The sequence below is a fragment of the Alkalihalobacterium sp. TH-98 genome, from assembly GCF_057473385.1.
This window is the reverse complement of the sequence record NZ_JBYCKM010000045.1, coordinates 403,700-634,385: the sequence shown is the minus strand read 5'-3', so window position 1 is coordinate 634,385 and position 230,686 is coordinate 403,700. Positions and strand designations below refer to the sequence as shown.

Genomic DNA, 230,686 nt, shown 5'->3' with positions numbered 1-230,686 from the left:
GAGCGGGTAACTGTTGTATTTTTCATTGTTTCACCCCTCTGTTTACAATCGGTTACAATACTATACGCAATCGCCTAATTTTTGTGACAAATGCCTAATAAGATTTTTACAAAGAAAAAGAGGGTCACTCCTTAGTGCACAATACCTTACTAAGATATGCATCTTAGTATCAAAGGTAATAACACTTACGAGTGACCCTCACCAATTCCAATCTTTACGATTGTTGTTCTGGATCAATATTCACTTGAACATTACGCTGTGGAGCAAAAGTTGAAATAGCATGTTTATAAACAAGTTGCTGTTTTCCTTCACTCTCTAGGATAATTGTGAAATTATCAAACGCTTTAATTAATCCACGTAACTGGAAACCATTTAACAAGAAAACAGTAACTGCGATATTATCCTTGCGTAGTTGATTTAGGAATTGGTCTTGAATGTTAACGGATTGCTTCATTTATAAGTCCCCCTTCTATGTACTGTTATTTTATTTCGCTATGATTATAAAGCTTTCCTTCTATAAATTGTTTAATTTCTATAATCTTTTCATTAAAGTTTGCATTTGTCATGTCAAACCAGTGAACATCTGCTTTATTTCGAAACCAAGTATATTGTCTCTTCGCATAACGTCTAGAGTTTCGCTTTAGAATTTCGATCGCTTCTTCCTTACTCACTTTTCCTTCTATGTACTCATAAATTTCTTTATAGCCAATCGCTTGTACGGACTGACATTCTCGAACCCCATGATCATACAGTCGTTTCGCTTCTTCTAACAGCCCTTGTTCAATCATCAGATCGACGCGATCGTTTATACGCTTATATAATACTTCCCGGTCCGTCGTTAAGCCAATAAAGACATAGTCATAAGGCGATTCTTTCGTTTGGGATTGTTGGTATTCAGATAACGTTTTTCCCGTTAGCTTCAATACTTCTAAAGCTCGAATAACTCTTCGGTAATTATTCGGATGGATAGAAGTATAACTGACAGGATCAACATCCTTTAATTGCTGATGAAGTTGTTCAACTCCATGCTCTTCTACAAAATTCTCCATTTCTTCTCGAAACTTTAAATCAGTAGATGTATCCGCAAAATTAAAATCTTGTATGACTGAGTTTATATATAGACCCGTTCCTCCGACGATAAATGGTAATTTCCCTTGTGCATTTAACGATTTTATCAGCGGCTGAACAAGACCCTTAAATTCAGCAACCGAAAAAGGTTCTGTCGGCTCCTTAATGTCAATCAAGTGATGGGGAATTCCATCCATCTCTTCTATTGTTACTTTCGCGGTGCCAATATCCATCTCTTTATATATTTGCATGGAATCACCACTAATAATTTCCCCGTTGAAACGTTTGGCTAGCTCTATGCCCATCTTGGTTTTTCCAACCGCTGTAGGGCCAACTATAACAACAAGCTTCTCCTTCATGACAACACCCTTTTTGTTTCCTTTTTCACTTCTTCATTTCGTTGTTTAACTCGTAGTAACCGAAATGAAATCTTGAAGTTCGTCTTTTTATCACGTCAAAACCGAATTTAGCAAACCGATCACTTTTCCAATGATCCTTAAAAACAATCCGCTGTCTCGCTACCCTCTTTGCTTCTTCAATAGTTTCAGCAGTTATTGGTTGATACAGGGCTAAAGACTTTAGCGGTGTTAACCCTTGCGATGCTTCTAGGTCAGCTTCAAACATCGGATCAAAATAAACGACATCGTAGCTATTTTCTTCTAATCTACGGAGAATTTCAAAGTGATTTCCATGAATAACTTGTACCGAACGCATCGCTTGATTAAACAAGTTATTACCAGAATTCCAATGCTTCAACCCTTCTTTAACAATATAGGCAATCGGCCGGCTTCCTTCAATCCCTGCCACTTTTCCCGACGAACCAACAACAGATTGGGCAATGATCGCGTCCGAACCAAGACCTAACGTACAATCTAATAGAGTCATCCCTTCTTCCAACTGAGAAGCATCTATAAATGGATCATACCCGTCTTTCTGTAGTCGTTTAAAACGGAACATCGCCGAGTTGGGGTGAAAAAAGAAAGGCTCTGTTGAATGAATGGAGTAATAGAAGAGCTTTTTCTTCCCGACTACAAAGATGTCATCCCCAAGCTCTTCTATCATAACCTCTATCGGTTTATCTTCCCTGTCAAGATAAGTTGCTTCCAGATCTAAACTTATCATTTTAGCTTCTTCTACTAATTTTTCATTATGCTTTAAGGCTGTCGTTATATACACATTATCTCTCCACATCACTATAGTGCTACCATATTATAGACTTTTTCACACTTAAATCGCAACTAATTAGTAGATAAGCCATCTATCATTATATCCACAGTGAATGAGTGATAATCATTACACCAACAGTTTTTACATAATCCTTTTGAACATTTTTTCCATTTCATAAGTTGAGTAATGTATAAGGATTGGACGTCCATGTGGACAAGTAAATGGATCGATACATTTACGTAAGCTCTCTAATAAGGCAAACTGTTCATCCGCCCTTAAATAACGATTAGCTTTGATCGCTGCCTTACAAGACATTAAAATCGCAGCTTCCTCTCGAAGTTTTTTGATATCAATTTTTTTCTTAGAAAGGACTTCATCAATCATCTCCCGTAATGTTTCATCTTCATGACCTTTTGGAAGCCAAGTAGGATAGGAACGAATGATATAGGTTTGATTACCGAATGGTTCTAAAAACAATCCGACTTCTTTTAACTCTTCAGTGTGTTCCTTTAAGGTAATAAATTCACTCTGGGTGCATTCAAGTGTGATTGGAACGAGAAGGTCTTGTAGTTCTGAAGTTACTCGGCCTACTTTTTCTTTAAAATATTCATATTTAATTCTTTCTTGTGCCGCGTGTTGATCAATAATATATAATCCTTGTTCATTTTGAGCAAGGATATACGTTCCGTGCATTTGACCAATCGGGTATAAAGTCGGTACACGATCATTTCGTGCAAAATCAGGAGACGGTTGTTCCTTAACTGTATTTCCTACTGGTATATCTTTTTCCATTTCGACTTTCTCTACTGTTTCAACAGAGATGCTTTTTTCTTCCTCAAAACCATCGTCGGTTTCAGTTGGTTGTTCTCGATAGTTTATAATTGGTTTCGTTGAATTGTATGTTTTAGTCGTAGGAATGACCGGTTGATATTCAACTCGACTTACCTGTGTTTCTTCATGGTTCAGTTGAAAAGCAATTTGTTCTGATTTTGGTTTTTCCTTTTTTTCTCGAACGACTTCAGGAATGAGCTGTGTTTTTTTAAAGACGCTTTGAATTCCCTCTTTTACGAGTGTCGTAAGTTCCTCTTCTTTACTTAATCGAACTTCCAATTTAGAAGGATGAACATTGACGTCAATTAATAATGGATCCATCGTTATGTTGAGTACAACAATCGGATATCGACCAATTGGAAGCAGCGTATGATACCCTTCTTGAATCGCTCTTGCTAATGAATAATTTCTAATATATCTTCCATTTACAAATGTAGATATATATTGCCTCGATGCTCTAGTTACCTCAGGCTTCACAATAAAGCCGGTAACTTGAAAGTCAATGGTTTCTAATTCAATTGGTAGCATTTGTTTAGCAACAGCCGCACCATAGATAGAATGTAAGACTTGTAGTTGACTTCCATTCCCATTCGTCTGTAACATTTGCTTGCCATTATGGTAAAGTTCAAATGCAATCTCAGGGTGTGCTAAGGCAATTCTATTCACTATGTCACTTATATTACCCAATTCCGTGTGAACCGTCTTCAAATACTTCAACCTAGCCGGTGTATTATAAAAAAGGTTCGTTATCGTAACTTCAGTTCCTTTTCTGCTATTAGCTGACTGTTTTGCAATAATTTTTCCGCCTTCTAATTGAATACATGTTCCTGCCCCATCACCTGTACTTGTATTCAATTCAAGGTATGAGACCGAAGCGATACTTGGAAGGGCTTCCCCACGAAAACCTAAAGTCGTAATATGAAAAAGGTCTTTGTCCGTCTTAATCTTACTTGTTGCATGTCGATAAAAAGCCGTCTCGATATCATCAGGTAAAATACCATCACCATTATCTAGTATTCTAATTTTAGAAAGTCCACCTTCTTCAACTTCAATTACGATTTGTGTGCTATTTGCATCAATTGCGTTCTCAACTAACTCTTTAACAATTGAAGCCGGGCGTTCCACCACTTCCCCAGCTGCGATTTTATTGGAAAGCTGTTCATCTAATTTTACAATTTTCCCCATGGCTTCACGCACCTCCTTAGCTATTTTCTTAGTTTGCGTTGTATGTCATTTAACATTTGTAACGCTTCAAATGGTGTCATATTGAGGATATCTAACTTTTTAAGGTCTTTAATAATTCCTGTTTCAGTTGAACTGGAATGAGACTTTTTTGGTTGTTGTTCATTTTCTCCAAATAAAGATAATTGAATAGGTTGTCCCTCTTTTTCTTCACGTTCTTTCAATTTCAACTTTGACATAGCAGGAAGTGCTGCTTGTTTTTCTCCCCCCTCTAATTGTTGTAAGATTTCATCCGCTCGAACAATAACATGTTCTGGAAGTTCTGCTAGTTGCGCAACATAGATCCCATAGCTTCTGTCAGCTTGTCCGTCAACCACTTTGTGTAAAAATACAACTTTTCCATCTTCCTCTATTGCTGAAACATGAACGTTCTTAAGCCGTTTTAATTGTTGATCTAAAGCGGTAAGTTCATGATAGTGAGTGGAGAATAAAGTCTTGGCTCCAATTTGTTCGTGGATATATTCAACAATCGCCTGAGCGAGTGCCATCCCATCGTAGGTAGATGTTCCTCTACCAATTTCATCTAAAAGAATCAGACTATTTTCTGTTGCATTTGTTAATGCATGTTTTGTTTCTAACATTTCCACCATAAATGTACTTTGTCCGCTTGCCAAATCATCTGCCGCGCCAATTCTTGTAAAGATCTGATCAAAAATTGGAAGGACCGCAGTGGTTGCAGGAACAAAACATCCGACTTGCGCCATTAAGGATGTTAATGCTAACTGTCTCATATACGTACTTTTACCGGCCATATTTGGCCCCGTAATTAATAAGATTTCACGTTCACGATCCATGACAACATCATTTGAAACATATTGACCACGGTCGATCATCTTTTCAACGACCGGATGCCGGCCATTCTCAATATGAATTTGACGATCTTCTGAAAATTGCGGTCTCACGAAACGTTGCTCATTACTAATTGTTGCAAAGCTTTGTAATACATCTATTGTACTAATCGTTTTAGCGAGTTGTTGAAGTTGGCGTATATAACTTTTTACTTGTTCACGGATCATTTGAAATAAATCATATTCAAGTAACTCTATTTTTTCTTCTGCTTCTAGAATAAGTGTTTCCTTTTCTTTGAGTTCTGGCGTTATATAACGTTCCGCATTCGCTAGCGTTTGTTTTCTTTCGTAACGACCTTCTGGCAGATTAGGGATATTAGACTTAGTAACCTCAATATAGTAGCCAAATACTTTGTTATACCCGATTTTAAGTGATTTGATCCCTGTTTCTTGCCGCTCTCTTTGTTCAAGTGCAGCAATCCACGTCTTCCCATTTAAACTCGCATCTCTATAGGTATCTAGTTCCTCATTAAAACCCGTTTTAATCATACCGCCATCCTTAACAGAAAGAGGAGGATCGTCAACAATACTCGTTTCTAACAAGTCTAAAAGTTCACCACAGTGATCAATCGTTGTAATTAATCGATCTAATAGAGGTACATTAAGCTGTTGAACAATATGAACGATCATTGGAATTTGTTGCAGGGATCTTCGTAGTTGAACAAGTTCACGTGCATTCACATTACCATAGGCTACTTTCCCGGCCAAACGTTCTAAGTCATATACTTCCGTCAACGCTTCTCGTAACTCTTCCCTAACAAAGAACTGCTCCATAAGAGTCTCAACCACGGTTAAACGCTCTTCAATTTCTCCTTGAGTAATTAATGGCCGTTCTAACCACTTTTTTAATAAGCGGGCACCCATAGCGGTTACTGTTGCATCAACAATCCATAATAATGAGCCTTTTTTCTTTTTCTCTCGAATCGTTTCAATTAATTCTAGGTTTCGCTTTGAATGATAATCAATTTTCATATATTGATTGGACGTGTAATATTGAACTTGCTGTAAATGATCGAGCGATCGCCTTTGTGTTCGAACTAAATAATTACATAGCCTTCCAATCGTTGCCACGAGGTAGTCATGTTCAATACCTTCACATATCGGTTGAAAAAATTCCGGCACTCCCTCATCCGCTTCAAATGATATAGTGATTGATAATCTTTGCTTTACCATCTCAAGATATGATTCGTTAAAGTCTGGTGCAACAATTACTTCTTTTGCTGCAGTCGAAGCAAGCTCATAAATCGCTTCATCTATTCCACCTGTTAATTCAGTAATAGAACTTTCACCAGTCGTTAAATCCGTACGAATAAAACCGAAGCGTCCATCATCCAGATCGGATACAGATGTTATAAAATTATTTTCTTTATCAGCAATGGTTTTACCATCCATTACTGTTCCAGGCGTAATTAACTGCACAACCTCCCGCTTAACGACGCCTTTCGCTTCTCTCGGATCCTCTACTTGCTCACAAAGGGCAACCTTATACCCTTTCTCTATTAATTGAGTAATATATTGCTCAGCTGAGTGATAAGGGACTCCACACATCGGAATTCGGTCCTCACCGCCACCTCTTCCAGTTAGTGTAATCTCTAATTCTTTTGCTGCGAGCTTCGCATCTTCAAAGAATAACTCATAAAAGTCTCCTAAACGAAAAAATAAAAAGGCATCTTTATATTGTGCCTTAATTCCTAAATATTGCTGTATCATAGGCGTATGCTGTGCCATTGTAATCCCCCAAAATTCTACATTTTACGCCTATCATTATACCATATTCATAGAAGAGGTGTCAGGCACCTTTAATTGGCTAAAGGTGCCTGATACTCAATAAGTACACATGCATATAAAAAAACTAGGAAGTAATTTCCTTCCTAGCTCCAATCAACTATTCTTCTGTGTCTCCCATCATGAAGTTAGGATCTAAATCTTCGAACTCTTCATCCGTTACGTCTTCTTCAAACATTGAAGGATCTAATTCAGCAATCGTTCCGTCGGGATGAACCGCGACATGAATCTTCGTTTCACCGATTACTTCAGTCAAGAATTCACGTTCTACTTGAACGACAACACTTGAGCCATTTGGTGAAATTGTTGCTTCAAGTGTATTAGGCTGCTGAATTGCTTTAGCCATAACTTGAACATCATCAGATAAAATGTTGTCATCCTTTACTTGCAATGGTACTACGTCTGTGTACGTAACCGTTTCAGTAGCTACTTCGGTCTTCGTGTTGTTTTGGTGAGAATACCAACAGTTGATGTCATAACTACCTTGTACTTCCACCGCATCACCTTTTTTAGCTGCTTCGTACCTATGGTTGATAATCCAGCAACCAAGGATACTAGTAGGCTTGTGGGAAGGGCTTACTGTATGACTAGCTTGAGTAAACTTTCTTCCCTTACCACAAACCGCCTTCGTAATAATTTCACGATAATTTAAGTTATCTGTTTGTGACATGAGTGAACCCTCCTCGATCAAATCGTTAGAAAAACTCGGCATGTCGCCGTAAGTACTTCGCTTCAACATCGTGTCTAGGTGTCGAAGTTAAGTCATAGGGGAAAGCATGACTTTGATAGCCCGATAAATTAGACCGGCGTCCATCTAATTCAAAATACGATGTCTTAGTCTTAGGTCAAACTAGCGTCGCCAATTTCTTCACTTCCATCCTATGCAGGGCGAATAACCATTGTGCCAAAAAAATTAATTTCTTCTTGTAGAAAGAGACGATAATTTCAATACATAATCTATAAAACGATATGAGGCAAACCTTGCAATTATGTCCCCTTTTCTAGATTTGATTAAATTATTTTTTGGGCAGTTTCTCATTGATTAATATAGAGTATTCACATGCAGCAGAATAAATGAAAGAATTATTAAACTTTCTTTCTTTAAAGTATATAACCATAGTATGTAGCTTTTAATACAATTAGCGTGGCTGGCTGTGTATTAATTTACGGACATCTCTCCAATTGTACCTAAAAAAGAAGCCTCTCTTAATCAGAGTAGGCTTCTCGATATGTCCTTAGCTTTTGCATCCACCTGAACTAAATGGACTTTTCGTCGTTGTCCCTTTTAATAGATCTCCATCCATTGACTTAATAATTTCATCTGTCACCGTGTTAGAAATCGTTGATGAAACAAGTTGAAGAATATCATTAACTTCCATTTGACTACTTGTAAATTCTTGTACTAACGGAATTTGATCTAATTCTTCTTGATAAGCGTCGATTTTAGCTTCTGCTTTTTTAAGAGCCTCTACTTTACCATAATGTTGTAGGTTAACAGCCTCTTTTTGTGTACGCTTGATTTTAGCCATTAATTCTTGAACTTTTACATTTTCATTAATTTGCTTTTCGGCTTTCTTAAAGAAATCTACTTCTTCTGTTTCAGCGATCATTTTTGCCAGTTCTGTTGCTTTCTCAACAATTTCTCTTTTCGTATACATTTTTTCCATTATTCCTTCACCTCTGCTAATTCAACCATTTCTCCATCTAACGACCACGTTTTAGCATCTGTTACCTTTACATAGACGATGTTGCCGATAACTGACTTCGGCGCTTTAAAATTCACAAGACGATTGGTTCGTGTACGACCTGATAAAATCTCTGGATTCTTCTTACTTTCTCCTTCAACTAAAACTTCAACCACTTTATCTTGATAGTCTAAGTTTCTTTTAGCTGAAATTTCATTAATTAATGCATTTAAGCGAGCCAGTCTTTCTTTTTTAACTTCCATAGGAACATTATCAACCATTTTAGCAGCTGGTGTACCTTCACGCGGCGAGTAGATGTACGTAAACGCACTGTCAAACTCAATTTCACGTACTAATGAAAGTGTATCTTCAAACTGCTCTTCCGTTTCGTTAGGAAAACCAACGATTAAATCAGTCGTAAAAGATGCATTTGGAATCGCTTCTTTTATTTTACCAGCTAATACTAAATATTGCTCACGTGAATACTTACGTGCCATTAATTTTAGGATTTCTGAATTACCGTGTTGAACTGGTAAATGAATATGCTCTACTAAATTTCCACCTTTAGCAAGAACTTCAATTAAATGATCATCAAAGTCTCTAGGGTGACTTGTCGTGAAGCGAATTCTTGGAATGTCAATTTTACGAAGATCGTCCATTAAATCTCCAAGTCCATAATTGACTCCTTCAATATCTTTACCGTATGCATTTACGTTCTGACCAAGCAGAGTCACTTCTTTGTAGCCTAGGCGAGCTAACTCACGTACTTCTGCAATAATATCCTCAGGAAGGCGACTACGTTCCTTTCCACGGGTATAAGGGACGATACAATACGTACAGAACTTGTCACAGCCATACATAATATTCACCCACGCTTGAGTATTACCTTGACGCTTACGTGGCATATTTTCAACAATATCGCCTTCTTTTGACCAAACTTCAACAACCATTTCCTTACCAAAGATTGCATCTTTTAATAGATGTGGTAAGCGATGAATATTGTGAGTTCCAAAAATCAGGTCAATGTGCTGATGCTTCTGCATAATACGATTTACTACGCCTTCTTCTTGAGACATACAGCCACATACTGCTAAGATTAATTCTGGTCTTTCTCTTTTTAGAGGCTTTAAGTTTCCAATTTCACCAAACACTTTGTTTTCTGCATTTTCACGGATCGCACAAGTGTTTAAGATAATGATATCTGCTGTATTTGTATCTTCTGTTTCTGTAAATCCTAGCTCTAATAGCATCCCTGCCATGTTTTCTGTATCATGGTAGTTCATTTGACAACCGTATGTGCGAACTAAGAAAGATTTTCCTTTACCAATTTCTTTCATATCTTCAGGAATGTTAAAGTCATAATGAACTTGAACATCTTCCTTACCCCGACGCTTACCTTTTGAATAGTCCGGTTGATCACTAATCAGAATACTACGGCCACTAATTTTCATTACTTTTTTACCATCTTCTCTCTCAGTCACTTTAGCATTAGAGAAGTCGAAATATTTACTATAGTCTTTAGTAGAACTGTTTCCACTAGAGGATTTTACGTCCTGTGTGGAAACCTTTTTGCTTTTGTTGTTATTATTTTCATTCATAATATATAGCTCCTTTCTCATATTTTAGAGAAATATAATGAGACGTACAAAATAATATTATATACGCTTCTATCATTCTACACAACATTTCATATGAATAACCCTTGAAGAACTAATGAAACTTTATGGCATAAGATAGAATCATAAAATATATGTCTATTTATTTAAAGTACAATGGCAGGCTCTCTTTAGATCGATAATAAAAAAGATGCATCCTAAAGACTGGATGCACCTTATAAATTCTTATTTATTTAGCTACAAGTACCGGACAGTGTGCATGTTGTACAACATTATGACTCACACTGCCTAAGACAATTTCTTTTATTGTACTAAGCCCTCTGCTTCCAATTACAATCAGGTCGACATCTTTCTTTTTCGAATACTCAATGATCATTTCTGCAGGATTACCATTTAATACAACATAATTTTTTGGGTTTTTTAACTCCTCCAGTACGAATTTTGCATCATCTAATGTTTTTTTAATCTTTTCCTTCTGGTTTTCCAAAAGCATTTCATAAACGCCAAATTCACTTCCTAAGTATTTCGGGTTTAGTACATAAAGAACGTTAACTTCAATTCTGTCATCTTGTTTTGCTAATGCTTTTGCCATCTCTAATGCTTTTTTTCCTAAAGTAGAACCATCATATGCAACAACTATACGGGAATAAAAACTGAACATCTTTCATCTCCCCCAATACGATTATTCTGTTACAATCCTTATTTTAACACTGAAGAAAAAAAATCAACTTAAATATTTTAACAATTTTCTGAAATTTATATAAATTCCCTAGTTCCTATGCTAAAATTAAGAAAAGACGCCCATTTTCGTTGGACGTCTTTTCTTAATTTTTATTAGATTACATGAATTCAGCCATTAACTGGTTGAATTTCGCTTCATCAAGTTTTAAGTCTTGTTTAGAAAGACCGTTTTCGTCGTAACCAGATACTAGTTCTTGGTACGATTTCTTTTCTTTGTCTTGGTAGATAAGACCTGTAACTAGACCATTATTTTCCATCAACGTTTGCATCGCTTGCATACGATTAGACGAATCGTAACCTTCAATTGCAGACAGGCTAGTTAGGTTATCTTTAAACCAGTCATATGTGTTAACTTTATTAAATGTAACACAAGGACTGAATACGTTGATTAATGAAAAACCTTTATGGTTAATCCCTTGTTCAATTAAAGAAGTCAGTTCTTTAAGGTCACTTGAGAAGCTTTGCGCTACAAATGTTGCTCCAGCAGTTAGAGCTGTTTCCATAACGTTTAACGCAGACTCAATTGAACCACCTGGAGTACTCTTTGTCTTAAAGCCCATTTCACTACGAGGTGATGTTTGACCTTTTGTTAAACCGTAAATTTGGTTATCCATTACGATGTACGTAATGTCGATGTTACGACGAATAGCATGAACTGTATGACCCATACCGATCGCAAATCCATCACCGTCTCCACCTGAAGCGATAACTGTTAAATCACGATTTGCCATTTTTACACCTTGTGCAATTGGTAATGCACGCCCATGAATACCATGGAAACCATATGAATTAATGTAACCCGAGATACGACCAGAACAGCCAATACCTGAAACAACAGCAAGTTTATCTGGCTCTAGTCCAGCATTTGCAGCGGCACGTTGGATTGCTGCCTGAACAGAGAAGTCACCACATCCTGGACACCAGTTAGGCTTTACTTTATTACGAAAGTCTTTAAATGTTGCCATTTAGACCAACTCCTTGCATTGTTTGTAGATGTCTGATGGCAGGAATGGATTACCGTCATATTTAAGCATGCTTTCAACATTTGTTCCGCCAACATTCATTTTGATAATACTTGCTAATTGTGCTGTTGCGTTATTTTCAACGACTACAACTTTCTTAGCACGATCCATTAATGGTTTTAATTGTTCTGTCGGGAATGGGTGTAGTAAACGAACATGTGCATGGTTTACTTTAATACCATCGGCTTCTAATCGTGGCATTGCTTCGTTAATTGTTCCACGAGTAGAGTTAATACCAATAACTAATAGATCTGCTTCTTCATGTGGTGCATTCGTATATACCGGTGTATCGAAGCGGTCCGCTAGCGAGTTTAATTTACGTAATCGCTTGTCCATTTGTGCTACACGATTTTCAGGACTCTCAGATGGTTTCCCTGTCTCATCATGCTCAACACCAGTTACGTGGTGAACACCGTTTTTCATTCCTGGAGCAACACGTGGTGACACTCCATCTTCAGTTACTAAGAAGCGTTTGAAGTACTCTCCATCTACACGCTCAGGTAACTCTTCATTTATATCAAACTTACCTCGGCGAATTTCAATTTTGTTGTAATCCAATGGCTCAACTGTTTGCTTACCTAATGATAAAGCAAGGTCAGTTACAATAATGACAGGGCATTGATACTCTTCAGCAATATTGAACGCTTCAATTGTGTCGTAGAATGCCTCTTCTACTGTACTTGGAGTAATAACAACTTTCGGGATATCACCGTGAGTGTTATATACCATTGCCATTAAGTCTGATTGTTCTTGCTTTGTTGGTAATCCAGTACTTGGACCCCCACGTTGTGTGTCAACAAGTACTAATGGAACTTCTGTAATACCTGAAAGACCAATTGCTTCTGCCATTAGTGATAAACCTGGTCCAGCTGAAGCTGTTAGTGTACGTACACCAGCATAGTTAGCACCAATTGCCATCGTTACAGCAGCAATCTCATCTTCTGTTTGAATAACTGTTCCACCGAATTCAGGAAGTTTTTTAATTAAATATTCCATGATTTCTGATGCAGGAGTAATAGGGTAAGCAGGCATGAAACGGCATCCACCAGCAACTGCACCCATCGCGATCGCATCGTTCCCGATCAAGAACATACGTTTTTTCCCATCAGCTTTTTCTAATTGAAGAGACTCAATTTGACCACCGGCTTCTTTGTTAAAGAAGTCAGCACCAGCTTGAATAGCCTCCATGTTCTTTTCAACAACTGACATACCTTTTTTCTTAAAGATTTCTTCAACAACTTCACGGTAAGACTCTGCAGGTAAACCAAGGATAGCACTTGATGCACCAACTGCAACCATGTTCTTCATAAGAGAAGTTCCGAGTTCATTAGCAATTTCAGTAAATGGAACCGCATACAATGTCGCTTTGGAATCCTCTGCTAATGTAGGATTGAATTTGGCATCAGCGACAACTACTCCACCTTCACGAAGTTCATGGTAGTTTACATCAATTGTCTCTTGGTCAAACGCTACTAAGATATCTAAGTCGTCTGAAATTGCATTAAGTTGCTTTGTGCTTACTCTGATTTTATTGTTCGTATGTCCACCTTTGATACGAGAAGAAAAGTGTCGATACCCGTACAAATAGTACCCTAAACGATTAAGTGCAATAGCAAAGATTTCTCCGGTACTTTCAATACCTTCCCCTTGCTGTCCTCCAACTTTCCAAGAAAGTTGATTGATCATTTTCTCCACCCCTTTGGCGTATTGAATGAGAATGACTGTTTCCACTATATGCATAGTAAATCCCTTTGTAAATTCACTAGGCTAACTGAGGGTAACTTACGTGCCATGCTCATGAATAATTATGTACTAAACGATTACAATAATAAATCTATCCATAAGAAAAAGCAAGACTTTAAAGGAAAATATTACGGAATAGTGAAAACGTATAAAATTTGTCAAAATGAATCGGAACAATATTCGTTCACGATCTTGACATAATTTTAACAAAAGTTGACTACTTACTTCAAAGGTTTTTATTACTTTTTTTAATTTTTTTTTAACAGTCTTAATAAATACACAAAAATAAGGCTAACTATCGCGTTTAGTTTCTCTTATTTGTATAGAGAAACTTCGCAAGTTAGCCCTTTTGGTTTGAGCCGTTTATCTTGGCTCGATAATTAATTTAATTGCTGTTCTTTCTTCACCATCAATCTCAATATCTGTAAATGCAGGAATGCAAACGAGATCAATACCACTTGGTGCAACAAACCCCCTAGCGATTGCAATCGCTTTAATTGACTGGTTTAGAGCACCAGCGCCAATTGCTTGAATTTCTGCTGCGCCTCTTTCTCTTATGACACCTGCGAGTGCTCCTGCTACAGAGTTAGGTGTAGATTTTGCTGAAACTTTTAATATCTCCATTTCTTGTACCTCCTTAATGATGAAAATTGCCGCTTATTAAATATATTCCCGAAATATTCTAATATTCCTGCTAATAAGGAGGTATTTTCGAAATATTCTCGCAGTTTTTATTCGAAGAATGGAGAATCCTCGTTGATTAATACACGTTCGATCGATTTTGCTCGACCACTTTTTTCATCCACAGTAATTACGACAGCATTTAATTGGTCCCTGCCAGCAGCAACTTCAAATCGTACAGGTAGATTGGTCAAGAATTTGTTTAATACTGCTGAACGGTCCATCCCTAATATACCGTCATACGGTCCTGTCATTCCGACATCTGTAATATAAGCTGTACCCTTTGGTAATACTCGTTGGTCAGCCGTTTGTACATGTGTGTGTGTTCCTACGACAGCTGTTACTCTGCCATCTAAATACCAACCCATTGCTTGCTTCTCACTCGTAGCTTCTGCATGAAAATCAACAAATATATATGGTGTTCTAGCTTTTACTTGCTCTAATATCTCGTCAACTTTACGGAAAGGACAGTCGTTTGGTGGAAGGAATGTTCTTCCCATTAAGTTAATTACTACGACTTCGATGCTATTAATTTTAACGATGGTATAGCCCTGTCCTGGGGTTCCATCTGGATAATTGGCAGGACGTACTAAAGTTTTTGCGTCATCAATAAATTCAAAGATTTCACGATTATCCCATGAGTGGTTACCTAATGTCACTGCTTGAGCGCCAGCGTCAAGGAAACTTTTATATATTTTCTGGGTAATACCTTTGCCACCTGCAGCATTTTCACCGTTTATAATCGAAATTTGTGGACGGTATTTTTTTTTCAATTTCGGTAAGTATTCTTTAACCATGGCTCTACCGGGAGAACCGACTACATCTCCAACAAATAATATCTTCATTTCGTGCCTCTTTTCTACAAACTTACTTACAATGTATATATACAATCATATCTATAAATAATTACCTATGACAAGTATTTAGTTAATCTTCCAAAAAAAATAAAGTGGTTTTCACCACTTTATTTTGCGTACTCAACTGCCCTGGTTTCACGTATTACGGTAACACGAATATGACCTGGGTAATCGAGATCTTCTTCAATTTTCTTTGTGATATCACGAGCCAGCTTGTAGGCTTGTGCATCATCAACAATATCAGGTTTTACCATTATTCTAACTTCTCGTCCAGCTTGAATTGCATAAGTCTTTTCAACACCTTCGAAAGACTCTGATATCTCTTCAAGTTTCTCTAATCGACGTATATACGTTTCTAGAGTTTCTCGTCTAGCACCAGGTCGCGCTGCACTTAACGCATCAGCTGCAGCAACGAGTGTAGCAATAATTGAAGTTGGTTCGGTATCACCATGGTGTGATGCGATACTATTAATTACAACTGGATGTTCCTTGTATTTCGTAGCAAGCTCTACACCAATTTCAACGTGGCTTCCTTCTACTTCGTGATCTATTGCTTTTCCAATATCATGGAGTAAGCCAGCACGACGAGCAAGTTGAACATCTTCACCAAGTTCAGCAGCCATCAGTCCAGCCAAGTAAGCCACTTCCATCGAGTGCTTCAAGACATTTTGACCATAACTCGTTCTAAACTTTAATCGACCTAATATTTTAATAAGGTCTGGATGTAAGCCATGAATTCCCATTTCAAAGGTTGCTTGTTCACCGTATTCACGGATCGCCTCATCAACCTCGCGACGAGATTTATCTACCATTTCTTCAATACGAGCTGGATGAATTCGTCCATCTTGAACAAGTTTCTCTAACGCTGTTCGGGCTATTTCTCTTCGAATCGGATCAAAGCCTGATAAGATTACTGCTTCAGGAGTATCATCGATAATTAGATCAATACCTGTAAGCGTCTCTAAAGCGCGAATATTACGACCTTCCCTTCCTATGATGCGACCTTTCATTTCATCATTGGGAAGACTTACCACAGAAACCGTTGTTTCTGCAACATGGTCTGCTGAGCACCTTTGAATAGCTAACGATAGAATTTCTCTCGCTTTCTTATCAGCTTCTTCTTTCGCTTGTGTTAATCGATCTTTGACTAACACTGCCATTTCATGGGTAAGGTCTTGCTCAACTTCACGTCGAATAGCTTCTTTTGCTTCATCTCGAGATAGTCCAGAAATCCGTTCGAGCTCAGTTTTCTGCTTATTCAAGATTTCCTCCACTTTGCTATCCATCTCTTCAATATGTCGTTGTTTTTTGGCGAGAGACTCCTCTCTCTTTTCTAATGATTCCTCTTTCTTATCTAGAGTTTCACTTTTACGGTCAAGGATCTCTTCTTTTTGAACCAAACGATTCTCTTGTTTTTGAATCTCATTTCTACGTTCACGAATGTCACGCTCAGCTTCTATGCGAAGTTTATGAACCTCGTCCTTAGCTTCAAGAACGGCTTCCTTCTTACTAGCTTCAGCTTCTCGTTTACCATCTTCAACAATCTGTTTGGCAGCATGTTCCGCACTAGAAATTTTCGCTTCAGCAATGGATTTTCTAACAAGATATCCAACAACTGCACCAACACCTGCAGAGACAACAAGCAAAATGGAGATGATTAAGACGTTATCCATGTAGTCACCTCCTCTTGCTATCTAATTGTTGGTTCCAAAAGTCATATTATCATTCGTTAATTATCGTGCGTTAACTTACACACCTCATGAAGGAAACATGACATTTAAAATGCCGTATTCTCCTTAATTGTATAGTTGGATAATTTTGTTGTCAAGCATTGTCAGTTCGATTAACTTCACTAATTCCATCACGAATATCTACATAATAAGCTCGGTCACCGGACTGTGCCAAATGTTGGTTGTGAGTGATCATAATAATTTGTCGATCAAACATCGTACTAATCGACTTAAGGAATTCATAAAGGTACAAAACATACTCTCCTGAAACATGCTTCCCCGGCTCGTCTAGCAGGATCGGACCATCCATTTTCGGTTGTGTCGTTTCAATAAGAGCGACACGTAATGCTAGTGTAACAATATCTACTACACCGCCGCCTCGTGCTTCTTGTGGCTTTGTTTTAACTTTAATTCCCTCATAATCAGACACGACGTAAAATTCGGCAACAGGCTTATTTCCTTGTTCTTCTATTTCAATTTGAAATTCAAAGAGGGGGCCAAAAATAAACTGTAATGCATTCGTTACTAAACTTTCAATTTGCTGTTTGGCCTGCTCCCGAGCATATTCTGCAGACTGTTGTAATAATACTCTTACTTTTTCATACGTATCTTTTGTTTCATAGAACTGATCCAATGCATTTAATTTCTCTTCTAATTGCTCCGTTAATAATTTTCGCTCAGCATCAAGACGAACCCACTCATTTTGAGATTGATGTAAATCCTGCTCTAATTCGTTAAATGCTTTTTCGAATTTACTCATTTTTTCCCATCAATTCCCTAGGTATCATAGCTTTCGTTTCTGCTAACCCTCTTTCAATTTCTTCTTCAAGCTTTTTTATTTCTGCTTCTAAGTTTTCCGGCTTGACACCAAGCTCTTCTAATTCATTTAACAATCGTTTTTGTTGGTTTTCTAATTCTTCTAGTTTTGCCTCAGCTCGATATCGCATATCTTTTGCTTTATCGATTGCTTCTTTGATCTTTGTTAGTTCATGTTCAACATGTTTCACGTTTTTCACCCACCGTCATAATAATAATTGTTTAATTGCTGAACGATTTAATTGCCCGCCGCAAGTTGGACATTCCCCTTTTTCTAGCAAGCATTTCTCATAATTAGTTCGTAACTGCAACTCTTCTTGCTTTTTCTTTGCAATAAAAGTTGTTCCGTCTTTCAATCGTTTGTTTACATCTTGGAGCTTGTCTAGTAAAAGTTTATAAGATTCTAGTCGTTGAATGCTAGATTGTAATTCTTTATATTTTTCTCCATTCATAGTTGCTTCTTCTAAACGCTCAATTGTTCTCTTCATGCTAATCATTTGGTTGTTCCATGATTTATAGCTTTGCTCATGACGTTTGAGCTCGCTTGCTTTTTTTACTTTTTGGAGTAACTTCTGTACTTTTTGTTCTTCAGAAAGAGTTGCGAAAGCAGTTTTACTTATCGTCGTTTGTACGTCTAGTAAACTACGTTTCAAGCGATTAGAACTTCCCTTCAAATGATTGAGTTGAATTAATCGATTACATTTTTGTACAATAGCAGTCACATTGTTATTGGCAACATCTACGCTATTCGTTTTTTGAAGCCAAAGATTACATGTATCTATCGTTTTTCTAATTTCTGCTATTTGACTCCGTTTCAGTTGAAATGAGCGCTTCTTTTCCTGTATAAATTGCAGCCTTTCTAAAGACCGCTCCCACTCATCTATCCCTTTAAGAACAGAAAGATGTCTTTTTACAGTTTCTTCACTTATTGATAAATCATGCAAGCTATACTGTAAGTTTTCTAGTTTGGAAAGTTTTTCATCTTTCCATTTGAGATCCCTGTACTTTTGCTCAGATTGGTCGAGCATTGTCCCCGCATGATCTAAAAACTGATAGGGTTCAATTTTCTCCCTTAGTATATTGACTTCCGCTTCTACGTGTTTCGTCTTTTGTTGGAGTTTTGCAACATCTTTTGTAGTATCTCTAACAGCCATATCAATATAGTGTGCACCACTAATTCTGCCGATCGTCTTTGCTCTTACAGAAGCTGTCTGTTCGAGTAGAAAAGGCCCGTCCAATTGTTGGGAAACATTCAGTAATAATTCCATATCCCGGTCAATTCTCAATGGATAAATTTGATGAGCATCAAGAACTTCTTGGGGAACATGTATACCAAACCCTTCTAAAACGAGATCTTCTTTTTCAATTTTTTTTATAATGTAACCGTTTTTCGAACTCGTTCTTTCTCTTATAATACTAACTTCATTGGCAAACGTTAGAGTTACACGAACAAAATCACTACTAACTCTCATAAAGTCAGTTCCTCTTGGTTGATTAAATAAAACCCACCGGATACCACGTAAAATAGCTGTCTTTCCACTATCCGATTGGCCGACAATCACATTAAGTCCTTTGGAGAATTCTATAATCGTATCAAGGTGGGACTGAAAGTTTTCTAAGCGTACTTCTTTAATCCAATTCATGGTCTCCACCTTTCCATAATTCTTCAATGACTTCAATTCTTCTTAATGCTTCGGTCTTTACCTTATCATCTACGTTTGACATCGAAGCAATTTGCGTGATGATCTGTTTCATGTTAACTGTTTGAAAATCCGATTGCTCTTTCACTTGTTGAATAAATGAATTTAACTTTTCTTCTTGGTGAACAGCCTTTTCTAGGAAACTGCGATCTAATACTTCCTCACCTTTTAAGGCACATGTAAGAGGAATTTCTGTTAGTTTTATATTATCTTGAGATATTGTTCCGATGATGACTTTTGGGATACGGTTCATTTCAGACCAATGGTTGTTTACTCGAGCAATTGCTCCTGGGTTGCATATATATTTTCCATTTCTCTCCTTAATTCCAAAACCACCATGAAAATGCCCAGTAAGAATAATGTCCGCTGTTGTTCCCCAAATATGATCAATCATCGTGTAGGGGATGCCATCAGGAAGTGCTTTTTCTACGAGCATACTATGAACGAGATGGACAAGTATATCCGCTCCAGATTGATTATCAGGATAATAGTCAAGCTTTGCATCACGTTGATCGATATCGTAATGATATGGTTGTCCTGAAATTTGAACTTTAACATCGTTTTTTTCAATCACTAAAGGATCTTCAGGGGAGATCACAGTTATGATACCAAACGCGTGTAACAAGCCAAGCATCGTCCTAGATATCGTTTCCGGGTTATGTCCATACGTATCATGATTTCCAGAAATCGCATAAATTGGAGCGTTGGCTTTGCGGAAGATTTGTGCAAATTGTCCAACCACATTTGGGGATAAATCTGGTCGATCAAAGACATCCCCACCATGAAGCAAAACATCCACATTCTCTCGATTACTTACTTCCATGATTTCAACAAGTTTCATTTTTAACGTATCTACAAAAGAATCTAACCGATTTTTAGGTGTTGTTCCACGAATATGAGTATCAGTAAAGTATAAGAACTTCAATGGACTACCTCCCTTCCCTACAAGCTTTGTACTCTTAATTAAATAGAATAAGAGGATAACTCATTAGCGTCTACACTTCTCACAGCAAAATATCCTTGCCCATTCGTGCTAAGCAAACTATATTTTGTAGTTGGAGTGCCTGACACTTAGCGTTGAGTCATCCTCTACCTAAATGCTGTATTTTTTTCTCGATGACGAATACACCTAATAAAAGAGCAATTTTATTAGGCGTATTCCTGCACCATTTCTATTTTTACTTATTTTAAATCTAATGGTAAGTCTTCGAATTCACTCTCACTAGGTGCCTCAACTGTAATCTCACCATCAAGTCCATAGTGTGCACGAATTAGTTGTTCAATTTCTGCTGTCAAGTCTACATTCTCTTTTAAGAATTGCTTTGCATTTTCACGACCTTGGCCTAGTCGTTCTTCATTAAATGAGTACCATGCTCCACTCTTTTGCACAATATCTAACTCTGCCCCAATATCTAGGATAGAACCTTCTCTTGAAATTCCTTCACCATACATAATATCTACTTCCGCTACTTTGAATGGAGGAGCTACTTTATTTTTAACAACTTTAATTTTCGTCTTATTACCGACCATGTCGTTACCTTGCTTCAAAGTTTCAGCACGTCTAACCTCCAAACGAACCGAAGAATAGAACTTTAGTGCACGTCCCCCTGGTGTTGTCTCTGGGTTTCCAAACATAACTCCAACTTTTTCACGGATTTGGTTAATAAAGATGGCAAGTGTCTTTGATTTATTGATTGCACCACCTAACTTACGAAGTGCTTGAGACATAAGTCTTGCCTGTAAACCAACGTGACTGTCTCCCATTTCTCCTTCAATCTCAGCCTTTGGTACAAGGGCTGCAACACTATCAATAACAATGATATCAACAGCACCACTTCGAACTAGCGCTTCCGCTATTTCTAATGCTTGCTCTCCTGTATCTGGTTGCGATAGTAGTAATTCATCAATATTTACACCTAAATTCTTAGCATAAACAGGATCAAGTGCATGCTCAGCATCAATAAAAGCAGCTTGTCCACCTTGACGTTGTACTTCAGCAATTGCATGTAATGCAACTGTTGTTTTACCAGATGACTCAGGGCCGTACACTTCAATAATTCTTCCACGAGGATATCCACCTACACCAAGTGCGATATCTAATGCTAACGCACCACTTGAAACCGTTGATACTCGCGTTTCAGTTTGCTCACCCATTTTCATAATAGAACCTTTACCAAATTGCTTTTCAATTTGTCTTAACGCCATATCTAATGCGGCTTTTCTATCACTCATTACGTCATCTCCTCAAATATATGAAAATATTTTTCTACAAATTATAGGTTTTAATTTTTAATACGTACATATCGGTCGTAAATAAACTGAAGAACATGTAGCACGTATAACATATCTCATATGTCTTTACCTATGATAACTTTTTTTTTAGGTTTTGCCAATAGATTTTACGAACATTTATTCGTTTTTTATAAGATATTTACAATTGGAAATTTTAAAAGGAGAAGGGGAGTTTTGGAAAGGTTTGCTTAATTAACTAGTGTCAGGCACCTCTACGATGATCGGTGCTACACCGATCATCTACACTTTATTATACAATGCGAGGAGCACAGACACTACATTTACATTTCTATATTATCACTTTAACGGACGTTTTTCACGTTTTGGACGTGGTTTTGCAGGTTCTAAATTAACTCGAGCTCCATTTATTCGTGAATAGCGCAGAGCTTCATAAACAAATGGTGCTACTTCTTCAGGAACTTCAACGAATGTGAATTTATCAAAGATATCGATACGCCCCACAGCTTTTCCAGGAATACCAACAAGTTCAGAAATCTCTTCAATTAATATTTTCGGACTCATATTTACGTTTTTTCCAACATTAATAAAGAAGCGAACCATACCTTTAGCTCCACCAGTTTCACCAAAGTTATAGCCATCATCATCGAGCGTATTATCACTAAGGAAATTTCGTTTCAGTAAAGCTGTGACGATCTTTTCTGCTGGATACGTGTTAAGGAGATCATGGACTAACGGTGCAAACCATTCACTGTCTTTATCATCATTCATAGCAGTTTCTATTTGCTTTTTCCACGTCTCTTGCTGTTTTTCAATGACTTCAGCAAATGTTGGTACATTTTCAGATGGAATTGGCATCTTAATCTCATCTTCAATCGAACGTAGATGTTTCATTTCACGAGGAGTAACTAAAGTTAACGCTAATCCTTTTCTTCCTGCACGACCAGTTCTACCAATGCGATGTACATAACTCTCAGGGTCTTGCGGAATATCGTAGTTAATAACGTGGGTAACATTGTCAACATCAATTCCACGAGCAGCTACATCGGTTGCAATTAAAAACTCAATAGTTGAATCTCGGAACTTTTTCATTACATTATCACGTTGTGATTGCGTTAAGTCTCCATGTAAGCCATCAGCAATATATCCTCTCGCTTGCAGGGCTTCCGTTAGCTCAGATACACCTTTTTTTGTTCGACAGAAGATGATTCCAAGATCAATTTCTTCACTATCTATAATACGGCACAATGAATCTAATTTATTACGTTCGAGCACTTTATAGTATACTTGGTTGATTGATGGAGCTGTAACTTCACCTTTACTGATTGCAACAAGCTGTGGTTTTTTCATGTACTTATATGACAACTTCTTGATTGGAGGGGGCATAGTCGCTGAAAATAAAAGCGTTTGTCGCTCTCGGTTGACTTGTTTTAAAATTGCTTCAATATCTTCAATAAACCCCATATCTAGCATCTCGTCAGCTTCATCTAGTACTACGGTATGTACTTTATCCAAGCTCAGTGTTTGTCTTCGAATATGGTCTGTAAGTCGTCCAGGTGTACCAATTACAACCTGAACTCCTTGTTTTAATGCTCTAATTTGGTGAGAAATCGATTGCCCGCCGTAAATTGGCAATGTACGAATTTTTTTGTACTTCGTTAACTTTTGCAACTCACCTGAAACTTGAATAGCTAATTCACGTGTTGGCGTTAAAATAAGCGCTTGAACATAGCGGTCTTCTGTAACTTTATCAACTACTGGAATACCAAAAGCAGCTGTCTTACCAGTTCCCGTTTGCGCTTGTCCGATGACATCTTCACCCGATAAAATGACAGGGATTGCTTTTTCTTGAATTGGAGACGGCTCTTCAAACCCCATATCATAGATTGCTTTTTTTACTTGTTCTGTAATATTAAAATCTTTGAAATAACTCATTTCTATAATTCCACCTTTATAATTCTTTCAGCAAGTAATAGCAGCCATATTTTACAGTTCTTTCTCTTATTTGTCCGCGAGTTCCCGCTAAGTTTAATTCAAATGATTTCGACTCGCCACTTGGTAGAGCAACACCAATAATAACAGTACCAACTTCCTTACCCTCATGTTGATTTGGCCCTGCTACACCTGTAAAACTAATTCCTATATCAGCTTCACATAATTTCTTAACACCTTGTGCCATTTCAATTGCACATTCACTACTGACCGCACCATACTCTGCTAATGTATTTTTAGACACTGAGAGGATTTTTTCCTTCATTTCCGAGGAATAACTTACAACTCCACTCGAAAAGACTTCAGATATCCCCGAATAATCTGTAAGTTGCCGACTGAACAATCCACCCGTTAAGCTTTCAGCCGATGCTATTTTATAATTCTTTGCTCGTAAAGTATTTACTACCTCTTGCATAAGAGATGTATTATCATAACCATAGAAATACTTACCCACTCTAGCTTGAATTTTAGCTTCTAATTCATCTAATAATTCAACAGCCTTTATTTGATCTTCATGTTTAGCAGTTAAACGCAGTGTTACTTCACCTTCAGCTGCTAATGGTGCAATGGTAGGGTTACTTTGAGCTTCAATTAAATCTAGTAAAACTTCTTCTAATTTTGCCTCACCAATTCCAAAAAAACGAAGAACTCTAGAGTGAATAACTGATTGTTCGTTTAAATTATCAAGTAAATAACTTTCGCCATATGTAGTAAACATCGGTTTTAATTCATTTGGCGGTCCAGGCAACAACATATAATAGACACCGTCTTCAAAGACGGCCATTCCTGGGGCCATACCATGATCATTATTCAGGACTGTAGCTCCTTCAATAACTAAAGCTTGCTTTTTGTTATTCTCAGTCATAGCCCTCTTACTATTTTGAAAATATAATTCAATCTGCTGTAATGACGGTTGATGATAGATTAATTCACGTTCTAACAGTTCTGCAACCGCTTCCTTTGTTAAATCATCCTTTGTAGGACCTAACCCTCCTGTAATGATGATTAGGTTTGCTCTCTTTTTTGCTTGAATGACGGCTTCTTGCAAACGCAGCTTATTATCACCTACTACGGTATGATAATAAACGTTAACTCCTAGTGGAGCTAATTGCTGCGATAGAAATTGACCATTGGTATTTGCGATTTGTCCAAGTAAGAGCTCAGAACCTACAGCAATAATTTCGCTGTTCATTCATGCACCTCAGTTCGAATAGATATAGTTGACATGATCACGCAAAGTATCTAAGTTAAGCCTTCAAAAAAATATGTTTATTTTTCATAAAATAATCGATCCCTGAGACGATGGTTAAAATAGTTGCAACCCATAACATTAACATAGCAAATGGGAAGCCTATTGGTTCAAACGGAAAATTATGTAACATCAATGCAGAAATTGCAATAATTTGAAAGACTGTTTTAATCTTTCCTAATGGGCTGGCAGCTATTACTGAACCATCGGCTGCTGCGACAAGCCTTACACCAGTTACAGCAAATTCGCGGCTTAAAATAACAATGACCATCCATGCAGGGGCCATCTGTAATTCAACCAATGAAATGAGTGCTGCTGTAATTAATAATTTATCGGCTAACGGATCTAAAAATTTACCTAAATTCGTAACAAGCTTATACTTTCTAGCGTAATAACCATCTAACCAATCCGTAGCTGCTGCAATAATAAAAATGATTGCTGCAATAAAGTGTGAAACTGGGACTACTGTACCAAGTAAAGATAAATTTCCGAATTCCATTGGAACGATTAAAAAGATCATAAATATGGGGATGAGACAAATTCTTGATATTGTAATTTGATTTGGTACGTTCACAAAGATCCTCCCTAACTTAAGCTTTTCATAAAATTTAGCGCATATTGACGAATTGCACAGGGAACTCCAAATCTTTAGACTTTACTAATTGAATGACCTCCTGTAAATCATCTATGCTTTTAGCAGTCACTCGAATTTGCTCATTTTGAATTTGTGCTTTTACCTTTAACTTAGAGTCTCTAATTAATTTAGTAACCTCCTTGGCACGTTCAGAACTAATTCCAGAAACTAATGTTATCAATTGCCGAACTGTTCCACCGGAAGCTTTTTCTATCTTGCCAAAATCCATAGACTTTTGCGAAAGACCACGTTTGATGAATTTTCCTTTTAGGACATCAATAACACTTTCTAATTTGTATTCATCATCCGAAATTAACGTTATTTTATCATCGGCTGTTCGTTCAATTGAGCTTTTAGAGCCTTTAAAATCATAACGTGTTTGAATTTCTTTTATCGCTTGTTGTATTGCATTATCTACTTCTTGTATATTTATTTCTGAAACAATATCAAAAGAGTGCTCTTTAGCCATAATGAAACATCCTTTCTTCCTTCGAAAAGTATACTCTCACGTCAACTTAACTCTTATTGTATCATACGTTGTACCAAATTGAGAAATTGTTGTTAACATTGTTATATTCTTCAGGATAAACCAGAAGAAAGCGAAGAGTAAGCACTCACTCTTCGCTAAAGTACTATTCATTTGCTGGAGCAAAAGTAATCGTTACCTTTTGGTGGATAACCTCGAGTGGCAGTTCAAAAGGCTCTTCGTTTATGATTAATTGAACATTATTAGATGCACCAAGATTAAATGTAATTTCCTCTTCAGCACTAAAATCATAATCTAACTCATCGCCATCTTTAACTTCACCAGTAAAGAAGGAATTTCCTTTCGCATTCGCAATCCCAACATAACTTCGCCCTGTAGCCACAAGTTTTGCTTCAAATGTATCAGTTCCATCTAAAATATAATAGCTATGATTTCCTGACACATCAGTTTGTGAAAATACTTGTGTTTGTTCCTCAACCTCTTCTTCAGCAGCGGCGTTTTCTTCTTCCACTGGTGCTACTTCTTCCTCTTCTTCATCAGGAACCGTTGGGATTTCTTCACTAATCTCTCCTTCGAACCTATCATCTTGTTCCTCTGGAACAACCCCTTCAGCGCTATCTTGTGAATTATATTGCGCAAAAATCCATGCGCCTGCAAATACAACAATAATAAGGAGCCCAGCAACTAACGCCGGAAAGATGGAATATCCTTTTGATTTCTTCTTAGGCGCAGGTGGTGTTTTTTGGGCTCGGGTAGTACGCCTTGAAGGTAATTCAGATCCTTCTTTGTGCGGATTAGGTAGTTCATTGCCAAACTCTTGAAAAATTTGTTCTGAGTCTAGTCCGACTGCTTCCGCGTAGTTTTTAACAAATGCACGAGCATAAAATTTACCTGGCAGCGCATCAAAATTACCTTCTTCAATAGCTAGAAGATAGCGTTTTTGAATCTTCGTTGTCTTCTGTAAATCATCTAGGTTAATATTCTTCAGTTCTCTTGCTTCTCTTAATCTTTGGCCTAATTCAGACAATGAAAACACCTACCAACTTAACTAATATCGAAAGATGAAAAACCAGATTCGACCACATCATAAGAAATCTCCTCTGTTTCATCATTTCGCAACTCAATAATTGTATCAAAATCATCTAACGTAAATTCTGTTTCTCTAACAAATATATCAGGATGCTCAATAACTTTTACGGCTGGTAACCTCATTACATCATTGACTAAGATCCTGTGTTTTTCTGTCGCTCTCATAGTAGAGACAATTCCATCAATAATATAAATGTGGTTTTCTCCTAATTCATCATCTGCTAACTGACTTCTAACAGTTTGTCTAAGTAGAGTAGATGAAATGAATGACCAACGCTTATTAGCACAAACACTTGCAGCTACAACAGACTCTGTCTTTCCGACACGCGGCATCCCACGGATCCCGATTAATGAATGTTCGTTTTTCTTCATTAACTCCGCCATAAAGTCAACGAGTAAGCCTAGTTCGTTTCGAACAAAGCGAAATGTCTTCTTATCATCTGCATCACGTTCAATATAACGCCCATGCCGAATAGCCATTCGGTCTCGTAAATGTGGTTCACGAAGTTTGATCACGGTAATATTGTCAATTGTATTAAGAATGGAATGAAACCTTTCAATTTGATCGTCACATGTACTGCGAATAAGCATCCCCCGCCGCTTATCTTCAACCCCATTAATTGTAACAATATTTATAGAAAGCATTCCTAGCAATGATGCGATATCACCAAGCAAACCTGGACGATTCTTATGTATTTGATATTCTAAGTACCACTCTTTCATTTCAGTCCCCCCTCCTTCTTCTCCATTTCTTTAATAAGCATTAAAATATCTATACTACTTAAATTTATGAAAAAAATCGAGCAATATTTAAGAATAGTTCGACTTAAAATTCAATTCATTCTTAAGAAACATTTACCATTTTAATCTGTATATTATCATTTTACGCTATTAGTTGTCGAATAAACAAGTGATTTCTATTGGTCTCATAGTTTTTCACATCGTAACAAAATAATATATATTTTTTTGCCATATTTTTTCAAAGACTTTTTATTTACTTGGTAAATAGTACCTAATGAAAAAGTGCTGCACATTAATGCAGCACTTTTATATTAATGATTGTTTTGAACAAGCTTAACCATCATATTAGCGATAGCGTGTTGTTCTTGCTCATCTGCTACCTTCCATAAATCGGCTAAAATACGTTCTTGTTCGTTTTTAGGCTCAACTTGTTGTGCTAAGTATTCCCCAACTTGATAAGCAACATCAGAGATAACGGATTGGCTCATCCCTTCCTGTTGCGCTTGGTTGAGACGATCACCTAAAAAGTCTTTCCACTGATCCCAATTATCTAATACTGACACATGAATCCCTCCTTAATATTAAGTTCAATCATAGTTTTTCATGAACGAAGGGAATTTATGCAAAATGAATGTGTCAAAAAAAAGAAGTTAACAATACCAAGCACCATTAACAGATAAAATTTGACCATTAATATAACTTGCCTCATTGGAACTTAAAAAAGAAACCACATTCGCAACTTCTGCTGGTGTTCCTAATCTTCCCATCGGTATATCCTCTTCAAGAAGCTCTAATTCCTTTTCTGTAAATGAAGTGAGCATTTTCGTTTTTATGGCTCCCGGCGCCACCCCATTTACTCGAATAGCAGTGGGACCTAATTCTTTTGCTAAAGCCTTTACAAAAGAATTTAACCCGCCTTTTACTGCTGAATAAACGACTTCACACGACGCTCCTGTTAAACCCCAGATCGACGAAATAACAATAACTGACCCACTTTGTTTTCGAATCATTGGAGGTAATAAAGCCTTCGTTATTTGAATGGGTGTAGTTAAATGTAGTTGAATGCTCCTTTCAATTTCTACGTCTTCCATATCCGTCAACAAACCGAAATAAGAAGAACCACTGTTATGTATTAATACATCAATCGGTTCAGTAATTTGATCGATTAAAGAATTGGCCGACCCATATTCGGATAAATCCGCATTAACAATATTAACGTTCACTCCAAAAGTACGGCAAATGTCGGCTGTCTTTTGGATACCTTTTTCATTCTTAAAATAATGCAAGTAAAGAGAAAAACCACGAGCAGCCATTTTTTCTGCAATGGCTGCTCCAATGTCTCCACTTGCCCCTGTAATTAAGCAAGTTTGTTTCAATTAACTTTCCTCCGTATAGCCTTCAGGTTTCACCTGACAAACTGTAAATCGATCCATGTTAAAATGTTCTTTCATGATGGTTGTTAATGTTTCTGCATCAATTTTTTCTAACGTTGACACTACATCAAACAAGTTCATATCATTAAATTGATAACGTGTAAATTGATTAGCAATATATTCAGGTGAATTTAACGATCTTAAGAATGATCCGATTTTTTTCTTTTTTGCTCGCTCAACTTCTGACTCATTTAATGAGCTAGAAATAAAACCTTCCACCATTTCTTTAATCTTATCTGCTAATCGGTCTGGGTACTTTGTATCTCCACCGAGAATTGTAAATCCAAAACCATATTCAGCAGAATAATCAAATGAGAAGGTATCATCGATTAACCCTGCATCATAAAGCTCCTGATAATTAGATGAGCTTTGACCAAACATTAAATCAAGTAAAATATTCATGCCAAGCTCATGTTCAAGTAAGTCTGTTCCTTGTTTCGTTGGATCTCCTTCCTTAAAACCAACAAGACATTTTGGGGTTTGAACACTCATTGTAATGACATTTTTCTTCTTAGCAACTTCCGCACCTTCTGCCGGGAAGAACCGCTGAATTTGTTCAGGTTCTTTAAACGTCTTTTTCTGTTGATTTTCTTTTATGAGTTGTAAAATTTCACTTGGTTCAACAGGTCCTACCACAAACATTAACATATTACTTGGGTGATAGAATGTCTCATAACATTGATATAATAAATCCTTTGTTATTTTAGAAATCGAAGGAATTGTTCCTGCTATGTCAATTTTTACAGGGTGGTGCTCATACATATTTTCAATGACACCAAAATATACACGCCAGTCAGGGTTATCATCATACATATTAATTTCTTGGCCGATAATTCCTTTTTCCTTCTCAACACTTTCTTCTGTAAAATAAGGGTGTTGAACAAAGTTAAGTAGTGTTTCAAGATTTTGATTTACATTAGCAGTACTTGAGAACAAATAAGCAGTTCGAGTAAAACTTGTAAATGCATTTGCTTGTGCACCTTGTTTACTGAAATCCTGAAAAACATCTCCATGCTCATCTTCAAACATTTTGTGCTCTAAGAAATGAGCAATTCCGTCTGGAACAACAAGCGCTTCTTTCGATCCAAGTGGAATAAAATGATTGTCAATCGAACCATATTTCGTAGTAAACGTAGCATATGTTTTATTAAATCCTTTTTTCGGAAGGACATATACATCAAGACCATTATCTAATTTTTCATAGTAAAGTGTTTCTTTTAGTTGATCGAATTGGATTTCTTTCATGCTGTCGCCCCCTCCTTTCCTTTAAGGAAATAGATGGTATCTAACTTGATTTGATTCGCAATAGCTACAACATCTTCTTTCTTAACACCATTAATTCCTGAAATCCAGTCTTCAAGAGACCGATCTTGCTTAGCTATTACATTATGATATAAAAGTTCAGTGTATCCCCTTGCCGTATCGGCCGTTTCTAACAACTGATTATTAATCATAGCTTTTGTTTGATCTAACTCAGCTTCTGTAAATTCTCCTTTTTTCATATTCTCCATTTGCTCATTTATAATTGAAACTGCTTTATCGTAATTTTCAAATTCAATACCTGACATGACCATAATTATTCCTTTATGACTTTCATAACGCGATGCAGCGTAATATGCTAAGCTCGCTTTTTCACGAACATTTATAAATAATTTAGAGTGAGAAAAGCCTCCAAATAAACCATTGAAAACTTGAAGTGCATAGTAACCGTCATCTTTATAAGTCGTGTAGGTGCGATACCCCATATGAAGTTTTCCTTGTTTGACATCTTGCTCATCAAATACAGTATTCACTTCTGTTACTTCTTTTTGGGTTGTTTCTACCTCAATTCCCGTATTCGTACGGCCTTCAGGCAACTTGAAATACTTTTGGACTTTGTCCTTTACTTCATCTGAATTAATATCACCGATAATATACAGGTCAATTTTGTCTTCTTTTAATAACTGTTGATAGTATGCAAAAAGATCTTTTTCATTAATTGCATCAATTTGTTTTGCATCACCGTGTACCGATAATGCAAATGGTTCCCCTTTACACATTTCCTCAGTTATACGCATATTTGCATAGCGCATCTTGTCATCATAAACAGACTTTATACGTTGTCTCAGCGAGCGCTTTTCACTTTCGACAATAGAGGATTTAAACTGACCATTTTCTTGTATCGGTTGCAATAACACCTCTGCCAGTAGTTGAACAGCATTTTCCAACAACGGTGTAGTGTCTTTTAAAAATTTTTCATTCGCAATATCCATTCGAATTCCGATAACGTGTTCTTCACCTTTCTTCTGGACATCTACAGAAAGATTAGCACCATAAAGTTCATCTAAGCGGTTTCTTAACTCTTTTCTTGTTGGTGATTGTGTAGTTCCACTTTGAAGGATATGTGGTATTAATGCTCTTTTTGTAACTGTTTCTGCTTGTAACGGAGCCTTTAGTAAAATAACGAGTGTAGTCGTTTTATACTTTGGCGTATTTACCATATGTAAATGCATACCATTCAATTCACTATGAATTTCCTGCAGTTGGTTCATCCGAGTCACTCCCTGCTTTAGAATATACTTCCTACTTAGCCATAGGTTATGCTTTTATTCGCTTTCTTACTACTTTAAACTTGAATTTATCAGCTCTAAAATAATTTAATGAAAAAAGGATCGGTTGATCTAACTCATCATAATGCATTTGTTTTAATAACAACAAAGAGGTCTCAGGCTCACAATTTAAAATCGGTGAGATCGTTTCGTGGTATCCAACAGGTGCTATCGTTGTAACTGCATATGAAATGCTATGACCAATCGACTCTAAAAAGTTGAAAATGGAACTAATTTCATGTATTGAATGTTTCCCAAGTATCTCTTCGGGAATTCGGTCTAGACAATATACTACGGGTTCATCATCTGCTGTTCGAACCCTTTCAATGACAACACAATTCTCCATCTTTTCTTCATCAAAACTTACTCGATCATCTTCTGTAGCTTCTTCAACATAAGAAGATAAAAAGATCGTACCGGGCTCTTTATTAGCATTAGCAATCATATCTGTTACACTATATAACTCCTCAATTCCCGAAGAAAACAACGGCTTTGAATGAACAAAAGTGCCAACGCCATGCCTTCTTAACACGACACCCTCATCCTCAAGTATTCGCAAAGCTTCTCTTAAAGTTGCTCTACTTATACCTAACTGCTTGGATAACTCGAATTCTGAAGGTAATTTCTCACCTTCTTTAAAGACTTGTTGATCTATATCGTCTTTTATTTTATCAATTACTTGTAAATACAATGGACGACTATCAGCTTTAATCATTCTCCCCACTCCTTAACCCCAACAATTATTGTGCTGATGCTTCTTCTGTAGATTTTGTAACTAATACTTCTCTTGGTTTACTTCCTTCATATGGTCCTACAATGCCTCTAGCTTCCATCTCGTCAATAAGTCTAGCTGCTCTTGTATAACCGATCCTAAATCTACGTTGCAGCATAGATACAGACGCTGTGTTCATTTCTAAGACTAAATCAACTGCTGGTTGATAATATTCATCATCCACTTCTGCAACGATTTCCGGCTCTTCTGAGGGTGTCATTTCTTCTTGGTATTGCGCCCGTTGTTGACTTATTACAAAATCAACTACTAATTCAACTTCGTCATCTGATAAGAATGCCCCTTGGACACGTGTCGGTTTAGTAGCTCCTACTGGAAGGTAAAGCATGTCTCCTCGTCCTAATAGCTTTTCTGCCCCTCCACTGTCTAGGATAGTTCTCGAGTCTGTTTGAGAGGATACTCCAAATGCTATTCTTGAAGGAATATTGGCTTTAATTACCCCAGTAATAACATCAACGGAAGGTCGTTGTGTCGCTATAATCATATGAATACCGGCAGCACGCGCCATCTGGGCCAACCGTGTAATCGAATCCTCAACATCTCCAGACGCAACCATCATTAAGTCTGCTAATTCATCAACGATGACCACAATGTATGGTAATAATGGCTGTTTTGCGTCTTCCGATTCATTTTGTTTCTTAATTAAATCATTATATCCTTCGATATTTCTCGTTCCAGAATGCGAGAATAAGTCATACCTCCGCTCCATCTCACTAACGACTTTCTTTAAAGCTTGGGAAGCTTTTTTCGGTTCTGTTACAACCGGTGTCAATAAGTGTGGGATACCATTATATACGTTTAACTCAACCATCTTAGGGTCAATCATCATAAGTTTAACTTCGTGGGGCTTCGCTTTCATTAGTAAACTTGTAATAATTCCGTTAATACATACACTTTTTCCACTACCTGTTGCACCTGCGACTAATAAGTGTGGCATTTTATTTAACGGTGCTAATACCGGTTCACCTGAGATATCCCTGCCCAAAGCAACTGAAAGCGGATGTGCTTCTTGTCTATTTTTTGGTGAGTCCAGTACTTCTCTTAACGTAACAAGAGCGACTTCTTTGTTCGGAACTTCTATTCCTATTGCCGACTTTCCTGGGATAGGTGCTTCAATTCGAATATCTTTTGCTGCTAAAGCTAGAGCTAAATCATCAGCTAAATTGACTATTTTACTTACTTTCACACCTACACTTGGATGTACCTCATATTTTGTAACAGCTGGTCCAAGGTGAACTTCTGTTACTTTCGCTTTGACACCAAAACTATCAAGTGTTTGTTCTAATTTCTTAGCATTTGCGGATATGTGGCGTTTTTCCATATGTTGTCCATTATTATTGGGTAAATGCAGCAATTCTAAACTAGGTAATAAATAATCCTCGTTCGCTATTTCAGACATAATTAATGGTTGTGGTGACACTTTTTCCTGTTGATCATTATTTTCCTTATCCTTTGGACTTCCCTTTCCTTCAATTTTTTCATCGGATAGAGGCAAAGTAAGATCCGGTGTTTCTTCTTCATAGGCTTGACTCGTGAAATCATGGATAACTGGTTCAGTAGGTGTAGCAATTTGTTCAGGTGCTTCCTCTACTGCAACCTCTTTCTTTTCTTTTTGTTTTTCTTTTCGTTCTGTTAGTTTGGCTGATAATTCATCGATCCAACTACGAACTAATTTCTCAAAGAAACTAAATGTCACTACAAAGATTTGTTTTGCTTTACTAAGAACACGGTTAATAACATCTGATAAAGATTGATTTGTAATTAATAAAATGGAAACGATCATTCCAAAAAATGAAATTAAATAAGTTCCTGGTGCATCAAATAGAAAATGAGTTGCAGCGTAGCCAAGTGCACCAATCATACCACCGCCAAGATCACTGACAGGGGCAGTTTGATGTACTTGCATCCAAAATAATTCCCACGTATTTCGTAATACAGAAGGATCTTCGAAGCCTTCCTTTGTTGCTAATACTTCAAATAAACGGACATGACTCAATAAAATAAATGAAAACAATAGCAAATAAATTCCTGCAAGGCGACGCGTCCAAAAGGATGGTATACTTCGTTTAATAATGATATACAGTGAAGTTAAAAATAAAGCAATCGTTAGTACTACATGCCATTCTCCAATAAAAAAGCGAAATAAATAAACAATAACTTCACCTACACTGCCTAATTTTGCGAATGTAATTATAGATAAAATAAATAAAGATAATCCTATCAGCTCAAACGTCAGTTGTGATTTCCATTCAGTTTTTTTCTTTTTTCTTTTCTTTGACATTATTTCACCCTCAATTGCGACTTAATTTACGAAATTACAATGGTGCTTGTCTCATAAAGTTAAAATCTTTATGTTAGGGCCATTTAACATTCGTTCAAAATAAGAAAAGCAGCCAAAATTGGCTGCTTCAACCAGTTTTGTATTATGATTATAACATAATGCAAAACTTGTCTTCATTATTAAAGTTGAGGTTTACTCATAATAATTCGACCGGGGCTATAGTTTTCATTTAAGTAATGGCTCGGGTCACTACTTATGAGGCGAATCACTTTATATTGTGACTCCCCAATATCTTCTACGACTAATAATCCACCTTCGATAGGAATCGTTTGTTGTTTTGCGTAGCTCGTTTCATCCTGTGGAAAAATCATCTCTTCAGGTAACATCGTATATAGGATCATTGTACAATATCACCGCCGCCTGCATGCTCTGCTTTACGTTCTTCAATTAAAGTGTTAAGCTTCGTTAATGCCTGACTTAATCCGCCTACTTCATTAATAAGTCCATACTCTACAGCATCTGTTCCAATTACGTTTGTTCCTATGTCACGTGTTAAATTGCCTTTTGAAAACATTAACTCTTTAAACTTCTCTTCATCAATAGAAGAATGTTTCGTAACAAATCGAATGACTCTTTCTTGCATTTTATCTAAGTATTCAAACGTTTGCGGCACACCTATAACTAGGCCAGTTAAGCGCACAGGGTGTATGGTCATAGTTGCTGTTTCAGCAATAAAACTGTAATTTGAAGCTGTTGCAATTGGTACACCGATTGAATGGCCACCTCCTAATACAAGTGTTACAGTAGGTTTTGACATAGAAGCAATCATCTCAGAAATTGCCAATCCTGCTTCAACATCTCCACCAACTGTATTTAAAATAACTAACATTCCCTCTATCTTTGAATTTTGTTCAGTTGCTACAAGTTGTGGAATGATATGCTCATACTTCGTTGTTTTATTTTGAGGTGGTAACTGCATGTGACCTTCAATTTGGCCAACAATCGTCATGCAATGTATGTTTGAAGCGTCCATATCAGGAACATTCGTTTGACCTAATTCTTGAATTTTATTTACAATGCTCGATTTAGGATCTAGTGCAGGCTTTTCATCACCTTGGGGTTGTTGTGGTTGATTAGACTCAGTCATTTATAGGATCCTCCTTTATATATGTATCTAATGTTAGTATGTCGTGATAACGATGAATAATTCCAATAACATCATGATAATGACATTAAAAATATGCATACAGTTTATCATCACTAAGAGATTAAATTATTATTCCTAATTTTTAAGTATTGTAAATTTCTCCATCAAAAAAAGAAGCGGACAACTCTCCGCTTCTTTTTTATTAAACTTCCATAATAATTGGTAAAATCATTGGTCTACGTTTCGTCTTCTCAAATAAATATCGACTTAATACTTCTCTAATGCTACTTTTTAATGAAGACCATTCATTGACATTTTCAGTTACACATTTTACTAAAGTTTGCTTAACCATTCCTGTTGCTTCATCAAGAAGCTTTTCTGATTCTCTTACATAGACAAAACCTCTTGAAATAATATCAGGACCTGAGATTATTTCGCCGTTTGTTTTATTTAAAGTAACAACGACAACTAAGATACCATCTTTTGATAAGAGGCGACGATCACGTAATACGATATTTCCAACATCGCCGATACCAAGTCCGTCGATTAATACATTTCCAGACGGTACTTTCCCAGCTTTTCTGCCTGCACCATCTTGAAACTCGACAACTTCCCCTTTTTCTACAAGGAAAATTTTTGAAGGGTTTATACCTACTTCAATTGCAAGATCCCGATGAGCAATTTGCATTCGATATTCACCATGAATCGGGACAAAATATTTCGGCTTCATGAGATTCAACATTAATTTTAACTCTTCTGCACTACCGTGTCCAGACGCATGGACTTTCGTGTGACCATAGACAACGTCTGCGCCAATTCGATAAAGTTGATCTATAATTTTAGAAACTGATTTCTCGTTCCCTGGAATTGGAGAAGCTGCAATAATGACAGTATCTTCACTTGATAGTGTAATTTGTCGGTGTGCGCCTCTTGCCATTCTTGTTAAAGCACTCATTGGTTCTCCTTGGCTGCCTGTTGTAATAATAGCTACCTGGTTTGGACGATAGTTCTTCACTTGATCAACATCTATAAATAACTCATCTGGAGCATTTAAATAACCAAGATCATTTGCAATTGAGATAACTTTCTCCATACTTCGGCCAACGATTGCAACTTTACGCTTTGCCTTTGCTGCAGCACTGACAACTTGTTGAATTCGATGAACATTGGAAGCAAACGTAGTAACAATAATTCTATTCATTGTATTTTGAAAAACGTCAGCTATACCTTGTCCTACAACAGTTTCAGAAAGAGTGTGTCCAGGTCGTTCTGCATTTGTGCTGTCAGATAATAAGCAAAGAACTCCTTCGTCACCGAGTGCCGCCATCTTACCAATCTCTGCATGTTTTCCATCTACAGGAGTCTGATCAAATTTGAAATCCCCTGTATGTACAATTGAACCATAATTCGTTTTTATGACAACCCCTACTGAATCGGGGATACTGTGATTAGTTCTGAAAAATGAAACTGGTGTTGAGCCGACCGTAATTTCTGAATTATTATCAATTAACTTTAATGTTGTTGATTTATATATTCCAGCTTCACGAAGTTTCGCCTCTACTAATCCAAGGGTTAATCTTGTTCCATAAACGGGTACTTTTAATTTTTGTAATATATATGGCAAACCACCAATATGGTCTTCATGACCATGAGTTAGAATAATGGCACGGACACGGTCAGCGTTTTCAACTAGGTAAGATATATCTGGTATAACAATGTCAACACCCAGCATATCATCATCTGGGAACATTAAACCAGAGTCGATGACGATAATATCTTCCTCGACCTCTACCACATACATATTTTTGCCTATCTCGCCGACTCCCCCTAAGGCAAAAACCCGAATCTTTTCTGTATTTACTTTTGACAAATCATGTTCCTCCTAAATGCACAATAAAATAAATGCTTATTCATAAAAATATTTTGGCTAACTTTACAAATATTGTGAAAAATCACTGGTATTCTACCGTACTGCAATGATAACTCGTCGTAGTCGAGGCAGAAGACTCCTTAAAAATCAATTAATACACACCTAGATCACATAAGTGGTGGATCTATCGTGTTCATTCTAAACTACATAGTTGCAAGTTAGCCTGAAAATTTTGCTTTTTATCACTACTGTTACTAATCATTACAAGTTTCTTTCTAGTGTCCTATAAATTGTTGGCGTGCCATCTGCCATAAGCGTTATTCTATTTGCCATTAAAATTTACCCGAACTAATCACTTGTTTGTAGTATAACTTAAATATCAATTAGAAAACAAGATGTATATAGAAAAATTGGAACAATAAAACAGCTGAACCTTTGGTTCAGCTGTTTATAAATTGATATAAAGTATCTTTTTCGTCATTTGTTAAGGGAACCAGTGGCAGTCTCACACTGCCTACATCAATTACCTTTTTACGGAGGGCCATCTTAACACTGGTCGGATTTGGAGTCAAAAACAATGCTTTCATAATTGGAAGGTATTTGCGATGTAATTTAGCAGCCTCTCTAACACTACCTGCCTGAAACAATTGAACGATTTCTTGCATTTCATTGCCAATAATATGTGAAGCTACCGAAACAACACCGTTACCGCCAATTGCCATAGACGGTAATGTTAAGCTGTCATCACCACTATACAACGTAAAATCAGGATCTGTTTTCTCAATAATTGCAGCCATTTGGTCTAAATCACCGCTAGCTTCTTTAACAGAGACGATATTTTTTACTTTGGATAGCTCAATAATTGTATCCACAGTCATATTTACTACTGATCGACCTGGTATATTGTAAAGCATGATTGGTAAAGTTGTTGAATTGGCAATCGCTTTAAAATGTTCAATCATGCCTTTTTGTGACGGTTTATTATAGTAAGGAGTAACTGCCATTACTCCATTAATTCCGAGTAATGCAGCCTCCTTTGTTAGTTCAATTGAAGCTCGAGTATTATTCGATCCTGTACCTGCTATAACTGGCACTCTTCCATTAACAGTTTTTACGACAGTATCAAAAAGAGCTAACTTTTCATCTGTCGTCAAAGTCGGTGATTCACCTGTTGTACCTGCAACAACGAGTCCGTCAGAACCATTGTTAATAAGATATTCAACAAGTGATTCTGTTTTGTGAAGATCTAAAGCACCCTTCTCATCAAAAGGAGTCACCATCGCTGTTAAAACCCGACCAAAATTCACTTTGTTCATCTCCTTAACTGTAGCTACATTACAGTATCATTCTTCCAATGAACGGCTCGGTTCAAACATACTTTCTTTCTCAAGCTGAAACATGTCATGTAAAGCATTAACTGCTTTAATCATATCTTCGCCTTTAACAAGCACCCAAATGGTAGTGTGTGAGTCTGCTGACTGTAAGATTTGAATGTTTTCTTTTGAAAGTGCTGCAACAATTTTTGCTGTGACCCCTGGAACTCCTGTCATTCCTGCCCCGACTGCTGAAATTTTTGCACATTCTCGCGTAACTTGTGGTTCATATCCCATTTGTTCTAATACTTCTATTGCTCGATCTGCAACTTCTTCCATTACTGTATAAACAACACCTAATGGATTGATATTAATAAAGTCAACACTAATTTTTTCACTTGCCATTGCTTTAAACACTTTTTCTTGAAGATCATATTGACCTTCTTTAGCCAGCACCTTAATTTGTGTCACTTTAGCTAAGTTAGCGATACCTGTAATTAGTCGATCTTGAACGTCTTGACCTTGTTGGGCTCCTACTGTTGATGTTACGATCGTTCCTTTACTGTCTGAATAAGTTGAACGAATATGAATAGGTATTTTTGACTGCATCGCAATTTCTACTGCACGAGGGTGAATGACTTTTGCCCCTTGATAAGCCATGTTACATATTTCATTATACGTAACAACCGATAATGGCCTAGCTCCCTCAACAATACGAGGGTCTGCTGTCATTACACCTTCTACATCTGTAAATATATCAACCCATTCTGCGGAAACGGCTGCTCCAATTGCTGTTGCAGACGTGTCGCTGCCGCCACGGCCAAGAGTTGTGATCTCACCCGTTTTTGATTGACCTTGAAAACCTGCTACAACTACTGCATCAACTTTTTCAAGTGTCTTTAATAACTTTTCACATTTCATCTCTAAGATTTTTGCATTTGAAAAATCATCGTTTGTTCTAAAGCCAGCTTGAGCACCGGTCATTGCTGTTGCCTGAACACCATAGCTACTTAGTAAATCTGTAAATACGACCGAAGAAATGACTTCTCCACAAGAAAGAAGAAGATCTTGTTCTCTTTTCGGCACCGTTTTAGTGTTTATAAGATTTAGTAGTGTGTCGGTAGCATATGGATCGCCGCTGCGACCCATCGCTGACACAACAACTATAACTTTATAACCATCATTTACCGATCTTTGAACATGACGTGCAGCTAATCGCCGCACCTCGTCATTCTTAACAGACGTTCCACCAAACTTTTGAACAATTACCTTCATAGGACACCTACTCTTATTTCAATAATTGTAATTTTACTAAACTCTCTGCGATTTGAACTGAGTTCCATGCAGCACCCTTAAGAAGGTTATCTGAGACAATCCACATATGGAAGCCATTATCTCGATCTAAATCTTTTCGAATTCTACCAACAAATACATCATTTTTACCAACACAATCAATTGCCATTGGATATACTTGATTTGCTGGGTCATCTTGTAACGTTACACCTGGTGAAGAAGCTAGAAGTTGCTTAATTTCTTCAACTGTAGCTCCGCCCTTTTCTGTTTCAACGTATACAGATTCTGAATGTCCAGTTTCAACTGGCAGACGAACGCAAGTAGCAGCTACTTCTAGTTCTGGCAGATGCATAATTTTTTTCGTTTCGTTAATCATCTTCATTTCTTCAAAAGTGTATCCATTTTCTTGGAATTTATCGATTTGAGGAATTGCATTAAACGCAATTTGGTAATGCTTTTTATCCCCTCCTACTGGAAGAACTTCTGGAGTTACTTCTTTTCCTTCCAATAGGTCCTTTGTTTGTTCTTTCATTTCATTAATAGCATTTAACCCTGCACCAGATACGGCTTGGTACGTTGAAACAACAACTTTTTTAATACCATATTTTTCACGTAAAGGTTCAAGAGCAACTACCATTTGGATAGTTGAGCAATTTGGGTTTGCAATAATCCCGTTATGAAGTCGTAAATCTTCCTCATTTACTTCAGGTACAACTAGAGGTACATTTTCATCCATTCGGAACGCACTTGTATTATCAACACAAATCGCTCCACGCTTTGCTGCTTCAGGAGCTAGCGCTTTAGAAACCGAACCACCCGCACTGAACAATGCCAGTTGTACGCCTTCAAAACTTTCTGGAGTTGCTTCTTCCACAGTAATCTCTTCACCTTTAAAAATGATCTTCTTTCCTGCAGAACGCTTAGAAGAAAGTAGTTTAACCGATTGAATTGGAAAATCTCTTTCCTCTAATGTTTTTAACATTTGTTGTCCTACCGCTCCAGTTGCTCCAACGACCGCTATATGATATCCTTTTTCAACTGCCATGTTTCCTATCTCCCTTCAAGATTCATAGTTTAATAGTGGATGTTTTAAACACTCACCAAATAAGAAGTTCATATTGATGAAATCTATTTTAACATACCATAGCTTAAATGACAGTAAATCACTCAAGCACTCCTATTAAACTTTAAGGGAAATCTTAATTTTTAGCAACAACGTTATAGAACTAGTCTCTGAATTTTTCCACTAAAACTGGTTGATATTGTTTACCAGCAATCGCAGACTCAATAGTTTCAGGTAATGCTTCCATTCTCGCTACAAGAGAGTTAGGTTTTACCTGTGGATTATCTTGACCGAATGGAACAAAATATATATTTTTAGTGGCCATTAAACGCATAATATTGACCCCATTTAATCCAAGTGCATCATTAGTAGATATAGCTAGCACAACTGGCTTTCCATTTCTTAATGTGGCCTTGGCACCCATTAATACAGGTGAATCTGTCATAGCATTCGCAAATTTACTTGTTGAATTTCCTGTCATTGGGGCAATTACCATACAATCTAATGGTGTCTTTGGTCCAAATGGTTCAGCTTTTGGCATTGAATCTACAATATCCTCTTGTGTAATTTCTTTAATTTTTTGAATCCAGTCTTCACTTTTTCCAAACTTTGTGTCTGTTGATGCCACTGTATGAGTGACGAATGGAGTAACCTTAGCCCCCATTTCTACCAGTTTTTTCATTAAAGGTAACACTTCATCGTACGTACAATGAGAACCGGTTAATCCAAAGCCAATATGCTTTCCTTTTAATGACATGACCATGTCCTCCTTTTTATTTCTTATCTTGATCTTTTAGTAATTCAGCTAACACGTTAGCTAATATTTGACCCGCTGTTTTGGGAGCTACTATTCCTGGCAGACCTGGAGCTAGCAAAGCTTTTATTCCCCTCTTTTCAGCATAACGGAAATCAGTACCACCTGGCTTAGAAGCAAGATCAATAATAAGTGAATTTGTAGGCATTTGTGCAATCACATCTGCCGAAACGACCAAGCTTGGAATTGTATTAATACAAATATCTACATCTGAAACTTGATCAATTAACTTCGATGTGTGAAATGGTTTTAGACCCAATTCCGTTATTCGAGCAATATGACTCGAGTTTCTTGCACCTACTTTCACATCCGCTCCTAATGCAGCAAATGTTCTTGCTACTGACATACCGACACGACCGAAGCCTATGACAACTACCTTTGAACTGTGAATCGTAATGTCGGTATGTTGTATAGCCATCATAATAGTACCTTCAACTGTAGGAATTGAATTATATATGGCTATGTCATCTCGTTCTAGTAACTTTACTAGTTTGCGGTTTGCAGCCTTAACCGTTTGGTTTAAATAATCATTCGTGATCCCTGTATATACTACGCAATGGTCAGGTGTCTTTTTTAAAATCTCCTTTGTCAACTTGATTCCTTCATTCGAAAAGATGGTTTCTACTTCACCTTGTTGACCTGTTCCACTAACAGGCAATAGGATCGCATCTACTGACTGAAAGTTGACTTCATCGATTTGCTTCTTTGTTGCACCGACAAATCCGTCATCTAGTTGTTCAAATCCAACCATTGAGATTTTTCCATCTAGCGTTGAAAGCTTTCGAATAATTTCTAGTTGCCTTGCATCCCCGCCCATGATGACAATGTGTTTCCCAGTAAGCATTCTAGTCCTCCCCTTTCCTATTAAATTAACTACTAAATAAGCAAAGGTTCTATCCTATACTTATCGATGTGGGGGTTGATTGGTGAATAAATAAATAAATAATTAATTAATAACTAAATCCTAATCGCTAGATGTTAACCTAGTGCTAAGACTATGGTACATCAGTAAAACTTGTAGCACTCCTAATTTTTGTTGGTTAATTTTATATTCTTTTGTAATTACCTTAGCTATTTCACAACTAGCATATGTATTACATGCAAAATGGGTGAGTATTTAGTTTAATTAAAAAATACTTTTAGACTTTGGCTTTTTAAACAAAAAAGACTGACAATAAATGTCAGCCCTTCATTTCCTTAGTTACTTATTGAAACTCTCCCATATCAATAATAATCATATCCGTTCCTATCTTTTTAATTTGGTGCCAATATACTTTTACTTCTTTATCTTTTTTCCCAAATCCAAACCATTTCATTGTTGGAATTATAAAAGCTTGAATTTGGCCGGTACTCTCATCAATCACAAGGTCCGTCTGTCCGAGAATACCTAGTCGTTCTCCTTTTTGATAATCAATAATTTCCTTCCCGCTTATCTCACTTAACCTCACGTTTGTCCCCCCTAGTTGTCAATTCTTTCCCTTTTATATTTCATATGAACAATTGGACAAAAAAATACCAGGTTCAATTCAACCTGGTAATAAAAAAGTAGTCACTTAGCTAAATGCTGGTAACACATCTTATATGAATTACTGCAGCCCTTTTGGTAATTCACCCTTTGGACTAATAAGAGAAATAGCAGGTGTACTAGTAAAAATTGTCTTAGCTAGGTCATTAACAGCATCAATTGAAACATTGTTAATTTCCTCAATAATCTCATCTAGTGAACGATGGCGCTTTAATAACAATTCATTTTTACCGTTCCGGCTCATTCTACTGTTAGTACTCTCTAGACTTAACATTAAGTTTCCTTTGAGTTGCTCTTTACCGTTGTTAAGTTCTTTTTCTTTAATACCTTCTTTGCTAAGTTGCTCAACCGTTTCCATTACAGCATCGTACAATTGGTCTAACTGGTGAGGAGCAGTGCCTGAGTACAATGTTAATACTCCATCATCTTGGTAAGCCGTATGATAGGAAAACACTGAGTAAGCTAAGCCTCGTTTTTCACGAATTTCTTGAAAGAGACGACTGCTCATGCTTCCACCTAAAATATTATTTAATAGGACTAGGCTATAGATATCTTTGTGTCCAATTTGTAAGCCTTGGTATCCGATACAAATATGGGCCTGTTCCGTTTCTTTTTTTCTAGCGATATGTTCTGCTAAAAATGCTGGCTTTTCAACAGTTCCTGATCCATCACTTTTCTGGACAGTTGAGAATGTTTCCTTAATTTTATCAATTATCTTCTCATCTATATTACCCGCTATTGATACGACTACATTTTCTGCGGTGTAATATCTCCTCATATAGTCACGTAGTAAATCAGCATCAAACGAAGTTAAAGTTTCCACGGTGCCGAGAATTGGTAATCCGAGCGGATGTTCACCGAAGCTAGCCTTCGATAAAAGATCATGAACAATGTCATCAGGCGTATCATCAACCATTTTAATTTCCTCGAAAACAACATTCTTTTCTTTTTCAAGCTCTTCAGGAGCAAAAACAGAGTTAAAGAACATATCAGATAAAACGTCTAAAGCATACTCCGCATGCTCATCTAGAACTTTTGAATAATAGCATGTATATTCTTTAGAAGTAAACGCGTTCACTTGACCGCCAATACAATCAAATGACTCCGCTATATCTGCAGCTGAACGCGTCTTTGTTCCTTTAAAGAACATATGCTCTAAGAAATGCGAAACTCCATTTTCACGTTTTTCCTCGAATCTTGAACCTGTTCCAATCCAAATCCCAATTGAAACGGAACGAACATGAGGTATTTGTTCAACAAGTATACGTAAGCCATTTGGCAGTTCAACTTTTTGTATCAATATACATCCCCCTAACTTTAGTCTAGGGTTACACCAAAATTTATTCTTGACTCATCCATTAAGTGTGAGACGGTACCAATTTGATAGCCTTTGTTTTTTATACCGACAATCATTTGCTCCAGACCTGCTGCAGTAGAAGAAGTCGGATGCATCAATACCATAGCTCCGGGATGAACTTTACTCAGAACTCTTTGTGCCATCGATTGGGGATCTGGTCGTTTCCAATCGACCGTATCAACACTCCACATGATTGTTTTCATATTTAAATTTGCAGCAATATCAACAACTTCTTGCCGAAAGCTACCACTAGGAGGAGCAAACCACTTTGGTGTAACTTCTAATGTTGCATAGATTACTTCATTTGTTTTATTAAGTTCTTCTCTGATTCGTGCAGCTGATAGTTGTTTCATATCTGGATGTGAATAGGCATGGTTACCGATCTCATGACCTTCTTCAAGTATCATTTTAGCCAACTTTGGATTATTTTTAACCCAAGAGCCATCTAAAAAGAAAGTCGACTTAACATCATGCTTATTCATAATCTTCAACATATCAGGTAAATATTCATTTCCCCAGGCTACGTTTACAAGAAGACTAACCATTGGTTTTTCTGGATTACCTTTATAAATAGGCAGTGGAGGTAAGTCTTCTAAATGAACTTTCGGCTCTATTTCACGAAATACGAGCTTATGCTTATCATAGACAGCTTCTTTTTTCATTTTCTGGTAGGAAGCCTCAATATCGACTTGTAAGCCATTATAACCTGGGACAGCTTTCCAAACTTTATCTGCAACTGCGTCAATAGGCTCCTTTTCATACTTTTTCGCCTCAGTCGCAATTTGCTCATATAGTGGATCTTGCATCTTAGAAACCATTATTGACTCTTGCTTCAATTGGTCTATGTAATTCACTGTAAATGGGTTTTGAATTGTCCCATATGCAATAAGAATAATAAAGAGAAATATAAATAAATGAACACTATACTTGCTTTTCATCGCTCTACCCCCTTGTACTAAATCGTATGCACATATTGGACAGGGTAGAACAAGCTTAGCTTGAAAAGTATTGCTATTCTTTAAGGGTGCTTAAAAAGAGACTGGTCATTGTCCAGCCTCTCCTTATTAACTTTCTTGCTTTTGTTCTTTAAGTAGTACTTTACGTGATAAGTTTACACGTCCTTGCGGATCGATTTCAGTAACTTTCACTAAAATTTCATCACCGATCTTCACTACGTCTTCAACTTTATTGACACGTTCTTCAGCCAACTGTGAGATGTGGACAAGTCCGTCTTTACCTTTGAATAGTTCAACAAATGCACCGAATTTTTCAATGCGTTTAACTTTTCCTAAGTATGTTTGTCCCACTTCAACTTCTCGAACGATGTCTTCAATGATCGATTTAGCTTTTAGGTTCATTTCATGATTAATAGAAGAAATATACACTGTGCCATCTTGTTCAATGTCAATTTTAACTCCAGTATCTTCAATAATCTTATTAATCATTTTTCCACTTGGACCAATAACATCACGGATTTTATCTGGATTAATCTTCATTGTCAATATCTTAGGAGCGTATTCTGATAGTTCAGTACGCGCTTCACCGATTGCAGCTAACATACTATCTAAAATAACCATACGACCACGTTTTGCTTGATCAAGTGCTTCCTTTAAGATGTTACGATCAATACCACTGATCTTAATATCCATTTGTAGAGCAGTTACACCATCTTTTGTACCTGCTACTTTAAAGTCCATATCACCTAAAGCATCTTCCATCCCTTGAATGTCTGTTAAAACCGTAACATCATCGCCTGATTTAACAAGACCCATAGCAATACCAGCAACAGGTGCTTTAATTGGAACACCAGCGTCCATCATTGCCAATGTACTTGCACAAATCGAAGCTTGTGATGTTGAACCATTTGACTCAAGAACTTCTGAAACTAGGCGAATTGTATAAGGGAAGTCGTTTTCATTTGGAATAACTGGCTCTAATGCACGCTCACCAAGTGCACCATGTCCAATTTCACGACGCCCTGGGCCTCTAATTGGCCCTGTTTCACCAACACTAAATTGCGGGAAATTATAGTGGTGCATAAAACGTTTTGATTCTTCAATTCCTAATCCATCAAGAATTTGAACATCTCCTAATGCTCCTAAAGTACAAATACTTAGCGCTTGAGTTTGTCCACGTGTAAATAGACCTGAACCATGCGTTCTTGGTAATAATTTAACTTGTGAAGAAAGGGCGCGGATCTCATCAATTGATCTTCCATCTGGACGGACTTTTTCTTTTGTTATTAAACGTCGAACTTCTTCTTTTACAATCTTATGTAAAATTTCTTTTACTTCAGATACATTAACTTCTTCATTTTCTTCGAATTTGGCTACTGTTTCATTAATAACCCCATCAATTGCATCTTGACGTGCGTGTTTCTCAACAACTTGTACAGCTTGTTTTAAGTCCGACTCTGCGATTGCACGAACTTGTTGCTCTAACTCTGGATCAAGTTCTCGTAGAACTACTTCCTTCTTCTCTTTTCCAACTTTAGAAACAACCTCTTCTTGGAATGCAATAAGACGTTTAATTTCCTCATGTCCAAACATAATAGCTTCTAACATGACTTCCTCGGTAACTTCGTCCGCACCCGCTTCTACCATGTTAATGGCTTCTTTTGTACCTGCTACGACTAAATTAATATCACTGTTCTCTAGTTGAGTTGGTGTTGGATTAATAACAAACTCATCGTTAATTCGCCCTACTGTAACACCAGCAATTGGACCGTCGAACGGGATATCAGAAATACTTAGTGCTAAACTGGAACCAATCATTGCAGCCATTTCGGAAGAACAATCTTGGTCCACACTCATTACAATACTAATGACTTGAACTTCGTTACGGAAGCCATCAGCAAAAAGTGGACGTATTGGTCGGTCTATCAAGCGACTTGCGAGTATTGCTTTTTCGCTAGGACGTCCCTCACGTTTGATAAAGCCACCTGGAATTTTTCCAACTGCATAAAGGCGTTCTTCATAATTTACTGTAAGCGGGAAGAACGGTAAATCTTTCGGTTCTTTTGAAGCTGTAACCGTTGAAAGCACAGCAGTGTCACCATATCGGACCATGACAGCACCATTTGCTTGCTTAGCTAATTGGCCTGTTTCAACTGTTAATTGGCGACCTGCCCATTCAAAAGAAAAAACTTGGTTTTCTTGTTCCATACAGGTTTGTACTCCTCTCGTTAAACAAAATCGTTCAATCTGTCTTTATTATTACCTATTTATACTTAAAATAAAAGAATAAATCAAATGTCCAACATAATGGATAAAATAACCATTAATTTTCCCTAATAAAAAAGCGGGAATGCTCCCGCTTTTTATTAAGTGTTAACTTGTGATTAGCGACGTAATCCTAGCTTATCAACAAGGTTACGGTAACGAATTACATCTTTATTACGTAGGTACGTTAAAAGATTACGACGTTGCCCAACCATTTTCAAAAGACCACGACGTGAGTGGTGATCCTTCTTATGAGTACGTAAGTGCCCATTTAATGTGTTGATTTGCTCAGTAAGGATAGCGATTTGTACTTCTGGAGAACCAGTGTCACTGTCATGAGTTTTGAACTCACTGATGATCTCGTTCTTACGTTCTTGTGTTAGTGCCATCCTATCCACCTCCTTCAAAATAATCACCAATTCCCTAGCAAAACGTCGGTGAAGCGATTTTGCCAAGCAATGGTTTTTAGTACTTTTAGTACAGATACTAGAATACCTTTTTTTTTAGATAAATGCAAGTTATTTAGCCTTATTTAGTTGAAAATACCTTTCTGCTGCATTTTTATCTAATTCAATTTGTTTGATAAGTTCATCCATTGATCCAAATTTTTTCTCTGTTCTAATATATTGATGGAAAGTAAGCGAAATAACTTCATCATATATATCTTTGTTAAAATCAAATAAATGTACTTCAATTGTCGGCTGGGCTTCTTCATCTTTAAAGGTCGGTCGATATCCAATGTTACACACACCTTCATACTGTGTTCCTTTTACATCTAACGTAACAGCATAAACACCTAGTTTCGGAATCATATACCTATTAGTTAATTTGATATTAGCTGTAGGGAAACCAATAGTACGTCCACGTTTATCCCCATGTACAACAACACCCTCTACAACGTAATGACGTCCGAGAAGTTCAGTAAGCTCGTCGACGGCTCCATCTTCAATCTTACTCCTAATTAAAGTTGAGCTAATTTTTAATTCGCCTAATTGGACTTTATTTACTGTTGTCTGATCAAAAACTCCTCTAGAATGGAAAGGTAAAGTTTCCATAGTTCCTTTTCCTAAGTGGCCATAACTATAATCAAAACCTGCCACTACATGCTTTACATGCATGTTAATCAAGTAGTCATCAACGAATTGTTGAGGGGTTAGTTTTGAGAATGAATGGTCAAACTGAACAACAAATAACTGGTCGACACCTAATTCCGTTAATACTTCAATTTTTTTATCTAACGGTGTAATATACATCATTGGCTCTATTGGCTTTCTTAAAACTTCTTTGGGATGCGGATTAAAAGTCATAACCGAGGTTAGTATACCTTTTTCCATTGCAATCTTCTTTGCCGTTTCAATTACCTTTTGATGACCTATATGCACTCCATCAAAGTAGCCAAGAGCTAAAACTGTTGGTTTTTCATTTCTAATCTTTAATGGGTAGGTTAAATGAATAACGTCCAATGTCTTTCACCTTCTTTTTGTTGAGTGCAGTAGTTAACTCAACATTTTCTCTGGTTTAATTAATCCTTGCTTTGTTGGATGCGGTTGATAGATTGCTAAACATACTCCGTCTTCATTATATACAGAAAATCGATTTTCATCTATTGATTTAAATTGTGGTAACACTGATCCATTTTTAATTTTTGCCTCGGTTTCTCTATCTACAACAACTGAAGGAAAGTGTTTAATCGCTTCCTCTATTGGCAATAGTACGTTTTGGACTTCATTTTTTTCTACCATGTCCTCGAGTTGTTCAAATGTATAACAATCTGATAATTGAAAAGGTCCCGAAGCGATCCGTTGTAAATAAGACATGTGAGCCGGGTATCCTAATGTTTTTCCAATATCAACCGCGAGGGTTCTAACATAGGTGCCTTTACTGCATTTCACCCGGAATGAAAAAGACGCCGTATTATGACTTGACTTAATTTCATTTTCTACTAATTGTATCTCGTATATGTTCACACGTCTAACAGGTCGCTCAACTTCGATTCCTGCCCTAGCATATTCATATAACTTCTTGCCTTTTACTTTCACAGCAGAATACATAGGTGGAACTTGATCGATTTGACCTGTAAAGCCATGAAGAATATTCTTAACCTGTTCTATCGTAGGCGGCGTTTCCACGCTTTTTTGCTCAACGATCTCACCACTACTATCTTCAGTTGTTGTAGACGAACCAAGGGTAACTTCTCCAACATATTCTTTCGGATAGTCGCTCATATACTCAGCTACTTTTGTTGCTTTTCCTATACATATAGGTAATACACCTGTAACATCAGGATCTAATGTACCTGTATGTCCAACTTTTTTCGTTTTTAATAATTTTCGCAGGCGGAAAACACAATCGTGGGATGTCATTCCTTTAGGTTTATGTAAAGGTAGTATTCCGTTATATTCCAAATCAGTCACCTCATATATGTAAGTACAGATATTACAAAAAAGCGCAAGCACCCGTTCAGCAAAGTAAAATGGGACTCAGACCTTTGTATGAAATAAAGGAACAAAAGGTCCTAACTGGCATAGTTAACTTAACCAAGAAAGAACGAAAAGACTGAGCATTACGGAAAAGTCAAACTTTTTCATCTTGAAAAAAAGAAGCTGACTCCAAAAGCAAAGAGTCATCTACCTACTTCTAAACGAGCCATATCGGACCATTCATTTTGTAAGGTATAAAGACACTTATGAGTCAGCCTCTTCTTAATTAATCATTTTTTTGTTTGTTTATTTCCGTCAATAACGTTTCAATACGGTTACCATACTCAATCGACTCATCAAATTCAAACTCAATTTCTGGAGTTTTTCGTAGACGTATTCGTTTTCCAATCTCAGTTCGAATAAATCCTTTTGCTTTTGATAGCCCTTGGATCGTATCCTCTTTCTCTTTTTCATCACCGAGTACAGTGATGTAAACTTTTGCCTGCTGCAAGTCACCGGTTACATCAACGCCTGTAACTGTTACAAATCGTACTCTCGGATCTTTAATTTCACGCATGATAATGTCGCTAAGTTCTTTCTTCATTTGCTCCCCAACACGGTTTGCTCTAACATTACTCATATAAAGTCACCTCACTAATAGCTATTACAGCCATTCATAGTTTGTAACTGTTCGTTCTAATTCAGTCATACGATCAATAAAAGATAAAACTCGATCTATTTCCTGTTCTGCCACATTTTTATTTGCGGATACAGTTACAACTGCAATTTCTGATCGCTGCCAAACATTCTGATGTCCGATTTCTGCAACCGATACATTAAAACGTTGTTTTAACCTTGTTATTAAACTTTTTAAAACTGAGCGTTTGTCCTTTAAAGACTGGGCGTCATAAATTAATAGTTCACAGTAAACTGCACCTATTGTCATTTACGTTTAATTTCCTCCATGACGTAAGCTTCGATAATATCGCCTTCTTTGACATCATTAAAGTTCTCTAATGTAATTCCACATTCATAACCAGCTGAAACTTCTTTAGCGTCATCTTTAAAGCGTTTAAGAGCGTTAATTGCACCTTCATAAATAACAATTCCATCACGGATTAAACGTACTGTAGAATCACGTGTAATCTTACCGTCTGTAACATATGAACCAGCAATCATACCAATTTTTGAAACTTTAAATGTTTGACGAATTTCTACTTGACCAATAACTTTTTCTTCATATTCAGGGTCAAGCATTCCCTTCATCGCACTCTCAATTTCTTCAATTACATTATAAATAATTCGGTGGAGTCGAATATCAACGTTTTCTGAATCAGCCACTCTCTTCGTATTAGCATCTGGACGAACATTAAAACCAATAACGATAGCGTTGGATGCTGCAGCTAAAATGATATCTGATTCAGTAATTGCTCCTACACCTGTATGAATAATATTAACCTTTACACCTGCAACGTCAATCTTTTCTAGTGAACCACGTAATGCCTCAACTGACCCTTGAACGTCACCTTTAATGATAACGTTGATCTCTTTAATCTCCCCTTGTTGTATTTGATTAAACAAATCATCAAGGCTTACTTTAGATGTTTCGTTACGCTCTTCATCTCGTTGACGAATCATACGAGTCTCACCAATTTGACGTGCTGTCTTCTCATCTTCAAACACTTTAAATTGATCGCCAGCATGCGGAACATCATTTAATCCAGTAATTTCAACAGGAGCTGCTGGGCCAACTGTCTTTACTCGACGACCTAAATCATTTGTCATGGCACGTACTCGACCAAATGTATTACCGACTACGATAGGGTCCCCGACTTTCAAAGTTCCTGATTGAACTAACAACGTTGCTACCGGTCCGCGTCCTTTATCTAATTGAGCTTCGATTACAGTACCTCTTGCTAAACTGTCTGGATTTGCTTTATATTCTTCTACTTCAGCAACAAGTAATATCATTTCCAGTAATTCATCAATACCTTCTCCTTGTAATGCAGATACTGGAACAAAAATTGTATCCCCACCCCAAGCTTCTGGTACTAATTCGAACTCCGTTAACTCCTGCATCACTCGGTCAGGGTTTGCAGCTTCCTTATCCATTTTGTTTACAGCAACGATGATAGGTACACCTGCAGCTTTTGCGTGGCTGATTGCTTCTTTAGTTTGAGGCATAACACCGTCATCAGCGGCAACCACAAGAATAGTAATATCCGTAACTTGAGCACCACGAGCACGCATCGTTGTGAACGCGGCGTGTCCTGGTGTATCTAGGAACGTAATGCGTTTTCCTTCGACTTCTACTTGGTAAGCACCTATGTGCTGTGTAATCCCACCAGCTTCTCCAGCAGTTACTTTTGTATTACGAATTGAATCCAATAATGTTGTTTTTCCGTGGTCAACGTGTCCCATAATGGTTACAACTGGAGGACGCTCCTGTAATTCAGCTTCGTTCTCCTCTTCAACAAATTCTTCGAAGTTTGTTTCATCAATAATGATTTCTTCTTCTACTTCCACACCATAATCACCAGCAATTAATTCAATCGAGTCTTTATCTAACTCTTGGTTAATCGTAGCCATTACACCTAAGAAGAGTAATTTTTTAATAATTTCCGATGGTTCTTTGTGAAGTTTCTTAGCAAGCTCACCTACTGTTAATGTACCTGAGTATGTAACCTTGTCAGGAAGTGGTTGTTTCGCAGGTTTTTGTTGGGCTTGGTTACTCTGCTGAAAGTTGTTTTTTCCTTTTGGCTTCTTATTGTTACCTTTTTTATTACTATTTTTTTGTTGATTATTTCCTTTATCATCATTGTTTGTTTTTTTCATTTTTGACGGACGGTCTTCTTTCTGTTTATTTGAAGAAACTTCTTCTCCAACATTTTTATTTCCATTACTTTCCCCGATAAGCTTTTGCATCGCTTCCTCATCAATAACTGACATGTGATTGGTGACAGAAAAACCTAATTTTTTTAATTGTTCGATGACTTCCTTACTAGTAATGTTTTTTTCTTTTGCATATTCATATATTCGCATCTTCCTCATATGTTTACCTCCACCTTTATTGATCGATTAGTGAGATCAACTTCTTCGCGAAGCCTTGGTCGATAACACCTAATACGACTCTCTCTCTCTTCCCAATAGCTTGGCCAAGCAGTTCTCTCGTTCCAGTCATTCGTATAGGTGTATTATAAAATGTACATTTGTCGTTCAACTTTTTCCCTGTTGCTTCGGATGCATCCGTAGAAACGATTACAAGATGAACTTGTTTTTTTCGAATTTCTTTTATAACCAACTCTTCGCCTGAAACGATTTTTCGTGCTCTAGCCGCAAGCCCTAAAAGAGACAACCATTTATTTTCGTTCATTATTTCCCAACCTGTTCAATTAATTGATCATAAATCTCTTCACTTACTTTAATATTAAGGTGCCTTGAAAGAGTATCTTTTTTCTTCGCTTGCTCAAAGTATTCTTTCCCATTAGATATGTATGCACCTCGTCCATTCTTTTTCCCCGTTTGATCAATAGAAACTTCCCCTTCTGGAGAACGAACGATCCGAATGAGTTCTTTCTTAGGCTTCATTTCGTTGGTGACGATACATTTTCGAAGTGGAACTTTACGTTGCTTCATTGGCTCCATCTCCCTTACTTATCTAATTCAATTTCTTCCTCTTCTACAGTTTCATTTACTGCCGTTTGTTCTAATGTACCTTCAACAGGATCTAGTAACCCAAGTTCTTCTGCTTCAGACTCACTTTTTATATCAATTTTCCACCCTGTCAGCTTTGCTGCTAAACGTGCATTTTGTCCACGTTTTCCAATCGCTAATGAAAGTTGATAATCAGGAACGATAACTTGAGTCATCTTCTCTTCTTCATTAACTTTTACTTGAACAACCTTTGAAGGACTAAGTGCGTTTGCAACGTACTCTATTGGATCCTCAGACCAGCGGACAATATCAATTTTTTCACCTTTTAACTCATTAACAATTGTCTGAACACGCTGACCTTTCGGACCAACACACGCTCCAACTGGATCAACTTCAGGATTTTCAGCGTGTACTGCAATTTTTGAACGATCCCCAGCTTCACGTGCCACCGATTTAATTTCAACCGTTCCATCATAAATCTCCGGTACCTCTAGTTCAAATAAACGCTTTAATAGTCCCGGATGTGTGCGTGAAATCATAATTTGAGGACCTTTAGTCGTTTTTTCAACTTTCGTAATAAATGCCTTAATTCTGTCATTATGACGATAGCTTTCATTTGGCATTTGTTCATTTACAGGCAGAATTGCTTCTACTTTCCCTAGATCTACATAGATAAAACGACTATCTTGTCGCTGAACAATTCCCGTAATAATATCTTCTTCACGATCGATAAAATCAGAATAGATAATACCACGCTCAGCTTCACGGACACGTTGAGTTACAACTTGCTTTGCTGTTTGTGCAGCAATACGTCCAAAGTTTTTCGGTGTCACTTCAATTTCGACTACATCATCCACTTCGAAATTAGGATTTAACTCTTTAGCAGCATCTTGAGAAATTTCTAATCTTGCGTCAAAAACTTCTTCAACAACTGTTTTTCGTGCAAAGACTCTAATGTCTCCTGTTTCACGGTTAATATCTACACGAACATTCTGTGCTTGATTAAAGTTACGCTTGTAACCTGAAATTAAAGCTGCTTCAATAGCTTCTAAAATAACTTCTTTGCTAATACCTTTTTCTTTTTCTAAAGTAGATAGTGCTTCCATAAAATCACTATTCATGGAATTCTTTCCCCCTTTCAATATAAAAACCTTAAAAAATAATGGCTAATCTTGCGCTTGCTACTTTTGTATAAGGAATCGTAATTTCTTTTTTACGAGTTTTTATTTTCACTTCAATTTTTAAGTCCGAGCCATCAAAGTCAACTAACTTGCCTTCAAAAGCTTTCTCGCCTTCAATCGGTTCATATGTAGTTACATGTACGTTCTTCCCAACAGCTTTATAAATATCCTTTTCCTTTTTTAAAGGTCTTTCTGCCCCTGGAGAGGAAACTTCAAGAAAATAAGCTTGCGTGATTGGGTCTAGTTCGTCGAGTTTCTCACTTAAACGCTCACTTACCGTTCCACAATCTTCTATATCAACACCGTTTTCAGAATCTATAAAAACTCGTAAAAACCAGTTTTTCCCTTCTTTTTTGAACTCTATATCGACTAACTCCAAATCTAACTCGTCTACTATAGGTGAAACTAACTCTTCTGTAATATCCGTAACCTTATTGCTCATAGGCTCCTCCTTTATTGCATATCCAGTTTTTCCATATTTTCTATCCCTTTACTTTTAAGGAGGAATAAGAAAGAGTGGGTTTCCCCACTCTTCTCTCTTCCTATTCTAAGTATTGCCATAAAAACAATATCATAATCTTTCCTTAATTGCAACAGAAGGGCAATGTGACAAAGTTAGAATAGAGACAGTTGATTCGACTCTGGTAACCCTTCTAAACAACCGTGATCCTGTAAATGTTCGATCACCGTTTTTGTTGATTTACTACGTTGTTGTAAATCCTCAATCGAAAGGAATTCTCGTTCTTCTCTAGCACGGACGATGTTTATAGCTGCGTTCGTACCGACACCATTTAGAGCATTAAATGGTGGTAAAAGGGTATCTCCATCGATGATAAACTCTGTTGCACTTGAACGATATAAATCAACTTTTTGGAACGAAAATCCACGTTCACACATTTCAAGCGCTAATTCGAGTACCGTTAATAAACTTTTTTCTTTTGGAGCAGCATCTAAGCCCTTCGCATTGATTTCTTCAATTTTCGCACGAATGCTTGTCGAACCCTTGACCATGATGTCAAGATCAAAGTCGTCTGCTCGGACGGTAAAATATGCTGCGTAATAAAGGAGTGGAAAATGGACTTTGAAATAAGCAATTCGAACAGCCATTAATACATACGCTGCAGCATGGGCTTTCGGGAACATGTACTTAATTTTCAAGCAAGAACCAATATACCAATCTGGTACATTATTCTTTTTCATCTCTTCAATCCACTCTTCTTGAAGCCCTTTACCTTTACGTACACTTTCCATTATTTTAAATGCTAATGAAGGTTCTAAGCCGGCATAAATTAGATAGACCATAATATCATCACGGCAACCAATCACATCTTTTAATTCACACGTACCACTATATATCAATTCATTGGCATTGTTCAGCCATACGTCAGTTCCGTGAGACAGCCCTGAAATTTGGACAAGTTCAGAAAAGGTACTTGGTTTGGTTTCTTCAAGCATCTGTCTAACAAAACGAGTCCCAAATTCAGGAATTCCAAGCGTTCCCGTTTTACACATAATTTGTTCTTCGGTTACGCCTAATACTTCTGGACTTGAGAATATTTTCATTACTTCAGTGTCATCTGTCGGTATTGTTTTAGGGTCAATTCCACTAAGGTCTTGAAGCATTCTTATAACTGTCGGATCATCGTGTCCTAAAATATCTAACTTTAGCAAGTTATCGTGAATCGAATGAAAGTCGAAATGTGTCGTTTTCCATTCAGATGTTTTATCATCTGCTGGGAACTGGATTGGACAGAAATCATGTATATTCATATAATCTGGAACTACAATTATACCTCCAGGATGCTGTCCCGTCGTTCTCTTAACTCCTGTACAACCAGAAACAAGACGGTCAATTTCGGCTGAACGAATTTGTAAATTATTATCGTTTTGATATCCTTTAACATATCCATAAGCTGTTTTTTCAGCTACAGTACCAATTGTACCTGCACGGTATACATTATCTTCACCGAACAATACTTTTGTATAGTTATGAGCTCGTGGTTGATATTCACCAGAAAAGTTTAAATCGATATCGGGAACCTTATCCCCTTTAAATCCTAGGAACGTTTCGAAGGGAATATCTTGTCCGTCTTTTACATACTTCGTGCCACATTCAGGGCAATCTTTATCTGGTAGGTCATACCCCGAACCTACAGATCCATCATTAAAAAAGTGCGAATGGTGACAGTTGGGACATACGTAATGTGGTGGTAGCGGATTTACCTCTGTAATCTCAGTCATCGTCGCAACTAATGAGGAACCTACAGATCCCCTTGAACCTACTAAATAACCGTCAATTAAAGACTTTTTAACCAATTTATGTGAGATTAAATAGATAACGGCAAATCCATGGCCTATGATACTTTTCAGTTCTTTTTCTAACCGCGCTTCAACAATCTCTGGTAAATCTTCACCGTAAATACTCCTGGCCCGGTCATAACTCATCTTTCGAACTTCTTCATCAGCACCTTCAATATTCGGCGTGTATAAGTCGTCTGGGATCGGTTGAATCGTCTCAACACTGTCAGCTATTTTATTTGGGTTCGTTACAACCACTTCTTTAGCTTGATCATCCCCTAAAAACGAGAAACACTCTAGCATTTCATTAGTCGTTCGAAAGTGTACGACAGGTAGGGAATTTCTATTTAGTGGGTTTGCTCCACCTTGAGAACCAATTAATATTTTTCGATATATCGCATCATTTTCATCTAGATAGTGAGCGTTACCTGTTGCAACCACTGGTTTTTCTAACTTCTCACCTAATTTCACGATATTACGAATAATCAATTCGAGATGCGCCTCACTTTTAACGATCTCTCGCTCCAGTAATTGTGGAAAATTAGATGGAGGTTGAATCTCAAGGTAATCATAAAATTTAGCGATTTCTTCCACTTCATCTGGTGACTTTTGCATCATTGCCTCAAATACTTCACCCATGTCACATCCAGATGCTCCGATTAACAATCCCTTACGGCGTTTTTGTAATTCCGATCTCGGGATTCGCGGCGTACGGAAAAAGTAATTGACGTGAGCGATTGAAACGAGTTCGTATAAGTTTTTCAATCCTTCTTGGGTTTGAGCGAGAATCATACAATGAAACGGTCGTTGTCTATAAAACTCACCTTTACCCATGTTTTGATTTAATTGATCATGAGACTCTAACCCTTTCTCATTCGCATCTTTTATCATTTTCCACATTAGGAAGCCTGTTGCTTCGGCATCATAGATCGCTCGGTGATGACTTACGAGCTCAATATCAAACTTTTTACAAAGTGTGTTTAAACGGTGGTTTTTCATTTCTGGATATAAAAATCGACCAAGTTCAAGGGTATCAATTACTGGGTTGGTTGCATCCCCTAACCCAATTTTCCGGTAGCCTACATTTAGGAAGCCCATATCAAAGCTCGCATTGTGAGCTACAAGAATTGCATCGTCACAAAACGCATGGAAATCTCGAAGGACATCATCTATTTCTGGTGCCCCTTTAACCATGTCATCTGTTATTCCAGTTAAGTCAATTATGATTTTGGTTAAAGGTTCATGTGGATCAGCAAATGATTCAAAACGATCAATAATTTCACCATTCTTCACTTTAACAGCTGCTAACTCAATGATGGTGTTATAAACAGCAGATAAGCCAGTTGTCTCAACGTCAAAGACGACATATGTGTCCTCAAGTAAAAGACGAGGTGCTTCATTATAGGCAATCGGTACTCCGTCATCAACTACATTGGCCTCTAGACCATATAAAACTTTAATTCCATGTTTTTTACTTGCTGAGTAAGCCTCTGGAAACGATTGAACTATAGCATGGTCTGTAATGGCTATCGCCTTATGCCCCCATTTAGCTGCTTGTTCTACATACCTGCCTGCACTTACCATTCCATCCATTTGACTCATCGTCGTATGAGCGTGTAATTCAACCCGTTTTTCTTCCTCTGGAGCGGTATCTATTCGCTCAATCGGCTTTACTTGATTTATATCTTTTGCAATCATTACAAGATCCCGTACGAATGTATCGTTTTGCACCATTCCTTGGACTTTTAACCACATTCCTTTTTTAATTCCCTGGAGTAACGGTACATCTTCTTTATCTCTTGAAAAGATCTTAACAATAATTGAGTCCGAGTAGTCCGTAATTTTAAAAGTAAGAAGCGTACGGCCTGAACGCAACTCTCGAAGGTCTATGTCAAATACATATCCTTGAACAGCAATTTTTCGTTCCTCGTCGACGATTTCACTAATTGGTCTAGGGTCATCTTTAATTTGATAACCAATTACAAGAGATGATTGTGCAGTTCTTGTATCTGCGTCTTTTTCCATCTTTTTCTTTTCTATCATCGCTTCGATGACTTTAGAGTGATCTTCTTTTGCGCGTTGTTCCATAAACTTGTTCATTTCTTCGACAGACTCTTTTACTACTATTTCTAGTTGAAAAGTAGGCAACCCTAGTTTTTGACAAGTTTCTTTTAATGGTTCTACTAACTTTCGTAATAATGCTTCCTTTTCAGCTTCATTTCTAGCTTCTATAATTAAATGTCGGTTATTTATTTTAGGTGTTTGTTTCTCTAGTAATGGAATAAAGCCATTCGATACTGATTTCAGTTGCGCAACAATCACTTTCCAATAATCTGCCACCATCGCTTCATTAAACTGGCTGTTGTTGTATTGAATAGAAAATGAAACTTTTGCGATGTGTTGAAAAGACTGAATAAGCCTTTCAGAAAATGCAACGTATACATTAGCCGGCAAGACCGTATCTAATTGAAATTGAAAGTGCCACGCTTTTCTATTTTTATGAATGGTCAATTTCAATATTTGACCATCATGGAAATATTGTTGAACAAGTTCTTCTGGTACTAACATTTGCTGAAGGAGTAACTGAAATCTTTCTTTTCGTGTTTGCTGTTCCTGGGTATTCATAAGACTCCTCCCTCTCCTCTATTTGTAAAAGGTAATGAGGCTAACTCAAATGAAAAGTGCTCGTACTTTCTCACAATTAATCATTGCAAGGATTTGTAGTCACTTATGAGTCAGCCTCATTTAATTTCCCTGAAAATATTAGAGCTTATTAACGATCTCGTTTAATTTTTCATTAAGCTCTTCTACAGAAACTTCAAGCATTTCCCCAGTTTTACGAAGTTTTACTTCAACGATTCCTTCTGATGCTTTTTTACCTACACCAATTCGTATCGGTAATCCAATTAAATCGGCATCTTTAAATTTTACGCCTGCTCTTTCAGGGCGCTCATCATAAAGTACATCATAACGGCTATTTCGTAATTCGTCATATAGCTTGTCCGCCAAGTTTAACTGTGCTTCGTCTTTTACATTTATAGCAATGAGATGAATATCAAATGGGGCTACCGCTGTCGGCCACACAAGACCATTTTCATCATTGCTTTGTTCTACAATCGCTGCTACAGTACGAGATACACCGATTCCATAACAACCCATAATCATAGGTTGTGATTTCCCTTGGTCATCTAAGAAGCTGGCACCTAAAGCTTCACTATACTTCGTCCCCAATTTGAAGACATGACCGACTTCAATTCCTTTTGCAAATTGAATCGTTCCTTTTCCATCAGGTGAAGGGTCTCCTTCTTGGATTAAACGAAGGTCCTCATAAGTAGTGACCTCAAAATCACGTTCAGGGTTTACATTTTGAAAATGATAGCCTGGCTCATTGGCGCCACATATTCCATTGACTACATATTGAACCGCTGCATCAGCAACAACTTTTACATTTGAAGGTAAACCGATAGGGCCGATATATCCCGTCTCACAGTTTAGAAATTGTTTTGCTTGTTCAGGCACAGCAAGTTCAACAACGCCTTTATCAAACAGGTTTTTCACCTTAATTTCATTTACTTCATGGTCTCCACGTACTAGAACAACTACTGGTTCATTATTAACTATGAATAGAATAGCTTTAATCATGTGATCCGCAGGGCGATTAAAAAAACCGACTAGCTCTTCTATAGATTTTACGTTTGGTGTCTCCACTTTCGTAAGCGTTTCTGCCACTTCCGAACTTTTCGTGTATTCAACATGAACAGGTGCTATTTCAATATTCGCTGCGAATTCTGATTGATCTGAATAGGCAATCGTATCTTCTCCTACTTCTGTTAACACCATAAATTCATGTGTATCTGTACCACCAATCGCACCACTGTCTGCTTCAACTGCACGAAACTCGAGACCGCATCGTTGAAAAATTCTAGTGTAAGCATTGTACATCTTTTCATAGCTTACATCTAATCCTTCTTTTGACGTATCAAATGAATAAGCATCTTTCATTAGAAACTCACGAGAACGTAAAACCCCAAAACGAGGTCTACGCTCATCACGATATTTTGTTTGAATTTGATATAGGTTCAAAGGCAGTTTTTTATATGATTTAACATCATCACGGACTAAACTTGTAATCACTTCCTCATGGGTAGCTCCAAGTACAAAGTCACGGTCATGTCGGTCTTTTAAACGCATAAGCTCTGGACCATAATCCCCTAATCGACCTGACTCTTCCCATAGTTCTGCAGGTTGAATAGCTGGCATTAAAACTTCGATCGCTCCTGAAGCATCCATTTCTTCACGAATAATTTCTTCTACCTTCTTTAACACTCGTTTTCCTAATGGTAAATAACTATAAATTCCCGATGCCGTCTGTCGGATCATACCTGCTCGAAGCATAAGCTGATGACTGGCAATTTCAGCATCAGCAGGTACATCCCGCATCGTTGGGATAAAGTATGAGCTTTGTTTCATTTGTTTTTCCCTTCCTATAAAAAGAATTTATTAATATCGTTCCAAGTTACTACTAGCATTAATAGCATTAATAATGCAAACCCAATGAAATGAACTAACCCTTCTTTCTGTGGATCAATTGGTTTTCCGCGAACCGCTTCAACCCCAATAAACATGAGTCGACCTCCATCAAGAGCAGGAAGAGGAAGGAGATTAATTATACCCAAGTTGACACTTAAGATAGCTGCCCATTTCATAAGAACTAAAATTCCCATTTCTGCTGCTTGACCCGTGTAATTATATATTCCTACTGGCCCAGCTAGCTGATCTAATGAAAATTGACCCGTTACTAACATTCCTAATGCCTCAAAGATCAACTTAGCAAATACATAAGTCTCAGTTACCCCATACTTAATCGATCCTAAAACGGTGAATGTTGTTGATTGACCAACCCCTATAAATCCTTCAGGCTCACCAGTGGGACCTTGTCTTTCTTGAGGTGTTACCACTGCTTCAAAAACTTGCCCATTACGATCCACTTCGAAGACTAAATCTTGATTGGGGTGTTTCTGAATAACTGAGGTTAAGTCCTCCCACGTTTCAAGTGGTTGACCGTTAATTGCTAGAATGCGATCATTCTCTACAAGTTCAGCTTCAGCTGCAGCTCCTTCAGGCGAAACCATTCCAATTCTAGATTCGTCTACTGGCATTCCTGCTAATAGAGCAAAGGCAGTCAAAATCAAAAATGCTAAAACAAAGTTCATCATCGGACCAGCAAAAATAGCTAGTGCACGTTGTGGAATCGTCTTCGAGCCGAACTGACGATCTAGTGGTGCAATTTGTGTAGGTTCCTCGTCATAAATAATACTAGCTTTTTCATGCACTGGATATGAAACGAGTTCCCCATCTTCATAGGCCTCAATGAATAAGTCTTTTTCTAAATCGACACGCTCAACAGTAACAATTTTTGCTTCTGGATGTTTCGATTTATTGTTTACAATGATTTCTGATACTTGATTTCTTCTGTTAAATACTAAGCCAATTTCATATCCCGGTTTAATTTGTATTAGTTCTGGGTCTTCACCAGCCATACGAACAAAGCCACCTAATGGTAACAAGCGAATCGTATACAGCGTTTCATCTTTTCTAAATGAAAACAACTTAGGCCCAAACCCTATGGCAAATTCACGACATAATATTCCTGCACGTTTTGCAAAATACAAGTGTCCCCATTCGTGGATAAACACAAGTAAACCGAAGATGATAATAATGGCAATTAAAGTATTCATGAACGTATCCCCACCTTTATGTCATGAGTGAGTGAACAAACCTTCTAGTCTGTTGATCCACTTCAATAATAGTTTCTAACGAAGGTTTATTAACTAGTTGATGATTTTCCAATGCTTGTTCAATATACTCTTCAATTTGTAAAAACGTAATTCTATTTTCTAAAAAAGCTGCAACAGCAACTTCGTTAGCTGCATTTAAAACAGTAGGCATAGTGCCGCCAGTACGTCCAGCTTCATAAGCAAACTTCAAGCAACGATAACGTTCGAAGTCAGGTTTATTAAAGTGTAACTTACCTACTTCCCATAAGTTTAACCGTTCTTGTTTCTTGAAATCAAGCCTGTCAGGGTAGCTCAATGCATATTGGATCGGTACTCTCATATCTGGGGTGCCTAATTGAGCAATAACGCTTCCATCAACATACTCAACCATAGAGTGAATTATACTTTCCTTATGTAAGAGAACTTCAATTTGATCATATGGTATATCAAAGAGCCAATGTGCTTCTATCACTTCTAATCCTTTATTCATCATAGTAGCAGAGTCAATTGTAATTTTTGCACCCATAGACCAATTAGGGTGACTTAACGCGTCTTCTACCGTAACATTAGTTAATTCATCTCTACGCTTGTCTCTGAAACTTCCACCAGAAGCTGTTACAAGTAATCTGCTTATTTTCTCAATGTTTTCACCTTGCAAACATTGAAAAATAGCCGAATGTTCACTATCAACTGGAAGGAGAGACACTCCGTATTCTTTTGCCTTTTGGGTAACAATATGTCCAGCGGTTACTAACGTTTCCTTATTTGCAATCGCTATAGTCTTCCCTGATTCAATCGCTGCAAGAGTTGGACCTAAACCAACACTTCCAATGACAGCATTCACAAGCACATCAGCTTCTGAAAAAGTCGCTACTTCTACAAGACCTTCTTCACCGTAGCTTAACTTTACACTGCTCGGTACTTCGTGCTTGATTTGTTCGAAGGTTTCTTTTGTTAATACCGATAATAGTTTAGGTTTGAATTGGTGAACTAACTCCATCCCCAGTTTCACATTTTTACCTATGGACATTGCAACAAGTTCAAAACGGTCAGGGTGTTGAGTTATAATATCCAACGTTTGTGTGCCAATCGAACCAGTAGCACCTAATAAGCTAATTTTTTTCAATGACTTTCACCCTTTACTACAAAACACATTTTAAATTAATTGTAACAGATGTAAAATCGGCATGACATATATAAGACTGTCAAAACGATCTAATATTCCCCCATGACCAGGAAGTACATTACCTGAGTCCTTAACAGCATAGTGACGCTTTAAAGCAGACTCTACTAAGTCTCCCATTTGACCAAAAATTGAAGCAACTAATATGACAAGTCCTAAAGTAATATACGAGTCAAAGAGCGGGAATATGAGTTGAAATACAAAACCGACTACAAAAGCACATATTATTCCACCTACAGACCCTTCAATCGTCTTCTTTGGACTAATATCCGGCCAAAGTTTCCTTCTCCCTAGTTTACGTCCGACAAAATAAGCACCCGAATCGGTAGACCAAATAATGAACAATACAAAAAATACGAGTGCTAGTCCATTTACGGCATCTAAGCGAGTCATAATTAAATAGTGAAACCCGAAACCGACATAAACAGATGATAGAATAATAAATCCTACTTCATCGAATGTATATTTGTTTTTCGTAATAACAGTAGTCATTAGTAATATTAAGATCATAAATACAAATATTTCAACTTTAGTTACGTGGGAAAAGATCGATAAGTCAAGCCAATTTGTAGGTACGAGCAAAATCCACATTAGAATTAAACTAACGAGGCCAATAAATGAGAAAGGAGGAATTTTTTTCATCTTTAATAATTCAACCATTGCAATAGAAGCAACCAAAATAATCGTTAAGGTAAACGGCCAACCGCCCACAATCGTTATTGGAATAAAAAAGGATGCAGCAATGACGGCTGTAATAATTCTTTGTTTCATAATCCTTCCTCCTTTCTATACGCCACCGTATCTTCGACCTCTTTTTTGATATACACGGATGGCATCCTCGAAGTGCTCTTCTGTGAAGTCTGGCCAGAGAACATCAGTGAACCAAAACTCGCTATATGCAAGTTGCCAAAGCATAAAGTTACTTAAACGGAGTTCACCACTCGTACGAATTAGTAAATCTGGATCATTTAAGTCATCCGTCATTAAGTGCTTTTCAAATTGTTCCTCTGTTATTTCTTCAGGAGAAATCTTTCCGTTTTGAACTTGAGACGCTAACGTACGAATAGCTCTTATAATTTCGACTCGACTGCCATAATTCAGAGCAAAATTTAGTATGAGTCCTGTATTTTCTTTTGTCTCTTCGATTGCAGTTTGTACCGCTCGAAGCGTATGAGCAGGTAGCTCATCAGGACAACCCATTAATCTAACTCTTACATTTTCTTTTTTCAGTTTAGGTAGTTCCTTGCCAAGATATAGCTCAGGTAACTTCATTAAAAACTCAACTTCTGGCTTAGGTCTTTTCCAGTTTTCTGTTGAAAATGCATAAAGTGTTAAGACTTTAACACCTAACTTGTTCGCCCGGCTGACGATCTTATTTACTACTTTCATTCCTTCTCGATGACCAGCTACTCTAGGTAAGCCTTTATTATTAGCCCATCTGCCATTACCATCCATAATGATGGCTACATGACCTGGGATATTTTCTAAATCCACTTCAAGTGAGGGTCTATCCATTTCATTAGATGATTTTAACTTTTTAAATTTCTCAAGCATTTCTAGCCCTCCAAAACAACACCATCCATTTTTACCATATGGATGAGCTATAATACAAATTCTGCCTAAAATATATCATTTCAATAAAACAGTGTAAAAAAACCCCCTGTATCAAGAGGGTCTATTTACATTATTCTATTGTACCGTGAAATCACTTATACTTCCATGATTTCTTTTTCTTTATTTGTAGCAATTTGATCGATATCTGCAATATGTTTATCAGTCAGCTTTTGCACTTCATCTGTTGAGCGACGAAGATCGTCTTCTGTTAGTTCACCATCTTTTTGTAACTTTTTCAAGTCATCATTAATGTCACGACGAATGTTACGAACGGCTACTTTTCCTTCTTCTCCATATTTCTTAACAAGTTTTACTAAGTCTTTACGACGTTCTTCTGTTAGAGCTGGAATCGTAATACGGATAATTGTTCCGTCATTTGAAGGAGTTAGACCTAGATCTGATTTTAATATAGCCTTTTCAATATCACCAATTACTGTCTTATCGAAAGGTTGGATAACTAACATCCTAGCTTCTGGGACAGAAATTGTCGCTAATTGATTCAGTGGTGTTGGAGCACCGTAATATTCCACTGTTACTTTTTCAAGTAAGCTCGGATTTGCACGTCCAGCACGTAACGTAGATAATTCACGATTTAAAGCATCTAATGCTTTTTTCATTCGACCTTGTGCATCTTGCATAAGTTCTTTTGACATTTTAACTCCCCCTTACAACTGTTCCAATTTGTTCGCCTAAAACGGCACGTTTAATATTTCCTTCTTCCATGATTGAGAAGACAATAAGTGGAATATCATTATCCATACACAAGGATGAAGCTGTAGAATCCATTACAGCTAAGCCTTCTTTTAATAGATCTAAGTACGTAATAGACTGATATTTCTTAGCGGATGAATCAACCGCTGGATCCGCACTGTAAACACCATCTACTTTATTCTTTGCCATTAGAATAACCTCTGCTTCGATTTCAGCAGCTCTTAAGGCAGCAGTAGTATCCGTCGAGAAGTAAGGATTACCAGTTCCTGCCGCAAAAATAACAACACGCTTTTTCTCTAAGTGACGAATAGCTTTACGTCGAATGTAAGGCTCTGCCACTTGTCTCATTTCAATTGATGTTTGAACACGGGATTCCACCCCAATAGTTTCTAAACTATCCTGAAGTGCAAGAGAGTTCATCACAGTGGCTAACATCCCCATGTAATCTGCAGTTGCACGATCCATACCTTTTGCACTGCCTGCCATACCACGCCAAATATTTCCTCCACCTACAACTACAGCAACTTCAACATCTAGTTCTACAATATCTTTCACTTGGGTTGCAATTGATTGAATGACTGCTGGGTCAATTCCATATCCTAAGTCTCCAGCTAATGCCTCGCCACTTAGCTTTAAGACTACGCGATTATATTTGCTCATCTTTACCTCCATTAGCGACAAAAACGTCCACATTTGGCTTATTGTAATGCCTTTTTGAAAAATAGGGAACACAGTGTGCTCCCTATCTTAGTTAATTCATTATTTCTTCACTTGAGACATTACTTCTTCTGCGAAGTTGTCTTCACGTTTTTCCATACCTTCGCCAACTTCATAGCGAATGAATGTTTGAACAGAAGCACCTTTGTTTGCAACGTATTTACCAACTTTATGGTCACTATCTTTAACAAATGGCTGGTCAAGTAAACATACGTCTTCGAAATATTTACTTAAGCGTCCTTCTACCATCTTCTCTACGATGTTTTCAGGTTTACCTTCGTTTAACGCTTGTTGTTTTAATACTTCACGCTCACGATTTACTTCTTCAGCTGGAACCTCATCACGAGAAACGTAAACTGGCTTAATTGCAGCAATGTGCATAGCAACATCTTTTGCCAACTCTTCATCAGTTGTTCCATCAAGTACAGTAAGAACTCCGATGCGTCCTCCCATATGTAAGTAAGAACCAAACACTGCAGAGTCAGCTTTTTCTACGATCTCAAAGCGACGAAGAGAAATCTTCTCTCCGATTTTTGCGATTTGACTGTTAATGTATGTCTCAACAGTTTCACCATGCATTGGTTTTGATAAAGCTTCCTCAACACTTGCGGGATTATCAGCTAAGATTTGTTTTGCAAGCTCAGCAACTAAGTTTTTGAAGTTATCATTTTTAGCAACAAAGTCAGTCTCAGAGTTAATTTCAACGATCACAGCTTTGTTTCCTTCTGTAGCTACGTAAGCTAAACCTTCTGCAGCAATACGGTCAGCTTTTTTAGCTGCTTTAGCGATACCTTTTTCACGAAGGTAGTCGATTGCTTTTTCCATATCACCATCAGTTTCTACTAATGCTTTTTTGCAGTCCATCATACCTGCACCTGTTTTTTCACGTAATTCTTTTACCATGCTAGCAGTAATTGCCATCATCAATTCCTCCTTATGGTTGTATGTAATATTTTTGCATATATAGTCATCGTTCAAAAATTAAAAACGTGTTGATGTCGTCCTTTTTGAACTGGTCAATACTTATATGCATGTCCATTTTCCTGAAAAGTAACCCTATGAATGATCACTTTTCTTTTAAAAAAGGTGATAAAGGGCAAACCCCTTTACCACCCTTTGAAGAGCAAATGAAATTAAACAGTTTCTTCTACTTCTTCTTGTTCAGCACTTTCATTACTAGCAGCTGAAGTAGCTTCGATAATCGCATCAGCCATCTTACCAGTAAGAAGTTTTACGGCACGAATTGCATCATCGTTACCTGGGATAACATAATCAATTTCATCTGGATCACAGTTTGTATCTACAATAGCAACAATTGGGATGTTTAATTTATGAGCTTCAGCAATTGCAATACGCTCTTTACGTGGGTCGATAATGAATAGTGCATCTGGAACACCTTTCATATCTTTAATTCCACCTAAGAACTTTTCTAGACGCTCCATTTCCTTTTTAAGAAGAATAACTTCTTTCTTAGGAAGAACATCAAACGTTCCATCTTCTTGCATTCTTTCTAACTCTTTTAAACGTCCAACACGTTTTTGGATTGTAGAAAAGTTTGTTAATGTTCCACCTAACCAACGTTGGTTGATAAAGTACATTCCACAACGCTCAGCTTCTTCTTTAACAGAGTCTTGAGCTTGTTTCTTTGTACCAACAAATAAAACTTTTCCTCCATCTGCTGCTAGGTCTCTTACGAAATTGTAAGCTTCCTCAACCTTTTTAACAGTCTTTTGTAAATCGATGATGTAAATTCCGTTACGTTCTGTGAAGATGTAGCGAGACATCTTTGGGTTCCAACGACGAGTTTGGTGACCGAAGTGTACCCCTGCCTCTAGTAATTGTTTCATTGAAATTACTGCCACATCCAACACCTCCTTCAATGGTTTTTTGTTTTCCTCCGCATTCCTCATCTTTAAGTAAGACTGAAAAACATTTCAGCACCCTCACTTAAATTAAAATGCGTGTGTGATTAACACCGTGGATTAATATACCACAACGAGAATGCAATAGCAAGTAGCATAGGAGATTTACTGATAAAATTTTATCAGTAAATCAACTTCACCTTTTCCGAGTTGAAGTTTTTTTGCTATTTCTTCTGCCGTGTAGCCTTGTTTAGACAAAGAAAGAACTTTCGCTGTGTTAGATTGTTCATACATTTCCTTTTCATCAACCTCTAACGCTGGAGGTTGGTAGTCTTCATATTCTATTTGTTCCTTTGAAGCAGGAGGTCGTTTATTTTCTTCTTTCATTTCCGTTGACATAACCGCTTCAGGTTCCTTTACTAGATCTTGAGAACGCTTTATCCTTGAAGCCGTTGAGCTATCTTGCTTATATTTATTTAATTGTTCTAGCAGTTGTTGATTTTCTTCTTTCATTTCAGAAGTATAAGCCATGAGTAAGTCTTCTATTTCCCGCTTTAGCTTCTCTTCATCAACTACAGGTGGTTGTTGATTATTAATTTTCTGTAGTAAAGTAACGATCCATAGGAATGTAAGCAAATGTAATACGAGACTAGTAGTTACTAAAAATTGAATCATATTGTACTCCCTTAGCCTGAGTAGTCTATAAATTGCCCTTTGTACGGGTGCTGTACGTCAATATCCTGTTGTTTGCTGTTTTTCTTTTTATTATTTTTGCCCTGCTTTTGTTTCTCTTTTTTGTTTTCTTTTTCAGGTTCTAGCTTACTAGCATCCGATGAATCAGATTTATTGACCTGCTTCCTTTTTTGCTCCTCTTCTTTTTTATGCGCTGTTGCAATGATATCTTGTCCGACTTGGCCACGCTGCTGCAATTGTTCTTGAATTTTTCCTGCGGCTTGTGAACGCGGAAACGAACCTTGCATTTCAATTGGTCTTAAACTCATCTACCGTCACACTCCACCAATTACCATTTTCCTTCATTATAATGGAACAATCTGAATTTCACTATCCATGATAAATACTTTCACATGTTGGTGAGTTGCAGTAATTTTCCGACGATATTTGCCGAATGTAAATGTTACATTCGGCAGAAGAGATCGTTCAACCTTAACATAGCCAGTCTGACCTTGCTCGAATTTCTCATTCAATTCAGTGAGCGCTTCCTCAGATATTGCTTTTCTTTCTTCTGTTTGCAGAAGTGTATTCCTTACTCTTAGCTTCATAATTCTCTCGTTAGCTTGCAGAACCTGTCCTTGTTTTTCTTTTAATTCAAATACAAGTAATAACTTATTAAGCTTCTCTAACTCTTCTGTAGCTAATTTGAGTATTTTTTTATTTTTCTCAATATCTGCTAATACTTGCTGGTGAATCCCAATAAAAAGCTCTGTCTTAGTGTGCATCGAATTGCCAATCTCTTTTGCAAATATATCTTTCCCAGCAGATAACTGACCGCCGACGAGATTACCCTTTCCTTTATTACAATAAATGCTTCCATTAATAGAACATTTACTATGCAATATAGATTGGTTGACGTGCAAATCAGCTTCAGCTTCAACATTTCCCTGATTTATAAAAGTTGTATAAATATCCTTTTTCGCTTTTATAATGCCTTTTCCTTGACCGGCGATGCCAGCGGCAACAAATATAGATCCTTCAGAAATGATGGTAGCCGCTTCAACGGTTCCTTGGATTCGAATATCTCCTTTAGCTTTCACCTTAAATCCAGCTGGTACATTTCCTCTTATGGTAACATTCCCAATAAAGTCAATATTTCCAGTTTTCATGTCAAGATCACCATGTACTTCATATACAGGGTACACATGTATCGTTTTCCTATCGACGCACAGCTGACCTTCTACTTGGGCAATTAACGATAATTTATCTTCAGATACGGCAGTATTTTTTCCGGGACGTAAGATTAAATCTCTGCCAGGCTTTGCTGCGATTTCTTCTCCGAATACATTGACACCTGATTGCCCTGCTGTCGCCTCAACCTTTCTCCCAACTGTCTGCCCTTGACTAACCGAAGGAATCGTAATGACTTTCTTCAAATCGACTTGAGCTTCTTCATTTCTGTTCTGTTCAGAGCCAAATTGAATGGCTTGTAAGAAAGCGTTACGCCCATTCGTTGGATATTCCCCTTCAGCAATAACAATTGGTGATTTAATAGGTTCGACATTATCTATAACAACCTTAAGGTTATTTTCATTAACTCCTGAAACTACTCCGTGTTCTTTTACCCAAGATCTCATTTGTTCTATCGTTATTTGAAATTCATCCTCGAGTTTTTGATTCTGTATTAGGGTAGCTTTCATTTTATCTTTACTGATTATGATTTCAAAGACCTCATCTAAAGTTGTCATAGTATTTAAATCACCACTTTCGATTTGCATGATTTAGCTTATCGCCTTTTTTAACACTTGCTGCAGTCGAAATAGAGCCTTTGAATGGATTTGAGAAATACGCGATGTAGAAAGGTCTAAAACTTGACCTATTTCGGTTAATGTCAGTTCTTCAAAGTAAAACAGACTAATAACAAGCTGTTCTTTTTCATTTAAATTTTTAATGACCCGAGTCAATTCCTTTTTTGTAGCCTCAGCCAATACAGATTGCTCTGGAGTTAAGGCACGTTTATCTTCAATCGTAGATTTGTACGTTTCATCACGATCTGTATCATTTGTTTTTTCGTCAATCGAAAGCATGTTTGCATAAAAACTTTCAGACATTATATAAGTTACTTCTTCTTCAGAAGTCCCCATTTCATTCGCTACCTCATTAGCATTCACATAACGCCCTAACTTTTGTTCTAACTTCTCAATTGTTAACTCTACTTTTTTCGATTTCTCCCTTAAAGACCGAGGTAACCAATCTTCTTTTCGTAACCCGTCGATAATAGCACCCCTTATTCTAAAAGAAGCATATGTATCAAACTTTAAATCCCGCTGAGAATCAAACTTTTCAAGTGCATCATATAAGCCCATCATTCCATGACTCATTAAATCATCCTTATTTACATTGCGTGGGAGCCCGGACGCAACTCGACTTACATGATATCGAACGAGTGGCATGTATAAGCGAATTAACGAATCAGCTGCTTCATTGTCTCTTGTTCCAATCCACTTAACCCATAATTGTTGTTCCTCACATAATGATGTTTCAGGCATGATTAAACCTCCTTGTCATCGAGAAGTTCACGTACATAGTTACTGGCTTTCTTAACTTCTTCACTGTACCCACGATCTTCCATCGAGTATTCTTCCTTCATATCTTCCTCTGATAGAAAGAGTTCTTCGTCATCCTCTATACCTTGAGGAGGTGCTAAAGCTATAGCCCATAACCAACGAAAAAAATATGCGCTAAGAAAAGTAACTAGAAATGCAACCGTTGCTCTAAAGCTAGTAGTTATAATTAAATTATTCCCTAATGAACCTAAAAAAACGATAATAAAAACCGCAATGCTAAGGTATAGATTAATTAACCAACTGCCGAAAAGCATTATATCTCTTTTACTCCTTGACTCACTGTTCGTATGTACAGTTTTTTTGTAGCTGGATCAAATTCAATTGTTCGTCCGCTGCTCCCACCTACATCTTCGGCAACAATAGGTATTCGAAGTTCTTGTAGCTTTCCTTTAACTGCGTCTACATTTCTGGGACCTATTCTCATCATTTCATTCGTACTTGAAAAATTAAACATTTGCGCTCCACCTGCAATTTTTGCTTTTAACCCATGAATTCTCGCTCCTGCACTTTTCATCTGCTGAATGAGTTCAATAATTGCAGTGTCTGCATATTTTGCCACATTTAAGGTTCCTGATCTTCCAAGTTTCGAATCTGGAAGCATAACATGTGCCATACCCGATACATCTGAATAATCGTCATATAGTACAACCCCTACACATGACCCTAATCCTGAAGTTCTAATCGTGCTTGGTGCTATAACAATATTCAAATCAGCCATTCCCACTTTTACTACATCATTCATCCATCTCTACTCCTAATGACTTGAAGATTTGTTCAAAAGCATTAGGATCAGGGAGTAGGAAGAAATGACCACTTGATTGGGAAAATTCATTGTCCATTTCTTGTACTTCAGTATCAATTACAATTGTATAATCACTGACCTGAGACACTTCAATTAATCCAAAACTTAAAATAGCTCCTGCTAAATCAATACTTATTGCAGGTACAGACGGCTGTAAATTAAGTTTCGTAAAATCGGAAAGCGCAGACAAATAAGAACCAGCTAGTATGTTACCTAATTCTTGTAATGCTGATAACCCTAACTCTTCAAATGGAGGTTCAGTTAATTGAAAAGTGGAGTTGCCTACTAAACGTTGGATAAGTTGCTCAGCTTCTGCAACCGGAATTAGAAGAAACATACTTCCTGGAGCATCCCCTTCAAGCCTTAAAAAAATAGCAGCTACTACGTTGTCTTCTCCACCAACCAAGTCTGCTATTTCTTGAAGCGATACAACTCTCACTGATGGAACCTTCATATCAATACTTTTATTTAGTAAAGTAGAAAGAGCCGTTGCTGCATTTCCTGCACCAATATTACCTATTTCTTTTAATACATCTAAATGATACGGCTTAATTCGCTCAATATAATCCATACGATTACCTCTCCCTAGAAATCATCTCTCTATCACGTTAAACCAATTCTACAATCCGTTGGCCAATATGTTGAAGGTGCACAATTTCATCCACTTGATTGGTTTTAATAGCTGAACGTGGCATTCCGTATACAATACATGAATCTTCTGATTCCGCAATTGAGTATGATTTAACATGTCTTTTTAGTTTCACTAACCCTTCTGAACCATCTGCACCCATCCCAGTCATGATGACTGACAGAATACTATAGTTCGGTATGTCAGCTAATGACTCATACATCACATCGACAGATGGTCGATGTCCTTTTCGTGGAGGCGATTGATTTAACTGTACGACCAATGCGGTCCCTACCTTTTTAACCGTTAAGTGAAAGCCCCCCGGTGCTACATAAGCCACACCATTTTTGATGATTTCCCCGTCTTCTGCTTCTTTGACTTCTATATGACATAATGTGTTTAATCGGTTGGCTAATGACTTTGTAAATCCTGGTGGCATATGCTGCACAATTAGAATAGGTGCATTAAGTGAAGCTGGAAGTTTTGTCAGCACATGTTGTAATGCTTTCGGACCTCCCGTTGACGTCCCGATTGCAATTACTTTTTTCTGACGGCTTTTATTAAAATGACAATGAACTTCCCTTACATCGGCTCGTGTACCGCTTAGTTTTTCAGTATTCTTAATAAAATTAGTAACTTGAGAGTGAGATGCTAAAATAACCTTATTTATAATTTCATCTTTAATTTTGTGTAAGTCTAATGAAATTGACCCAGATGTTTTTGCAATAAAGTCTACAGCACCATATTCCATCGCCATAACCGTATTTTCTGCACCTTCTAATGTCGTACTACTTACCATAACTACGGGTACTGGACTCTCCTCCATAATCTTCTTCAGAGTACCTAGCCCATCCAATATTGGCATTTCAACATCCAGGGTAATGACATCAGGTTTATTGATTTTTATTTTATCTAATGCATCTTGACCGTTTCTTGCCGTTCCAATAACTTCAATTCTCTTATCCTGTTGAAGCAGATCACTGATGACTTTCCTCATAAAGGCAGAATCATCAACAACTAATACGGTAATCTTATCTTTCAAATTAACCCCCCTCATTTGAAACAAACCTTTCTCCCAAGCCCTCATATCTGAATATTAACTGATGCTTTAAAACAACCAGCCTAATTTTTTATAAAAAAGCCCTTAAATCTTTGGACGAACGATTGAAAATATCTGTTCTGTTGCCCCGCTCCTTGCTCACCTAAAAAGACTTGAACCATTAATTCTATTGCTCGACTTGACTTTGCTTTCGGATCAAGGAGTAGAAAGGGCTTTTGGGATCTAACTGCTTTAGTTACAACTTTATCATTAGGTATACTTCCAAGGTACGTTATATCCTTTTGTAAGAACTGTTTTACAACCCTTTGAAAGTTTTGTGCAGTCACTTGCCCTTCGTTTTCTGTTTCCGTTCGATTTACAATTAGTGAGCAGTGTATCGTATTGTTTTTACTGTTAATATATTTAAGCATTGCGTAGCCGTCTGTAATAGAAGTCGGCTCTGGAGTTGTAACTAAAATAGCTTCATTTGCTGAAAGAATGAATTGAATACTATCTTCTGAAACCCCTGCCCCCATATCAAAAATAATATAATCAAAATGCGGCATTAGAGATTCCATTTGTGTGACAAACCGTACAAACTTCTGTTCATTTAATTTAAAAATTTCGGTGAAACCAGACCCGCCTGAAACAAATGAAACGTTTTCCGGCCCTTTCTCGATAATATCCCAAATCGTCAACTCGTTTTCGATCATATCGACTATATTATACTTACTAGATACACCCATTAAGATATCTACATTGGCCATCCCGATATCTAAATCAAATAAGAGAACGCGCTTCCCAGCTTGTGACAATCCTAATGAAAAGTTTATTGAAAAGTTCGATTTTCCAACCCCGCCTTTTCCACTAACGATTGAGATCACTTTCGTATCTGAATGATCACCGTTGTTCTCCATTAATTTTCTTAAAGTCTGTGCTTGGTCATTCATTCGTCTTTACCTCTAGTATAGAATTGACAATTTCTTTTGAACTACCTTCCATAATATCATCAGGTACATTTTGACCATTAGTAATATAAGCAACTCCGACTCTATTTTTTTCTACAAAAGTAAGCATCGCCCCATAAAAAGACGTTTCATCCATTTTTGTAAAGATAACCTTGTCGATAGGAATGAGTGAAAATTGTTTAAAGATGTCCTCCATATCTCTATATTTAGATGTAAGAGCAAGGACTAAGTACGTTTCCACTTCATCAGTAAAGTCCATGACTTTATGAAGTTCTTCAACATATAGAGGATTTCGAAAGTTACGTCCTGCACTGTCAACCAGAACGAGGTCATAGTTAGCAAATTGCTCCTTGGCTTTTTTAAAATCATCAATCGAATACGCGACTTCAAGTGGTATATTTAAAATTTTCGCGTACGTTTTCAACTGTTCAACGGCTGCGATGCGATAGGTATCAGTCGTTATAAGAGCTACTTTTTTATGTTTTTTCAATACACTATGTGCAGCAATTTTGGCAATTGTCGTTGTCTTCCCTACACCGGTTGGGCCAACAATATTTACAAATCGTTTTTCAAAAGAGATTCCACCCATAGGAATATCTTGTATACCAGCTAACAAGTAATCTTTTAACCATTGATGAACTTCTTCTTTCTCTGGTCTATCTGTTTCCTGTTCATACCATTTTTTTAATAATTGCTTCATCGTTTTTAGACGAAGTGATTTTTCTATTTCTTGGTCTTCAAGTAGGTCATGTATCGATTGAAAAGGCTCAGGATATTCACGATCAGTTTCAGTTTGTTTGTTCGTTATGGAAGACATTAAGGTTTTAAGTTGTTCAATTTCTTTCAGCAACTTTAACTGGTCAAGGTCAGAAGTATTCAACTTTCTTTCTATGTGAAGGCCCCCACGTAAATCTGGGCGACCTTCACTCGTTATGGTTTGCTTTTTGGGGGTAGGTCGTTTAATCGTTGGTGTGCGGTCAACTGCTGCAATCACTTCAATATTTTTTTTAGTAAAAAACCCTAAAAATCCGCCGGTAACGAGCTCTCTAGAATTTAAGATAACTGCATCTTGACCAAGGTCTTCGCGTATTTTTTTCAACGCTTCTGGCATCGTTTCAGCAATATATTTCTTTACTTTCAATCTACATTCACCACCCCAACACTTTGAACCTCTACTTCAGGTTCTAACTCGTTATACGATAAAACAGGTACGTTTGGCATAAATCGTTCTAGTAATTGACGAACATACATTCTCACAGCAGGCGAGCATAGTATAATTGGGACCTGTCCCATTTGTGAAAGATGATCGACTTCTTGTGAAGTCATTTCAAGTATTTGCTGCGATTGATTAGGATCCATGGATAAGAAGTTCCCATGCTCTGTTTGTTGCACAGACTCAGCAATTCGCTTTTCTACTGTACCACTAAGAGTAACAACATATAGAGGTTCTCCAGGAGTAGAGTATTGCTTTGAAATCTGTCTTGATAAGCCTTGGCGAACATATTCCGTAATTAAGTCCATATCTTTTGACATCGGCCCGTAATCTGCTAAAACTTCAAAAATAATAGGCAAGTTTCGAATCGATACATTTTCACGCAACAGGTTCGCCAGTACTTTTTGTATTTCACCAATTGTTAAAGGATTAGGTGTAACATCTTCTACAAGGGCAGGATACGACTCTTTTAAATGTTCAACGAGTTGTTTCGTTTCTTGTCTGCCAATTAACTCATGTGCGTGTCGTTTAACGACTTCAGTTAAATGTGTAGAAACAACCGATGGCGGGTCAACAACTGTATACCCTGATAATTCAGCCTGTTCTTTCATATCTTCCCCTATCCATAAAGCTGGTAATCCGAAGGCAGGTTCAATCGTATCTATACCGATAATCGATTCATCCTCAATTCCCGGGCTCATTGCCATATAGTGATCAAGTAATAAATCGCCTTTTGCAATTTCATTTCCCTTTATTTTAATGACGTATTCATTAGGTTGAAGCTGAATATTATCTCTTATTCGAATGACAGGTACAATCATTCCAAGCTCTAAAGCAAGTTGACGTCTTATCATTACAACACGATCGAGTAAGTCCCCACCTTGATTAGCATCAGCTAGAGGAATTAGTCCATAACCAAATTCAAATTCTATTGGGTCAATTTGTAAGAGATTAATAACACTTTCCGGTGATTTTAAATCCTCATTGCCTTCTTCAGTTTCATCTGATGCAGCTGCTTCTTCTTCAAGAGTTTTCTTTTGAGCTTTTGATAAGTACCAACCACCATAGACAAGGAAACCTGCAATTGGAAAAGTGACATAAGGTGTTATTGGCGTAACAACTCCTAATAGAAAGATCGTTCCCCCCGCTACATAGAGCATCATCGGATATGCTAGTAATTGTTTCGTTATATCGTGCCCTAAATTTCCTTCTGAAGTGGCACGAGTTACGACAATACCTGTTGCTGTTGAAATTAGCAGTGCAGGTATTTGGCTGACAAGCCCGTCACCGACCGTAAGTAAAGTAAACGTGTTGGCAGCTTCTCCAAGTCCCATTCCTAATTGCGACATCCCGATCACTAGGCCAAAGATTAAATTAATAATAACGATAACAATACCTGCAATAGCGTCACCTTTTACAAATTTACTAGCACCATCCATCGCACCATAGAAGTCAGCTTCTTGCTCTATTTTCTGACGTCTCTCTTTTGCTTCAATGTCTGAAATCATCCCAGCATTTAGGTCCGCATCAATACTCATTTGCTTACCAGGCATCGCATCTAATGTAAATCGTGCTCCTACTTCAGAAACACGCTCAGCTCCTTTTGTAATCACAAGAAACTGAATGATAATCAATATAAGGAACACAACAAAACCGACGAGTGCATTTCCACCGACAACGAAGGATCCGAACGTCTCGATAACATTTCCAGCTTCAGCATTCCCAAGTATTGAACGCGTTGTTGAAACGTTTAATCCAAGTCGAAATAATGTTACTAAGAGTAATAATGTCGGGAAAATAGAAAATTGAAGCGGCTCCCTCGTATTCATTGCTACTAAAATAATAACTAGAGCAAGAGAGATATTACATATGATGAGAACATCTAGCATTGCAGGCGGTAACGGAATAATTAACATAATTATGATTAAAATAACGCCTAGTAATACAGATAAATCTTTAATGGACAATGGAAACTCTCTCCTCTTCTTCCAACATTCACTACTAAACTTCTTTATTTTTTAGTCGATATACATAAGCGAGGACCTCTGCAACAGCTTTAAATAAATCCTCAGGTACTATATCACCAATATTGGCCTGTGCATATAAAGCACGAGCCAAAGGTTTATTTTCAACGATAATAATATCGTGATTTTTCGCAATTGAACGGATCTTGAAAGCAACATAATCGACACCCTTTGCTACTACAACAGGGGCATCCATTTTCTCCCCGTCGTACTTTAATACAACAGCATAGTGAGTGGGGTTCGTTATAACAACATCAGCTTTAGGGATTTCTTGCATCATCCTAGACATCGCCATTTCCATTTGTTTTTGCTTTCGTTTAGACTTAACTTTTGGGTCACCTTCCATGTTTTTATGCTCATCTTTGATGTCTTTTTTAGACATTCTGATTTGCTTTTCATGGTCATATTTTTGGTATAGGTAATCAGGTATCGACAAAATCAATAAAAGAAAGGCTACAACGATTCCCATGATCACCGTTAATTGGGCAATTTGATAAAACCCATCTGCAACAGACTTTTGAGATAAGATCATAACTGAATCAAGAGTGATCCATAAGATTGTAAAAACAACCATTCCTACAAATGAAATTTTCAATAATGACTTTAATAGTTCAACGATCGCTCTTACTGAAAAAATTCTCTTAAACCCTTTTATTGGATCTATTTTAGATAACTTAGGTTTAATCGCTTCAGGAGCAAATAATGGACCCACTTGCAAGTAACTACTAAATACACCTGCTATTAATGCTACAAGCATAATTGGAAATAACACAGTGGCCGACGTAAATGTAACTTCATTTAAAACCATTTGCAGATTTACTTCCGTCAAATCGAGAAGCATGTAACTTTGGAAAGTATGTTTTAGCATGGCTAACAAGTAATCGCCAACCATGTGCCCAATAAACCATAGAAATAAAAATACAAGTAACATAATAATTGCTGTGTTTACATCTGTACTTTTTGCTACTTGACCTTTTTTTCGAGTGTCTTGGCGTTTTTTCGGTGTCGCTTTTTCCGTTTTTTCTTCTGCAAAAAACTGTAGGTTTAATTGGATATAAGGCACCTGCTAGACACCTCCAAGTAATTGCATGAGCGTTCTCATCGTTAAAATAATCGTTTCAAATAACTGTTGAACAATTAAATAAAACACACTAAGAAAAATCATTAATAATGGCAATCCTACTAATATTTTTAGCGGCATCCCCACGACAAACACGTTCATTTGTGGAACTGAACGCGAGATCATTCCTAAGGCAACATCAACTAAGAATAATGAACCTACAATCGGGAACGCCATTTGAAAAGCTATAATAAACATCTTATTGAATGTTACAAAGATAAACTCAATAACATTTTCATTTCCAAGTGGCAAAAACACTTGATCTAATGGGATAAATTGATAACTATAAAAAACTCCATCTATTAACAAGTGATGAGCATCTGTCACTAATAGTAATAGAAGCGCAAATGTATATAAATACCCTCCAATCAAGGGAGATTGTGCTCCTGTTGCAGGGTCTACAACATTTGCAATCATAAAGCCCATTTTAATATCTATAAATGCTCCAGCTACTTGAATCGCATATATTAAAATCATCGCTACTAGTCCAATGAGTAATCCTACTAATACCTCTTTTATAATGAGAAGAAAGTATGTCTCATCGACTGGGATTTCTTGCAAATCGATCGTAAAAAACATAATCCATGCTAAATAAACAGCAAGTCCAACTTTAACTGTATTAGGAATTGTTCGATGAGAAAAGATCGGCAATACTGTAAAAAATGCTAGTACTCTAATAAATACTAATAAGAAAGCTGGTAAAAAGTTCATCCAATCTAACATTACCCAACAACCCGGTGTAAGTTATTAAAAATATGATACGTAAACTCAAGCAATTGAGATAACATCCAAGGGCCAAAAAACACTAATGCGACGAACACTCCTACTATTTTAGGAATGAAGGCTAATGTTTGTTCTTGAATTTGTGTAGTCGCCTGAAAAATACTTACAAGCAACCCTAAAGATAGAGCAATTAAAAGCAACGGACCTGCTACCATTAAAACCGTCCACACTCCATTTTCAGCCAGCGAAATGACCTGTTCAGCATTCAACTAATTCACCTACTTTTTAATTGGGCTAACTAAAGCTTAGTAGTAATGATCTGACAATTAGATGCCAACCATCAACCATAACGAATAATAATATTTTAAACGGTAAGGCAATCATGACTGGAGGTAACATCATCATTCCCATTGCCATCAAGACACTTGCAACAATCATATCTATTACAAGGAACGGTACGAATATAAAGAAACCAATTTGAAAAGCTGTTTTTATCTCACTTATAGCAAAGGCAGGGACTAATGCCGTCAGCGGTATATCATCAAGAGTCTCAGGCTTGTCCATCCCTGCATAGCCCATAAAAAGAGCCAGGTCTTTTTCTCTCGTATGTTTTGCCATAAACTCCTTCATCGGGAGGACAGCTCTATCAAATGCTTCTTCCTGGTCGATCTCTCCTGCTAAAAGCGGTGAAAGTGCTTGGTCGTTCACTTCTGCAAATACAGGTGCCATTATAAAGAATGTCATAAAAAGTGCTAATCCAATGATTACTTGATTTGGAGGCATCTGCTGTGTAGCTAATCCCGTTCTAACAAACGATAAAACTATTACAATTCTAGTAAAACAGGTCATTAATATGAGAATACTAGGTGCAAGCGACAAAACGGTTAATAGTATTAAAATTTGTATAGTAGTTGATAAGTCATCATTAAATGTCGGTAAAAATTCTGTCATTTTTTATGCTCCTTCATCGCCTCGCGGATTTGTTGTTGCGATTTAGAAACATCTTTTAACTGTTTATCTAATAGCTCACTAAAGTCGAGCGCTTTTTTCGTATTTTCTTGATTTTTCTTTATTACTAGTTGGTTGATCCATGTTGAAGCTTTTGTAAGTGGCTCTTCAAGTCGATCAAACTCACTTTGATGTTGCTCCATAATTTTAGCAATCTCAGTCTGGTCATTAATTTCTTTAATAAGTTGTATCGTCTCTCCTACACCAACGACGAGGATACGATCTCCTAATTTAATCATTTGAAGTGAGCGATTAGCTCCCAATGGAACGCCCCCAATACTCTGGAGGGTTTGATGGTCTCTAAAAGAGCGAGTTCGTTTACCAACAAATCGAAGCATAATATATATCAATGCGATAACGACCGCTAATGCTGCGATCATTTGCATGAATAACATAAAAAAGCTTGTTCCACTATCAAACGGAGTTTCTACTGTTTCTAAAACAGAATTCTCTTCAGTTATAACTGGTTCCGGTTCTGTTAATTTAGGTTTTTCCTGTTGCTCATCAATCAGAGAAGGATTATTCGCTGGTAATGAGTCAAATACTGAGCCAGTTCCATTTTCCTCAGCTAGAACTGGCCCGGTAAAACTAATAGTTAAAATGAAAAGGAAACTTATAACAATTGAAAAATAGTTACGGTACAAGGGGCTGTCACCCTTTCTTAACCTAATGTCTTTTTAATTGCCTCTAACACGCGGTCTGCCTGAAACGGTTTTACGATAAAGTCTTTTGCTCCTGCTTGAATGGCGTCAATAACCATCGCTTGTTGTCCCATAGCTGAACACATGATTACTTTTGCGTTAGGATCAATTTGTTTAATTTCTTTTAATGAAGTAATTCCATCCATTTCCGGCATTGTAATGTCCATCGTCACCAAATCAGGCGATAATTCTTTAAACTTTTCTACAGCCTGTGCTCCATCCGCAGCTTCACCGACGACTTCAAAACCGTTCTTCGTTAAAATATCTTTAATCATCATTCTCATAAATGCTGCATCATCTACAATCAATATTCTTCCTGACATTTTCATTCATCCCTTTCTATTCATGTAACTTTGGCTTTTAGTTAACGGAGGTTTTTAATACGTTCTTGTTGGCTTACAATATCTGTCACACGAACGCCAAAGTTCTCGTCGATAACAACGACTTCGCCTTTAGCAATCAGTTTTTGATTAACTAAAATATCAACTGGTTCACCAGCTAACTTATCCAGCTCAATAATGGATCCTTGACTAAATTCTAAGATTTCTTTAATTGAACGCTTCGTTCGTCCGAGCTCTACAGTAACTTGTAAAGGAATGTCTAATAACATATTTAAATTATTTGTTTCGCTCTGCGTAAGATGTGGCGGCTCAAAACTTGAAAAAGCAGCAGGTTGAACATCGACTTGTCTTTGTTGAAACTGCGTTCCTAAATGTTGTTGACCTCTTTGTTCATATTGTGGTTGGTCATATTGAGCAACTGGCTGTTCATACCTTGGTTGTTGCACTTCTTGATGTGGTTGTTGAATGAGTTGTGGTTCAGGTATATGTTGAACAGGTTCTTGAACAACTGTTTCGTGACTATGTGCATTTTGCGGTTGTGAATCTATTACTAGTTCTGGTGATGGATTCATTAGTTCTTCGACTAATTGCTTAGCAAAAGAAACGGTGACAAGTTGCATAATTGAAGAGTCAATTAATTCACCAACTTTCAACCGAAATGATATTTTAGCTAAAATCTCATCACTTGGAATGCTGTCGACTCCTTCTTCCTTAGGAATATCCAATAAATTAATATCTGGAGGAGAAATATCCACTCTTTTATTAAAAATAGTCGACATTGAAGTAGAGGCAGAGCCCATCATCTGGTTCATCGCTTCTTGGACAGCGCTAATTTGCATATCATCTAAGTCACTAGGTGGATTTACACCGTTCCCACCAAGCATTAAATCAGCAATTATAGCAGCATCTGTTGTTTTAATTACTAACAAGTTCATTCCTTCAAAGCCTTCTGTATATTGAACAGATACAGCTACGTGTGGTTGTGGAAAAGCTTCTTCTAACTGATTTCTATTAATTACCGACACTTGTGGTGTTGTAATATCAACTTTTTGATTAAGTAGTGTAGATAGCGCTGTTGCAGCACTTCCAAAAGATATATTTCCAATTTCACCTAATGCATCTTGCTCAACAGGAGATAAAAAATCTTCTACTCTCAGAGTATCAAAGTTATTCACCTCTTCTTCCGAGGTTTGGTCATCGTCGTCGTCGATCCCAACTCCCTTTAGGAGTTCATTTATCTCCTCTTGGGAAAGCATATCGTCATTCATCCTCTAGTGCCTCCTCCATAACCTCTGTTATTTGTATTGCCATTTGATTTTTGGACTTTCCTGGTTGAGCTTTATATTTCTGCTCGCCGCCAACAGTCACTAACAGAGACTCATTAATATTTTGATCTAGTTCAATTACATCGCCTGTATTGAGTTGTAAAAATTCTTCAATGGTAATTTTCGATCGTCCCAGCTCTGCTTGGATAAGTAACGGCGCTTTGCGTACGGTAGCTTCTAACGCTTCTACTTCACCAGTTTCTCGTTGTTTTTTCTTCGTTTGCATCCAATAGTGAACGGATAACTTTGGAAGGATTTCTTCTAAAGTCACATGTGGTAAACATAAGTTAATCATTCCAGAAGTTTCACCAATTGTAGTAGAAAGTGAAATGACTACGACCGTTTCGTTTGGTGAAACCATTTGTAAAAACTGTGGGTTGACCTCTAAGTCTTCCATCACTGGATCTAATTCGACAACCGAAGTCCATGCTTCTGTAAAGCTATCTAACGTCCGTTGAAACAATTGCGACATAATCCTAGTTTCAATCTCAGTTAAATTATCAATTTTATTAACCGCAACCCCTTTACCGCCTAATAACCGGTCTAACATCGTATAAGCAATATTCGGGTTCACCTCCATTAAAAATCGACCATCTAATGGATAAGGTTCAAATACATTTAATATCGTCATTTTTGGTATGGAGCGTATAAATTCCTCATATGGTAATTGGTCTACTGATGCAACTGATATTTGGACAAATGTCCGTAACTGAGCTGAAAAAAAGGTAGTTAATAACCTTGCAAAATTCTCGTGAATTCTCGATAAACTTCTTATTTGATCTTTCGAAAACCGCAGAGCTCTTTTAAAATCATAAACTTTTACCTTTTTTTCTGTTTCCTCTTTCATCAGTTCTTCTGCATCCATTTCCCCAGTGGATAATGCAGATAGTAATGCATCAATCTCACCTTGTGACAAAATGTCAGCCAAGAGCCTCACCTCTCAAACTATTACATACGTTATTGGATTATAAGTCGTCGCGTGTAAATATCGACAACCATTCCTTCTGTCATTAATTCATTAATTTTAAATTTGAGCTGGGTTTCTAAATCTGTAATCCCTTCAGAACCAGAAAGGTCGGTGGATTTCATCCCAGCCAATTCACGGATAATAATGTTTTCAATTTGAAAATCACGCTTCGAAATTTCTGATAATGCCCTTCTATTATCCACATGAATTTTAAATTGTACTTTTGCAAATTCATTACTTAACAGCATTGTTGTTAATTCAGGAGTATCATATGAATGTGCAATGATTTCATCAATCGTTGGTTCTCCAAAGGCCGCTTCATCCTTAGATAAATAGTTGATAAGTACTAATGTGACAACTCCAATTAATGTAAGAGAAACGAGGAGAATAATCATGATATTTACTAATTTATTTTTTAACAATCAAGAGCCCTCCGCATCCTGTTTACTATATATTGAAGCTAGTCCAATCGTTCGATATAGTTCATTTGTCTTAAGCTTAACATCGCTAATCGACTCACGCACTACTATCTTTTTTCCATTGACAAGCGTAATAGTCGTATCTGGAAAAGCCTCAACCTGCTCAATTAAAAACGCATTTAATAAGAATGTACTATTATTCAATCTTGTTAACTCAATCATCGTTACAATTGAAGGCTGGTACTTTAGTAGAACTCATTACTTAGTGTCCATATGACCAGCCTTCCCCCTCCTAATTAGTGATTACTTTATAGTAATGAAGTTAACTATTCCTGTTTAAGTAAAGTTATGATTAACGTTTCAAGTTAACGAGTTCTTGTAATATCTCATCTGAAGTTGTAATAATTCTCGTGTTTGCCTGGAAACCACGTTGAGCAACAATCATCTCCGTGAATTCTTCAGAAATATCAACGTTAGACATCTCTAGTGTACTCCCCATTAGTAACCCTCGCCCTTCACCAGGAATTCCAATGTTAGGTTGCCCTGAGTTATTTGATGCTTGGTACGCATTACTTCCTGATTTCGTTAAGCCGCCAGGGTTATTAAATGTAGCAAGTGCAAGCTGTCCAAGTAGTTGTACACGACCATTAGAATAAACACCAATAATTTCACCAGATTGTCCAATGTTAAAACTGTCTAAAAATCCGTCAATGTTTCCTGTGACTTGATTAACATCAGCTGTATTCGATCCTGAAAACTGAGTAAACTGAGAAAAATCAAAAGTTAACTGTAGATCCTCAGCACCATTATAATCCCCTGCACTAAGCGGTCTAGTATTTAGGTTTAAAGTTAAGTTAACCTCTTTCATCGAGTTGTTGTTAATTGCATTTGGATCGTCTTGAATGACATAACCATTTGCACCGAACTTGATAAAATTATCAGTTTGTCCAGGGAATGGCGTATTAGCACTCGTTAATCTCTCGTATGTGTAGAACAACTGACCAGTCATTGGGTCTTTGTTATGCTCCCTTGTAGCAAGATCAATGGAAGGTCTCACAATTCCTACTGTCCAATTCCCAGTTGAATCCTTTTGATATGCTAACTTCACATTATGAGTAGCACCTAATGAGTCTACTACTTGATGGTTTATCATAAAGCCACTTTTCATCGCAGCATTAATTTGTTGTTGCGTTAATTGGTTAGCTCCATTTACTAATGCTGTTCCCCCATTCGGACTCCCAACCGGAGGTACATCTGCATTAAAATTACCTTTATATGTTATATTCGTTGTCGCTTCTGGAGCCATTTGACTTCCTGCCTGTATCACCAGAGGTTGAACTTGCGTATAGTCAAGTTGATCCGTAGTTCCTGGTTGTAACGCATACCCCATTACTCGAAGACCGTCACCATTTACGAGCGTTCCATTTTGGTCTAAATAGAAATTCCCTGCTCTTGTATAGGAGTTTAGATTGCCGTTATTCACTACGAAGAAACCATCTCCTGAAACTGCAACATCTAGTGAACGTCCAGTTGATTGCATACTACCTTGTGTATGAATCGTATCAATTGTCGCAATTGTTCCCCCAAGTCCTACTTGCATCGGATTTGTTCCACCACGGTTCTCTGTTGGTGTACTAGCGCCACGTATTTGTTGACTCATAATATCTTGAAACGTCGTACGGCCTTTTTTATATCCAAATGTATTTACATTAGCAATATTATTTCCAATTACATCTAGCTTTGTTTGAAAGTTCTTTAAACCACCAATACTGGAATACATTGATCGTAGCATGTATATTTCCCCTTCTTTTTCATAGTTCGTTGGTTGCTTCCGTCATTCCACAACCGAAGGCTTCCATTTCGGTCCAGCCTTTTAATCGATAAGTATCGTTCCATTTATATTTGTAAATATTTGTGCACTCGCTTCGTTTCGGTCAAGTGCGGTAATAACGGTGTTATTTTTGGCGTTCACAACAAGTGCCGCATGATTTAAAACAATTAATGAATCGCTTATGCCTTTAGACTTAGCTTCTCTTAGTTTATTTTCAATAGCCGTCCATTGGTCTTGATTGATGGATATTCCTCGATCTTGCATACGTTTTTCAGCATGTTTACTAAGTTTAATTCCCTTGGTGCTGTTAATCTCAGTTTGTAAAATGTCATGGAAATTTCCTTGCCTCATTGGCATTATCGTCTTTTTATTTGAATATGTTTTTTGAGGCAGTGGCCTTAGTTGTTGTGAATAGATATGAGGGTCCATTACTTCACCTCCTGTTCACTACTCTTTTCCACTTGAACTAATTTGTTTAATTTGGTCTACTAAGATCCAATTTCCATTATCTAATTGAACAGAAACATTTCCATCGCGTAAACGCACTGCTTTGACTATATTCGTGTCTAAATTTCGATCAGAGATTGAGTCTTCACGTTGCCATTGAACCTCTTTTCCAATCAAATGACTATTTTGAACAAGCTTGTTATCTGTTTGTGTAGCGATAAATCTTTCGAGCGTTCTATTCATATTTGTCATCTGCTCTAACGATGAAAATTGTGCCATCTGTGAAATAAATTCACGGTCATCCATTGGATTTGTCGGATCTTGGTTTTGTAACTGAGTAATTAATATTTTTAGAAAATCATCTTTCCCTAATGTTCCTTCACCCGTTTTTTTTACATCACGGGAACGGTTATCAAAAAAAAGACTTGGGTCTACTGTATTATTCATACTCAACACCTAAACTTTCTCATTTATCGTTATTTCTTCTAGTAACTGAGAGAACGATTCTTTTTCGCTTTCATTATCTTCTGACTGTTTTTCATCCTGGTCTCGCTCAGCTTGTCTTCCTTGTCCATCTTTGTTTAAGTTACCCGCTGACTGTTGTTGCTGCTGAGTGACTTCAATGCGTTCAACATTTAGTTGCTGTTGTGAAAAGGCTTGCCTTAACTGCTGAATTTGAGATTCTATCAGTTCTCTTGCCGTACTTGAACTTGCTAGAATTCGTGCAGTAATCACACCATTAATTTGAGATAAACGAATATCAAGTCGTCCTAAATGTTCTGGAAATAGTTTAATAGATATTTGTGATCCGTTATTTAAATTCTTTAATACTCCACGGCCAAGAATTTCATGGAATTGACGGACAAACTGGCGCTGTTCAGCTTCCTTTGTCGGTTGTTCTCCAATATGTACCACTAATTGTTGTACACGTGACATATTTTGTGCATCAGTATTTATATTAATGCCTTGCTGACCTTCAGTAGAACGCTCGCCAACTCCCATTCTTTGCATTAGTGAATGAAGAATTTGATTTTGATTCATTCGTTGGTCTTCTTTTTGAAGAGCTTGAATTAATTGGTGCAGCACATCTTTTGGATTTTTCACATCAAGTGCATTTGCACTGTCTCCTACATTAAACAACTGCTCTAGGTGTTTCATAAATTGATTTATATCCCTTACTTGAGCTGGTGACCTTTTTAGGGCCACTAGTAAAGCTAACATTGCAGCTGGATTATTTAAAGTATTTGCAGACTGTAATAGAGCTTCAATCGGTAGTTTACTTTGAAAGATTTTCTCGATTTCTAATTGAAGTTCCTCTGGTAACAAGGCTAATAATTGTTGGACATCCGAGTCGTTAAGCTTTTCTTCTGCTAGGAAACCATCTTCAAACGGCAGTGCTTCTACTAACTCTTTTATTAACGATAATAGTTGCTTATCGTTTACACTTTCTTTATCAGTTACGCTTTCACTTGTGCGTAAACTAGTTCCAGTTGGTGTTTCACCAGAAAAACTATTGCTAAGCAGCTTAGAAAACGAAGAGGTACTTCTGGATAAGCTTTGAGATTTAATTTGGCCATTACCTGTATTAAATTGATTTGAACCAATAGCTCCTGCGATATTCATTATTTCACCTCCTTTCAAGTCATATATCATCATTAATCTATTGGTTAGCTAGACGCGACATTATTTCTGCAGCTTTCTCTGGTTCCATTTTCGCTAATATTCCTGCTCTAGATTGTGTAGAGATTTGTGAGATATGAAGGAGAGCTTCTGATGTAGGAAGTTCAGACAAAATATTCGCTGCATTCTTCGTAGACATCGCTTCATATGTCTTAGCAATCTCCTTTAAATCATGCCTAACTTCTGCAACTGCTTCTTCTTGTGACACAAATTGTTCCTCTAAAGACGTTGCTTCGCTTTGGAGTTGAAGTATTTCTTCATCTTTTTGTGTAAGTTGCCGTTCTAATTGTTCGATTTGATTTTGTTGAGAAACAATCGTTTCCTGTAATTCATTGATGTTAATCAGGCTCTCTTCATCTTCTTCAACCTCATCAATGATATATTCACCTATAAAAGGTAGATTTCCACCGATTTCTTTCGCCTTATCCTTTAAGTCAACTCCAAGAAAGATAAGAATGACTGCAAACAAAATAATGGCAAACAGGGTTGGGATAAAAATAACAAAGAAGAACCATTGGACTTTACTGTACTCTTTCTCATTACTCATAATCTTCACCTTATTTTTAGCGGTTTACATATAACTGTAAAGAGATTTCATCCATCCGCATATTATCAAGCCTCTTTTGTTCTTCGATATATTCTCCATGCTTTATTTCTTTCATCTTTTCATATTTTTTTAACTCAATAGAGGCGTCTACAAGCTCTTCCTGTTTTTGATACATTTGGTTTCGAGCTAAATTGGTTGACTGTTGTTGCCTTTCAATATCAATATTTAGCCGCATTAAAATTGTTTGATGTTGTTGCAGTTGGTGAATAGGAATTCCTTCATTCATTTGTTGTTCGCATCTAGCTTCTAAGTCTTCTTTTTTCTTCAAGAGATCATATAATCTAGTTGCCGTCTCCTCAAATTGCTTTGTCGCCTTGCTATATTCGTTCTCAACATTTTGTTTTTCTCGTTCTTTAATCTCAAGAACTTTCTGAAGAGTATAACGGAATGACATACCCTATTCACCTCCCCCGAATTGTTGTTGTAACATCATTACAGCTTCATCTAAATGACTTGGTTCGTTAATTCCTTGTTTCAAAAAAGAAATAATATTCGGAAATGCTTGAATAGCTAAATCAATTTCTCTTGATGAGCCTCGCTTATAAGCGCCGATATTAATTAAATCTTCTGATTCGTAGTACGTTGACAGCATTGCTCTTAACCTTTCAGCAGCAATATGATGCTGTTGTGGTACGATATCATGCATGACACGACTAACACTTTTTAAGACGTTTATCGCTGGAAATTGGCCTTTGTTTGCCAGCTTTCGATCTAACACGAAATGCCCATCTAAAATACCCCGCACTGCATCCGATATCGGTTCATTTAAATCATCACCGTCCACTAGTACGGTATAAAATGCAGTAATTGATCCATTTCGACTTGTACCCGAACGCTCTAAGAGACGAGGAAGCATTGCAAAAACGGATGGTGTGTAACCTTTAGTCGTTGGCGGTTCCCCAACCGCTAAACCGATTTCCCGCTGTGCCATTGCAAAACGAGTAACCGAATCCATCATTAAGTTTACATTCATCCCTTGGTTACGGAAATATTCGGCTATTGCAGTGGCTGTCATTGCTCCTTTCACTCTCATTAAAGCTGGTTGATCAGAGGTAGCAACAACTAGTATGCTTTTTTTAAGTCCGTCTTCACCTAAGTCACGCTCAATAAAATCCTTTACTTCTCGTCCACGTTCCCCGATTAAAGCAATGACATTTAAATCTGCATCAGAGTTTTTAATAATCATGGATAACAAGGTACTTTTACCAACCCCGCTACCTGCAAAAATTCCAATTCTTTGACCTTTTCCAACCGTTAATAAACTGTCTATCGAGCGTATACCGATACTCATTGGTTCGGTTATCCTTGGTCTCTCTAATGGATTTGGAGGCGCATTGTCTGTTGGAAAACTTGATAAGCCATCGGGTAATTTTGAACGATCGAGTGGTTGTCCGCATCCGTCAATCACTTTACCGATTAACCCTAAACCCGCCTTGATTTCTAAAGGGTGTCGAGTTGCTTCAACAAGACTGCCTGGTGAAATTTCTCCCGTACCAGTAATCGGCATTAGTAGAATATTCTCATCACGAAAACCTACTACTTCAGCCATGACCTTTGATGTTTTACCTTTGCCAATATGGATATAACATAAGTCTCCAATAGATGCTTGAGGGCCTTTAGACTCAATCATTAATCCTACAACCCTTGTTACTTTCCCGTACCATTTATACGGATTAAGGTGGGGAACAACATTAATCAGATCATGAGCTTCCATCCTTACCCTCCTTCAATTTTTCAAGAAGTACATGTTTTAGTTCAGTTAGTTGACTATCTACACTAGCATCGATTCGTCCAAACGTGGTTTCGATAATGCAACCATGTTCTCTCAATTGAGGGTCAGGGTAAATATAAAGTTGTTCAGAATGACTCAGTAAAGTAATTAATTCATTTTTATGTTGAAGTGTTCGTTCATACCAGTCAGGATGTACGTACACTTTTACTTCATCCTGTTCTCTAACTTCAAGGATTGCTTTTTGAACAAGGTGGCTCCACGCTTCGTTATGTTGATTAAAAGTAGTCCCAATTAACTTTTCTGAGATAGCAAACGCTAGTTCAATAATTGTTGGTTGAGCTTGTTCTATAACTTCAGCGTAATCATTTTTAGAAGCTTGAATAATATTCGCAGCTTGAACCAGCGCTTCCTCGTATTGCAGCCTTCCAGTCTCAAGACCTTGCTGATAACCTTCTTCATAACCTTGCTGCCTAGCTTCTTGCTTCAACTGTTCAAGCTCGTTATATGCATTTTGTTGTTCTTGTTCCAGTTGTTCACGAATCGCTTTTGCATTATTTTCAGCATCTTGAAGCCTCTGTTGGGCCTGATACTCACTTTGTTCTAGTATCAATCTTGCTTGTTCTTCAACTCGCGTGTACATATCTTCCTTTACTTCGGTTGTCGTATTTTCCTCATTTAGATCTTGAAGCTTTATTCTTTTTACAGAGATTGTTTTGGCCCCGGTGGGTTCCGGTCTTGCATAGGAAGACTTAATAATTTTAGACAATAATATCATCTCCTCCGCCACGTGCAATAACGATCTCTCCAGCTTCTTCTAGTCGACGAATGACTGCGACAATACGAGACTGAGCTTCTTCGACATCACGTAAACGAACAGGACCCATAAACTCCATTTCTTCTTTAAATGTATCAGCCATACGCTGTGACATATTAGTAAAGACGATTTCTTTCACTTCATCACTTGCCACCTTAAGTGACAGCTGTAAATCTTCATTCTCAACGTCTCGTATTACTCTTTGAATAGAACGGTTATCCAGAGTAACGATATCTTCAAAGACGAACATTCTCTTTTTAATTTCCTCGGCCAATTCTGGATCTTGGATTTCAAGAGCATCAAGAATTGTTCGTTCAGTACTTCGATCTACACTATTTAGTACTTCAACAACTGCCTCAATACCACCAGCCGCTGTATAATCTTGAGTAACGGTAGCTGATAGTTTTTGTTCTAAAATACTTTCTACTTCATTTACTATTTCCGGTGATGTGCTATCCATAAGAGCGATACGCTTAGCTACATCGGCTTGAACTTCCTGTGGCAGTTCAGATAAGATTTGTGCAGCCTGAACAGAATCTAAATAAGAGAGGATAAGTGCAATCGTTTGCGGGTGCTCATTTTGTATAAAATTCAAGATTTGCGAAGGATCTGCTTTTCTAGCAAAATCAAATGGTCTCACTTGCAAGGTGGAAGTCAAGCGATTAATAATTTCCATCGCTTCAGCTTCTCCTAACGCTTTCTCAAGTACACTCTTTGCGTACCCAATACCACCTTGAGAGATATAATCTTGTGCCATAGCTAGTTGATGAAACTGCTCAAGGATTTCTTCTTTTAGTGAACTATCTACTTTTCGAACATTTGCAATTTCTAACGTTAATTTCTCTATTTCCTCTTCCGTTAAATGTTTATATACCTGTGCTGACACATCGGGTCCAAGAGATATGAGGAGGGTAGCTGCTTTTTGACGACCTGTTAAGCTTCCTTTTTTAGTATTCATTCAATCACCCTCCTAGTCATCTGTTAGCCAAGTTCTAACGAGCTTAGCAAATTCATCTGGTTTTTCTCTTGCCATTCTCTCAAGCTGTTTTCGTTTAGTAGCCGAAGCGCTGTCTTCCTCATTCGGTATATCCGGTATTTCTTCAGTAACTGGCCCTAAAAGTACTTCTTCTTCCTCTTCATTTCTCTTTTTCTTTTTCATTAACAAGAAGATTAATAGAATAATGATTCCAACTAATACCCCACCAACAACATATAACCATGTAGGTACAGTTTCTTCAGAAGTTTGTGGAACCTCCACTTTTCCTCTAAACTGCTGTGCAGACACAAAAATTTTATCGTTGATGTCTTCAGGTGTTAATTCACTAGCTAAGTTCCCATCAATACTTGTACGGACTATGGTACTTAATATTTGTTGAATATCATTTAATCGTTCAATTGGCAGTTCCTCTTGTCCTTCAGGTGGCTCAACCATGACCTGTATGCCTAAATCGCGTATTTTATATGGACTTTCTACAATTTCACGGCGAATACGGTTTACATCATTATTGACACGTTCTTCAATTTTTTCATAGGATCCACCGCCTGTACCTACTACACCTGGGTATCCAGGAATAGCCTCTCCAGTACCTGCGACCCCGCCTTCTGGAATTTCATCGCCTTCATACGTTTCAGTGATTCTCTCAATACTAACCGCTAAACCTTCCATATTTTCTTCATCAACTGGTGCAACAAGGTCTTCTTGACGATTTTCTTGTGTGAAATCAATATCTGTTGTTACAGAAACTAATACACTGTCGCGACCCATCATCGTACCTAACATTTGTGTAAGTTGACGTTGTAAGTCCCTTTCGATGTCTTGTTTAATTTTTCTCTGATGTTCATAGGCAGTCAATGTAGAATAATCTTGCGAATTTTCATCTTTATATTCAAAATGCTCAAACATTTGGTTCATGATGACGATATTATCTATTGGAAGGTTTGGAACACTCTTAGACACTAGATGATGTAATGCCCGAACTTGCCTCGGTTCTAAGTTGTATCCAGGAGCGGTATTAATAACAATTGATGCTGATGCCGTCATTAATTCATCAGAAACCCAAATTCTTTCCTCTGGTAAAGTTATCATGACATTAGCACCATTTACGCCATCAATATTTCTAATTAAATTTCCTAACTCGGTTTGTACTGCAGCTCTTTCCATTAACGAGAATTCATTATCCGTAATACCAATGCCCATCCGGTCTCTAAAAAAGCCGTAATCAATACTGCCACTTCTTGGAATTCCCTCGGCAGCTAGCTCCACTTTCAATGTATCGACCATCGTTTCAGGAACACTTATAGTCGTCCCATTCGCTGAAATTTCAGATGCAATTCCTCTAGCATCTAGAGTTTCTTTTATTTGTCCAGTTTCTTGTACAGACAAATTACTATATAGAGGCACAAAACTTGATCTTGTCCCAAAAATAGTTAATAATATAATCATAGTGATTAACAATAAAATAGAGCCAATAAAAATACCCTTTTGGGCACTTGTTCGCTCTTTCCAGAAGTTAACACCGTTTTCTTTATATTCTACTAGCTTATCGTTCATGAGCCCTCCCACCTATGCGACAATTACCATCATTGTAGTTTTAACTATAGTGTTTAGCGTAAGTTCAATAAAAATAACAAAAGATCCGGGATTTTCAAGGCAACGTAATTACTAGTTTTTAGGTTACTTGTTGCCTAATATATGCTGAATTCTACGTTCTACATAAACAGTAAGCTACTTAAGCTGATACCGGTTGTAGTTAATACAAATGGAGAAACCCGCGGACCTTTTGTAAGTTTTAAACTTGCATGCGCATGATTTCTTGATAAGCTTCTATTACTTTGTTACGTACTTCTACAGTTGCTTGTAACGTAATACTCGCTTTTTGTCCTAAAATCATAACTTCATGAAGGTTCTGAGCTTCTCCGCGAGCAAGCTTTAACGTGGCTTCTGAAGAGTGATTTTGCATATTATTTACGTTTTTTATAGCGTCATTAAGCGCCGCCTTAAACTGACTTTGCGCTTCAGCTGGTGTTCTTTTAATCATTTGTGTTTCTAGCGGCTGTCGCTGCACAGCAAAAGGGGTAGTAATCTTATTTAGTTCCATTTATATTACCCATCCTTATCTACCAATTTCTAAAGCTTTCATTAGCATGTTTTTCGTTGCGTTTAGAGTAGTTACATTTGCTTCGTATGAGCGTGTTGCACTCATTAAATCTACCATTTCTCTTAAAGGATCAACATTTGGCAGTTTAACATATCCATCGGCATCCGCATCTGGATGCTCAGGTTGATACATAAGTTTAAAAGGTGTACGGTCTTCAATAATTCTCGACACTTTAACACCTTCTCCAGGATGATTGGATTGATTCATTGCTTTATTTAAGTATGAAGAGAAGTTTTGTTGATTAGGTTGCATGACCACCATTTTTCGCCTGTAGGGCTGCCATTCTCCATTTACAAAGTTTGCTCGTGTCGTTTCAGCATTTGCCATATTCGCAGAAATAACATCCATCCTTAACCTTTGCGCTGTTAATGAAGATGCTGAAATATTAAATCCATTAAAAATCGTCACGTTTACTTCCCACCTTTAATGACAGTTTGAAGACTATTAAAACGTCCGTTCATTCGGTCGATTAGTGCATTATAGTAGATTTGATTTTGAGCGAGGTCAGCCATTTCTTTATCTATGTCCACATTATTTAAGTTATGGTTATACATCGTGTTATTTACCCTAGTAATAAAGGCTTCTCTCTGTTTACCTGTGCTAAAATTCATATGACGTTCGTCCGTTCTATTAGCATCAAAGGATTTTGTCGAAACTGCTTGTTCTAATGTATGTTTGAAGTTCACTTTTTTCGTTTTGTAATTTGGTGTATCAACATTTGCAATGTTATGTGAAATTGCTCTTTGCCTTAAAGCTGAACCATCTAATGCCCTTTCAAGCGTGCTAAACGCGGGGCTTGAAAACAAATTCATTTTAAGTCGCTCCTTGTAATTTTTCCTCGAATATTGCCTAATCCTGCTAGTAAATTGTAATCCATCTTATACTAAATGTCTAATAATCATTTGGCTTCTAGGTGAAATCAACTAAAAAGACCTACACAAAAATCATTACTAAAGTCCTGTAACTTCACTGAAGTTCTCAAAAAATCCGTCGAATTGTGTAATACTATGTATATTATAATATAAATCCATTAAAAAAAAATAGATTCTAGGTTTCCTTTTAATGTATTTGCAGTATTGTCAATTAGGCTTATTTCACTATTCACGGTAGCCTGCAACATCAACAGATAAACTCATGGATACATTTAAGCAAAATAAAAAGAGGTCAACTCGTTTTGAGCCGGACCCCATTATCATAAATACACTAACTAGATTAGATGCGTTATGGTCATGAAGGAGCGTGCCGCTTGTGAGTAACCTCTTTACTTCTATTTATCCTTGTTTAATCTTATCTAACTCGGCTAGAAACTTATCGTTAAGAACTTTAATATATGTCCCTTTCATACCTAGTGAACGTGATTCGATTACACCGGCACTCTCTAGCTTACGAAGAGCGTTTACAATAACCGAGCGCGTTATACCAACACGGTCAGCAATTTTACTCGCTACGAGTAGACCTTCTTTTCCTTCTAGTTCTTCAAAGATGTGTTCAACAGCTTCTAATTCACTGTAAGACAATGAACTGATGGCCATTTGAACAACAGCTTTACTACGTGCTTCCTCTTCGATTTCTTGTGTTTTTTCATGAAGGATTTCCATACCAACTACAGTAGCACCGTATTCTGCAAGAATTAAGTCATCATTATCGAATGACTTATTTAATCTTGCTAACACTAGAGTTCCTAGTCTTTGTCCCCCGCCTAGAATAGGTACAATTGTTGTTAATCCAGAACCAAACAGATCTTTGTTTTCTACTGGAAACGCCGTATATTCACTCTCGATATCAAGATTTGCACTCGTTTCTTCAATTCTAAACAGGTTAGTTGTATATTCTTCAGGAAACTGTCGCTCTTCTAACATTTTTTTCATTCTTTCGTTTTCAATTTCCTGCTTAATAGAAAAACCTAATAATTTACCTCGACGACTTACCACGAAAATATTTGCTTCAATTACATCGCGTAAAGTTTCAGCCATATCTTTAAAGTTTACGTGTTGGCCTCCAGACTTTTGCAGCATCTCATTAATTTTTCTAGTTCTAGTTAGTAAATCCATTCCTTTTTCCTCCTAAAAAGTCCATACTATAAAATGTATTGGCTTAAATCTCTATTTTTTGCGATTGTTGCTAACTTTTCTTCAACATAAGCTGGTGTAATTACAATCTCTTCTAATGTTATATCAGGTGCTTCAAATGATAAATCTTCAAGCAATTTTTCTAATAGCGTATGCAATCTCCTCGCACCGATATTTTCTGTATCTTGGTTAACATCTGTTGCAATTGTCGCAATCTTATGAATAGCTTCGTCAGAAAATTTGACTTTTATACCTTCTGTTTCTAGTAATGCTATATATTGTTTGATCAAAGCATTATCTGGCTCTACTAAAATGCGAACAAAATCATCAATCGATAAATTAGAAAGCTCCACTCGGATTGGGAATCGTCCTTGTAGTTCCGGTATTAAATCTGATGGCTTTGCCATATGAAAAGCACCTGCACCAACAAATAAAATATGATCGGTTTTTACAGGTCCATACTTTGTTACAATCGTTGAACCTTCTACGATTGGTAAAATATCACGTTGAACACCTTCTCGTGAAACATCGGCACTATTTTGACTTTTCCCTGCAATTTTATCAATCTCATCAATAAAGATAATACCCAATTGTTCAGCTTTTGAAACAGCTTCTTGATTGACTTCATCCATATCAATAAGCTTTTGCGCTTCTTCTTCAGTTAAATATTTGCGTGCTTCTCGAACAGTTAAACGACGCTTTTTCTTTTTCTTTGGCATCATATTCCCTAACATATCTTGCATATTGATACCCATTTGCTCCATACCTGAACCTTGAAACATATCAAAAAATCCGGATGTTTGTTCCTCAACATCAATTGTAACAATATGGTCTTCAAGTTCACCGAGAGCTAATTTGTGTGCAGTTTGACGTCTTTTTTGTTGGACATCTTGACTTTCGTTTGCGTCCGATGTCTCTTGAACAGGTTGTCCTTGATTTCCGAAAAGCATCTCAAGTGGATTTTTATATTGCGTTTGTTTTTTAGCTGACGGTACAAGTAAGTCAACAATTCTTTGATTAGCTTGTTCCTCAGCCTTATCACGAACGCTGTTCATCTTCTCTTCCTTCACGATACGGATCGAAGTGTCGACCAAATCGCGAACCATTGATTCTACATCTCGCCCTACATATCCGACCTCTGTAAATTTAGTAGCTTCCACTTTTACAAAAGGCGCTCCGACTAATTTGGCAAGTCTTCGAGCAATTTCTGTTTTACCTACACCAGTAGGTCCAATCATCAAAATGTTTTTAGGTGTTACTTCATCACGAAGCTTTTCATCGAGTAAACTGCGACGATAGCGATTTCTAAGAGCTACAGCTACAGATTTTTTCGCAGACTCCTGACCTACAATGTATTGGTCTAGACGTTCAACAATTTGTCTTGGCGTTAAGTTATTTTGCATCTCAACATCCTCCGCTCTCAAAAGTTTTTATAACTCTTCGATGACAATCTGTTTATTCGTGTATACACAAATATCGCCAGCAGTTTCTAGTGCAGCCATCGCAATTTCTTTGGCAGAAAGTTGGGGTGCGTGTTTTTTTAATGCACGACCCGCAGAAAGCGCATAATTACCTCCTGAACCGATAGAAAGTATTCCGTCATCTGGCTCAATTACTTCACCGGTTCCAGATACGAGTAATAAATGTTCTTTATTCATGACGATCAGCATTGCCTCCAGTCTACGCAAAACTTTATCACTTCTCCACTCCTTTGCCAGTTCAACTGCAGCCCTTTGTAAGTTACCATTGTATTCTTCTAAGCGTCCCTCAAATTTTTCAAAGAGAGTAAAAGCATCTGCTACAGAACCTGCAAAGCCTGCGATTACTTTGCCTTGATAGATCTTTCTCACTTTTTTTGCGGTATGTTTCATAACTACAGCATTACCGAACGTTACTTGCCCGTCACCTGTCATGGCACATTGCCCGTTATGTTGAATGGCGAAGATCGTTGTTGCATGAAAAGTTGCTTCTGACATAAAGAACCCCCCCTTAATGATAAGTAAAACAAAGTTGCAAACGTTGGTTGCTTATAATTGATACAGCAAATATGAAAACTAAAACTATAGTATCGTTTTATGCTCTTGGATGGTGTTTCATATATACATCTTTCAATCGATCCTTTGTTACGTGCGTATATATCTGAGTTGACGATAAATGTGAATGTCCTAATAATTCCTGAACTACTCGTAAGTCGGCACCATTATTCAATAAATGCGTAGCAAATGTATGACGTAATTTATGTGGGCTCATGTGCATTGATAATGAGGCTTTTTCAATACGCTTTTTAAGAATATCTCGAACACTTCTATCAGTTAGTGGTCCCCCTCGGAAGTTTAGAAACAATGCAGAGTGTGGACCTGTCTTTGACTTTCTTATGAGTTGAGTTCGTGCTTCATCAATATAGTTTTGCAGTGCATCTAATGCATAGCTTCCTACTGGTACATAACGTTCTTTTCTCCCTTTACCAATAACAAAGACAGTACCTATTGAAAAATCAATGTCCTCTATCTTCAATTGACAACATTCACTCACTCGTAGACCCGACGAATATAATAACTCTAGTATTGCTTTATCCCTTTGATCGAGGGCATTTTTATCATCAAACGAAGAAAATAACTGTTCTATTTCTTCTTCATACATAAAGGTGGGCAAACGTTTTCCTACTTTAGGAATATGAGTAGCAGCGAATGGGTTCTCATTCACTTTTCCTTCTCTTAATAAAAACCGATAAAGACTACGCAAAGCCGAAATTCTCCGAGCAATCGAAGTTCGGGCATATTCTTTATCGTAGAGGACTGTTAAATAGTGCCTTACAGTATGATAAGTAACAGACAAAAAATCATTAATATTATTTTCTTTCATATGTTTCATAAAGTCATCGATATCAAGTAGATAATTATCAATCGTATGCTTGGAGCAATTTTTCTCAACTTGTAAATAAAAGACAAAATCATCAATTAACGTTCGGTTGGATGTATCTTCCATAGTAACACCTCACAAAAGCTACTAAATTGTACCACAACTTAGTAGCTCATTCAAGGGAATTTACATTTTTTTCACAAAATTCTGAATTGTTTCAATCGCTCGATTAGCAAGTGTCTCATTTCGTTCTTTTTTATTCTTAATTCTTTGATCCAAAGGCTTTAACAATCCAAAGTTAGCATTCATCGGTTGAAAGTTTTTCGGATTGGCCGTAGTGATGTATTGTGCCATACTTCCAATAGCTGTTTCTTCAGGAAAAACGGCTAATTCCTTCTGCTCAACATACCTTGCTGCATTAATTCCTGCAATTAGCCCGGAAGCAGCTGACTCTACATACCCTTCAACACCTGTAATTTGACCAGCAAAGAAAAGATCATCTCTTTCTTTGAATTGATAAGTAGGTTTTAACACTTTTGGAGAATTGATAAACGTATTACGATGCATGACACCGTAACGAACAATTTCAGCGTTCTCAAGACCAGGTATGAGTTTTAATACTTCCTTTTGTGGACCCCACTTTAAATGCGTTTGGAAACCAACAATATTGTACAATGTTCCAGATTGGTTATCTTGTCTTAGTTGAATAACGGCATACGGCCTTTTTCCTGTTTCAGGGTGTTCAAGCCCAACTGGCTTCAATGGTCCGAATAACATTGTTTTTTTCCCGCGTTGTGCCATTACTTCAATTGGCATACACCCTTCAAAGAAAATTTCTTTCTCAAACTCTTTTAAGGGTACAGTTTCCGCGCTTATTAAGGCCTCATAAAAACGATCAAACTCTTCTTCTGTCATTGGGCAATTTAAATAAGCTGCTTCTCCTTTATCATACCGAGATTTTAAGTACACCTTATTCATATCAATAGAGTCTTTTTCAATTATAGGAGCAGCTGCATCATAAAAGTATAAATATTCTTCCCCTGTTAACTCTTTTAACTGCTGCGAAAGACTTTCAGATGTTAATGGGCCTGTTGCGATAATCGTTGGCCCCTCAGGAATATCACTTACCTCTTCATTCATTACGGTAACGAGAGGATGATTACGTACTCTGCTCGTTACACTATCTGCAAATTCATGACGGTCGACTGCTAAGGCTCCGCCTGCAGGAACGGAACAATCGTCAGCTGAAGAAATAATGACAGAATTTAAAATTCGCATTTCTTCTTTTAATACTCCAACTGCATTTGTAAGTGTATTTGCCCGCAATGAATTACTACAAACGAGTTCTGCAAATTTATCAGTATGGTGAGCAGGTGTTTGCTTTACTGGCCGCATTTCATAAAGATGGACTGGAATTCCACGGTTGGCTATTTGCCAAGCAGCCTCACTTCCAGCTAACCCTGCGCCGATTACGTTAATATGTATATTCTCCAAGATTTAAACCCTCCGTACCAAATTGAAAGCTTCATTGTAAAGTCTGTATTCGTTCTATAGGGTGACTCATATAACCTATTACAATATTCGGCTTATCTTCTGATATACTATACTGTGCCTTAAGTATAAGCCCGAATCACCCTATTCATACTATCCGTACTTATGATCAGAGAAGTCAGACCTCTAATATAATATACTAACACTTCAATTCTTTCAATTCATTTCACTAATTTGTCTCTTCTTTGTAATCACATGATGTACATTGCACATGCACGCCTTTTTTCGTTTTCTTTTCAACAAGCATGTGCTCACATTTCGGGCACTTTCTTGCAATTGGTTTATCCCAAGAAACGAATTCACATTCTGGAAAACGATCACACCCGAAAAAAATTCTTCGTTTTTTACTTTTACGCTCTACAATATTTCCTTCATGACAAGATGGACACTTCACACCTATATCTTTTACGATCGCTTTCGTATTACGACACTCTGGGAAGTTTGAACAAGCCATAAATTTTCCGAAGCGCCCCATTTTATAGACCATTTCATGTCCACATTTGTCACAATCTTCTCCAGCTGGTTCGTCTTTAATCTCAACTTCTTTCATTTCTTCTTCCGCATGCTTTACTTGCTTTTCAAACCCCTTATAAAAACCGTCAATGACACGAATCCAATTTTCTTTCCCATCCTCAATTGCATCTAGGTCATTTTCCATCTTTGCTGTAAAGTCTACATTCAATATATCAGGGAAAAATTCATGGATTAACTCAATCACGATTTCCCCTAACTCAGTTGGTACAAAGCGCTTTTCATCAAGTGCCACATACCCTCTACGTTGAATAGTATCCAGGGTTGGTGCAAATGTAGATGGCCTGCCAATTCCTAGTTCTTCTAGTGTTTTTACAAGCCTAGCTTCTGAATATCTAGGTGGTGGTTGTGTAAAGTGTTGGTTCGGTGTGATTTCTTCTTTCTTTACGGTTTTACCTTCTTCTAAGTTGGGCAGAAATTTATCTTCTTCATTTTTCCCATCATCATTGCCCTCTATATAAACCTTCATAAAACCGGCAAATTTTACTTTTGACCCTGTTGCTCTAAAAACCACATCTTCGTTTTTTAAATCAACTGTCATCGTATCCATAATAGCCGGTGCCATTTCGCTGGCTACTAGGCGATCCCAAATGAGCTTGTAAAGGCGAAACTGGTCTCGTGACAGGTAGCTTTTTACTGTTTTCGGGTCTTTATATACTGAAGTCGGTCTAATTGCTTCATGGGCATCCTGTGCTTTCTTATCTTGCTTAACCGTTCTCTCACCTTGACGTGTATATTCTTTTCCGTATGTCTCTTCGATATAAGACTTTACTTCCTGCTTTGCCGTTTCTGATATCCGAGTAGAATCGGTACGCATATATGTAATTAAACCTACCGTTCCTTCTTTTCCAAGATCAATTCCTTCATATAATTGTTGGGCAAGCATCATCGTTTTCTTCGCACGGAAATTTAATTTTCGAGCAGCCTCTTGTTGTAAAGAAGATGTTGTAAACGGAGCAACAGGGTTTCGTTTTCTTTCTTTCTTCTTAACAGAGTCAACTATAAAACTGTTACCCTTAAGTTTTCCAAGAACATCATTTACTTCGGCTTCCGTTTTTAATTCTACTTTCTTCGATCCAATCCCGTAAAATTTTGCCTCAAATTGATCGTCGTCCATAGAGAAGGATGCTTGGATGCTCCAATACTCTTCTGGTACAAATGCTTTTATTTCATTTTCTCGGTCGATAATCATTTTAACAGCAACCGATTGTACTCTTCCCGCACTTAAGCCTTTTTTTACTTTCTTCCATAATATAGGGCTAATATTATATCCAACTAGACGATCGAGAATTCGCCTTGCTTGCTGCGAATCAACTAAATCCATATTAATACATCGCGGTTCTTTAAAAGCATCTTTAATGGCTTGTTTTGTAATCTCATTAAATACGACTCGGCACTCTGAAGTCTCATCAATATCTAGACTGTGTGCTAAGTGCCAAGCTATCGCTTCACCTTCGCGATCCGGGTCAGCTGCGAGATAAATTTTCTTTACCTTTTTAGCTGCTGCTTTTAATTCCTTTAATACAGGTCCTTTTCCACGTATAGTTATATATTTAGGATTGAAGCCCTCTTCTACGTCTACTCCCATTTGACTTTTTGGTAAATCTCTTACATGTCCCATGGACGCTTTAACTGTGTATTTCTTACCTAAGTATTTACCAATCGTCTTGGCTTTTGCGGGAGATTCAACTATTACTAAATAATCAGCCATGTCTGTTTCCTCCCCCTTTGAGGATTAATATAAATCTTCCCTATTATTAAATACATTTTTAGCATTTGTCAAACATTACTTCTAAAATAATTTGAAATATAGATCAATTTTACCCAAAATTAACAATGTAATTCAGTTAAAATATCACTAGAAGTAAGCACTAGTTTTGCTCCATTTTGAATCAGAACATTCGTTCCCTTTGATCGTTCTTCTAAAATCGAGCCTGGTACCGCAAAAATCTCTCTCCCTTGTTCTAGTCCTTGATCAGCCGTTATTAGTGCTCCACTTTTCTCTTTTGCTTCTACTACTAATATACCTTGACTTAGACCGCTAATAATTCGGTTTCTTTCCGGGAACTGCCATCTTTGTGGTTTTTGGTGGGGAGGGTATTCAGAAAGTAATAATTGTTCTTTAGACATACATTGTGCTAGAGGTAAATTTTTTTTCGGGTATATGTGGAAAAGGCCAGATCCGAGAACACCGATTGTTTTTCCTTTTAACTTCATCGTTAATTCATGTGCTTTCGTATCAATTCCATCTGCAAGACCACTCACAATCGTCCAACCGTCGTTAATGATCGGGGGCAGAAGTTTATCTATACTTTTCAATCCATGTTGTGATGGGAATCTCGTACCGACAACGGCGAGTGTTCGAGAAGATTTTAGTAGTTTCAAGTCGCCTTTACAATAAAGTACCCATGGTGGATCATATGTGTTTATTAGAAGGGAGGGATATAAAGAATCAAATGGAGTAATTGGAGTGATTTGATGGAGTGAAAATTCTTGAATGATCTTATCGATATTCGTGTGATGAATGTCAAAGTAAAAAGTATTTGCGTGGTTTTCTTTCATATGAAAATATTGAATGAGGTCAGCTGGTTTGTACTTATAAATTACAGCCAATGTGGGATCGTGTTGAATGAAAGAATAAATCGTTTTCCAACCTACACCTCTACAGTGATTAAAGTGGATTAACCTTCTTTTCCTATCGTCCATTGGATCACCTTTATTCGTTTAAATTTATATACAGAAAAGAGGCTGACCAATACAACTTGTGTCAGCCTCTCATGATTATTAGTTTTTATGAGTGATACACTTTTCAAGAAGTCCTTGTTCTTTAAGAACAGAGATTAACGTTTCACCCATTACAGATGGCGTTTCTGCTACTTTAATACCGCAGCTTTCCATTGTTTTAATTTTTTCAGCAGCAGTACCTTTACCACCAGAGATAATAGCACCAGCATGCCCCATACGTTTGCCTGGAGGTGCTGTTTGTCCGCCAATGAAACCTACAACAGGCTTAGTCATATTAGCTTTAACCCACTCAGCAGCTTCTTCTTCTGCAGTTCCACCAATTTCACCAATCATAATAACTGCATAAGTGTCTGGGTCTTCGTTAAATAAGTTTAATACATCGATAAAGTCTGTTCCATTAACAGGGTCTCCACCGATACCAACAGCTGTAGATTGACCAATTCCATTAGTTGAAAGTTGGTGAACAGCTTCATATGTTAATGTACCAGAACGAGATACTACACCTACGTGACCTTTGTTATGAATATAACCTGGCATAATACCAATTTTACATTCTTCTGGAGTAATAACACCAGGGCAGTTTGGTCCAACTAGACGAGTTTTCTTCCCTTCCATGTAACGTTTAACTTTAATCATATCGTTTACAGGAATTCCTTCAGTGATACAAATTGCTAAATCAAGCTCTGCATCTACAGCTTCCATGATCGCATCTGCAGCAAATGCAGGTGGTACATAAATAACTGTTGCGTTAGCGCCTGTTGCTTTAACTGCTTGGTCCACTGTATCAAATACAGGAACACCTTCGATTTCCGTTCCACCTTTTCCTGGTGTAACTCCACCTACAATGTTTGTACCATATTCAATCGCTTGTTGCGTATGGAATAAACCAGTAGCACCAGTAATCCCTTGTACAATAACTTTTGTATCTTTATTAATAAGGATACTCATTCTCCACGTCCCGCCTTTCTATTTCACTAGAGATACGATTTTTTGTGCACCATCAGCCATAGAGTCAGCTGAAGTGATGTTTAAACCAGACTCTTCAAGAATTTTCTTACCTTTATCTACGTTTGTTCCTTCAAGACGTACAACAAGCGGTAATTCTAAACCTACTTGTTTTGTAGCTTCTACTACACCTTCTGCAATGATGTCACACTTCATAATTCCACCAAAAATGTTAACGAAAATTCCTTTAACATTTTGGTCGGAAAGAATGATCTTAAATGCTTCTGTAACTTTTTCAGCAGTAGCACCGCCCCCAACATCAAGGAAGTTAGCAGGATCACCATTGTAGTGCTTAATGATATCCATCGTTGCCATAGCAAGTCCAGCACCATTAACCATACAACCGATATTACCATCTAACGCGATATAGCTAAGGTCATATTTAGAAGCTTCGATCTCTTTAACATCTTCTTCGTCTAAGTCACGATATTCTAAAATATCCTTCTGACGATATAATGCATTTGAGTCAAAGTTTAATTTTGCATCAAGTGCCATTACTTTACCGTCTCCAGTAGTAACAAGCGGGTTAATTTCTGCAATTGAACAATCTTTATCAGCGAATACTTGATATAAGCCCATCATAAATTTAACAGCTTGATTTACTAACTCTTTAGGAATATTAATGTTAAATGCTAATCTACGAGCTTGGAATCCTTGTAAACCTACAGCAGGATCAATATACTCTTTAAAGATTTTTTCTGGAGTTGCTTCAGCAACTTCTTCGATTTCAGTTCCGCCTTCTTCAGAAGCCATCATAACGATGCGAGAAGTTGCACGGTCTAATACAAGACCCACATAATATTCTTTTTGAATATCGCAACCTTCTTCGATAAGTAAGCGCTTTACTTCTTTACCTTCTGGACCAGTTTGATGAGTAACTAGAACTTTCCCTAAAATTTCTTGTGCGTATGTACGAACCTCATCAAGATTCTTAGCAACCTTGACACCGCCAGCTTTACCACGGCCACCAGCATGGATTTGTGCTTTAACAACACAAACGCTAGAACCTAATTCTTTTGCAGCTTCTACTGCTTCTTCTACAGAAAAAGCCACTTTTCCATTTGGCACTGCCACTCCATACTTACGAAGAAGCTCTTTACCTTGATACTCGTGGATATTCATTCTCTCTCCATCCTCCTATCAATTGTATCCATATTTAAAGGACATAGACTAACTAGTCTGTCCAATACAGATATTTCGTGATGAATTGTCAAATTCCTTTTTTATTTTAACACTTTTTAAAATTTTTTGGAGGGGTTTCCCCTCCAAAATTTAATAAAATAGACACATTTTCTTTATTTTTCACCCTTATTCGCGTCTTTTCCTGTTTTTTTCTCTGTTTTTGGTCTCGTTCCTGTTAAGCCATCATTACCATAGCTTACGTTAATAGACGGATGCATGAACATAGCTCCAGGCGGAGTCATTTTTTCTTCTACTACTTCACATTCTGTTGGATCAGCAAACCCCTTATTTTCAATAGGGGCATTCTCTTCTTGGACCCAATGATCCCCTGACATTTGTGCAGGATCAATATTTTCATCCCAATAATCCAACGGTGTTTTTGGGTTAGGGTTAAATTCTCTGTCCTTCCCCATTACTCACAATCCTCCATACCTTTAGATTCCTCTGTTTTATCTAACACTTTTCTTGTCATACTTCGGCTGACTGCATCCATTTCTTGAACACTTCGATGAACTCCAAATTCCATGGCAATTTCTTCACGGTAGCTTTCTAACATTTGCTCACATTCAGGAACGACTAATAAATTCTTTTTTGACATCGTATCACTCCTTTCATTATCTCCACATAGTATGTCCAACGTGTATCAAACCATGAGAATTTACTATCTAAAAAAAGAGTCAAGCAATTGCTTGACTCTTCTAACAAAAAAAGCGTAAACGCCCCGTTTAGCGACGTACAGAGCGCTTCGTATGATTTAGAAGTAACACAGTGATCGCCTGTGAGCGGATGCGCAAGAAATCTCGCTAGTCGTTAGGCACTGGAACTAGACATCTTCGAATTCTATAGTTGCTTGCTGTCTGTATTGTGATTTTTATCAATACGGTATATAAAAGCAAATACTTCAGCAACGACTTCAAATAATTCAGTCGGGATGGTTTCATTGATTTCTAATTGACTAAGTAGCTCAATTAACGATGGATCCTCTTGAATAGGTATATGATGTTCTTTCGCACGCTCTATAATTTCTTCAGCAACAAAGCCCTTACCCTTTGCTTTAACTCGAGGCGCCACGTCTAGTGTTTCATTAAACGAAAGAGCAATCGCCGTTTGATATTTTTTTTCGTTTCTCATACTCTTACATCGACTCCCTCATAGCCGTTCCTCTGAGTATACGCCTTATGAGCAGACGTATCCTTCTTAAACTGCCGCTCTGTGAACTGGATCCAATTTACAGAAGATAACGTATATTCCATCGCCGAAAGTTGCTTTTTTAATAAAGGTTGAAGTACATTTAACAGCAAGACTGGGCGTTCATGTTCATTGAACACTTGAACGGAGATGATCTTTTTTTGTATTTGAACATCAACTACCGTTTCTTTTAATTGCGCTAAATGTAAATAAAAAAGAATCCGACAATGGTCTGGATCTATTTTTCCATCAGCTTTTCTTTTTCCTTCCCATTGAACAGTAAGCTCTGTTTGCCATTCTCCTAATTGAAGAGGCACTTGTAATGCGGTTTGCTGAATAGGTCCGTATTGTTCTGTTGCAAGTAACTGTTGCCCTGTAATTCGATTAATAACTGACTCTACTTTGTCCTTCATCGTCTTTGGGAGCTGAAATTGGTTGAGCTGTAATAATAAACTTTTGAGGCGTTCACCTTGTTTATAATCATTAGAACTGTTTTGTCCTTGAAAGAATTGTAAAAGCTCTCTTTCTTGTGAGTATCCTAATCCAGAAACGATTCTAAGCAGTTGATTAGCAATAGATGAGCGTTCACCCTGCTGTTCATTTTGTACAGATTGACCCCACAAATGGGATAAGGCCTCTCTTTCTTGAGTAGATAATTGACCGAATGTATTCTGTAAATTAAAAAAGTGGTTCGTTAGAGTTTGGGCATTCGTGTTATTCGAAAATAATTGCAGCAGTAGTTGAAATTGTTGTTGTTGTTCCGCTTTTGTATAAGGTTGGTTTAGGTGTGAATATAATAATTGAAACAGCGTTTTGCCATCTAAAGAGGCAAGCGGTATGCCTCCTGTAACACTTTGCAATAAAAATGGCCATAACTTACTTACTGTCTGGCGGTTTGAAGGATCAATTAACTGCGTCTTAAAGTTTTCAAATAACTGATCTGCTGAAACATTTCCGCCCGCTAAACCCGTCCTTTGTAAAAGCTGAACTGCTCCTTCTCTTAAATCTTTTGACATCGCTTGTGACGAAGCTGCATGAAGTAATTGAAGAACTTGGTGTTTCCCCTCAGAAATTTGTGTTTCTTTTAAAACGGCATCGATTCCATTCGTATAAGACCTTAATGAAGGATGTTCTTTTTGCAACGTTTGAAGCTGTGTCTGCAGTTCGGCAATCTGCTGTAATAAAGATCCCTGTGTTCGCTCCACGGCTTGCATTGCATTAAAACTTTCTAGTGTCAGTGGCAAGTTTTTATGCAGCAATATCGATAAAATCTGTAAGCCCTCTTTATTCGTAAGTCCAGTTTGTTGCAATAAGTGAGCTGCTTTTTCGAAAACTTCTTTAGTAAAAGGAATTTGTTCAGTTGCCAAATGGCGAATTAATAAATCATTAACTTTGTTTACTGGTAAATTTAACTGTTGAAGTACTTGAGCTTGCGTTTGCTGACCGTCCCGCCTCACAGCATTATCGTCAAGAATTTTGAGTTGCGGTACTCCTCCCGCACGAACAACTTCTAACCAGTATTTTTGTCCAGCTGTAAGAGGTACTTCAAGTTTTGCCGTTACAGTCCTATTTCCTAATTGAAGGGATGCCAAGTGATTTGGAAAAAATTTGAGAATTCTTCCTTGAAACAGTTGACCTTGGGAAAGATGTAGTGTTTGAGTTTTTTTAATTGGTGTTTTCTGAGTTGCTTCTTGAATTTTACTAAACAAAACGTACATCTCCCTTCATATTTACTATTTTGCTATACTCTCTTTTACTGGACTAAAACTCATACGATGTTCATCCAAAATAACTCCGTACCTTTCAAGCGCTAGCAAGTGCTCTTTTGTCCCATAGCCCATATGTCGCTCAAATCCGTAATTAGGGTATGTCTTACCTAATTCCTCCATATATCGATCTCTCGTCACTTTCGCAACAACAGAACTTGCAGCGATCGATATGCTTGTTGCATCTCCCTTAATGATAGATGTTTGTGGAATGGCCATTGGAAGTTTCATAGCATCTATGAGCAGGTGCTGCGGTTTTACCGCTAAACCTTCTATAGCTTCTGTCATTCCTAGTTTAGTTGCTTCATAAATATTTACTTTATCAATCATAGCAGCAGAAATAATACTCGTATGTACAGAAACCGCTTCTTGTAAGATTACATGATAAAAAGTCTCTCGTTTTTCTTTCGATAGCTTTTTCGAGTCGGTAAGTCCTGCTAAATAAAAATCTTTCGGTAAAATAACTGCACTACATACTACAGGACCAGCTAACGGTCCACGGCCTACTTCATCAACACCTGCAATCCATTCTACCCCTTTGTTTCTAAGATCAACCTCATAGGTGCTCATATGTAGGAACATTTCACGTAATTCCTGTTCTTTTTGCAATTGTTTTTCATATCGGTCAACTAACTTTTGGACACCTTTTCGCCCATCTGTCTTCACCTTCATAAAAAGCTCCTCAGATAGCTCAGTTTCATCTTTAAAAAGTAATTGCTCGATTTGTTTAATGGTTAGTTGGCTCATATCACGTTTCTCCTCTAATGACTTACTTATTATATCGGTCAAGTTCTTTTTATTTTTTACTAGCAAACCTGAAATATTTTGTATTCCCCTAAACACCATAAAGCCAGCTGCCTATATTGACATAAAAAAACGCAGGTGGTCGTGTGGAAGACCAACTGCGCTCTCTCTGCATCCTGAGTTTAGAGATACTCTTTAGGCGTCTCTAAAGTAATTCTCCCTAATTTTCCTGAACGTAATTCACGTAAGATGATCTCTGCTGTTTTGTCGTAATCAATATACCCACCACTTTGCAGAAACCCGCGTTTTTTTCCGATTTCATCAAAAAGCTGGATTCCTTCTGTTGGAATTTCATCTAGCTTAAAACGCTCTTTTACTTGTCCTTCATAACGGTCTTTAAGATAATTAAGGACAAACAGAGCCACGTCTTGAAAATCAAGTAATTCGTCTTTAATAGCACCTGTGGCTGCTAACCGAAAACCAATCGCTTGGTCCTCAAATTTGGGCCATAGGATCCCCGGTGTATCTAAAAGCTCCATTTCGTTACCAACTTTAATCCACTGTTGCTGTTTTGTTACACCTGGGCGATCACCAGTCTTAGCAATCTTTTTAACAGCAAGGCGATTGATTAAAGTGCTTTTTCCGACATTAGGAATACCTAAAATCATTGCACGAATCGCTCTTGGTTTCATTCCACGTGCTTTCATTTTTTCCAGTAAGGGAGTTGCAAGTTCTTTACAACTTGGGCTAATCGCCGATACTCCTTTACCGGATTGACTGTCGATGGATAAGACCTTTACATCTTGTTTTGTAAAGTAATTTTTCCATTCATCTGTTACTCTTGGATCAGCTAAATCAGCTTTGTTTAACAAAACCAATCGAGGCTTGTGAGCAACGATTTCATCTATCATTGGATTTCTTGATGACATCGGAACACGTGCATCAAGAAGCTCGATGACGACATCAATCAGCTTCAGCTTTTCCGTTACTTCTCTACGCGCTTTTGCCATATGACCTGGAAACCACTGTATCGTCACGTTAACACCTACTTTGCTATTCGTATATCTGTAAATGGCCAAAAAACAAAATTAGCCTTTCCTACTACTTCTTCATATGGGATAAATCCAATATCACGGCTATCTAAGCTTCTTCGTCTGTTATCCCCCATTACGAAAAGATACCCATCAGGAACAACGATAGAATTAGTCACTTCATCTAAAGAAAAATCATATGTAAGGGTTGCACCATTAAGCTCTTGTTTTAATTCTTCTAAATAAGGCTCTTCATAAGCCTCACCGTTGATATAAAGTGTATCATCGATAAATTCAACTGTATCACCTGGTAAACCTATGACGCGTTTTATGTAGTCACTTTCTTCACTTGCATGAAAAACAATAATATCAAAACGATCAGGTTCTCCAATGGTATACCCTATTTTATTAACAATCATACGGTCACTATGATGCAAAGTAGGAACCATCGATTCTCCTTCAACCACAATCGGTGCAAATAAGAAATAGCGAATAAGAACAGCTAAAAGTAATGCAATTAGTACTGCTTTTATCCACTCGTACGTTTCGCTTCTTCCGAAATTCATAAATCATCCTCCACAATATAAAGTTATCTATTATGAGGAATTGAGATCTTCCCTACTTTAGATCATATCACAACTAGTGTAAAAAAAGGAGCTTGATAACCAAGCCCCTTTCTTTTTTCATACAATTATCGAATTTCTTTAATACGCGCTGCTTTACCACGTAGTGCACGTAGGTAATAAAGTTTGGCACGACGTACCTTACCGCGACGCTTCACTTCAATCGAATCGATTTTCGGTGAATGTAATGGGAATGTACGCTCAACACCTACGCCATAAGAAATTTTACGTACAGTAAAAGTCTCGCTGACACTTGTTCCACGACGCTTGATTACTACACCTTCAAACACCTGAATACGCTCACGGTTCCCCTCAACAACTTTAACGTGTACACGTAAAGTGTCTCCAGGACGGAACGCTGGAAGATCAGTGCGTAGTTGTTCTTTTGCGATTTCACGGATAATATTGCTCATCCTATTCCCCTCCTTCCATCCAAGATGCTCATCACAGTCTTTCTTCTGCAGCGGAACATCGTAATCACGGGCCTTAGCCACAACGAATATAATAACATATTTCTTTCTTTAGAACAAGATGATAGAGAAAGTTTTCCTTTAAAATGATAAACTAGTCATTTAATAGATCGGGACGGCGTTTCTTTGTTCGTTCTATTGATTGTTCGTGACGCCAGTTTTTAATATTTTCATGATGTCCAGATAATAACACATCTGGTACTTTCATACCTCTAAAGTCAGCAGGCCTTGTATAATGTGGATGCTCTAATAGACCTGTCGAATATGAGTCAGTTACAGCACTCGTTTCATTTCCTAACACACCTGGCAATAATCGTGTAACACTATCCGTAATGACCATAGCACCAAGCTCGCCACCAGTAAGAACATAATCTCCAATCGAAATTTCATCAGTGACGAGATGTTCACGAATACGTTCATCAAAACCTTCATAATGACCACACACTAGAATGAGGTGCTCTTCTTGTGCCAGTTCTTCGGCTTTTTTTTGTGTGTAGCGTTCTCCTTGTGGACAGAGAAGGACGACTCTTGGTTTTGTCTGTTTATCTTTAACTAAATCATCAACCGCATCAAAAATAGGTTGAGGCATTAGCACCATTCCTGCTCCACCACCATATGGGTAGTCGTCGACTTTTCTATGTTTATTCTCTGCGTAATTCCGAAAATCAACAACATTAAAGGTAACTTGTCCTTTTTCGGCGGCATGCTTTAGAATGGAAGAACCAAATACACCAGTAAACATTTCTGGAAATAATGTCAGGATATCAAACTTCACTTAAATTAACCCCTCAAGTAATTCGATTGTAACTTTCTTTTCAGCGACATTCACTTCTTTTACGACATCATCAATGTAAGGTATTAATATATCTTTTCCACCAGCTTTAGATTGAATCACCCAAACATCATTTGCTCCTGGTGAAAGAACTTCTTTTATTTTGCCAAGTTCCAAACCATCATTTGTATAAACTTGACAACCGATAATTTCATGATAGTAAAATTCGCCCTCTTCTAACTGACCTAAAGCATCTTCAGATACTTTTAGTGTGCCACCTTTAAATTTTTCAACTTGACTAATATTTGTATACCCTTCAAATGTTAATAAATCAAAGTTTTTATGCTTACGGTGAGATTCCACAATGACGGGAATCATTTCCCTGAGATCAGGATGTTCGATGTATAACTCTGAGCCTGGAGCATATCGCTCTTCTTCAAAATCTGTTGTTGAGATTATACGTAGTTCACCTCGAATTCCATGTGTATTCACTATTTTTCCTACTTTAAACCAATTTTTCATAACCGTTTCATCCTTTTCTTATTTCATGAACGATTCCGTCCTTAATTATAATTTCTGCTTCTGAAAAAATATCATCCCAATTATCACCGATCTTTACTTCACAAATCGATTCAACTGTACCATCACGAAGTTCCGTTCCAATTTCCAATTTATTAAGTTGATGAACTTTAAAGTCGATACCCCTTAACTTTTCTTCACGCTGTTTAATTTCCTTTTGGAAATTACTTCGTAAAGTATGGTTTTGTTCATGACTTGTATGTTGCTTTATTTTTTTATGTAATTGAAACTTGAGTTGTTCAAGCTCTTTAACTACTTGTTCTTTTTCGAAGTGGAGTTCATTTAACAGTTGAACTTTTCTTTTTTCGGTTAATACTTGCTTAATGGCAACTGACTTAATTACTTTCATAGTTCACCTCGTCTATAAGAAAACATTTTTCTCACTGTATATGAATATCGAAAGCGGTATATTTTTTATACTTAATTCCGATAGAGAAGTTAAAATTGCACCATAATAAAATGACAGTACACCTTCTATTGTATAGAAGCTTATACAAAAATAAAAGGGCGAGGTTTCCCTCTACCCTTTTACTTCGTCAACAATATCAATACGGACTCGCTTATTTGTATTCGTAGCAGCCGCATGAACGACAGAGCGAATAGCTTTGGCTATGCGCCCTTGCTTTCCAATGACTTTGCCCATATCGTCAGGGTGAACTGACAATGCAAGGTGAACAGATTGGTTGTCAGTCGTTTCTGTGACATGAACTCTTTCGGGATGGTCAACAAGAGCTTTTGCAATATGTTCAACTAACTCTTTCATTGCATTCCCTTTCGTTTCTTCAGACATTATTTATAAATGCTGATTACTTGCTGTTTTTCTCGTTGTGTAGCTTTTCCATTAATCCAGCTTTAGAGAAAAGGTTACGAACTGTGTCAGATGGCTTAGCACCTTTTAACATCCAGTCTAGAGCTTTCTCTTCTTTAATTTCAACTTTTGCTGGTTGAGTTAACGGATTGTAAGTACCGATCTCCTCAATGAAACGTCCATCACGCGGTGCGCGAGAATCTGCTACTACTACACGATAAAATGGGGCTTTTTTAGAACCCATACGTTTTAAACGAATTTTAACTGCCATTCGTTGTACACCTCCAAATAATTTAACACAATAATTTATATTATAGTAATTTTCACTAGCTTGCAACTAGGAAAAAATGAAAAACGACTTTAGAATGGGAATTTAAAAGGCATTTTTCCTTTCTTCTTCCCTTTACCCATATTCGTCATTTGCTTCATCATCTTCTTCATGTCTTCAAACTGCTTTAAAAGTCGGTTCACGTCTTGGATTGACGTTCCACTTCCTTTAGCAATTCTTCTGCGACGACTAGCATTAATGACACTAGGATCTTGCTTTTCTTGCTTTGTCATTGAACGGACAATCGCTTCTACACGACCAATTTGTTTATCATCAACCTGTAGATTTTTCATGCCTTTCACTTTATTCATTCCTGGCATCATACCTAGAAGTTCATCTAGTGGTCCCATGCTTTTAACTTGATCAAGTTGCTCTAGAAAATCATCGAACGTAAAATCCATCGTTCTCATTTTTCTTTCAAGCTCACGCGCTTTCTCTTCATCAACGTTTGCTTGTGCTTTCTCGATTAAAGTTAAAACATCACCCATACCAAGAATTCTTGAAGCCATTCGTTCAGGATGGAATGGTTCTAGTTGGTCAACTTTTTCACCCATACCCGCAAACTTGATTGGTGTATTGGTTACTGACTTAACTGATAATGCTGCACCACCACGTGTATCTCCATCAAGTTTTGTTAGAACAACACCCGTAATGTCTAATTGCTCGTTAAAGCTTTCAGCAACATTAACTGCATCTTGACCCGTCATTGCATCAACAACGAGGAGAATTTCATCAGGTTTAGCAATTTCTTTAACCTGTTTTAATTCATCCATCAACTCTTCATCAATATGAAGGCGACCCGCAGTATCGATAATGACATAGTCATTATGTTCTTCTTTCGCTTTCTTAATAGCTTCTTCAGCAATTTGAACTGGGCTTACTTGATCACCAAGTGAAAACACTGGCATATTAAGCTGTTTCCCTAGCGTTTCCAACTGCTTAATGGCTGCTGGACGGTATATGTCGGCAGCTACTAGCATCGGTGTACGATTATGTTTCTTTCGTAAGTGGTTAGCTAACTTTGCCGTTGTTGTAGTTTTACCAGCACCTTGTAAACCGACCATCATAACTACTGTTGGTGGCTTATTAGCAACTGCAATCTTGCTTTGCTCTCCTCCCATTAAAGCGGTTAATTCTTCATTAACAACTTTAATAACTTGTTGACCAGGAGTTAAGCTTTTTAGTACTTCTTGTCCGATAGCACGTTCTTTCACACGTGCAATAAATTCTTTTACGACTTTAAAGTTAACGTCCGCTTCTAATAATGCAAGTCGAACTTCTCGCATCATTTCTTTTACATCAGCTTCAGATACTTTTCCTTTACCACGGATTTTCTGCATCGTACTTTGCAGTCGTTCCGCTAAACCTTCAAATGCCATTGGCCGTCGCCTCCTACTCTAGTTTTTCAAGAGCTTCGATGACGCTCATGATCTCTTCAGGAGTCGCTTCTGGTTTTAAGATTGCCGATTTTAACTTCGCAATATAGTTGGAACGCTGCTCGAATTTTTCGAGAAGCGATAGTTTGGCTTCGTACTCCTCTAGCATTGCCTCCGTCCGTTTTATGTTATCATAGACGGCTTGACGGCTAATCTCAAATTCTTCGGCAATTTCACCTAGGGAGAAGTCATCTAAATAATAGAGTTCCATATATTGTCGCTGCTTAGATGTAAGTAAGGACTGATAGAAGTCAAATAAGTAGTTCATCCTTAATGTTTTATCGAGCAAACGGACCATCCCCTTGTTAAGTGAATTCCCTTTACAAGAGATCATACTACACGAAAAGAAAATGAGTGTCAAGTTTTTTTCTTGAATGACTAAAATCTATCTACAACTTATTGGTTTTCCTCTTCTTCCAGCTTCTCTTCTAATACATCCTTGAAAAGTCCATAGACGAACTGCTCTGCATTAAATGGTTGTAAATCATCCATTTTTTCACCAAGACCTACATACTTCACAGGGATATCTAATTCATGACGGATCGCAAGCACAATCCCACCTTTAGCTGTTCCATCAAGCTTTGTTAAAACGATACCGCTGACATCCGTTGTCTCACTAAACTGTTTTGCCTGACTCATTGCATTTTGACCTGTTGTTGCGTCAAGTACAAGCAGAACTTCATGCGGCGCGTTCGGTACTTCGCGTTCTATCACACGCTTTACCTTTTCTAACTCTTTCATTAAATTAACTTTATTTTGCAAGCGACCTGCTGTATCACATAATAGAACGTCGGCATTCCTGGATTTCGCAGCTTGTACAGCATCAAACATAACGGCTGCCGGGTCGCTTCCCGCTTGTTGTTTAATGACATCAACGCCTACACGCTCACCCCATACTTCTAGCTGTTCAATGGCACCTGCACGGAAAGTGTCACCTGCAGCTAAAAGTACAGATTTTCCTTGTTCTTTGAACATATGAGCCATTTTACCAATTGTTGTCGTTTTACCTACTCCATTAACTCCAACGAATAGAATGACTGTCATTGCATCCTCTTGAATATTTAGGGACGCATCTTCTTCGTCTTTTTGTAAGAGTTCTGCTAACTTTTCTGAGATGACAGGTTGAATTTCTGAAGTATCTTTAATATTACGAAGGCGAACTTCATCTTTTAGATTATCAATCAATTCCATCACCGTTGCGACACCTACGTCTGAGCTAATCAGTAATTCTTCTAGTTCTTCAAAAAAATCTTCATCTACTTTACGGTAACGTGCAACTAATTCATTCATCTTACCAACAAATGAATCGCGCGTTTTTTCTAAACCAGTTTTAAACTTCTCTGTTACTGTTTCTGTTTGACCTGTAATCTTTTCTTTCAATTTCTTAAAAAAACTCATGTTAACTCCTCCTTAGCTTTCAACTAATTCTTTTGTATCTTCTAATTTTACGGACACAAGTTTAGATACACCAGACTCTTGCATTGTTACTCCATAGAGGACGTCTGCCTCCTCCATGGTTCCTTTTCGGTGAGTTATAACGATAAATTGTGTTTGTCCGCTAAATGCCTTTAAGTATGAAGCAAACCGATTGACATTCGCTTCATCTAAAGCTGCTTCAACTTCGTCTAATACACAAAACGGGACAGGCCTTACTTTAAGTATAGAAAATAGTAAAGCGATGGCGGTTAATGCTCGTTCACCACCGGACAAGAGTGCAAGATTTTGAAGTTTTTTACCAGGCGGTCTCGCCATGATCTCTACTCCTGTCGTTAAAAGCTGTTCAGGATTAGTTAATACTAAATCAGCATGTCCACCACCAAACAACTGCTGAAATACGACTTTAAAATGTGCACTTATTTGATCAAACGTTTCCTTGAAGCGTTTGGTCATTTCTTCATCCATTTCCATAATAACATTAAAGAGGTTTTCTTTTGCCATCACTAAATCTTCTTTTTGTTCGTGTAAAAATTGATGGCGCTCACTTACACGATCGTATTCTTCAATTGCACCTAAATTCACAGTACCTAACTCTTCAATGGCTAATTTTATTAGCTTTACTTTCGTCTTAGCTTCTTCAGCTGGCATCAACAAAGGATGTTCTTCTTGAGCCGCTTCATAACTTAGCTCATACTCTTCACGAAGATGTGATAAAAGATTATCTAACTGAACATCATAGCGGTTTTTTTGAACCTCACATTGATGCAACTCATCAAGCACTAACTTTAAGTGACCTGTTTCAATTTTTAACGTTGATTCTAAGTCATCTAGTGACTGTTGTTTCTCCGTTCGTTGCTGACGCAGTCTACTAATAATAGTTATCGTATCGTCCTTTTTCTTTCGACTGGCTTCAATTTTCATCTCTAGATGCCCTTCACCATTTGTACTGTCACTCATTTCATTTTCAAGTAACCAATACTGTTCCTCATTATCTCTTAATGCTGTGCCTATTTCTTCAACCTCATGTACTAAGCGTTCTACTCTATCACGCTGGTTCGCCAATCGTTCTTCTTCCTTCGCAATATGAACTTTTAAATCCGTTAATTCATCTTGCATCGTTTCTTTAGAAGATTGCTGCAGCTTTTGTTTCGATTCAATTTCTTTAACTTGACTTTCAAGAAGAGAAGTTGTTGCAGCAGACTGCTTTAATTCTGTAGATAACGCCTCTAATCGTCGTACTGCTGCATCTTCATCTTTTGTTAGCATCGCTTGTTCTCGATCAAATAAAGCGAGTCGATCATTGACACTTTTCTCTTCTAATTCAACTTCACGTAAAAAGTTTCTTGCTTCACGTTCTAGTTCGCGTGCAATTTCACCAGCTTCTCTTTGTTGCTGCAACATAGTTTCGTTTTGTTGCAGCTGTTGCTTAAGCTCTTTTACATATGTTTCAAGCTTAATTGTTTTCTCTTCCATTCCACTAAGCTTTTCTGTTAAGTCTTCTAATTCTCGTTGGCGCCCTAACAACGGGGTAGACTTCTGCTTAATAGCACCACCTGTCATTGACCCTCCTGGATTAACCACATCTCCTTCCAGAGTTACAATACGGTAGCTATAGCCAATTTTTCTCGCTAAATCATTAGCACCTTCTAGATTTTTGGCAATAATAACGTGCCCTAAAAGATTACCTATAATTTGTTCATAACGCCCGTCATAACCTACTAATTGAGAAGCGATGCCGATAAATGCCTCATGGCTGTTAATTTGATGAATAAGGTCGCCTCTAATTGTCCTACCTTTAATAACAGTTAATGGTAAGAAGGTCGCTCGACCAAACCCGTTCTTTTTCAAAAAGGTGATAGCTTGTCTAGCAGCCCCTTCTGACTCAACCACCACATGTTGAGTGGCCCCTCCAAGAGAAATTTCAATCGCTGTTTCATACTGCTTTGGAACGTTTATTAATTCTGCTATAGCACCTACAATTCCTTGTAGATTTCTGTCTCGTGCTTTTAGAACTTCTTTAACTCCTTGGAAGAAGCCTGAAAAATCAGCTTGCATTTCCTCCATAACATCTTTTCTAGATTTCACTTGTTGAATTAAACGGAACGCTTCATAGAGTTGAGATTGTCTTGTATCATACTCTTTATTTAATTTTTCAATTTTTGCTTCTAACGCTCGAAATTGATCTACTGTTTCATGAAGTTCTTTTTGCCGAGTTTGAACAAGTAATTCATACTCATCTTTCTTGTCTAACACTTGTTTTCTTAATTGTAAAAGTTGGTCATTATCGTCAACTAATATTTTCTTCTTACGTTTCGTACTAGCCACCTGATCTTCTAAATAACGAATTTCATTACGTATCGACGCTTGCTCATTCACAATTTCGATATAATCCGATTTTAGACGATCAAGTTCACCTTCAAGGTCTTCTTGGGCCAGCGCTAACCGTTCTTGTCGATCTAACAATTCTGTTGTTTTGGTTTGAAATTCTCTTTCCAATTTACGAAGGATTTCTTTTTCACTTGCTAAAGTTTTATCAAGAAGCTGCTTTTTTTCTTTCAGCTCATTGATTGTTTTTAAAAGTTGGTCACGATTATAATGAAAGTTCTTTTTTCGCTCTTTTAAGACTTCCTTCTGGCCTTCACCTTTTTCTAACGCTTCACTTGCTTGGAGCAACTCGTCTTGAAGCTCATTTAGAGACGTATCCAGTTGACGAAGCTCCGATTGAAGCTTTTCAGTAGTTATCTCTTTTTCTTGAATCTTATATGAAAGCTCATCACGACGTTGTTCTAATGATTGCAATTGCTCCTGTGCTTTCGTCCACTTTTCATGAAGGTCGGTTATTTCATAAACCATAAGTGCAACTTCGACTTCTTTTAGTTCTTCTTTTTTCTGCAAGTAATCTTTAGCAATTGAAGATTGAATACGCAGCGGCTCAATCTGTCCTTCTAGCTCGTGTAAAATGTCTTCCACACGGTTTAAATTTTCTTGTGTTTCCCATAATTTTTTTTCCGCTTTCAGCTTCCGGGTTTTATATTTTAATACACCCGCAGCTTCTTCAAAAATAACACGACGGTCTTCAGCTTTACTACTTAATATTTCTTCAACTTTTCCTTGGCCAATAATCGAAAAAGCTTCTTTACCAAGACCAGAATCCATGAATAAATCTACTATATCTTTTAATCTGCAGGTTTGTTTGTTAAGTTGGTACTCACTGTCTCCAGAACGATATACTCGTCGAGTCACACTAACTTCAGTATAATCTATCGCTAAATGCTGATCTTGATTATCAAGAACTAACGTAATTTCTGCAAAATTTAATGGCTTCCTCGTATCACTTCCTGCAAAGATAATATCTTCCATCTTTGACCCACGCAACGATTTAGCCGATTGTTCACCAAGTACCCAACGGATTCCATCAGATATATTACTTTTACCACTTCCATTTGGGCCGACTACTGCTGTAACTCCTGAGTCGAATTCTACTGTCATCCGATCAGCGAATGACTTAAAACCCATGACCTCGAAACGCTTGAGGAACATGATCATCCCCCTCAATTCAATAAACTTGTCTGACCATCCTATGTACGGGCTAGTCTTTCTCTTTTCTTATACTAGTCACTTGAATAAATATTGTAACCACGATCCAAGTTGCTAACTAGTATAAAAAATAACAACTTTCCTATTTTATCATACCACTAATAGAAGTTGTTCAAAAAGTCTATGAAAAAATTGTTTGCTCAAGTATAAGATTCTTCGTCATTTCCCCAATGAATGTTTTAAGACAAATGAGTTATTATATGATATGATTACCGCATTAATACCTTTATAAGGAAGGGAGTTCTATAATGGACTTATCTGTTTGCAACCGTGAAAATATCGAGTTTATGTTAGAGGAAATTAAAAAGAAATTACAAATTGTTAATGCAGGAGCCTTAAAAGCAAAAAGTTTTGAAACGGATAAATACGAAGACTTAAAAGATATTTACGACTTAGTTCAGCGTCAGAAAAATTTCAGTGTAAGTGAATTAGATGCAATTGTTTCGGAGTTAGGAAAGTTACGTAAATAAGACTTAAAAGAGGATGACGATTGTCATCCTCTTTTACTTAGCCAACCTTTATATTTTTAACGGGTGCATTGTCATCCTTACTTACATTTTTAATGAGAAGTCATTTTTATGAATCTAAAGTCATAAAAATGACTTTTATCATGAAATTTGAAAGACCTGGTTATTACGTCGAGTCTATTCCTGCTTACAATTTATTTCTCTTTAACATGCAAAAAAAAAGAGCTGGCTAGATAGCCAACCCCTTTCCTATAACTGTTCACTTAATTTCAACAGAGCTTGCTGGGCAGCATGTTGCTCTGCTTCTTTCTTTGAACGCCCTACTCCCACTCCAAGGATTTGCTCATTTAATAGTACTTCTGATACAAATTCACGGCTATGCGCCGGTCCTCGCTCTTGAACAATTTCATAATGAATTTGACCAATATTATCTCGCTGGACAAATTCTTGTAACTGACTTTTGAAATCCATCATATGCGAAAAAGCACCGTCATTTATCTTAGGATATATCGTCTTATCGAGAAAACAGTATACAGCATCAAGTCCTTGATCAAGATAAAGTGATCCAATAAAGGATTCGAAAACATCAGCAAGCAGCGCAGGTCGTTGTCTTCCACCTGTCATTTCTTCGCCCTTCCCTAACAAGACTAATTCACCAAATGACAACTCATTTGCTAGGTTAGCCAAGGAAGCTTCGCAGACAATGGCAGCACGCAGCTTGGTCATATCTCCTTCACTCATCGTCTCAAACTTTTTATATAAGTATTGTGAAACTGCTAACTCTAAAACTGCATCTCCTAAAAATTCAAGTCGTTCATTATCTTGACTCGAGTTAATTCGATGCTCATTCACATAGGATGAATGAGTGAAAGCTTGAATAAGCAATTTATTATTTTGAAACTCTAAACCGATTTTTTGTAGCAATGCATCAAATTTTTCTTTTTGTTTTAAAGATAGTGTAAGTCTTCGGGGTGCTCTTTTGCGATCACTATGATGGTTTGAATATCTTTTTCGATAATGTCTTGAAGAATTTGGCATGTCTTACCTCCAAACTGCCTTTAGCTGTGATGTAAGTAAGAGGCTTCCTTGCAGGTGATGACTCCCTATATATGTATACATTTTAGGACCCCAAACACGCCTGCGAAGTCAGCCTCTCAATATAGGTTCTATAACCTTAATATGAACTACTGTTGGCTTTGAATGTAGCTAACTACATCTTGTACAGTAGAAATTTTTTCAGCGTCCTCATCAGAAATCTCAAGGTCAAACTCGTCCTCAAGTTCCATAACAAGCTCAACAACATCTAATGAATCTGCACCTAGATCATCTTTGAATGAAGATTCAGGCTTTACCTCTGACTCTTCAACACCAAGACGGTCAACGATAATTTTAGTAATACGCTCTAAAGTTTCTGCCATCTTCCGTTCACCTCCTCTCAAATGCTAAACAATCTTGTTTTATGTACAAAATAACATCGTATCTATTTTGCATGAAAGGATGGATAAAAGCAAATCCTTTCTGTATAAAAATAGAAACATTTGTTACGGCATGTACATTCCGCCATCGACATGAAGTGTTTGGCCTGTCATATAACTACTATCTTCTGACGCTAAAAAGCGTACGACACGAGCAATTTCTTCCGGTTGCCCTAGTTTAGATAGTGGAATTTGACTTAACATGCTTTCTTTAATTTCATCAGTCAATTGGTCAGTCATATCCGTTTCTATGAAGCCAGGTGCAACAGCATTTACTGTAATGTTGCGGTTTGCTAATTCACGTGCTAACGATTTCGTTAAACCAATGACCCCTGCTTTTGCTGCAACATAGTTCGCTTGACCTGCATTACCTAACACTCCGACTACCGATGAAATATTAATAATACGCCCTGAACGTTGCTTCATCATTTGACGAGTAACTGCTTTAGCACACAGGAATACCCCTTTTAGATTCGTATTAAGAACTGCATCCCAATCCTCATCTTTCATTCTCATAACGAGAGTATCACGAGTAATCCCCGCATTATTTACTAGAATATCAAGTGAACCATATGTAGAAATGACTTCTTTTACCATTGCCTGAACTGCATCACCATCCGCTACATCTGCTCGGATAGCAATCGCTTCTCCGCCATTCGCGACAATTTCACTGACTACTGCCTCAGCTTTGTCTTTGTTACCAGCATAATTAACTGCTACTTTAGCACCATTTTGCGCTAGTTCAAGAGCAATGGATTTTCCTATCCCTCTAGAAGCGCCTGTAACAAGAGCAACTTTTCCGTTTAACATAGTCATACTACTCTCCTTTCATTTTGGTTACCATCGCTTCGATTGACTCGATGTCACTAATCGCATAAACATTAACTCTCCGTTGAACTTTACGTACTAACCCGCTTAATACATTACCTGCACCAATTTCCACAAAAGTATCTACACCAAGGTCAAGTAATTGACGAACGGTGTCTTCCCATAAAACCGGGGAATAGACTTGCTCAATTAATTTTTCTTTTATGTCTGCAGAAGCTGTCACAACATCAGCAGTGACATTTGCAATTACTGGTACTTCTGCTTCTGATATTGTGATTTCGTTGAGTACGTTTGATAATTTTTCAGCTGCCGGCTTCATTAAGGATGAATGAAACGGGCCACTTACCTGTAAAGGAATGACACGCTTTGCCCCTTTTTCTTTTGCTAGATCGGAAGCTTTGAGGACACCTTCAGCTGTACCACTAATTACAATTTGACCTGGACAATTTAAGTTTGCCAGTTGAACAGCATCACCCTTGTTTGAAACTTCCTCTGTAACTTCTAGTAACGCGTGTCGATCCATACCGAGAATAGCAGCCATTGCTCCTTCCCCAGCTGGTACTGCTTCTTCCATAAACAATCCACGTTGCCTTACTGTATGTACAGCATCCTCAAATGATAAGCTTTTCGCACATACTAGAGCGCTGTATTCTCCTAAGCTGTGTCCTGCAACATAATCTGGAGTAATATCATAATCTTTCAGAGCTTCTAAAACCGCAACGCTCATTGTCAGTAACGCTGGTTGTGTATTTTCAGTACGCTTGAGCATATCTTCTGGACCGTTTAACATAATGTCAGAAAGTGAATATCCTAGTTTTTCATCAGCTATTTTAAAGATTCCCTGGAGGTCTTGTTTATTTTCAATTAGAGATTGTCCCATCCCTACAAATTGTGATCCTTGTCCTGGAAAGATAAACGCTATTTTCCCCATCTTTTTTTCTCCTTTTATTCAGCTTGTCGATTATGCTTCGTCACTTCGTTTTTTATGGTCGTTACCACCTGGTGTTCTACCATTTCCTTTGCTTGTACAATTGTATGATAAAATGCTACTTCATCCGACGAACCGTGCGATTTAATAATTGGTGCCTTTAAACCAAATAATGCAGCCCCGCCGTATTCCGAGTAATCCATCGTCTTCTTGATTTTTAGGAAGCTCGGTTTTAGTAGTCCCGCTACTAGCTTATTGAATATATTACTAGTTAATTCTCTTTTCAATATCGTGAAAAGGGAACCGGCGGCTCCTTCAGTTGCTTTAAGAACGATATTCCCTGTAAAACCATCACAAACGACAACATCGACGGCTCCATTCAGTAAGTCTCTAGCTTCAACATTACCTACAAAATTAATATCTAATTCCTTTAATAATGGAAATGTTAATTTCGTTAACTCATTTCCTTTACCGTCTTCCGTTCCAACATTGAGTAAACCCACTCTTGGTCGATTGACTTTTCGAACCATTTTCATATAGATGCTGCCCATGATCGCATATTGATTTAAGTGCTCAGGTTTAGCATCCATATTTGCTCCAACATCAAGAATTAAGAAGCCTTGTCCAGACACCGTTGGTAACATAGGGGCCAATGCCGGTCGGTCAATCCCATTTATTCTTCCAACATATAGAAGTCCAGCAGCCATTAACGCTCCTGTATTCCCTGCAGAAATACAAGCATCCGCTCGACCTTCCTTGACTTCTTTTACAGCTAATACCATTGAGGCATCTTTTTTACGACGAACAGCCGTAGCAGGTGAATCATTATCTTCTATTTTTTCTTCCGTATGTAAGACCGTAATACGGTCGTTAGGTTGAATATGTTTTACAATTTCTTGTTCATTTCCTACTAATGTGATAGATAGATCAGGAAATTCTTTTAACGCTTTTACGGCTGCATCTATAGAAGCTTTAGGTGCTTGATCTCCGCCCATAGCATCAATTGCGAGTTTCATATTAGATAACCCTCTTTTCCTTTATCGGTCAATACTAATTTATATATCAATTGCCGCTTTTCCTGCTTTTTAAAATGAAAACCTTACGACAAAGCTACTTATAAAAGGTCAACATTCGATTTTTACGGTTAAGATTGGGTTGACCTATACATAACAAACTCTCCTGAGAATACTTTCTCTTGGTCAACAAAACTATTAACTTCAACAATCGTCCGATCCTTTTCGTGCTTAAGAACTTTTGCTTTTGCGATTACCCGTTCTCCGACTTTTACTTGCCTTGTAAATCGAATGGTCGCCTTAGCCGTTAATGCAAGTTCATCATTGATGATTGCTACAGCTAAAGAGTTTGCTTGGGCAAACAAATGATGACCGCGTGCAATCTTCGTACGAGAAAATACTTGTTCATTTCCTATATGCAAGATTGAAATTGCACTTTCATCTAGTTGAAGATCTATAATGTCACCAATCACTTCTTCGATCGGTAATGCTTTTACTTCATCGAGTTGCTGTTTAGCAACATCTTTAATTCTTTCCCTTAATTCAGGAATAGATAATTCCATTCTGTCTAATCTAATCGTTTGAACACTAACTAAAAATTTCTTTGCTAGTTCCTCATCTGTTACGAAAGGATTCGTCTCAATCGTTTCTAGTAACAGCTTTTGGCGTTCTTTCTTAGACTTTTTCATGTACGCCACCATCCAAAATATATGACTAGGTACTAATAGTAGTATATAATCCTAACTACTAAATAGCAATAGTTAATCTAGTTTCTCTCCACTTAATATTCCTTGCTCTTCTAAATAATAAACAAGTGCCTTGTAGTCTTCATCTTCCCAAAAACTAGTAGAGTTAACAAATTCAACGGCATCTTGTCTTGCTACTTCTAACGCACGATAATCATGGACAATATCAGCGATCTTAAAGTTCGGAAGTCCACTTTGTTTATGACCAAAAAAATCACCTGGTCCACGTAGTTCCAGGTCTCGTTCTGAAAGAGTAAATCCGTCGTTTGTTTCCGTCATGATCCTCATACGCTCTTTTCCTACATCTGATTTAGGATCAGCTAATAAAATACAATAGGACTGATGCTCTCCCCGACCTACACGACCTCTAAGTTGGTGTAACTGTGCTAAACCAAACCTTTCCGCATCATATATAAGCATCACGGTCGAGTTAGGTACATTAACACCCACTTCTACAACCGTTGTTGAGACAAGAATTTGTGTTTCATTTTTACTGAAAGCCTCCATCACTTCATCTTTTTCAGATGGATGGAGTCTCCCATGCATCAATCCTACTTTGTACTCTTTAAAATGCGTCTGCAATATTGCGTGAACATCAATTGCATTTTGGACATCTAGTTTTTCCGATTCTTCAATTAACGGACAAATCACATAAGCTTGGTGACCCTTTTTAATTTCTTTTTCAATAAAATGTAGGACCCGTTCCAACATATCATGTTTAACCCAATACGTTTCAATCGTCTTTCTACCTGCTGGCATTTCATCAATGACGGATACATCCATATCACCAAATACAGAAATTGCTAACGTTCGTGGTATAGGTGTTGCCGTCATAAACAACACATCAGGGTTTTCTCCTTTGTCACGTAAAACTCGGCGCTGCTCCACACCAAATCGATGCTGCTCATCTGTAATTACGAGACCTAGCTTATTAAAATGAACATCATCTTGTATTAAGGCATGTGTCCCAATAACGACATGAATTTCACCAGCTTTTATTTTTTCAAGTTGTTCACGTCGTTTTTTACCTTTTACAGAACCTGATAATAAGGCAACTTCTATACCTAACGGAGATAATAGTTCTCTTATTGAACTAACATGCTGCTCAGCTAGTATTTCAGTCGGCACCATCAATGCCGCTTGAAAACCAGCATCTACAGTAGCATACATCGCAACTGCTGCCACTACCGTTTTACCAGAGCCAACATCTCCTTGAAGAAGCCGGTTCATCCTGTAATCTGCACTTAAATCATTCATGATTTCGTTAACGACTCGTTGTTGTGCCCCTGTCAAAGGAAAAGGCAAAGAATCGATAAACTGATCGACTTTATTTCGATTTGTCGGCATTGGTAAGCCTTTTGTTTGTTCACGTTTAAATTTTCGAAACGATTGCATTTTTAATTGGAAAAGGAGAAATTCCTCGTACACCATGCGTCTACGAGCTTGTTTTACAAGTTCTGTCGATTGAGGGTAATGAAGCCTTAATACAGCTTCTTTTTTAGGAAGTAGTTTATATTTTTCGAGTATAAACGGCGGTAGTATTTCTTGTATTTCATTTGCATACTCCTTTAACCCTTGATAAATAATTTTCTTTAGTGTCGCGATTTTTAAGTTTCCGCCGACAGAGTATACAGGTGCAAGTTCATTTTGTCTCGTCACATCACCGATTTTAAATTCATTGACTGTCAATGTTAGCCGGTGGCGGTCCCACTTCCCTGTTAATGTAATAGAACTGCCAACCTGCAATTGCTTTTTAATAAATCCTTGATTAAAGAAAACCGCTGTTATCAGCACATTGTTTATTAAGACCCGAACAGACAGCCTTGTCTTTTTTTTACCAAAGTACCGAACCGACGGCTCACTATGAATCACTCCAGCTACTGTAATTCGTTCATCATGGTTCACTTCATGAATTTCTCTAATACGATAATCTTCGTAACGAAATGGATAATATTCGAGTAAATCTCCTACTGTATATATACCTAAGTTCCCCAACTGTTTTGCCGTTTCTTCGCCTACTCCCTTAATAATTGATACTGGTTGTGCTAATTGACTCATTTTTTATCAAGTGGAATTCCAAATATTTTTGCTTCTAACTCACGGCCAGTTGGGGTAGCCGCTAATCCACCTTGTGCTGTTTCACGAAGAGCAACCGGCATCGTCTGCCCTATTTTGTACATCGCATCAATGACTTCATCACATGGGATTCGGCTCGTAATACCAGCTAACGCCATATCAGCTGCAGTAATAGCAATGGCTGCACCCATTGCATTTCTTTTGACACATGGGACTTCAACTAAGCCAGCTACAGGGTCACAAACAAGACCAAGCATATTCTTTAATGCAATCGCCATCGCTTCTGCAGATTGACTAGGAGGTCCACCAGCTAATTCTACAATTGCTGCAGCTGCCATACCTGTTGCAGAGCCAACTTCTGCCTGACATCCACCTGCAGCTCCTGAAATGGAGGCATTATTCGCTACTACAAAACCAAATGCTCCTGCAGTAAAAAGAAATCGTACCTTTTGTTCTTTGGTCGGGTTAAGTTTATTTTGCAACCCAAATAAAGTACCTGGGACGACACCAGCCGAACCTGCTGTTGGTGTAGCACAAATCGTACCCATTGCCGCATTAACTTCATTGGTCGCAATTGCTTTACTGACCGCATCAAGGAGAATACCACCTGTGAGGGACTTCCCAGACTTAATATATTCTTGTAGGAGAACTGCATCTCCTCCTGTTAAACCTGATACCGATTTAACATTCTCTGTAATTCCCCGGTTTACGGCTTCTTCCATAATGTCTAGGTTTTTTTCCATCATGGATAAAACCTCATCTCGACTTCTGTCTGCAACTTCCATCTCTTGCTTTATCATTACTTCAGAAATGGGTATTTGATTTGATTCTGCTAATTCAACTAATTCCGCAACATTACGAAACATAATTAACCTCCAAGTTATCAGTCATGGATTTTCGTCACTTTATTGATATTAGGTAGTGCTTCCATTTCTTTAAGTAAAGTTTGATCCACGTTTTGGTCAACCTCAATAACCATTAGAGCTTCTTGACCTTTTTCTTTTCTCGATACTTCCATATGACCGATGTTGATTTGATATTTGGCTAATATATTTGAAACATTGGCAATCACTCCATAACGATCGTTATGAACGACTAAGATAGCCGGGTGATTCCCTGAAAGCTTTAAGTCAAACCCGTTCAATTCAATAATTTCAATTTTACCGCCGCCAATAGAGATCCCGACTAATTCTAATTTGTCGTTATCATCGCCAAGAATTATCTTTGCCGTATTTGGATGGTCGGTAATAGCTTCTTCCTCATAGAAATTAATTTCAATTCCTTTTGTTCTCGCAATGTTAACAGCACTAGTAATTCGCTTATCAAATGTATCAAAATCTAATAAACCACCAACGATGGCGACATCTGTTCCATGTCCTTTATACGTTTTCGAGAAGGAACCGTAGAAATATATATTAGCCCATTTTGGCTCTTTTCCAAATAAGGTCCTTGCAACACGACCAATTCTTGCCGCACCTGCTGTATGTGAACTTGATGGACCAATCATAATGGGTCCGATAATGTCAAAAACTGTGCGATACTTCAATATTTCCACCTCTTTTTAAAAATGAGGTTGACCCAAAGCAAAGTGTCCAAGCTCCTCACTCACAAATGACCTCGTGAAAAAGCGAGAAGCACAGACACTTAGAGTCAGCCTCATCAAAAGTTATCTTTATTCTACTGAGAAAATAAACGAATACAGCGGCTGTTTACCTTCATGTACCTCTACTTCAATCTCTTCGAAGTTTTCTTCAACATAAGAGATAATTTCAGCTACCGTTTCTTCTGTCGACCCCTCTCCCCAAATAATCGTTAGGATTTCAGCATCTTCATCTAACATAGTTTCTAACAACTGCTTTGTTACCTCAATTAGAGCAGGACCAGACGAGATAATCGTTTTTTCAGCAATTCCCATAAAATCGTCTTTTTTAATTTCAATACCGTCCATATTCGTATCTCGAACTGCATACGTTACTTGGCCGGTTTTTACATTAGACATCGCATCTTTCATAGTCGAACTGTTATTCTCAAGTGACGTCAATGGATTAAAAGCAAGAAGTGCAGCTAACCCTTGTGGTACCGTTTTAGATGGAACAACAATTACTTCAGCTTCAGCAACTTGCGCGGCTTGTTCAGCGGCCATAATAATATTTCCATTATTAGGCAAAACAACTACTTTATGAGCATTTGTTTTATGTATAGCAGTAACGATATCTTCTGTACTTGGATTCATCGTTTGACCGCCTGGAATTACAACAGTTGCTCCTAATCCTTTAAATAGCTCTTCAATGCCATCACCCATGGAAACTGTTACTACACCATACTCACTCTTTTCTTTTGGCGTCCCAGGTGTAGTAGCTTCACCATACGCTGCTTTTGTCTCATCTAATAAATGAGTATGTTGTTCTCTCATATTTTCAATCTTAATATTGATTAAATTACCGTAACGTTGAGCTCTGTTTAATATTTCACCAGGTGACTCAGCATGGATATGTACCTTTAATAGATCTTCATCAGATACAACTAGCAAGGAATCCCCTAATTGATCTAATTCGATACGGAATTCATTTTCCGAAAATGGAGATGCTTTTAATTTTTCCTCGTCAAATTTGACCATCACTTCTGTACAATAGCCAAATTCAATATCTTCGGTCGCTAACATACTTTGAGCGTTATGATGTTCAATTTTAACGAGATCTTCCATTGAAGGCGTTTCCACTTCTTGACTTACAATCGTTTCTCCTTTTAAAACTGCAAGGAAACCTTCGTAAATATAAACTAGACCTTGACCACCTGAATCGACGACACCTACTTCTTTTAAGACCGGTAATAAATCTGGAGTACGCTTTAGAGAAGCCTTAGCCTCTGTTAATACAGCTTCCATCATTGCAAGAGCATCGTCGCTTTTTTTAGCAAACTTTCCAGCTGCTTTTGCACTATCTTTGGCAACTGTTAGAATCGTACCTTCCACAGGCTTCATTACCGCTTTATATGCAGTCGTTACTCCTAATTCAAATGCTGCTGCTAATTCTTTGCCATCAATAGAACTTTTTCCTTCGACACCCTTAGCAAAGCCTCTAAAGAGCTGAGATAAGATAACCCCTGAGTTTCCTCTTGCTCCCATTAACAAACCTTTAGAGAAAGCTTGGGCAACAGCTGAAACTTTTTGAACCGGGGCTTGTCTGACTTCTTTAACTCCAGACGTGATCGTCAAGTTCATATTCGTACCTGTATCACCATCTGGTACAGGGAATACATTCAACGCATCTACGACTTTAGCGTGTTTTGTTAAATTAGCGCCACCTTGAATAAACATTTGCGCTAATTGACTAGCATCAATCACTTTTCTTGACACAAATCTTTCCTCCTAACTCACTTAAGGGTTGATTACACGCACCCCTTGAACAAAAATGTTCACTGAGTCTACAACCAAACCTAACATTTTCTCTAGTTGATACTTAACTTTCGTTTGTACGTTATGAGCTACTTCAGAAATTTTTGTACCATAACTTACAATGATGTACATATCGATATGAATTTCATCTTCTTCTTCTCGAATGACAACACCACGTTGAAAGTTTTCTTTACCTAAGATCTCACTTAAGCCGTCTTTAAGTTGTTTTTGTGAAGCCATGCCTACAATCCCATAACAGTCGACAGCAGCTCCCCCAGCGATAGTCGCTACAACATCTTTAGAAACATCAATAATTCCCATTTGCGTTTTTAACTCTACAGGCATTACAGTCTCCCCCTTTTTATTAAAATGTTTGGGTATCGTCATTTTACTATACTATATCTTATTTTAAAAGCTATCTGTATCCTCTTTTGCTGTCAAGCATGAATACTTGATAAAAATTGTTGGAAACTGTTGCATTCTAAAAAACCCTATGCTAAGATATTCGAGTATGAATTAAAAACGAACAGCTGATTCGTTTGGATTAACTGGGTTTAAGGAGGTGCGTATATTATGGCACGTACATGTTATATTACTGGTAGAAAAGCACGCACAGGGAACCAACGTTCACACGCGATGAATAAAACTAAGCGCAAATGGGGCGCTAACGTTCAAAAAGTTCGCATTTTAGTTGACGGTAAACCAAAACGAGTTTATGTTTCTGCTCGTGCGTTAAAGTCTGGTAAAGTAGAGCGCGTATAAGACAAGTCTACTATAAGTGTAGACGAAACGAAGTTATTTCATGCTTCGTTTAAGAAACAAGAGGCTGACAATCGTCGACCTCTTGTTTTTTTGTTACCATTGCGGTGCCAGGCACCTTTATTGCGCTATTGCGCTAAAGGTGCCTGGCACCGCTTAACCAAATAATGCACCGTCTTTAGGCAGTTACGGTGCATTTTTTGGGATTTTTAATTTTTTTTAAATGAACCTAGAATTGCTCTGACAAACCCGCCAATAAACTTAGGCAGCTTGATCGTATAAAATTTCATAGCTCCTCCTCCTCAACATGAATTGCCACCGACTTACGAATAAATGAAGGATAATGACATGAAGAATGTTCATTTATACTAGTATATTCATCACTGACAAAATAGTACCCATTTTTTTCATGTGAGAACTATATGAGTTCTACCCTTTCTATCTACCCTACAATCATTCATATGCAAAACTACCTCTGTTATGCAACTTGGTTTTAAAAAATAGGACAAACATCCTTCATTTTTTTAAGACGGAACAATTTCTATGTTAAGGAGAACGAATTATCCTCTAATCGCTTGAATCGCTGCAGCACGGTCACCTTTACTATAAACCGCAGAACCTGCTACAAGTACGTTAGCACCAGCTTCGATACATAAACGCGCTGTTTCTTCGTTCACTCCGCCATCTACCTCTATATCAATGTTAAGTTTCTTTGATTTAGCCATTTCTGAAACAGCTGTAATTTTAGGCAGGACGCTATGTATAAACTTCTGACCACCAAAACCAGGGTTTACAGTCATTAAGAGAACCATATCTAAATCATTGATAATGTGTTGAATCGTATCCACTGGTGTTGCTGGGTTTAGAACGACACCAGCTTTTACACCTTGCTCTTTTATCAGATGGATCGTTCTGTGAAGATGTGGACAGGCCTCAACATGAACAGTTATAATATCTGCTCCAGCCTTAGCGAACTGTGGAATATATAGATCAGGGTTTTCAATCATCAAATGAACATCTAAAGGAAGCGTTGTAACTGGACGAATAGCTTCAACAATTAACGGTCCAATGGTAATATTCGGTACGAAATGGCCATCCATTACATCGACATGGATATAATCGGCGCCGCCTCGTTCCACATCTTTGATTTCTTCACCGAGTTTTGAAAAATCTGCAGATAAAATGGATGGGGCAATTTTGATCATGATTAATACCTCCGCTTTTGACTTTTAATTTCTTCTAAAAATTGTAGATAATGTTCATAACGATATTTCAAGATTTCTTCTCTTTCAACTGCCGCTTTAACTGCACATTTCGGCTCACTTGTATGAGTACACCCGCGAAACTTACAAGCACCTGTTCTTTCTTTCATCTCAGGAAAATAAAGCGATAAATCTTCAGCCTCAATATCAACAAAATCTAACGAACTAAACCCTGGTGTATCTGCGACTAACCCTTCGCCAACAGCTAAAAGCTCGACATGCCTCGTCGTATGCTTCCCACGCCCTAAATGAGTAGAGATTTCGTTCGTCTCGATATCAAGTTCTGGATGGAGCGTATTTAGAAGTGACGACTTGCCGACTCCGGATTGGCCAGCAATCACAGTCACTTTATCTTTTAAATACGGAATTAGAGTTTCTATCCCTTCTTTTGTTTCAATCGATGTCATAATTACGGTATATCCAATTCTCTCATAGTCTTCTTTATACTGCTCAATCTTTTGCTGTTTTGCTTCGTCTAATAAGTCTACTTTGCTAATGCAAATAATAGGCTCAATATAATGAGCTTCTATATGTACTAAAAACCGATTTAAAAGTAATGGGCTAAAATCGGGTTCTAATGCAGAAAACACTAAAATAGCTTGATTAATATTAGCAATAGGCGGCCGAATCATTTCATTTTCCCGTTCATAAATATCTAAAATATATCCATCTGTTCGATTTTCAGCTTCAAAATGAACAAAATCACCTACGAGCGGTTTTATATTTTGATTACGAAAAACACCTCGACCACGACATTGAAACATACCATCCTCATTATGGACGTAATAGAAGCCACTTAAGGCTTTGACTATTCTTCCTTCTGGCATGAAATCCTCCTGATTATTTGAGGCTGTGACAACGTACCGGTCAACACCCTATACTTGAAACAGCCTCATTATTAATTTCCCTAAGATTTAATAAGTGTAAGTATAATCCTTATAATGTTCCCCATTAATATAAAGTTTAACAATCGCATCATTTCTTGGAGTAACAACTAAATTGATACGAAACGTGTCTGACTCTAGTAACCTATCGTCAAAGTGGACTTTCTCACCGTCTGTCGTAGCATCTTCATATCGAATTAATATATGTGGGTCGTCCCCTTCATCTACTTGGATAGGAATAGTACTTATTACAGTTCTACGCGGTTCGGTTTCAGGTTCTCGCTCTTCTTTCTTTTCTTCTTGTTTCTTCGGTTCGGGACCTTTAGAAATCGTAAGAGCGACTTCAGAACCTTTTTTAACCTGTGTAAAAGCACTTGGTGATTGAGAGATAACATGGTCTTTTTGAACTTCATTAGAGTGTGCATACGTTACTTTAGCTAACAATCCTACGCCATCTAAATAATTATAAGCTTCTCGCTCAGTTAATCCGCGTAAATTGTTTAAACTTACTGTCTGTTCAACACTATACGTTAAATAAACCGTTGTTTCTTCAACAATTACTGATGCACCCGGTTCTGGTACTTGGGTAAGAATAACGCCTGGCGTTTCATCAGATTCACGTTCAGCCAATTCAATATTTTTAAAATCACTAAGAATTCGTTCAGCTCGTTCTCTTTGCATTCCAATGACTTCAGGCATTTCAAACATCTCTTGACCTTCACTTACAATCAGCTTCACTCTACTTCCCACTTTTACGACCGAACCACCAGCTGGATCTTGACGAATTACATGATCTTCTGGCACCTCTTCATGTACCATTCTCTCAATTTCTACTACTAACCCAAGATCTTTTAACAGCTCTTCAGCTTCTTCAACATTCTCGCCAACTACATTAATAACTTCGACTTCATCGACCTTTAGTAGACTAGGAAAAAGTGCAAATGCGGCTACACCTGAACCGATGATCAGAAAAAATAACACAAAGATGAACGTTAACCATCGATTTTTCTTTTTCTTTTTTGGCTTTTCTTCTGGTTTAGCTTCTTCTTTTTGAGCTTTATTAACCGGTGGCCTTGCTTCAATTGTTGCATCTAGATCTTTAATAGTATTATCGTTTTTGATAATTGGAATCGCTTTTGTAACATCATCTTCCTCACTAGGAATTATAAACTTCGGTTCATTCGCCCGAGCTGGATCCAAAGATGTTTCTAAATCCTCACCCATTTCCAATGCACTTTCATACCGGTGGAATGCATCTTTTGCCGTTGAACGTAGAATTATATTCTCAAGACTTTGTGGAATTAGACGGTTGACTTTCTTTGGCGAGGGAACATCTTCTTGTAAATGCTTTAATGCAATAGTAACTGCTGTGTCTCCAGAGAATGGAACTTGACCGGTTACCATTTCATACAGAACAATACCGAGAGAATAAATATCAGACCTGTACGTAACAACTCCACCTCTAGCTTGTTCAGGTGAAAGATAGTGAACAGAACCCATGACAGAGTTTGTATGTGTAATCGTTGCACTAGACATCGCACGCGCAATACCAAAATCAGTGACTTTAGCTTCCCCGTCAGAACTAATTAATATATTGTGAGGTTTAATATCCCTGTGTACAATTTGATTCGCATGGGCGTGTGCAATAGCTGATGTTACTTGCATCATAATATCGACTGTTTCATCAAGCGAAAGCGCCCCGCGGTCTTGAATTAATTCTTTTAACGTTGGTCCTTCAACGTATTCCATTACAATGTAATAAACATCTTCTTCTTCACCAACATCAAATATACTTACAACATTCGGGTGAGCTAAGCTTGTGGCTGCTTGCGCCTCACGTCTAAAGCGTTTGATGAACTGCTCATCTCTTGAAAACTGTGGTTGTAAAACTTTGACGGCAACAATCCGATCAAGGATAACATCACGTGCTTTGTACACATAAGCCATCCCACCGCCGCCAATAGTTTCTAAAATATGATAACGACCGTTAATACGTGTACCTATCATAAGCGTCACTCCTGTTCCTGACGGTCATGAGAATAGTGGACAATAGCGACAGTAATATTATCTTCTCCTCCACGGTCATTAGCTAAGTTAATGAGTTTGTCCACTTTTTGATTAACGTTATCATTTAACCGAAGTATTTCCTCAATTTCATTATCCGTTACTTTATTTGACAGACCATCTGAACAAAGAATGATCGTGTTATCTTCTTCCCAATCAATCGTTTCAATATCCATCTTTATCGTTGGTTCTGTTCCGAGCGCACGTAATAGTACATTTTTTCTAGGGTGATGCTCAGCTTGTTCTGCTGTAATCTGCCCCGTACGTACTAGTTCGTTTACCAAAGAATGATCTGATGTCTTTTGTTGAAAACCGCAGCTATTCAGTAAATAACCACGACTATCTCCTACGTGCCCAATGGACACCAACTCCTCTGTACATACCGCAATTACTACAGTAGTACCCATACCTTGGCATTCTCGATGTTCTTTCGAATGTAAAAAAAGTTTTTCATTTACCTCTTGGATTGCTTCATAAAGCCATTGCTCAATATCTGTTGGTTTTGAAAGGTCAGCAGTGCGCAACCACTTTTCCTTTAATAAGTCACTTGTCATTTGACTTGCAACATCACCCGCCTGATGCCCGCCCATACCATCAGCAACAACTGCCAAGACAGCACCATTCGGGTGTTGAAAAATGCCGCCACTATCTTCATTATGTGGTCTTACCCTGCCAACATTTGAATTAAATGCAAATTTCACTTATTACTCACCTCGTCTCCTCTTTACGCTCCTTCGCACGGAGCTGACCACAAGCAGCATCAATATCATGTCCTTGCTCTCTTCGTATCGTGACATTAATCCCACGATTTTTCAAGATTTTTTCAAATGCAAAGATTTGCTCTCTTGGTGTGCGCTTATAATCTCTTTCTAATACAAAATTTACTGGAATCAAATTGACATGACATTTTACATTTTTAATTAAGTCAGCCAACTCTTCAGCGTGTTCATCTTGGTCGTTCACGCCTCCAAATAAACCATACTCAAACGTCACTCGACGTCCTGTTTTATTTGTATAGTAATTAATGGACTCCATTAATTTAGATAACGAATACGCACGGTTAATTGGCATGAGTTTCGACCGAATTTCTGTATTCGGTGCATGCAATGATATTGCAAAATTTATTTGCAATCCTTCATCTGCAAATTTATAAATATACGGAACAATCCCACTAGTGGAAACCGTAATATGCCTAGCCCCAATATTTAACCCTTTATCATGATTAATCGTTCTTAAGAAAGAAACGAGCGCCTCATAATTATCAAACGGCTCTCCTATTCCCATAACAACTACCGAACTGACTCGCTCATCAACTTCATCCATGGCTCGTTGTGCCTCTAATACTTGAGCAACAATTTCTCCAGCTTCTAAGTTACGTTTCAAACCGCCTAATGTCGAGGCACAGAACGTACAGCCAATCCGGCAGCCAACTTGAGTTGTTACACAAACACTATTTCCATAATTATGGCGCATAATAACAGTTTCAATTGAGTAGCCATCATGAAGTTCAAACAGAAATTTCACTGTGCCATCACTAGATTCTTGTTTCGTTACTGTTTTTAAAGTAGTTAATGTAAACTGTTGGGCAAGCTTGGTTCGAAGGTCTATTGATAAATTTGTCATCGCATCAAACGAGTTTACTCGTTTACTATAAAGCCATTCATACACTTGCCCCGCTCTAAATGCAGGTTCATTATTTTCTTTCAACCACTGTTTTAATTCATTAAATTGAAGTGAATAAATAGAGGGTAACTTTTCTGTATCCATCAACTCTGTTTTAGTGTTTTGATCCTCCATACGAACTCCCTTCATTTCCACTGTTATCGTTTTATCATCGCTGTTATAAAAAATCCATCTGTATTAAAGTGATGGGGTAATATCGTTAAGCTGCCTTCTCCAAATTTCGCTTTTTCAGAAATATGTTGAGGTAGGCGCGCACTTAAAGATGAATCCAGGTAGAAATCATCGTGGTTGTCTAAAAACCATTGAACCATCTCTTCATTTTCAGTGCGGTCGATTGTACAAGTACTATAGACAAGTCTTCCACCAGTTTTTAAAAGTGGTCCAACAGCTGTTAAAATTTGCTTTTGAATGTTTTGAATTGCTTCTATATCTTTGACACTCTTTGTCCATTTTATATCTGGTTTCCTGCGGATGACACCTAAACCTGAACAAGGTGCATCGACTAAGATTGCATCAAAACTAGCTTTTTCAAAAGAACCCTTTGCAAGCCTTGCATCCATTGTCTTTCCTGCAACTGACTTTAACTGCAGGCGCTCACATAATTGCTGAATGAGTTTCACTTTATGATCATGCAGGTCAAGTGCGGTTACACGGCCCTTATCATTCATTTGTTCTGCCAGATGCGTGGCTTTCCCACCTGGTGCCGCACAACAATCTAATACATTCATTCCTTCTTCTGGAGCAAGCGCTATAGCAACAAGCATTGAACTTTCATCTTGTATTGTAATTACACCATTCTTAAATGCGTTCGTATGTGTGACATTTCCTTTTTCAATAATGAGAGCATCATTAGAAAGGTGTCCACGTATCGTGTCTATCCCTTCTTGACGTAGAAGCTCAATCGCCTCCTCTATTGATGCTTTCGTCTGGTTCACACGAACCGTCACTTGAGGAGGTTCTAAATTAGTCAGGCACAATTGTCTTGCCTCTTCAAATCCATACTGCGCAACTAGGCGCCTTACGAACCATAAAGGATGACTAGTTTCAATTGCTAAACGATTTACATCATCCTTAACTTCATCAAACGATCGTAATTCCTGTCTTCTCACATTCCGTAAAACGCCATTAACCATTCCAGAAATTCCTTGGTGTCCTCTTCGTTTAGCAATCGTTACCGCTTCATGAACGATTGCCCGATCGGGAACACGATCCAAATAAATCATTTGATATAAGGATAACCGTAATAACACGCGCACCCAGTCATCTAGCTTTTTGACACCTTTTTTTATAAATGGCTCTAAATAATAATCAAGTGTATCACGCCGTTGAACAGTACCATAGACGATTTCGGTTAATAATCCTACGTCTCTCTGGTCTAAGTTTGCTTTTTTCACCGTTTGATTTAAAAGCAAATTACTATAGGCCTGATTTTTTTCAATTTGAAGTAAAACATCTAGTGCAACATCACGAATTGTCTTTTGTTTCATACTAATCTCCTAGCTTGTCTCCGGTTGTAATGCCTGCACCACGCAAAAATTGCCCGGCTAGCATTCGTTTTTTTCCTGCTGGTTGCAAGTCTGTCACTTTTATAGCTGTCTCGTTTCCAGTTGCCACAAGAAATCCATCCTCTTCAACAGCTATTACAGTTCCTGGTTCAACCTTTTGAGCTGCTGCTGTTTTTTGCCCCCACCAAATCTTCATCGGTTGGCCAGCAAAAGTGGTGAAAGCAACCGGCCACGGGTGAAGTCCTCGAATTTGGTTATAAATTTCTTCACCAGGTTTATTCCAGTCAATCCTCTCCTGCTCCCTAGTAATATTCCAAGCATAAGTAACTTCTTCCTCGTTTTGTACAATAGGCTGAATTTCACCACGAATAAGAGGAGGGATCGTTTCCGACAGTAACTTAGACCCTGCTGCGCTTAACGTATTATGTAAGGAGCCTACATGATCTTCCTCTTCAATTGGCACGACAGTTTGCGTTAATATATCTCCAGCATCTAACTTTTCAACCATATACATAATTGTTATTCCAGTTTCTTTTTGACCGTCTATTATTGATTTGTGAATTGGTGCTCCGCCACGGTACTTTGGCAATAAAGAAGCGTGGACATTAATACAACCATACTTTGGTGTTTCTAATATTTCACTCGGTAAAATTTGTCCAAATGCTGCTGTAACAATTAAATCTGGTTTAAGAGCAAGGACCTTGTCTAGTTCTTCTTTTTCTTTTATTTTTTCCGGTTGCAGGACAGTTAATCCATGTTTTTCTGCTTCCACCTTGACAGGAGGGGGAGTTAATACTCTTTTTCTTCCTTTTGGACGGTCAGGTTGTGTTACGACACCTACAACTTCATATCCATCCTCAATCAATTGGCGTAATACTGGAACGGAAAAATCCGGAGTACCCATAAAAACTATTCTCATTCGTTATATGACCTACCTTTCTATGTAAACACTGCTCTACCACAAACCTACATAAACATCTGCGGGTTCATATCGATTGAAATCTGCAAGTCTCCTCGTGCAGTTTCCCGGCTGTAGTGCTGTTGAATTTCACGTAATATTTTTCCAAGCATTGGTTCATTTTTGTATTTTATCATGCATTGATAGCGATATCTATTTTTTAACCGCGCAATTGGTGAAGCGACTGGGCCTAAAATATTTGCTTCGTTAGTAAGTTGTTGCCTTAAAAAATGTGTGATTTTTTCTGTAACATGAATGACTTTAGGCAGTTCTTGGTGTGATACATTAATAAGTGCAATATGATAGTAAGGTGGATAGCTACTGCCTTTTCTTATTAACATTTCTCGCTGGAAAAAGTGAACGAAATCATGTTCTTTTACAAATTCAATACTATAATGCTCCGGCGTATATGTTTGAACGATCACTTCTCCCGGCAATTTATGCCGCCCTGCTCTCCCACTTACTTGCGTTAAAAGTTGGAATGTTCTTTCAGACGAGCGAAAGTCTGGCAAGTGTAGCATCGTATCTGCAGTAAGCACACCGACGAGTGTAATATTCGGGAAATCTAGTCCTTTGGCAATCATTTGCGTACCGAGTAAAATATCTGCTTTACCTTCACCAAAGTCTTTTAATAACTTTTGGTGAGAGCCTTTTCTCCTTGTCGTATCAACATCCATACGAATAACTCTTGCCTCTGGCAGCACTTTTCCTAATTCTTCTTCCACACGCTGTGTCCCCGTTCCAAAAAAACGGACATGCTCGCTTGAACAAGATGGACAAGTTGTTATCATTCGTTCTTCGTGTCCGCAATAATGACATTTAAGTGAGTGGTTTGTCTTATGATAAGTAAATGAAATGTCACAGTGCTCACAAGTAGCAACATACCCACAATCTCGACACATCACGAAAGTAGAAAATCCGCGTCGATTTAAAAGTAATACCATTTGTTCTCTTTTATCGATGCGGTCTTTCATCTTTTCAAACAATGCACTCGAAAACATAGACCGGTTGCCATCTCTAAGCTCTTCACGCATATCAACTACTTCTACGGTCGGAAGCGGACCTTGATTTACTCGTTCCCCTAATGTCAGCAGTTCATATCTGCCTACTTTTGCCCTCGCATACGTTTCTAAAGAAGGAGTTGCACTACCTAGAACTACAGGGCAACGATAATAACTCCCTCGAAAAATGGCCACATCTCTCGCATGATATTTGGGCATCTCCTCTTGCTTGTAGCTTCCTTCATGCTCTTCATCTATTATAATAATGCCTAAATTTTCAAAGGGAGCGAAAATAGCTGACCTTGCTCCCACTGCAACTCGTACTTCTTTACGGTGAATTTTACGCCACTCATCATATTTTTCACCTAGTGAAAGACCACTATGAAGAACAGCAACTTGAGAACCAAACCGTCCTTTAAATCTATCAACCATTTGTGGCGTTAAAGAGATTTCAGGAACGAGGACAATGGCTTCTTTACCTTCAGATAGGACCCGTTCAATCACTTGTAAGTATATTTCTGTTTTTCCACTGCCGGTGACACCATGTAGTAAGAATGTTTTATGTACCTTTTCTTCAATTGAGCTAAGAATCGGTGTTGTCACTTGTTGCTGTTGATCCGTTAACGGTAATGGTGTCGTTTTGGCAAATGTTTCATTTATAAAAGGGTCTCTATAAAATTCTTCTTCTTTTTCAATAAGAACTCCTTTATCTATTAAGGCTTTCACCGATTGGCGACTGCTTTGCGTCATTTCGATTAATCGTATTAAAGGAACTTGTCCATCATTCTCAATAAAATAATGAACGACCGCTATTTGTTTTTCTGCTCGTTGCGGCATACTTTCAATTAATTTCTTCAATTGCTCTTTCGATAATAAGCTATCAATCATTCGGTGTGTTTGCTTTTTACCTTTATCCTTAACCGAATATTGAACTTCAAGTAAACCACTCTTTACTGCATCTTTAATCGATGGCAACAAACCTGGGTCCGTTTCAACAATCTCATTCCACTTAACTAACGACTGTTTATCAAAAAACGGCTGAAGTGTCATAGGCAACAACTGACTTTCTTGCAAACAAAGAAGTTGCTTTTCAACTTTTGTTTTTAATGCAGCGGGCAACATAACCTGGTAAGCTGAAATCTTATAAGATAATGTTTGATCAGTTAACCAATTACCTAATTCTAATAATTCTTCAGTTAATACAGGGGTCACATCTAATATTTCTTTAATTTCTTTCAATTTTTCAACAGATGAATTTTCGACAATCTCCACAACAAAGCCTTGGATTGAGCGTGGACCAAAAGGAACAACGACCCTCATTCCTTTTTCTAGAACGTTATACCATTTATCTGGAATTTTATAATCAAACAGACGATCAGTTTGTCCACTTGGGACATCGACTATTACCCTAGCAATCATTCGCGAGAACTTCCTTGTTCATCATTAATGATTTCAGCTAGAAGCTGTTCGGCTACTTCCCTTTTCGTCATAATCGGGAGCTCAATCGTTTCACCATTTTTCTTATAGATCGTTACTCTGTTTGTATCTCCCTTGAACCCTGCACCCGCTTCAGTTATGTTATTTGCAACGATCAAGTCTAAATTTTTACGCTCTAATTTACCTTTGGCATACTCTTCTACTTTTTCAGTTTCCGCGGCAAATCCGACTAAGGTTTGATGCGTTTTTAATTCACCTAATGTTGCTAAGATGTCGGTAGTGCGTTCTAATTCGATAACAGCATCTCCTGGCTTTTTCTTCATTTTTTCAGCATGAACAACTTTAGGCCGGTAATCAGCAACAGCAGCCGTCTTAACAACTACATCAGTTGAGACAAAATGCTCCATGACGGCTTTATACATGGCTTGTGCCGACTCGACATTAATTCTTGTCACTCCTTTAGGTGTTTCTAATTGTGTCGGCCCTGAAATCAGAATAACGTCAGCCCCAAGTTGTGCTGCTACTTCAGCAATTTGGTATCCCATCTTTCCGGAAGAATGGTTTGTAATGTAACGAACAGGATCAATCTTTTCTTGCGTAGGCCCTGCTGTAATGAGAAATTGTTTGCCTTTGAGCGGTTGATACAACTCATCCTCAAAAAACTGATGAAGACGTTCAATAATTTGTTCCGGCTCAGTTAGTCGTCCTTTGCCAACATAGCCACATGCAAGAAAGCCTTCATCAGGTTCAATAAAATGATACCCATATCCATTAAGTGTGTTTAGATTGTTAACTACCGCTGGGTGTGCATACATATGTACATTCATCGCAGGAGCAACAAACACAGGAGCAGTTGTTGCAAGTAACGTTGTAGAAATCATATCATCAGCAATGCCATTTGCTAACTTTCCAATCATATTCGCTGTAGCTGGTGCAATTAAAATAACATCTGGCCAATCCGCCAAATCAATATGCGCAACACCACTTGGATCTTTTTCGTCAAATGTATCATTATATACAGGTTGCCTAGAAAGTGCTTGAAACGTTAATGGAGTGACAAACTGCTCAGCAGATTTAGTCATCATCACTTTTACAGCAGCACCTGCTTGTGATAGCTTACTTGTTAACGCCGCGGCTTTAAAAACAGCAACACCACCAGTAACACATAATAAGATTTTCTTTCCTTTTAACATTTCTCTTCCCCCCATATAGATAGAAAAGTGTAAGGCGCTCGTCCATCGGCGACAAGCGCTAGAGGACCATCAATAAGTGTCCTTCAACCTTTAGATACGTTTGATGGACCGGAAGCGACCTCGAGCCGATAGCACCTGTTTGGACGCTTTCAGCTGTCAGATTTCTAATTTTTTTATGAAAAAACAACCTATTGTAAGAATAGGTTGTTATTTTTCAAGGCGCTCATATTGAAGTTGATCTGATACAATTTCCTCTAAAGCAACCCCGACTGGTTTATAAGAAACAGGTTTAACTACTAGAGGACCACGTTTTGAATCTTCTTTAATTTCACGAGCACGTTTAGATGATACCGTGACTAACGTATACTTTGAGTCTAACTTATCTAATAAAGAATCGATTGATGGATATAACAAATTACTCAACCTCCACTAATTGTTTATACTTCTCAATTAATCGTTCACGCTTACAATGCTCAGCTGTGACAATCGCCTTAATACGGTTAACAGCTGCTTGGACTTCATCATTTTCTACGACGTAGTCATATTTTTTCATCATATCAATTTCTTCTTTGGCAACTGTCATGCGCTTGTTAATGACTTCAGCCGTTTCAGTGCCTCGACCTTCAATCCTCTTTCTTAATTCAGCTAAGCTTGGTGGCATTAAAAAGATAAACACACCTTCAGGTAAGCGTTCTTTTACTTTTAATGCACCTTGGACTTCAATCTCTAAGATGATGTCATTACCTTCGTCAATTGTTTTTTTAACGTAATCAATCGGTGTACCATAGTAATTACCTACGTACTCGGCCCATTCTAACAGCGCATCATTTTTTATCATTTCTTCAAATTCATCTCTTGATTTAAAGAAGTAATTGACACCATCTACTTCTCCTTCACGTGGAGCACGAGTGGTTGCCGACACTGAGTATTGAATGTCTGTGTTCTCTTGACGAAGAGCTGAACAAACCGTTCCTTTCCCCACACCCGCAGGACCTGAGAGCACGATCAACAACCCTTTTTCCTTCTTCATAAATACCTCCGTTTAACTTGTCATTTTATTTAATTCAATGGACAAGTCATTGTTAAAAGTGTATGAAACTCGGCATTAGCCGAGTAGCTCTTGTATGTATGTCTAAGCATCATCCGATTCATCTTTGTTCGTTAGACGCTGCGCAACCGTTTCTGGTTGAACTGCACTTAATATGACATGGTCGCTATCTGCGATAATTACCGCTCGAGTACGTCTGCCATATGTTGCGTCGATCAACATGTTACGCTCTCTCGCTTCTTGAATAATTCTTTTTATTGGTGCAGACTCTGGACTTACAATTGAAATAATACGATTTGCAGATACGATGTTACCAAAGCCAATATTAATTAACTTAATGTTCATCTTTTCTCCCTCGCTTTTTGAGAGGAGTAAATAGGACAATGAGGCTAAACCCTCCTTAAGTAAAGGTAAGCTTGTGTCTTATCGCCAAAATAGAAAACTCACTCTCGATATTTTTCCCATCCTAAAATTACTATATACGAAGAACGGGCGTTTTTCTATAAAATCATTCAATATTTTGCACTTGTTCTTTAATTTTTTCTATTTCGCTCTTTAATTCTACCACTTGCCGGCTTATATGTATGTCATTTGCTTTTGAACCAATCGTATTTACTTCACGATTCATCTCTTGAATGAGGAAATCTAACTTTCTTCCAACAACCCCACCCTCTTCAATAATCTTTTGAAATTGGACGGTATGAGAATCTAAACGAATTAACTCCTCATCAACATTCGACTTATCCGCAAAGAAAGCCACTTCATTTAAGAGTCTATTTTCATCATATTCAACTTGGCCTTGTAAAAATTCTTCTACACGCTTCTGTAACTTTGTGCGATAGTGTTCAGCTACTTTAGGAGCATATTGTTTTAAGTCCGTTGCTAATTTACTTACATGTTCAACTCTTGTTTTTAAATCAACGAATAACGAATGTCCTTCTCGCTTTCTCATTTCGGTCAGCTTCAAAGCAGCCTCTTCTGTAGCTTTAATAAGCGTGGAGAATAGTCCTTCATCCGTTTGTTCTTGCTCGTGAACACTTACAATCTTTTCATGTAGAAGCAATGCGTCTACTGACGGCTGTCCTGTGACATCTGCTCGCTTTTTCATATCAGTTGCTACGTGAATATATTCCTGAAAAAGATCCCAATCTATATTTAAACGTTTTTTGACGAGACCTTCACCCTCTATGTTAATAAAAACATCAACTTTACCACGATGCACTTGTTTTTGGACGGCTTTCTTTAACTGTTCTTCAATGGGTAAAAGCTGTCTAGGCATACGAATCATTACTTCAAAAAAACGATGATTATAGGAGCGCATTTCAACTGAAACTTTAAAGCGTTCATTTTCTAAGACCGCTTGCCCGTATCCTGTCATACTTGTAATCATCTTATCACATCCACTTTTTCTATTCTATCTAATATTAACACCTTCAACAATAAAAAGGAAAGAAAGGCCGCTACAGGTAAAAAGTTACCTATAACAGCCTAACGAAACTTTTCTAAAATAGCAAGTAATAAACTTAACGCTTTTTCCCAAATAATTGACCTGCACCTAAAACAACTGTAGGTATTGCAGCCATACCGAGAATAAGGAGCCAATCACGTGCGTCCATATACGTCGTATGGAAAACATTTTGTAATGGCGGGTAGTAGATTACAGCAAGCATGAGTAAAATAGATGAAATAACCGCAACTACAAGATACATATTTTCAAAAGGATTACGGTGATATACAGAGTATTCACTGCGACAGTCGAATACATGGATTAATTGAGCCATAACGAGTGTAACAAACGCTACCGTCTGCGCCTTTGTTAAATCATCGGGGTTCGCATTTAATGTCACCATAAATGCCACTAAAGTTACGACACCAATCATAAAACCTCTGCTCACAATTTTCCAAGCAAGACCTCTTGCAAATACACCCTCATCAGGACTTCGCGGTGGTCGTTTCATCACATCGCCTTCTGCTTTATCCATTCCAAGAGCCATCGCTGGTAACCCATCCGTTACGAGGTTAATCCATAAAATTTGAATCGCTACGAGCGGCAAAGGCAATCCTAAAATCATCGCAAACAACATGACTAAAATTTCTCCAACATTGGAGGCGAGCATGTACCGAATAAATTTTCGAATGTTCTCGTAAATATTTCTTCCTTCTTTAATAGCTGCTTTAATTGTTGCAAAGTTATCATCACTTAAGATAAGCGACGACGCTTCTTTAGCTACATCAGTACCTGTGATTCCCATTGCGATCCCAATGTTTGCTGCCTTAATTGCAGGGGCATCATTAACACCATCACCGGTCATTGCGACAATATGACCTCGTGCTTGGAGCGCTTTAACAATCTTTAATTTATGTTCTGGAGAAACACGAGCAAATACATAAACGTCATCCACGATTTCTTCTAGCTGTTCGACACTTATTCTAGAAAGCGTTTGACCGTCAAGCACTTTCCCGTTTTCAGGAAGTATATCAAGTTGCTTTGCAATCGCTCGAGCTGTAATTGCGTGGTCTCCAGTAATCATAATGGTTTTGATACCAGCTTCGCGACACTCACGAATGGAGTCTCTTACTTCTGGTCTTGGAGGGTCAATCATTCCTTCAAGGCCAATGAACGTTAAATCTTTTTCTACATCTAATGGATAATCCACTTTATCAGAAGTCGATAGTGGACGATACGCGATAGCAATCGTACGCAGCGCTTGACTAGCTAATGTTGTAATGGCATCCTCTACTAACGTTCGACTCCTGTTTGTCATAGCTTCTTCTCGAGAATTGAAGAAGATGTTTTTACTATTTGCTAATACGACATCAGGGGCACCTTTAGTGACCGCAAACCTTTTACCATTTTTATCTTCAACGATTACTGTCATCATTTTTCTCGTTGATTCAAATGGAAATTCTTTAATGATTTTAAATTGCTTTTTCAGCGAAGCTGAAGTAATCCCCGCTTTCATTGCAGCAACCACCAGTGCTCCTTCTGTAGGGTCACCATCTAGGACAAATTCGGTTTTCTTCTTTTTTAATAGACCTTCCTTGACGGGTTTTTCATTGATTTTTGCGTGATTACATAAGTATCCAAAAGCTAGCATCTGTTGCAGGGCTCGTTCTTTTTGAATGTTTACCTTTTCACCACTAGCTAAAAAATCACCTGTTGGCTCATAACCTGTTCCTGTTACATGCCACGTTTTCCCACCAATCCACAGGTGAGTAACTGTCATCTTATTTTGCGTTAAAGTTCCAGTCTTGTCAGAACAAATGACAGACGCACATCCTAAAGTTTCAACGGCAGGGAGCTTACGAACAATTGCCTTTCGTTTAATCATTCGTTGAACACCTAGAGCAAGCGCAACAGTTACGATCGCTGGTAATCCCTCTGGAATCGCCGCAACTGCTAAAGAAACCCCAGCGAGGAACATCGTGTAAACGTCATGTCCTTGATAAACCCCAATTAAAACGACAAGAGCTGTAAGAAGAAGTGCAACACCAATTAAAATCTTCCCTAACTGCTCTAATTTTCTTTGCAAAGGAGTTACTAATGTTTCTGTTGATTGAAGTAAATGGGCTATCTTCCCCATTTCCGTTTTCATTCCAGTTGCAACAATAACACCTATTCCATTTCCTTGGGTGACGAGGGTACCCATAAATGCCATATTGGCTTGATCACCAAGTTCAAGGTCTTCACCTATTAAAACCTGTTCACTTTTTTGTACAGGGACAGACTCTCCTGTAAGTGACGATTCCTCTATTTGAAGACCATTCACTTTTAAAAGTCTCATATCAGCACCAATTCGGTCACCGCTTATGACTTTAACGATATCCCCAACAACGGCCAAACTAGAAGGAATTTTTGTCCACTCTCCACTCCGAAGGACGACTAGTTGCGGTGCTGACAATTCTTTTAAGGCAGTTAGTGATTTTTCTGCTTTACGTTCTTGGACAAAGCCTAATACACCATTTAATAAAATAATAATCATAATTGTAATCGCATCGATGTATTCACCTAGTAACCCGGAAATGAGTGTGGCAGCTAGTAGAACGAGCACCATAAAATCTTTAAACTGACTTAAAAAGACTAATAGTGCTGAAGGTTTCTCTCCTTCATCTAATTTGTTTTCTCCATATTGTTTTAACCGCTTTTGTGCCTCCTTATCTGACAAACCTGTTGTTCCGTTTGTTCCCGTCGATCTTTCAACTTCATTTACCTCCATCTCATACCATTTCATGAAGACACCCCACATCTTGTACACTTTATACAAGCATCATATTCAGGCACGTCCTAAAAAATGCTATACTGATGATAGTAATGATTTTATAAATTTAAATTTAAAACTTTTCTCAAAAGTTGAACGTTAAGGAAGTTGGTGAACGTATGTCATTTGATGGACTAATGACTAGAGCAATAACAAACGAATTACAAGAAAAATTAGTAACGGGAAGAATATCCCGTGTCTATCAACCTTATAAAACTGAATTATTATTAACAATCCGTGCAAAAGGAACCAATCATTCATTGCTTTTATCGGCAAACCCTTCATTTGCCCGTGCTCATTTAACGAAGGAAAAATATGATAACCCTCAAGAGCCACCGATGTTTTGTATGCTGCTCCGCAAACATCTAGAAGGTAGTTTTATTGAAAAAATTGAGCAAATCGATATGGAACGTATCATTACTATTGATATAAAAGGAAAGGACGAATTAGGAGATACTACATATAAAACATTGGTTATTGAAATTATGGGACGGCATAGCAACATTACACTGATTGATAAAGAAAGTAAGAAAATTATTGACAGCATCAAGCATATTACGCCGTCACAAAGCAGTGTAAGAACTGTTCTCCCAGGTCATACGTATGAATTTCCACCTGGTCAAGGAAAGACCGACCCCTTTTCTGTAGATGAGGAAGGATTGCTGCGTAAGCTAGATTTCAATCAAGGGAAATTAGATAAGCAACTTCTCGAAGCTTTTTCGGGCATATCACCACAAGTGACAAAAGAAATCGTTCACCGTGCTAAGTTATCACAGCAAAGAGCCATCGTATCTGCATTTTACGAAGTAATTGACCCATTAAAAGCTCATCAATTTGAGCCACAGATGATTATAGTAACTGGTAAAGAAGCATTCTCTCTATTCTCATTAACTCATTTACAAGGTGATGTACGTTATTTCTCTTCAGTAAGTGAACTACTTGACCGCTTTTTCTATGGTAAAGGGGAGCGTGACCGAGTAAAACAACAAGCTCATGACCTTGAACGTTTTTTGCGAAATGAACTCTCAAAAAATGAGAAAAAAATAAAAAAGCTTGAGAAAACATTAGTTGATGCTAAAAAAGCACAAAAGTATCAACGCTTCGGCGAACTATTAACCGCTAACCTTCATATGGTTAAGCGCGGTGACAAAGCAGTCGACGTCATCGATTATTACGATGAAAACGGGGGAACTGTAACGATCCCATTAGACCCACAGAAGACACCGTCAGATAATGCTCAAAACTACTTCCGTAAATATAATAAAGCAAAAAACTCCGTTGCAGTTGTTGAGGAACAAATAGAAAAAGCAAAACAAGAAATTCAATACCTTGATCAATTAATTCAGCAAATGGAAGCAGCATCCCCGAAAGATGTTGAGGAAATTCGTGAAGAGCTAGTTGAAGAAGGCTATGTAAGACGTCGACAAAAAGATAGTAAGAAAAAGAAAAAACCGACTAAACCACAAGTAGAGTCCTATATCTCATCAGCAGGTGTAGAATTTTTTGTCGGTAAAAACAACAAGCAAAACGAATACCTTACGAATCGATTTGCCCGTCAAGACGAAATCTGGCTGCATACAAAGGACATTCCTGGTTCTCACGTCTTGATCCGCGATACCGATCCTGACGAGACGACGTTAACAGAAGCAGCAACAGTCGCTGCATTTTATAGTAAGGCACGACAATCGAGTGGTGTACCTGTTGATTATACGAAAATCCGACATGTCAAAAAGCCAAATGGTTCAAAACCTGGCTTTGTTATATATGACAATCAAACTACGTTGTATGTAACACCTGATGAGGACCTTGTATTGAAGTTGAGAAAATAATTTACATTTAGTAATGAAAAAAAATTAGAGGACAGCCTTTTAAATTGGGCTGTCCTTTTTTGTTACAGTTTACAAATAGTAATTAAAGCTAATCCGTCTACAACTGGAAAGTGTTCAACCTGTTTTGCTCCGCAGTCTTTTAGAAATGTAGAAAGTTCCTCAGAATTATAGCGATGACGTAACGTTGAAATATTAGACCACTTTAGCAGCGTCGTCTCCTCAAACTGTGTAATCTTATGCCGTTTACAATACTCGGCAGCTGCCTGTTGATTCATATGTTCAGATGGGTTTAACATCGCAATCATACCACCCTCTTTTACAACACGGATCATTTCTTTCATACCCATATCCGGCTCTGGTAAGAGAAAAAGCACGCATGTAGAAATCGCTAAGTCAAATTCATGATCGGCAAATGGTAAATTATACGCATCCCCTACTTGAAAAGTGGCTTTATCTTTTTTACCTTTTTCTTTGTAAAGTTCATCTGCAGCTTGAATCATTCCTTCAGAGAGATCGATACCTACAACGTGATTGGCTTCATCTACCCCTCTAAATAATAAACGGCCTGTTCCACACCCCACATCTAATACCCGCTTCCCACTCCAGGTTCCTGTTGCTTGTTTTAGTTGATCATGTACAGTTCCTAACCACCTAGTACATGCCATCCCATCAAAAAAAGGCACTAACGGATCAAACTCTTCCCCATTCATCTTTCGCATATGTACTCCCCCTTCGTATTACTTACTTACAAACTGTCAGTACTAGCCCAGACTATTTTGAAGACACTAGATTACACTGTAGGAATAACTTCGGCTTTTCTAACTCACATTCCTTTACCATTGTACTAAATTTGGGGAGGAATGAATAAAATAGCACCTACTTTGTTGCACAGGATATCATTTATGGATTAAGTAGGTAGTAAATTTTTTTGCGGATTGAAAGGCCCTTATTTCCTGAATATATGCAAGTTTGATGCTGTGCAGGCTGTATTCAGCTACATCAACTAGTGGGACAAAGTCGCTAAATTAATAAAAATAGAGATGGAAATCACAAATGATCTCCACCTTTTTTTATGTCTTTGCTGAACCGTTTAACTGTTGTAAGTCCAACTCTATATATTAGGCGTTCATCCAATCTGTAGACGATGGATTTTGACGCCATTGCTTTAACTTTGATACTTCTTCTTCATTAATATCGTTTCTTTCTAATGAGACTTGAAGAAGTGTTTCATAATCGGTTAGTACTTGGAACGGTAATTTTGCTTCTTCGAGTTGAGTTATCCCTTTTTCTAAGCCGTATGTAAAAATGGCGACTACACCAACTACAATTCCACCTACTTCACGAACGGCTTCTGCAGCGGTAATGACACTTCCCCCTGTTGAAATCAAATCTTCAACAATAACTACTTTATCGCCAGCTTCGATTTTTCCTTCAATTTGATTACCTTTTCCATGACCTTTTGCTTTGCTGCGAATATAGGCCATTGGCTTTTCCATCAAATCACTTACCCAAGCCGCGTGAGGAATACCGGCTGTGGCAGTTCCGGCAATAACATCAACATTAGCATAATTTTCTTCAATTAATTGCTTTAACCCATTCGCAATATCCTTACGAATGACTGGGTAAGATAGTGTTAAACGATTATCACAATAAATGGGAGATTTCATCCCTGAACTCCACGTAAATGGGTCATTTGGGCGTAAATATACAGCATTTATATCTAATAGGTGCGATGCTATTTGTTTTTTCATGATAATTCCTCCCATTGTTTGACTACTGTTTCATAAGCTTTTGCGGGATCTTCACTTGAAGTAATACTTCTTCCAACAACGATTCCCCAACTGCCAAGTGTTCTAGCATCACTCGGTGTTGTCACCCGTTTTTGATCCCCAACAGCATCTCCAGCTAAACGAATCCCAGGTGTGACTGTTAAAAACTGTTCTCCACAAGCCTCATGAATAAGCGGTACTTCTAGTGGGGAAGAAACGACTCCATCTAATCCACTTTCACTAGCTAGTTTAGCATAGGCTTGAACAGTCTCTTTCATGGTTCCGTTAATCTTCAATTCTTGTTGCATGACCTGTTCACTTGTACTCGTTAATTGAGTGACAGCAATCAGCTTCGGCCGCTCAATTCCAGATGGGGTTCCTGCATAAAGACCTTCCATCGCTCGTTTCATCATTTCTGAACCACCTGCAGCATGAACATTAACAATATCAACATTTAAACGAGCGAGAGTTTTCATTCCTTGCTGTACAGTATTTGGGATGTCATGTAGCTTTAAGTCTAAAAATATTTGATGACCTTTTTCTTTCAAACTATGAATTAGTTGTGCACCTGAACTATAAAAAAGTTCCATTCCGACCTTTAAAAATAACGGTTCATTTGGGATTTTCGTTAGAAACTCTTCAACCGCTTCGGTGCTGGAAAAATCTAAAGCTATAATGACAGGTCTCTTCATTACTTCCAGCTCCCTCCCGTTAATTCAGAAATGTGATCAACACCAAGCTGATCTAACCATTCAGGCAGTGCATCAATAATATCCGGACAAATAAATGGATCGACAAAGTTTGCTGTACCAACCGCAACAGCATCGGCACCTGCTAAGAAAAATTCAATAACATCTTCAGCCGATTGTATGCCGCCCATTCCGATAATCGGGATCGAAACCGCTTGACTTACTTGATGGATCATACGGATCGCTACCGGCTTTACCGCTGGTCCAGAAAGTCCGCCTGCACCGTTGGCTAAGATCGGTTTTCTTGATTTTAAATCAATCCGCATTCCTAATAATGTATTAATCATGGATAGTCCATCCGCACCTGCTTCTTCGACAGCTCTAGCCATTCCAACAATATCAGCAACATTAGGAGACAACTTCACATAAACAGGTACTGAAGATACTCGTTTCACTTCTTTTGTCAATTCTGCTGCTACTTCTGGGATCGTACCGAAAGCAATCCCGCCTTTTTTAACGTTTGGACAAGAAATATTCAGCTCTAATGCGGTCACATTGGGTGCTTTAGATACACGTTCAGCTACTTCAATGTAATCTTCCATTTCTGATCCAGCAACGTTCGCTATAATTGGGACATCGTACTTTTCTAACCATAGTAATTCCTCATTTACCACTTTTTCAAGACCAGGGTTTTGTAATCCGATTGCGTTTAGCATACCCGCTGCTGTTTCTGCAACACGTGGTGTTGGATTTCCGTAGCGTGGTTCAGCTGTAGTTGCTTTAACTGCGATCGCACCAAGCTTACTTAAATCGTAAAACTTCGCATACTCTTTTCCAAATCCAAAGCAGCCTGAAGCTGGCATAATTGGATTTTTCATAGATAATCCTGGTAGTTCTATTTGTAAACGGCTCATAGTATCACCTCTCCGATTGGGAATACAGGACCGTCTGTACATATCTTTTTATATGAAGTACCTGTTGGATCGTCTTGAAGATGACATACACAAGCTAGGCAAGCACCAATTCCACAGCCCATTCGCTCTTCAAGAGATAAATACGCTCGTCTGTCATGAAAGCGACCTTCTAATGCTTTCAACATAGGGTTAGGCCCGCAGGAATATAACACATCAAAACTAAGACCTTCTTGCTCGATCACATCAGTTACAAACCCTTTTGAACCATGTGTGCCATCAACTGTTGCAACATACGTATCCCCAAGTTGTGCAAATTTTTCTTCATAAAAAACATCTTTAGCTGAAGCAAATCCTAGGACGTGTACGACTTTTACACCTCTTGCTTTCAGTTGCTGTGAGAGGTAGTACAGTGGAGGGACACCAATACCCCCACCTACTAACAATGCTACTTCTCCCTCTTTTGCTTCTTCTACAGGAAAGCCTGTGCCAAGGGGACCCATGACATCAACAAGTTCCCCTTTCACACGTTGAGATAAAAGTGACGTTCCTTTACCACCAGCACGATATAACATCGTTAGCTGTTTTTTGTTTAGATCGACGTTACAAATACTAATTGGGCGGCGTAACAACGGATCAATTCCACGGTCAATTTTGACATGAACAAACTGACCTGGTGTTGTCATATTCGAAACTAGGTCACCTTCGATAACTAATTCAAATATTTGATCAGCAATTCTCTCTTGGTGAACGATCGTTAAATTATCCTTAAGCACAAGCACATCCCCCTTCTTTTATTGCATTGCTGGCATACTTTCTGAAGCAAACGTAATCGACTCAATAACTTTTAATAAAGCTTCTGCTGTATCAAGTGACGTCAAACAAACTACTCCGTTTTCAACTGCTTCACGACGAATTCGGAAACCATCACGAGCCGGTTGTTTTCCTTTAGAGAATGTATTGATTACAAATTGTGCTTGTCCTTGGCGAATAACATCTAGTAAATTTGGCTTTTCAGCACCAATTTTATTAACAGTTGTTACTGGGATTTGCAGGTCTTTAATCATACCAGCAGTTCCTTCAGTCGCTAAAATGTTATAGCCAATACGGTGGAAACGCTGAACAAGTTCTAAGCCTTCTTCTTTGTCCTTATCTGCAATAGTGAAGAGAACTGAACCGTACTTAGGAATTTTCATCCCAGATGCAATTAACCCTTTATAGAGCGCTTTTTCTAAAGTATAGTCACGTCCCATAACTTCACCTGTTGATTTCATTTCCGGACCGAGTGAAATATCGACACGACGCAGCTTAGCAAATGAGAACACTGGTACTTTAACCGATACTTCTTTACCCTCAGGGTGATAGCCTGTTTCATACCCTAATTCAGGAAGCTTTTTACCTAGGATCGCTTTCGTTGCAATGTTTGCCATAGCAACACCTGTTATTTTACTTAAGAAAGGAACCGTACGACTTGAACGAGGGTTTACTTCTAGCACGTAAACCTCATTTTCATGTAAAACAAACTGGATGTTTAAAAGACCAACTATATTTAATCCGCGAGCTAATGAAATCGTACGCTCAATGACCTTCTCTTTAATTTCAGCAGAAAGTGTTTGTGGCGGATAAACTGCAATTGAGTCACCTGAGTGAACTCCAGCACGCTCGATATGTTCCATAATTCCCGGAATATAGACGTTTTCACCATCTGAGATAGCATCCACTTCAATTTCTTTTCCTGTTAAATAACGGTCAATCAATACCGGATGTTTCGGGTTAATCTTTACCGCATTTTCCATATAGTTTAGTAACTCAGCTTCTTTATAAACGATCTCCATCGCTCTACCACCTAGTACATAAGATGGGCGTACTAAAACAGGGTAGCCAATTTCAGTTGCAATTTTCACAGCTTGATCTACTGAAGTTGCTGTTTTACCTAGCGGTTGTGGAATCCCTAATTCTTGTAAAGTATTTTCAAACTTATCACGATCTTCTGCACGGTCCATATCTTCCAATGCTGTTCCTAAAATTTTAACTCCACGAGCTGAAAGACCTTCCGCTAAGTTGATCGCCGTTTGACCACCAAATTGAACAATTACACCTTCTGGTTGTTCTTGTCTAATGACATGCATCACGTCTTCAAGTGTCAAAGGCTCAAAGTACAGCTTGTCAGAAGTACTAAAATCTGTTGAAACCGTTTCTGGGTTATTGTTAATAATAATTGCTTCATATCCAGCTTCTTTAATTGCCCAAACCGTATGAACTGTCGCGTAATCAAACTCAATTCCTTGTCCGATACGGATTGGACCAGAACCTAAAACGAGAATACTCTTTTTATCAGAAATGAACGACTCGTTTTCATCTTCATATGTTCCATAGAAATATGGAGTTGCAGATTCGAATTCTGCTGCACACGTATCGACCATTTTATATACTGGCATAATTCCTTTTTGCTCACGCAGGTCGAAGAGTTCTCCTTCTTCCATTTCCCATAATTTTGCGACCGTTACATCTGCAAACCCTTTTTCTTTCGCTTCCGTTAGCAGTTCGATGTTACCTTTGTTATCTTTTAATGATTGTTCTAACTTCACGATATCTTCCATTTTATGAAGGAAGAAACGATCAATCTTACTTAGTTCCCAAAGCTGTTCGACCGTGTAACCACGACGGAACGCTTCACCAATTACAAACAAGCGCTCATCATCCGCTACAGCTATACGCTTTTCTAACTCGACATTTTCAATTGTCTCAAGTCCGCTTCTTTCTAAGTGGAATACACCTGCTTCTAATGAACGAATGGCTTTTAAAAGAGACTCTTCTAAATTACGTCCAATCGCCATAACTTCTCCTGTCGCTTTCATTTGTGTACCTAATGTACGGTTTGCTGACTCAAACTTATCAAATGGCCAGCGCGGAATTTTACTAACGACATAGTCAAGTGCTGGTTCAAAACTAGCATACGTCGTTTTCGTAATCGGATTCATAATTTCATCTAATGCATACCCTGCTGCAATTTTTGCTGCAATTTTTGCAATTGGATAACCTGTTGCTTTTGACGCAAGTGCTGATGAACGGCTTACCCGTGGGTTAACTTCAATGATGTAGTATTGATAGCTATCCGGATCAAGTGCAAACTGAACGTTACATCCGCCTTCAATTCCTAATGCACGAATAATTTTTAAAGATGAATTACGAAGCATTTGATATTCACGATCAGAAAGCGTTTGACTCGGTGCTACTACGATGGAGTCTCCTGTGTGTACGCCAACTGGATCGATATTTTCCATGTTACATACAACGATCGCTTGGTCTTTACTATCGCGCATTACTTCATATTCTACTTCTTTAAATCCGGCGATACTTTTCTCTAAAAGGCATTGTGTTACTGGGCTGTACTTTAATCCACTCGTTACGATTTCAATAAGGTCTTCCTCGTTATAAACAAGTCCGCCTCCAGTTCCACCGAGTGTAAATGCTGGACGAACGATAATTGGATAACCGACACGCTCAACAAAACGGTACGCCTCCTCAAGGTTATGAACGATATCACTATCTGGTACCGGCTCGTTTAATTCATTCATTAAAGTTCTAAATAAATCACGATCCTCAGCGCGCTTGATAGCGTCAAGATGTGTTCCTAATAGTTCAATATCGTACTCTTTTAAGATACCTGACTCTTCTAGTTCTACAGCCATATTAAGACCCGTTTGACCACCTAAAGTTGCCAGAAGACCATCAGGGCGCTCTTGACGGATGATACGACTAACAAATTCATACGTAATTGGCTCGATATACACTCGATCAGCCATCGTTGTATCCGTCATAATTGTTGCTGGGTTAGAGTTAATAAGAATAACCTCATACCCTTCTTCTTTTAACGCTTGACATGCTTGTGTACCTGCATAATCAAATTCAGCTGCTTGTCCGATAACGATGGGTCCTGACCCAATCACTAAAATCTTTTTAATATCCGTACGTTTTGGCATGTTGTCTCCCCCTTATTTGTTAAACGCGCACTCGGCTTTGTTTATGTTCTTCAATTAACTTAATAAACTTAGTAAACAAATGGTTTGAGTCTTCTGGTCCAGGTGATGCTTCTGGGTGATATTGAACACTAAATGCAGGATAGTCCAAGTGAGCAACACCTTCAACTGTTCCGTCATTTACTGCTTTATGTGTGACAATTAAACGAGTATCTTCAAGTGAGTCTTCTTCAATTGTATAACCGTGATTTTGAGAAGTGATATCGATTTTTCCTGTTTCTAATTCTCTTACTGGATGGTTGGAACCACGGTGTCCAAAAGTTAATTTCGCTGATCTTGCTCCACATGCTAATGCAAGTAATTGATGCCCTAGGCAAATTCCGAAAATTGGTACTTTCCCTAATAGATTTTGGATCATTTCAATCGCTTCTGGAACATCTACTGGATTACCTGGGCCATTGGACAACATAATACCATCTGGGTATAAACGAAGAATGTCATCAGCCGTTGTATTATATGGCACGACAATTACATCACAATCTCGTTGAATTAAGTTTTGGATGATCCCATGCTTTGCACCGTAATCTACTAAAACAACACGATGTCCTCGTCCTGGGCAGTGATATGGATCTTGAGTTGATACTCGTTTTACTTGATCATTTGGCTCTTCTGTTGAGTTAAGCTCATTTACGACTTCTTCAACATTTACATCCATGCCGCATAGTTTCCCTCTTAACGTACCGTGCTTACGAATAAGACGAGTTAATTTTCTTGTATCAATTCCTTCTAAGCCTGGAATTCCTTTTGCTTTTAATAAATCATCAATTGACTCTTCACATCTCCAGTTGCTTGGATGGATTGCAGCCTCTTTTACAATTAATCCATGAATGGCTGGTTCAATTGACTCGAAATCATCACGGTTAATGCCATAATTCCCAACTAACGGATAAGTTAGTGTCACAATTTGAGCACAATAGGAAGGGTCAGATAAGATCTCTTGATATCCTGTCATCCCTGTATTAAAAACAACTTCGCCTACTTTTTCATTCTCACTACCAAATGCTTTTCCAACAAATACTGTTCCATCTTCTAAAATTAATTGTCTTTTCATTGCTGCTCCCCCTTTTTCCATACAAGCTTTCCAGCTACAAATGTGTGTGTCGGCCATCCTTTACAATTCCAGTTTGTAAAAGGCGTGTTTTTCCCCTTTGATACAAAGCTTTCAGGTATGATTGTTTCTTCTGAATTTAAATCAATAACTGTAATGTCTGCGTCTACACCTTCAACAAGTGTTCCAAATGATAAGCCAAACGCTTCAGCTGGTTTAATCGTTAACCAATCGACTAATTGCTTTAATGTAATCGTTCCTTTTTCAACCATGTTTGTGTATAACAATGGAAAGGCTGTTTCTAATCCGACAATACCAAATGGTGCTTTTTCCATACCTAAAGCTTTTTCTTCTGCACTATGAGGTGCATGATCTGTTGCGATAAAATCAATTGTCCCATCAAGTAACCCTTCAATTAAAGCTTCGAGGTCCTTCTTACCTCTCAGTGGCGGGTTCATTTTATAGTTTGAATCTAATCCTGGAATGTCTTCATCACAAAGTAATAAATGATGTGGTGTTACTTCTGCCGTCACTTTAATACCTGCTCTTTTTGCATCACGCACAACACGGACTGACTCTTTCGTACTAATATGACAGACGTGGTAGTGAGCATCAGCAGCTTCAGCTAGTAATACATCTCGCGCGATATGTACAGATTCACACACGGATGGGATACCATTAATTCCGTGTTTTTCTGAGAAAGTTCCCTCATGAACTGCGCCTTTATGGATGAGGGTATTTTCTTCACAATGTGCAACAATTGCTTTCTTGATTTTTGCAGCTGCTTTCATTGCTTGAAGCATCATGTCTGCACTTTGTACCCCAACTCCATCATCTGTAAAAGCAAACGCTCCGCTTTCTGCAAGTTCTTCGAAGTTCGTTAATTCTTGACCTAATTCACGAATAGTAATTGATGCGTAAGGCAAAACTCGAACATGGGCTGTTTCTTTAATTCGATTTTGTAGCCAATCTAGTTGTTCTTTCGTATCTGGAACTGGTCTTGTATTTGGCATTGGTGCAACTGTTGTAAATCCACCTTTTGCAGCAGCCAATGTTCCCGTTTCGATCGTTTCTTTATGTTCACCACCTGGTTCTCTTAAGTGGACATGTAAATCAATCATGCCAGGAATGACTAAGTTTCCGTTAACATTAATTACTTCATCTGCCTGTTCTTCTAACTCGCTTCCAATTCTTACAATTTTGCTATCCTCTATTAGGACATCTCGATTTATAAGTTCACCATTTTCACTGAGTAGTTTTCCGTTTTTAATTAATGTCTTCATTTATTTAAGTCCTCCCTTTTCGATCGCACGTTTTAAGACTGCCATTCGAACTGCAACTCCATTTGTCATTTGCTTGAATATTCTCGAGCGTTCACATTCAACAAGCTCACTTGCAATTTCAACATCTCTATTAATTGGAGCTGGATGCATAATAATGCTGTCTTTTTTCATTCGTTGTTCTCTTTCGATTGTTAATCCATATTGGTGGTGATAATCGCTTTTAGTTGTTACCATCTTTACAGCATGACGTTCGTGTTGTATACGAAGCATCATCATCACATCAGCCATCTCAACAGCATCATCTATATCAATAAAATTTCCATATGGAATACTGTCATCAATCCATGAGCGTGGACCTGAAAACCATACACTTGCCCCTAGACGATGAAGTACTTCTGCATTGGACCTAGCCACTCGACTGTGTCTAATGTCACCTACAATGACAACCTTTAATCCTTCGAATGTTCCAAATTCCTGTTTAATCGTTAATAAATCAAGTAAAGATTGAGTAGGATGATGTCCACAACCGTCGCCGCCATTAATGATTGGAATAGAAATTCTTCCAATAAGGTCATCAAAATAATGATCTTGTTGGTGACGGATAACCACAATATTCGTTCCAATCGCCTCTAACGTTTTGACCGTGTCGTATAATGTTTCCCCTTTTGTGACACTGGACGTTTGAGCCTCGAAATTTAAAACTTGAAGGCCTAGTTTCTTTTCTGCTACTTCAAAGCTGAATTTTGTTCTCGTACTCGGCTCAAAGAAAAGATTGGCTACAAATGTTTCTCGATTTGGCATCCAACGGTCACCATTTAGGAAAGCTTGAGCATCATGTAAGATTTGATGAATTTCAATCGTCTCGAGTAATGGCATCGTTAATACGTGCATAATCATCTTCCTCTCCTTCATCTTCACTTCTTTTTTATAAAAAAAGAGGATGGCTCACTTAGCTTTAACACCTAATTGATGTTTACACCTAGTTCTGAGTCATCCTCTTTGAAGAGAGACAGTAAAAACAACTGCCTATATTATCTAACTACCCCTTCAAGGCCTCACTGGACCTTTATTAAAGGATGATTGGTTTATTTAATTGTTGTTGTCTTCAAACATTGATTTTGTACCATAACTTACTTCTTTATCAGGAAGAATTAAGTGTAGAACAATCCCGATAATTGTTGCTAGTGCCATGCCGGCAATTTGGATCTCATCTGAAACTTGGATGAAAGCTCCACCAATACCGATGACAAGAATAGTTGAAGAAATGATTAAGTTACGCTTTAATCCCATGTTGATACCATTTTCAATTAACATACGTAAACCTGATGAAGCGATAACCCCAAAGAGTAAGATCGATACCCCACCCATGACGGCAGTTGGGATCGTTTGAATTAATGCTGCGAATTTTCCAAAGAAAGCAAGGGTCATAGCGAGTACTGCTGCTCCACCAATAACGAATACACTAAACACTCGAGTAATTGCAAGTACACCAATGTTCTCTCCGTATGTTGTATTTGGAGGACCCCCAAGGACAGATGCGATCATTGTTGCAACTCCATCTCCTAATAGAGAACGGTGTAAGCCTGGCTTCTTAATGAAGTTTTTTCCTACTACTTTACTAAGAACCATCTGATCTCCAATATGTTCTGAAATCGTTACAACCGCTATTGGAACCATAATCGCTGCTATGTGCCAATTGAAGCTTGGTGTATAAGTTACAAACGGTACGATGAAATCTGGTACTGCAAAGATTGGTGCTTCTCTTACAGGTGTTAAATCTATAACCCCCATGAAGTAAGCATAAACATAACCACCGATAATCCCAAATAGGAAAGGAATAAGACCGAAGAACCCTTTTAGGAAGAACGCTGATAAAATGGTAATCCCTAAAGTTACAATCGCTATTGAAAATAATGTGCCGCTATATTCCGGTGTCCCTGGAACATACATGGCCATATTAATTGCCACACCTGCTAAACCTAAACCGATAACCATAATAACTGGTCCAACTACGATTGGTGGTAGGATTTTTAGCAGCCAACTTACGCCGCTCGCTTTAATTAGCAGTGCTACTATACCGTAAATGATACCCGCTAGAAAACTTCCGATCATTGCACCTTCTGGACCGCCGATTGTCGTGGCTGCTATAATGGGCGCGATAAATGCAAAGGATGAACCTAAGTAAGCTGGAATTTGTCCACGAGTTATTAACAAATACGCTAGAGTACCTAATCCGCTTGAAAATAGTGCAACTGCAGGACTTAAATCAACTAAATACGGAACTAAGATGGTTGCACCAAACATTGCAAATAAGTGCTGAATACTAAAAGTTAACCATTTATCATATCTTGGTACTTCTCTGATACCAATTTCTTGTTGTTGTGACATTTAATTGTCCTCCTTTAATGTTTCTCTTGTTAGTAAGCTTTGTTGAAATGGTCGATATTATTAAAAAACCTCTGCGTCCAATGTTGACGAGAGGTTTTTTACACTCTAAAAAGGACATAGTCCTAGTAAGAAGTATAAAAGCTCTCTTGTCAGCCTCACTGGACTGCTTTAAAGAAATAGAAGCGTTATTAAATTTCTTCCTTTTGGATAATACTTACTTCATCAATTTCATCGACTTCTTTTAATTTCGCTGTAATAATTTCACTTTTAGATGTTGGAACATTTTTCCCGACATAGTCTGGACGAATTGGCAGTTCACGATGCCCTCTATCAATTAACACCGCTAATTGAATTTGTGATGGTCTACCTAAATCCATTAATGCATCTAAAGCTGCTCGAACTGTTCGCCCTGTGTAAAGTACATCATCAATCAAAATTACTTTTCGGTCGGTAATATCAGCAGGAACTTGTGAGCCTTTTAAAAGAGGAGCTTGGTCTTCTGTCTTAACAGTTAAATCATCCCTGTATAGGGTGATATCAACTTCACCAACTGGAATTTTTTCACCCTCAATTTGTTCAATTCTTTCTGCTAACCTTTTAGCAACATAAATACCACGAGTTTTAATTCCAACTAAAATACAATTATCAATTCCTTTATTTCGTTCAATTATTTCATGTGCAATTCTAGTTGTTGCACGTCGAATTGCTTGTTCGTCTAAAATTACTCTCGCCATACTTAAACACCTCCACCCTATTAGTATGTCCTAACGTGAAAGCGGTCGTTATACAAAAAACCTCTCACCGTTTCTGATGAGAGGTTTAGTGAATGTTCAGTAAAAGGGCATACTCCACCCTGTGTTACCTTTAATCCGCTTCCTTCTCAGCCTCACGGGACTGTAGTTAAAGGATCTATATTGTTGTTATCGTTATTATTCCACTATTCGACAACAAAGTCAATCGGTTTTTATAATTTAAAAATAGTTAGATACTTCTAACAATTACCTTCTTAGCTCTTCAAGTAATTTTACTATCTCCTGTGGAAGAGGCGCTTCAAATACAAGCTCTTCTTTTGTACGTGGATGTACAAATCCTAATACAGATGCATGTAGGGCTTGTCCGTCGATATCAAGAGTCTTTTTTGGTCCATATTTAGGGTCTCCAGCTAAAGGAAAACCTATATATTTCATATGAACACGGATTTGATGCGTTCTACCTGTTTCAAGTTCACATTGAACATACGTAAAGTTTTCAAATCTTTCAAGTACCGTAAAATGAGTCACCGCATCACGTCCTTCTTCTGTAACGGTCATGCTTTGGCGGTCCTTTTTATCTCTTCCAATGGGTGCTTCAATTGTACCAACATCATGTGCGATAACGCCATGAGCAATTGCTTTATATATTCGCTTTGTCGTCTTCGCTTTAAGTTGTTCTACTAATGATTCATGAGCCACATCATTTTTTGCCACCATCAATAAACCGGACGTATCTTTATCAATTCGGTGTACGATGCCTGGTCGGATCACACCATTTATTCCAGATAAATCTTTACAGTGATACATTAATCCATTAACCAGTGTTCCTGAATAATGGCCAGGTGCAGGGTGAACTACCATTCCACGTGGTTTATTAACAACAATGACATCTTCATCTTCATATACAATATCTAAATCGATCGGTTCTGGTTCCACTTCAAGTAGTTCTGGTTCTGGTATTTCTAACTCTAATGTATCGTTTAATTGCACTTTGTAATTTGTTTTAACAGTATCACCATTAACGGTAACATTTCCGTCTTTAATCCATTGCTGAACTTGGGTTCTAGACCAATCTGGATTAAAGGTCGTCATTAATTTATCAATTCGTTCACTTACCTGTTCTTCGTTAATTTGAAATACGTATTGCTCCATTATTTCTTCCCCTTTGCTATTCTTTCGTCGTTAATAATCTTAATGAAGATTAATGCTACCCCAACACAAAGAGCAGAATCAGCTACATTAAAAATAGGGAAATTGTATGTAAAGATAAAAGTATCAATAAAATCTACAACCTCACCTCGAAAAACTCGGTCGATAAAGTTTCCAATAGCTCCACCTAAAATTAAACCTAAAGACACCCCAAGTAGAACACTTTTTTTTGCTTCCTTTTGAATGTAATATACGAGAAATCCTACAACGACTACTGTAACGATATAGAAAAACCACATCTGTCCTTGTAAAATACCAAAAGCTGCTCCTTGATTACGATGGGAAGTAAAATAAAGGACGTTTTCAATTAATGGAATACGTTGGCCTATTTCCATCGAATGTACGACAATCCATTTTGTCCATTGGTCAAACAAAATAATGATTACTGCAATAACATAATATAACCAAATCAAAGTCATTTCCTCCATCTCATTATGCATACGTTAGCATTTTAGCATAAAATGATGAAAGTGTCTTTTTTTACTTATTTTTACCCCGATACTTATATAGTTTAACCACAAATGGTTAAGCTGACTCACAAGTGTCAGGGGCTATCTGACACTTGTACATATAAAAAGCCAGCTTCGATTACTTTTTATTTTTCATTCAAATATTGATCGTAATGGATATTTCTTTGGAAATCGACAGAGTCATCTCCTTGATAACCATAAATATCAGTTGAAGCAAAAGCTTCTAATTCTTCCACATAACCAATTAACTCTCCGGTACGGTCTAGTGAAGAATCTTCAAAGACCATACTATTTTCGTTAAAAGAAGCGACCGATTGATAAGCATCTTCTGCGTCAAACTCCGTTTCATCATCACGGTTGTCAAAGTTATACTCATCAAAGTTTCCTAAGACAGCTTCTTCTACTGGGCGATGATTAGCTAATAGACCTTTGGAGTGTTCAACGACAGTTCTTGCAGTCGGGTTAGCCTGCAGGCGGTCATAAGGAATTTGCTTCCCTGTGACTTCACAAACACCATATGAGCCATTTTGCATTTTATTTAACGCATAGTCGACATCTTCCAGTTCTTTTTGTAGCTTTTCGTAGATGGCAATGTCCTTTTCGCGTTCATATAAGTCAGTAGCAGTATCAGCTGGGTGATTATCATATTGTGACAACTCTCCTGTTGAAAAGCTTGAAGTAACTGCTAACCCATAACGATCGGCTTCTTTAATACGTTCTTCTATGCTTGCTTTGCGCTGCTCAAGTTCCCGTCTTAAATCATCATATTGTCGCATTCTTCTCCCCCTTTTTGTACAGTCTCTAAATATGAACTTGTACACCTTTAGTGTGACCGAAATGATTGTTGTTAGCCGAAACAACATTTGTAATGTATGACAAATAAAGAAGAGGTTATCCGTAAACAGAATAACCTCTCCTTGAAAATTAGCCACTATAGTTTTCAGTAACAATGGTTGCACAAGAAGTACATAATGTTGGATGCGCTTCATTTTGTCCTACTGTTTTAGAAACGACCCAACAACGTTCACACGTTTCACCTTCTGCTTTTTCAACAACGATTGCTAAATCATCATATACATCCGCATGTTCTGGAGCCGTTTCTTTTTCGCCACCAACCACTGCTTGCGATACGATAAATAATTTTTGTAAGTCTATATTTTCAAACGTCTGCATTAACTCTTGTGAAGGATATAATACAATTTGTGCGGTTAAAGATTTACCAATTTTCTTCTCATTTCTGGCATTTTCCAGTGCTTTTAAAACATCATTACGAACATTCATAATTCGGTCCCATTTTTCCACAAGCGCATCAACATTCGTAAACGTTTCAGCTTTCGGCATATCTGTTAATTGAACACTTTCACCTTCAGCTCCTGGAATATGAGGCCAAACTTCATCAGCTGTATGAGATAAAATTGGTGAAACAAGCTTAGCAAGTGCTACAACTGTTTCATACATTACTGTTTGAATTGAACGACGTGCATGACTATTAGGCGCATCAATATATAATGTATCTTTGGCAACATCCATATAGAAAGAACTTAGCTCTACTGTACAGAAATTATTTAACGCATGATATACATTAGAGAATTGATACTGTTCATAACCTTTAGTAACTTTGTTAATTACATCATGTAATTTAACAAGCATGTACTTATCTAATTCTGGTAAGTCTTCAACAGGTACAGCATCCGTAGCAGGATCAAACCCATTTAAATTTCCTAAAAGGAAACGGAATGTGTTTCTAATTTTACGATATACTTCAGAAACTTGTTTTAAAATATTATCTGAAACACGTACATCTGCTTGGTAATCAACCGAAGCTACCCATAAACGAAGAATATCTGCTCCTAATTGCTTCATAACATCATTAGGAACAACAACATTTCCTATAGATTTACTCATTTTACGACCTTCACCATCAAGAGCAAAACCATGACTTAATACACCTTTGTAAGGAGCTTTACCTGAAACAGCAACACTCGTTGATAACGACGAGTTAAACCAACCACGATATTGGTCTGATCCTTCAAGATATAAGTCTGCAGGACGTTGTAGGTCATCTCGCTCTACAAGAACGGCTTGGTGCGATGACCCTGAGTCAAACCACACATCCATAATATCCATTTCACGAGTGAATGTCCCATTTGGGCTATGAGATGAAGTAAACCCTTCAGGTAGAAGTTGTTGCGTCTCCCATTCAAACCAAATATTTGAACCATGCTCTCTAAATAATTGAGAAACGTGATCGATTGTCTCATCCGTAATAATAGGCTCTCCATCTTCACCGTAGAAAATCGGAATCGGTACACCCCATGCACGTTGACGTGAAATACACCAATCTCCACGATCTCGTACCATATTATAAAGACGTGTTTCTCCCCAAGATGGAATCCACTCTACTTCATTAATGGCTTGAAGTAATTCTTCTCTAAAATCTTTAATTGAAGCAAACCATTGTGCAGTCGCTCTAAATATGACAGGTTTTTTTGTTCTCCAATCATGCGGATACGAGTGAGTGATAAAAGAGAGCTTTAAAAGAGCACCTACTTCAGTTAATTTTTCAGTGATTGGTTTATTCGCTTCGTCATAAAATAACCCTTCAAATCCTTCAGCTTCTTTCGTCATTACACCTTTATCATCAACTGGACATAAAACATCTAAATTGTATTTTTGCCCGACGATATAATCATCTTCCCCATGACCTGGTGCAGTATGAACGCAACCTGTACCTGCATCAAGAGTTACATGGTCACCACACATTACAAGTGATTCACGGTCATAAATAGGGTGTTTAGCAATGACATGTTCTAATTGCTCACCTTTAAATGTTTTCACAACACTGTGAGTTTCCCATTCTAATTCAGTTAATAGTGTTTCTAACAGCCCTGAAGCAACAACAAACTTATCATTTTCAACTTGAACAACGCTATATTCAAGATCAGGGTGTACCGTAATCCCTAGGTTAGCTGGAATCGTCCAAGGGGTTGTCGTCCAGATGACAATCTTTTCATCTCCATCTAATACACCTTTTCCGTCTGTTACTGGAAAAGCAACGTAAATCGAAGGAGAACGTTTGTCATGATATTCAATTTCAGCCTCTGCAAGAGCTGACTCAGAAGATGGCGACCAGTAAACAGGCTTTAATCCTTTATAGATATAACCTTTTTTCGCCATATCACCGAAAACTTTAATTTGTTGAGCTTCATATTCTTTGTTTAAAGTAATGTATGGATTTTCCCAGTCCCCACGAACACCTAAACGTTTAAATTGTTCGCGTTGACGATCAATTTGCTCAAGAGCATATTCTTCACAAAGCTTTCTGAAATCTGCAACGCTCATTTCTTTACGCTTTACTTTTTTATTTTTTGTAAGTGCGGTCTCAATTGGAAGGCCATGCGTATCCCAACCTGGAACGTAAGGTGCGTGATAACCACTCATCGATTTGAATCGGACAATTATATCCTTTAATACTTTATTTAATGCGTGTCCCATATGAATGTCACCATTTGCATACGGCGGTCCATCATGAAGAACAAATAATGGGCGTCCTTCTGTACGTTGTTGAACTTTATCATAAATGTTCATTTCATCCCATTTTTTTTGCATTTCTGGTTCGCGATTTGGCAAGTTTCCACGCATCGGAAACTCTGTTTTTGGCATTAATAAAGTGTCTTTATATTCCATTCTTGTTCCTCCTAGTTAATATGTAAAAAGAAAAGCGGAAGCGTCCCGTTAGCGGCGTATGGACTGGAGCCTCTCCGTATGAGATAAAGAAAACACGTATAGCGTTAGCGTTACGATGTTGCCTTATCGTAAGGAGGAGAGCGAAGTCCACTAGACGCTGGACGCTGTAGCTAGACATCACGAAAAGCGGAAGACGCCTGCTTATCGGCGACAAGCGCTGGAGGGCCAGCAGTATGTGACCCGCCCTTTGATCACATTTGATGGACCAAAGCGACCTCGAGCCGATGGCGTCTGTAGCTAGACAAAGCGTAAAGCAGAAGTGAGCGGTGAGTGAATTATGGACTATGGACTATAGCCTCTAGGTACGTAAAGAGAATACTCCTTAATCAAGACAACAAAAAAACCCTCTCGTCTTATAGGGACGAGAAGGTTACCCGTGGTACCACCCTACTAAATAACAGCAAGATTCATTGCTATTATTCACTCTCATTCGTATCGGGAATAAACCGCTATAGCCTACTAGAATTTAACTTTCGGTATAGAACTCAAGGGTGATTTTCCCATTATCCTTCACATCAGGCTTCCACCGCCCCTGACTCGCTATTATGAAGCATGATAAAGGTACTCTCCCTATCATAGTTATTAACTCTTTTCAATTTGAGAGGTATTATAATACATAAATATTATCTGTGTCAAGAAACCTTATTCAACGCTTTCTTTTTCTACAGATTCATTAACCTTTGTAATTTCATCCCAATCATCTGTTTGAAGCATTTCTAATTGTGCTTCAACTAACATCTTGAAACGAATACGATAAACAGAGGCTTGTTTCTTTAATTCTTCAATCTCCATCATTACTTTTCTTGATTTTGTTAGCGCGTCGTTAATGATACGATCAGCATTTTTCTCTGCTTCCTTCACTATTAATTGTGCTTCTTTCTGAGCACTACGACGAACCTCTTCTGCAGATTCTTGAGCAACTAAAATTGATTTATTTAAAGTCTCTTCAATTTTATTATAATGCTCTAACTTTCCATCAAGGTCCTGTACTCGTTCAAACATTTCCTTTTTTTCCCGTAGTACAGCTTCATAATCTTTTATGATTTGGTCAAGAAACTCATTAACCTCATCCTCATCGTAACCACGGAATCCGCGTGTGAACTCTTTATTATGAATATCAAGCGGTGTTAAAGGCACGAACTCCACCTCCAAATCTTGTCGTTAAATTCTTAGATATATTCGACAGAAAAAGAGTATTCCCTTCTTTTTCTATGATAAAATTATTTTTTTCTACCAAAAACTATGCGAATTTTCCCTTTTTTTGTAGACCCGGCAACCGACATCAACTTACTTCTTCCAAATCCTCTTACAGAAAAATAATCGCCTTCCTGAATTTGAAATGAAGCATCTTCAATCGTCTTCCAATTGACCTTAACCAAACCTCTTTCTATATATAGAGAAGATTTAGTACGTGATATGTTGTACATTCCAGACAGTAATGTATCTAACCTTAAAGAAGAGATGGTTGTAAATTCTTCTGACCACTCCTCATTGGTTTGGACGATATCATCATCACTTATTGGTACAATTTTAACTTTAGCTTGTCCAACTTTTTGTAAATTTAATTCAAGAAAACCAGCAACCTCACAAGCAGCGATTATTTGAATTACTTCATCATTTATTACAATATCACCAAATTTTTCACGCTTTAACCCTAAACCCATTAGTGAACCTAACACGTCTCTATGTTCTAAAGTGATAAACTTTCTAGGGTAACGTAACTCAAAAGCTTGAACATGAAAATCACTCGTTGAAAGCTCAAAAAAGGGCGGTGAAAGCAACGCACGTCTACGTTCAGTATAAGAAGTGCCTCCCCAAAAGGAGAGGCTTATTTCCTCATCTTTACCTATAATTGTTTTTATAATGTCTTGTTGTCTTGGGTCAAGAAAGTCAGTTAATTTGTAGGTATATTGAACAGTCACTTCCTGTTTCCAGTCCAATACTTGATCTACAAATGATCTTTCTTCATTTCTAAAATGTTGATAAATACTCATCCTTTACACCATTACATCCCGAATAATGCAGCAACTCCATATCTTGCAAATGATAAGGCAAAAATAGCTACAATTGGGGAAATATCAATCATACCTAAAGGAGGAATAAATTTACGAAACGGTGCTAAGTAAGGTTCAACAATTGAACCTAGAAATTGACCGATTGAAGACTCCTTGGCATTTGGAAACCATGACATTAAGATGTAAGCAATAATCATGTATGAATAAACCATAATTGCTAAATTTAGTAAAGCTCCAATTCCTTGCATTTAATTATCCACCACCATTCTAACGTTGTTCAAATGTTTCTTGCATCATTTCTGAAATTGACCCGGATACGTCTACATTATCTGGAGTACAAAGGAATATACTTATTCCAAGCTTTTGAATGTCTCCTCCTATAGCATACACCGTTCCACTTAAAAAATCGACAATTCGCTTTCCTTGTTCATTTGATATTCGCTGTAAATTTATAATTACTGCCTTACGGTTTTTTAAGTGATCTGCAATATCCTGGACTTCATCATATGTTCTCGGTTCAATCAAAATAACTTTTGCTGCTGATTTTTGAACACTTTGCAAACTTACGACATTTTGATTTTTCGCCTGCTTTTCACTTCTCCGATATTGTGGCACTTCATCTTGTGTAGCAGCTACTTCCTCATTGTATGATTCATAACCTTGTCCATCTTCTTCTAATTCAAAAAAACGTTTAAACCTCGATTTCATCCCCATTTAAATTCCTCCTTTGAGCTCAATCTTTACCCAACAAGCGAAGATCCAATACGAATAAAAGTAGCGCCTTCTTCTACTGCGACTATGTAATCATTTGACATACCCATTGATAATTCCTTACATGGTGCATGGTCAAGAGATAAGGCTTGTACTTCTTGTTGTAAAAGTCGAAGTTTCTTAAAAACAGGTCTTGTATCTCCTGAATTTTCTACAAACGGCGCCATTGTCATAAGCCCTACTACTTGAACGGCTGGAAATTGAGCGAGCTCTTGGATGAAAGGAATCGTTTCATTAGGATTAAGTCCTGATTTAGATTCTTCTCCAGAAACATTCACTTGTACAAAACATTTCAAAGGCTCTAAAGATTCCCACCTTTTTTGTATTTCTCGAGCTAAAGATAGACGATCTAAAGAGTGCAGGTAGCTTATATGTTCCACGACATTCTTTACTTTTTTTGATTGAAGAGAACCGATAAAGTGTAAAATGGGTTCCTTATCTACAGATTGTGCTTTTTCTATTAGTCCTTCAGATCTATTCTCTCCAATATGAATAATTCCCGCATCCAATGCTTCTTGAGTTCTCTCGACAGATACATATTTAGTAACTGCGATTATCTGTACATCATTCGAGTTGCGTCCTGACCGTTGACAGGCTGCATTAATTTCTTCATGAATTTTATGTAAGTTATCTTTTACTGTCAATCGATCGTCCTCCTTTTATAGATCTTCATTACTTTTCAAACCTATAAAACTCATCATTCTTCCTGTTCGACCCTGTTCTTTTCGATGTGAAAAAAACAAGTCGGTTTTGCGAGCTGTACAATATTGACTAGTTTTTACACAATGACTTGGAATACCAGCAGCAATAAGTAATTGTTTATTTAATCTCTTTAAATCTAAGAGGAAATGACCAGGTCTCGATTTAACATAAGGTGGAGCATCTTTTTGAGGTAAGACTTGATCAACTGCCCTTATAACATTTTTATCCACTTCATATTCTTCTTGACTAATTGAGGGTCCAATTATAACTAAAATATCATTTGTATCTATACCTTCATTCTTCCACATTTCAACCATTTTCGGACCAATTCTACCAACTGTTCCCTTCCATCCAGCATGTGCTAAACCTATCATTCCATGCTTAGGTGCAAAAAAATATAACGGGACACAATCTGCATACAAACTGACAAGTAGAATATTTTTGTCTTTTGTGTATAAACCGTCGATGTCTTTAATAGCTGACTTCAATGATTGTGCACCTTTTCCAACATCGCTTCTAGTTACCTTTTTTATACCTGAGTCATGGATTTGTTCACCTACTACCCACTGCTCAATTGGGAAGTCAAGCTTAACAGATACCATTTGCCGGTTTTTTATTACAATAGAGTCTTCATCAGAAACATGTAATCCCACATTTAAGGAGTCGTATGGAGATTGACTAACCCCTCCTAGACGTGTCGTAAACCCTGCAGTTAAGTTATAACCCTTTTTTTTCCATTCAGAAATTAATAATAGATCATCTTCCGTCTTGATAAACGGTTCATGGACCAAAAAATCACTTCCTATCCATGTTTTTTATCAAAGTCCCAATCAACAAAAACTGCCATAATATTGATTGTTTTTATCTATTTTAACATATTCTTCATGTAAAAAGTATTAAGATTCGTCGATGAAGCACTTTTTTGCTAATATCTAGCCATTAATAACGCTGATACGGTTCTGGAACTTGCACTAAAATAACATCGTTTCCAATTTTAACGATATTCCCCCATGGAATCACTACCTCTTCAGTCTCTCTATTGAAAAAGCTCATCATCTTTCCTGTACCATTAATAATGATTGCATCAATTTGACCTGTTGTTAAATTGATATCCAAGTCTGATAAATTTCCTAAGCGCTTGCCATTTTCCATGTTGACGATGTCTTTAGATTGTAAATCAGATATTTTCATCATGTTGGAATCATCCTTTCTTTTGACCATGCTGTATTACTTCATCTATATGATAAAACAACCGATAATATCTCAAAAATAAGGAAAACTGATGACCTATTCGTATGTATAAGAAGGTTGATTAAATAAAAAGACTGAGTAACATTTGCATCATGTTACTCAGCCTTTTATTAGCTTTGTGCGTGTTTATTCATTTGTTGGATAGCGGCTTTTTCCAGCCTTGATACTTGAGCTTGTGAGATCCCGATTTCATCAGCAACTTCCATCTGTGTTTTCCCTTGGAAAAACCTCATATTTAAGATTAGTTTTTCCCTATCATTTAATCGGATCATCGCCTCACGCAGCGCGATTTCTTCGACCCAATTAACGTCTTTTTGCTTGTCATCACTTATTTGGTCCATTACATAAATCGGATCTCCACCATCATTGTAAATCGGCTCAAAAAGGGATACCGGATCCTGAATAGCGTCCAAAGCGAAAACAACATCCTCCTTTGGAACATCCAGTACTTTAGAAATCTCTTGTACCGTTGGCTCTCGGTCTCGGTTCTTTTCAGCCATTAGCTGGTCACGAACTTGTAATGCTTTATAAGCAATATCACGTAAAGACCTAGATACTCGAATAGGGTTATTGTCTCTTAAGTACCTTCTAATTTCACCGATGATCATAGGGACAGCATATGTAGAAAATTTTACATTTTGGCTTAAATCAAAGTTATCAATTGATTTCATTAACCCGATACAACCAACTTGGAAAAGATCATCTACATACTCACCACGGTTATTAAAGCGTTGGATTACGCTTAGGACAAGACGAAGGTTCCCATTAACTAACTTTTCACGGGCACTGATGTCACCGCTTTGCATTTGCGTAAATAATTCACGCATTTCCTTATTCGTTAGAACTGGTAATTTCGCTGTGTCAACTCCACAAATTTCAACCTTATTTCGTGTCAATTCTTTCCCTCCCAACAGGAGAATGATGTTCATGTAAAGTATCTCCTTGAGAGGGAAAAATATGCATGTGTACTCTTTGACTGGCTCTAAATAAAATTGAATGAGTTCATGGTATCACAACGTTCATAAGCAATTAAATATTTTTTTTGTAACACTTAGACCATTTTATTAAATTCTTTCCTTAACCGCTTTATAATGCGCTTCTCAAGACGCGAAATGTAAGACTGCGATATACCAAGTAAATCCGCAACATCCTTTTGTGTTTTCTCCTCATCACCTGCTAATCCAAAGCGAAGCTCCATAATTTGTTTCTCGCGAGCATTTAGAGTGTGTAATGCTTTGACTAACAATTTACGGTCAACTTTTTCCTCAATCCCTTTTGTAATGATATCATCTTCTGTTCCAAGAACATCAGATAGTAATAATTCATTTCCGTCCCAATCAATGTTGAGAGGTTCATCAAAAGAAACTTCTGATCTAATTTTATTATTACGGCGTAAGTACATTAAAATCTCATTCTCTATACAACGTGAAGCATATGTTGCTAATTTAATTTTCTTTTCTGGGTTAAATGTATTAACTGCTTTAATAAGTCCAATTGTACCAATACTTATTAGATCCTCAATATTAATCCCCGTATTTTCAAATTTTCTTGCAATGTAAACGACAAGTCTTAAGTTCCGTTCAATCAGCATTGCTCGAACCGCTTTGTCTCCACTAGGAAGTTTACTTAATAAATGTGCTTCTTCTTCCTTAGATAATGGTGGCGGCAATGCTTCACTTCCACCGATATAATAAATTTCGTCCGGTTTCATTCCTAAGCGATATAAAATTTTTTGCCACATCAACGTAAACTTCAACTTTAGCATGTCATTGCCTCCTCAATAAAAGTGAAACTAAGCTAATTTTTTTCCTTCTCCTGCAACAAGCATCTTCGGATGAACAATACATTGATAGTCTCCATCGTTTGATAGTTTCATATCGTTAATCCCAATCAGTACCTTCTTAACGAGATGTTGTTCATCGGCCGTAGTCACTTTAACACGATCCGGCTTGATGGCGATCATAAATTGTTGGTCTTTTCCTACTACTCGGTATGGAATGATGCGAATTCTATCGGCAAAAGGATGATTTTCCTCGTAAATTTTCTCCATATTTTCATAATCGAGAAGTAGTTCAATTTCTTCCTTGCTCAGCATAGAATGTAATGCGTCCTTTTCTAAGACCATAACTGGAGCTCTTGAAATCGGATCATGTAATTGGTTTCCACTATCGACTAGACCCTTCACATATAACAGTTCATGCCCAATTGAGATTTCCACACTTACCACTTGCTCATAATGAATTTTCCTTGTTTCCACTTGTTTTAATTGGTGTTTTGAGAAAAGCCATACGAGAGGAAAACCAATTAAAACAAATAGCCAGCTAAATGTACTACCGAAGCCTGATGTCTTCGTAAACATTACCCCATCCAAAACTTCAAACTCGGTTTGCCAAAAGAAATGAAGTGCAAACAAGCCTCCTCCCGTCATAAAAGTAACAAAGTAAAACATAAATAAATTTTGAATAAAGTACGTCAACCGATAAAACCCAAAAGCGATCCAAACAATTGCCATTGAGTATAATATTTTCATCCAGGGTTGGTAAAACAAATGGCCAATAGGTGTAAACATAAAAAATACTATAAGTGAAGCAAAAAGGGCTGCTAAGAATAACCGCCATTTATGTATCGTTCTTTTTAGTGTAATTGCGGTTATCCAAATTAAGAGAAAATCAATACATAAATTAAGAAACCAAATAACATCCAAATAAATGGTCATTGCATGTCCTCTCAATCACAATTTGGTATGTTTTAGCCAAGTATATATCAGATTCTATTTATAAGTCTGTCAGTTTATGACGAGATTAAATAGTTATTTTGATAGATTTACACTTATACTGTCTAAGGAACCTGATAATTGATTGACAATTTTTTGCATAAAAAAAAGAACTGACTCATAGTGGTCAGTTCTTCGTATTTTTACTTTGAACGTCTGCGTCGATTACGTAAGAACGTTGGAATATCCAGCGTATCTGCTTGTTCAGGCTGTTGTTGAACTTGAGGATTTAATCTAGGCTCTTTTACTTCCTCTTGCTTTGGTGCCGGGTTACTAACTTTCGTTTGAACAGACGGTCGTTGCATTTGTGGTTTTCCTAACGTATTACTTTCACTATCTTCAAACCCTGTAGCTATGACAGTTACTACAATCTCATCTTTTAGATTTTCATTGATTACAGAACCGAAGATCATGTTCACTTCAGGATCTGAAGCAGCGGATACTATTTCAGCAGCTTCATGAACTTCGTAAAGACTTAAGTTCGCACCACCAGTAATGTTCATTAAAACACCTTGTGCACCATCTACTGAAGTTTCAAGTAACGGACTGGAAATAGCTTTTTTAGCAGCTTCTGCCGCACGATTTTCACCCGTGGCAATCCCAATTCCCATTAACGCAGAACCTTTATCAACCATAATCGTCTTAACATCAGCAAAGTCTAGGTTAATTAAACCTGGAACTGCAATTAAATCTGAGATACCTTGTACACCTTGACGTAAAACGTTATCTGCTTCACGGAACGCTTCTAGCATTGGTGTATTTTTATCTACGATCTCTAGTAGACGATCATTAGGTATAACGATCAATGTATCCACTTTTTCTTTTAAAGCATCAATTCCACCACCAGCTTGCGTCGAACGCTTACGGCCTTCAAACGTAAATGGTCGAGTTACAACACCAACTGTTAATGCGCCTAGTTCTTTTGCAATTTCAGCAATTACTGGTGCAGCACCTGTTCCAGTTCCTCCACCCATTCCTGCTGTAATAAAAACCATGTCAGCGCCTTGTAACGCCTCTTCAAGTTGTTCCTTACTTTCTTCTGCTGCTTTTTTTCCGATATCAGGGTTAGCACCTGCACCCAATCCACGTGTCAGTTTACCACCCAATTGCAGTTTGATTTCTGCTTTCGATAAATGTAATGCTTGAGCATCTGTATTCACAGCGATAAACTCAACGCCTTGTAAACCATTTTCAATCATACGGTTAACAGCGTTACTTCCGCCACCACCAACGCCGATGACTTTTATTGTCGCTAGTTGATCCATATCCATTTCAAACTCTAACATGTAAGGTCCTCCTAATTCATCATGTATGCCGAAAATCACTAGTAGAGGTTCAAAAAGTCCATGAAAAATAATTGTCTTATTTTTCTTTCGTTTAGTTCCGCGTACCTCACGTATCAAAAGCATACGCTGGGTATCCGCTTGCTAATGAAAGCCTCAAACTACTCGGATCTTTTTGCTATCCTCTTAAACACGAATTATTATTCAAAGAAAACTTTAAACCAACTTTTTACTTTTTTCATACCTTCTTTATCCTCTTTCGCCTTAGGAGTTGCTTTTTCCTTCTTAGAAGGAGACTTTTCTCCTTGGTTTAAGTCAGAAACTGAAGCAGCTACTTCTTTTCCTTGGATTTTAACATTACGGTATGCAAATTGTATCAAGCCAACTCCAGTTGTATATTGCGGTTCACGAACACCAATATAATCTGGTATAGCAATTCGAACGTTACTACGAAGTACTTCACGGGCCAATTCTAATACTCCCGGAACCATTGCAGCTCCTCCTGTTAGGACATAGCCGCCTGGTAGAACTCCAAAGCCTAAGCGATGTACTTCCTTTTCAATGAGCTCAAATATTTCATCCATACGAGCTTCGATAATGTGCGCAATATCATATTGAGAAAATTCATCTTGGTCGTTACTACCGATGACTGAGACTTTAAATACTTCTGCATCAGAAGCTTCATCAATGTAGGCATGTCCATGCTTTAATTTAATCCGTTCAGCTTCTTCAGTAGAAGTTCTTAAACCAATCGCAATATCATTTGTCACATGGTCTCCACCAATTGGTATTACAGATGTCGCTTTAAGTGTTCCTTGCTCAAAAATCGAAACAGTTGTTGAACCGCCACCGATATCAACAAGACCTACACCAAGACTCTTTTCGTCTTTTGAGATTGCTACTGCACCACCAGCTAGAGGTTGCAGGCAAATATCAGCAATTTGTAACCCCGCACGTTCTACACATCTTAATAAATTATGTAAGATAGTCTTAGAGCCTGTGATAATTGTTCCTTCCATTTCCAAACGAACACCTATCATACCACGAGGGTCATTGATTTCATCTAATCCATCCACAATAAATTGACGAGGGATTACATCAATAATTTCACGTTCTGGCGGTATGGATACCACCTGAGCAGCATCGATAACACGAGCGATATCTTCATCACCTATTTCACGGTCAGGGCTAGAAACTGCAACTACACCATGACAAGGTTGTAATTGAACATGATTTCCGTTTACACCTACAATAACTTGCTTTATTGATAAACCGATCATTCGTTCTGCTTGATCGACAGCTCTTTTAATTGATTTTACTGTTTCATCAATATCCACAATGGAGCCTTTCTTAATTCCATGGGACTTCGTATTTCCAACACCAATGATGTTTAGTGATCCATTGGTCATTTCTCCAATGATTACTCTTACATTGGATGTACCGATGTCTAAGCTAACATAAATATCATTGTTGTTCATCTGTGGCACCTCCTTTTGTTCTGTATAGCAAATATACTGCTATATTTTTACTGCAATTCCTTAGATAATCGAAACAATACCATAAATGTTTAAAAACTCTAGCGAGAAAACAAGAAGGGAAAATTTATTTAACTATAAAATAATTCAACATTAAATGTCTTTTCCCTTTTATTTTTTTGATTTTCTTTACAAATCTCACTTTTTTTTCAAAAATCTGCTTGTTTCATAACTTTAGAGAATATTTTTATAATTCTCTAAAGTTTGTTCTCATTCCTTCTTTCTTTCCAATTCGACAGCATCATTCGACGAATAACCGCTATATTATTAAAGAGTCGTACACCGAAAGCAAAAATTGCTGCTAAATATAAGTCTACACCAAGATGGACACCTAGAAAAGCTAAACCTGCAGCAAGTAGGATATTAAAAAAGAAACCGGTGAGAAAGACATTTCCGTCAAAACTATTTTGTAAATGTGCTCGTATTCCACCAAATAATGTATCTAATGCAGCCAATACTGCAATTGATAAATAATTGGAATATTCATCAGGAATACGAAATTCTGTAAAAAAACCTAATATTACCCCTAATATCAAACCAATAATTGGCAACCACATCGGTTGGTTAATCCTCCTTCACTTGCTCCATATACCGCACCCTTGGTGTATCATCAAAAGCTGGTAATTCAAGATAATTAATCGGTGTAGATGTTAATTTTAAATTATCAATTTCAAAGTACTCGACAGACTCTGAAACGACCATTTCATTGTGTAATTTTTGAGCATCATTCGTTAACACCTTAATCTCTAACGGTAATGGCGGTAATCTCCTGTTATTTACACGAGTAACACCATTCACTTCACGAAAGGCTGTTGTTGAAATAATTCTCTGGTTTCCGATCGCAATTTCCTCGGCACCATTGAAATTTAATTCGTTTACTAAGAACCTCAATAATACAGGAGAAACTGAATGCCTTTGGTGGCCGAAAAATTGATCATGGTAGAGTGGTTCAATCGTAAGGATAACCCCTTCCCCTGATGCTTCTGTTAGGCCGGCTTCTTTTCTTAAGCTTTCAATTTGCTCTACCATTACGGTCTCAATGTTTTCCTTATGATCACTTAAAGATGTTTCATACTGAGCTATTAAAGTCGCATACTTTTCTATTTCTTGTGTGAGCTGCTGATGTCTATCTTGCTCTGCTCTTAATTCTTTGCGTAGTTCTCTAATATCCCTTGTGTCTCGAACGACCGGTTCTTTTGTAGACTGAAACTGGATAGCTAACATAAAACCGATGATAAGAGTAACAATCATAAAAATAACTTGTTTATTCATTATGTCACCTACTTTCAGATAAGTAAGGTTCCATGACTATTTCGTTTTTTTGTTGCAGCCTTACTTCAATTAGATCATTTAATAATTGGTCTCTAACTCCACCCGGTAATGTCATTGACCCTTCTAAACTTAATGGGTCCCCGATTGCTGTTATGACGAATGGGGCGTAAGAGGTATGACCATCAATATATATTACAGGTCCGATACATTGTATATAAGAATTGCTAGAAAGACGATAGCCATTGATCGCAACTGCTTCAGCCCCCGCGACTAACAATTCATCGACGACTTTCTGAATTTGTTCTTCATGAACGATATAATCATTGGGATTGGCACCATCCGGAACATATGAATTATCAGATAACGTAACTTCAATTCCTGTACCTTTAACTTTAACCGTACCAACCAGCCTTCTTAACCGATCTAAATCTTCAATTAACGAAGCTACTCTTATTTCTTGTTCTTCCGTTAAATCTGCTATTTGTTCTTCAATCTCTCTAAGCTGAGTTTGGTAACCTCGTAAATCCTCTTGTAAATTTCGATTTACTGCTTGTTCTAAAATAATATTGTTGCGAAGTTCATCCTCATGTCTCCATTGGCGCTGAGAGATCGGATTTGTATCTTGGTGCTCTTTCGCAAATTGATAAGATACCGCTAAAATAAATCCGGTTACCAACAGGACAAGTGAAAGAATAACGTGCTTACCCTTCACCTTCACCTTCCTCTTCCTCCTCACCAATAAACTCCTCAAAATAAGGTGTCATTCTCATATGAATAATCCCTGCTTTATTCGGATCGATTTCTTTAACAATGGAAGGGTACGGTGCGATTCTTTCTGCAAAATTTCGAACAGTAGAATGTACTTCATACCCATCATTCATATAAACAATAACTCTTAACGGGTCAGTTTCTGTAGGCGTATAATAAATCTCTGAAATTCTATTAAACAACCCATTGGATAACTTGGTTATTTCCACCGCTAATTCTTGTGCTACTGGCCCAGACTCCCAATCTTTTAGAATAGGTGCATCAACAGGCATTTCGTTTGGTGGTAATTCATCCAAGAAAACTCCAGTACTTAGAATAGGATAGTACTTTCCTTCCTGGTACATATATGCGACTCGTTGATATTCAACAACATGAATTTCAATCGTATTAGGGAACTTTCGTGAAAGATCAGCAGTTTCTATTTCATCTAGATTCGTTATTCTTTTTTTCACTTCTTCTTGATTTAGTTTCCAGAGGCTTGTCCCACTGTTCAACTTTGACGCTTTCACTATGGTCTCGGCAGGCAAGTAATAGTTTCCGTGGACTTCAATCATTTTAATATGACTTAAAGGAGATTGAAAATATATGACTAAGAGGATAAGGAAAAAGAAAAAAGATAGAAAAAAGATCAATCTTCGGTTTGCTCGTTGCTTTCTTTGTTCCTTTAACTTAGGTATTCTGTCGTTGATGGTAATAACTTTTTCATCAACCATATTCCAACCTCCATTATAAGTGCCTATATTTCGAAAACGGCATAAAATATTTATGCCGTTCACATAAAATTTAATGTTACATTATTGAATTATAACACAAATCGAAGGTTATGCTCAGTCGTTGTTTTGTTTTTTTCCGACAATCTCTACTTCTGTTTCAATCTCTACTTCAAATTCTTCACGTATTTTAGTTTTAATGTGTTGAATAAGATTTAAAACATCATCAGCCTTAGCCTCAGCGACATTTACAATAAAATTCCCATGCATTTCAGATACTTGTGCCCCGCCTAATTGGAACCCTTTTAATCCGGCTTTTTCTATTAATTGGCCCGCATAATTCGGAAGCGGATTTCTGAATACACTGCCTGCACATGGATAATTCCATGGTTGAGACACTCGTCGATAATCTTTATTTTTTTGCATAACCTTTACAATTTCATCACGGTCTCCTGCTTTTAGCTGAAAAACAGCCTCCACACATATTGCCTTTTCCTTTTGTAACCTCGAAGTCCGATATGAAAATTCCAATTCTTCATTTGTTAACCACTTCATAGTCCCATCTTCAAAAAGAATGTGTGCCTTCGTTAATATTTGAGAAATATCAGAACCATGCGCACCTGCATTCATAAATACAGCTCCACCTACAGAACCAGGAATTCCACTTGCAAACTCTAGCCCTGAAAGTCCTTTTTTACTAATAATCATCGCTAACTTAATAACAGAAAAGCCACCACCGACTTTGATTTCCTCACCATCTATTTCCAGATGACTAATATCGTCCCCTAATTTAATGACAACACCTTCAATACCGCTGTCACTTACAAGCAAATTCGAACCCCTTCCAATAACACGCCAAGGAATATTTTGTTGACGAATTAGGCTCATTAACTCTTTTAAAGCTTCAACGTCTTTAGGCTCTACTAAAATTTCTGCGGGCCCGCCAATTTTCCAAGTTGTATGATTTGCTAATGGTTCTTGGACGAGGACTTTACCTATATTTTTTTCTCTAAGCTGTTGAATAAATTGTTCCATCGCCTTAAATCTCCTCACTTCTCGAAAGGGTCGATCTGTTTCCCAAAATATACAAACCGAAATCCTTTCTATACTTTTATCCATTAAAGAAGTCTTTTACCTAAAACTTTTCCGCTTATTCATCATTTTATTATATTATATGCACCCGCCTACTTCACCGTGTTTGTTTACAAGCCGTTAAAAATTCCACTAGCACTCAAATATTAATGAAGTTCATTAATTATTACTTTTTATTTTTCTTTAATTCAGCTAATAAATCTACAAAGTGAGTTGCAGCTTTCGGCATCCCTAGTGAAAGAGCTGCATTATGCATTTCTTCCCATTTTCCAGCCTTTTTAAAAATAGTATCAATATCTTCAAGCAATACTCTCCCACTCATTTCCTTTTCAAGGCGAACAATAGCAGCACCTTTTACACTGAGTGAACGTGCATTCTTTTCTTGATGATTATTCGTTACATATGGGCTAGGAATAAGAATACTAGGTAATCCTAAAGCTGTTATTTCAGCTAGAGTTGTAGCTCCTGCTCTCGCAACAATTAAGTCTACTCCAGCTAACACTTCAGGCATGTTATGAATAAATGGTTTAATAATGACATTCTCCGAGTTCCCTTTTGCTTTTACTTCCTCCATCACTCTTTCAAAATGGACTTGACCAGTGACATATAAAAACTGATAATCAAAGTTTTTCATTTCAGGTAAAACTTCTAAGAATGCATCATTAATTGGCCTTGCTCCTCGGCTTCCTCCAACAATTAAAACAGACTTTTTCCCATCTTTAAGACCTACAGACTGCCTACCACGTTCCCCATTCGTTGAAATTACTTCGGAAGCTCGCGGATTCCCTAGATAGACAGTTTTAGCTTCCGGAAAGAAGTTTTTTGATTCAGGGAATGACAATACAATCTTATCTACATAACGACTTAAGAATTTATTTGTAAGTCCAGGAACACTATTTTGTTCATGAATAACCGTTGGAATGTTCAATTGTGCAGCTGCAAAAACAACTGGACCGCAAACATATCCCCCTGTCCCGATTACAACATCCGGTTTAAACTCTCTAATCATCTTTTTTGAGTCACTCGTTCCCTTGAGAAAACGGTAAATCGTTTTTACATTATCAAATGAGACTTTTCTTCGAAACCCCGAAATCTTTATGGTTTGAAATGGGATTTCTTCTCTAGTAACTAGTTCACTTTCTAATCCATTTTCAGTACCTATGTACAGTATTTCAGCATCTTTGTATTGCTGTTTTATTTCTTGAATTAATGACAAGGCAGGATAGATATGTCCTCCAGTTCCTCCACCACTAACAACTACTCTCATTGAATTCCTCCATTAACTCTGTCTTAAATTCCATACTTAACTATCTACTAGAACGTATTCAAAAAGGAGGACAAAAAGATCCAAAAAGTTCGAGGCGGTGCAGTTGCGAGTACCACAGCATATGCTATTAATACGTAAGTAACGCAGCAGCAAACCAACGGGCTACCACGTCCTGTGGTAACTTCGACGTTCCCACAGGACGTGGAGCTCTTTGTCGAAGGTCTTCTACCGCCAGAGATTTTTCCTGGACTTTTTGAACATCCTCTGCTATTACCATTTTATCAGAACGATAACTTGTATTATACATAATGCTTTTAAAGGATTGTGTAAAATTATAAAAGTTTTAGTCTGTAAACCATGTGGTTAATTTAACAAAATCATTTTACTCTTGGCTATTCTTTATATCTATTGATTTTGCGGATGTATCCAATAGCAACAATACTCTCAACAGTGCTAAAAAATAAATATCCCTCTAGTTAGGCTTTACCTTACTAAGAGGGATTACTTTTATTATATCCTTGAAAACCTGCTAATGTTAAGTAAAACACCAATTGCAACGAGCATTAGAGTGAGTGAGGACCCACCATAACTAAGAAACGGCAATGTGATCCCTGTGACGGGCATAAGTCCAGTAACTACACCGATATTAATCATAACTTGAATAGCTACCATTGAGATAATTCCAACAGCTAAGAAGCTACCAAACAAATCTGGTGCACCTAATGCCACTCTTATCCCTCGCCATAGGAGAATACCAAACAAAAAGATAACAATGGCCCCGCCAATAAACCCTAACTCTTCAGTTAATATTGCAAATATAAAATCAGTTTGCGGTTCAGGTAAGTAAAAGTATTTTTGACGACTTTCTCCTAATCCCAACCCAAGTAATCCACCTGGCCCAATTGCATAAAGCGATTGAATAATTTGAAAACCGCTTCCCAAAGGATCTGACCACGGATCTAGAAAGGAAGTAATACGCTTTATACGATACGGCGCAGACGCAATTAATGCTACAAATCCTGCAACCCCTATCAGGGCCAAACCTACAAAATGAGCAATCCTGGCACCAGAAACAAAAATCATAACAACACACGTACCAACCATTACTGCCCCTGTCCCAAGGTCTGGTTGCAACATGATGAGACCGAATGCTAATAAAACTAAAGATAACGATGGAATTAACCCTTGTTTTAACGATGTAATCTTCTTTTGATTTTCTGATAAGTATTTTGCTAGAAAAGCGATCATGGCCATCTTCATAAACTCGGAAGGTTGAATAGAAAATGCACCTACACCTAACCAGCTCCGCGCCCCACCACGAACAAGTCCAACTCCAGGAATTAATACAACAATGAGAAGTATAAAACAAATAATTAGCAAAACCTTAGACCATTTTCGCCACGTCCAATAATCGACGTTCATAACGAAGAACATAGCTGCAACTCCAGCACCAGCAAAAAAGATCTGGCGTTTGGCAAAAAAGAATGAATCATCGAACTTATATTGAGCCCATACTGCACTAGCACTATATACCATAATAACACCTATCGTTAATAGTGCGATTGTTGCAATCATCAAAAGAAAATCTGGTGCCGTTTTTGTTTTAGGCAACTGTAACACCTCACTAACTAAAAAGTGTTCGTACAATCGAATGTCAATTGTACAACCTCTATTACCTAAACATATGCACCAGACTGTTAGAACATGTCCTTTTATCTTTGGATTAACTGCTCAACGGCATGAATAAATTTATCGCCGCGCTCTTCAAACGTTTTGTACTGATCCCAGCTTGCACATGCAGGAGATAGTAAGATAATATCACCAACTTCAGAAAGATCAAAAGCGACTGGTACAGCTTCCTCTACATTTAATACTTCTTTAATTATCTCTACCCCTGCATCTTCGGCAGCAGACTTAATCTTCTCTTTAGTTTCTCCAAAAGTGACGACTGCTTTTACTTTTTCTAACGAAGGTATAAAAGCATCAAAAGAGTTACCACGATCTAAACCGCCAGCTAAAAGAATGACTGGGTCTGTAAAAGCCGAAACAGCAGCTTGAGCAGCTAAAATATTCGTCGCTTTTGAATCATTAAAGAACTTACGATTTTTATAAGTCGAAACATATTGAACTCTATGTTTAACACCAGTAAACGACTTTAACACTTGAACGATTTGATCTGTACGTGCACCCATCGTTTTTGCTGCAGCGATAGCGGCTAATATATTTTCTAGGTTATGTTTCCCAGGAAGAGTAATCTCTCCTTGATCAATAATTTTTTCATCTTTAAAGAAAACAGCGTGATTTTTTACATATGCACCGTCTGTAACTTCAGTCGTCGTTGAAAAAGGTATTTTTGTACCTTTTACTCCTTCTGCCAGCTTAACAACATATTCGTCATCGACATTAATTACATAAAAATCATTTTCTTGTTGATTAGCAAAGATTTTGGCTTTAGCATGTCCATAGGCTTCTTTTGTACCATGATAATCTAGATGCGCATCAAAAAGATTTAATAATACTGCCACCTTCGGGTGAAAATTTTCTGTTCCTTGAAGTTGGAAGCTTGAGACTTCTGTAACAATAATGTTTTCCTTAGTCGCTTTTTCTGCAACTTCGCATGCCACTGTTCCAATATTTCCAGCCACTAAAGGCTCCTTGCCGCTATTTTTTAACATCTCAACAACCAATGTTGTGGTCGTCGTTTTTCCATTCGAACCAGTAATCGCAATCATATCTGCTTCTGACAGCATGGACGCTAATTCCACTTCTGTAACGACAGATATTCCTCTCTTTATCGCTTCAGCAATTAATGGATTACTATAAGGGATACCTGGGTTTTTAACGATAAAGTCAATTGGCTCATCCAATAATGTTAATGGATGAGCGCCACAAACAACCTTAATCCCCAAACTTTCTAATTCCTTTGCCTTAGGATTTTCTTCAATTGGTTTAGCATCATTGACAGTGACGTTAGCACCTAGTCGGAATAATAGCCGGCTCGCAGCTTCTCCACTTTTTGCTAAACCTAAGACGAGTACATGTTTATTTTTTAACTGATGTTCATTTTTCATTTAAATCCACACCTCTAAGTAAATTCCTAACACTGCAAAAAGCATACCTACTAACCAAAATGTAACAACAACTCGCCATTCCGACCAGCCTGATAGCTCATAGTGATGGTGAAGAGGACTCATTTTAAATACCCTCTTACCTCTTGTTTTAAATGAAATTACTTGGATAATAACCGAAAGAGTTTCAATCACAAAGACCCCGCCGATGATAACAAGTAAGATTTCTAATTTGGTTAAGATTGCAACAGCTGCAATTGCTCCACCTAAAGCAAGCGAACCGGTATCACCCATAAATACCTTTGCCGGGTGTGCATTAAAGACTAGAAAGCCTAATACCGCTCCTACAACTGCTCCACAGAAAATAGCAATATCAAACATTTCTGCATTCCATGCTAAAATAGCAAATGCTCCAAATGCGATTGCACCTGTTCCAGCTAGTAAACCGTCTAAACCATCAGTTAAATTCACCGCATTTGACGCACCTACTAACATAACAATGATAAGTGGGAAATAAAGCCAACCAAAATCAATTGAAATGTTAGTTGCCGGTATAGCAATTTCTGTTGAAAAGTCAAGCATACGTAATCCTAGATAAAAAATAATAGCAATAACGAGTTGACCGACTAACTTTTGCTTTGAAGTAAGTCCTAAATTCCTCTTCATCACAACTTTAATAAAGTCATCTAGAAAGCCTAATAATCCGTAACCAAGAGTTACAAATAATAGCAACCAAATTTCTGTCGTAAACGTTAAAAATTTAGAAATTATAATGACTGTTGTAAGGAGGATCGATAATAAAATCATAACCCCGCCCATTGTCGGTGTACCACTTTTCTTTTGATGCGATTTTGGCCCTTCATCTCGAATACTTTGTCCAAATTTTAACCTTCTAAGAAATGGAATTATAATTGGGGATAGTATTACGGCAATGAGGAAAGATGCGATTAATGTAAATAATAATGTGATCTGTTCAAACATTGTCATTGCCTCCTTTCTATTACATTAAATGTTTAGTAATCGTTTCTAATCGGAGTCCCCTAGATGCTTTTATCAATACAACCGTTTCGCCATCTAAAAGTTGTAAAGTCCTGGCGATGAGATCTTCTTTATTAAAAAAGCTTTGTACTATAATCCTATGGTCATTTTTGTCATTAAATGCGTCTAGAATCCATTGTCCTTTTTCCCCTAAAGTGAATAGGTGCGTAATAGGCTCTTCAATAACAGCTGCAACTGAACGATGAAGTTCTTTTTCATCTGGCCCAAGTTCGTACATATCCCCAAGAATTAATATCCTTTTCGAAAATCCAGGTAATTCTTTTACTGCCTCTATCGCAGCTTTCATAGAAGTTGGACTTGCATTATATGCATCATTAATGATGGTTGACCCACTTAAACCGGTCATACGTTCCAGTCTCATCCCTGTTAAGTTTACTTGTTTTAGCCCGGTCTGTATACTTTTTTCCGATAATCCAAGCTCGCGCGCAACCATGATGGCATAGGCTGCATTTTTTATGTTGTGACGACCAAGCAGCGGCAGTTCATAAATCGTTTCATCACCTTTAAGAGAGAATGTAAAACCGTAATCACTAGTAGAGATATTTAAAACTTGTGCGTCACACGTGTCAGCAAAACCGCATGTACTTACATTTTTATGATAAAAAGACTTAAGTAATGGTTCGTCACCATCAATAAACACTCGACCATTTTCCCGTAAACCTTTTACAATCTCCATTTTGGCTTTGGCAATACCTTCCCGGCTGCCAAGCTGTTCAATATGTGATTCTCCGATGTTTGTAACGACAGCATAATGGGGCTCACCAATTAAACTTAGTAACTCAATTTCACCAAACCCACTCATCCCCATCTCTAAAATGAGAAGTTCACAATCACTTTCCATTCCTAGTATCGTTAAGGGCAATCCAATATGGTTGTTATAATTACCTTGCGTTTTATAGGTCTTATAAGAGGTTGACAAGACTGAATCTAAAATATCTTTTGTAGTTGTTTTGCCGTTACTCCCTGTTACACCAACAATTATAGGTTGGATGTGCTTTAAATATCTTTTAGATAATTGTTGAAGCCCTTGGATAGTTTCATTTACATAAAATAGTTGAAATTCTTCAGGTAAACTTTCCGGAACTGCTTTATCTTTTTGCCATAGAGAAGCTGTTGCTCCTTTTTCAATCGCTGTATGGATAAAATCATGTCCGTCAAAGCGTTCTCCTACAATCGGAATGAACAACCCATCAACCATTGGTTGGCGACTATCGGTATAAACACCAGTAAACGAAAGATTAATGTTCTGCCGTCGTACTCCTTCTGATATTTCTTCAACTAGCTTCCCAGATAATTTCATTGCATTCTCTCCTCAATGATTGCTCTTGCTACTTGTCTGTCATCAAAATCAATGACTTCTTTTCCTATTACCTGATACGTTTCATGTCCTTTTCCGGCAATAAGTACAACATCGTCAGCTTCAGCAAGAGAAATCGCGTGTTCAATTGCTTCTTTTCGATCAATGATGGAAACAAAGTTATCACTTTCAATTCCTGCTTCCATATCTTTTAAAATCATCTCAGGCTGTTCGCTTCTCGGATTATCCGCCGTAAAAACAGCTTTATAGGAATATTTAACAGCGATTTGAGCCATAATAGGACGCTTTGTACGATCACGATCACCACCACATCCTACGACGCAATAGATCTTACCTTTAGCTAACTCTTTAATGGTAGTAAGTACATTTTCTAAACTGTCAGCCGTATGGGCATAATCTACGATTACTGTGAACTCTTGACCTGCTTCTACTGTTTCAAACCTTCCTGAAACGCCTTCTACACTTTCTAAACTTTGCTTAATATCATTTAATTGGATCCCATGAGCTAAACAAGCTGCAGCCGCAGCTAAAGCATTATACACACTAAACTTCCCGATCAACTTCAACTCAATTTCCGTCTCACCGGCTGGAGTAGATAAAGTAAATGATGTTCCACCGGCTGTCATCTTAATGTTTTTCGCTCTTACATCGCTCGATTCATTAATTCCATATGTTACAACTTGGGCTGCTGTCATTTTCTTATATTCTACTGAAGCTTCATCATCGTCATTTAAAATTGCAATTTTTTTACTCGTTTGATCATATGTATTTCCTAGTTGTGAAAAAAGCAAACCTTTAGCATATTTATAAGCTTCCATCGTTTGATGATAGTCCAAATGGTCTGGCGTTAAATTCGTGAAAACAGCAATATTAAAGTCACATCCTCTTACTCTCCCTAGATGAAGTGCGTGTGATGATACTTCCATAATGGCTGTATTTACTTGTTGGTCAACCATTTGCTTAAACGTCTTCTGTAACGTAAGCGATTCAGGGGTTGTATTTTTTGTCTCAAACGTTTGATCACCTATTTTTGTATACATCGTACCTATTAAGCCTGTTCGTTCCCCTGCATCATTTAATACTTTTTCTATTAAATGAGTAACTGTAGTTTTACCATTTGTTCCCGTAATCCCAATCAGTGATAACTTTTTCGTTGGATGTTCATAAAAATAATTAGAAAGTATAGCCATAGCTCTCTTTGTGTCATTAACTAATATAACAGGTACCGAAGCATTCACCGTTCTTTCTGCTACTATTGCAGTTGCTCCGTTACTGATCGCTTGATTAACAAAATCATGACCATCAACCGTATAACCTTTAATACAAATAAACAAACTACCTTCTTGCACTTCCCGTGAATCCATCTCAATAGACGAAATCACCGGATTAGATTGATCATTTAAAATGTTAACATATTGTAATTTTTGAACTAGTTGATCTAATTTCATAGTCAATACCCTCTCTATTACTTGCATTTAATATCTATCGTAGGAAAAAGATATGCGCTTTAATCATATTTTTTAAGAATTTCTCTTTCAAGTGTATGTTAAAAAAACCTGAAGAAGTCCCTTTTCCTATAATGTATTCCTATAACACAATGAATCCCTCCGAAGTATGTACCGGAGGGAATTAAAGTGTTACAGAACTATTTTAGTCTGTTGTGTCTGATTTGTCACCCATATAAAGTCTTATCGTTGAACCTGCCTTTACTTTCACCCCAGGTTCTGGTGCTTGGGCTAACACTTTGGACCCACTTCCAGAAGCGTCAATTTTCAGATCGTAGTAAGCTTGATTAATTTCTCGAATAGAAAGACCAACAAGATCTGGAGTTTCTATAATAGGTTCATCATTCCAAGCTTTTTCTTTTTCAATCTGGTCTGTTCGTTTGTCAACTCCCATGGCAGCAAGACTGTCACCAATAATCTTTCCAACAATCGGCGCTGCAACGACTCCACCGAATTGAACGGTCCCTTTTGGATTATCAATGGCTACATAGACAACAATTTCTGGGTTATCTGCTGGTGCCATTCCGATAAATGAGACAATATGATTATTTTCTAAATAGCGACCGTCTTTTGCTTTTTGTGCGGTACCCGTTTTTCCTCCAACTCGATACCCATCTACATAGGCACCTTTACCAGTTCCAAGTGCAACTACACTCTCTAACGCATGGCGAATTTCTTTAGATGTATCTTCAGAAATGACTCTTCTTTTTAAAATTGGAGCTTGAGAACTCACCACTTGTCCTGTTACCGGGTCAATCCATTCTTTCGCGATAAATGGTTGATATAAATATCCGCCATTAATTGCTGCAGAAACCGCCGCTACTTGTTGAATTGGCGTAACAGAGACCCCTTGACCAAAGGCAGTAGTTGCTAACTCTAATGGGCCGACTCTATCTCGATTAAAAAGGATCCCTTTTCCTTCACCTTGGAGGTCGATCCCTGTTTTTTGGCCAAATCCAAACTTTTCAATGTAGTCAAACAAACGATCTTTTCCTAACCGTTCACCTAAAACAACAAATCCCGGGTTACATGAGTTTTGAACGACTTCTAAAAACGTCTGATGTCCATGTCCGCCTTTTTTCCAGCAACGTAACCGGTGTCCAGACACTTCAATAAACCCTGGATCATTAAATGTCTCTTTGTGTAAATCCACTTCGCCTTCCTCTAAGGCCGCTGCGATCGTTATGATCTTAAAAGTGGAACCCGGCTCATATTGCATCCAAACCGGCTTGTTTTGGTTGTATATTTCTGGTGGAACTTCACGGAAATTTTCTGGATTATAATGTGGTCGACTCGACATCCCTAGAATTTCACCTGTATTTGGGTCCATTGCAATTGCAATTGCACCATCTGGATTATATGTGGCTTCCGCTATATCTAACTCCCGTTCGATGATCGTCTGAACCTTACTATCTATTGTAAGCTTTAGATTAAGACCATCTACTGGAGGCGTATACTCATCTGCTAAATCTGGTAATCTCTTACCCTTAGCATCTGAGAAGAAGGATACATGTCCTTTTTTCCCACTCAAATGTTCGTCATATGTTAACTCCAGACCTGTTAACCCTTGATTGTCAATTCCAGCGAAACCTAATACATGTGCTAAAAACTTTCCGTTCGGGTAATGTCTTTTACTATCTTCCGCGACATAAACCCCTGGTAAATCTAGCGCTCGTACTTCATTTGCTTTTTCTTTTGATATTTTTCTTCCTTCTGGATTAATCCTAACAGATGATGCACTTTTCGTAATGAGTTCATACGCTTTTTTTCTATCCATATTTAGAACGTTTGCTAATCTCTCAGCTGTCTCTGCAGGTTGTTTCACTTGACGAGGAACTACTAATATTGACGGTGCACTAACATTAGTAGCGAGAATTTCATTATTTCGATCTAAAATTTCTCCTCGTTTAGCTTCAAATGGTATGTCACGACTCCAAGAATCTTCGGCTCTGTCAGTTAACCAGTCTCCCATTCCAAATTGTACATAGCCGAGGCGGATCGCGATGATCGAAAAAATGATTAAACCAAATATTAATACAAATACTAGACGTTTTCGTACGGTTACATTGGACACTCGCACTACTTGTACCCCCAATTTCCAACCTAGATTTCACATATAGCAAGGCTTGTCATCCTTGTTTTACTTATATGCGGAATACTAGACAATTAGAACAAAGAGGGCTATCTCTTATTGTTCTTCATTAATCTCTTCTTCTTCGAGGTCTGCTTCATCCGAATAACTTTCATAATTAGGTAATTCTAGTTCAACAGTAATATGTTCTTCTAATCTTACAGGACTTCCTGCGCTAATACTTTGGCTAGTTACAAAGCCGGTTCCAAATATATTCATATTGAGATCGAGTGCTTTTGATAGTTTCATGACATCACGGAACGACCAACCTTCAATATTTGGCATCGTAAAAATTTCACTGTTAGTAACAAGAACGACCTTTTCATTTTCAATCACATAACGGCCAGCTACCGGCTGCTGTCCTTCAACCTTGTTCCCATCACCTAAAACGATAACTTGTAGTCCTTCACTTGCTAATTCACTCTTAACAGTCTCTACTGCTTTTCCTTTATAGGCTTTCAATTCAAGCCCTATTTCTTCGCTTTCTACTATATCTCGGTAACCTGGATTTATATTTAAATATTGTAAACTATGTTTCATTACCGTATTAAAAATTTGTGATACTGGTGCAGAACCGGATTCTGTTTCTTTTAATTTCGGGCGGTCTACAGCTACATATACGATGACTCGAGGATCATCCTTAGGCGCCATTCCTAAAAATGAGAAGATATTTTTTCCATGTCCACGTAAATACCCTGGTCCGTCCGGATTAGGTACTTGAGCAGTACCTGTTTTACCAATAACGTCAAATCCTTCAATATAGTAGGGCGTTCCTGTTCCAGCGGAAGAGGTGACAACGGTCTCTAGTATATCAATTACTTCCTTTGCAGTAGCCTCCGAAATGGGTTGTCCTGCTTCAGTTGGCTCATTCTTTTCTACAACTTTGCCTGTTTCGGGATCAACAATTCGATCGATCACATAGGGCTTCATCATCTTTCCTTTATTGGCAATCGCTGTTGCCGCTTGGACTTGTTGAATTGGCGTGACCGCTGTCGCTTGTCCAAAAGCAGTGGATATAGCATTAGACGCATTTTTTCCAGCAATTAAACTCGTAGCTTCATTTGGCAGGTCGATACCTGTTATCTTCGTAAACCCGAATTTATCAAGATAGTCATAGACTCTGTCTGTTCCTAACTTTTCATTAGCAATCTTTGAAAAAGCTACATTGGAAGATCGTTGCATACCTTCATTGTAAGAAATTTGTCCCCAGCCTCTGCCTTGATTATGATCTGAAACAACCCTGTTACCTATGCGGTATGTCCCAGATTGAAACTGTTCATTACCATTATAAACACCTTCTTCAATAGCAGCTGCTAACGTAAAAATCTTCATCGTAGATCCCGGCTCAAACCGAGACGAAACTCCGAAATTAATAAAGTTCTTAATATCTTCATATTGATTTGGGTTGAAACTAGGTCGGTTGCTCATCGCTAATATTTGACCGGTTTTCGGATCAGCAACGATAGCTATCAATCTTTCAGGATCGTAATCCTCTTCAACTTTCGTCATCACTTGTTCTAAAGCTGTTTGAATATTAGAGTCCAGTGTTAAATACACATTCTGACCATTCCTAGGCGCTTCAACTGTTTCCTTTGGATCTGGTAGCCTAATCCCTTTTCGGTCCCTTTGGTAGACCACAGAACCGTGTTCGGCACGAAGAATTTCATCAAGACTGAGCTCGAGACCCATTCTCGACTTTTCCATATCCCTTTCTGTATAGCCAATGACGTGAGAAGCATACGTTTGTTTCGGATAGTAACGGCGAGGTTCTTCTCTAAATTCAATTCCTGGCAGATCATATTCTTCAATGGCCTTCATTTTTTCATGACTCATATTTTTAGCCCCAGCACCCAATTCAACTTGGAACCGGTCGCTAGAAAGCAATCGTTCAAGATTTTCAATTGACATATTGATATACGGTGATAAAATTTCAGCTGTCTTTCTCGGATCTTTTACAAAACGGTTTTGGCCCTTGTCTAAAACAGCAAACATCGTATAGGATTTTATTTCTTGAGCTAATGGACTGCCATCCCGGTCTAAGATAGTTCCACGGTGACCTTCTATAACATTTTTGGTTGTCCACCTTTGTTCTGCCATTTGCTTTAAATCATGTCCGCCTACTTCTTTTGTCGTTTGGATCATAACTATTCTTCCGATGAGTATTACGAAACAAACAAGAAAAATCGCCATAATAAAAACAGCTCTCTTATTCGTAACAGGTCTTTTATGAACTTCCATTATAATCACATCCTATTCCTGCGGGCGTTAGCATTCGATCATTTGTGAAGATTTTTGTCTTGAGTTTAGTGCATTAGATCATTCGTTTCTACTTAAAAAGAAAACTAGCTCACAGCGGAACTAGTTTTGTATCACTTTCACCTTATTGTCGTCTAAAGACATACCAAGTTTTTCCGTTGCAATGTGTAGGATTCTATCAGGTGCACTTAATTCAATTACTTGTAATTGGAGTCCCTCATTAACTTGAGACTGTTGTTGAATATCACGTTGTAAATTATGAATATCCCGATTCATAGAGTAAACCGAAGCGTAATTCGCAATGATGAAGGTAACTGCTACAGATAACGCCACAACCGCAAGTAAAGCTATTCCCTTTTCTCCCCTTGTAATGGAAAACTTTTGTTGTTTTGGCGCCTTTGTTTGCTTTGGCTGTTGAACTTGAGTTTCTTTTGTTTGCTGTTGCTGTTGCTGATATTGACGAGCCAAATTACTCATAATAAAACCTCCTTCAATTTTTTTCTGCAATTCTAAGCTTTGCTGAACGTGCTCGGTTATTCTTTTCAAGTTCATTTGTGCTTGCAACGATTGGCTTTTTCGTAATTAACGTAAGTTTCGGTTCATACCCCGGAGGAATCATTGGCATTCCAGGAGGCAGTTCTGGACCTCTGCTTTCCTTTTTAAATAAATCTTTGCAAATTCGATCTTCAAGTGAATGGAACGTAATGACACAAATCCTTCCTTTAGTTGCAGTAATTTCAATTGAGTCAGCTAGAGCTTGTTCAAATGCTCCTAATTCATCATTTACTGCAATACGTATCGCTTGAAAGGTGCGTTTGGCCGGATGCCCTCCTGTCCTTCTAGCTGGAGCAGGAATGGCAGACTTTATAATTTCAACTAGTTCCCCTGTCGTTTCAATACGTTTCTTTTCTCTTCCTGCTTCAATCTTTCTAGCAATTTGCTTTGCAAATTTTTCTTCGCCATACCTTGAAATAATGGAAACCAGTTTTCCAAACTCCCAATCATTTACAACTTCAGAGGCACTTAAAGATGCGGTTTGATCCATTCTCATATCTAGAGGTGCATCTTGATGGTAACTAAACCCACGGTCTGCTTCATCTAATTGGGGTGAAGATACTCCTAAGTCAAAGAGGATACCATCCACTTCTTCTATCCCTCTTGCCTGAAGTTCTTCTTTCATAAATCTAAAATTACTTTTAATCAAAGTGAATTTTCCTTCGTAGTGGCTTAATTTTTCTTTTGCATTGGCAATAGCAATATCATCTTGATCAAAGGCATAAAGATGCCCTTCTGAACCAAGTCGAGAAATGATTAATTCACTATGCCCAGCACCACCGAGAGTACAATCTACATAAATTCCATCTTCTTTAATATTCAGTCCTTCGACTGACTCATCTCTTAAAACTGTAATATGATTAAACATTAGCTTCCACCTCTTATAGGCTTTTCTTAGTTGCATTGGTTAAAGGTCAAAATCAACGATGTTCTCTGCAATCTCACTAAACGATTCTTCCGACTCCATGAAATAGTCTTCCCAGATTGCTTTACTCCAAATTTCCACCCGGTTTGATACCCCGATAATGACACATTCCTTTTCAATATGTGCATATTCCCTAAGGGGTGAGGCAATATTTACTCTACCCTGTTTATCAAGCTCACATTCAGTTGCACCGGAAAAGAAAAATCGAGTAAAGGCTCTGGCATCTTTCTTTGTAAATGGGAGAGATTTTAATTTACCTTCTAAAATTTTCCATTCATCCTGGGGGTAGACGAATAATGACCGGTCAAGTCCACGGGTTACGACAAAAGAGTCACCAAGTTCTTCACGAAACTTAGCAGGAATAATGAGTCTTCCTTTTTCATCGACATTGTGCCGATACTCCCCCATGAACATAGTCGTTTCACCATCCCCCACTTTATACCTCTAAGTTACCACATCCCCCCACTTTATACCACTAGATTTTCTAATTCTCCCCATAAAAAAAAAATCCTGCAAAAATGCAGGATTTTTTTAAAATTTAGTTAACATACTGTACTAACTTTGTACCTTTTTCATTTTATTTCGAAAAAAATTATAACTCAATAATTTTGTGGTTGCCGTTTATGTTTAAGTCCTGTTCTTTGACATTGTCTATAAACTCGTGACCAAATTGGTTGATTATCTGGAATATATTATAAATACGCTCCTGCGGCTTGTGATTAGGCAATACTATTTGTTCAACTTCATCATATTTCATTAATTCATACTTATATTTTTCCTTTTGTTGCCGCTCTAACTTATGATGAAGAAATTCTACTTGATCTAAAAGAATGTTAAGATTTTTAGTAGCAAGCTTTTGTGAAGTTTCATCTAGTTGTTCAGCAATTTGACGAAGTGGGGCGTGTATGCGTTCAATATCGCCTTTGACTTGTTTGGCCGTTGACTGAATATCCCACTTTTTTTGTTGGGTATACCAGCCATCTCTTATTTCTGCTAAAGATTTAGAAAGTGCATCTTCTAACGTTATTCCTTTATCAGTCAACCAGTTAATGTACTTCTGTTCTAAAACTGTTAGAGAAAGCCTCGGGACGATAGGGGGCATTTTCATCCCTACTGACTCAAATGCTGTTTTCAGCGTCGACCAATAGGCAATTTCTCCCGGACCGCCTACAAAGGCAAGTACAGGCAATAGATACTCTTGCATTAAAGGTCGGGTTACCACATTATTGCTTAACCGCTCAGGAGACATTTGAGCAATCGATAGTAAGTCTTGTTTTGAATACTTCTTATCATTTGCAAGGAAAAGTTCATCATTAACACGATCAATCCTTTGCCTTTGACCGTCTTCTAAAATAAATAGATTAGCATTGTCTTCATTTTGCTCAATTGGTGTTCCATAATCAAATTGGGCAATTTTCTCCGCCTGTGAAAGAAACGCTCTATGTATAGCCTCATTCTCTTCAATTAGTAAAGAAAACATTGGAGACTCCATCATACGAATTTGCGGTTCAGCAGAATCAAGTAATACGAGCCCTTCTTCTTTAAAAATCCATGCCATTAATTGACTAAAAAAATGAGAGTAATCGGTTGATTTTTTTAAGAATACTGTTACGGTTTCAAGAAGCTCTTTTGTGTAGGTCGTTTCCTCCAATGAAGAAAAAACATCCTCTATCCATTTTTTTGTTTTTTCATAATCAAGCGTTCTCTCTGAAAGCGGGAGTTTATTATCTTCAGTCTTATCGTATAACTGATGTTTAATTAATTTTTCGTTTTTTTGTAAAAACAAATGGTTAACCTCAAGAAAATCATGATCTTCTCCAGCTACCCAAAAAACAGGAATGACAGGAACGCCTAACCTCTTCTCTTGTTGCCTGGACAACATGATAGCTGTTAATGCTTTATAAATCGTATATAAAGGACCCGTCAATAAACCTGGCTGCTGTCCCGTTACGACCACTACACTGTTCGGATCTCGAAGACGCTCTATTTGTAATAATACCTTTTCATTGTGAACAAGACGTTCGTTATACTTTTTTAAAGCGTCAACTAAACAGTCTCTGTTATACGTTCGATTTCTTAAATATTCATATCGACTGCCATAAGCAGATTGATCTTTGTAGTCATATTCAAAAAACGAAAGGAGCTGAGGATCGTCTTCTAGATATGCCTTAGCTGCTTTTGTTGTTGGTGAAAGTTGAATTTCTTTCACATTCATTATGTAACGCCCTTTCATAAAAAACTTATACTCGAACGATTTGATTATAGCAAAATGATAAACGTACACAAAATAAAATGCTTAGAATCTTAACTTCCAAAAATCCGTGTTATTAATCCAAAGGTACTCAATAAAATATACGCTAAAAAAAATAAGATAAAATTAAAACGCCAAATACCCCTAAATAACCGGAAAAGGTGCACATCTTTCGCCACTTTCCAATGAATAATCGTAAAACAAATCGCTACGACAAAAAACACAATTAAAATGACCCATAAAAATGACTGCTTCCAAATTTCATAACTAATAAAATATACGGCAAGGATAAAAAACACCAAAGAAATATCTGCTGCCAAACGAACCGAATAACTTTTTTTCTTCGTAACTTTTACAGTAATAATATAAACTAAGTACCACCCTAAAATCGGCAGCGTTACAACTGTAGCTAATAACCAAGCGAAAGCACTACTCAATCTTCTCCCTCTCTTCCTGTTCCAGTCCTTTAATGCTTTCATATAAAAATTTTGTTATTGGCATATCAAACTTTTGCTCTTCCCCTTTTCGCAACGTATAACCTAAAATCGCTTCAATTTCTGTTTGATTTCCACTTTCAATATCACGTAACATCGATGACCTGTTCTTACCCGTTTTCTCACAAACTAATAAAACTTCTTCCCACAAACCTTCTTGCCCAGCAAGGTTGAGACTTTTGACCGTTTCCTCATACACACTACGCATTAAATTCAAAAAATATAAATTAGAAACTAATCGACCATTTGGTACTCTATACATGGCAGTCAAAGGGTTGATGCATGAGTTAACGACTAACTTTCTTTCGATAATGGATAACCAATCATTTAGCACGACGACAGGGAACTCTTCACTATTCAGTGACTTCCACAAGTGATTCCATACACCTTTTCCTTGAACAGCGCCAATTTTAATCATCCCTGCACCGGTGTGACGAACTTCCGTGTCAGAAAGCCTCACAGCCCCGTGCTCAACGATTCCAATAAACAATGTTTCAATCGGTAGTTTCTTAATTAGGGGAAGGTGCCCCATTCCGTTTTGCATGAACACCATCGTTCTCGGTATTGATGATTTACGTTCAAATTGTTCACATATAGCCTTAATATGAAATTGTTTTACAGTTACAAATACGATATCATCAATTAAATCACAAAGCTCATCCATTACCTTTGCGTGAACAGTAAAAACTTCAGTTTCATTATTCCTATAAAGAGTAATCCCAGCCTCATTCAGATGCTTTGCTTGTTTTTTACTACGTGTATATACATTTACATTAAACTGACTTTTTTTTAAGTAGGCAGCTAAAAGAAGTCCAATTGAGCCCCCGCCAATTACTCCAATATTCACACACCATCACTCCGCAAAGTTTCTCTTAAAATAAATAATATCATAATTATTTTCAAAGACGAATTATCAATTCAATTTTTTCCTTCAAATTTGAATAATTATCTAAAAATTTTTACTTTTTTAATTCTAGTAGAATTATTAGTTTTTTAACGATGTCCATATTCTTTTTGTAGTAAAATAGAGTAGGATGATTATTTTCTGTCACTTAAAATTACTACTATCAATTAGGGAGGTCATCTTATGGAGAAGCCGGAAGTTAAGCGCTTACTTATTAATTATAAAACATTAGAGGAATTTCAAAACTTTAGAGAATATGGAGCCCCTGAGCTCTCAATGAAGGAAGACCTTCAAGCGAATATCATCGAGAATGACAGCGAATCACCGTTTTACGGGATTTACTACGGAAATAAATTGATTGCAAGAATGAGCCTTTATCGAGTGAAAGGTAAGTTTGACCAGTACTTTGAACCACCACAAGACTATTTAGAACTATTTAAACTTGAGGTACTAGACAAATACCAAAGTAAAGGATATGGAAAAGCTTTAGTAGATTTCGCAAAGAGCTTTAACTTGCCAATCAAGACGAACGCGAGACAAAGATCGGATGAATTCTGGAATAGTATGGGCTTCGAATCCGCTACCTACCAACCTATGCGGGATCGTGGTGAAAACCCTTACGTTTGGTATCCAGAAGGAGTAAAAGAACAAGTATTAACAGAGGATTAAGTTAAAAAAGTCGACTCAACGTGAGTCGACTTTTTTAACGATTAATTTGTTTTTTCTTCAGGTAAGACCGCCATCTTTCTTGCCCGATCCATTATATTGATTAACGTTCTATAATCTTCATTAATAGTTTCTTTTTCCTTTTTAATGACTTTTATTTCTTTTTTCAGTTTGTCATTCGACTCTTTTAACTTTTCATTTTCTCTTTTTAATTTCTCATTTTCATCTTCAAGTTGATTACTATGTCCTAATTTGCTAGCGTAAGTTTGTAAATAGTTAATAACATCTTCGAGCGTCATATCAGACACTGGTGCTCCTTTCTCTTTTGAAGCTGGAGCTTCAGGTTCTTCATCCACAACCGAATTCACAACAGGAATTACTATTTCCTCACTAGCTTCAACTTCATAGTTTGCTTGATCTTGATCGTCATTTTGTGTTATTTTTCCTTTTTTACGTTGTTTCTTCGCTAATGTTATGGCTGCGTCATATTTTTTTCGAATTGCTGAGTTCCAACGAAATCCACACGCCGCAGACGTTCGTTGTAGCCTCTCGCCGACTTCTTCAAATGCTGCTAATTGTGTACTACCTTCTCGTATATGACGTAAAACCACTTCAGCTAAGATCAAATCCTCATCATTCGTCCATGCGTCTTGCCGAATAATAGACATGTTGTTATCCCTCCTAAAACATCTTTTGTCTATACTTATGCATCTACTAGATAAGATAGACTTTTATGTTCTATTAAAGGATTATGTCCTCGATTTAATTAAAGTATTCACAAGAGCGAATAAAGAGTTTTCTAGTTAGCTGAAAATGCAATATTAGTTAGAAATGTGTTTACTTGGATAAAAATCGTTCAACAGCAGCATGGTGTTCATCTGACTCCCACAATGTCGAACACTCATCAATTTCGTTTAAGAACCTATTTTTTACCCTTGCTTTATCAAAACGATCCGTCCATCGTTTTTTATATGCTTTCAACACAGGTGTTGATTGTTTTAAAAATGGCGCCAACCATTCCTTACAGCCAGAATCAAAATGATCTGTATCAATAATATGTTGAATGAAATTAAGATTAGCAGCTTCATTCGCATTAAATCGTTCAGCTGTCATAAGCATTCGGAGTGCGTTTGCTTGATCAATTCGCTCAAATAACATCGTAGAAGCACCCCAACCTGTCGTAATACCAAGCGTTCCTTGAACAAATCCTACTTTAGCATGTGGTGCAGCAAGCCTGAAATCACATGCAGTCGCTAATTCACAGCCTCCGCCGACGGCCGTGCCATTAATTGCTGCAATGGTTGGCTTCGGAAAGAAAAAAAGACGAAATAAAATTTCACCCATTTTCGAAAGCATTTCTTCTGCCTGCTTTTTCGTATGTAATAAGTGAAAGATGGAAAGATCCCCACCAGAACAAAAGGCTTGATCTCCTTTTCCCCTTATAACAACCACTTTATCTTGTTCATTGGTTTCAATCTCATCCAACTTTTCTGTTAATAAGTTCATTACGTCATAATCAACCGCATTCCTTTTATCCTCTCGGTTAATAATTAACCATGCAATTCCGTCTTCACGAATTAATTGTACCTTTTCCAACTTTATTGCCCCCTTCATTTTAAATTCTATTTCGACATTTTTCTTATATCTCCTTCAATTAAAAAGAGTTAAATGCAAGACCTATATCCTATTATCACCATAATAACCTTACCATCAATCAAACTACCTCTTTAATCTCCCATTATGTAAAAAAAAGAAAGAAAGAAAGAAGACGTCCACAATTTAAAGTAGTATCAGCACGTAAAACACAGCAAAAAAATAAGCAAAAGGATAAATCCCTTTTGCTTATTGTTTATGAAACTCATTTATTATTTGTTTAAAACGTCTTGTCCTTTGTATGATCCACACTCTTTACATACACGGTGTGCAATTTTTAACTCTCCACACTCAGGGCACTTTACCATACCTGGTACTGCTAATTTGTAGTGAGTACGACGTTTTCTTTTGCGAGTTTTTGAAGTTCTTCTAAAAGGTACTGCCATCATTCCCACCTCCTTAAAGGGCTGTCAATGTTACTTAGTATTTTACATTTATGATATTTATGCGGTTAGTCAATGCTAACCAGAACAATTAAGGCCGAAAAAGCCGATGCTCCCAATATTACTGTTTATCGAAGAATTTAGCTAAATCTGCAAGGCGAGGATCAATACGGTCTTTCTTATTTTCTTCCGTAATTAATTCCCAATCTTGACCAGATTGGAGACCTTTTTCATCAGCTTCTTTGCTAATAAGCTGCAGTGGGATTTCTAAAAGAATATGTTCCATTATGTATGGAACGAGATCAATTGTTTCTCCTTCAACAGAGTGAACATCATCTTCTTCATCTTCACTTACCCATGCATGGTCATCCAAACTAAATACTTCTTTCACTTGAAGGTGAAAGGGAAACTTTACATCTATTAACGATCTAGAACAAGGCAATGTCATTTCTCCCTTTATTTCAAGCGGAAACGAAATCAAATTCTTAGAAAATATCGCTTCACCGATTACTCGAACCGAGCTGATGTCCCGTATCTGCGGGTCGAGCTTTTTGATATCGCTAAGATCCAGAGTTTCGTCAATTGTTAATCCCTTACTTTTTAAACCATTCAGTTGTTGTATTGTCCACTTCAAAAGAATCACCTCAAGGCAACAAGAGTAATTATAGCTGTGTAATTATTATTTGTCAACTTATTTTCTTTACACTATTTTCAAGTGTTTACTTTATCATTTTTCCTATTTAAATTGCAAGTTCTTTTATAAATGCTATACTTTTTATTAGTAAAATTTTCTATACCTTTATGTATTTTTAGTACTACATTCGTCTATGACTGAAAAACAAAGCTTACCTTCATTTTCGTTGGTATTTTATGCTTGGAGGAGAGAATATGAAAGCAGTCGGAGTGGTCGTTGAATATAACCCTTTTCATAATGGGCATTTATTTCATTTAGAGGAGTCAAGACGTGTTACAGAAGGTGATGTTGTAATCGCTGTAATGAGTGGAAACTTTTTACAACGAGGAGAGCCGGCAATTGTGTCAAAATGGCAAAGGACGAAAATGGCATTAGCTTCAGGTGTTGATATTGTTTTAGAACTTCCATATGCTTACTCTACCCAAAAAGCAGAAATTTTTGCATTCGGTTCCATTTCCATATTACAGGCAATTGGTGTAGAGGAAGTTTGTTTCGGCAGTGAGGCTGGTAACATTGATCTTTTTCATGAGCTTTATGAGTTTATTAATAAAAATAAACAACATTACAATGAACAAATTCAGTTTTATATGAGTCAAGGGAACAGTTATCCTAAAGCAACTTCCTTAGCTTTTTCTTCAATGAAAGGGAAACAACAACAACTCTTAGACTTGTCACAACCTAATAATATACTAGGCTATCATTACGTAGAGGCAGTCCATCTTTTAGGAAACAAAATGAAAGGCAAAACCATACAGCGAAAATCAGCACAATACCATGATGAAGGTTTTGCTTCTGAAACGATTGCTAGTGCTACAAGTATTAGAAAAGCGATTTTTAATAAGTCTGCGAATCAAAAAGGAACAATTGATCAAGTCATGCCTCAAAGCACATTAGATTTATTAACTGACTATGAAACATCTAATCATACACTCCATGATTGGGAGCTTTATTTTCCAATGCTTAAGTATCAAATTATTTCATCAACAGAAGCTGAGCTCGCTGAGATTTATGAAGGTGAAGAAGGCTTAGAATTTCGCTTAAAGCGGTTTATTAGTACTGCTAATAGCTTTGCTGAGTTTATGCATTTGATTAAAACCAAGCGTTACACTTGGAACCGGCTGCAACGCTACTGCTTACATATTTTAACGAATACGAAAAAAGCAGACATGGAATGGGCAAATGCTAAAAACTCGCCACCATACCTTCGTTTGCTCGGTATGAGCTCTAAAGGACAAGCTTACTTAAATCAAAAAAAGAAGTCAGTTGACATCCCATTGGTTACAAAAGTAAATTCTTTTCATCACCCAATTTTGGAATTAGATAAAAAAGTCGCTAATGTATATGCGCTCGCTTTACCGAATTGTTTACAAAACGACCGTCTGAGAGAAGAATATACTCAGTCCCCTATTCGCTTTACTGAAGAGCTAAAAAAATAAGACATTGGAAGTGAGCCAATGTCTTATTTTTTCGTTGATATTATTTGGTTGAAACCACTTGACCCGCTTCAAGCGACATTAACTTTCTTTTTCTTCTTTAGAACCGAGACTTTCTAAATATTCAACAGCTTCTGCTAGTGTATTAACTCCTATCACTTTAGTTGATGTCCCTAGCTCTTGTGCCGTTGCGCTTGCTTCTTCATAATTTGAGCCCTCTCTACCACCTTCTTTAGGAACAAAAAATATATCCGAACCTGCATTATGAGCAGCTACTACTTTTTGTTTTGCACCGCCTATCCGTCCTACATTACCTTGTTCATCAATCGTTCCGGTACCAGAAATATGATAACCCTTCGTTAAATCTTCTGGAGTTAATTGATTAAGAACTTCCAATGCGAACATAAAGCCGGCAGAAGGGCCGCCGATATTTTGAACATCGATCTTTACCTCAGGGTTGAATGAGATCGATCGGTCTGTAACTGGATACATAATCCCAATTCCAACTCTCCCTTCCCCTCCTTCTATATCCTCTGGAAATGGTGATAAGGGAACTGCAATTTCTACTTCCTCACCGTCTCTAAGAACCGTTAATACTGCTTCCTCACCTAAATCTTTACCAGCTAATCTTTTATTTAACTCATTGACCGTCTTTACCCTATACCCGTCTACTGCTAAAATCCGGTCTTCATGGGTCAAATACTCTTCTGCAGACATTCCTTCGATGAATGAAGTAACCATAATACCATTATATGAAATATTGACTTCCTTCCCTGCATATTCATAGGCTGCAATCTTAGCAGCGTCCTGCGAAGTAGTCATCATCATTTGTTGTCTGTGAAGGTAATCTTCTTCTGTTTCTTCTGGGCGTTTTATTTGATCCTCAGGATAAATATCTCGGTAATCACTTAGCTGTGCCCATGCATAAAAATAAACATTTGTTTGTCCCATTAACACTGTCGTTAACATAAAGGACCCTTGTTCCTCTTTGTATCCACCTTCTACTTCCACAAATGGAGCCAGTTCTTTGGCATCTCCTGGTTGAGAATAGTAAAAAGGCAATTTATAAAAGTGCAGCACAATTAATATAGCTCCAATAATCCAAGCTTTACTTATTTTTTTCTTTTTTTCAATGACCATCCAATTGTTTCTCCTTCCACCTGTCAATTTGTTCATGGATTAAATCGAGTTGCTTTTTAGCTTCTTCCTCCCCAAGGCGAATATATTCTTCTACATTTGTAAAAGCAATAGAGCTTGCTTGCTTTACCATTGGACGGATCATAACATCCGTATCAATCTCTCGGAGACGTACCATTTCACGCTCCATAATATCCATCGTCTGTAATATTACATCGTAGATTGAAGAAATTGGCGGATCCACTTGAAAATACGAAACATCAACAGCAATCGTAATATCAGCTCCCATTTCCTTAACGATAGATACAGGTACGCGATCAATCACTCCACCATCAACAAGCAGACGTCCATCCTTTTTTTCAGGAACAAAGATACCAGGTATTGAAATACTTGCCCTTATAGCAGGAGCTGCAGGACCATCTTTAAAAACAACTCGTTCCCCTTTTAATAAATCTGTTGCTACAACCCAGACTGGCGGCGATAGCTCTTCTAGGTTTTTACCTTTGGCTAAAATATGAATGAGTTCTTTTACCTTTTTGCCTGCAACAAATCCCATCTTGGGTACTGTGAAATCTAAATAATACTTTCGTCGAAATAGTTTAGCAAATTTTTCAAGCGTTTCGGGTGATTGTCCTGCACCATATAAGACACCGGCAAGGGAACCGATACTGCTTCCCGCAATAAAATCAATTGGAATATTTGCTTCTTCTAGTACTTTTAATACACCAATATGAGCAAACCCTCTTGCTCCTCCAGATCCTAAAGCTAATCCAATTTTAGGTCGATCCAAAAATATCCACTCCTATCTTACAGGTTACAACTCCTGTTTTCAATCATATGGTCTAAATTGACGAGCTATACGTATATTGATTAGTGGGACAGGTTGAATTGTTTCAAGTGTGTGTTCAAAAAGGAGGAAGCCCTCTTGAATTCTTCAATGATTAAAACAATTGTACTTGCAATATTAGCGACTTCATTAACAGCTTCAATAATGATATACCCTAAAGAATCATTCGAAGCTTCACTACGTGGCTTAACAATGTGGTGGGAAGTTGTGTTTCCTTCATTATTGCCTTTTTTTATCGTTTCAGAACTATTGATCGGTTTCGGTGTCGTCACATTTATTGGTACACTTCTAAACCCATTGATGAGACCTGTTTTTCGAGTACCTGGTGTCGGTGGCTTTGTTTGGGCGATGGGTTTAGCTTCTGGATTTCCAGCTGGCGCGAAATTAACAGCACGGTTACGTCAGGAAAAGAAACTTAGTAGGTTAGAAGCGGAACGTCTTGTAACTTTCACGAATGCTTCTAATCCTCTATTTATATTCGGCGCAGTAGCGGTCGGTTTTTTTCATAACCCAGCTCTAGGTGTTGTCCTTGCCGTAGCCCACTATCTAGGAAATTTCTGCGTTGGTTTTGTCATGAGGTTTCATGGAGGTAATGAAGCGACACCTAAAACAGCAGGGGGACAGTCTACTAGAACTTTTAAGGATGCCATCAAATCTCTTCATGAAGAACGCCTAAAAGATGGTCGTCCAATCGGAAAACTACTAGGTGATGCTGTTCAGTCTTCCATTAATACATTATTAATGATTGGTGGATTTATTATTTTATTTTCCGTATTAAATAAGCTTTTAAGTTTAATAGGTGTACTTACATTATTATCATCTTTTATTTCAATTCTTTTTACTTTTTTAGCTTTACCTAGTGAATTGAGTATGCCTCTGATTGCCGGATTATTTGAAATAACGCTTGGGAGCCAATTAACCTCGGAAGCCAATGCTTCATTATTTCAACAAGTTATTATTGCTAGTTTTATTTTAGCCTTTAGTGGCTTTTCCGTCCAAGCTCAGGTTGCTAGTATACTAGCAGAAACTGATATTCGCTTTAAGCCGTACTTCATTGCTCGAATATTACACGGAATTTTCGCTTCCGTGATTGTAATCTTATTATGGAAGCCGTTATATCTAAGTCAAGTGGGAGTTGGACACGATGGAACTATTCCAGTATTTCTTCAAGAACAATCTTGGTCTTGGCTAACAACAGGTTGGAATACGCTCATTCAATTTGGATCTTTAATTACTTTGTTTGGTCTTCTAATCTATATTGGAATTCAGACAAAACGTGCTCTTACGGTAAAATAAAAACCATTTCAATATTGAAATGGTTTTTATTTCAGGTCCTTATATTTTGTGCGTAGTGCAGCTTCTACGACATCTGGAACAATATCTGATACGTTTGCACCATATTTGGCAACTTCTTTTACAATACTTGAACTTAAGTATGAGAATTGGTTATTTGTCATCATAAAGAAAGTTTCGACTTCCGGGTCAAGTTTTCTGTTAATTGAAGCCGCTTGCATTTCATATTCGAAGTCGGAAACAGCTCGCAATCCACGAATGATCGTTGAAGCTTTCTTTTGCTTCACATAATCCACTAATAATCCGTTAAACGAGTCAATTTCAACATTCTCTAAATGTGCTGTAACTTCTTGGAGCAGCTTTACACGCTCTTCTACCGCAAATAACGGTGTTTTATTACGATTGTGTAGAACCGCTACAATCACTTTGTCAAAAACTTTAGAACCCCTTGTAATAATATCTAGATGGCCATAAGTAACTGGATCAAAACTTCCTGGACAAACTGCAATACTAGCCATACTTCTTCCTCCTTATGTATCTTTTTAATTATTCATAAAATGAAATAGCTGTATCCCCATACACTTCACGCCTTTTACAGGAGAAAGCTCCAATGTGTTCAGCTAGTTCAATAGATGCATCGTGTTCAGCCACAATTGTCCCACCGCTTGCTAATAAATTAAAATCGTGAATGATTCCAATTTCAGCTTCTATTTTTTGCTCTGCATACGGTGGGTCTAAAAAGATATATGTAAATGATACTTCCCTCTTAATCAGTGCTTTTAATGCGCGCTTCGCATCATTGCGGTAAACTTCCGCACGGTCTGTGAATGAACATACTTTTAAATTCTCTTTAATGATATCTACAGCTTTTCTATTTTGGTCAACAAAAATCGCCTTTTCTACACCTCTGCTGAGTGCTTCAATGCCTAAGTTACCACTTCCCCCATATAAATCAAGAACCCAACCACCATCAAAATAAGGCCCGATTATATTAAATATTGATTCTTTTACTTTATCTGTAGTAGGTCTAGTTGTTGTTCCTGGGACGGCTTTTAATGGTTGTCCTTTTTTTTCACCTGAAATGACTCTCAATGTATACACCTTTCCTTCAGTACAGCTAGCATTATTCTTTGTTTTTTATCCTATCATAAAAGGTAAAAAAACTAAAGAATAGGATAATTTAGCATGCAAATAGAAAAAAGTTACGAATCGATGTATTAGTGAAAATTATTGTGGTCATAATAAGATTAGCAACATTGAAAGATGTTGCAACAACCGCGGAGAAGACTTACGTTTCCCCATAAGTTCTTCCTCCGGTTTCTCCTCTCCCATAGCCTTGTACATACATTGTATGTTGTAGGGCACCTCGCAAGGAAATCCTTGCGAGGATTTTTTTTCGATGCTACATTATTTTATAGTGCGTGTTCAAAAACGAGGACAAAAAGAGCCGAGAAAATCAAGGAAGCGTAGTCTCTGAGCATAAAGCTGGCTGCTCCGTAAGCATAATCTTCGCACGCCGGAAAAGTGTTCTTCTTTTCCAAAGAGCGGAACGTATGGGGTGAATACGTGAGGAGTGAAGGAGCAAGCTGACGAGCTACCACAGGATGTGGTGACTTCGATGTTCCCACAGGACGTGGGGCTCTTAGTCGAAGATCTTCTAGACAGCTATTTTTCCCGGACTTTTTGAACTTCCTCTAATAGGACATTACTAAGGACGTATAAGGAGAGACCTAATATGTTACAACGTTTCATTGAATTAGGAGAAGGCTATTCAGACCTATATGAATTAATGGAAATTGCAAGAAGCAATCATCACCGTTTACATCATCTCGTTCGCTTAAATACGACGATTAATAAAAGGAAAATGACCTCACTCGTTGTGGTGTTAAAACCAATGGAACCAGGAAATTATATGCCTTTATATATTTGCCGAGAAGGGATTCCTCAACCAGAGTGGAAAGAAAATCAACGCTTTTCCCTTTTTGAGTCATTAGCTAATGAGCTGAACCATGATATTTTCCAACTAGAAGTCAAACCTTCTGACATTTTTAACGAAAAGCAATTATATTACCAATACTTAATTGGCGTTCTACGGTTAAATCACTTTATTCCAGAACTTAAATTCTAAAGAATTTCGTATAAAAAGGAGACTGAATTTTGAATTCCAGTCTCCTTTTTTTATATTCCCATTTTATAATCGTACTCTTTTGCTTTATCAGGCTTTGCATTTTGGTATTGTGTTTTAACAAAAGGTCTCATTGAAACTTCTACATTTTTAACAAAGTGAAGTGATTGGAGTCGATCAACCATACCATCAATATCTTCTTGGTCACAGTATAGTACAACGTATTTCATTTTCTTTGAAACATAATGAACGTTGCCGTATTTTCGCAATTGTCTGGCATATTTCAACGAGTGTAGCCATACTGCCAAGCCTTGTCTGTGACTAGCAAGCATATATATTTCCCCTTTTCACATATCATATAACTCCTCCAGTCTAGCAGAATTAATGTTATTGAGCAATAGAATGACAATTTATTTTTGAAAGCACTCTCATTTTTTATAGTGTATAATATTTGTATAACAAATTTATAAAGGAGGGGTTTGATATGGGGAAAAGGATTATTGTTGTTGGAGGCGGGATAGGCGGCTTAACAGCAGGTGCTTTATTGTCAAATAACGGTTTTGACATAACTATACTCGAAGCTTCTAATGAATGGGGAGGTTGTGCAGGAAAGTTTAAACGTAAAGAATTTCTATTTCCAGTCGGCGCAACACTAGGCATGGGATTTGAAGAAGGGGGAATTCATAAACGAGTGATGGATTATTTAAATATACCCGTTTCTTACCATCAGTTAGATCACATTATGGACGTTCATTTTGAGAGTGGTAAGCAAATCAGTGTGCTGAAAGATCGTCATGCCCATCTAGAAGCTATAAAATCAATGTTCCCCAAAAAAAGTGCAGCAATTGATGTTTTCTATAATAAAGTATGGATGATTTCATCAGAAGTAAAGATGCTAATGAGAAAACTCCCAAGTTTGCCTCCGAACACATTTGGCGAATGGTCATTTTTGCTTCAATCGTTGTCACCTTCCTCTTTAAAGTTACTACCTTTGGTTAATAAAACCGTTATGGATTTATTAAAGAGCTGTAATATTGATGAAAACGATTTATTTTCACAATATATTGACGGGCAATTGATCGATAGTATGCAAACATCGAGTAAACAATGCCAAAGTATCTTAGGTGCACTAGCGCTTGATATTTATCACGAAGGTGCTTTCTATGTTGACGGGGGATTATATGTTATTGCGGAACAACTAGCTCAACATATTCAGGAGAAAAATGGCTGTACATTAAAAAAGAAGAAAGTTGTCCATGTAACCAAAAAAGGGAGTGAATGGGTTGTCACAGACCAAAAAGGTGAAGAATGGCATGGCACTCATGTCATATTTAATATCCCTGTCCATTCATTAAACAAAATACTTGAACCGACACTATATCAGCAGTTACCTTTACGATTTAAGAAGAAAGCAAACCTCCCTACTTGGGGAGCATTTACGATGTACTTTGCATTGAAAGAAGAAGATTACTTTGAACAGCTTCCACTATTTCAACAAGTGATCTCCGAAGAAAATAAGATGATTGATGGTGATCATATCTTTTTATCACTATCTAAGAAAGGCGATATCTTAAGAGCACCTGAAGGATACAGAACATTAACAGTTTCAACCCATACTGAGACTAATAAATGGTTGAATATAGAAAATTACAAAACAAATAAGTTACAATTAGAGCATAAGATAATTGAAAAAATAAAATTGGCTTTTCCAACGATTGAAAACCAAATTGTTTTACAGCTGTCTGGGTCTCCAAAGACATGGGAAAGGTTCACCCATCGACCAGAAGGAATGGTTGGCGGGTTTCCACAAACGACTCGTAATAGTTTATTTTACAGCATGTCGCACCGCTCTCCCCTGAAAAACGCTTGGTTGTGTGGCGATTCCATTTTTCCAGGAGCCGGAACGATCGGTGCTTCCGTAAGCGGATACCATGTGTTTCGTTCAATCACTAGTTACAAAATTCAAATATAAGGAAGGTTATTATGTCGCTAGAAACTGTCTGGGATCAATTCATGGGACTTTTAAAAAGGAATCCTGCCGTTACTTCTGTGACAAAAAAGAAATTTACACATCTCCCCTTTCTTTATGTTCAAACGAAAATCAGTCATGTTGAGCTTGATAATATGTTAAAGTCTGCAGCCATGACAGTTATGAAAGGAAAACGATTAACACTTGAAATGGTTTATGTAAGAAAAACGGGAGATACGTATATATACCGAATCCGTTTTCTAGTTCCTAGCGAAAAAATGTTTTGTTGCGGGAATGGATGTATGGACTGTATTCGTTTTAAAACATAGGCTCATTTAATTAACTAACTTTCAATGTGCTAAAAAAAGAGAAGAGGTTGACACTTAGTCAACCTCTTCCTATACCAACTTATTTACAACCACAACTTCCACCAGTCCCACAACCTCCACCACATGCAATTTGGTCAAAATACGGGTTTCCTGAAGGCACTTTTATATGTGGTGAAACAGTCTTTGCAATGATACCACTAATTTCAATCAATAACTGATCGAGCTCTGTTTCTGCTTTTTTATAAGCTGATATTACAGGATGTAAATCTAGTTCACGTTTTAATTCACGGACCTTTTTAGATGTCTCATGAAAGTTAGGATGATACTTTCCAAAACGTTGGACTTCCTCGTAATCTTCTTTTACTTGAACAAAGCGTTTAATTAAAGTTTGTGCTTCTGTATCATGCTGTAATTTATACTTACACTCTTTAAAGTGATAGAACACTTCAGAGGATAAAATGACTTGAGATAATTGGTGCGTTTCTTCTAAAATATCAAATGACGTCATCGACGTTATCATTTAGCCACCTCCTGTTATGTATTATAACATGAGACATAGATCTAAGCGAATGCCTAAGTTTGGACAAATTCAATAGTTGCTTGGGAAATAAATTTACAGCCTTTTTCAGTTTTTAATTCTTCCATTAATTGAAATAAAGCTTGATCCTTCTTTTTAGCTTCAATCATAACGTCAATTCTTTCACAGCTCCCATTCACCAGATGCAGAAATTCCATTAAACGATCCTTATTAATATATTCATGATGACTTTTATCATCTGGAGAGGACTTCGGACTAGATATATGTATTTTAACTGGTAATGGACTACCTTCCCATGTTTTTAAAACTCTTGGCCATAATTCACTTAAATGCAACTCACCATAATTGACATCGTGATGATGAAGGTCAAGTATAACAGGTATATCTAATTTTTCACCTAAGTATAGAGCATCTTCTAAAGTGTAAACTGTGTCATCGTTTTCAAGCATAATCATTTTACCAAGTGTCGTTGGGATATTAGAGAAATTTTCAACAAACACCTCTAACCCTTGAACCTTTCCCTCTTTTTTACCTCCAATGTGCAGTACACATCGGTGTGTCGGGTCCACATTCATCCCTTTTAATAATTTATAATGGTATAACAACGTTTGAAGTGAACGTTTTGTTATTTCTTCATCCGTACTATTTAGTACAACAAAATGATCTGGATGAAAGTCGACTCTCATTTGATTTGAATGGACAAACTCACCAATTTCTCTAAGTTGCGGTAATATCGCACGTTCATATTTCCAACCTTCAGTGTATGGGTGATTAACTAATGGAACGAGTCTTGAAGAGAAGCGAAAAAAAGAAATATCGTGAGCTGCATTATGTTTTAATAACCTTAAACAATTTTCAATATTATTTTTTGCAATCCGTTCTAACTTCTTTAATCCAGCTTCTTTATCTTTTATTTTAGAAAACTGCTGAGCTGTCATCGTTTGAGAAGGAGATGCATTCGTTAAAATTTCGCTCATAGCAACATACCCAAAATTGACTATCATCTGCTACACCTCCTTCAACAATAGTTAAGGAATCTGAACATTAAACTCCTCAGAAATCTCATATAAATCATAATTGTTTTTAACTAATTCTATTTTGATCGTATGCTCCCCACTTGGAAGTCCTTTAATTATGAATGCTGCTTGATAAATTGAATCCACTCGTTGTCCATCGACAAACAATTGAATATGTCCTTCTCCATCTACGTGATTTTTACCAGCCTTTTCTTTTGCGAATGTGAACTGGTCGATAATACATTCCACATATACATCGGATCCTTTTACTTCATGATTTACAGTTAACAAGCGCTTGTCCTTACTTACGGAAACTTGGACAATTCCATTACCATGCATCGGAATGACTTGGACCTCTTGAAGTTCATCCGCAGTAACCTGTCCCACAGGACTAAGCAAGCCAACAATAGCGGAAAATAAAATAAGTATAGATTTAAGCATTTAAACGAACCCCCTTTTTCAAACATATTTTTACCAACAGAAAGTGAAAATATCCTGTAAACATGTCTAATAATAAAAAGAGCTAACTCGATGGAAGTGTCAGGCACCTCATACTGAGGGGCGCAGACACTATTGAGTCAGCTCTGAACTATTCCATAGGAGGTGGTTGGTCTTGAGTTCCTCCAAACGGGTTCATTTGTAACATTTGAATAAGCATCATTGCTAATTGCAAGTTATTTTGTATTTTCTCCATTCGCTGAGGAAATGTTCTGCCATAAAATTGATTGACCTCGACTTGAAGTTGCTGCAGTTGATATGGGTCACGGCTTAATTTACGATACCAATACGGATGTTGGCGAATAAACTGCTTAATCTCTGGCTGACTTCTTAATACCATATTAATATCGTTTCGCATTTTAGTCCCCTTTCCTTTTTAGAGAGACACAAAGTCATCCTAGCCACTTTTTTAGTGCCGAACCGATGCATAAGCATTTTGAAGTATTAATGTCGTCTAAAAGAAAAAGGATCGTCCTGAGGTGGTGGCTGATTAGGCTGGTTCTTCCCTTGGAAGGATTGCATTAACCCTTGAACATTTGAAATAACACTGCTTACTTGTGCCATATGATGCTGTAGGTCGTTAAAATTAATGTTCTTTAACATCCCTAAAATGTTTGCTGCTGTAATTGAAGAAGAGGCCTCTTCATTTCCACTTTTCTCATTATTAGGATTATCCTTTTCTTTTTCTACACTCTCAGCATCGTAAGTATTCGCTTTTCCCGCTTTTCGATACCTTTCCCAATTCGGATGTTCCGAGCCAAGAAGAGTCCATTCCTCATAATATTCTTGCCATGTCTTATTCCCACTTCTCACTTCCCTAATGAGTAAGGGATGCTCTTTCACAAACTGCTTAAACTGTTGAACAGAAGGGTGTAAGTTGTTTGATTCAGTAGGCATGCTGTGTTTCCTCCTTCGCCTAATAATCATCTCTCTACATCATATCGTTTTGCCCAGTTTAGCGTTCGCCCATTTTTCTAACAAAGAAAAATTGCCACTATTTCATCAAATTGCTAAAATGAATGGAGGACATTAATAGAAAGAGGAATAAATAATGGAAGAAAATCAACTGCTTACTGAAATCAAAACAATTATTGAAACTGGTTCAGAAGACGATAAAAATGTACTTCAGTCTGTAATACAAGGGATCCGAAAAAAACAACGTGGAGAACATAAGACGTATCTATCCGGAATAACGCATGTAAATCATCGATTTCTAGATGATGGTACTTTTGAAGTTACGATCCCAATTCAGCCACTAATTGAAAATCCACTTAAAATGGCACATGGAGGAATAACTGCCACGTTACTAGATACAGCTATGGGGTCAATGCTTAATTTAAAAGCTCCTGAAAATACTGGTTACGTAACGGCTGAGTTAAAAGTTAATTATATTCAACCTGGCCGTGGAAAACATTTACGTTGTATTGCTACTATATTACACCAAGGAAAACAGCTGAGTTTTTCTGAAGCTAAAGTTTATAATGATGATAATAAATTAATTGCTACTGGTTCAGGAACATTTTTTGCCATTCCTCTTTCATCATAATTAGAAAGGAGGGATAGTTTGTTGGTTGCTGCAATTGTAATACCCATTTTGTTTATTGTTTTTTATTTTATAGTAAAAAGAAACAATGCAGCTTACGAAAAAAAGTGGAAAGAAGTTGGTGAAATCAAGGAGCAAGTAATGATTTCTGGCAAGTTAGAAAGATACTTTGTAGAGAAAAAGAGGTTTTACCAACATCGTTACATATGGCATATTCAGCTTTTTTTAAGACAAGACCAAAAAGTTACCAAAGTTATATTTGAAAAAACAGCAGAAACAGAGAGCGTCCCTTTCAAGTTAAAAACAAATGATGAAATTAAATGCTACGGACAGTGGGATCGTAAAACATTTCTTGCTAACCGGGTGTTAAAAGGATAATTAGGCATAAAGAGAGGGGTGCTAGTTAATAAACTGGCACCCCTTTTTTTATTCCGTATGGCCTGCATTAATTCGTTCAGCTGATCGATAAGCATCTACCATTCCCCATATCCAAAGGATAGGTGTTGTGATAAATCCTATAAGAACTAACATTAATAATCCTGAAATAAAGTAAGCAATAATAAATGCAATCCCTTTTGCAATTTCACCGTTGTAAACTTGCCCCAAACCAGCACAGAAAAAACTTAACACTGCAGCTAATCCTGGATTTTTCATTAACTCCTCCTTCGACGCTCTTTATCTTTAGGATGTTTATGAGGTGTTACTATAGTAAATGTTCCAGGTAGCTAGTTTAGAACTAAATATGGCTGTCTAAATGTAAAAATTAAAATCCCTAATGGATTGCCCAAGGTGTCATAAAGTTTTGCGTGTAGTATTTTTCAAATACTCCAACACCTAAATGTGTAAACTCCTCATTCAATAAATTTACACGATGCCCTTCACTGTTTAACCAGCCTTCAACCGCTTCAATGCTGTCCACATACTGCGCAGCTATGTTTTCTCCTGCAAAGTAAAAGGATACACCTTCCCGTTCTAATCTGTCTTTTAACTCACCATAAGTAGGTGAGGTATGAGAAAAATATTGATTTTGGTACATATCTTTACTATGTCCATAAGCCACTTTTGAAACTTCATTATCCCACGTTAAAATAGCGAGATTATGTCTGATTCTTATAACATTGGTAATATCCAAAATTTGCAACTCAGCTCCAGATTCAATTTCTCTCCATTCTTCAGTTGTAAGCTCTTCTTCTTGCGGTAATTCTCCACGATAAGTAACAGAATACGGACGCTGCTTTAATAAAATATCACCAGATAAATACCTGACGCTTGAGAGCTTACTTGTAAACGTATCAAAATAAAGCTGAATCCAAGTATCTTCATCAATTTGAATGAGAGGGCGACTCAGTAATTCTGCTTCAGTTAATTCAAAGCGAAATGAACCAAATCCCTTATTCAACGATACATTTTCGGAAAACGGGTGCATAGCTGCTATTTGGTCATAAGGTGAACCAGTTACAAAAGGTTTGGACACTTCCCCTACATCCATAGCAAAGATAGTGACGACTTCGTCCGTCTCTATACCTACTTGAAGGTAACCTTCAATGCTTTCATTATAGACCCACCAATCATAACCATAGGATGTAGCGTCTATGCGGTCCGGGCTGCCAAATTGAGTTTCGATAATACTAGAGGATTCTCCTATTAGATCGTGTAGTCCTTCATTTAGTGATAAAGAAAACTCTGGCTCCTCTTCTACTTCAACATCTGAAGATATTTGATCACGTCCTGTTTCTTCACGATCTTCAATGGTTGGTGCAGGGACATTAACTTTTGCTAACATAGCTGAGAACTCATCTGGAAAATATTCAAAAAGAATGATTATAAGGACACCTAAAAAAATAAATAGGCCACACCCTAACCTTTTCATCTAACCCTCTCCCTGTTTTATTGTACATATCATTTTCTCTGTTCTATGCGATAATCCTGCTAATTTATGACTGTATGCTGGGATTTCATGAATATAACGTAAAGAAGTAAATAAAATGTTAACAAGCAAACGAGCTTTATGTCAACGAGTAGCCTGTTACATTTAAAAAGAGCAACCCTAAAGGGTTGCTCTTCCTATTTTAATGGTGGACTTCTGGACTTTCAGAGATTTCACTAAGCGCAAAACTCGCTTCATCCATAGTACCTCTGTGGACTGCAATATCACCTAATGCGACAATACCGACCAGCTTATTATTTTCTACAATTGGTAAGCGACGAATTTGTTTTTCGGCCATCATTTTAGCAGCATCATCAACTGTCATATCTGGAGTGGCTGTAATTAACTTTTCACTCATAATTTCTGTTACTTGTGTTGAGTTAGGTCGTTTTTCAGCTACACCACGAATAACAATATCACGATCTGTAATCATACCAAGTAATTGTCCATTTTCACAAATTGGGATAGCCCCACAATCCTCTTGCTTCATTTTAACTGCCACTTCAAATACGTTGTCAACGGGAGTACAATATTCTACATCAGTTGTCATAATATCTCTTAAGTGTTCCATAAGGTAGGCCTCCTTTTCAGAATATCAAGCAATAGTTTGCCCAATAAAAAAGGAACTATACGATTTGACAATAAATCCTCTTCTTTCATGAAATATTCAACAATATTCGTTGCATCTTGGTTCTTTTCATACTATGATTAGTTAAGTATAGGGTATTTGTCTAGGAGGGAAAAAAATGAAATTCGAAAACTTACAGTTTGAAGGAAAAGAAATAAAATTTTCAACTTTACAATTTGCAGCCGAATCTGTTGGGTTGGTACATGCAGGCCAATGGGATTACGAGCGAGTCACTTTCGATTACAAAATCGAAACACATGAAACAAATGTTACATATTATTTAAGAGTTCCTGCTTATGCAATTGAAGGGGATATCCCGTCGCCTGATGCAAAAGTGAAATTACTTACACCAATTCTTGGTAAACATTATTACCCACATGGTGTCGAGTATGATGAAGATTTCCCGAAAAATATTGTAGATAAATGTAATAAAAAACTACAACTTTTCAATGAAAAATTAGGAAAATAATAAAAAGGAGGGGACATTCCCCTCCTTTTTACCTTTTCATTATTGATAAAATTCTAAAGCTCTCATTATGCTTAACTAACTCATACACTATGTTCATCTCTTCAGTCGTTTTTTCACCACGACGGTCAGTCTTTTCTGTCACTTCAAATACATGAGCGAGAAGAATTCCTTGTTCATTGTCGAGTACATCACTTACAGTATGTTCAATCAATGTTAAAGTACTTCTTTCTTGTTGAAGGTCATTTACATGACGTCTTATTAAATGATAAAAGGTCGAGTTTGGAATTAAGAAATGTTCCAATTCGCTAAAGTTCCCTTCATTCACTTGAAAGACCATCTCTTGTTTATATTGATTAACAAATTCAATAGCCGATTGTGTAGATTCTTCTGATGCAGGAACGAATGTCTCCTCTTCGCCATTACCACATCCAGTTATTAAAGATGTTATCGCTAAACTAATAAATAGAAAAGTAATTATTTTTTTCATCGTAGTACTCCTTTTAACTAATCTTTAACAAGAGTACTTCAAAATGAAAGAAACTTCAACAAAATCGTATAGACATTCGCTTAATCGTCAAAATGAATGTCTTCAATTTTAATCCTAACCCGTTCTACTATAAATCCTGTACAATGCTCGATTTCGTCTTTTATGACCTTTTGGATTGTTTTAGTCAATTCTCGAAAATCTGAACCATATAATACAGAAAGACTAACATCAAGTTTTAATGAGTTTTCTTCTACTACAACAAATATTCCATATTTTTCATTACGATTTAATGAGTTCCTCACTCGTTTCTTCCACTCATTATATGGTTTAATATAAGGATAATGATTTTGCAAGGAAAAGTAGATAAGATCAATGATTACTTTTTCTTTAATGTGAAGCTGACCATCTTCAAGCAATTGAATGGGCATAATATCATTCTCCTTTTTTCGAATGATTTATTAATATTTCAAGAAAGCCTTTACAAAGCCTGTTCAATGTTTTGCGTTCATACTATAATAGAACTACATGCCTTTAAGATAGAAAGGGGTTTGAAATTGTCCGCCATCTTCACTAAACGAAACATTATTTTAACAGTTACGCTCATACTAATTATCGTTGCAGGTTATTTTATTTTACCTGTTTCTCTCCCGCTTATATTAGCATTGTTTACAGCGCTCATACTGACACCTGCTGTAAAGGCCCTTTGTGAGAAAACAAAAATGAAAAGAAACTTAGCCGTTATGATTGTTTTTACGATATTTGTATGCTTTATTGGGCTAAGTGGTTACTTTATAGTAACTAAAGCAATTACACAAGGCGTACAGTTAGCAGAAAACTTACCTACCTATTTAAATGATATTAATCGGGCTTGGTTTTCATTTCAAAGAGATTTAGAAAGTAAATATGCCGATTTACCTCCAGATTTTATCCATGGAGTAAATGAGCAAGTCACTAACACATTAAATAATTTAAGGACTGATTTTGCCAATAGAGATTTAATTAGTGATATAACCTCACTAATTACGACGATACCAGCATTTTTAGTAAATTTCCTAGTCTATTTAATCGCTTTGTTTTTATTTTTATTAGAATTACCTAGGCTTAAAAAGCAGTTATATTCATACTTTTCAGATAAAACCGCTGATAAAGTAAACTTTATGGTCTCTCGTTTATCTTATGTGATTGCTGGATTTTTTAAAGCACAATTTTTAGTCAGTATTATTATTTTCATCGTATCTTTAATTGGGCTATTGATCATTGTCCCAGAGGTTGCTTTACTGATGGCCTTTATTATTTGGATCATCGACTTTGTCCCAATTATCGGTTCTATCGCCATTTTAGGACCATGGGCACTATTTTATCTATTTACCGGTGATGTTGGATTAGGAACACAACTGTTAATTTTAGCGGGTGTATTATTAATCATTCGTAGAACAGTTGAACCAAAGGTAATGGGACAGCATATTGGGCTTTCCCCACTTGCTACACTAATTGCCATGTATATCGGTTTAATGCTTTTTGGGGTCGCTGGGTTTATTATCGGTCCATTAATTGTCATTGCTTTTACTTCAGCAAAGGAAGCTGGCATTATCAAATTAAATGTAAAAATATAAGGTGCGTAAGTGAACAGATAACAGAATTCAATAAAAAAACTCCTGCTTTATAGCAGGAGTTTTTTTATATTAAATTAATAGTACGGTGAGATTAAAATATAAACTAGTACACCAGTTAAACTGACATATAACCATAATGGCATTGTCCATCTTGCAATTTTACGGTGTCTTTCATTCTCCATATTCCAAGCTCTAGCAACTGTAGTTAATGCTAACGGAACAATAGCTGCAGCTAAAATGATGTGAGTGATGAGGATAAAGTAATAAATGTATTTTAAAACGCCATCTCCGCCATAAGTTGTTGATGCGGAAAGAAAATGATGCCCTACATATGTGACCAAGAATAATGTCGTTGTCGTAAACGCTAAATATATGAAACGCTTATGCCATGTAATGTTTTTCTTTATAATCGCAATTAATGCAAATAACAGGAATAAGAACGTGAAACTATTAAAAATAGCGTTCATCAATGGCAATATCTTTACATCAAATAAATCAAAGTTTTCGACACCTGGTAATCCTGAAAGAATGATAACTAAACCATTGATTACAATCGTAATTGCTATGATCCACGGCTTATAATTTCTCTTTTTAAATGATGATTCACTAATCGTCTCTTGACCGTGCCCCTTCATCGTTTTCACTCCTAACTTTAAAATGCTAAACCACTTCTTATTATACACAAATTTAGACAAAATAACTCTTTTTTTGCATGAAGTTATTTTACAAAACATTGAACAAACCATTTAAGAACTTCAGGCGGTTTCCAAAATGAAACCTCTACATTATTATGCAGAAAAAAAGCCGACTGTAAAGAAATACAGCCGACTTTTGTCCTGAATTTAATACTTCGTGATACCTAGTAGAAGCATTAACGCAGCAATTGCAGGAATTGCAATTACAAAACCTGATGCCATAAATGAGCTAGCCCATCCATGGTCTTTATCCTTCAAATGCATAAAGTATAACAACTGAAGGAATAGCTGAATTACAGCTAGAATTAAGATGAAAGGAATGGCGAAAGTAGCAGGAATGATATCTGTAGCAACTGCTACGAAAGCCAATAACGTTAAGAAGATCATTAACGCAAACGCGATAATTTGACGCTTCTGCTCGTCATTCGTCTTTCTTAATTCTTCTTCTGACATTGAACTTTTAGAAAAAGAAGTACTTAAGTTGTCTGCCATAAACTTAACCTCCTATTCCCATTAGATATACTACTGTAAAGATAAATACCCAAACTACGTCGATAAAGTGCCAGTAAAGACTGGCAACGTAGAATTTCGGGGCATTTGTTAACGTAATACCAGAACGTCTGTATCGAATTAACAAACAAACGATCCACGAAAGACCAAAGACAACGTGGGCACCGTGCAAACCAACTAATGTGTAGAAAGATGATGCGAAGGCGCTTGTCGTATAACCTAAACCATAGTGAACAGAGTACTCGTAGAACTCGTAAATCTCCATTCCTAAGAACCCAAGTCCTAATAATACTGTAACCCATAACCAAGCAACCATTGCCTTGAAATTATTCTTTTTCATGGCATACATTGCTAGTACACTCGTTAAACTACTTGTTAAAAGTAGCATTGTCATGATGAATACTAATGGTAATTGGAAAATCTCAGCTGGTGTTGGACCATCAGCAACCCCGTTACGAAGACCTAGGTACGTACCAAAAAATGTTGCAAATAGTACAGTTTCTCCACCTAAGAAGAACCAAAAGCCTAAAAATTTATTTTTCCCTTCGAGGGTGGCCCTCTCCGGATGAGGAGGAAGCCCTTTAGAAGTATCTACCGCGTGTCCCATCGTTAGCTTACCTCCTTCTCTTTAATTTCTTCAACTGGAATATAATATCCATGATCTTCTTTAACTGAACGAGCAATCATTGAACCAAACGTTACAACAGCACCTAGACCGATAACAATAAAAGGAGAAACGATTGGGTTCTGCATGTTCATCATAACAAAACCAAAACCTAAGATGAATAATCCAATTGACATAATGAATGGAATAATTGAACCATTTGGCATGTGAATTGGAGCGATTGGTTCAGCTGGTTTCATTTTTCCATCTCCATGAATTTTCTCATAGAAAAGTGGATCTAATGAACGAACTTGCGGTGTTTGTGCAAAGTTATACTCAGGTACTGGAGTAGGAGTAGCCCACTCTAATGTACGAGCATCCCATGGATCTGCAACAGTTACACGCTCACCTTTAAATGCAGAATACACAACGTTAATTACTAGTACGATAACTGCTGCACTCATAAAGAATACACCGATTGTACTAATATAGTTAAATGCATTTAAACCTTGACCATCTAGGTATGTGTATACACGACGAGGCATACCCATTAAGCCTAAGAAATGCTGAATGAAGAATGTTAAATGGAACCCAATTGCAAATAAGATATACATAAAGATCCCAAGTTTTTCATTAAGCATATGTCCAAACATTTTAGGGTACCAGTAGAATAATCCAGCAAATAATGCAAATACGATACCACCAACGATAATGTAATGGAAGTGTGCTACTACAAAGTACGTATCATGGTATAAGTAGTCTACAGGAGCCATTGCAAGCATAACACCTGTTACCCCACCAAGTACGAAAGTTGGAACGAAAGTTGATGCGAATAACATTGATGTATTGAATGTTAGTTTTCCGCCCCACATTGTGAATAACCAGTTAAATACTTTAATACCGGTTGGTACTGCAATTGTCATCGTTGCAACTGCAAAGATTGCGTTAGCAATTGGTCCCATACCTACAGTAAACATGTGGTGAGCCCAAACCATGAAGCCTAAGAACGCGATAACGATTGTCGCAAATACCATTGCTGTATAACCAAACAAACGCTTTCTTGAGAAAGCAGGAAGTACTTCTGAAATAATACCAAAAGCAGGAAGTACTAGAATGTATACCTCTGGGTGTCCGAAGATCCAGAATATATGTTGCCATAATACAGTGTTACCACCCATACCTGGGATGAAGAATTGTGCACCAAAGATACGGTCTAACATTAGTAAAGCAAGACCAGCAGCTAATGGTGTAAAAGCAAATAAAATTAGCATAGATGAAATAAATGATGTCCATACGAATAATGGTAAACGCATCATTGTCATACCAGGTGCACGCATGTTAATGATCGTTACTAGGAAGTTGATACCTGATAATAATGTACCAATACCAGCAACCTGTAAACCTAACACGTAGAAGTCAAGTCCTAGACCTGCATATTCACGACCAGCTAGAGGAACATATGCCGTCCAACCAGCGTCAGGTCCGCCGCCAAAGAACCAACTCATATTTGTTAATAAAGCACCAAAGAAGAAAATCCAGAAACCTAATGAGTTAACAAATGGGAAAGCTACGTCACGTGCCCCAATTTGTAATGGAATCATATAGTTCATAAAAGCAAACAGTAACGGGGTTGCTACAAAGAATAGCATGACCGTACCGTGCATTGTAAGTAATTCATTAAATGTTTGACCCGTCATAAATGTATTTTCTGGGTACATTAACTGGATTCGCATTAATAATGCCATTAGTCCAGCTTGAACGAAGTAAAGCGTACCAGCTACTAAGTAGAGGATGGCTATTTTCTTATGGTCAACAGTAGTTAACCAATCCCAAATTACACTTTTTGACTTTGTATTAGCCAATGAAGTTGTAGCCAATGGGGATTCCCTCCTTTATTCAAATTTATAAATTATTCGTTAACTTTTAAAGATTTTAAGAACGCAATTAGTGCAGCCATATCTTCATCACTAAGATCAGGATAAGCTGGCATATTATTACCTTGTTTTAAAGACTCAGGATCACGAATCCATGCCTCTAAATTCTCATCATTGTACTCAAGGTAACCTGCAACAACTGTACGCTCACCAAAGTTAGTTAGTGTTGGACCAAGATCTGACCCTGCACCACTAATAGCGTGACAGCCAATACAACCTTGATTTTCAAATACTTCATAACCTTGACGTGCTAAAACTTCAGAATTATCTTCTGCTTTAGCTTGCATACCTGCAACCCAAGCATCATAATCAGGACGATCTAAAGCAATTACTTTAAAGTCCATAAGAGCATGCTCAGGACCACAAAGCTCAGTACATTTTCCTTTGTAAATTCCAGGCTCATCAGCAATTAACCATAAGTGGTTCGTAATACCAGGAACATTATCTACTTTACCACCAAGTGCTGGGACCCAGAATGAGTGTTGTACATCACTTGCGTGTAATTCAAAGATAACTTTTTCACCAGTTGGGATGTAAACATCTTGACCAGCAGTAAATCCTTCATCCTCATAATCAAATTGCCACCAGAATTGATGACCTGTTACTTTGATATGAACTGTATGGTCTCCCTCTGGCTCAGTGTCAGCCATCATGAAAGATCCAGTGATCGTAGGTACAGCTAAAATTGCTAATAATAGAATAGGAATAGCTGTCCAAATAATCTCCAGCGTCGTACTCCCGTGAACTTGTTTAGGGTACGTATCATCGCCAGGCTTTCTTCTAAATTTAATTAGAATAATAAAGAATACTGCAAAAACAAATGCTGCCACGAAAATCATGACGAATAATGACAATAGCATTTTGTCATAAATCCACTGTGCCTGTGGTCCTTTAGGATCAAGCGCAGTTAGGTTTGCCTCACCACACCCTGTCATAAAGAAGACAAGAAGTGAAAGAGGAAGCAAACGCAAAGCATTTTTCCAATTTCTCATCTGACAATCAATCCTCACTTTCTCTTTTGT

235 protein-coding genes and 1 other annotated feature (1 of these 236 only partly in view) are annotated in these 230,686 nt (G+C 37.5%); of the genes, 13 read left to right on the top strand and 222 right to left on the bottom strand.

Features of this window, described 5'->3' with window-relative positions; translation table 11 throughout:
* The 124 genes from spoVK to smc all read right to left on the bottom strand — a co-directional run.
* Positions 1 to 26, bottom strand: partial view of a stage V sporulation protein K gene (gene spoVK / locus AC2VNP_RS18760; RefSeq protein ID WP_486918782.1) — the 5' end (the start) only. The gene continues 937 nt to the left of window position 1, outside the view; the window shows 26 of its 963 coding nt (coding positions 1-26); it begins with the start codon at positions 24 to 26; its stop codon lies beyond the left edge, outside the window.
* A 188-nt stretch (positions 27 to 214) separates the two neighbouring features.
* Positions 215 to 454 (bottom strand): RNA chaperone Hfq, encoded by a 240-nt coding sequence (gene hfq / locus AC2VNP_RS18755; RefSeq protein WP_075386030.1) that lies wholly within the window; start codon positions 452 to 454, stop codon positions 215 to 217.
* Between the two features lie 25 nt (positions 455 to 479).
* A complete protein-coding gene (miaA, locus tag AC2VNP_RS18750) occupies positions 480 to 1,427 on the bottom strand; it encodes a tRNA (adenosine(37)-N6)-dimethylallyltransferase MiaA (RefSeq protein WP_486918781.1) in 948 nt (315 codons plus the stop codon).
* Positions 1,428 to 1,452: 25 nt separating this feature from the next.
* Positions 1,453 to 2,259 (bottom strand): class I SAM-dependent methyltransferase, encoded by an 807-nt coding sequence (locus tag AC2VNP_RS18745; RefSeq protein WP_486918890.1) that lies wholly within the window; start codon positions 2,257 to 2,259, stop codon positions 1,453 to 1,455.
* Between the two features lie 117 nt (positions 2,260 to 2,376).
* Complete coding sequence (gene mutL, locus AC2VNP_RS18740) at positions 2,377 to 4,251, bottom strand: DNA mismatch repair endonuclease MutL (protein ID WP_486918780.1); 1,875 nt, start codon at positions 4,249 to 4,251, stop codon at positions 2,377 to 2,379.
* Positions 4,252 to 4,271: 20 nt separating this feature from the next.
* Positions 4,272 to 6,884: a DNA mismatch repair protein MutS gene (gene mutS / locus AC2VNP_RS18735; protein WP_486918779.1), complete on the bottom strand. Its 2,613-nt coding sequence runs from the start codon at positions 6,882 to 6,884 to the stop codon at positions 4,272 to 4,274.
* Between the two features lie 157 nt (positions 6,885 to 7,041).
* Positions 7,042 to 7,611, bottom strand: coding sequence for an outer spore coat protein CotE (locus AC2VNP_RS18730; protein WP_486918778.1), 570 nt, complete (start codon positions 7,609 to 7,611; stop codon positions 7,042 to 7,044).
* A gap of 565 nt (positions 7,612 to 8,176) precedes the next feature.
* Positions 8,177 to 8,608 carry a YlbF/YmcA family competence regulator gene (locus tag AC2VNP_RS18725; protein WP_486918777.1) on the bottom strand — a complete coding sequence of 144 codons (432 nt, stop codon included), beginning with the start codon at positions 8,606 to 8,608 and terminating at the stop codon, positions 8,177 to 8,179.
* Complete coding sequence (gene miaB / locus AC2VNP_RS18720; RefSeq protein WP_486918776.1) at positions 8,608 to 10,224, bottom strand: tRNA (N6-isopentenyl adenosine(37)-C2)-methylthiotransferase MiaB; 1,617 nt, start codon at positions 10,222 to 10,224, stop codon at positions 8,608 to 8,610. Before miaB ends, AC2VNP_RS18725 begins: the two co-directional genes overlap by 1 nt.
* A 247-nt stretch (positions 10,225 to 10,471) precedes the next feature.
* Positions 10,472 to 10,903, bottom strand: coding sequence for a universal stress protein (locus AC2VNP_RS18715; RefSeq protein WP_486918775.1), 432 nt, complete (start codon positions 10,901 to 10,903; stop codon positions 10,472 to 10,474).
* Between the two features lie 178 nt (positions 10,904 to 11,081).
* Complete coding sequence (locus tag AC2VNP_RS18710; RefSeq protein WP_486918774.1) at positions 11,082 to 11,948, bottom strand: 2-oxoacid:ferredoxin oxidoreductase subunit beta; 867 nt, start codon at positions 11,946 to 11,948, stop codon at positions 11,082 to 11,084.
* On the bottom strand, positions 11,949 to 13,691 hold the full coding sequence (locus AC2VNP_RS18705) for a 2-oxoacid:acceptor oxidoreductase subunit alpha (RefSeq protein ID WP_486918773.1): 1,743 nt from the start codon (positions 13,689 to 13,691) through the stop codon (positions 11,949 to 11,951).
* 420 nt (positions 13,692 to 14,111) lie between these two features.
* Positions 14,112 to 14,372 (bottom strand): stage V sporulation protein S, encoded by a 261-nt coding sequence (locus AC2VNP_RS18700; RefSeq protein ID WP_216827913.1) that lies wholly within the window; start codon positions 14,370 to 14,372, stop codon positions 14,112 to 14,114.
* Between the two features lie 107 nt (positions 14,373 to 14,479).
* Positions 14,480 to 15,274: a TIGR00282 family metallophosphoesterase gene (locus AC2VNP_RS18695; RefSeq protein ID WP_486918772.1), complete on the bottom strand. Its 795-nt coding sequence runs from the start codon at positions 15,272 to 15,274 to the stop codon at positions 14,480 to 14,482.
* 119 nt (positions 15,275 to 15,393) lie between these two features.
* Complete coding sequence (gene rny, locus AC2VNP_RS18690) at positions 15,394 to 16,959, bottom strand: ribonuclease Y (protein WP_486918771.1); 1,566 nt, start codon at positions 16,957 to 16,959, stop codon at positions 15,394 to 15,396.
* A 151-nt stretch (positions 16,960 to 17,110) separates the two neighbouring features.
* On the bottom strand, positions 17,111 to 17,776 hold the full coding sequence (locus AC2VNP_RS18685; RefSeq protein ID WP_486918770.1) for an OLD family protein: 666 nt from the start codon (positions 17,774 to 17,776) through the stop codon (positions 17,111 to 17,113).
* Positions 17,769 to 18,023 carry a hypothetical protein gene (locus AC2VNP_RS18680; protein WP_486918769.1) on the bottom strand — a complete coding sequence of 85 codons (255 nt, stop codon included), beginning with the start codon at positions 18,021 to 18,023 and terminating at the stop codon, positions 17,769 to 17,771. The genes AC2VNP_RS18685 and AC2VNP_RS18680 overlap by 8 nt, the downstream gene beginning before the upstream one ends.
* 15 nt (positions 18,024 to 18,038) lie before the next feature.
* Positions 18,039 to 19,475, bottom strand: coding sequence for an AAA family ATPase (locus tag AC2VNP_RS18675; RefSeq protein WP_486918768.1), 1,437 nt, complete (start codon positions 19,473 to 19,475; stop codon positions 18,039 to 18,041).
* Positions 19,462 to 20,457, bottom strand: coding sequence for a metallophosphoesterase family protein (locus AC2VNP_RS18670; RefSeq protein ID WP_486918767.1), 996 nt, complete (start codon positions 20,455 to 20,457; stop codon positions 19,462 to 19,464). The genes AC2VNP_RS18675 and AC2VNP_RS18670 overlap by 14 nt, the downstream gene beginning before the upstream one ends.
* A gap of 257 nt (positions 20,458 to 20,714) precedes the next feature.
* A complete protein-coding gene (gene recA / locus AC2VNP_RS18665; RefSeq protein ID WP_486918766.1) occupies positions 20,715 to 21,764 on the bottom strand; it encodes a recombinase RecA in 1,050 nt (349 codons plus the stop codon).
* Positions 21,765 to 22,121: 357 nt separating this feature from the next.
* A complete protein-coding gene (locus AC2VNP_RS18660; RefSeq protein WP_486918765.1) occupies positions 22,122 to 23,717 on the bottom strand; it encodes a DEAD/DEAH box helicase in 1,596 nt (531 codons plus the stop codon).
* 16 nt (positions 23,718 to 23,733) lie between these two features.
* Positions 23,734 to 24,966, bottom strand: coding sequence for a competence/damage-inducible protein A (locus AC2VNP_RS18655; RefSeq protein ID WP_486918764.1), 1,233 nt, complete (start codon positions 24,964 to 24,966; stop codon positions 23,734 to 23,736).
* 55 nt (positions 24,967 to 25,021) lie between these two features.
* Positions 25,022 to 25,597 carry a CDP-diacylglycerol--glycerol-3-phosphate 3-phosphatidyltransferase gene (gene pgsA / locus AC2VNP_RS18650; RefSeq protein ID WP_418198803.1) on the bottom strand — a complete coding sequence of 192 codons (576 nt, stop codon included), beginning with the start codon at positions 25,595 to 25,597 and terminating at the stop codon, positions 25,022 to 25,024.
* A gap of 34 nt (positions 25,598 to 25,631) precedes the next feature.
* Positions 25,632 to 26,126 carry a YajQ family cyclic di-GMP-binding protein gene (locus AC2VNP_RS18645; protein ID WP_486918763.1) on the bottom strand — a complete coding sequence of 165 codons (495 nt, stop codon included), beginning with the start codon at positions 26,124 to 26,126 and terminating at the stop codon, positions 25,632 to 25,634.
* 163 nt (positions 26,127 to 26,289) lie between these two features.
* Positions 26,290 to 27,171, bottom strand: coding sequence for a helix-turn-helix domain-containing protein (locus AC2VNP_RS18640; RefSeq protein WP_486918762.1), 882 nt, complete (start codon positions 27,169 to 27,171; stop codon positions 26,290 to 26,292).
* Positions 27,172 to 27,188: 17 nt separating this feature from the next.
* A complete protein-coding gene (locus AC2VNP_RS18635; RefSeq protein WP_275117530.1) occupies positions 27,189 to 27,956 on the bottom strand; it encodes a YmfK family protein in 768 nt (255 codons plus the stop codon).
* A 329-nt stretch (positions 27,957 to 28,285) separates the two neighbouring features.
* The gene (locus AC2VNP_RS18630) at positions 28,286 to 28,537 is read right to left on the bottom strand and encodes a DUF3243 family protein (RefSeq protein WP_486918761.1); all 252 of its coding nucleotides are present in this window, start codon (positions 28,535 to 28,537) and stop codon (positions 28,286 to 28,288) included.
* An 87-nt stretch (positions 28,538 to 28,624) separates the two neighbouring features.
* Positions 28,625 to 29,350, bottom strand: coding sequence for an elongation factor P 5-aminopentanone reductase (ymfI, locus tag AC2VNP_RS18625; RefSeq protein WP_486918760.1), 726 nt, complete (start codon positions 29,348 to 29,350; stop codon positions 28,625 to 28,627).
* The gene (gene yfmH / locus AC2VNP_RS18620; RefSeq protein WP_486918759.1) at positions 29,351 to 30,652 is read right to left on the bottom strand and encodes an EF-P 5-aminopentanol modification-associated protein YfmH; all 1,302 of its coding nucleotides are present in this window, start codon (positions 30,650 to 30,652) and stop codon (positions 29,351 to 29,353) included.
* Positions 30,649 to 31,938 carry an EF-P 5-aminopentanol modification-associated protein YfmF gene (gene yfmF / locus AC2VNP_RS18615; RefSeq protein WP_486918758.1) on the bottom strand — a complete coding sequence of 430 codons (1,290 nt, stop codon included), beginning with the start codon at positions 31,936 to 31,938 and terminating at the stop codon, positions 30,649 to 30,651. Before yfmF ends, yfmH begins: the two co-directional genes overlap by 4 nt.
* Before the next feature lie 46 nt (positions 31,939 to 31,984).
* Positions 31,985 to 32,710: a GntR family transcriptional regulator gene (locus tag AC2VNP_RS18610; RefSeq protein WP_486918757.1), complete on the bottom strand. Its 726-nt coding sequence runs from the start codon at positions 32,708 to 32,710 to the stop codon at positions 31,985 to 31,987.
* Between the two features lie 25 nt (positions 32,711 to 32,735).
* Positions 32,736 to 35,066 (bottom strand): DNA translocase FtsK, encoded by a 2,331-nt coding sequence (locus AC2VNP_RS18605; RefSeq protein WP_486918756.1) that lies wholly within the window; start codon positions 35,064 to 35,066, stop codon positions 32,736 to 32,738.
* A 179-nt stretch (positions 35,067 to 35,245) separates the two neighbouring features.
* On the bottom strand, positions 35,246 to 35,467 hold the full coding sequence (locus tag AC2VNP_RS18600; protein WP_486918755.1) for a YlzJ-like family protein: 222 nt from the start codon (positions 35,465 to 35,467) through the stop codon (positions 35,246 to 35,248).
* Positions 35,464 to 36,213, bottom strand: a complete 750-nt coding sequence (locus AC2VNP_RS18595) for a ClpP family protease (protein ID WP_486918754.1) — start codon at positions 36,211 to 36,213, stop codon at positions 35,464 to 35,466. The genes AC2VNP_RS18600 and AC2VNP_RS18595 overlap by 4 nt, the downstream gene beginning before the upstream one ends.
* A gap of 202 nt (positions 36,214 to 36,415) precedes the next feature.
* Complete coding sequence (locus AC2VNP_RS18590) at positions 36,416 to 38,083, bottom strand: ribonuclease J (RefSeq protein WP_486918753.1); 1,668 nt, start codon at positions 38,081 to 38,083, stop codon at positions 36,416 to 36,418.
* A gap of 440 nt (positions 38,084 to 38,523) precedes the next feature.
* On the bottom strand, positions 38,524 to 39,399 hold the full coding sequence (gene dapA, locus AC2VNP_RS18585; protein ID WP_486918752.1) for a 4-hydroxy-tetrahydrodipicolinate synthase: 876 nt from the start codon (positions 39,397 to 39,399) through the stop codon (positions 38,524 to 38,526).
* Between the two features lie 27 nt (positions 39,400 to 39,426).
* Entirely contained in the window at positions 39,427 to 40,671 is a 1,245-nt protein-coding gene (dapG, locus tag AC2VNP_RS18580; RefSeq protein ID WP_486918751.1) for an aspartate kinase, read from the bottom strand.
* A 13-nt stretch (positions 40,672 to 40,684) separates the two neighbouring features.
* Positions 40,685 to 41,734: an aspartate-semialdehyde dehydrogenase gene (asd, locus tag AC2VNP_RS18575; RefSeq protein ID WP_486918750.1), complete on the bottom strand. Its 1,050-nt coding sequence runs from the start codon at positions 41,732 to 41,734 to the stop codon at positions 40,685 to 40,687.
* 181 nt (positions 41,735 to 41,915) lie between these two features.
* The gene (locus tag AC2VNP_RS18570) at positions 41,916 to 42,509 is read right to left on the bottom strand and encodes a dipicolinate synthase subunit B (protein ID WP_275117543.1); all 594 of its coding nucleotides are present in this window, start codon (positions 42,507 to 42,509) and stop codon (positions 41,916 to 41,918) included.
* Between the two features lie 16 nt (positions 42,510 to 42,525).
* Positions 42,526 to 43,410, bottom strand: coding sequence for a dipicolinic acid synthetase subunit A (gene dpaA / locus AC2VNP_RS18565; protein ID WP_486918749.1), 885 nt, complete (start codon positions 43,408 to 43,410; stop codon positions 42,526 to 42,528).
* Positions 43,411 to 43,771: 361 nt separating this feature from the next.
* Positions 43,772 to 44,014: a YlmC/YmxH family sporulation protein gene (locus AC2VNP_RS18560; protein WP_275117545.1), complete on the bottom strand. Its 243-nt coding sequence runs from the start codon at positions 44,012 to 44,014 to the stop codon at positions 43,772 to 43,774.
* Between the two features lie 138 nt (positions 44,015 to 44,152).
* Positions 44,153 to 45,391 carry a M16 family metallopeptidase gene (locus AC2VNP_RS18555; RefSeq protein WP_486918748.1) on the bottom strand — a complete coding sequence of 413 codons (1,239 nt, stop codon included), beginning with the start codon at positions 45,389 to 45,391 and terminating at the stop codon, positions 44,153 to 44,155.
* A 17-nt stretch (positions 45,392 to 45,408) separates the two neighbouring features.
* The gene (locus tag AC2VNP_RS18550; RefSeq protein WP_486918747.1) at positions 45,409 to 46,386 is read right to left on the bottom strand and encodes a polysaccharide deacetylase family protein; all 978 of its coding nucleotides are present in this window, start codon (positions 46,384 to 46,386) and stop codon (positions 45,409 to 45,411) included.
* Positions 46,387 to 46,512: 126 nt separating this feature from the next.
* Complete coding sequence (gene pnp / locus AC2VNP_RS18545; protein WP_486918746.1) at positions 46,513 to 48,612, bottom strand: polyribonucleotide nucleotidyltransferase; 2,100 nt, start codon at positions 48,610 to 48,612, stop codon at positions 46,513 to 46,515.
* Between the two features lie 176 nt (positions 48,613 to 48,788).
* Positions 48,789 to 49,058: a 30S ribosomal protein S15 gene (rpsO, locus tag AC2VNP_RS18540; protein WP_486918745.1), complete on the bottom strand. Its 270-nt coding sequence runs from the start codon at positions 49,056 to 49,058 to the stop codon at positions 48,789 to 48,791.
* 129 nt (positions 49,059 to 49,187) lie between these two features.
* Entirely contained in the window at positions 49,188 to 50,132 is a 945-nt protein-coding gene (gene ribF, locus AC2VNP_RS18535; RefSeq protein WP_486918744.1) for a bifunctional riboflavin kinase/FAD synthetase, read from the bottom strand.
* A 33-nt stretch (positions 50,133 to 50,165) separates the two neighbouring features.
* Positions 50,166 to 51,074, bottom strand: coding sequence for a tRNA pseudouridine(55) synthase TruB (truB, locus tag AC2VNP_RS18530; protein WP_486918743.1), 909 nt, complete (start codon positions 51,072 to 51,074; stop codon positions 50,166 to 50,168).
* A gap of 301 nt (positions 51,075 to 51,375) precedes the next feature.
* The gene (gene rbfA / locus AC2VNP_RS18525) at positions 51,376 to 51,729 is read right to left on the bottom strand and encodes a 30S ribosome-binding factor RbfA (protein ID WP_418198779.1); all 354 of its coding nucleotides are present in this window, start codon (positions 51,727 to 51,729) and stop codon (positions 51,376 to 51,378) included.
* A gap of 24 nt (positions 51,730 to 51,753) precedes the next feature.
* A complete protein-coding gene (locus tag AC2VNP_RS18520; protein WP_486918742.1) occupies positions 51,754 to 52,035 on the bottom strand; it encodes a DUF503 domain-containing protein in 282 nt (93 codons plus the stop codon).
* Complete coding sequence (gene infB / locus AC2VNP_RS18515; RefSeq protein WP_486918741.1) at positions 52,032 to 54,140, bottom strand: translation initiation factor IF-2; 2,109 nt, start codon at positions 54,138 to 54,140, stop codon at positions 52,032 to 52,034. Before infB ends, AC2VNP_RS18520 begins: the two co-directional genes overlap by 4 nt.
* Positions 54,141 to 54,156: 16 nt before the next feature.
* A complete protein-coding gene (locus tag AC2VNP_RS18510) occupies positions 54,157 to 54,462 on the bottom strand; it encodes a YlxQ family RNA-binding protein (protein ID WP_275117555.1) in 306 nt (101 codons plus the stop codon).
* Entirely contained in the window at positions 54,462 to 54,725 is a 264-nt protein-coding gene (rnpM, locus tag AC2VNP_RS18505) for an RNase P modulator RnpM (RefSeq protein WP_486918740.1), read from the bottom strand. Before rnpM ends, AC2VNP_RS18510 begins: the two co-directional genes overlap by 1 nt.
* Before the next feature lie 14 nt (positions 54,726 to 54,739).
* Positions 54,740 to 55,864 (bottom strand): transcription termination factor NusA, encoded by a 1,125-nt coding sequence (gene nusA / locus AC2VNP_RS18500; protein WP_486918739.1) that lies wholly within the window; start codon positions 55,862 to 55,864, stop codon positions 54,740 to 54,742.
* Between the two features lie 31 nt (positions 55,865 to 55,895).
* The gene (gene rimP, locus AC2VNP_RS18495) at positions 55,896 to 56,366 is read right to left on the bottom strand and encodes a ribosome maturation factor RimP (RefSeq protein ID WP_486918738.1); all 471 of its coding nucleotides are present in this window, start codon (positions 56,364 to 56,366) and stop codon (positions 55,896 to 55,898) included.
* A gap of 173 nt (positions 56,367 to 56,539) precedes the next feature.
* Entirely contained in the window at positions 56,540 to 60,847 is a 4,308-nt protein-coding gene (locus tag AC2VNP_RS18490) for a PolC-type DNA polymerase III (RefSeq protein WP_486918737.1), read from the bottom strand.
* Positions 60,848 to 60,985: 138 nt separating this feature from the next.
* Positions 60,986 to 62,692, bottom strand: a complete 1,707-nt coding sequence (locus tag AC2VNP_RS18485) for a proline--tRNA ligase (RefSeq protein ID WP_486918736.1) — start codon at positions 62,690 to 62,692, stop codon at positions 60,986 to 60,988.
* 14 nt (positions 62,693 to 62,706) lie between these two features.
* Positions 62,707 to 63,960, bottom strand: a complete 1,254-nt coding sequence (gene rseP / locus AC2VNP_RS18480) for an RIP metalloprotease RseP (protein WP_486918735.1) — start codon at positions 63,958 to 63,960, stop codon at positions 62,707 to 62,709.
* 16 nt (positions 63,961 to 63,976) lie between these two features.
* The gene (locus AC2VNP_RS18475) at positions 63,977 to 65,125 is read right to left on the bottom strand and encodes a 1-deoxy-D-xylulose-5-phosphate reductoisomerase (protein WP_486918734.1); all 1,149 of its coding nucleotides are present in this window, start codon (positions 65,123 to 65,125) and stop codon (positions 63,977 to 63,979) included.
* A gap of 30 nt (positions 65,126 to 65,155) precedes the next feature.
* Positions 65,156 to 65,953: a phosphatidate cytidylyltransferase gene (locus AC2VNP_RS18470; protein WP_486918733.1), complete on the bottom strand. Its 798-nt coding sequence runs from the start codon at positions 65,951 to 65,953 to the stop codon at positions 65,156 to 65,158.
* Positions 65,954 to 65,968: 15 nt separating this feature from the next.
* A complete protein-coding gene (uppS, locus tag AC2VNP_RS18465; RefSeq protein ID WP_486918732.1) occupies positions 65,969 to 66,736 on the bottom strand; it encodes an undecaprenyl pyrophosphate synthase in 768 nt (255 codons plus the stop codon).
* 155 nt (positions 66,737 to 66,891) lie between these two features.
* The gene (frr, locus tag AC2VNP_RS18460) at positions 66,892 to 67,449 is read right to left on the bottom strand and encodes a ribosome recycling factor (protein ID WP_486918731.1); all 558 of its coding nucleotides are present in this window, start codon (positions 67,447 to 67,449) and stop codon (positions 66,892 to 66,894) included.
* Position 67,450: 1 nt separating this feature from the next.
* Positions 67,451 to 68,167 (bottom strand): UMP kinase, encoded by a 717-nt coding sequence (gene pyrH / locus AC2VNP_RS18455; RefSeq protein ID WP_486918730.1) that lies wholly within the window; start codon positions 68,165 to 68,167, stop codon positions 67,451 to 67,453.
* A 99-nt stretch (positions 68,168 to 68,266) separates the two neighbouring features.
* Positions 68,267 to 69,145 (bottom strand): translation elongation factor Ts, encoded by an 879-nt coding sequence (tsf, locus tag AC2VNP_RS18450; RefSeq protein WP_486918889.1) that lies wholly within the window; start codon positions 69,143 to 69,145, stop codon positions 68,267 to 68,269.
* A 212-nt stretch (positions 69,146 to 69,357) separates the two neighbouring features.
* A complete protein-coding gene (gene rpsB / locus AC2VNP_RS18445) occupies positions 69,358 to 70,086 on the bottom strand; it encodes a 30S ribosomal protein S2 (protein ID WP_486918729.1) in 729 nt (242 codons plus the stop codon).
* A 165-nt stretch (positions 70,087 to 70,251) separates the two neighbouring features.
* On the bottom strand, positions 70,252 to 70,761 hold the full coding sequence (locus tag AC2VNP_RS18440) for a DUF6115 domain-containing protein (RefSeq protein WP_486918728.1): 510 nt from the start codon (positions 70,759 to 70,761) through the stop codon (positions 70,252 to 70,254).
* 11 nt (positions 70,762 to 70,772) lie between these two features.
* On the bottom strand, positions 70,773 to 71,087 hold the full coding sequence (locus AC2VNP_RS18435; RefSeq protein WP_486918727.1) for a hypothetical protein: 315 nt from the start codon (positions 71,085 to 71,087) through the stop codon (positions 70,773 to 70,775).
* Between the two features lie 36 nt (positions 71,088 to 71,123).
* Positions 71,124 to 72,536, bottom strand: coding sequence for a flagellar assembly protein A (locus AC2VNP_RS18430; RefSeq protein WP_486918726.1), 1,413 nt, complete (start codon positions 72,534 to 72,536; stop codon positions 71,124 to 71,126).
* Positions 72,537 to 72,539: 3 nt separating this feature from the next.
* Positions 72,540 to 73,307, bottom strand: coding sequence for a FliA/WhiG family RNA polymerase sigma factor (locus AC2VNP_RS18425; RefSeq protein ID WP_486918725.1), 768 nt, complete (start codon positions 73,305 to 73,307; stop codon positions 72,540 to 72,542).
* Positions 73,308 to 73,309: 2 nt separating this feature from the next.
* The gene (locus AC2VNP_RS18420; protein ID WP_486918724.1) at positions 73,310 to 73,639 is read right to left on the bottom strand and encodes a hypothetical protein; all 330 of its coding nucleotides are present in this window, start codon (positions 73,637 to 73,639) and stop codon (positions 73,310 to 73,312) included.
* A complete protein-coding gene (locus tag AC2VNP_RS18415; protein WP_486918723.1) occupies positions 73,639 to 74,127 on the bottom strand; it encodes a chemotaxis protein CheD in 489 nt (162 codons plus the stop codon). Before AC2VNP_RS18415 ends, AC2VNP_RS18420 begins: the two co-directional genes overlap by 1 nt.
* A complete protein-coding gene (locus tag AC2VNP_RS18410) occupies positions 74,120 to 74,758 on the bottom strand; it encodes a chemotaxis protein CheC (RefSeq protein ID WP_486918722.1) in 639 nt (212 codons plus the stop codon). The genes AC2VNP_RS18415 and AC2VNP_RS18410 overlap by 8 nt, the downstream gene beginning before the upstream one ends.
* 37 nt (positions 74,759 to 74,795) lie before the next feature.
* Positions 74,796 to 75,857, bottom strand: coding sequence for a protein-glutamate methylesterase/protein-glutamine glutaminase (locus AC2VNP_RS18405; RefSeq protein ID WP_486918721.1), 1,062 nt, complete (start codon positions 75,855 to 75,857; stop codon positions 74,796 to 74,798).
* 80 nt (positions 75,858 to 75,937) lie between these two features.
* Positions 75,938 to 76,804, bottom strand: a complete 867-nt coding sequence (locus AC2VNP_RS18400) for a MinD/ParA family protein (protein WP_486918720.1) — start codon at positions 76,802 to 76,804, stop codon at positions 75,938 to 75,940.
* Positions 76,797 to 77,963: a flagellar biosynthesis GTPase FlhF gene (flhF, locus tag AC2VNP_RS18395; protein WP_486918719.1), complete on the bottom strand. Its 1,167-nt coding sequence runs from the start codon at positions 77,961 to 77,963 to the stop codon at positions 76,797 to 76,799. Before flhF ends, AC2VNP_RS18400 begins: the two co-directional genes overlap by 8 nt.
* Complete coding sequence (gene flhA, locus AC2VNP_RS18390) at positions 77,960 to 80,002, bottom strand: flagellar biosynthesis protein FlhA (protein WP_486918718.1); 2,043 nt, start codon at positions 80,000 to 80,002, stop codon at positions 77,960 to 77,962. The genes flhF and flhA overlap by 4 nt, the downstream gene beginning before the upstream one ends.
* 34 nt (positions 80,003 to 80,036) lie before the next feature.
* Positions 80,037 to 81,122 carry a flagellar biosynthesis protein FlhB gene (gene flhB / locus AC2VNP_RS18385; protein ID WP_486918717.1) on the bottom strand — a complete coding sequence of 362 codons (1,086 nt, stop codon included), beginning with the start codon at positions 81,120 to 81,122 and terminating at the stop codon, positions 80,037 to 80,039.
* 3 nt (positions 81,123 to 81,125) lie between these two features.
* Positions 81,126 to 81,902 (bottom strand): flagellar biosynthetic protein FliR, encoded by a 777-nt coding sequence (gene fliR / locus AC2VNP_RS18380; protein WP_486918716.1) that lies wholly within the window; start codon positions 81,900 to 81,902, stop codon positions 81,126 to 81,128.
* On the bottom strand, positions 81,902 to 82,171 hold the full coding sequence (fliQ, locus tag AC2VNP_RS18375) for a flagellar biosynthesis protein FliQ (RefSeq protein WP_486918715.1): 270 nt from the start codon (positions 82,169 to 82,171) through the stop codon (positions 81,902 to 81,904). The genes fliR and fliQ overlap by 1 nt, the downstream gene beginning before the upstream one ends.
* 25 nt (positions 82,172 to 82,196) lie before the next feature.
* A complete protein-coding gene (fliP, locus tag AC2VNP_RS18370; protein ID WP_486918714.1) occupies positions 82,197 to 82,853 on the bottom strand; it encodes a flagellar type III secretion system pore protein FliP in 657 nt (218 codons plus the stop codon).
* On the bottom strand, positions 82,850 to 83,554 hold the full coding sequence (locus AC2VNP_RS18365; RefSeq protein ID WP_486918713.1) for a flagellar biosynthetic protein FliO: 705 nt from the start codon (positions 83,552 to 83,554) through the stop codon (positions 82,850 to 82,852). The genes fliP and AC2VNP_RS18365 overlap by 4 nt, the downstream gene beginning before the upstream one ends.
* 17 nt (positions 83,555 to 83,571) lie before the next feature.
* Entirely contained in the window at positions 83,572 to 83,934 is a 363-nt protein-coding gene (gene cheY / locus AC2VNP_RS18360) for a chemotaxis protein CheY (protein ID WP_275117584.1), read from the bottom strand.
* 41 nt (positions 83,935 to 83,975) lie between these two features.
* Positions 83,976 to 85,220 (bottom strand): flagellar motor switch phosphatase FliY, encoded by a 1,245-nt coding sequence (gene fliY, locus AC2VNP_RS18355; protein ID WP_486918712.1) that lies wholly within the window; start codon positions 85,218 to 85,220, stop codon positions 83,976 to 83,978.
* Positions 85,213 to 86,205: a flagellar motor switch protein FliM gene (gene fliM / locus AC2VNP_RS18350; RefSeq protein ID WP_486918711.1), complete on the bottom strand. Its 993-nt coding sequence runs from the start codon at positions 86,203 to 86,205 to the stop codon at positions 85,213 to 85,215. The genes fliY and fliM overlap by 8 nt, the downstream gene beginning before the upstream one ends.
* A gap of 29 nt (positions 86,206 to 86,234) precedes the next feature.
* Positions 86,235 to 86,666, bottom strand: a complete 432-nt coding sequence (gene fliL, locus AC2VNP_RS18345) for a flagellar basal body-associated protein FliL (RefSeq protein WP_486918710.1) — start codon at positions 86,664 to 86,666, stop codon at positions 86,235 to 86,237.
* On the bottom strand, positions 86,667 to 86,885 hold the full coding sequence (locus AC2VNP_RS18340; RefSeq protein ID WP_486918709.1) for a flagellar FlbD family protein: 219 nt from the start codon (positions 86,883 to 86,885) through the stop codon (positions 86,667 to 86,669).
* 130 nt (positions 86,886 to 87,015) lie between these two features.
* Positions 87,016 to 88,455: a flagellar hook protein FlgE gene (locus AC2VNP_RS18335; RefSeq protein ID WP_486918708.1), complete on the bottom strand. Its 1,440-nt coding sequence runs from the start codon at positions 88,453 to 88,455 to the stop codon at positions 87,016 to 87,018.
* 81 nt (positions 88,456 to 88,536) lie between these two features.
* On the bottom strand, positions 88,537 to 88,923 hold the full coding sequence (locus AC2VNP_RS18330; RefSeq protein ID WP_486918707.1) for a TIGR02530 family flagellar biosynthesis protein: 387 nt from the start codon (positions 88,921 to 88,923) through the stop codon (positions 88,537 to 88,539).
* Between the two features lie 18 nt (positions 88,924 to 88,941).
* Positions 88,942 to 89,388, bottom strand: coding sequence for a flagellar hook assembly protein FlgD (flgD, locus tag AC2VNP_RS18325; RefSeq protein WP_486918706.1), 447 nt, complete (start codon positions 89,386 to 89,388; stop codon positions 88,942 to 88,944).
* A gap of 9 nt (positions 89,389 to 89,397) precedes the next feature.
* Positions 89,398 to 90,564: a flagellar hook-length control protein FliK gene (locus tag AC2VNP_RS18320; protein ID WP_486918705.1), complete on the bottom strand. Its 1,167-nt coding sequence runs from the start codon at positions 90,562 to 90,564 to the stop codon at positions 89,398 to 89,400.
* A 37-nt stretch (positions 90,565 to 90,601) separates the two neighbouring features.
* Complete coding sequence (locus AC2VNP_RS18315) at positions 90,602 to 91,168, bottom strand: MotE family protein (protein WP_486918704.1); 567 nt, start codon at positions 91,166 to 91,168, stop codon at positions 90,602 to 90,604.
* Between the two features lie 16 nt (positions 91,169 to 91,184).
* The gene (fliJ, locus tag AC2VNP_RS18310; RefSeq protein ID WP_486918703.1) at positions 91,185 to 91,622 is read right to left on the bottom strand and encodes a flagellar export protein FliJ; all 438 of its coding nucleotides are present in this window, start codon (positions 91,620 to 91,622) and stop codon (positions 91,185 to 91,187) included.
* Between the two features lie 3 nt (positions 91,623 to 91,625).
* The gene (gene fliI / locus AC2VNP_RS18305; protein WP_486918702.1) at positions 91,626 to 92,942 is read right to left on the bottom strand and encodes a flagellar protein export ATPase FliI; all 1,317 of its coding nucleotides are present in this window, start codon (positions 92,940 to 92,942) and stop codon (positions 91,626 to 91,628) included.
* Complete coding sequence (gene fliH, locus AC2VNP_RS18300; protein WP_486918701.1) at positions 92,929 to 93,726, bottom strand: flagellar assembly protein FliH; 798 nt, start codon at positions 93,724 to 93,726, stop codon at positions 92,929 to 92,931. Before fliH ends, fliI begins: the two co-directional genes overlap by 14 nt.
* Positions 93,719 to 94,732, bottom strand: a complete 1,014-nt coding sequence (gene fliG, locus AC2VNP_RS18295) for a flagellar motor switch protein FliG (RefSeq protein ID WP_486918700.1) — start codon at positions 94,730 to 94,732, stop codon at positions 93,719 to 93,721. The genes fliH and fliG overlap by 8 nt, the downstream gene beginning before the upstream one ends.
* A gap of 12 nt (positions 94,733 to 94,744) precedes the next feature.
* A complete protein-coding gene (gene fliF / locus AC2VNP_RS18290; RefSeq protein WP_486918699.1) occupies positions 94,745 to 96,325 on the bottom strand; it encodes a flagellar basal-body MS-ring/collar protein FliF in 1,581 nt (526 codons plus the stop codon).
* 238 nt (positions 96,326 to 96,563) lie between these two features.
* On the bottom strand, positions 96,564 to 96,812 hold the full coding sequence (gene fliE / locus AC2VNP_RS18285; protein ID WP_486918888.1) for a flagellar hook-basal body complex protein FliE: 249 nt from the start codon (positions 96,810 to 96,812) through the stop codon (positions 96,564 to 96,566).
* A 75-nt stretch (positions 96,813 to 96,887) separates the two neighbouring features.
* The gene (flgC, locus tag AC2VNP_RS18280) at positions 96,888 to 97,334 is read right to left on the bottom strand and encodes a flagellar basal body rod protein FlgC (protein WP_486918887.1); all 447 of its coding nucleotides are present in this window, start codon (positions 97,332 to 97,334) and stop codon (positions 96,888 to 96,890) included.
* Between the two features lie 8 nt (positions 97,335 to 97,342).
* The gene (gene flgB / locus AC2VNP_RS18275; RefSeq protein ID WP_486918698.1) at positions 97,343 to 97,744 is read right to left on the bottom strand and encodes a flagellar basal body rod protein FlgB; all 402 of its coding nucleotides are present in this window, start codon (positions 97,742 to 97,744) and stop codon (positions 97,343 to 97,345) included.
* A 459-nt stretch (positions 97,745 to 98,203) separates the two neighbouring features.
* Positions 98,204 to 98,983: a GTP-sensing pleiotropic transcriptional regulator CodY gene (codY, locus tag AC2VNP_RS18270; RefSeq protein WP_486918697.1), complete on the bottom strand. Its 780-nt coding sequence runs from the start codon at positions 98,981 to 98,983 to the stop codon at positions 98,204 to 98,206.
* A gap of 26 nt (positions 98,984 to 99,009) precedes the next feature.
* Positions 99,010 to 100,404 (bottom strand): ATP-dependent protease ATPase subunit HslU, encoded by a 1,395-nt coding sequence (gene hslU, locus AC2VNP_RS18265; protein WP_486918696.1) that lies wholly within the window; start codon positions 100,402 to 100,404, stop codon positions 99,010 to 99,012.
* Positions 100,405 to 100,431: 27 nt separating this feature from the next.
* Positions 100,432 to 100,977, bottom strand: a complete 546-nt coding sequence (gene hslV / locus AC2VNP_RS18260; protein WP_486918695.1) for an ATP-dependent protease subunit HslV — start codon at positions 100,975 to 100,977, stop codon at positions 100,432 to 100,434.
* A 97-nt stretch (positions 100,978 to 101,074) separates the two neighbouring features.
* The gene (gene xerC / locus AC2VNP_RS18255; protein WP_486918694.1) at positions 101,075 to 101,986 is read right to left on the bottom strand and encodes a tyrosine recombinase XerC; all 912 of its coding nucleotides are present in this window, start codon (positions 101,984 to 101,986) and stop codon (positions 101,075 to 101,077) included.
* A gap of 60 nt (positions 101,987 to 102,046) precedes the next feature.
* Positions 102,047 to 103,354 carry an FADH(2)-oxidizing methylenetetrahydrofolate--tRNA-(uracil(54)-C(5))-methyltransferase TrmFO gene (gene trmFO, locus AC2VNP_RS18250; RefSeq protein ID WP_486918693.1) on the bottom strand — a complete coding sequence of 436 codons (1,308 nt, stop codon included), beginning with the start codon at positions 103,352 to 103,354 and terminating at the stop codon, positions 102,047 to 102,049.
* A 226-nt stretch (positions 103,355 to 103,580) separates the two neighbouring features.
* On the bottom strand, positions 103,581 to 105,653 hold the full coding sequence (gene topA / locus AC2VNP_RS18245; RefSeq protein ID WP_486918692.1) for a type I DNA topoisomerase: 2,073 nt from the start codon (positions 105,651 to 105,653) through the stop codon (positions 103,581 to 103,583).
* A gap of 119 nt (positions 105,654 to 105,772) precedes the next feature.
* Positions 105,773 to 106,648 (bottom strand): DNA-processing protein DprA, encoded by an 876-nt coding sequence (gene dprA / locus AC2VNP_RS18240; protein WP_486918691.1) that lies wholly within the window; start codon positions 106,646 to 106,648, stop codon positions 105,773 to 105,775.
* A 78-nt stretch (positions 106,649 to 106,726) separates the two neighbouring features.
* Positions 106,727 to 107,635, bottom strand: coding sequence for a succinate--CoA ligase subunit alpha (gene sucD / locus AC2VNP_RS18235; RefSeq protein WP_486918690.1), 909 nt, complete (start codon positions 107,633 to 107,635; stop codon positions 106,727 to 106,729).
* 18 nt (positions 107,636 to 107,653) lie between these two features.
* Positions 107,654 to 108,814, bottom strand: coding sequence for an ADP-forming succinate--CoA ligase subunit beta (gene sucC, locus AC2VNP_RS18230; RefSeq protein ID WP_486918689.1), 1,161 nt, complete (start codon positions 108,812 to 108,814; stop codon positions 107,654 to 107,656).
* A gap of 173 nt (positions 108,815 to 108,987) precedes the next feature.
* Positions 108,988 to 109,287 carry a hypothetical protein gene (locus AC2VNP_RS18225; protein WP_486918688.1) on the bottom strand — a complete coding sequence of 100 codons (300 nt, stop codon included), beginning with the start codon at positions 109,285 to 109,287 and terminating at the stop codon, positions 108,988 to 108,990.
* On the bottom strand, positions 109,287 to 109,472 hold the full coding sequence (locus tag AC2VNP_RS18220) for a small, acid-soluble spore protein, alpha/beta type (protein ID WP_486918687.1): 186 nt from the start codon (positions 109,470 to 109,472) through the stop codon (positions 109,287 to 109,289). Before AC2VNP_RS18220 ends, AC2VNP_RS18225 begins: the two co-directional genes overlap by 1 nt.
* 242 nt (positions 109,473 to 109,714) lie before the next feature.
* Positions 109,715 to 110,005 carry an EscU/YscU/HrcU family type III secretion system export apparatus switch protein gene (locus tag AC2VNP_RS18215; RefSeq protein WP_486918686.1) on the bottom strand — a complete coding sequence of 97 codons (291 nt, stop codon included), beginning with the start codon at positions 110,003 to 110,005 and terminating at the stop codon, positions 109,715 to 109,717.
* Positions 110,002 to 111,771 (bottom strand): hypothetical protein, encoded by a 1,770-nt coding sequence (locus tag AC2VNP_RS18210; protein ID WP_486918685.1) that lies wholly within the window; start codon positions 111,769 to 111,771, stop codon positions 110,002 to 110,004. Before AC2VNP_RS18210 ends, AC2VNP_RS18215 begins: the two co-directional genes overlap by 4 nt.
* A 24-nt stretch (positions 111,772 to 111,795) precedes the next feature.
* Positions 111,796 to 112,575, bottom strand: coding sequence for a ribonuclease HII (locus AC2VNP_RS18205; protein ID WP_486918684.1), 780 nt, complete (start codon positions 112,573 to 112,575; stop codon positions 111,796 to 111,798).
* Between the two features lie 179 nt (positions 112,576 to 112,754).
* Entirely contained in the window at positions 112,755 to 113,609 is an 855-nt protein-coding gene (gene ylqF / locus AC2VNP_RS18200) for a ribosome biogenesis GTPase YlqF (RefSeq protein ID WP_486918683.1), read from the bottom strand.
* An 8-nt stretch (positions 113,610 to 113,617) separates the two neighbouring features.
* The gene (gene lepB / locus AC2VNP_RS18195) at positions 113,618 to 114,169 is read right to left on the bottom strand and encodes a signal peptidase I (RefSeq protein ID WP_486918682.1); all 552 of its coding nucleotides are present in this window, start codon (positions 114,167 to 114,169) and stop codon (positions 113,618 to 113,620) included.
* A gap of 125 nt (positions 114,170 to 114,294) precedes the next feature.
* Positions 114,295 to 114,639 carry a 50S ribosomal protein L19 gene (rplS, locus tag AC2VNP_RS18190; RefSeq protein ID WP_275117615.1) on the bottom strand — a complete coding sequence of 115 codons (345 nt, stop codon included), beginning with the start codon at positions 114,637 to 114,639 and terminating at the stop codon, positions 114,295 to 114,297.
* Positions 114,640 to 114,790: 151 nt separating this feature from the next.
* Positions 114,791 to 115,471, bottom strand: coding sequence for a tRNA (guanosine(37)-N1)-methyltransferase TrmD (gene trmD / locus AC2VNP_RS18185; RefSeq protein ID WP_486918681.1), 681 nt, complete (start codon positions 115,469 to 115,471; stop codon positions 114,791 to 114,793).
* Entirely contained in the window at positions 115,472 to 115,990 is a 519-nt protein-coding gene (gene rimM, locus AC2VNP_RS18180) for a ribosome maturation factor RimM (RefSeq protein WP_486918680.1), read from the bottom strand. It abuts the gene before it with no gap.
* A gap of 7 nt (positions 115,991 to 115,997) precedes the next feature.
* Positions 115,998 to 116,396 carry a YlqD family protein gene (locus AC2VNP_RS18175; protein WP_486918679.1) on the bottom strand — a complete coding sequence of 133 codons (399 nt, stop codon included), beginning with the start codon at positions 116,394 to 116,396 and terminating at the stop codon, positions 115,998 to 116,000.
* 171 nt (positions 116,397 to 116,567) lie between these two features.
* Complete coding sequence (locus AC2VNP_RS18170; protein ID WP_216828097.1) at positions 116,568 to 116,810, bottom strand: KH domain-containing protein; 243 nt, start codon at positions 116,808 to 116,810, stop codon at positions 116,568 to 116,570.
* Positions 116,811 to 116,853: 43 nt separating this feature from the next.
* Positions 116,854 to 117,126 carry a 30S ribosomal protein S16 gene (gene rpsP, locus AC2VNP_RS18165; RefSeq protein ID WP_216828013.1) on the bottom strand — a complete coding sequence of 91 codons (273 nt, stop codon included), beginning with the start codon at positions 117,124 to 117,126 and terminating at the stop codon, positions 116,854 to 116,856.
* Positions 117,127 to 117,215: 89 nt separating this feature from the next.
* A complete protein-coding gene (gene ffh / locus AC2VNP_RS18160; RefSeq protein WP_216828014.1) occupies positions 117,216 to 118,562 on the bottom strand; it encodes a signal recognition particle protein in 1,347 nt (448 codons plus the stop codon).
* Between the two features lie 13 nt (positions 118,563 to 118,575).
* Positions 118,576 to 118,908 (bottom strand): putative DNA-binding protein, encoded by a 333-nt coding sequence (locus AC2VNP_RS18155; protein WP_216828015.1) that lies wholly within the window; start codon positions 118,906 to 118,908, stop codon positions 118,576 to 118,578.
* Between the two features lie 107 nt (positions 118,909 to 119,015).
* Positions 119,016 to 120,017 carry a signal recognition particle-docking protein FtsY gene (gene ftsY, locus AC2VNP_RS18150; RefSeq protein ID WP_486918678.1) on the bottom strand — a complete coding sequence of 334 codons (1,002 nt, stop codon included), beginning with the start codon at positions 120,015 to 120,017 and terminating at the stop codon, positions 119,016 to 119,018.
* A 12-nt stretch (positions 120,018 to 120,029) separates the two neighbouring features.
* Complete coding sequence (gene smc / locus AC2VNP_RS18145) at positions 120,030 to 123,596, bottom strand: chromosome segregation protein SMC (RefSeq protein WP_486918677.1); 3,567 nt, start codon at positions 123,594 to 123,596, stop codon at positions 120,030 to 120,032.
* 305 nt (positions 123,597 to 123,901) lie between these two features.
* Between smc and AC2VNP_RS18140 the strand changes: the two genes are divergently transcribed.
* Positions 123,902 to 124,123, top strand: a complete 222-nt coding sequence (locus tag AC2VNP_RS18140; protein ID WP_486918676.1) for a DUF1128 domain-containing protein — start codon at positions 123,902 to 123,904, stop codon at positions 124,121 to 124,123.
* Between the two features lie 246 nt (positions 124,124 to 124,369).
* Here AC2VNP_RS18140 and rnc read toward each other — a convergent pair whose 3' ends face one another.
* The 11 genes from rnc to AC2VNP_RS18085 all read right to left on the bottom strand — a co-directional run bounded on the left by rnc (position 124,370) and on the right by AC2VNP_RS18085 (position 134,925).
* Positions 124,370 to 125,158: a ribonuclease III gene (rnc, locus tag AC2VNP_RS18135; protein ID WP_275117623.1), complete on the bottom strand. Its 789-nt coding sequence runs from the start codon at positions 125,156 to 125,158 to the stop codon at positions 124,370 to 124,372.
* Between the two features lie 146 nt (positions 125,159 to 125,304).
* Complete coding sequence (gene acpP, locus AC2VNP_RS18130) at positions 125,305 to 125,538, bottom strand: acyl carrier protein (protein ID WP_275117624.1); 234 nt, start codon at positions 125,536 to 125,538, stop codon at positions 125,305 to 125,307.
* 123 nt (positions 125,539 to 125,661) lie between these two features.
* On the bottom strand, positions 125,662 to 126,405 hold the full coding sequence (gene fabG / locus AC2VNP_RS18125) for a 3-oxoacyl-[acyl-carrier-protein] reductase (protein ID WP_486918886.1): 744 nt from the start codon (positions 126,403 to 126,405) through the stop codon (positions 125,662 to 125,664).
* Positions 126,406 to 126,412: 7 nt separating this feature from the next.
* Positions 126,413 to 127,354, bottom strand: coding sequence for an ACP S-malonyltransferase (fabD, locus tag AC2VNP_RS18120; protein ID WP_486918675.1), 942 nt, complete (start codon positions 127,352 to 127,354; stop codon positions 126,413 to 126,415).
* Between the two features lie 14 nt (positions 127,355 to 127,368).
* Complete coding sequence (gene plsX, locus AC2VNP_RS18115) at positions 127,369 to 128,367, bottom strand: phosphate acyltransferase PlsX (RefSeq protein ID WP_486918674.1); 999 nt, start codon at positions 128,365 to 128,367, stop codon at positions 127,369 to 127,371.
* Positions 128,368 to 128,495: 128 nt separating this feature from the next.
* A complete protein-coding gene (gene fapR / locus AC2VNP_RS18110) occupies positions 128,496 to 129,053 on the bottom strand; it encodes a transcription factor FapR (protein ID WP_486918673.1) in 558 nt (185 codons plus the stop codon).
* A 72-nt stretch (positions 129,054 to 129,125) separates the two neighbouring features.
* On the bottom strand, positions 129,126 to 131,168 hold the full coding sequence (recG, locus tag AC2VNP_RS18105; protein ID WP_486918672.1) for an ATP-dependent DNA helicase RecG: 2,043 nt from the start codon (positions 131,166 to 131,168) through the stop codon (positions 129,126 to 129,128).
* Positions 131,165 to 132,052, bottom strand: coding sequence for an L-serine ammonia-lyase, iron-sulfur-dependent, subunit alpha (gene sdaAA / locus AC2VNP_RS18100; protein WP_486918671.1), 888 nt, complete (start codon positions 132,050 to 132,052; stop codon positions 131,165 to 131,167). The genes recG and sdaAA overlap by 4 nt, the downstream gene beginning before the upstream one ends.
* A gap of 17 nt (positions 132,053 to 132,069) precedes the next feature.
* Positions 132,070 to 132,732 (bottom strand): L-serine ammonia-lyase, iron-sulfur-dependent subunit beta, encoded by a 663-nt coding sequence (sdaAB, locus tag AC2VNP_RS18095; protein ID WP_486918670.1) that lies wholly within the window; start codon positions 132,730 to 132,732, stop codon positions 132,070 to 132,072.
* A gap of 126 nt (positions 132,733 to 132,858) precedes the next feature.
* Positions 132,859 to 134,541 (bottom strand): DAK2 domain-containing protein, encoded by a 1,683-nt coding sequence (locus AC2VNP_RS18090; RefSeq protein WP_486918669.1) that lies wholly within the window; start codon positions 134,539 to 134,541, stop codon positions 132,859 to 132,861.
* Between the two features lie 21 nt (positions 134,542 to 134,562).
* Complete coding sequence (locus tag AC2VNP_RS18085; RefSeq protein ID WP_275117632.1) at positions 134,563 to 134,925, bottom strand: Asp23/Gls24 family envelope stress response protein; 363 nt, start codon at positions 134,923 to 134,925, stop codon at positions 134,563 to 134,565.
* Between the two features lie 228 nt (positions 134,926 to 135,153).
* Between AC2VNP_RS18085 and rpmB the strand changes: the two genes are divergently transcribed.
* Positions 135,154 to 135,342, top strand: a complete 189-nt coding sequence (rpmB, locus tag AC2VNP_RS18080; protein ID WP_275117633.1) for a 50S ribosomal protein L28 — start codon at positions 135,154 to 135,156, stop codon at positions 135,340 to 135,342.
* 206 nt (positions 135,343 to 135,548) lie between these two features.
* On the opposite strand, the gene spoVM is transcribed toward rpmB, so the two are convergent.
* From spoVM to AC2VNP_RS18005, 15 genes are all read right to left on the bottom strand, one after another.
* Positions 135,549 to 135,629, bottom strand: a complete 81-nt coding sequence (gene spoVM, locus AC2VNP_RS18075; protein ID WP_075385605.1) for a stage V sporulation protein SpoVM — start codon at positions 135,627 to 135,629, stop codon at positions 135,549 to 135,551.
* Between the two features lie 270 nt (positions 135,630 to 135,899).
* Positions 135,900 to 136,544 (bottom strand): ribulose-phosphate 3-epimerase, encoded by a 645-nt coding sequence (rpe, locus tag AC2VNP_RS18070; protein WP_486918668.1) that lies wholly within the window; start codon positions 136,542 to 136,544, stop codon positions 135,900 to 135,902.
* Positions 136,545 to 136,546: 2 nt separating this feature from the next.
* Positions 136,547 to 137,428 carry a ribosome small subunit-dependent GTPase A gene (gene rsgA, locus AC2VNP_RS18065; protein WP_486918667.1) on the bottom strand — a complete coding sequence of 294 codons (882 nt, stop codon included), beginning with the start codon at positions 137,426 to 137,428 and terminating at the stop codon, positions 136,547 to 136,549.
* Between the two features lie 87 nt (positions 137,429 to 137,515).
* Complete coding sequence (gene pknB / locus AC2VNP_RS18060) at positions 137,516 to 139,492, bottom strand: Stk1 family PASTA domain-containing Ser/Thr kinase (protein WP_486918666.1); 1,977 nt, start codon at positions 139,490 to 139,492, stop codon at positions 137,516 to 137,518.
* A gap of 5 nt (positions 139,493 to 139,497) precedes the next feature.
* A complete protein-coding gene (locus AC2VNP_RS18055; protein WP_486918665.1) occupies positions 139,498 to 140,250 on the bottom strand; it encodes a Stp1/IreP family PP2C-type Ser/Thr phosphatase in 753 nt (250 codons plus the stop codon).
* 7 nt (positions 140,251 to 140,257) lie between these two features.
* Positions 140,258 to 141,346 (bottom strand): dual-specificity RNA methyltransferase RlmN, encoded by a 1,089-nt coding sequence (gene rlmN / locus AC2VNP_RS18050; protein ID WP_486918664.1) that lies wholly within the window; start codon positions 141,344 to 141,346, stop codon positions 140,258 to 140,260.
* A 23-nt stretch (positions 141,347 to 141,369) separates the two neighbouring features.
* Positions 141,370 to 142,719: a 16S rRNA (cytosine(967)-C(5))-methyltransferase RsmB gene (rsmB, locus tag AC2VNP_RS18045; RefSeq protein ID WP_486918663.1), complete on the bottom strand. Its 1,350-nt coding sequence runs from the start codon at positions 142,717 to 142,719 to the stop codon at positions 141,370 to 141,372.
* A 1-nt stretch (position 142,720) separates the two neighbouring features.
* Positions 142,721 to 143,656: a methionyl-tRNA formyltransferase gene (fmt, locus tag AC2VNP_RS18040; protein WP_486918662.1), complete on the bottom strand. Its 936-nt coding sequence runs from the start codon at positions 143,654 to 143,656 to the stop codon at positions 142,721 to 142,723.
* 47 nt (positions 143,657 to 143,703) lie between these two features.
* Positions 143,704 to 146,115 carry a primosomal protein N' gene (gene priA / locus AC2VNP_RS18035; RefSeq protein ID WP_486918661.1) on the bottom strand — a complete coding sequence of 804 codons (2,412 nt, stop codon included), beginning with the start codon at positions 146,113 to 146,115 and terminating at the stop codon, positions 143,704 to 143,706.
* Complete coding sequence (gene coaBC / locus AC2VNP_RS18030; RefSeq protein WP_486918660.1) at positions 146,112 to 147,326, bottom strand: bifunctional phosphopantothenoylcysteine decarboxylase/phosphopantothenate--cysteine ligase CoaBC; 1,215 nt, start codon at positions 147,324 to 147,326, stop codon at positions 146,112 to 146,114. The genes priA and coaBC overlap by 4 nt, the downstream gene beginning before the upstream one ends.
* 207 nt (positions 147,327 to 147,533) lie before the next feature.
* Complete coding sequence (rpoZ, locus tag AC2VNP_RS18025) at positions 147,534 to 147,740, bottom strand: DNA-directed RNA polymerase subunit omega (RefSeq protein ID WP_418198695.1); 207 nt, start codon at positions 147,738 to 147,740, stop codon at positions 147,534 to 147,536.
* A gap of 1 nt (position 147,741) precedes the next feature.
* Positions 147,742 to 148,356, bottom strand: coding sequence for a guanylate kinase (gene gmk, locus AC2VNP_RS18020; RefSeq protein ID WP_418198694.1), 615 nt, complete (start codon positions 148,354 to 148,356; stop codon positions 147,742 to 147,744).
* Between the two features lie 102 nt (positions 148,357 to 148,458).
* Positions 148,459 to 148,719, bottom strand: coding sequence for an extracellular matrix/biofilm regulator RemA (gene remA / locus AC2VNP_RS18015; RefSeq protein ID WP_486918659.1), 261 nt, complete (start codon positions 148,717 to 148,719; stop codon positions 148,459 to 148,461).
* Between the two features lie 163 nt (positions 148,720 to 148,882).
* A complete protein-coding gene (locus tag AC2VNP_RS18010; RefSeq protein ID WP_486918658.1) occupies positions 148,883 to 149,764 on the bottom strand; it encodes a YicC/YloC family endoribonuclease in 882 nt (293 codons plus the stop codon).
* Positions 149,765 to 149,897: 133 nt separating this feature from the next.
* The gene (locus tag AC2VNP_RS18005; protein ID WP_486918657.1) at positions 149,898 to 152,606 is read right to left on the bottom strand and encodes a cation-translocating P-type ATPase; all 2,709 of its coding nucleotides are present in this window, start codon (positions 152,604 to 152,606) and stop codon (positions 149,898 to 149,900) included.
* A 146-nt stretch (positions 152,607 to 152,752) separates the two neighbouring features.
* Here AC2VNP_RS18005 and AC2VNP_RS18000 point away from each other — a divergent pair, with 146 nt between their 5' ends.
* Positions 152,753 to 154,462 carry an Rqc2 family fibronectin-binding protein gene (locus AC2VNP_RS18000; RefSeq protein WP_486918885.1) on the top strand — a complete coding sequence of 570 codons (1,710 nt, stop codon included), beginning with the start codon at positions 152,753 to 152,755 and terminating at the stop codon, positions 154,460 to 154,462.
* A 62-nt stretch (positions 154,463 to 154,524) separates the two neighbouring features.
* Here the strand turns inward: AC2VNP_RS18000 and AC2VNP_RS17995 are convergent, their stop codons facing one another.
* The 47 genes from AC2VNP_RS17995 to AC2VNP_RS17765 all read right to left on the bottom strand — a co-directional run bounded on the left by AC2VNP_RS17995 (position 154,525) and on the right by AC2VNP_RS17765 (position 204,616).
* The gene (locus AC2VNP_RS17995; protein WP_486918656.1) at positions 154,525 to 155,181 is read right to left on the bottom strand and encodes a class I SAM-dependent methyltransferase; all 657 of its coding nucleotides are present in this window, start codon (positions 155,179 to 155,181) and stop codon (positions 154,525 to 154,527) included.
* A 399-nt stretch (positions 155,182 to 155,580) separates the two neighbouring features.
* A complete protein-coding gene (pyrE, locus tag AC2VNP_RS17990) occupies positions 155,581 to 156,213 on the bottom strand; it encodes an orotate phosphoribosyltransferase (RefSeq protein WP_486918655.1) in 633 nt (210 codons plus the stop codon).
* Positions 156,210 to 156,923 carry an orotidine-5'-phosphate decarboxylase gene (gene pyrF / locus AC2VNP_RS17985; RefSeq protein WP_486918654.1) on the bottom strand — a complete coding sequence of 238 codons (714 nt, stop codon included), beginning with the start codon at positions 156,921 to 156,923 and terminating at the stop codon, positions 156,210 to 156,212. Before pyrF ends, pyrE begins: the two co-directional genes overlap by 4 nt.
* Positions 156,923 to 157,834, bottom strand: a complete 912-nt coding sequence (locus AC2VNP_RS17980; RefSeq protein ID WP_486918653.1) for a dihydroorotate dehydrogenase — start codon at positions 157,832 to 157,834, stop codon at positions 156,923 to 156,925. The genes pyrF and AC2VNP_RS17980 overlap by 1 nt, the downstream gene beginning before the upstream one ends.
* Entirely contained in the window at positions 157,831 to 158,607 is a 777-nt protein-coding gene (locus tag AC2VNP_RS17975) for a dihydroorotate dehydrogenase electron transfer subunit (protein WP_486918652.1), read from the bottom strand. Before AC2VNP_RS17975 ends, AC2VNP_RS17980 begins: the two co-directional genes overlap by 4 nt.
* A gap of 18 nt (positions 158,608 to 158,625) precedes the next feature.
* Positions 158,626 to 161,814 (bottom strand): carbamoyl-phosphate synthase large subunit, encoded by a 3,189-nt coding sequence (gene carB, locus AC2VNP_RS17970; RefSeq protein ID WP_486918651.1) that lies wholly within the window; start codon positions 161,812 to 161,814, stop codon positions 158,626 to 158,628.
* 19 nt (positions 161,815 to 161,833) lie between these two features.
* On the bottom strand, positions 161,834 to 162,922 hold the full coding sequence (locus tag AC2VNP_RS17965; RefSeq protein ID WP_486918650.1) for a carbamoyl phosphate synthase small subunit: 1,089 nt from the start codon (positions 162,920 to 162,922) through the stop codon (positions 161,834 to 161,836).
* Positions 162,919 to 164,202: a dihydroorotase gene (locus AC2VNP_RS17960; protein ID WP_486918649.1), complete on the bottom strand. Its 1,284-nt coding sequence runs from the start codon at positions 164,200 to 164,202 to the stop codon at positions 162,919 to 162,921. Before AC2VNP_RS17960 ends, AC2VNP_RS17965 begins: the two co-directional genes overlap by 4 nt.
* Positions 164,203 to 165,093 (bottom strand): aspartate carbamoyltransferase catalytic subunit, encoded by an 891-nt coding sequence (locus AC2VNP_RS17955; protein ID WP_486918884.1) that lies wholly within the window; start codon positions 165,091 to 165,093, stop codon positions 164,203 to 164,205.
* Between the two features lie 198 nt (positions 165,094 to 165,291).
* Positions 165,292 to 166,590 carry a solute carrier family 23 protein gene (locus AC2VNP_RS17950; protein ID WP_486918648.1) on the bottom strand — a complete coding sequence of 433 codons (1,299 nt, stop codon included), beginning with the start codon at positions 166,588 to 166,590 and terminating at the stop codon, positions 165,292 to 165,294.
* Positions 166,591 to 166,778: 188 nt separating this feature from the next.
* The gene (pyrR, locus tag AC2VNP_RS17945; RefSeq protein WP_486918647.1) at positions 166,779 to 167,324 is read right to left on the bottom strand and encodes a bifunctional pyr operon transcriptional regulator/uracil phosphoribosyltransferase PyrR; all 546 of its coding nucleotides are present in this window, start codon (positions 167,322 to 167,324) and stop codon (positions 166,779 to 166,781) included.
* Positions 167,325 to 167,588: 264 nt separating this feature from the next.
* Positions 167,589 to 168,494, bottom strand: coding sequence for an RluA family pseudouridine synthase (locus AC2VNP_RS17940; RefSeq protein WP_486918646.1), 906 nt, complete (start codon positions 168,492 to 168,494; stop codon positions 167,589 to 167,591).
* Positions 168,494 to 168,979, bottom strand: a complete 486-nt coding sequence (gene lspA / locus AC2VNP_RS17935) for a signal peptidase II (protein WP_486918883.1) — start codon at positions 168,977 to 168,979, stop codon at positions 168,494 to 168,496. The genes AC2VNP_RS17940 and lspA overlap by 1 nt, the downstream gene beginning before the upstream one ends.
* Positions 168,980 to 169,146: 167 nt before the next feature.
* Positions 169,147 to 169,797 carry a TraR/DksA C4-type zinc finger protein gene (locus AC2VNP_RS17930; RefSeq protein WP_486918645.1) on the bottom strand — a complete coding sequence of 217 codons (651 nt, stop codon included), beginning with the start codon at positions 169,795 to 169,797 and terminating at the stop codon, positions 169,147 to 169,149.
* A 148-nt stretch (positions 169,798 to 169,945) separates the two neighbouring features.
* Positions 169,946 to 172,708, bottom strand: a complete 2,763-nt coding sequence (gene ileS, locus AC2VNP_RS17925; protein ID WP_486918644.1) for an isoleucine--tRNA ligase — start codon at positions 172,706 to 172,708, stop codon at positions 169,946 to 169,948.
* A gap of 414 nt (positions 172,709 to 173,122) precedes the next feature.
* Positions 173,123 to 173,354 (bottom strand) — a binding site (T-box leader).
* A 56-nt stretch (positions 173,355 to 173,410) separates the two neighbouring features.
* Positions 173,411 to 173,905: a DivIVA domain-containing protein gene (locus tag AC2VNP_RS17920; RefSeq protein ID WP_486918643.1), complete on the bottom strand. Its 495-nt coding sequence runs from the start codon at positions 173,903 to 173,905 to the stop codon at positions 173,411 to 173,413.
* A gap of 83 nt (positions 173,906 to 173,988) precedes the next feature.
* The gene (locus tag AC2VNP_RS17915) at positions 173,989 to 174,762 is read right to left on the bottom strand and encodes a YlmH family RNA-binding protein (protein WP_486918642.1); all 774 of its coding nucleotides are present in this window, start codon (positions 174,760 to 174,762) and stop codon (positions 173,989 to 173,991) included.
* Positions 174,763 to 174,773: 11 nt separating this feature from the next.
* Positions 174,774 to 175,031: a YggT family protein gene (locus AC2VNP_RS17910; RefSeq protein ID WP_275117662.1), complete on the bottom strand. Its 258-nt coding sequence runs from the start codon at positions 175,029 to 175,031 to the stop codon at positions 174,774 to 174,776.
* Positions 175,032 to 175,050: 19 nt separating this feature from the next.
* A complete protein-coding gene (locus AC2VNP_RS17905; protein ID WP_486918641.1) occupies positions 175,051 to 175,497 on the bottom strand; it encodes a cell division protein SepF in 447 nt (148 codons plus the stop codon).
* Positions 175,498 to 175,523: 26 nt separating this feature from the next.
* On the bottom strand, positions 175,524 to 176,198 hold the full coding sequence (locus AC2VNP_RS17900; protein WP_486918640.1) for a YggS family pyridoxal phosphate-dependent enzyme: 675 nt from the start codon (positions 176,196 to 176,198) through the stop codon (positions 175,524 to 175,526).
* Between the two features lie 15 nt (positions 176,199 to 176,213).
* The gene (gene pgeF, locus AC2VNP_RS17895; RefSeq protein WP_486918639.1) at positions 176,214 to 177,047 is read right to left on the bottom strand and encodes a peptidoglycan editing factor PgeF; all 834 of its coding nucleotides are present in this window, start codon (positions 177,045 to 177,047) and stop codon (positions 176,214 to 176,216) included.
* 148 nt (positions 177,048 to 177,195) lie between these two features.
* Complete coding sequence (locus AC2VNP_RS17890; RefSeq protein WP_486918638.1) at positions 177,196 to 177,450, bottom strand: YlmC/YmxH family sporulation protein; 255 nt, start codon at positions 177,448 to 177,450, stop codon at positions 177,196 to 177,198.
* Positions 177,451 to 177,617: 167 nt separating this feature from the next.
* Complete coding sequence (gene sigG / locus AC2VNP_RS17885) at positions 177,618 to 178,436, bottom strand: RNA polymerase sporulation sigma factor SigG (protein ID WP_236035179.1); 819 nt, start codon at positions 178,434 to 178,436, stop codon at positions 177,618 to 177,620.
* Positions 178,437 to 178,558: 122 nt separating this feature from the next.
* The gene (sigE, locus tag AC2VNP_RS17880) at positions 178,559 to 179,272 is read right to left on the bottom strand and encodes an RNA polymerase sporulation sigma factor SigE (protein WP_418198671.1); all 714 of its coding nucleotides are present in this window, start codon (positions 179,270 to 179,272) and stop codon (positions 178,559 to 178,561) included.
* Positions 179,273 to 179,299: 27 nt separating this feature from the next.
* Positions 179,300 to 180,223 carry a sigma-E processing peptidase SpoIIGA gene (gene spoIIGA / locus AC2VNP_RS17875; protein ID WP_486918637.1) on the bottom strand — a complete coding sequence of 308 codons (924 nt, stop codon included), beginning with the start codon at positions 180,221 to 180,223 and terminating at the stop codon, positions 179,300 to 179,302.
* A 200-nt stretch (positions 180,224 to 180,423) separates the two neighbouring features.
* Positions 180,424 to 181,566, bottom strand: coding sequence for a cell division protein FtsZ (gene ftsZ, locus AC2VNP_RS17870; protein WP_486918636.1), 1,143 nt, complete (start codon positions 181,564 to 181,566; stop codon positions 180,424 to 180,426).
* A gap of 197 nt (positions 181,567 to 181,763) precedes the next feature.
* On the bottom strand, positions 181,764 to 183,041 hold the full coding sequence (ftsA, locus tag AC2VNP_RS17865) for a cell division protein FtsA (protein WP_486918635.1): 1,278 nt from the start codon (positions 183,039 to 183,041) through the stop codon (positions 181,764 to 181,766).
* A 254-nt stretch (positions 183,042 to 183,295) separates the two neighbouring features.
* Positions 183,296 to 183,655 (bottom strand): small basic family protein, encoded by a 360-nt coding sequence (locus AC2VNP_RS17860; protein WP_486918634.1) that lies wholly within the window; start codon positions 183,653 to 183,655, stop codon positions 183,296 to 183,298.
* Positions 183,656 to 183,662: 7 nt separating this feature from the next.
* Positions 183,663 to 184,370 carry a DUF881 domain-containing protein gene (locus tag AC2VNP_RS17855; protein ID WP_486918633.1) on the bottom strand — a complete coding sequence of 236 codons (708 nt, stop codon included), beginning with the start codon at positions 184,368 to 184,370 and terminating at the stop codon, positions 183,663 to 183,665.
* 4 nt (positions 184,371 to 184,374) lie between these two features.
* Positions 184,375 to 185,088 (bottom strand): DUF881 domain-containing protein, encoded by a 714-nt coding sequence (locus AC2VNP_RS17850; protein WP_486918632.1) that lies wholly within the window; start codon positions 185,086 to 185,088, stop codon positions 184,375 to 184,377.
* A complete protein-coding gene (locus tag AC2VNP_RS17845) occupies positions 185,072 to 185,851 on the bottom strand; it encodes a cell division protein FtsQ/DivIB (RefSeq protein ID WP_486918631.1) in 780 nt (259 codons plus the stop codon). Before AC2VNP_RS17845 ends, AC2VNP_RS17850 begins: the two co-directional genes overlap by 17 nt.
* 114 nt (positions 185,852 to 185,965) lie before the next feature.
* Positions 185,966 to 186,883 (bottom strand): UDP-N-acetylmuramate dehydrogenase, encoded by a 918-nt coding sequence (gene murB, locus AC2VNP_RS17840; RefSeq protein ID WP_486918630.1) that lies wholly within the window; start codon positions 186,881 to 186,883, stop codon positions 185,966 to 185,968.
* Between the two features lie 223 nt (positions 186,884 to 187,106).
* Positions 187,107 to 188,207 (bottom strand): undecaprenyldiphospho-muramoylpentapeptide beta-N-acetylglucosaminyltransferase, encoded by a 1,101-nt coding sequence (gene murG / locus AC2VNP_RS17835; protein WP_486918629.1) that lies wholly within the window; start codon positions 188,205 to 188,207, stop codon positions 187,107 to 187,109.
* Between the two features lie 127 nt (positions 188,208 to 188,334).
* On the bottom strand, positions 188,335 to 188,484 hold the full coding sequence (locus tag AC2VNP_RS17830) for a hypothetical protein (protein ID WP_486918628.1): 150 nt from the start codon (positions 188,482 to 188,484) through the stop codon (positions 188,335 to 188,337).
* Positions 188,485 to 188,717: 233 nt separating this feature from the next.
* On the bottom strand, positions 188,718 to 189,818 hold the full coding sequence (gene spoVE / locus AC2VNP_RS17825) for a stage V sporulation protein E (protein WP_486918627.1): 1,101 nt from the start codon (positions 189,816 to 189,818) through the stop codon (positions 188,718 to 188,720).
* Between the two features lie 101 nt (positions 189,819 to 189,919).
* Entirely contained in the window at positions 189,920 to 191,278 is a 1,359-nt protein-coding gene (gene murD, locus AC2VNP_RS17820) for a UDP-N-acetylmuramoyl-L-alanine--D-glutamate ligase (RefSeq protein ID WP_486918626.1), read from the bottom strand.
* Positions 191,279 to 192,256: a phospho-N-acetylmuramoyl-pentapeptide-transferase gene (gene mraY / locus AC2VNP_RS17815; protein WP_486918625.1), complete on the bottom strand. Its 978-nt coding sequence runs from the start codon at positions 192,254 to 192,256 to the stop codon at positions 191,279 to 191,281.
* Positions 192,257 to 192,275: 19 nt separating this feature from the next.
* On the bottom strand, positions 192,276 to 193,634 hold the full coding sequence (locus AC2VNP_RS17810) for a UDP-N-acetylmuramoyl-tripeptide--D-alanyl-D-alanine ligase (protein ID WP_486918624.1): 1,359 nt from the start codon (positions 193,632 to 193,634) through the stop codon (positions 192,276 to 192,278).
* The gene (locus AC2VNP_RS17805) at positions 193,631 to 195,100 is read right to left on the bottom strand and encodes a UDP-N-acetylmuramoyl-L-alanyl-D-glutamate--2,6-diaminopimelate ligase (RefSeq protein WP_486918623.1); all 1,470 of its coding nucleotides are present in this window, start codon (positions 195,098 to 195,100) and stop codon (positions 193,631 to 193,633) included. The genes AC2VNP_RS17810 and AC2VNP_RS17805 overlap by 4 nt, the downstream gene beginning before the upstream one ends.
* Positions 195,101 to 195,302: 202 nt before the next feature.
* Positions 195,303 to 197,237 (bottom strand): stage V sporulation protein D, encoded by a 1,935-nt coding sequence (locus AC2VNP_RS17800; RefSeq protein ID WP_486918622.1) that lies wholly within the window; start codon positions 197,235 to 197,237, stop codon positions 195,303 to 195,305.
* A 108-nt stretch (positions 197,238 to 197,345) separates the two neighbouring features.
* The gene (locus AC2VNP_RS17795) at positions 197,346 to 199,526 is read right to left on the bottom strand and encodes a penicillin-binding protein (protein WP_486918621.1); all 2,181 of its coding nucleotides are present in this window, start codon (positions 199,524 to 199,526) and stop codon (positions 197,346 to 197,348) included.
* Positions 199,527 to 199,646: 120 nt separating this feature from the next.
* On the bottom strand, positions 199,647 to 200,021 hold the full coding sequence (gene ftsL / locus AC2VNP_RS17790; RefSeq protein WP_486918620.1) for a cell division protein FtsL: 375 nt from the start codon (positions 200,019 to 200,021) through the stop codon (positions 199,647 to 199,649).
* Positions 200,022 to 200,034: 13 nt separating this feature from the next.
* Complete coding sequence (gene rsmH / locus AC2VNP_RS17785) at positions 200,035 to 200,967, bottom strand: 16S rRNA (cytosine(1402)-N(4))-methyltransferase RsmH (protein WP_486918619.1); 933 nt, start codon at positions 200,965 to 200,967, stop codon at positions 200,035 to 200,037.
* A gap of 39 nt (positions 200,968 to 201,006) precedes the next feature.
* Positions 201,007 to 201,438: a division/cell wall cluster transcriptional repressor MraZ gene (gene mraZ, locus AC2VNP_RS17780; RefSeq protein ID WP_486918882.1), complete on the bottom strand. Its 432-nt coding sequence runs from the start codon at positions 201,436 to 201,438 to the stop codon at positions 201,007 to 201,009.
* A 178-nt stretch (positions 201,439 to 201,616) separates the two neighbouring features.
* On the bottom strand, positions 201,617 to 203,239 hold the full coding sequence (gene bshC / locus AC2VNP_RS17775; RefSeq protein WP_486918618.1) for a bacillithiol biosynthesis cysteine-adding enzyme BshC: 1,623 nt from the start codon (positions 203,237 to 203,239) through the stop codon (positions 201,617 to 201,619).
* An 89-nt stretch (positions 203,240 to 203,328) separates the two neighbouring features.
* A complete protein-coding gene (locus AC2VNP_RS17770) occupies positions 203,329 to 203,712 on the bottom strand; it encodes a DUF3397 domain-containing protein (RefSeq protein ID WP_486918617.1) in 384 nt (127 codons plus the stop codon).
* The gene (locus AC2VNP_RS17765) at positions 203,705 to 204,616 is read right to left on the bottom strand and encodes a 2-dehydropantoate 2-reductase (protein WP_486918616.1); all 912 of its coding nucleotides are present in this window, start codon (positions 204,614 to 204,616) and stop codon (positions 203,705 to 203,707) included. The genes AC2VNP_RS17770 and AC2VNP_RS17765 overlap by 8 nt, the downstream gene beginning before the upstream one ends.
* A 240-nt stretch (positions 204,617 to 204,856) precedes the next feature.
* Between AC2VNP_RS17765 and AC2VNP_RS17760 the strand changes: the two genes are divergently transcribed.
* Entirely contained in the window at positions 204,857 to 205,342 is a 486-nt protein-coding gene (locus AC2VNP_RS17760) for an N-acetyltransferase (protein WP_486918615.1), read from the top strand.
* 41 nt (positions 205,343 to 205,383) lie between these two features.
* Here AC2VNP_RS17760 and AC2VNP_RS17755 read toward each other — a convergent pair whose 3' ends face one another.
* The 4 genes from AC2VNP_RS17755 to AC2VNP_RS17740 form a co-directional block, all read right to left on the bottom strand.
* On the bottom strand, positions 205,384 to 206,007 hold the full coding sequence (locus AC2VNP_RS17755; RefSeq protein ID WP_486918614.1) for an RsfA family transcriptional regulator: 624 nt from the start codon (positions 206,005 to 206,007) through the stop codon (positions 205,384 to 205,386).
* Positions 206,008 to 206,176: 169 nt separating this feature from the next.
* Positions 206,177 to 206,935 carry an enoyl-CoA hydratase/isomerase family protein gene (locus AC2VNP_RS17750; RefSeq protein WP_486918613.1) on the bottom strand — a complete coding sequence of 253 codons (759 nt, stop codon included), beginning with the start codon at positions 206,933 to 206,935 and terminating at the stop codon, positions 206,177 to 206,179.
* 269 nt (positions 206,936 to 207,204) lie between these two features.
* Positions 207,205 to 207,378 (bottom strand): 50S ribosomal protein L32, encoded by a 174-nt coding sequence (gene rpmF / locus AC2VNP_RS17745; protein WP_075385538.1) that lies wholly within the window; start codon positions 207,376 to 207,378, stop codon positions 207,205 to 207,207.
* Between the two features lie 118 nt (positions 207,379 to 207,496).
* The gene (locus AC2VNP_RS17740; protein ID WP_486918612.1) at positions 207,497 to 208,018 is read right to left on the bottom strand and encodes a YceD family protein; all 522 of its coding nucleotides are present in this window, start codon (positions 208,016 to 208,018) and stop codon (positions 207,497 to 207,499) included.
* A gap of 245 nt (positions 208,019 to 208,263) precedes the next feature.
* Between AC2VNP_RS17740 and AC2VNP_RS17735 the strand changes: the two genes are divergently transcribed.
* Positions 208,264 to 209,505: a nucleotidyltransferase gene (locus tag AC2VNP_RS17735; RefSeq protein WP_486918611.1), complete on the top strand. Its 1,242-nt coding sequence runs from the start codon at positions 208,264 to 208,266 to the stop codon at positions 209,503 to 209,505.
* Between the two features lie 78 nt (positions 209,506 to 209,583).
* Here AC2VNP_RS17735 and AC2VNP_RS17730 read toward each other — a convergent pair whose 3' ends face one another.
* Both AC2VNP_RS17730 and AC2VNP_RS17725 read right to left on the bottom strand, forming a co-directional pair.
* On the bottom strand, positions 209,584 to 210,642 hold the full coding sequence (locus AC2VNP_RS17730; protein ID WP_486918610.1) for a SepM family pheromone-processing serine protease: 1,059 nt from the start codon (positions 210,640 to 210,642) through the stop codon (positions 209,584 to 209,586).
* A complete protein-coding gene (locus AC2VNP_RS17725) occupies positions 210,632 to 211,429 on the bottom strand; it encodes a patatin-like phospholipase family protein (RefSeq protein ID WP_486918609.1) in 798 nt (265 codons plus the stop codon). The genes AC2VNP_RS17730 and AC2VNP_RS17725 overlap by 11 nt, the downstream gene beginning before the upstream one ends.
* Before the next feature lie 135 nt (positions 211,430 to 211,564).
* Between AC2VNP_RS17725 and ylbJ the strand changes: the two genes are divergently transcribed.
* Positions 211,565 to 212,782: a sporulation integral membrane protein YlbJ gene (ylbJ, locus tag AC2VNP_RS17720; RefSeq protein ID WP_486918608.1), complete on the top strand. Its 1,218-nt coding sequence runs from the start codon at positions 211,565 to 211,567 to the stop codon at positions 212,780 to 212,782.
* Between the two features lie 26 nt (positions 212,783 to 212,808).
* Here ylbJ and coaD read toward each other — a convergent pair whose 3' ends face one another.
* The 3 genes from coaD to AC2VNP_RS17705 form a co-directional block, all read right to left on the bottom strand.
* A complete protein-coding gene (coaD, locus tag AC2VNP_RS17715; protein WP_486918607.1) occupies positions 212,809 to 213,297 on the bottom strand; it encodes a pantetheine-phosphate adenylyltransferase in 489 nt (162 codons plus the stop codon).
* Between the two features lie 28 nt (positions 213,298 to 213,325).
* Complete coding sequence (gene rsmD, locus AC2VNP_RS17710; RefSeq protein ID WP_486918606.1) at positions 213,326 to 213,871, bottom strand: 16S rRNA (guanine(966)-N(2))-methyltransferase RsmD; 546 nt, start codon at positions 213,869 to 213,871, stop codon at positions 213,326 to 213,328.
* Positions 213,872 to 214,191: 320 nt separating this feature from the next.
* On the bottom strand, positions 214,192 to 214,407 hold the full coding sequence (locus AC2VNP_RS17705; RefSeq protein WP_486918605.1) for a hypothetical protein: 216 nt from the start codon (positions 214,405 to 214,407) through the stop codon (positions 214,192 to 214,194).
* A 107-nt stretch (positions 214,408 to 214,514) separates the two neighbouring features.
* On the opposite strand from AC2VNP_RS17705, the gene AC2VNP_RS17700 reads away from it, so the two are divergent.
* Positions 214,515 to 214,907 (top strand): DUF7147 family protein, encoded by a 393-nt coding sequence (locus AC2VNP_RS17700; protein WP_486918604.1) that lies wholly within the window; start codon positions 214,515 to 214,517, stop codon positions 214,905 to 214,907.
* 50 nt (positions 214,908 to 214,957) lie between these two features.
* Here the strand turns inward: AC2VNP_RS17700 and AC2VNP_RS17695 are convergent, their stop codons facing one another.
* Entirely contained in the window at positions 214,958 to 215,236 is a 279-nt protein-coding gene (locus AC2VNP_RS17695; protein WP_486918603.1) for a YlbG family protein, read from the bottom strand.
* 152 nt (positions 215,237 to 215,388) lie between these two features.
* Between AC2VNP_RS17695 and AC2VNP_RS17690 the strand changes: the two genes are divergently transcribed.
* Positions 215,389 to 216,876: an FAD-dependent oxidoreductase gene (locus AC2VNP_RS17690; RefSeq protein WP_486918602.1), complete on the top strand. Its 1,488-nt coding sequence runs from the start codon at positions 215,389 to 215,391 to the stop codon at positions 216,874 to 216,876.
* A gap of 11 nt (positions 216,877 to 216,887) precedes the next feature.
* Complete coding sequence (locus AC2VNP_RS17685) at positions 216,888 to 217,202, top strand: hypothetical protein (RefSeq protein WP_486918601.1); 315 nt, start codon at positions 216,888 to 216,890, stop codon at positions 217,200 to 217,202.
* Positions 217,203 to 217,281: 79 nt separating this feature from the next.
* On the opposite strand, the gene AC2VNP_RS17680 is transcribed toward AC2VNP_RS17685, so the two are convergent.
* The 5 genes from AC2VNP_RS17680 to AC2VNP_RS17660 all read right to left on the bottom strand — a co-directional run bounded on the left by AC2VNP_RS17680 (position 217,282) and on the right by AC2VNP_RS17660 (position 220,151).
* Positions 217,282 to 217,722, bottom strand: coding sequence for a YlbF/YmcA family competence regulator (locus tag AC2VNP_RS17680; RefSeq protein ID WP_486918600.1), 441 nt, complete (start codon positions 217,720 to 217,722; stop codon positions 217,282 to 217,284).
* A 53-nt stretch (positions 217,723 to 217,775) separates the two neighbouring features.
* A complete protein-coding gene (gene uvsE / locus AC2VNP_RS17675; protein ID WP_486918599.1) occupies positions 217,776 to 218,744 on the bottom strand; it encodes a UV DNA damage repair endonuclease UvsE in 969 nt (322 codons plus the stop codon).
* 24 nt (positions 218,745 to 218,768) lie between these two features.
* Positions 218,769 to 219,197, bottom strand: a complete 429-nt coding sequence (locus AC2VNP_RS17670; RefSeq protein ID WP_486918598.1) for a hypothetical protein — start codon at positions 219,195 to 219,197, stop codon at positions 218,769 to 218,771.
* 148 nt (positions 219,198 to 219,345) lie between these two features.
* Positions 219,346 to 219,612: a YlbE-like family protein gene (locus tag AC2VNP_RS17665; RefSeq protein WP_486918597.1), complete on the bottom strand. Its 267-nt coding sequence runs from the start codon at positions 219,610 to 219,612 to the stop codon at positions 219,346 to 219,348.
* Positions 219,613 to 219,698: 86 nt separating this feature from the next.
* A complete protein-coding gene (locus tag AC2VNP_RS17660) occupies positions 219,699 to 220,151 on the bottom strand; it encodes a YlbD family protein (RefSeq protein WP_486918596.1) in 453 nt (150 codons plus the stop codon).
* Positions 220,152 to 220,305: 154 nt separating this feature from the next.
* On the opposite strand from AC2VNP_RS17660, the gene AC2VNP_RS17655 reads away from it, so the two are divergent.
* Together AC2VNP_RS17655 and AC2VNP_RS17650 are read left to right on the top strand one after the other, a co-directional pair.
* Positions 220,306 to 220,800, top strand: coding sequence for a PaaI family thioesterase (locus AC2VNP_RS17655; RefSeq protein WP_486918595.1), 495 nt, complete (start codon positions 220,306 to 220,308; stop codon positions 220,798 to 220,800).
* A gap of 21 nt (positions 220,801 to 220,821) precedes the next feature.
* On the top strand, positions 220,822 to 221,175 hold the full coding sequence (locus AC2VNP_RS17650) for a hypothetical protein (RefSeq protein WP_486918594.1): 354 nt from the start codon (positions 220,822 to 220,824) through the stop codon (positions 221,173 to 221,175).
* A gap of 48 nt (positions 221,176 to 221,223) precedes the next feature.
* Here the strand turns inward: AC2VNP_RS17650 and AC2VNP_RS17645 are convergent, their stop codons facing one another.
* From AC2VNP_RS17645 to AC2VNP_RS17635, 3 genes are all read right to left on the bottom strand, one after another.
* Positions 221,224 to 221,451, bottom strand: a complete 228-nt coding sequence (locus AC2VNP_RS17645; RefSeq protein ID WP_486918593.1) for a hypothetical protein — start codon at positions 221,449 to 221,451, stop codon at positions 221,224 to 221,226.
* A gap of 118 nt (positions 221,452 to 221,569) precedes the next feature.
* Positions 221,570 to 222,667: a CAP domain-containing protein gene (locus AC2VNP_RS17640; protein ID WP_486918592.1), complete on the bottom strand. Its 1,098-nt coding sequence runs from the start codon at positions 222,665 to 222,667 to the stop codon at positions 221,570 to 221,572.
* A 199-nt stretch (positions 222,668 to 222,866) separates the two neighbouring features.
* Positions 222,867 to 223,295 (bottom strand): CBS domain-containing protein, encoded by a 429-nt coding sequence (locus tag AC2VNP_RS17635; protein ID WP_275117713.1) that lies wholly within the window; start codon positions 223,293 to 223,295, stop codon positions 222,867 to 222,869.
* Between the two features lie 175 nt (positions 223,296 to 223,470).
* Between AC2VNP_RS17635 and AC2VNP_RS17630 the strand changes: the two genes are divergently transcribed.
* A complete protein-coding gene (locus AC2VNP_RS17630; protein ID WP_275117714.1) occupies positions 223,471 to 223,821 on the top strand; it encodes a YugN family protein in 351 nt (116 codons plus the stop codon).
* Between the two features lie 28 nt (positions 223,822 to 223,849).
* Here AC2VNP_RS17630 and AC2VNP_RS17625 read toward each other — a convergent pair whose 3' ends face one another.
* Both AC2VNP_RS17625 and AC2VNP_RS17620 read right to left on the bottom strand, forming a co-directional pair.
* Positions 223,850 to 224,308, bottom strand: a complete 459-nt coding sequence (locus tag AC2VNP_RS17625; protein ID WP_486918591.1) for a TcaA NTF2-like domain-containing protein — start codon at positions 224,306 to 224,308, stop codon at positions 223,850 to 223,852.
* A gap of 80 nt (positions 224,309 to 224,388) precedes the next feature.
* Entirely contained in the window at positions 224,389 to 224,736 is a 348-nt protein-coding gene (locus AC2VNP_RS17620) for an Asp23/Gls24 family envelope stress response protein (protein ID WP_486918590.1), read from the bottom strand.
* Between the two features lie 126 nt (positions 224,737 to 224,862).
* Between AC2VNP_RS17620 and ytvI the strand changes: the two genes are divergently transcribed.
* Positions 224,863 to 225,921, top strand: coding sequence for a sporulation integral membrane protein YtvI (gene ytvI / locus AC2VNP_RS17615; RefSeq protein WP_486918589.1), 1,059 nt, complete (start codon positions 224,863 to 224,865; stop codon positions 225,919 to 225,921).
* Positions 225,922 to 225,995: 74 nt separating this feature from the next.
* Here the strand turns inward: ytvI and AC2VNP_RS17610 are convergent, their stop codons facing one another.
* From AC2VNP_RS17610 to coxB, 5 genes are all read right to left on the bottom strand, one after another.
* On the bottom strand, positions 225,996 to 226,556 hold the full coding sequence (locus AC2VNP_RS17610; RefSeq protein ID WP_486918588.1) for a DUF420 domain-containing protein: 561 nt from the start codon (positions 226,554 to 226,556) through the stop codon (positions 225,996 to 225,998).
* Between the two features lie 207 nt (positions 226,557 to 226,763).
* Positions 226,764 to 227,108 carry a cytochrome C oxidase subunit IV family protein gene (locus AC2VNP_RS17605; protein ID WP_486918587.1) on the bottom strand — a complete coding sequence of 115 codons (345 nt, stop codon included), beginning with the start codon at positions 227,106 to 227,108 and terminating at the stop codon, positions 226,764 to 226,766.
* Between the two features lie 4 nt (positions 227,109 to 227,112).
* Positions 227,113 to 227,733 (bottom strand): cytochrome (ubi)quinol oxidase subunit III, encoded by a 621-nt coding sequence (locus tag AC2VNP_RS17600; RefSeq protein WP_486918586.1) that lies wholly within the window; start codon positions 227,731 to 227,733, stop codon positions 227,113 to 227,115.
* A gap of 2 nt (positions 227,734 to 227,735) precedes the next feature.
* Positions 227,736 to 229,607, bottom strand: a complete 1,872-nt coding sequence (gene ctaD, locus AC2VNP_RS17595) for a cytochrome c oxidase subunit I (RefSeq protein WP_486918585.1) — start codon at positions 229,605 to 229,607, stop codon at positions 227,736 to 227,738.
* Between the two features lie 32 nt (positions 229,608 to 229,639).
* Positions 229,640 to 230,656 (bottom strand): cytochrome c oxidase subunit II, encoded by a 1,017-nt coding sequence (gene coxB, locus AC2VNP_RS17590; RefSeq protein ID WP_486918584.1) that lies wholly within the window; start codon positions 230,654 to 230,656, stop codon positions 229,640 to 229,642.
* Positions 230,657 to 230,686 lie beyond the last annotated feature (30 nt).

Coding starts and splice junctions, on each gene's coding strand:
- yfmF (WP_486918758.1), bottom strand. CDS start 31,938: ATGAACCAACTGCAGGAAATTCATAGTGAATTGAATGGTATGCATTTA.
- AC2VNP_RS18425 (WP_486918725.1), bottom strand. CDS start 73,307: ATGCCTGAAACATCATTATGTGAGGAACAACAATTATGGGTTAAGTGG.
- sucD (WP_486918690.1), bottom strand. CDS start 107,635: ATGAGTATCCTTATTAATAAAGATACAAAAGTTATTGTACAAGGGATT.
- flgB (WP_486918698.1), bottom strand. CDS start 97,744: ATGAATTTGTTTTCAAGCCCCGCGTTTAGCACGCTTGAAAGGGCATTA.
- AC2VNP_RS18635 (WP_275117530.1), bottom strand. CDS start 27,956: ATGAAAGAGTGGTACTTAGAATATCAAATACATAAGAATCGTCCAGGT.
- pyrF (WP_486918654.1), bottom strand. CDS start 156,923: ATGAAGAGACCTGTCATTATAGCTTTAGATTTTTCCAGCACCGAAGCG.
- rnpM (WP_486918740.1), bottom strand. CDS start 54,725: ATGAAGCAACGTAAAGTTCCACTTCGAAAATGTATCGTCACCAACGAA.
- fliJ (WP_486918703.1), bottom strand. CDS start 91,622: ATGTCATTCCGTTATACTCTTCAGAAAGTTCTTGAGATTAAAGAACGA.
- AC2VNP_RS17735 (WP_486918611.1), top strand. CDS start 208,264: ATGAAAGCAGTCGGAGTGGTCGTTGAATATAACCCTTTTCATAATGGG.
- dpaA (WP_486918749.1), bottom strand. CDS start 43,410: ATGCTTACTGGGAAACACATTGTCATCATGGGCGGGGATGCAAGGCAA.
- sucC (WP_486918689.1), bottom strand. CDS start 108,814: ATGAATATCCACGAGTATCAAGGTAAAGAGCTTCTTCGTAAGTATGGA.
- ftsL (WP_486918620.1), bottom strand. CDS start 200,021: ATGAGTAATTTGGCTCGTCAATATCAGCAACAGCAACAGCAAACAAAA.
- AC2VNP_RS17930 (WP_486918645.1), bottom strand. CDS start 169,797: ATGCGACAATATGATGATTTAAGACGGGAACTTGAGCAGCGCAAAGCA.
- AC2VNP_RS17915 (WP_486918642.1), bottom strand. CDS start 174,762: ATGAGTATTTATCAACATTTTAGAAATGAAGAAAGATCATTTGTAGAT.
- AC2VNP_RS18710 (WP_486918774.1), bottom strand. CDS start 11,948: ATGGCAACATTTAAAGACTTTCGTAATAAAGTAAAGCCTAACTGGTGT.
- rplS (WP_275117615.1), bottom strand. CDS start 114,639: ATGAGCAATATTATCCGTGAAATCGCAAAAGAACAACTACGCACTGAT.
- AC2VNP_RS18410 (WP_486918722.1), bottom strand. CDS start 74,758: ATGGATTATATTGAGCGAATTAAGCCGTATCATTTAGATGTATTAAAA.
- rseP (WP_486918735.1), bottom strand. CDS start 63,960: ATGAATACTTTAATTGCCATTATTATCATCTTCGGTTTACTTGTGTTT.
- fabD (WP_486918675.1), bottom strand. CDS start 127,354: ATGGGGAAAATAGCGTTTATCTTTCCAGGACAAGGATCACAATTTGTA.
- AC2VNP_RS17640 (WP_486918592.1), bottom strand. CDS start 222,667: ATGAAAAGGTTAGGGTGTGGCCTATTTATTTTTTTAGGTGTCCTTATA.
- AC2VNP_RS18675 (WP_486918768.1), bottom strand. CDS start 19,475: ATGAATTGGATTAAAGAAGTACGCTTAGAAAACTTTCAGTCCCACCTT.
- AC2VNP_RS18715 (WP_486918775.1), bottom strand. CDS start 10,903: ATGTTCAGTTTTTATTCCCGTATAGTTGTTGCATATGATGGTTCTACT.
- rbfA (WP_418198779.1), bottom strand. CDS start 51,729: ATGAGTAATGTTAGAGCAAACCGTGTTGGGGAGCAAATGAAGAAAGAA.
- fapR (WP_486918673.1), bottom strand. CDS start 129,053: ATGAAAAAGTCTAAGAAAGAACGCCAAAAGCTGTTACTAGAAACGATT.
- pyrE (WP_486918655.1), bottom strand. CDS start 156,213: ATGAAAAAACAAATAGCATCGCACCTATTAGATATAAATGCTGTATAT.
- uvsE (WP_486918599.1), bottom strand. CDS start 218,744: ATGATAGTCAATTTTGGGTATGTTGCTATGAGCGAAATTTTAACGAAT.
- AC2VNP_RS18320 (WP_486918705.1), bottom strand. CDS start 90,564: ATGAATATCGCAGGAGCTATTGGTTCAAATCAATTTAATACAGGTAAT.
- rpmB (WP_275117633.1), top strand. CDS start 135,154: ATGGCACGTACATGTTATATTACTGGTAGAAAAGCACGCACAGGGAAC.
- AC2VNP_RS18520 (WP_486918742.1), bottom strand. CDS start 52,035: ATGACAATAGGTGCAGTTTACTGTGAACTATTAATTTATGACGCCCAG.
- AC2VNP_RS17980 (WP_486918653.1), bottom strand. CDS start 157,834: ATGAGCCGTTTACAAATAGAACTACCAGGATTATCTATGAAAAATCCA.
- flgD (WP_486918706.1), bottom strand. CDS start 89,388: ATGAATAATACAGTAGACCCAAGTCTTTTTTTTGATAACCGTTCCCGT.
- priA (WP_486918661.1), bottom strand. CDS start 146,115: ATGATTGCTAGGGTAATAGTCGATGTCCCAAGTGGACAAACTGATCGT.
- rimP (WP_486918738.1), bottom strand. CDS start 56,366: ATGAGCAATAAGGTTACGGATATTACAGAAGAGTTAGTTTCACCTATA.
- sigG (WP_236035179.1), bottom strand. CDS start 178,436: ATGAACATCATTCTCCTGTTGGGAGGGAAAGAATTGACACGAAATAAG.
- AC2VNP_RS17630 (WP_275117714.1), top strand. CDS start 223,471: ATGAAATTCGAAAACTTACAGTTTGAAGGAAAAGAAATAAAATTTTCA.
- AC2VNP_RS17905 (WP_486918641.1), bottom strand. CDS start 175,497: ATGGGGATGAAATCGAGGTTTAAACGTTTTTTTGAATTAGAAGAAGAT.
- fmt (WP_486918662.1), bottom strand. CDS start 143,656: ATGAGAATAGTTTTTATGGGTACTCCGGATTTTTCCGTTCCAGTATTA.
- AC2VNP_RS18220 (WP_486918687.1), bottom strand. CDS start 109,472: ATGTCAAAAAAGAATTTATTAGTCGTTCCTGAATGTGAGCAAATGTTA.
- fabG (WP_486918886.1), bottom strand. CDS start 126,405: ATGTTAAACGGAAAAGTTGCTCTTGTTACAGGCGCTTCTAGAGGGATA.
- acpP (WP_275117624.1), bottom strand. CDS start 125,538: ATGGCAGAAACTTTAGAGCGTATTACTAAAATTATCGTTGACCGTCTT.
- AC2VNP_RS18610 (WP_486918757.1), bottom strand. CDS start 32,710: ATGATTAAAGCTGATAGTCGTCCATTGTATTTACAAGTAATTGATAAA.
- AC2VNP_RS18645 (WP_486918763.1), bottom strand. CDS start 26,126: ATGGCTAAAGAGCACTCTTTTGATATTGTTTCAGAAATAAATATACAA.
- miaB (WP_486918776.1), bottom strand. CDS start 10,224: ATGAATGAAAATAATAACAACAAAAGCAAAAAGGTTTCCACACAGGAC.
- sdaAA (WP_486918671.1), bottom strand. CDS start 132,052: ATGTTTCGTAATGTTGCGGAATTAGTTGAATTAGCAGAATCAAATCAA.
- fliY (WP_486918712.1), bottom strand. CDS start 85,220: ATGAATGACGATATGCTTTCCCAAGAGGAGATAAATGAACTCCTAAAG.
- rimM (WP_486918680.1), bottom strand. CDS start 115,990: ATGAAAAATTGGTTTAAAGTAGGAAAAATAGTGAATACACATGGAATT.
- plsX (WP_486918674.1), bottom strand. CDS start 128,367: ATGAAACTCGCAATTGATGCTATGGGCGGAGATCAAGCACCTAAAGCT.
- AC2VNP_RS17890 (WP_486918638.1), bottom strand. CDS start 177,450: ATGATGAAAATATCTGATTTACAATCTAAAGACATCGTCAACATGGAA.
- mraY (WP_486918625.1), bottom strand. CDS start 192,256: ATGTTTGAACAGATCACATTATTATTTACATTAATCGCATCTTTCCTC.
- AC2VNP_RS18570 (WP_275117543.1), bottom strand. CDS start 42,509: ATGTCATTAAAAGGAAAGCATATTGGCTTTGGATTAACCGGTTCTCAT.
- AC2VNP_RS18685 (WP_486918770.1), bottom strand. CDS start 17,776: ATGAGTAAATTCGAAAAAGCATTTAACGAATTAGAGCAGGATTTACAT.
- AC2VNP_RS17810 (WP_486918624.1), bottom strand. CDS start 193,634: ATGAAATTATCTGGGAAGCTAGTTGAAGAAATATCAGAAGGAGTACGA.
- AC2VNP_RS18315 (WP_486918704.1), bottom strand. CDS start 91,168: ATGAGTAATGAGAAAGAGTACAGTAAAGTCCAATGGTTCTTCTTTGTT.
- AC2VNP_RS17645 (WP_486918593.1), bottom strand. CDS start 221,451: ATGAAAAATCCAGGATTAGCTGCAGTGTTAAGTTTTTTCTGTGCTGGT.
- hslV (WP_486918695.1), bottom strand. CDS start 100,977: ATGTCAGAAGCAACTTTTCATGCAACAACGATCTTCGCCATTCAACAT.
- AC2VNP_RS17950 (WP_486918648.1), bottom strand. CDS start 166,590: ATGTCACAACAACAAGAAATTGGTATCAGAGAAGTACCAAGATATGAT.
- miaA (WP_486918781.1), bottom strand. CDS start 1,427: ATGAAGGAGAAGCTTGTTGTTATAGTTGGCCCTACAGCGGTTGGAAAA.
- AC2VNP_RS17995 (WP_486918656.1), bottom strand. CDS start 155,181: ATGCGAAAGATGAATGGGGAAGAGTTTGATCCGTTAGTGCCTTTTTTT.
- nusA (WP_486918739.1), bottom strand. CDS start 55,864: ATGAATAGTGATTTTATGGAAGCACTATCTACTTTAGAAAAAGAAAAA.
- fliR (WP_486918716.1), bottom strand. CDS start 81,902: ATGTTAGATTGGATGAACTTTTTACCAGCTTTCTTATTAGTATTTATT.
- spoIIGA (WP_486918637.1), bottom strand. CDS start 180,223: ATGACCATTTATTTGGATGTTATTTGGTTTCTTAATTTATGTATTGAT.
- AC2VNP_RS18205 (WP_486918684.1), bottom strand. CDS start 112,575: ATGAGCCAACTAACCATTAAACAAATCGAGCAATTACTTTTTAAAGAT.
- AC2VNP_RS18000 (WP_486918885.1), top strand. CDS start 152,753: ATGTCATTTGATGGACTAATGACTAGAGCAATAACAAACGAATTACAA.
- AC2VNP_RS18435 (WP_486918727.1), bottom strand. CDS start 71,087: ATGAGTTTAAGACCAATTGAAATGCAAGGTTCGTTTCCGCGTTCACAA.
- tsf (WP_486918889.1), bottom strand. CDS start 69,145: ATGGCAATTACTGCTAGCATGGTAAAAGAATTACGTGAAAAAACAGGT.
- coaBC (WP_486918660.1), bottom strand. CDS start 147,326: ATGTTAAAAGGAAAGAAAATCTTATTATGTGTTACTGGTGGTGTTGCT.
- coaD (WP_486918607.1), bottom strand. CDS start 213,297: ATGGCTAGTATTGCAGTTTGTCCAGGAAGTTTTGATCCAGTTACTTAT.
- rsgA (WP_486918667.1), bottom strand. CDS start 137,428: ATGCCAGAAGGAAGAATAGTCAAAGCCTTAAGTGGCTTCTATTACGTC.
- rnc (WP_275117623.1), bottom strand. CDS start 125,158: ATGCCAAATTCTTCAAGACATTATCGAAAAAGATATTCAAACCATCAT.
- AC2VNP_RS17805 (WP_486918623.1), bottom strand. CDS start 195,100: ATGAAATTAGATCAACTAGTTCAAAAATTACAATATGTTAACATTTTA.
- murB (WP_486918630.1), bottom strand. CDS start 186,883: ATGGAACAATTTATTCAACAGCTTAGAGAAAAAAATATAGGTAAAGTC.
- AC2VNP_RS17625 (WP_486918591.1), bottom strand. CDS start 224,308: ATGAAAAAAATAATTACTTTTCTATTTATTAGTTTAGCGATAACATCT.
- AC2VNP_RS17605 (WP_486918587.1), bottom strand. CDS start 227,108: ATGGCAGACAACTTAAGTACTTCTTTTTCTAAAAGTTCAATGTCAGAA.
- pnp (WP_486918746.1), bottom strand. CDS start 48,612: ATGGAACAAGAAAACCAAGTTTTTTCTTTTGAATGGGCAGGTCGCCAA.
- AC2VNP_RS18140 (WP_486918676.1), top strand. CDS start 123,902: ATGGACTTATCTGTTTGCAACCGTGAAAATATCGAGTTTATGTTAGAG.
- AC2VNP_RS17955 (WP_486918884.1), bottom strand. CDS start 165,093: ATGCACGTATTAACGATGCCATTACTCGAGACGATTGAAATTCATCAA.
- codY (WP_486918697.1), bottom strand. CDS start 98,983: ATGGATTTACTAACTAGAACTAGAAAAATTAATGAGATGCTGCAAAAG.
- AC2VNP_RS18430 (WP_486918726.1), bottom strand. CDS start 72,536: ATGCAAATCGAAAGTGGTGATTTAAATACTATGACAACTTTAGATGAG.
- AC2VNP_RS17600 (WP_486918586.1), bottom strand. CDS start 227,733: ATGGGACACGCGGTAGATACTTCTAAAGGGCTTCCTCCTCATCCGGAG.
- AC2VNP_RS18550 (WP_486918747.1), bottom strand. CDS start 46,386: ATGAAAAGCAAGTATAGTGTTCATTTATTTATATTTCTCTTTATTATT.
- remA (WP_486918659.1), bottom strand. CDS start 148,719: ATGAACATTAAGTTAATTAATATTGGCTTTGGTAACATCGTATCTGCA.
- AC2VNP_RS18745 (WP_486918890.1), bottom strand. CDS start 2,259: ATGTGGAGAGATAATGTGTATATAACGACAGCCTTAAAGCATAATGAA.
- AC2VNP_RS18335 (WP_486918708.1), bottom strand. CDS start 88,455: ATGCTACGATCAATGTATTCCAGTATTGGTGGTTTAAAGAACTTTCAA.
- AC2VNP_RS18595 (WP_486918754.1), bottom strand. CDS start 36,213: ATGACTGAGTCTAATCAACCACAACAACCCCAAGGTGATGAAAAGCCT.
- rny (WP_486918771.1), bottom strand. CDS start 16,959: ATGGATAACGTCTTAATCATCTCCATTTTGCTTGTTGTCTCTGCAGGT.
- AC2VNP_RS17730 (WP_486918610.1), bottom strand. CDS start 210,642: ATGGTCATTGAAAAAAAGAAAAAAATAAGTAAAGCTTGGATTATTGGA.
- AC2VNP_RS17660 (WP_486918596.1), bottom strand. CDS start 220,151: ATGCCTACTGAATCAAACAACTTACACCCTTCTGTTCAACAGTTTAAG.
- AC2VNP_RS17620 (WP_486918590.1), bottom strand. CDS start 224,736: ATGCCCATTCAATTGCTTGAAGATGGTCAGCTTCACATTAAAGAAAAA.
- asd (WP_486918750.1), bottom strand. CDS start 41,734: ATGGCAGTTGAAAAAGGATATCATATAGCGGTCGTTGGAGCAACTGGA.
- hslU (WP_486918696.1), bottom strand. CDS start 100,404: ATGCAAAATAACTTAACGCCAAGACAAATTGTTGAACGTCTAGACCAA.
- spoVM (WP_075385605.1), bottom strand. CDS start 135,629: ATGAAATTTTATACGATCAAGCTGCCTAAGTTTATTGGCGGGTTTGTC.
- rpmF (WP_075385538.1), bottom strand. CDS start 207,378: ATGGCAGTACCTTTTAGAAGAACTTCAAAAACTCGCAAAAGAAAACGT.
- uppS (WP_486918732.1), bottom strand. CDS start 66,736: ATGCTTGAGAAATTTAAAAAGTTAAAATCATCTAATGAAATGGATAGA.
- topA (WP_486918692.1), bottom strand. CDS start 105,653: ATGGCTGATTATTTAGTAATAGTTGAATCTCCCGCAAAAGCCAAGACG.
- AC2VNP_RS17965 (WP_486918650.1), bottom strand. CDS start 162,922: ATGAAAAGACAATTAATTTTAGAAGATGGAACAGTATTTGTTGGAAAA.
- AC2VNP_RS17755 (WP_486918614.1), bottom strand. CDS start 206,007: ATGTCTATTATTCGGCAAGACGCATGGACGAATGATGAGGATTTGATC.
- AC2VNP_RS18695 (WP_486918772.1), bottom strand. CDS start 15,274: ATGAAGATATTATTTGTTGGAGATGTAGTCGGTTCTCCCGGTAGAGCC.
- bshC (WP_486918618.1), bottom strand. CDS start 203,239: ATGAATGTGAAAGAAATTCAACTTTCACCAACAACAAAAGCAGCTAAG.
- AC2VNP_RS18085 (WP_275117632.1), bottom strand. CDS start 134,925: ATGCCTGTAGAGTTAAAAACGCAAATGGGAATTATTGATGTTTCTAAA.
- pyrH (WP_486918730.1), bottom strand. CDS start 68,167: ATGAGCAAATATAATCGCGTAGTCTTAAAGCTAAGTGGCGAGGCATTA.
- dprA (WP_486918691.1), bottom strand. CDS start 106,648: ATGGACGATAGGAAAAGAAGGTTAATCCACTTTAATCACTGTAGAGGT.
- rpsP (WP_216828013.1), bottom strand. CDS start 117,126: ATGGCAGTTAAAATTCGTTTAAAACGTATGGGTTCTAAAAAAGCCCCA.
- AC2VNP_RS17910 (WP_275117662.1), bottom strand. CDS start 175,031: ATGCAAGGAATTGGAGCTTTACTAAATTTAGCAATTATGGTTTATTCA.
- AC2VNP_RS17635 (WP_275117713.1), bottom strand. CDS start 223,295: ATGGAACACTTAAGAGATATTATGACAACTGATGTAGAATATTGTACT.
- AC2VNP_RS18485 (WP_486918736.1), bottom strand. CDS start 62,692: ATGAAACAAAGCTCATACTTTATCCCAACGATGCGGGATGTACCTGCT.
- AC2VNP_RS18010 (WP_486918658.1), bottom strand. CDS start 149,764: ATGATTACAAGTATGACAGGATACGGGCAAGCGGTCTTAGAAAATGAA.
- gmk (WP_418198694.1), bottom strand. CDS start 148,356: ATGAAGAAGGAAAAAGGGTTGTTGATCGTGCTCTCAGGTCCTGCGGGT.
- AC2VNP_RS17855 (WP_486918633.1), bottom strand. CDS start 184,370: ATGAATAAACAAGTTATTTTTATGATTGTTACTCTTATCATCGGTTTT.
- ileS (WP_486918644.1), bottom strand. CDS start 172,708: ATGGAATATAAAGACACTTTATTAATGCCAAAAACAGAGTTTCCGATG.
- pyrR (WP_486918647.1), bottom strand. CDS start 167,324: ATGGCGAGAGTAATTTTAGACGAACAAGCAATTCGACGTGCAACAACT.
- AC2VNP_RS17960 (WP_486918649.1), bottom strand. CDS start 164,202: ATGAAGACATTAATTAAAAACGGAAAACTACTCAGTGAAAATGGTGAA.
- AC2VNP_RS18705 (WP_486918773.1), bottom strand. CDS start 13,691: ATGATCAATCAACTTTCTTGGAAAGTTGGAGGACAGCAAGGGGAAGGT.
- rsmB (WP_486918663.1), bottom strand. CDS start 142,719: ATGAAACAAAAGACAATTCGTGATGTTGCACTAGATGTTTTACTTCAA.
- AC2VNP_RS18400 (WP_486918720.1), bottom strand. CDS start 76,804: ATGAATGACCAAGCACAGACTTTAAGAAAATTAATGGAGAACAACGGT.
- AC2VNP_RS18730 (WP_486918778.1), bottom strand. CDS start 7,611: ATGTCACAAACAGATAACTTAAATTATCGTGAAATTATTACGAAGGCG.
- pknB (WP_486918666.1), bottom strand. CDS start 139,492: ATGATAGGTACACGTATTAACGGTCGTTATCATATTTTAGAAACTATT.
- AC2VNP_RS18605 (WP_486918756.1), bottom strand. CDS start 35,066: ATGTCAAAGAAAAGAAAAAAGAAAAAAACTGAATGGAAATCACAACTG.
- AC2VNP_RS17845 (WP_486918631.1), bottom strand. CDS start 185,851: ATGGTTGATGAAAAAGTTATTACCATCAACGACAGAATACCTAAGTTA.
- carB (WP_486918651.1), bottom strand. CDS start 161,814: ATGCCAAAACGTACGGATATTAAAAAGATTTTAGTGATTGGGTCAGGA.
- rpsO (WP_486918745.1), bottom strand. CDS start 49,058: ATGGCACTAACACAAGAACGTAAGAACGAGATCATCAGTGAGTTCAAA.
- infB (WP_486918741.1), bottom strand. CDS start 54,140: ATGAGGAAGATGCGAATATATGAATATGCAAAAGAAAAAAACATTACT.
- AC2VNP_RS17690 (WP_486918602.1), top strand. CDS start 215,389: ATGGGGAAAAGGATTATTGTTGTTGGAGGCGGGATAGGCGGCTTAACA.
- smc (WP_486918677.1), bottom strand. CDS start 123,596: ATGTTCCTCAAGCGTTTCGAGGTCATGGGTTTTAAGTCATTCGCTGAT.
- ftsA (WP_486918635.1), bottom strand. CDS start 183,041: ATGAACAACAATGATATTTATGTTAGCTTAGACATCGGTACATCCAAT.
- rpe (WP_486918668.1), bottom strand. CDS start 136,544: ATGATCAAAATTGCCCCATCCATTTTATCTGCAGATTTTTCAAAACTC.
- recG (WP_486918672.1), bottom strand. CDS start 131,168: ATGAGTCAATTAGCACAACCAGTATCAATTATTAAGGGAGTAGGCGAA.
- AC2VNP_RS17940 (WP_486918646.1), bottom strand. CDS start 168,494: ATGGAGCAATACGTATTTCAAATTAACGAAGAACAGGTAAGTGAACGA.
- AC2VNP_RS18005 (WP_486918657.1), bottom strand. CDS start 152,606: ATGAAATGGTATGAGATGGAGGTAAATGAAGTTGAAAGATCGACGGGA.
- AC2VNP_RS18660 (WP_486918765.1), bottom strand. CDS start 23,717: ATGAGTTATTTCAAAGATTTTAATATTACAGAACAAGTAAAAAAAGCA.
- mutL (WP_486918780.1), bottom strand. CDS start 4,251: ATGGGGAAAATTGTAAAATTAGATGAACAGCTTTCCAATAAAATCGCA.
- AC2VNP_RS18340 (WP_486918709.1), bottom strand. CDS start 86,885: ATGATTGAGTTAACAAGATTGAATAATAGTACATTCTTATTAAATGCG.
- AC2VNP_RS18510 (WP_275117555.1), bottom strand. CDS start 54,462: ATGAACGAAAATAAATGGTTGTCTCTTTTAGGGCTTGCGGCTAGAGCA.
- dapA (WP_486918752.1), bottom strand. CDS start 39,399: ATGAACAAAGTGAATTTTGGTCGGGTTTTAACAGCGATGGTGACTCCT.
- murD (WP_486918626.1), bottom strand. CDS start 191,278: ATGAAAAATGAACATCAGTTAAAAAATAAACATGTACTCGTCTTAGGT.
- AC2VNP_RS17670 (WP_486918598.1), bottom strand. CDS start 219,197: ATGCTTAAATCTATACTTATTTTATTTTCCGCTATTGTTGGCTTGCTT.
- coxB (WP_486918584.1), bottom strand. CDS start 230,656: ATGAGAAATTGGAAAAATGCTTTGCGTTTGCTTCCTCTTTCACTTCTT.
- AC2VNP_RS17860 (WP_486918634.1), bottom strand. CDS start 183,655: ATGTGGTTGCCAATTATTGGTTTGATATTAGGGGTAATATTAGGTTTT.
- AC2VNP_RS17695 (WP_486918603.1), bottom strand. CDS start 215,236: ATGCTTGCTAGTCACAGACAAGGCTTGGCAGTATGGCTACACTCGTTG.
- AC2VNP_RS18330 (WP_486918707.1), bottom strand. CDS start 88,923: ATGGACCCTCATATCTATTCACAACAACTAAGGCCACTGCCTCAAAAA.
- recA (WP_486918766.1), bottom strand. CDS start 21,764: ATGAGTGATAGAAAAGCCGCATTAGATATGGCGTTAAGACAAATTGAA.
- AC2VNP_RS18490 (WP_486918737.1), bottom strand. CDS start 60,847: ATGAATACCCAGGAACAGCAAACACGAAAAGAAAGATTTCAGTTACTC.
- AC2VNP_RS17700 (WP_486918604.1), top strand. CDS start 214,515: ATGTTACAACGTTTCATTGAATTAGGAGAAGGCTATTCAGACCTATAT.
- ftsZ (WP_486918636.1), bottom strand. CDS start 181,566: ATGTTAGAGTTTGAAATGGATATGGATCAACTAGCGACAATAAAAGTC.
- AC2VNP_RS18420 (WP_486918724.1), bottom strand. CDS start 73,639: ATGCTTTTCGGCAGTTGGTTAATTAATCTATACCTTAGCATTGCGGTT.
- xerC (WP_486918694.1), bottom strand. CDS start 101,986: ATGGAAGATACATCCAACCGAACGTTAATTGATGATTTTGTCTTTTAT.
- AC2VNP_RS18170 (WP_216828097.1), bottom strand. CDS start 116,810: ATGAAAGAGTTAGTTGAACATATTGCAAAAGCTCTTGTTGACCATCCC.
- AC2VNP_RS17610 (WP_486918588.1), bottom strand. CDS start 226,556: ATGAAGGGGCACGGTCAAGAGACGATTAGTGAATCATCATTTAAAAAG.
- AC2VNP_RS18440 (WP_486918728.1), bottom strand. CDS start 70,761: ATGATTCAATTTTTAGTAACTACTAGTCTCGTATTACATTTGCTTACA.
- AC2VNP_RS18415 (WP_486918723.1), bottom strand. CDS start 74,127: ATGAATGATGTAGTAAAAGTGGGAATGGCTGATTTGAATATTGTTATA.
- murG (WP_486918629.1), bottom strand. CDS start 188,207: ATGAGAGTAGTTGTTAGTGGTGGAGGAACTGGAGGACATATCTATCCT.
- sigE (WP_418198671.1), bottom strand. CDS start 179,272: ATGCTAAAGTTGAAGTTTACGTTGATGTGGCAAAAAATTTTATATCGC.
- ftsY (WP_486918678.1), bottom strand. CDS start 120,017: ATGAGTTTTTTTAAGAAATTGAAAGAAAAGATTACAGGTCAAACAGAA.
- AC2VNP_RS18655 (WP_486918764.1), bottom strand. CDS start 24,966: ATGAACAGCGAAATTATTGCTGTAGGTTCTGAGCTCTTACTTGGACAA.
- lspA (WP_486918883.1), bottom strand. CDS start 168,979: ATGGAGGAAATGACTTTGATTTGGTTATATTATGTTATTGCAGTAATC.
- AC2VNP_RS17795 (WP_486918621.1), bottom strand. CDS start 199,526: ATGGAAGTTCATAAAAGACCTGTTACGAATAAGAGAGCTGTTTTTATT.
- mraZ (WP_486918882.1), bottom strand. CDS start 201,438: ATGTTCATGGGGGAGTATCGGCACAATGTCGATGAAAAAGGAAGACTC.
- AC2VNP_RS17830 (WP_486918628.1), bottom strand. CDS start 188,484: ATGGTAATAGCAGAGGATGTTCAAAAAGTCCAGGAAAAATCTCTGGCG.
- AC2VNP_RS17760 (WP_486918615.1), top strand. CDS start 204,857: ATGGAGAAGCCGGAAGTTAAGCGCTTACTTATTAATTATAAAACATTA.
- frr (WP_486918731.1), bottom strand. CDS start 67,449: ATGTCAAAAGAACTTATGCAAGATGCACAAGGTCGAATGAAAAAAGCA.
- dapG (WP_486918751.1), bottom strand. CDS start 40,671: ATGAAGGTAATTGTTCAAAAGTTTGGTGGAACGTCTGTTAAGAATGAC.
- rlmN (WP_486918664.1), bottom strand. CDS start 141,346: ATGGAGGATCAAAACACTAAAACAGAGTTGATGGATACAGAAAAGTTA.
- fliE (WP_486918888.1), bottom strand. CDS start 96,812: ATGATTAAAAGAACACCAGCTGAAGCGCAAAGTCAGTTTAAGGCGGCG.
- AC2VNP_RS17665 (WP_486918597.1), bottom strand. CDS start 219,612: ATGCGAAACGATATTAATATGGTATTAAGAAGTCAGCCAGAGATTAAG.
- yfmH (WP_486918759.1), bottom strand. CDS start 30,652: ATGAAAGAAATCCAATTCGATCAACTAAAAGAAACACTTTACTATGAA.
- AC2VNP_RS18600 (WP_486918755.1), bottom strand. CDS start 35,467: ATGATCCTATATACGATGTTACCTGAAGAGATGATTTTTCCACAGGAT.
- AC2VNP_RS18225 (WP_486918688.1), bottom strand. CDS start 109,287: ATGGGGAAGGACAGAGAATTTAACCCTAACCCAAAAACACCGTTGGAT.
- AC2VNP_RS17680 (WP_486918600.1), bottom strand. CDS start 217,722: ATGATAACGTCGATGACGTCATTTGATATTTTAGAAGAAACGCACCAA.
- AC2VNP_RS18725 (WP_486918777.1), bottom strand. CDS start 8,608: ATGGAAAAAATGTATACGAAAAGAGAAATTGTTGAGAAAGCAACAGAA.
- AC2VNP_RS18470 (WP_486918733.1), bottom strand. CDS start 65,953: ATGAAACAAAGAATTATTACAGCCGTCATTGCTGCATCCTTTTTTATT.
- hfq (WP_075386030.1), bottom strand. CDS start 454: ATGAAGCAATCCGTTAACATTCAAGACCAATTCCTAAATCAACTACGC.
- ffh (WP_216828014.1), bottom strand. CDS start 118,562: ATGGCATTTGAAGGTTTAGCGGAACGACTGCAAAGTACGATGCAGAAA.
- AC2VNP_RS18700 (WP_216827913.1), bottom strand. CDS start 14,372: ATGGAGATATTAAAAGTTTCAGCAAAATCTACACCTAACTCTGTAGCA.
- cheY (WP_275117584.1), bottom strand. CDS start 83,934: ATGTCAGGAAGAATATTGATTGTAGATGATGCAGCATTTATGAGAATG.
- AC2VNP_RS17685 (WP_486918601.1), top strand. CDS start 216,888: ATGTCGCTAGAAACTGTCTGGGATCAATTCATGGGACTTTTAAAAAGG.
- mutS (WP_486918779.1), bottom strand. CDS start 6,884: ATGGCACAGCATACGCCTATGATACAGCAATATTTAGGAATTAAGGCA.
- lepB (WP_486918682.1), bottom strand. CDS start 114,169: ATGAATTTCGGAAGAAGCGAAACGTACGAGTGGATAAAAGCAGTACTA.
- AC2VNP_RS18175 (WP_486918679.1), bottom strand. CDS start 116,396: ATGAAAGTAATTAAGTCAGTTGCCATTAAGCAAGTATTAACCGAAAAA.
- fliI (WP_486918702.1), bottom strand. CDS start 92,942: ATGGAAGCTCATGATCTGATTAATGTTGTTCCCCACCTTAATCCGTAT.
- fliG (WP_486918700.1), bottom strand. CDS start 94,732: ATGAATACTAAAAAAGGAAGCTTAACAGGTCGTCAAAAAGCAGCTACC.
- fliF (WP_486918699.1), bottom strand. CDS start 96,325: ATGAACGATAAGCTAGTAGAATATAAAGAAAACGGTGTTAACTTCTGG.
- AC2VNP_RS17655 (WP_486918595.1), top strand. CDS start 220,306: ATGGAAGAAAATCAACTGCTTACTGAAATCAAAACAATTATTGAAACT.
- fliP (WP_486918714.1), bottom strand. CDS start 82,853: ATGACAGAATTTTTACCGACATTTAATGATGACTTATCAACTACTATA.
- rsmH (WP_486918619.1), bottom strand. CDS start 200,967: ATGTTTAATCATATTACAGTTTTAAGAGATGAGTCAGTCGAAGGACTG.
- AC2VNP_RS18215 (WP_486918686.1), bottom strand. CDS start 110,005: ATGAGAAACGAAAAAAAATATCAAACGGCGATTGCTCTTTCGTTTAAT.